This window comes from Pedobacter sp. GQ55 (genome assembly GCF_059758925.1).
This window is the reverse complement of record NZ_JCAXEI010000007.1, coordinates 1-230,686: the sequence shown is the minus strand read 5'-3', so window position 1 is coordinate 230,686 and position 230,686 is coordinate 1. Positions and strand designations below refer to the sequence as shown.

Below are 230,686 nucleotides of genomic sequence, written 5' to 3'. Positions count from 1 at the left end.
TCTGATGGTGTGCACTTGAATGAAAAAGGCAATCAGACTTTAGCAGAAAAGCTATTGCCATTAGTGAAATAGTTTCAGCGATTTGCTGCATTTGGAAGAGAGGATAAATAATAGGGAATGATTGATCAGGATACCATAAACAAAATCACGGAAACCGCTCGTATTGAGGAGGTAGTTGGTGATTTTGTAACTCTAAAAAAACGCGGTTCAAGTTTAATAGGGAATTGCCCATTTCACAATGAGAAAACTCCTTCGTTCCACGTATCGGTGGCTAAGGGGATTTATAAATGTTTTGGCTGCGGTAAGGGGGGCGATTCTGTTCACTTTATTATGGACCATGAAAAGTACTCCTATCCTGAGGCACTTAAGTTTCTGGCTAATAAATATAATATCGAAGTAGAGGAGACTGTTCAGTCGCCTCAAAATATAGAAGCCCAGAATGCTCGCGAGAGCTTGTACATCGTTTCTGAGTACGCTGCAAATTACTTTGCCAACGAACTGTGGACAGGTGAGGATGGAAGGGCAATTGGCTTAAGTTATTTTAAGGAGCGTGGTTTTAGAGAGGATATTTTAAAGAAATTCCAATTGGGTTATTCGCCCGATGCCTGGGATGCTTTGATCCAGAGTGCTGTCGGAGCAGGACATAAAGAAGAATATCTGGAGAAAACAGGCCTTGCAATCAGGAATGATAAAGGTAGGCTATATGACCGCTTTCGGGGCAGGGTGCTGTTCCCAATTCATAATTTTACCGGAAGGATAATTGGTTTTGGAGGCAGGACCTTAAAAACAGATAAAAATGTTCCTAAGTATGTAAACTCGCCGGAAAGCGATATTTATCATAAATCTAATGTGCTTTATGGTTTATTTCACGCTAAGAAGGCAATTAGAGATGCAGATAATTGTTATCTGGTTGAAGGTTATGCAGATGTTTTAGCTGTTCATCAGGCTGGCATAGAAAACGTGGTGGCCTCGTCGGGAACATCATTAACTACCGAACAAATAAGATTGATAGGCAGGTTCTCGGAAAATGTTACCATTCTGTATGATGGTGATGCTGCGGGTATTAAAGCCTCTCTGCGTGGTTTAGACATGATCCTTGAAGAAGGATTGAATGTTAAGGTTGTTCTTTTCCCGGATGGGCATGATCCAGATTCCTACATGCATCATGTTGGCTCGGGAGAGTTTAAAAAGTACATAGAGAATAACCGTAAGGATTTCATTTTATATAAGGCCAGTATTTTATTAAAAGAGGCTGGAACTGATCCAATAAAAAGGGCAGGTATCATTAGGGATATTGTAGAAAGTATCGCCAAGATACCCGATGACATTAAAGCTTCTGTTTTTATAAGAGAATGCAGTGGCTTGTTGCAGGTTGAAGAAAGAATATTGCTTTCTGAATTGAACAAAATCAGGGCGGCAAAATTTAAAAAGACAAGTGGGGGCAACCAACCTCAGCAGGGGCAATATCAGCCAAGTCCTTACCAGCCAGATGGACCGCCAGATAATCTGTTTGAGAATCCGGGAGAGTCTGCCGGGTCCACAGAGCAGGTTGAAACTGCGGATACCAATCTAATACAGGAACGTGAGATCATTCGGCTACTGCTGGCATTTGGCCATGAGTTGGTTACCTGGGATAAGATAGATAATATGTATATCGGCTCTTTTATTATACAGAATTTAGCTGATGTTACTTTTGAGGATGAGATATGTAAACTCATTATCGACACTTACAGAGAAGAAATAGAGAGTGGCCATTTGCCGGTTGCAAGCCAGTTTATTAAAAGTGGCGACAGGCGGATTGTTGATCTTGCAATTACACTATCGACCTCACCCTATTCGCTGAGTGAAAACTGGGAAAACAGGCATAATATTTATGTTAGAGACGAGAGCATAAACCTAAAAGCCACAATTTTTGGTGGTCTCTATCATCTTAAAAAGAACAAAATCGGTAAGATGCTTACCGATATTACAAAAGAACTTTCAAATGAAACGGATCCCGTAAATCAGGAGATTCTGATGCAGCGCCACATGATGATAAAGGGCGTAGAGAGAGATATTTCTAAGTACCTTGGCACGGTTATATTAAAGTAATGGCCAGTCACAACGATTTAGGTAAATGAGGAGAAAATATTGCTAAGGAGTATTTAGAAAATCTGGGTTATCGGATACTAAAAATGAACTGGAGGTACGGAAGAGCGGAGGTTGACGTTATTTGTAAGCAGTAAGAAGGAAAGACAACTTGAGTATGTTTCATCTGCCTACATTGAAGTGAATAATCATGAGGGAGAAATTCGTTTCGATATTATTGCAATTGTTTTTGAAAATAAACACCTTTATAAAATTAATCATATTGAAGATGCATTCTGGCCAAGTTAAAAATAACACCAATTTCTTTAAGGTAATACCGATCCTTTCTCTACTATTTAGCGTTTCATTTATCTTTTCATGTAAGAATGAACCTTCTGTTTCTGTAGTAGGGTTTAAAGCGCCCGAACAAGGGCAAATGTTTGGTTTAGGTGATGAAGTAAAGGTAGAGCTGGATGTTCCAAAAGACAATCAGATTAAATCTGTTACTTACCAGGTAGATGGTAAAACTGTTGAAACGAAGAATGGAGCAGAAGCCATAAGTATAAAAACAAAAGGATTGGCCGTAGGGTATAAGATAATTACTGCAATAACTGATGACGGGAGTAAAAAAGATACTTCGACAATTAATATTGTACTAAGATCAGGATTGAACCCTGAGCTGTTGACTTATAAAATTGTTAAAACTTATCCTCACGATACCTCCTCGTATACTCAGGGATTGGAATACCATAATGGAAGATTACTGGAAAGTACTGGTGAGAATGGTTTCTCGACATTGAGATGGGTAGATTTGGCAACTGGTAAGGCAATACAAAAAATAGATCTTGAGAAGCAATATTTTGGAGAAGGATCTACACTTGTAGAGGATAAGATTGTAATGTTAACCTATAAAGCGAATTCAGGTTTTGTATATGATGCCAAAACCTTTAAACAGCTTGGAACATTTCCGTATCAAACCAGCAGAGAGGGTTGGGGTTTATGTTATGATGGGAAGCAGCTCATCATGTCTGACGGTACAAACCGACTTTATTTCATGAATAAGGATACCTATAAAGATGAACGTGTGATTGATGTTTATGATAACCTTGGAGCAGTTGATTCCATAAATGAACTGGAATATATAGACGGTAAGATCTACGCAAATATTTATCAATACAATTACTTGGTGGTCATAGATCCTAATACAGGGATTGTTGAGAAGAAAATAGACTTGAGTGGATTGTTGCCAAAAGGATACTTTAAAACAGAAGACAGTATCTTAAATGATGTTTTAAATGGTATAGCCTGGGATAAACAAGGTAAACGCCTGTTTGTTACCGGAAAGAAATGGCCTAAGTTGTTTGAAATAGCGTTAGTTCCTGTAAAGAAGAACTAACGCCAATCTTTAATTATTTTGCAGGTGCATTATTAGACTTTACAACAGGCTCGCTAATGTAGCCGTTGAATGCAATGGCTTGTCTGTAGTTACTGGTTACGTTAAGTACCGCGTATCCTTTTTCTCCAACACTAAGCGTAAGTGATTGCGCGTCTTTAGTGTCTTTTGGTCTAATAGTTATTAGCCAGCCACCTTTTTTCCTTTTCTCGGTTTTGTAGGTGAAATCTTTAGATTTAAATTTAATGCCTGAGTCATTAGGATTTAAATTTGCGCTGTATGCCCTGCCGTAGTAAGGTAAATATGCTTCTACACTATCTTTAGCTATTGTCAGCGTGTATTGAGATCCACTAAGCTGAATTGCTCCGCTTCCCTGCCCCCCCGGAAATCTCTGCAGAACCTTATTAAGGTCCATATTTGCCATTGGTAATGCTGTTGTAGCATTAAATACCAAAGTTTTGGCTTCTACCAGTCTTGCTGTGGTTTCTTTATCCGTTTGGGCAGAAACCTGTATCGCGATGAACATGATAACCAACAATAATGTGTTTTTAAGCGTTTTCATGATGATTTACTTTAAATGTGTTTATATCTCAATTTACAAAAAAAATAGCATTAAACCTTTTTAATCATAAAATATGAACATGCTACTCTTTTGGGTTAGAACAAATTAACATTAAAAGGTTTAATGCGGTCATTTAAAGATGTCGTTATCTCGACGATAGGAGAGAGATCTCCTATCGTCGAGATAACGACGTTTAAGTAAATAAAAAACTACTTAAGTAAGTGCAAACTAAGTGTTCAATACCTAATTTCTCCAGGCTTTGTATTGATTGATCAATCCGTTTGTAGATCCATCATGAGAAGAAACATCAATATTGTCTTGCAGTTCAGGTAAAATACTTTTTGCTAATTGTTTACCAAGCTCAACACCCCACTGATCAAAGCTGAAGATGTTCCATATAATGCCTTGTACAAAAATTTTATGCTCATATATGGCTATCAGGGTTCCTAAGCTAAATGGTGTAACTTTCTTTAATAGGATAGAGTTGGTTGGCCTGTTGCCTTCAAAAACCTTAAATGGAGCCAGTTTGTTAATCTCTTCGTCTGACTTACCTTCTTTTTTAAGTTCTGCAACAACCTGCTCTTTGGTTTTCCCATTCATTAAGGCTTCTGTTTGAGCAAAGAAGTTCGATAAAAGAATTGGATGATGATCGCCGATAGGGTTTAAACTTTGTGCAGGGGCAATGAAATCGCAAGGGATTAAGCGCGTTCCCTGGTGTATTAATTGATAAAAGGCATGTTGACCGTTAGTGCCAGGTTCACCCCAAATGATTGGGCCGGTTTCGTAGTTTACATCATTTCCATTGCGATCTACATGTTTACCGTTACTTTCCATATCGCCTTGTTGGAAATAAGCTGCAAAACGATGCATGTATTGATCATAAGGTAAAATAGCCTGAGTTTCGGCATCAAAGAAATTGATATACCAAACGCCTATAAGGCCTAATAATACGGGGATATTGATTTCAAATTCTGCAGTTTCAAAGTGTTGATCTGCTGAATGTGCTCCGGCCAGGAGTTGTTTGAAGTTATCGAAACCTATGCTCAATGAAATGGGTAATCCGATGGCACTCCAAAGAGAATATCTTCCTCCAACCCAATCCCAGAATTCGAACATGTTTTCAGTATCAATTCCAAAAGCAGAAACGTCTTTTGCATTGGTTGATAAGGCTGCAAAGTGTTTTGCAATATCATCGGCTTTTGCTCCTTTTTCCAGAAACCAGCTTCTTGCAGTATTTGCATTGGTCATGGTTTCCTGAGTAGTAAACGTTTTTGAGGCAATCAGGAACAGTGTAGTTTCCGGATCAACTTGTTTTAAGGCCTCTGCAATGTGGGTGCCATCTATATTTGATACAAAATGCATGTTAAGATGATTTTTGTATGCCTTTAAAGCTTCGGTAACCATTACAGGGCCCAAATCAGAACCTCCAATACCAATATTAACAACATCAGTTATCGCTTTACCGGTGTAGCCTTTCCAGCTTCCGGAAATAATGGCGTTACTGAATTTCTCCATTTTTGAAAGCACGTGATGGACGTCTTTAACAACGTTTTTACCATCTACCAAAATTTCGCCATCGGCAGGTTCGCGTAATGCAACGTGTAATACTTGTCTGCCTTCTGTCTGGTTAATTTTATCTCCACTAAACATTGCCTTTATTGCTTCATCTAATTTGCATTCTCTGGCTAATTGAATGAGCAGAGCTATAGTGGTATCGTCAATTCGGTTTTTCGAATAGTCGACCAAGATATCTTCAAATATTAATGAGAATTTCTCAAAGCGTCCCTCATCTTCAGCAAATAGCTGTTTTAAGCTCTTTTCATTAATGTTGATGAAGTGATCGGCCAGGTATTTGTAAGCGGCGGTTTCTGTAAAGTTTACTGTTGGAAGCATAATAATTAGTGTTTTTGTAAATGTAGCGGTTTATTTTATTTCACAAAATTTGATTGCAGAGATTTAATATTTTAATGATAAACATAGTTTCATCGGAAATTCACATAAGAGAATTATTTTAGCTATATTTAAATATAATAGGCAATGTATTGCCCTAAAAAAACTAGCTATGATTGAAAATTTAAAACAATTGGTAACAGAAAATGTTCAGGACGCGATTGTAAATAATAGTGCAGTTCCGAATGAACAAAATGACGCAGCAATTGAAGCCGCGTCAGGTTCTATTATTGACGCGCTAAAAGAAAAGCTGTCATCAGGAGATATTGGAGGTTTAGTAGATACATTTAAAAATGGAGGTACAGGTTCAGTTGTTGATCAGGCATCATCCGGTTTTACAGAAAAACTGGCAGGTTTAGGTATAAATCTGGATACTGCAAAAAGTATTGCTGCTTCTATTATTCCTACAATAATGGAAAAGTTTGTAAATAAGACTAACGATCCAAACGATAATTCATTTAATATTAAAGATGTATTAGGCAACCTTGCAGGACCAGATGGTAAATTTGATCTGTCGGACCTTACAGGGATGTTTACAGGAAATAATGATGGTGCCCCTGGAACTGAGGGTAAAGGAGATGGAATTATAGATAAACTAAAGGGACTTTTTAATTAATTCTCCCAATTTCGCAAATGGCTATTTAAACATTGTTTAAGTAGCCATTTGTGTTTTATGTTATATATTTGTGATTATGACTAAAGAACAAATTCAGGATTTAAGGGACAGAGTAGCGTCGCTGAGGAGGTACCTTTGACGTTGAAAACCGATTAGAAGATATTCGCATTGAGCAGGAGCTTACCCTGCAGCCAAATTTTTGGGACGACCCTAAGAAAGCCGAAAAACATATTGCTGAAATTAATTCCAAAAAGGTGTGGACTGATGGCTGGCAGCACGCCAACAGCGTGTTGGAAGATACCCAGGTGCTTTTTGACTTCTGGCAGAGCGGAGACGCCACTGAGACAGAAATGCAGGAACAATTTGAGCTCTGTGTAAATGCCATTGAAGATCTGGAGCTGAAAAACATGCTCAAAACCAAAGAAGACCAGCTGAATGCCGTAATGCAGATCACCGCAGGTGCCGGAGGAACAGAAAGTTGCGACTGGGCCTATATGCTAATGCGTATGTACTTAATGTGGGCAGAGAAAAATGGATACAAGGTAAGTGAACAGGATTACCAGGAAGGTGAGGTTGCGGGTGTTAAAACAGTTACAATTGAAATCTCGGGTGAATTCGCATATGGGTATTTAAAGGGCGAAAATGGGGTGCATCGCCTTGTGAGAATCTCTCCTTTTGATTCCAATGCAAGAAGGCATACTTCTTTTGCGTCAGTTTATGTATATCCATTGGTAGATGACACGATAGAAATTGAAGTAAAGGATTCTGAGATAGAGTTTGAAACGTTCCGATCAGGAGGTGCTGGCGGACAGAATGTAAACAAGGTAGAAACTGCAGTTCGTTTATATCATAAACCTTCAGGGATCATTATTAAGAATCAGGAGTCGCGTTCACAGCTCCAAAATAAAGAAAATGCCATTCGCCTATTGAAATCGCAGCTTTACGAGATTGAGATGCGCAAGCGTATGGAAGCTACAGCTTTGGTAGAAGGAAGTAAGAAAAAGATAGAGTGGGGTTCGCAAATCAGAAGTTATGTGTTGGACGACAGGAGGGTGAAAGATCATAGGACCAATTATCAGACCTCAAACCCGCAGGCCGTGCTGGATGGAGACATAAACGATTTTTTAAAAGCATACTTAATGGAATTTTAAAGATGAAATATTTTACCTCGCTATTAATGATACTGATGTGTACAGCTAATTTGAATGCTCAGGAAATAGTTAAATTATATCCCGGAGTAATACCGGGATCAAAACCAACACCTGCGGACTTTAAGGAGACGGCTCCTGTTGGAGATGATGGAATTATGCGGATCAGTAAGGTGTCTGAGCCAACGCTTACTGTCTTTTTACCTTCAAAGGAAAAGGCTACAGGAGCAGCTGTTATTATTTGCCCAGGGGGTGGTTATGGTATTTTGGCTATTAATCATGAGGGGTACAATGTTGCAAAGCGATTTAATGAGATAGGTGTAGCCGCATTTGTACTAAAATATCGCTTACCTAATGATGCAATAATGGTTGATAAATCATTCGGCCCATTGATGGATGCAGAACAGGCAATCTATCTGGTAAGGGGACAAGCTAAGAAATGGAACATTGAGCCGGCAAAAATTGGTATTATGGGTTTTTCGGCAGGAGGACATCTGGCCTCGACATTGACGGTTCATTACGATGATGTGAAAATTGAGAATAAAGAGAAGCTAAGTCTGAGGCCTGATTTTTCTATCTTAATTTATCCGGTTATTTCATTTATAGAATCGCCGCATAAAGGTTCTGTAAATAATCTGGTCGGAGCTAATGCAACGCAGTCACAGAAAGAATATTTTTCTAATGAGAAACATGTAACGCCACAAACCCCACCAACATTTTTAGTTCACGCGAATGATGATGGTGGAGTACCGGTAGAAAATAGCATTATTTTTAATCAGGCATTGGTGGCTAACAAGGTTAAATCGGAAATGCATTTATATCAGGGTGGCGGACATGGTTTTGGTTTGAACAATAAAACCACGTCAGACGATTGGTTTGAACGGCTGACGAATTGGATGAAAAGTAATAAGTTATTATAACTTAAAGCTCAGTATTCGCCAGAATATCCTGTAATTCCTTAAGCTCTTCAACCTTTTCTTTTGAACCCAGGTTCTCATAGGCAGATATCAGGTTGCGGATAACGCGCCTGATGATCTCTACATTGCTGCAGGGGGCGTAGAATCCCGGAAGAGGGTCGAGGTTTAGCTGGCGTAGAAACTGATCAACATCATGTTTGCCAAATATGGCGCCCTTGTTAAAGGCATTAATATAAAAAAGCACTCCAAATTCCTGTTCCTCGCGCTTGCTCTCGTCTATATATCCTAAAATAAAATGCTGAGGCAGGTTTACTCCATATACAGGGATATCCAGTTTTTGGGCAAGCGTAGAATAGATAATGGCAAGGGAAATCTGATTACCTTTTTTACTTTCTAACACTTGATTTATATATGAATTCTGGGGGTCGTGGTGATTTTTTGTATTTCCACTAAAGCCGTAAATGTTATAAAAGATATGGTTGATCAGTTTTATCTTTTCAATAGAACTCATTTCATATTGCAATCCTAACCAGATTTCTCTTTTAATTTCTTCAATCTGAAGGATCACCTTATCCTCATCAAGATCAGGATATTGGTAGCGGTTAATAACTAAGGCACCTTGTAATAGATCAAATGCCCCGCTTTGATACCATAAATTAAGATCTTCCTTGACATTTGAAAACTGTATCTTATGTACAATATTTTCTATTCTTTGTTGAAGCAAAGCATCTAATGAATGTTCCCAGGCATTTTCAAGGTAGTCAATGACTTCATTGCCATATTCAAGCAGCCGTCCCTCAACATGTTGATAGATTTCCTGATCGGGATCGTCAAGAAGTTTTACTAAAGCAGTTATTTCTTTAATGTTTTCCATTAAACATACAAATTTGAATGCCTATTTTTGCGGCTATGGTTTTTAACTTTATCAGTGATTATCTGAAGCATCGCTTTACCTCAAAAAGCAGGCATGGTACCCATTCCCCATTTGTTTATAAACTTACGGATGAGGTAATTTACGATTTTAAGTCTAAAATTGAATATAAAAGCATTGAAGCGCAGAGAAAAAAACTTTTCAATGACGATTCCTTAGTAACTGTGACCGATCTGGGGGCAGGTTCTCATTTAAATAAGAACCGTACAAAGAAGGTGAGTCAGATTGCAAAGAACGCATTGAAGAGCCCTGCTTTGGCTCAGCTGATTTATCGTTTAGCAAAAGATAATGATCCTAAAAGCATTATTGAACTGGGAACTTGTTTGGGGATAACTACTGCTTATTTATCGAAAGCCTGTCCTGACGCTGAAGTTATTACAATTGAGGGCTGCCCGGAAACTGCAAAAGTTGCTCATAATAATTTTAAAGAACTGGATCTCGAAAATGTTGAATTGCAGGTTGGGAATTTTGATGTATTACTTCCTGAGGTAATAGCTAAAGCAAAAAAACTCGATTTTGTTTACATTGATGGGAATCATAGGAAAGAGGCTACATTAAATTATTTCAATTGGTGTTTACCTAAGATTGATGAAAACTCCCTGCTCATATTCGATGATATATATTGGAGTAAAGGAATGAAAGAAGCCTGGCAAGAAATTAAGGACCATCCAGAGGTTGTTGTTACAATTGATCTATTCTGGATAGGATTGGTTTATTTTAGAAAAGGACAGGCTAAAGAGCATTTTAAAATAAAGTTTTAGAACAGCCAGACCCTCATGAAGCTTTTTAATATTAAAAAGCTTCAGCTAAACTGATGTAAAAACCAGTTTGGCGTTTTTCATTTGCCCGTTTTTCACCAACACCATAATCAACGCGTACGCTTAACCCTTTTTCAGGGTCAAAGAAATATCGACCGCCAGCTCCATAAGAAGGTTTAAAGCTTTTGATGGATAGGTCGCCATTATCAAATACTTGCCCTGCACCACCAAATATGACAGCACCAAACCTGTTGTTGTAGCGATACCGTAGCTCTGCTTGTCCGGCAAGCAAGTTTCTTTCTCTGTATCGCCCGGTATAGTAGCCCCTCATCATTTCATCGTTACCCATTTGCTGTAATAAGTAGAAAGGGATGTTTTTGCCTTGAACAGAATGGAATAACCCATTTACTCCAATAACAAACTTGGGCGATAAAGACCAAAAGTTACGCACATTCGCTTTTATTAGACTTCCTGTGAAATTCTCTCCTCCCCAGAAGTCTGGTGCATATTGATAGGTTACTTTTCCGTAAAAGCCTTTGGTGGTATAGTTGTTAGAATTTCTGGTATCATAAGTTTGAGAAATTCCTGCATAGAATACAGAACCTCCTATTTTGTGGATTAGTGTTTGATCGGTGGTAAAAATGCCTCCCACTTCTTTATCGGTAAAATGATAGTTTTCAAAACCAAGAGATAAACCACTGTACATATGAGGTAAGAGTAATTTTTCAGCTTCTAGGCCAACTTTAACATAGCCTTGAATGAGTCTGTCTTCGTTAGCCTCAAGAGTTTCATTGCCTATACCATAAAAATCGAAGGGCATTCTTTTAAAGCGTACTTCGGCAATGTAGTGATGTGTATTTTGTTTCGTCCAAACATCTCCTTTCAGGGAGATATTATATTGGCCCTTAGTAGATGCAGAAAGCACAGTTGAAAAATTTGAACTACGGTTTGTAAGGTCTTTCCTATCTAGATAAGTAGAGTAAAGTGCACCAATGCCAAATTCAAGACCTATTTCTTGTGTATATCTAAAAACGGGAACGGGCATAAAACTCGGCCTGCGTGAGGAATCTGTTTTATTAGATAGATAGCGCTCTATTAGTTTCTTTTGTGCCATTGAATTTAGGGCTATTAAAACAAATACGGTGCACAGGGAAATTCTCTTCATTGGCCTAAAATAGTAGAAAAATTTAATTATCAGTTCTGCCTAGCAACTTTAAGGCCAGTGTTTGAATTTGAAACCTAAAGTTTGGAACTTATCCTAACTAGATTTTTACATGAAGAGAAAAGGTCATTGTAAGAAGAAAAACAGTGTTGTTTATATTGTTAAGCTGGAATCTTGCTTTAGATATGGCAGGTAGTTGTGCCGGTTTTTAAGTAGAGGTGAAGTACAATTAGGGCATTAAGATTATTTGCCTATTTTTGCGGCAACAAAATTAAGATCAAAATGAGTACAACAAGAGGACCTATATCTCAGTTCATGGAGCGTAATTATCTCCATTTTAATGCAGCCGCAATGATGGATGCTGCTAAGGGATATGAAACGCACTTAGATGAAGGTGGTAAAATGATGATCACGCTAGCTGGCGCGATGAGTACCGCAGAATTGGGAATTTCACTGGCTGAGATGATTCGTCAGGACAAAGTATCAATTATTTCATGTACAGGTGCGAATCTGGAAGAAGATATTATGAACCTTGTTGCGCACTCACATTATAAACGTGTACCTAACTATCGTGACTTGAGTCCTCAGGATGAATGGGATTTATTAGAGAACCATTACAATCGTGTTACTGACACTTGTATTCCTGAAGAAGAGGCGTTTCGCAGGTTGCAAAAACATATTTATAAAATCTGGAAAGATGCGGACAATGCGGGAGAACGTTATTTTCCACATGAGTTTATGTATAAAATGCTGTTAAGTGGAGATTTGGAACAATACTATGAGATTGATCCTAAGAATTCATGGATGCTGGCAGCGGCAGAAAAGAATCTGCCTATTGTTGTACCAGGATGGGAAGATTCTACAATGGGTAACATCTTCGCATCTTATGTGATGAAATCAGAAGTTAAAGCAACTACCATGAAAAGTGGTATTGAGTACATGGGCTGGTTAGCCGATTGGTATATCAAAAACAGCGATGGCAAAGGAATTGGATTCTTTCAAATAGGAGGTGGTATAGCAGGAGATTTCCCTATATGTGTGGTTCCAATGTTGTATCAGGACATGGAAATGGAGAACATTCCATTCTGGAGTTACTTCTGTCAGATCTCTGATTCAACAACTTCATACGGCTCATATTCAGGAGCAGTTCCTAATGAAAAAATTACCTGGGGTAAGTTAGATATAAATACACCGAAATTCATTGTAGAATCTGATGCGACTATCGTGGCACCACTGATCTTTGCGTGGTTATTAAAAATGTAATTTAAATTCGCAAGTCCTGCTTTGAAAGTAGGACTTAAAATGGAATCAGTGATTTTTAAAAAATTGCTGATTTTCGTCGTTTAAAGCATAAAAAACGAACTATTTAGATTGATTATAAATTGTATTTACTGTCATTTATTTGTCATTGGTAAGTTAATAAATTTTACTTTTGTGGACGTTTTGGTAAAGGACCTAAGTTTAAAAGCCAATTACGTTTATAAAGTTTTTTAAAAAATAGCATAAAATACTCATTATGAGGGATATCTCATTGATCGTTAGAAGAGTTTGGAAGTCGGCATTCATGTTCACGGCTCTATCTGTTTTAATCGTTTCTGCAACACAGGCACAAGATGTAGTAGAGGGCCGCAAACTATTTAAGGATAATTGTAATTCTTGTCACCAGTTAGATCGTAACAGTACTGGTCCGGCATTAACATCAAAACTTAATGAGCTTGATGAGGCTTTTGCAATCAAGTGGATCAGAAACTGGAAAGCGTTAGTTGATGCAGGAGACAAACAAGCCATAGAGGCTTCGAAGTTCTCAGCTGCGGAGATGACAACATTTCCACGTTTGACTGATGATCAAATTAAAAACATTATAGCTTACGCTAAAGCAGGTGAGCCTAAGAAAGAAGGGGATAAAGCAGCAACAGAAGGAGCTTCTGAAGGTGTGTCTAGTTTTTCAATCGCAGGGGTTGCCGCAATTATCCTGATATCTATTATTGTATTGATCGTTTTAGGTCGTGCGATAAAAATGTTAGAACGTTTGATACTTCAAAAACAAGGGGTTGTTCTTGCTGAAGAAGATAACGTTCCTTTAGGTGCAGGTATTAAAGGATTGTTTAAGAACAAGAAATTTGTATTTTTCTTCATCCTAGGCTTAATTATAACCTTAGGTTCATTTGGCTGGATGGGTATGTGGGATACAGGTGTTCATACTGGTTACCAACCGGTTCAACCAATCAAGTTCTCGCATGAGCTGCACGCTGGTACCAATCAAATTGATTGTCAGTATTGCCATGCTGGTGCGTTTAAATCAAAAAACTCAACCATTCCATCTTTGAATGTTTGTATGAACTGTCACAAGTCAGTACAGGCAACAGAGAAATATGATGGCGAGATTTCACCAGAGATTCAAAAGATTTACACTGCACTTGGATATGATCCGGCAACTATGACTTATGATCACTCAAAAGAGAAACCAGTTGAATGGGTTCGTGTTCACAACCTTCCTGACTTCGCTTACTTTAATCACTCTCAACACGTAGTTGTAGGTGAAGAAGCTATCAGAAAAGAAAAAGGTTTGAAACCAAATGAGCCTGTTTGCTTTGCATGTCATGGTCCGGTTGATACAATGGAAGAGATATACCAATACTCTCCACTTACCATGAAATGGTGTGTTAACTGTCATAAAGATACCAAACTTGAAGTTAAAGGAAATGCATTCTATGATAAGATCATTGAAGCGCATGAGAAAATCAAGAAAGGTGAGAAAATCACTCCTGCAGCTTTGGGTGGTTTAGAATGTGGTAAGTGCCACTATTAATTAGAGTTTAATAAAAAGAACGTTCGATAAACAGTAATATAGCTTAAATGGAAAGCAATAAAAAATACTGGAAAGGCTTAGAAGAGTATAAAAACACTCCGGATTTTGTTGAAAATAACAAAAACGAATTTGCTGAGCCACTTCCAATAGAAGATGTTTTAAATGAAGCAGGGTTAAGTACAGTAACTCCACGCCGTGACTTTTTAAAAGCTTTAGGCTTTGGGTTAGGTGCGGTAACACTGGCAGCTTGTCAAACTGCTCCTGTTCACAAATCAATTCCTTACCTGGTTAAACCTGAAGAGGTAGTTCCGGGTATACCGAACTATTATGTTTCAAGTTTTAACGGACAAAGTGTGTTAGTTAAAACAAGAGAGGGAAGACCAATTAAAATTGAACCAAATCCTAATGCAGGAACGTTTAATTGTGGTACCGATGCTCAGGCTCAGGCTTCAGTATTAGATCTTTATGATGTTTCAAAACTTAAGGCACCTGTATTAAAAGATGCAGAGAGTAACTGGGCCGAGATTGATAAGTTTGTACAGGCAGAGTTAAATAAAGCTCAGGCTTCAGGCAAGAAAATTCGTATTGTTTCATCTTCAGTAAACAGCCCTTCTACTAAAGCGGTTATTGCTGATTTTACAACTGCTTATCCTACGACTAAGCATGTTCAGTATGATGCTGTTTCTTATACAGGTATTATTAAAGCAAACGAAAATAGCTTTGGTAAAGCTGTTATTCCTAAATACAACTTTGATAAGGCTGATCTGATTGTAAGTTTCGGGGCAGACTTTTTAGGTACATGGATTAGCGGAGAAGAATTTACTTCACAGTACGTTTCGAACAGAGATCACAAATCTTTGAAAGCTGGCAAGATGTCTCGCCACTTCCAATTCGAAGCTGGTATGAGCTTAACAGGAACAAACGCAGATACTCGTGTTCCGGTTAAATTATCAGAAGAAGGACCTGCTTTAATTGCTTTATATAATGCAATTACAGGAAGCGCTTTAGCTGGTGCTGCTTTACCTAATAATGTTACTGCTGATAAAGCACTTAAATTAATAGCTAAAGAATTATTACAAAATAAAGGAAAGTCACTTGTAGTTTCAGGTTCGAATGATGTATCTACCCAAATATTGGTAAATGCAATTAACTCGGCAATTGGTAGCTATGGTACTACTATAGATCTTGATAATCCTTCTAAACGTTACGCTGGTAATGATGCAGAATTTGCTGAGTTTATCAACGAGATGAACAGAGGTGAAGTTGCTGCAGTATTTTTCTTAGATAGCAACCCTGCTTATGACGTTGCAAATGCTAAAGGATTTACTGATGGATTAGCTAAAGTTGGTTTAAAAGTTTCTTTCTCTGACAGAAGAGATGAGACTTCGACATTATGTAATGTTATTGCCATTAACCATAACTATTTAGAGTCATGGGGTGATGCTAACGCATATGAAGGTTATTATTCAATTGTGCAGCCAACCATTAATCCTGTGTTTAACTCACGTCAGGCTGAGGAAAGTCTTTTAATCTGGTCTAATGGTCCGGTTAAAGAGTATTATCAGTATGTACGTAATAATTGGGAGAAAACCATTTTACCTGCTTTAGGTAAAACATGGCAAGATGTATTGCAAACAGGTGTTTTTGCTTCGGCATTAAAACCTGCGGGCACATATACATTTAGCTTATCGCTCGCAGCTGTAATACCTTCGATCATCAATAACAGCAAGGCTTTAGCTAAAGATATCGAATTACAGGTTTACGAAAGTATTCCGATGAGAGACGGTAAACATGCAAACAATGCGTTCTTGCAAGAACTACCTGATCCTGTTTCTAAAGTAACCTGGGATAACTACATTGCCTTAGCACCTAAATTTGCTAAAGAATTAGGCTTTAAAGAGTTTGATATTGTTTCAATAAAAGACGATAAAGGATATGAAATTGAGTTACCTGTGCTTATTCAGCCAGGACAAGCTCAAGGAACAGCTTCTGTTGCTTTAGGTTATGGACGTACAAAGGTTGGTAAAGCAGGAGATAACGTTGGTAAAAATGCTTATCCATTTGTAAGCTTTACTAATGGTACTTCTAAGTATGCAACCACCGTTAAACTTTCTGGAACAGGAAAAACTGAAGAACTGGCTCAAACGCAAACTCACCACTCTTTTGAGGGTAGAAATATTATTCGCGAAGCTACTTTTACAGAATATAAAAAGAATCCAGCTGCTGGTTCAGGTAATGACCACGCAAAACATAAAACTTACGATCTGTGGGATAAATATGAGAAACCAGGTAACAACTGGGTTATGGCAATCGATTTGAATGCTTGTACTGGTTGTGGTTCTTGTATCGTTGCTTGTAACGTGGAAAATAATATTCCCGTTGTAGGTAAAGACGAAGTACGCAGACGCAGAGAGATGCACTGGATCCGTATTGACCGTTATTACAGCTTTAATGTTGAAGGTGAAGGTCATGCTGAAGAAGCACATGCTCATGGCGAACATGGAAATGGTATCAATTCAGTAACTAAAGAGAAAGAAATTGCTCATTTAGATAACCTTGATAACGTTTCTGTAGTGCATCAGCCAATGCTTTGTCAGCATTGTGATCATGCTCCTTGCGAAACTGTTTGTCCGGTATTGGCAACAGTACACTCATCAGATGGCTTGAACCATATGGCTTATAACCGCTGTGTAGGTACACGTTATTGTGCAAACAACTGTCCATATAAAGTACGTCGTTTCAACTGGTTTAACTACTGGAATGATTCGCGCTTCGATAACTACTTGAATAATGAATTTACTCAGTTGGTTCTTAACCCTGATGTAACTACACGTTCGAGAGGTGTTATGGAGAAATGCTCTATGTGTATTCAGCGTATTCAGGCCGGTAAATTACAAGCTAAAATTGAAAAACGTCCGTTGAAAGATGGCGATATCAAAATGGCTTGTCAGCAAGCTTGTTCTGCCAATGCAATCATCTTTGGAGATGGCAACGATCCTAACTCGGAAGTATCTAAAGCATTACGTAGTGAACGTATTTACTATGTTTTAGAAGAGATAAACGTACAACCGGGTATAGGTTATATGACAAAAATTAGAAATACAGATACAACAGTACAAGCGTAAGCTGATATTAAAGAAAATAAATTATGTCAGGACATAACGAATCAATATTAAGAGAACCATTAATCACCGGCAAAAATATCACGTATGCAAAAATTACGGATGATATTTTAATGCCAGTTGAGAATAAGCCTAACAGGGCATGGTGGATTGGATTTATAATTGCACTTTGCGGTGCTACCCTTTGGGTAGTAGCCGTGGGTTATACCTTTTGGTTCGGTATCGGAGCATGGGGTCTAAATAAAACAGTAGGTTGGGCATGGGATATCACCGGTTTCGTATGGTGGGTAGGTATTGGTCACGCAGGAACATTGATTTCGGCGGTATTATTACTGTTCCGACAGAACTGGCGTAACTCAATTAACCGCTCAGCTGAGGCGATGACCATATTTGCCGTTATTTGTGCGGCTACATATGTTGTATCTCACATGGGTAGACCATGGTTAGCATATTGGGTACTTCCTTTACCAAATCAGTTCGGATCACTTTGGGTTAACTTTAACTCTCCGCTAGTTTGGGATATGTTTGCGATCTCGACTTATTTCTCGGTTTCACTTTTATTCTGGTATACAGGTCTTTTACCTGATATCGCAACTATTCGTGACCGTGCAACCGGATTAAGACGTAAGGTTTATTCAATCATGTCATTTGGATGGGCAGGAAATGTTAAAACATGGCAACGATTTGAGGCTGTATCTATCATCTTAGCCGGTATTTCTACACCTCTGGTGCTTTCGGTACACACGATTGTATCTATGGACTTTGCAACTTCAGTAATTCCAGGATGGCACACTACAATCTTCCCTCCTTATTTCGTGGCAGGGGCGATCTTCTCAGGATTTGCGATGGTGTTAACCTTACTATTGGTTGCACGTAAAGTATTAGGCCTTGAGAACTACATCACCATGTTCCACATTGAGTCGATGAATAAAATCATCATCTTAACTGGTTCTATCGTAGGTGTGGCTTACTTAACAGAATTCTTCATTGCCTGGTACTCAGGTTCTGAATATGAGCAATATGCTTTCATCAACCGTTCAACAGGACCTTACTGGTGGGCATACTGGATGATGATGACATGTAACGTAATTTCTCCGCAGTTGTTATGGTTCAAAAAGATCCGTACCAGTATTGCAGCTACCTGGATCTTATCTATTGTAGTAAATATAGGTATGTGGTTTGAGCGTTTCGTAATCATTGTAACTTCATTGCACCGTGATTACCTACCATCGAGCTGGGCTATGTTCTATCCATCATGGGTTGACGTAAGTGTGTTCGTAGGATCAATAGGTGTTTTCTTTACATTGTTCTTATTGTTCTTAAGAGTATTACCTTCTATTGCCATAGCAGAGGTTAAACTACTACTTAAGAGCGCTAGTGAGCAAGCTAAATTGGAGCAGATTAAAGAAGGACATCTTGAAAAAGAACATGTAGCAGAATACATTGAGTCTTTAGAGAAATTTGATAGTGTTAAACAAGAAGATTACGCAAAAATATAACAATGAATAATATCAAATATATTTTAGGCAGTTTTGGTGATCCTGATGAAATGATGCATGGAATTCAAAAATTGCAGGATAATAACATTAAGATACATGATGTTTATACACCAATGCCAATCCACGGTATTGAGGCAAAGCTTGGTGTTAAACGTTCAAGGTTGGATATAGCAGCTTTCTTTTTTGGAATTACTGGTACAATGACCATGTTGTCATTCGTGTACTTTGCTGCAGCGTATGATTGGCCAATTAATATTGGTGGTAAACCGCATTTCGCATTACCGGATTTTATTCCAATTACGTTTGAGCTTACCATCTTATTTTGTGCTTTTGGTCTGGTTGGTTCTTACTACGCGTCAACCCATTTATTCCCGGGAAGAGCTCCAAGAGTAATGGATTTAAGAGCAACAAATGACAGGTTTATTATTGCTATTGATGCAAAAGAAAATGCTGAGCACAGTAAGATAGATGATTTATTAAAAGAAGCTGGTGCTTTAGAAGTAAAGTATAATGAAAGGAAGTATGTTAGCTATGAATAGGAATAAAGTAGTTTTAACCTCGTTTTGTATTCTTGCCACTGCTGTTATTTTTTCAGCATGCAGAGATAAACGTAGTACGGGTTTAGAATACGCAAGGAATATGTATGATCCGATTGCTTATAACCCGGATCAGGCAAATAAGAACTTTGCAAATGGACAAACCGCACAAACTCCACCAAAACATACCGCTCCGGTTGGGTTTGTAGAGGAAGATGTTTATCCAAATACAAAAGAAGGTTACGAAGAAGCTGGTGTTAAATTGATAAACAGTTTACCATTAACCGAACAGAATCTTTTACAAGGGCAGCATTTATTTAATGCGTTTTGTTCACCTTGCCATGGTAAAGAAGGTGATGGACAAGGTCACCTTGTTAAATTGGAAAAAATTAATGGTGTTCCATCATTTCATGATCCTGAGAAAACCTCTTCAAGAGGCGGTTTAATGAAAGATCTATCCGCGGGTAAGATTTATCATACAATTAAATATGGTGTTAATATGATGGGAGCTTATGGATCTCAATTATCACCAGAAGAGAGATGGAAAGTAGTACTTTATGTACAACAATTACAAAAAGCAAAATAGAAAAGAAGAAATAAATGGGAACTCATAATTATAATTTAACTGAGCAGTTTGAGTTTACAGGTAAAGCAAAAAACCTAAGCATAATCGCTATAGTAATAGGATTATTGGCTATAGGCTATGGCTTTTCGGCTGAGGCGCTTCACGAGCGTACTTTTGCTAACCTGTTATTAATGGCTTATTACTTCGCTTGTGTCTGCATGTCGGGCGCATTCTTTTTAGCTGTTCAATTTGTAGCACAAGCAGGTTGGTCTGCTTCTATACTACGTGTACCTGAGGCAATGGCTAAAGCACTACCAATTGCGGTAGTCATTTTAATTGCTGTTATGGCTGCAGGTTTATATACTCACAATTTATATCATCACTGGAACGCTCCGGGATTAACAGACCCTGACAGCGAAAACTTTGATAAATTAATACAAGGTAAGTCAGCATTTTTAAATGTGCCTTTCTTTATGGCTCGTCAGGTAATCTTCCTGGGAGTATATAGTTTTTTTGCATTATTACTTGCCAGATTATCTAATAATGAAGATTTAGAAGGTGGCTTAAATTCTTACAGAAAGAGCTTTAAATATTCTTGTGTATTTCTTGTAATCTACGGATTTACTACTCCAATATTTGCTTTTGATACGGTAATGTCACTTGAGGCACACTGGTTCTCTACTATGTTTGGCTGGTATAACTTCGCCGCGATGTGGGTGAGCAGTTTAGCTACTATCGCTATTATCCTTATCTTGCTAAGGAAATCGGGTTATATGGCTTGGGTAAACAACAGTCACTTACACAACTTAGGTCAGTTTATCTTTGGTTTTTCTATCTTCTGGACTTACGTATGGTTCGCTCAGTTCTTGCTTATTTACTATGCAAATATGCCTGAGGAGACTGTATATTTTTACAAAAGGTTTGATAACTATGAGTTTTGGTTCTACCTGAATTTAATTTTAAACTTCCTTGCGCCGTTATTGCTGTTAATGGACAGAGATAATAAAAGACAAGAAAATATTTTACTTACAGTGTCGATCATTGTATTGTGTGGTCACTGGGTTGATTATTACCAAATGATCATGCCTGGAACTGTAGAAGAGCACCATGGTTTTGGTATCATTGAAATAGGTACAGCGATAGGTTTTGTAGGTTTATTTACCTTTACCGTTTTAAATGGGTTAAGTAAAAAACCTTTGATCGCAAAGAACCATCCATTTTTACAAGAAAGTTTAAATCACCATTTGTAATAGGTGATCTGGATAGGATATAATAAATAATAGTATAATAGAAGTACAGTGTTACTACTTTTAAGAAAATGAGTCTAAGAAAATTAATAAGTAATAAAACAATAGCGGCACTAGCAGTGATTGTAACTGCATTTGCAAATACAAGCGCTTTTGCGCAGGCTGCCGCTGCAACAGCAGAGAAACCTGTTGATATGGGGCCGGTTTATAAAACCGCGACGTTCTATGTTCTTGCATTTTTACTGGTTTGCTTATTTGTAGCAATAGTTGGTAAGGCATTAAAGGTTTATGAATTGACCCGTGAGGCACAGGATAAACCGAAAGGAATTAACTGGGATGCAATAAACGGAGGTTTATTCGCCTTATTCCTTATTGTTGGTTTATATGGTGTGTATTGGGAATATACAGTTCATGGTAACATGATCTTACCTGAAGCAGCTTCTGAGCATGGTAAAAAGATAGATCAGATGTTTAACATTACATTGATTCTTACGACCATTGTTTTCATTGTTACACACATACTTTTATTTGCTTTTGCTTATTTCTACAAACACAGCGGAAAAAGAAAAGCTTATTACTATCCTCACAACAATACTATTGAGCGTATCTGGACAATCATTCCGGCGTTAGTTCTAACAGTTCTTGTACTTATGGGATTCCTTACCTGGAGATCTATATTCTATAAGGTTGAAGATCCTAACAACAAGCCTATCAGTATTGAGATTACTTCATCTCAGTTTGCCTGGGCGATTCGTTACGCAGGTGCTGATGGTGTGGTAGGACTTAAAAACTATAAACTAATTACTTCGGACAACGCTCTGGGTATTGATTTTAAAGATAAAAAGACATTGGATGATCAACTTGCAGAAGTAATGGTTATTCCAGTTAATAAGCCGGTTCGTTTGATTCTTACCAGTAAAGATGTGATCCACAGTTTTTATATGCCACATTTTAGAGTTCAGTTGAATACTGTACCAGGTATGACGTCATATTTTGAATTCACTCCTACAATTACTACTGAGGAGATGAAAGCTAAAACAAATGATCCTAAGTTTAAATATTTGTTCTTATGTAATAAGATTTGTGGTGATGGTCACTACAAAATGCAGAGAGAGGTTAAAGTTGTTTCACAAGCCGAGTATGACGCATGGGTTGCTGAATTGCCAACATACCTAACTGATGATTTAAGGAAGCAATTTAATTTGCCTGTAGCTTCGGCTCCTGCAATTGAGCCAGCTCCTGCTGATACAACTGCAAAAGATACTTCTGCAGTTAAAACGAATCAAATAGCTTTAAAAAAATAACAATACTGGAATAGCACATTATGTCAACTATATCATTACACGATACACATAACCACGATAGCCATGATGATCATGGTCATCACAAAGAGACTTTTTTAACGAAGTACGTCTTTAGTCAGGATCACAAGATGATCGCCAAGCAGTTTTTGATAACTGGTATTATCATGGCTGTTATAGCAATGGGCTTATCGATATTGTTCCGTATACAATTAGCCTGGCCAGATAAAAGTTTCCCTCTTTTAGAAACATTTTTAGGTAAATGGGCTGAAGGCGGTAGGATAAAACCCGACTTTTATCTAGCATTAGTTACCATACATGGTACCATCATGGTATTCTTTGTATTAACGGCTGGTTTGAGTGGTACTTTTAGTAACTTATTGATTCCTCTTCAAATCGGAGCAAGGGATATGGCTTCGCCATTTCTTAACATGCTTTCATACTGGTTCTTCTTTACAGCTTGTGTGATCATGATGAGTTCATTCTTTATACAAACAGGACCGGCAAGTGCGGGATGGACGGTTTATCCGCCACTATCTGCATTACCAACTGCAATTAGTGGTTCTGGTTTAGGTATGACCTTATGGTTAATCAGTATGGTACTTTTCGTTGCCTCATCATTAATGGGTGGTATCAACTATGTAAGTACTATCTTAAATATGCGTACAAAAGGAATGGATTTGTGGAAAATGCCATTAACAATCTGGGCGTTTTTCTTAACAGCTGTTTTAGGTATCTTATCTTTCCCTGTATTAGTTGCAGGTGTTGTATTGTTAGTATTTGACCGTAGCTTTGGAACAAGTTTCTATCTTTCTGATATTGTTATGGGTACTCAAGTATTGCCAAACGAAGGTGGATCACCAATCTTATGGCAACACTTATTCTGGTTCCTGGGTCACCCTGAAGTATATATTGTAATTATGCCTGCAATGGGATTGTCTTCAGAGATTATGTCTGTGAATTCAAGAAAACCAATTTTTGGTTACCATGCAATGATTTATTCGCTAATCGGTATTACTATATTATCATTCATCGTTTGGGGTCACCACATGTTTGTAACGGGTATGAACCCATTATTGGGTGGTGTGTTTATGATCACTACTTTGATTATTGCTGTTCCTTCGGCAGTTAAAACATTCAACTGGTTAGCTACACTATGGAGAGGTAATATCAGATTTACCCCAGCTATGCTGTTTGCTATTGGTATGGTATCATTCTTTATTTCAGGTGGTTTAACTGGTATATTCTTAGGTAACGCATCTTTAGATATTAACTTGCATGATACTTATTTCGTTATTGCTCACTTCCACCTTGTAATGGGATCTGCTGCAATATTTGGTATGCTTGCGGGTGTTTATCATTACTTCCCTAAAATGTTTGGTAGATTAATGAGCAGTAAACTTGGTTATTTACACTTCTGGATCACGTTTATCTGTGCTTATTTGGTGTTCTTTCCACTACACTTCTTAGGTCTTGATGGTGTTCCACGTCGTTATTATGCATTTACTGAGTTTGAGTTTATGCAGAAATGGGTTACTGTAAATATTTTAGTTACATGGTCTGCAATTATTGCTGCATTAGCTCAGGTCGCATTCTTATTTAACTTTTTCTATTCTATTTTTAAAGGTAAAGTATCATCTCAAAACCCTTGGGGCGCGAATACATTAGAGTGGACTACTCCTGTAGAGCGTTTACATGGTAACTGGCCGGGTGAGATTCCAACTGTTTATCGTTGGCCATATGACTATAGCAAGCCAGGTGCTGAGGAAGACTTTATTCCTCAAACCGTGCCTTTCTCTCAAACTATGAGCTCTAATATGCCACATGATTTTGAAGGAAACGCTGAAGCTGAGCGTATACAGAGAGAATGGGAAGAGAAAGAAGAAGCTGCAGGCAGAACAAAATTAGACTAGCATATAGTTTATAATATGATGGGGTATCTGCAGTAGGTAAATACTTACAACAGATACCTCATTTTTTTTAAATCTAATACACACCATGGTTCCTAAATCTGAGAAGAGATTTATCAGGCTAAACCTTATAACGATAGTTGTAACCTTATTGCTAATTTTGGCAGGGGGGATAGTACGTAGTACAGGGTCTGGTATGGGATGTCCGGATTGGCCAAAGTGTTTTGATCAATATGTACCTCCAACCTCAGCTTCACAATTGCCCGCTGACTACAAGGAAAAGTATGTAGCTGAACGTGTTGTAAAGAATGAACGTTTTGCTAAAACACTTGATAAGTTAGGTAAAGGGCACCTTGCAGATAGTATAAGACATGATGAATCTATCTTACAGCCAGAGACCTTTAATGTAGCAAAAACCTGGACCGAATATTTAAATCGTTTGATGGGTGCTGCAACCGGGTTTTTATTGGTTGGATTAGTTATCTATTCTTTTACCTATCGTAAAGCAGCTAAACGTATAGTCGTTTTAAGCTGGGTGAATCTGGTAGTGGTTGCCTTTCAGGCATGGTTAGGTTCAATAGTTGTGTCAACCAATCTGGTTCCCTGGATTGTTACGGTACACATGTTATTGGCTTTAGTAATTCTGGCCATACTAGTTTATACTTATAATTATGCACAGCAAATGCATAAGGCAGTAACCATCGTTATGGCTAAGGTTGTATGGTTAAAGGTTTTAATCTTTTTAGCCATAGTGGTGAGTGTGCTGCAGATTGTTTTAGGAACAGAAGTAAGGGAGGCTGTTGATGCAGTTTCAAAAGCTTTAATGTATAATGATCGCGAAAGCTGGTTAACCAGGGTAGGCAAGATCTTTTCTTATCACAGAGACTCAGCTATGATTGTTCTTATATTGAACATCATTATATACAAGCTTGTTAAAGATAGGTTTAATGGTAAAGCCACCGCTTTAATGGTAGCCAATTCTATAGCAGTTGTTTTGATTATTCAGATACTAACTGGATTAATATTGTCGAACTTTGCATTGCCGCCTTACGCTCAGGCATTACACATTTTATTTTCAACCCTACTATTTAGTCTGCAATACTATCTGTACTTGTTGGTTTACAAAACAGATACTTACAATCAAGAGCATTAATAATATATAATTTGAAACAGTTTCTAACAGATTTTTCTAAGCTCATTAAATTCAGACTCACCTTTCTGGTTGTGTTTTCTGCATCAGTTACCTTTTTAATTGGTTCGCAGGTAGAAATCGCTGGAGTTGTTCCTGGAATAGACTGGACCAAATGGCTTATTTTAATAGCTGGAGGCTTCCTGGTTACCTCTGCAGCTAATTGCTTTAATGAAGTAATAGAGGTTGATCTGGACAAGTTAATGACCAGAACCAAGGATCGTCCAATGCCAGCCGGACATATGACCACAGGTCAGGGCCTGGTATCGGGATTAGTAATGGGAATGCTTGGAACATGGTTACTAGGTAAATTAAATATAGAAACAGGGTTGCTATCCGTGTTTTCAATATTTTTATATGCCTTTGCCTATACCCCTTTAAAACGTAAATCGCCTATCGCTGTATTTGTTGGTGCCATTCCGGGAGCGTTGCCTCCACTAATTGGTTACGTGGCAGCTCATGGAAAGATTGATGAAATTGCAGTGATACTTTTCCTTGTACAGTTTGTATGGCAGTTTCCTCATTTTTGGTCTATCGCCTGGGTACTTGATGATGATTACAAAAAAGCTGGATTTAGATTGCTGCCTACTACTAAAAGAGATAAGGCAAGCGCATTTATAACATTTATCAGCACCTTAATATTAATTCCGGTTAGCTTGTTGCCAACATTCTATGGATTTGGTGGCTATTATATCGCTGGGGTATCATTAATTGCGGGATTGGTATTTGCATGGCTGGCCTTTAAAATGTGGGTTAATATGGATTTGGCAAGTGCACGGAGGGTAATGTTTTGTTCCTTCTTCTATCTTCCATTAGTACAGGTGATTTTATTTTTTGATTTTATAGCTAAATAATTTAAGATGGTACACACATTAAATAAAGAGGATATGAAGTCTGCAGCGCCTATAGATACCAAACCTAAGAAGTTTGTTATCTGGTTGTTTGTGGTTTCCTCGACTATTATGTTTGGGGGTTGGACAAGTTATTACATTGTTTTTGCAGCCTCAAAAGGTAAGGGCCACGGTTTGGTACTGCCTGATGTTTTCATGTACAGTACAGCTGCATTAATAGGTAGCAGTATCTGTTTATTCCTGGCCTCAAGAGCGCTAAGGAATGGGCAAATTCAAAAGCAAAGATTGTTCTTGTGGTTTACTATTGCCCTTGGATTAGTATTTGGTTACCTGCAGGTAGAAGCATGGTCGAGCTTATACCACAGCGGAGCAGCAATGGTAAATAATAATGCTGCTATTTCTGTTATTTATGTAGTTTCTGGCTTCCACTTACTGCACATTTTTGCAGGTTTATGTATTGTATTGAATGCCCTAATTGGGGCTTATAAAGAAATGCCGATAGAAACACGCAAGTTCCGGATGGAAATTGCTTCTATATTTTGGCATTTTATAGATATATTATGGATATATCTGTATGTTTTTTTACTTTTGAACAGTTAGATTTTTTAACAAACTATTACTATTTACAAAATGAGTTCATTATCACAATTAGATCAGGTAAAAACTACTCCATGGAGTGGGGGCCGCTCGCCGTGGTCAGTAGAGTACGGCAAAATAATGATGTGGTTTTTTCTGGTTTCTGATGCATTCACATTTTCGTCATTATTGATCTATTACGGAGCGCAGCGCTTCAGTAAATTTACATGGCCAGATCCGGATTTGGTTTTCCAATCTATTCCAGGCATAACCGATAGTGGTGCTCCACTTGTATTTGTGGGTATTATGACGTTTATTTTGATCATGAGCTCGGTAACTATGGTACTTGCGGTAGAGGCTGGCCACAGACGCTCTAAAAAGGAAGTTGTGTGGTGGATGATTGCTACTATTATAGGTGGTTTAATGTTCCTTGGTTGTCAGGCTGCGGAATGGACACATTTGTTCCATGAAGGGTTTGGGTGGGGAAAGATTCCAACTATGGAAACGCTACATCATTTGTTTACCGGTGAGGTATCTACAGTTTCTGCACTTCAGTTCTCAAATCTATTCTTTACAATAACAGGATTCCACGGATTCCACGTATTTAGCGGAGTGATCATTAACATCATCATCTTATGCATGACTATTAATGGCACTTTTGAAAAACGCGGACATTACTTAATGGTTGAAAAAGTTGGTTTATACTGGCACTTTGTAGACCTTGTTTGGGTATTCGTGTTTACATTCTTCTACTTAGTTTAATCTTACTCAATTAAAATATTATGTCAGAAATACATACAGATCACTCTCACGACGAGCATGCACATGGTGAACATGCTGGGTTAGATAAAAAGAAAATTTGGCAGGTATTTGGTATCCTGCTTGCCATCACAGTAATTGAGTTTATTATTGCTTTGGTTCTTATACCAGGTGGCCATATGCCTCAGCATATAGGGAACTTCGTTTACATTGCCTTAACTTTATTAAAAGCATTCTATATCGTTGCGTACTTTATGCACCTTAAATATGAGAAGGTAGGACTTCAGGTTTCTTTAACCGTCGTTTTTATTTTTATCTTTTACTTTATTGTTTTGATGCTAATTGAAGGCGACTACTTACACCTACATATGCCTTTAGTTTAATGAAAGGTACTCCAATAAAAAAAATATTAATCCTGGTCACCATATTAGCGGTACCAGGATTTTTGTATTATTTACTGCAGGAAAAAGGAAAAAACAGATACAGGCCTCTTCCTATTTTTGGACATAAAGAAGTTGCTGCTACATTTCACTCGGTTAGAGGAATACAGATTCCTGATACGATTTACCATGTAGTAAATGATTTTAAGCTGATTAATCAGAATGGAGATTCTGTTAGTTTGAGTAAATATGGAAGTAACATTTTAATATTAAGTCTGTTTTATACCAAAGGAGATGCGAATGGTGCTGGAGCTACAACCAGGGCTATGAAAGGTTTTGATGAAACCTATCAGGATAATAAAGCAGTTAATTTTGTAGGAATCAGCATTGATCCTGAAACGGATAAACCGGATGTACTTGCAGGTTATGCGAAGACACTTGCTGCAAAGGCAGGGAAATGGGATTTACTAACGGGAGATAGCACGCAGTTATTTACATTGATAAAAAAAGGATTGTCCTTAGATGCCCATCAAGAAAAGATTGGCACTGAGAGCAAGTTTATTCATAGCAATATGCTAGTATTGCTTGATAGCCATCGTCGCATTAGAGGCTATTATGAGGCCACAAGTCAGGAGGCCTTAACCAAGCTAGATGATGAAATTAAAGTGTTGCTGGCAGAGGAGTTGAGAAACTCCAGAGACGGAAGATAAGAAGTTCTAAATAGATAGAATATGAATTTTAATGATAAGTTTTTTTTAAGATTAATATGGATTGTAACAGTGGTTGTGTTACTTGTGGTTATAGCGTTAAAGTTGGTGCCACCTCCAGAGCCTACACCATCTTTCATCTATCTATTTCCACATATAATAGGAGGCATTAATGCAACTTGTGCAGTACTCCTTATTGTGTCTTTAATTTTCATAAAAAAGAAAAACATACAAGCCCATAAAGTAACGAATGTTATCACATTTATCCTTTCGGCCATCTTCCTCCTTTTTTATATCGTTTTTCACCTCTATGAAAAGGATACTAAGTATGGAGATGTTGATCATAATGGGGTATTGTCGGCCATTGAATTGGCTGCAGTTGGATCAACCCGTTATATCTATTTCTTTATACTGGCTACACACATTATTCTCGCTATTGTTGTTTTACCCTTAATCCTTGTGAGCTTTTTAAGAGGGTTTAATATGCAGGTAGAGCGCCATAAAAAAATAGTTAGGTGGGCTTATCCAGTATGGCTGTATGTTGCTGTAACCGGTGTCATAGTATATCTGATGATATCACCTTATTACAATTTTTAGACTGGTTTCTGACTATTCTTAAAATGTGTTACAGTTTCTTTGCTTATATTTGCAACATGAAAAAGGTAGCGGTTATCTTCCTCTTTATGATCCTGTTGACAGTATCATCGTCAAATAATGTGAATGCGCAATGTGCCATGTGTACTGTGAGTGCAGAACAAAGTGTAAAGAACGGTAATACTCAGGGAAAAGGTTTAAACTCAGGTATTTTATATCTTTTGGCTATTCCTTATCTTCTAATATCAGGAATGGGCGTGTTGTGGTATGTAAAATATCGCAAAAGAACTGTTAGTTATGCAGAAAACGTCTAAGTTATACGCACTGGTACACGGTAAATGCCCTCAATGCAGGAGGGGCGATATCTTTACGGGAAGTCTTTATGGCTTTAATGTACAGCACACCAATATCATTTGTGGCCATTGCGGTCAACGTTTTGAAATTGAGCCAGGTTATTTTTATGCGGCCATGTATGTGAGCTATGCCATGAACTGTACAGAAATGATTGCATTGGGCATAGCTACTTATGTATTTTCAGGAGGTAATCTTGAGTTTGAATCTTTATGGCTTTATCTTACTGTAATCTTTACCGGCTGTTTACTTTTGGCACCGTTCAATTATCGTTATTCCCGGGTGATTTTATTACATTGGCTTTCTCCAAAAATAAAGTATAACGCCTATTACGACAAGCCATGATTAAGCAAGAAACACTCGCTTTTATTAAAGATGTAGCGCAAAACAACAACCGGGAATGGTTCGCAGAAAACAAGGGCAGATATGAAACTGCGAAAGCAGATGTATTGGCTTTTATCGATCAGCTAATACCCAAATTAGCAGCTATAGATCCTGAATTTCCAATTGATACACCAGCAAAAAAATGTCTGCTACGTATTTATAGGGATGTTCGTTTTAGTAAAAATAAAGATCCATATAAGAATAACTTTGGGATTTCTTTTAGTATAAAAGGAAGCAATATACATGGTCCGGGATATTATCTTCATATCCAGCCGGAAGAATGTTTCCTTGGCGCTGGATTTTGGATGCCTGAGGCTCCCGTTTTAAAAAGTATAAGAGAAGAGATAGACTACAATACTTCCGAATTTCTCAGCATAATTGATGACAAAAGTTTTAAGAATAATTTTACGCTAAGTCAGGAAGATACGTTAAAAAATGCTCCGAAGGGCTATGATACAGATCATCCTCAGATAGAATTTCTAAAACTTAAAAGCTTTATAGTAGTGTGTCCTTTAAAGGATGATGAATTCCTAAAACCGGGAATCGTTGATAAGTTGAAAACTGCTTTTGAAAGTGTTTATCCTTTTATTCTATTTTTGAGAAACGCAGTAGCGCAATAAACTTATTGAAAAACGCGTCTGGGGTTAGAGCTCTAATTGATGGCTTGCGCGAATTTTCTTGATCACTAAATTAATAACACATTAATGAAAAAAATTAGCTTATTCTTATTCGTTGGGCTGCTTGCCAGTGCATTCAGTTCCTGCGTAGTTCTATCTCCTAAAAAGTATAAATCATTATTGGCAACGCAGGATTCATTAAAAACAGGATGGGGGGAGTCGCAATTAAAGAATGAAAATCTGGAAGGTCTGATTGCAAGGTTAAAAAAAGATACTACTGGATTAAGCAGTGCATTAAATGATCTGAAGAACAAGTATTCTGAAATGGACAGCAACTATGCTAAATTAAAGAACAAGAGTTCTACGGAGATCAGCAAGCTTTCTAATGATTTAAAAACACGAGAGCAACGCTTAAAAGAAGTCGAAGAGATATTACGTAAACGTGATGAGGCTACCAATCAATTAAAGGAAAAACTGCAGCAGGCTCTTTTAGGCTTTACTAAAAATGGTTTGACTGTGGAGATTAGAAATGGTAAGGTATATGTTTCTCTTACAGATAAATTGCTATTCCCTTCTGGAAGCATTATTATTGACGAGAAAGGGAAACAAGCATTAAGTCAGCTGGCAGATGTATTAAAGCAACAGCCTGAAATTAACATCGCTGTTGAAGGCCATACAGACTCTCAAAAAATCACTAACCTTGGACAAATTAAAGACAATTGGGATTTAAGTGTTTTGCGATCAACATCGGTGGTGCGTTACCTGACAGAAGTTAGTAAGGTTGAGAGTGTACGTATGACAGCAACTGGGAAGGGCGAATTTCAGCCGCTGGACGCTAATACCACAGCAGAGGGTAGAAGCAAGAATCGTAGAATTGAGATTGTGCTTTCGCCTAAATTGGATGAGCTGTATGATTTGATCAAGCAATAATTTCAAAGCTTGGTAGCAAACAAATAAAAATGCCCCGTTAAATATTAACGGGGCATTTTGCTTGAATTTTTAAAGGGTTGGGCGATTTAAAAGGGACTGTCAAAATCTTTGAAAGCGGGCAATACCAGGTCTTTGTCAGAGAGGATCAGATCTTCTTTTGCAATGCTGCTATTCCAATCGATATTGATATCGGCATCATTCCAGATCACACCAATTTCGGAAGCCTTATCATAGTAATTAGTTACTTTATAGGTGAAAATAGTATCATCTTCAAGCGTTAAAAAACCATGCAAAAATCCTGGTGGAACCCATAATTGTTTATGGTTATCACCACTTAGTTCTATGCTGAAATATTGGCCAAAAGTTTCAGATTTTTTTCTGATATCTACTGCTATATCTAAAACTTTTCCTTGTAGAACCCTTACTAACTTACCTTGCTCAAATGGAGCTTTTTGAGCATGAAGCCCGCGTAAAGCCCCCTTCTGAGAAAAAGATTGATTGTCTTGTACAAAGGTAGCATCAATACCTGCGTCTGAAAACAACTTTGAATTGTAGCTTTCGTAAAAATATCCGCGGTTGTCTTTCCAAACCTTGGGCTCAATAACCAGAAGGTTAGCAATGGGAGTCTCTATAATATTCATAAATGGGATTAAGCGATATATTCCATCAGAGAGGTAAAGGACACCTGCTGATTTTTAAAATTCTCATTCACCTCGGCTAATAAAGCAGGTGCAAATTTATCCTGATAGTCTAAGTAATTATCCATGTTTTCGGCTATATACTGCGCACAGTATGTTACACCCTCATTTGGAGAGTCAACTACTTTAAGAAGCCTGTTGGATACAAATAATCCTGTTTGCATTACTTGTGGAATGTGGATCTCCTGCATCCATTGAAGCCAGCGATCTGCTGAGTTATCTTCGATAATTGTGGTTACATTGTATAATAACATGGTGCAAAGATAGAACTATGTACCAATATTATCCCCACGAAGTTTCCTAAAACGCTTACGTGCCTCTGTGGTAAACATGCTACCCGGATAATCACTAATTAGTTTCTGATACAAGGCTTTAGCTTCTTCATTATTCTTCAGGTTTTTCTCATAGAGGTCTGCTAATGTAAATAGCGCGTCGTCAGCCCAAAGACTGGTTCCTTGTTGGTCTATAAGTTCTTTAAGAACTTTTACAGCATTATTTATTTCATTTGTTTTGATATATATCCTGGATTTTGCCATTAATATATCATCAGTCAAGCTATTGTTTGGGAAGGCGATTGCGATGCTATCCAGTTTTATGAGGGCCTTTGCCGGAAGATTTCGAAACTGAAGCATCTCCGCATCAGCATACATTTTAAGTGCATTACTGTCTACCTTAGATTGCAGATTGTCTGAAATCATTAAACTCAAATTTAATGCATCATTAGCAATTAATTGAGACGTTGATGCCTTTAAAACATCTGCCTGGGATTTTGCATAGGAGAAATTGCCCTGATAGAAGGAAAGTTTGGCTGACCGGAAATGAGCTTCGTTTCCTACAGCTTGGTTTTCAAACTGCTTAGCTACCTGTTCGTAAATTAAAAAAGCCTCCCACGGTTGTTGTGTTAGTATATAGATATCGCCAAGATCGAGTTTCATTTGTCCTGTTTCGGCAGCAGACAGGCCAGTGATAGTTAATGCGTCTTCTAATGTTTTTTCGGCCTTAGTTAAGTCGTTAAGATAGTATGCTTGTAAGTTAGCCAGTTTCTTCATCGCAAAAACTGTTTGAGCGGTTTTCCCATATTCTTCAATTACAGAAGAGTATTCGGCTGTAAGATCTGTAATTACTTTTTTATCAAACTGTCCCGTGATTACCAGCTGATATTTGGCATCTATCATTTCTACCTTTGCAGGTAAAAAATATGGATTTTCCTTGCCCTTACTTACGATGTATTCAAAGGCCTTTATAGCAGTAGTATAGGCTTGATTGGCAATAAAAGTATTTGCGGTATTAAATAATATAGCACCATCATCCTTAACGCGTTTATCCTGGGCAATAAGCTGCCTTAATGCCATTTCATATTCTTGTTGTTGTAGGTATTGCCATATCAAAAGTTTGGTATAAATCTCTGTTTGTGGCTCTTTCTGTATTTTTTTTAATAAGGCAGCCTGTAAAATGAGGTAATCGGTATTGTCTTCTAAAATTGAAGAAAGTACACTTTCTGCCTGAGGTAGTAATTCAGGCATTTGAGCAAGCGCATTAATGTACTCCTGCACAAGCATGTTCTTGTCCTTTTTAAAACGATATATACTTAAAAGCTCGTAAGTGAAAATCTTTTCCTTGTTAAGGATCTTTCTTCCTTGTAAGAAGGTTGATATGGCGAGATCATAAGCCTGAAAACTATAAAATATATTAGCAACCTCTCTTATCTTAAACTCATCTGCCGGTAAATTGTTTAGGGTTTCTGAGTATGCCTTATTTGCCGCATCTATTTGTCCCTTTTCCTGGTAAACGCGGGCAAGAGCCATCGTATAATGTAAGTTTTTTGGACTTTGTTTAATTAGTTTCTTGGCAATCTTTTCGGCCTCCTCTAGTCTTTTGAGCTTAATAAGGGAGGTATACCAGAGGTCAAAATAAGTATCATTCTTAGTCGTATTGAATAATTTCTCCAGTAAAACAGAGGCTTCCTGATACTGACCTTGCTGGTAATATTGAAAAGCCAATCCTTCATCAGCGTTGCTTTGAGCTGAGCAAAGAAAGCTTGTATAACAGAATAATAAGATTAAAATTAACTTTTTCATCAGGGATGGACTATCAATAGAGTCCCTAAAATAATGATTTGAATTCTAATTTCCTTTCTATTGGTAAAAACATAAATGCGTATTTTAAATGTTACTCAAAGAATGTTTTCTATTATTTAATATTTATTTTCTTTGGTTATGAGGCAATTATTGATTTGAAGGGTTTTAAAGATTGTTTCTAAGTAATTGATAATTCATATTAGTTAAATATTTAATTTATTTTGAGCATATTGAAATGGGGGTTTAAGGTAACAATATTGGTGTAAACTGATTTACACTGGCAGGGTTCCGTAGCTTTGTAAGCAGAAAAATGATATGGTTATATTTAAAAAATATTTTTTTCTTTTCTTATCACTTTTTGCTTTAGCCTGCACACAAAAGGAGGGAGTAAGAATTATGCATATCGACGATTTTTTTAAATCGCAAAATAGGATAGGATACAGGGTTTCCCCAGACGCCAGGAACTTGTCATATCTGAAATTAGAGGGCAAGAATCAAAATTTATATGTTGAGGATATAGAGACGGGTAAGGGGAAAAAGATAACTCAATTGAAGGAAAAGAGCATTATCTTCTATTTCTGGGTAAGCAAGGATGAGCTCATTTATTACAAAGAAACTGATCCTGCATTAAGACTCTCTGATATATTTATTATTAATAAGGATGGTAAGAATGAGCGGCAGTTAACGAATAACGAAAAGAGTAGAATAAAGGTTCTTGATGATCAATTGATGGACGACAAATACCTACTGGTGTCGTCTAACAAAAGAGACTCAACAGTTTTTGATGTTTATCGTTTAAATGTTCGTAATGGGGAAATGCAAATGGCCGCAAAAAACCCGGGAAATATTACAGACTGGACCACAGATTCTGAAGGTAAACTCCGACTAGCAACAAGCAGTGATGGTGTAAATGAAACATTGTTATACAGAGAAAGTGAAAACGATGCATTTAAACCAATAGTAACCAATAACTTTAAAAACACCTTAAGACCAATTGCTTTTGCTAAAAACAAGTTAAATGTTATTTATGCAATTTCTAATGTAAGTCGCAATAAGGGGGCACTTGTTGAGCTTGATTGTAAAACCGGGAAAGAGATTAAGGTTTTGTTTGGTGATGAGACTATAAATATTACTGATGCTCAGTACTCCCGAAAAAAGCAGAAAATGTCTTTCGTTGTTTATGAAACCTGGAAGAAGGAGAAGCATTATCTGGACGATTCTGTAAAATTAATTTATAATAATCTAGATAAATTACTCCCTAAAACAGAAACAAGGATAATAGATAGGGATAAAGCAGAGACCGTGTTTATAGTAAGAACGTTTACAGATCGCAATCCAGGGTCCTATTATCTTTATTTTTCTGAAACAGGAAAAATACGAAAATTGAGCGATTTCAATTCAGCCATTAATGAAGAAGAAATGTGCGAAATGAAGCCTATCAGCTATGTATCAAGAGATGGAATGAAAATAGAGGGGTATCTAACATTACCTTTAAAGGTGAAAGCTGAGAATTTGCCTGTTGTGGTATTGCCTCACGATGGGCCAGTGGCAAGAGATATCTGGGGCTATAATCCAGAAGTGCAGTTTCTTGCAAACAGGGGGTATGCTGTTTTTCAGGTGAATTACAGAGGATCTACTGGTTATGGTAAAGCTTTTATGGCGGCTGGTTTTAAAGAGTGGGGATGTAAAATACAACATGACATTAATGATGGTGTTAAGTGGCTGATCAGTAAAAAAATTGCCGATCCTAAAAGGATTGGAATATATGGAACCGGCTTTGGCGGGTACATTGCACTTAATGGTTTGTACTCGGAGAATAAGACTTATGCATGTGGTGCTTCAAATTCTGCGGTGATTAATTTATTCACTTATTTGAAATCAATACCACCATTTTTAAAACCGAAATTACAAATGTATTATGAGGTTATAGGAAATCCACTAACCGATGTAGATAGAATGCGCCAGTCTTCTCCCTTGTTTCAGGTAGATAGGATTGAGAAACCTTTGTTTATTGCTCAAAACACTAAGGATCCGAATATAAATGCTGGTGAAACTATACAGTTCGTTAAAAATCTCCAAAAGAGAAATATAAGCGTAACTTATTTGGAAAATGATGGTGATCCATTCTATAGTAAAAATGATGTGGGGCGACAAAAACTATATACTGCTCTTGAATCGTTTTTAGAAGTTAACCTAAAAAAGAAGTAAATTCAACCTCATGTCTTCAGAGAAGAAAAGCGGTTATCGTAAGAATTTTCCATTAATACTCACCTTCATCATTTTGATGTTGGTGCTGTTTATGTTATCGCTTTTATTAGCTTACAGATTTAGTACCAAGTATATCGAGAACCAATTTGTTTCTGAGAAGGTAAATGTACTTGAACAAAGTATTAGGCCGTACAACGATTTTTTTCAGAAAAAGCTGCCTGAGGTCTCTTATTATAATGGTTATTTGGACTCGGCCACCGCATCTAACTTTGTTGATACTGTACTGCTGGAGTACCCATTTGTATCGAAGGTAATATTTTATGATTCTGAAGTTAAAAACACCCCGGTAACGGATGGTTTAAATATCGGAAAGTTCTCTTTTGGACCCAAAAGTATTTATCAGTTTGGAAGCTTGGTTCCAATGGATTCGGTTAAGCTTTTCTCAAGTGATAATACCCGTAATTTCATTGCGGGAGACGATTTTAATGCCTTAGCATTAAAGTTGGTCTCTTATATTGAGAGTTTGGATACTACCCGTGTACCCAGTCAGGATGAACTGTTTAGTAACTTCAGCAATGTGCGGTCTAACAAGATTACCTATTTGAATATACCAAGGATAGAGGATCTTAAAATGTACAAAACAATGATGAGAAAATCTTTAAATCCACAGCCGATTTATCAGCAGGATATGCTTTCTTTTCAATTGGATCCATATAAAATCAAGATCATTAACTCAAGGCCTCTGTTATATCAATATATCAAAATTGAACCATTAACATATGACCCCCTTGAAACCTCTTCATTATATGTTACTACTGAGATAACCTTGCCGGGGCCATTTTCAGATTTTAAGCTTTATTTTATCTCCTCTAAATCCTTTATTGATAAGGAAATTCTCAGTTATTTCCTTCCAATTGCTTTAGCTGTATTGCTGTTTTATAGCATTTTGGTATTGGTGGCGTTTCTGATCTATAGAAACTTAAATATTAATCAAAAGATGTTTAAACTGCAATATGATTTTATGAATAACCTTACCCATGAATTTAAAACTCCGGTAAGTGTAATTAAGATTGCGGGAAACAATATTAAAAGTGCATCAAGTTTAACCGAAAGAGAATTAAAACTTTATGGGAAAATTCTTGATGAAGAGGCCGATAAGTTGAATGGCTTAATGAATAAGTTACTTGCTTTTACCCAAATTGAGAACAAGGCAATACAGCTAAACTCCGAGAAAATTAATATTAATGATTTTATCGAAAGTACGGTTGAATCACATCGACTTAAACACCCGGATTTTGACTTTTCTTTTGATGTAAGCGGATTCAAAACTTTCGTTACAGATCCGGTATTACTGGGAAGCCTTTTTGATAACCTGGCAGAAAACGCTTATAAGTATTCGCCATTAGAGCGGAAACGGCTTCATATTTCAGCCAGACTTATTAAGGGAAGAGTTGTATTCCGATTTACGGATCAGGGAATAGGAATTCCTTCATCAGAAATTAATAATATATTTAAGAAGTTTTTCCGCATACAAAACCAGTACAACCAGAACGGGAGCGTTGGCCTTGGTTTGGCTTTCTGTAAGGAACTTGTTAACTTTATGAGTGGCGAGATTACAGTAAAAAGTAAAGTTGATAAAGGAACAGAGTTTAAAATTGTGTTGCCGTATAATGACTAGTGCCATTATACGTTTGCATTTATATTGAAATAAATAAAAAATTATGTCTAAGGGAATAAAAATACTGATAGTTGAAGATGACGAGAATTTGCGCTTTCTTGTTGTGCATCGTTTAAAAGCTGAAGGCTATGAAGTTTTGGAGGTTGGTGATGGTTTAGCTGCCGAAAAAATGATAATGGATGAGCAGCCAGATATTGTTCTTTTAGATTGGATGTTACCTGGTAAACAGGGCGCCGAAGTTTGTGAAGAAGTACGTAAACAAGGATTTGAGAATTTGATTATCATGCTGACAGCTAAAGCCCAGGATGTAGACAAGATTGATGCTTATAATTTTGGAGTTTCAGATTATGTAACTAAACCATTTAATATGGATGTTCTGGTTGCAATGTTGGATAGTAAGGTTAAATACCTGCTTAATAATGACCGTTCGGAAATCCATCGTTTTGGAAATATGGAGCACCACCCTAACATCCATACACTATTCAGAAACGGGAAGAAGATAGAGCTTACAATTCTTGAAAACAGAATTTTACTTTACTTTTTAAGGAATCCTAATAAGGTAATTAACCGAGATGAGCTTATGCTGGTTGTTTGGGGATACAATTCTGATGTGAATACCAGAACGCTTGACATGCATATTGTGCGCTTACGAAAAAAAATAGAGCTTAATCCTGATAATCCGCAGTTACTTCAAACGGTAAGAGGTGTTGGGTATCGTTTTAACCCTGCCTAACTTATTTTTATAACTGTGTAACCCAAGTAACCAGTAGTAACGCAAGGTATTGCAGAAACATGGTTCCATCAAGATAGAAGAAGTAGTAGTATTCATTCTTTTTGATATTGGATTTAAAGATCAGCCACCCCGTTAAGATTATTGTTAAGGTAAGGGCAAGGATGTCTCCAATTGTTGCCTGTTTGAATAGAATTAACAACAAGACATAGAGGCCGAGTAAAAATTGGCAGAAGATATACGCTTTTTTTTCTCCAAGCATTACAGGGATTGTTTTAAGGGCATACAACTTATCTTGAAACAAATCTCTGATGTCAAAAGGAACAGTAATGGCCGCTATAAATAAAAAGCGTTTGGCTACAAGTAAAAGGGTTTCGGCCGAGGAGATATTGATTTGATAGCTGCGTTCGAGTTCAACTATTGGTAGCAATACACTGCTTATAGACCAAACAAGAGCGATCAGAAATAGCTTAATTCCCGGGATATTTCTTAGACCGATTTGCTGCTTATTTAGAGTTAGAAAAGGTACATTATAGCCAACAGCCATTAATCCTGTAAAAACCATAAGAAGTTTAGATTCGAAGCTTAAATACCATAAGCCGAGTGGAATTAAACACAAAATGCAAATCAGTGTAATTGAAATGATTAAGCGATGATGTGAAAATATCCATCTAACTCTAATATATGGTGAATTTCCCGGATCTTTAGGCTTGGCTAATAGCATGCTAAAGTTGTAAAGACCTACAGTAGCAAAGAATAAGAATGCAAGTATATACTTGTCTGCAGGGACATGTAAAAGGTGATAGGTTACCAACCCCTGAGCAACGGCACAAATACCTATAAACAGGTTGCTGAATAGCAGGAAATCAAGAATAGAAAGAAGTATTCTTTTAATCATTTGCAGACAAGCGGTTTAATTTAATTAGGCCCGCTTTAATTCAAATATCGTTATTTCCGGTAAAATTCCAACCCTTCCCGGATAACCTAGAAAACCGTAACCAACATTTACATAAAGCTGTTGATTTTGTTCTTTGTAAAGACCAGCCCATTCTTTGTATATATATTGGACAGGGCTCCATTGGTAGTGTTCAGTTCTTACGCCAAACTGCATGCCATGAGTGTGGCCACTAAACATGGCATCTATTTGTGGATACTTTCTCAAAACCTCTTGCCTCCAATGAGATGGATCGTGGGATAGTAGTAGCTTTACAGGCAGGTCATCCGTGTCTTTAGTTGCCAGGTCCATACGGCCATACTTCGGAAAACGGCCCATTCCCCAATTCTCAATCCCTAATATTCCAATCTCCTCGCCATCTATCTTTAAGCGTCGATGCTCATTCATCAGTAAATCCCAACCCATTACTTTATGGGTTTTAATTACATCCTGCAGGTTCCTAGCTTTAGCAGCTGATGGTGCGCCTCCAAAATGATAATCGCCATAGTCATGATTTCCGAGTACGGAATACACTCCAAGGGGCGCTTTAACTATACTGAACAGATCCTGATAGTCACGCATCTCAGTAGCCATATCATTAACAAGATCTCCTGTGAAAAAGATAAAATCAGGTTTTTCTGCCAGGAGCATGTCTACACCGCCCTGCACCGCTTTCTTATTATAAAAACTTCCTGAGTGGATATCTGAGATCTGCCCCAATTTGATTCCTTCAAAAGCCTTCGGGAGGTTTGGAAGTAGCAAAGTCCTCCTTTTTATCTTATAATCATAGGCGCCAGAGGAAATGCCCCAGGTAAGAGAAGTCAAGGGAATAGCAGCTGCGACTAATCCAGCTTTTATAATAAACGATGACCTGCTTATAGGTTCTCCAACCATAGTTTGGGGCTCTTTTTGAATCAAAACAGCTGTGTTTTTACTTTTGAAGGATCTGTTTATTTTAATAATTAATCTCCTTACGTCATCAATCAATAAAAATGGCAGCATTACTATTTTACAAACCAAGGTTAAAAAAAATGCAACAAGAATAACAGAGCGCAAGCTTAAATATAAAGGTAAGTAGGAAGGGACATAAATCGCCGCAAACACACCTATTACAAGAAGACCAGTGTACGTCCACCAAATTATTGAGAATAGTTTTTTTGTAGTTGGCTTCCATTTTTTAAATACGGATAATATTGCCCGATAACAGTAGTAATCGAAAGCCAGCAGTAAAACAGATAAAATTATAAGTGCGGGTAGTCGTCCCATTAAGTGTTTTTATTAATAAAATTACCTGAAATTAATATCATCCTCGTCATCATCATCACCAAGTTCGGTGTTAAATAAGCTTTCAAACATATCTGAGAATCCGAATCCCCCTTCAAGATATTTTTTATTTAACTGTGAATATTCCGCCAAACCATGCAGTACAAATTCCATTAGTAATAAGGTTTGGTTTTCGCTTAGTTTAGCATGGAATTTTTTAACAAGATCGTATAGACCGTTAACCTCCCTAAGCTGTTTTTCGTACTTTGCCTGTGTAAGAGAGTCGGCTATATCTAGTGTATTCCCATCTGTGAACCATTCGGTTATATCTGTGTATGGGTTAGCTGTTTTACTTTTTTTAGCTCTTTCCGGATCAGGGAAATAGCGAGCAAATAAGCTTTTAATTGCTTTGCCGATGAGCGTATTAGCAACCTTGGCGGGCCCTTCCAACTCACCTTCGTAAACCAATTCAATTTTGCCGGTTACGGCCGGAATAATACCTACCAGGTCTGAAAGTCTTATGGCGGTGCTTTTCTCTCCATTAATCAACATTCTTCGCTCTGCAGTACTAATGAGATTCTCATAAGCGGTAATGGTTAACCTTGCTGAAACCCCTGACTTTTGATCAATAAATTCACTTTTTCTGGCCTCAAACGCAACTTGTTCTATCAGATCTTTCACCAGACCATCTACCTCAATATTTGCTTTTTGCTCTTCTGTTATTTTTGCTTCTTGGAAGGTTATCTTTCTGGAGATGTCTATGGTTTTAGGGTAGTGGGTTAGAATTTGACTTTCTATGCGATCTTTCAGCGGCGTCACGATAGAACCCCTATTGGTATAATCTTCTGGGTTTGCAGTAAAAACAAACTGTACATCTAATGGCAAGCGTAACTTGAAACCTCTTATCTGAATGTCTTTTTCCTGGAGCATATTAAATAATGCCACCTGTATGCGCGCTTGCAAATCGGGGAGCTCATTAATTACAAAGATGCTCCTGTGCGCTCTGGGGATTAAACCAAAGTGAATTACCCGTTCGTCGTTGTACGTTAATTTTAAGGTGGCAGCTTTAATTGGGTCAACATCGCCAATCAAATCAGCTACGGTCACGTCGGGAGTTGCCAGTTTTTCAGTATATCTTTCGCTACGGTGCTGCCAGCTAACCGGGGTATTATCGCCATGAATTAATATTTCATGTTTTGCGTACCATGAGATAGGATTCAATGGATCATCAAAAATCTCACTTCCGCTTACGTATGGAATATACTCATCTAAAAGATTTACCATTAGCCTGGCAATACGTGTTTTTGCCTGACCTCGTAAACCCAATAATAAAATGTTGTGCCGCGACAGAATAGCTGTTTGCAATTCAGGAATCACGGTTTCATCATAGCCTAAAATACCTTCAAACCCAGCGTCCTTGTTTTTAAGCTGAACGATCAGATTCTTACGAAGCTCGTCTTTTACAGATAATGATTTATAGGTTGAGGCCTTTAATTGGCCAAGTGTTTTTATGTTGTTGTAATCCATGTTTTATCTTTTCGAATTGAGCGCTTAGAACTTATCTGACTGTTTTCCGTCTGTTCTTTATATAATCTTCAAATATGTATTCTCCAAGGCCAGTTAAGGAACTATAGAATGCTCTTCCTCCGTTGATCTGTGTAAATTCCCGCACAAACTGTTGCAGGTAAGGATCCTGGGCTATCATAAAAGTGGTAATTGGGATATTAAGTCGTTTGCATTGGGCCGCCATATTTAAGGTTTTATTAACTACCTTTCTATCAAGCCCCATACTGTTCTTGTAATATCTGCCGTTCTCCTTTAAACAAGTCGGCTTACCATCAGTAATCATGAAAATCTGTTTGTTATGGGTTTTACGACGGCGTAGTAAATCGGCTGCCAATTCCAATCCGGCAAAAGTATTTGTATGGTAAGGGCCTACTTGTAAATATGGCAAATCCTTAATTGATATAGGCCATGCATCATTGCCAAACACAACAATATCGAGGGTATCTTTAGGATATCTGGTTTTGATCAGCTCTGCAAGTGCCATGGCTACTTTTTTGGCGGGTGTTATCCTGTCCTCACCATATAGAATCATAGAATGTGATATGTCTATCATCAGTACGGTCGAAGTAAGGGTCTTATAGTCCTTTTCCTCTACTTCCAGATCTCGCTCTGTTAACGTAAAATTAGCAATGCCATGGTTTATTTGGGCGTTCTGAATTGACGCAGTAATGTCTATCTGATCTAAACTGTCACCAAAAGTAAATTCTCTTCTGTCTGCATTTTTCTCTTCACCAATCCCTGATATATTAGTGTTGTGGTTACCCTTTCCTGCTTTTTTTAGTTGGCCGAATATTTCTTCAAGGGCCGATTTACGTATGGTTTGTTCTGTTTTAGCGGTTATACTTAAGTCGCCATTTGCCGGGTTCTCTTTCAAATAACCTTTTTCTTTAAGGTCATCAATAAAATCGCCCATCCCATACTCATTATTTGTGAACTTGTATTTCTTGTCCAACTCGTTCATCCAGGCCAATGCCTCCCCGGCATCGCCTGCAGTATAATTCAATAGCTGGGTGAAAAGCTTAAGCAATTCATCAAAGCCGCCTTTGGGTAAATCATCGGGTTGGAAATTAGAAAAATGGAAACCTCTCATATATTCATTATAAACGAATTATCGAAGGTAAAAGTTTGAGGTGTTAATAATGTTATCCAGTTGTAAAAATACCTCAGACAGAGAAGTTTTGGCAGCCTATTTAGGGCTGCCGTTAGCCAATGCTCTCTCAGCTCTTTTTATTGCCAGGCGTTCTCTCCATTTAGCGTACGGAGCTTTAAACGCCATTTTCAGAATACTGTCAACACCTCCTTTAATAGCAAGGTTAAATACACTCTGGGCCTTTCTGGTAATTGATGCATCCCATGCTCTTAAACTTAACGAAAAAGAGCCGTCAAGATATTTCATCCAGTGCCACATGCCTGTAGGCATAAACAGGGTATCACCGTGTTCAAGAAAAACTTCATAACCTTCAACTCCCTTAAGTGCAGGGAATTTTTCAAAATCAGGGTTGGCTACGTCATAATCTTCTAATGCATAGGTTGCATTAGGGATACAATACAAGCGCTTTTTCCATTTATTATCAAAAAGGATAATGTGCTTTCTTCCGCCAAAGTGGGTATGGAAAAGGTGTGGTAAATCTATATCGTAATGTAAAAAGGTAACAGAGTTCGATCCTCCAAAAAACATTGCAGGCATACTTTCAATAAAGCCTCCCATTAAATCTTTAGGAATAACAATATCATTTACCAGGTTAGGAACATGTTTAAACAGGTTGAAAAAAAAGATTCTCAGTTCTGTTGGTTTAGATTTAATAAGATCAAGATAATCCCCAAATCTCATCTCTGCTACCGATGCATTAATAGGTTTTGACGGATCAGCTTTAGAATTGTCCATCAAACTAACCTTCAGATCTCCTCCTATTTCTTTTAAATAGTCGGTTGTCCATTTTTCTCTTGCCGGCCATGTTTTAGTCAGTCCTTTAATGATTAAAGGACGTCTGGCATCTAAATAATTTTTTTTAAAATCAGCGGGGCTGATGCTCTCAACGGTATCTACCGGCTTTAAAATAAAACTCATAAGTTTTAATGATAAGATACGTGTTAACAGCGAAATGCCTATTTACCGACCTTATTTAGAACAAACTTAGATAAAAAAATCCTTCTCTTCATAACGTCATTCTTAATTTATTTCATAGCTGCTCTTTCAAATAAATTAAGATTAGATCATTACTAATAGGGTTGCTGACTGGCGAGTGCTTTGTTTGCTCGTTTGATAGCCAGATTTTCTTTCCAGGTCATGTACTTCTCTCTGAAATTAGCCTTCATAAAATCATCAAACTTACGCTGAAGGGTAAGATTATATAAGCTTTTAGCTTTAACCGCTAATGATTTATCCCATGCTCTTAGGCTAATAGAGAAAGACCCGTCAAGGTATTTCATCCAATGCCAGTAACCTGTAGGCATAAATAAGGTGTCACCATGTTCCAAAAATGCCTCAACACCTTTAACACCTTCCAGTGCTGGAAATCTATCAAAGTCTGGCTTTTCAACATCATAGTCCTCCAATGCATAAGTAGCATATGGGATTTGATAAAGACGCTCTTTCCATTTGTTTTCAAAAAGGATCACATGTTTGCGGCCATTAAAGTGGGTATGAAAAATATGAGCAAGATCTATATCGTAATGCAAAAAAGTAACTGAACCTTTTCCGCCAAAAAACATGTTTGGGTAGCTGTCCAGAAAACCGCCCATCAATTCTTTTGGTGCACGATAGTCCTCCAGTAGTTTAGGGGCTTGTTTAATGGGGTCAAACAAGAAAATGCGCAGATCCGTAGGCGTGTTTCTAATTAACTCTATATAATCTGCAAACTTCATTTCAGCCGCCGATGCATTAATTGGTTTTGAAGGATCAGCTTTAGAGCTGTCATATAATGGAACAGTCCTATTGCCGACAACAGATTTCATGTAGTCTAAATTTCACTTACCAAATGCAGGCCAGGCCTTCGACATATTTTTTATAATCAGTGGTTTGCGGGCGTTCAAGTAGTTGTTTTCGAATTCCTCTTTGGAAATATCATTAACGATATCGATTGGTGATAAGTCAAACTTCATGTTAATTCAATATTAAGACAAAGCAAAATTATAGAAAAACGATAGTGAAGGGAATTGATGATATTAAAAATTAAAAATCCCTGACAAAACAAAAAGCCGATGCTTTTTAAATGCACCGGCCATATTAATCACCACCCTAAAGTCTATTCAAATGAAATTTTCAACGCTTTAACCTCATATACGGTGAAATTTTAACGATGGATTTATCTATTTCAAAATATGTTATATGCTGATTAATCTTTTTGACGTTTTAATTGTCATACCAACATAATCCAACAAGACAATTATGAAAACATCAATTAAGATCCTCTTCTCTTTTGTATTTGTTTTGTTCTTTATTACCCTATGCTCTTCTTTTCAAAAGGAACCAGTTACTGTAAAATTGAAATTCCCTTACAGGCAGGCAGGATTAAGTGAGCGACAGGCTGCGGAACACCTGTTAAGCAGATTTACTTACGGTCCTAAGACTGGAGACGTAGATCGTGTTCTGAAAATAGGTTTAGAAAAATGGTTTATGCAACAGCTGGAAGGCGACTTACAGGATGAAGAGCTTGATAAAATGTTAATCCAATTTGACGATATCAATTTAAGTAATACAGATGTGGAAAATAAATATCCCAGATCAGCCAGAGTATTGCGTATGGCTATTAAAGATGGAGCTATAGACAAGGATTCGATAAATAAAGGGAATCAGGGAGCATATAAAAAGAAGATTAAAGATTATATGGAAATGAATGGACTAAAGCCCCAGCAAGAGCTATATCGTCAGTTTATCAACCAGAAAATTTTAAGAGCGACTTATACGAATAATCAATTACGTGAGTTACTTACCGATTTCTGGTTCAATCACTTTAATGTTTCTTTAACCAAAAACCAGTGCGCTTCATTTGTTCCTGCTTTTGAACGCGACGTGGTGAGACCCAATGTAACTGGCAAGTTCAACGACTTGCTGCTGGCTACGGCTAAGTCTCCCGCAATGCTTATCTATCTGGATAATTTTAGCAGCAGCGGGCAGCCTATTGCAACAACAAGAATGGATTCAGTACAAACAAAAGGTGGCAATAAGATTAGGAAAGCACAGGCTAAAAAGAAACAGGGGGGGCTGAATGAAAATTATGCCCGCGAAGTAATGGAATTGCATACACTTGGAGTGGATGGCGGGTATACGCAGGCCGATGTAACACAGGCAGCAAGGGTATTAACCGGCTGGACTATTGCTCCAATGGGTGAAGATGGATATGGTGCAGGAATGAAGAAATTGATAGATAATGTAGGAGAGGTGAACCTGGAGAAACGAGGGTTTGTACATCAGGGAGATTTCTTGTTTGTACCTAGCCGACATGATAATGGAGAGAAAATAGTGCTTGGCAAGCGATTCCCGGCTAATGGTGGGTATGAAGAAGGTGTGGCTTTATTAACCATGCTTGCTCAGCACCCTTCTACGGCAAAATTCATCTCAAAAAAGATAGCAACAAGATTTGTGAGCGATCAAGCGTCTCCACGGCTTGTAGATAGAATGGCAAAAACCTTTAGTAAAACAGACGGAGATATAAAGCAGGTAATGATCACGATGGTTTCTTCTCCAGAGTTCTGGAAGGTCGATGCTTTAAGGGAAAAAACAAAGTCTCCTTTTGAACTTGCCATTAGCGCAGTGCGAAGTTTAGATGCTCAAATTACACAGCCATATCAGCTGTTTAGCTGGATCAATAAAATGGGGCAAAAGATGTACTATTATCAGGCGCCGACAGGATTTCCAGATAGGGGTCAATATTGGATTAACACCGGAGCATTATTAAATCGAATGAATTTTGGTTTGGCGCTTGCTTCACAACGCATTCCAGGAATAAAAGTTGACTTGGCCGCTTTAAACAACAATCACGAACCCGAAAGTGCTGAGGCGGCTTTAACAACATATAGTAAGATCATTATGCCCGAACGGAATCTTGATGCTACCATAAAGCGATTGAAGCCCATGCTGAAGGATCCTGATCTAAATAAAAAAGTAGAAATAGCTGCTGAGAAAACGACTCCTGTAACATCCAATGTTGACGACACCGAAGCTGTGGGAGGCATTAAAAAGGGTAGAACAACTAAAAAAGAAGATATGAAGAATTCAAAATTGGCGCAGGTAGTAGGCGTAATTCTTGGCTCTCCGGAATTCCAGCGTAAATAGACTTAAAATAACTATCATGACATCAAGAAGGGGATTTTTAAAAGCAGGAGGCCTTGCCTTATTTGGAATAGGGATGGGTGGCGTACCAGGTTTTCTGGCCGATGCCGTTGCTGGAATAATGCAACCCGGCCTTTTTGAAAGAAGGAAAACACTTGTTTGCATTTTTCAGCGGGGAGCTATGGATGGGTTAATGGCAGTGACCCCTTTCACAGATGAATATTTAAAGACCGCAAGACCCTCTCTGTTTATGTCTGCTGCTAAAACTTCTGCAAATAAATCATTAATAGATTTGGATGGCCGTTTTGGATTGCACCCTTCAATGGGCGCCTTTGAACAGGTATTCAGAGAAAAAAGAATGGGAATAGTACATGGAATAGGTTCTCCAAATAATACACGCTCTCATTTCGATGCACAGGATTACATGGAATCAGGTACACCGTTTAGAAAGAGCACAGAAAGTGGGTGGTTAAACAGAGCCGTTGGTTTGCTTGGACATGATGGAGGAACACCCCTCAGAGGAGTTAGCTTAACTTCATCGCTGCCAAGATCTTTTTATGGGGATAATCCTGCAGTAGCCATTAGCAGCCTGCGAGATTTTAACATTCAAATGAGAGGCAATGTCAACGGAGCCAACATGGCTGCTAAAAGCTTTGAAGATCTATACGATCAAACTTCCTCTGGTCTATTAAAGGAAACAGGGAAAGAGAGCTTTGAAGCCATAAAAATGCTTCAAAAAACAGATGTGAAGAATTATAAACCTACTAGTGGAGCCGCTTATCCCAACTCGGCTTTAGGAAATTCTTTGAAGCAGATTGCGCAGCTCATAAAAATGAATGTAGGGATGGAGGTGGCATTTGCTGAATCAGGAGGGTGGGATACTCACTTTAACCAGGGAAGAGAAACCGGAATCTTTGCAAGAAATGTGAATGATCTTAGTGAAAGTATCATGGCTTTTTGGACAGACATAGATACCCTACAAGATGACGTAACGGTTATGACCATGACTGAGTTTGGCCGAACAGTAAAACAAAACGGAACCGGAGGAACAGATCACGGCAGGGCTTCCTGCAACTTTATTCTTGGAAATGGAGTAAAAGGAGGATTAGTACATGGTATTGTGAATCCCCTTGCAGTTGAAAACCTTGAGGATGGAAGAGATCTTGCGGTTACGACAGATTTTAGGGCTGTGTTTAGCGAGGTCGCCGATAAGCATTTAAGAATTCATAATGATAAAGTGCTATTCCCTGACTGGACTGGTTCAAAAATAGGAGTGATGAGCTAATAAGGGTGTTCAAAACTTACTTTAAACACCCTCAAGAGTTTCTTTACGGCAGTTTTTTAAAATCAATTTCAGGATGCTCTTTTCCAGATGGTTTTCTTTGTAAAGGAGTTTTTATTGGAGTGAAATCATTAAAAAATCCACAATTCTTTAAAAAGAACGACGAACCTTCTGTTCCTCCTGCATAATCTTTCCTATAATTCTCTCTTGCAGTAGCATCAGCCGTAAACGTTGCTGCGGTAACTTCATGCCAGTTACCTTGAGCATCAATAGCCCATTGATTTTTATAATTTGCTTTGCGGGATTGATCGCCTGTCGTTGGGGAGAAGTTTTCCAAGAACGAGTGGAGCCCCTTTAAATATTCTCCAGATTTTGGACGTTCAAAGCTGGCCACAAGTTGCCAGTTTCCTTTTTCCAAATCCTTAAAATAGGCAGTATATATCGTCGTTTTTTTATCTTTATCAGGTTGCGCCCTTATTAAAAAGGCATAACTTTTTCCGGCCCTCCAAGGGTAAAGCATATAGCTCTGGCCACCAGAACCTTCATTGCCAAATTCACCTGTTTTTGTTGTGTTTCCTTTTTTAAGCAATATAACCTTCATGCTGTCAGGAATAGATTTAGGGTCGTCAGTAGAGAATGGGCTCCAGATAGAAAATAACACTCTGCGTTCAGTAGGTGAATTTACCTGCATCCCAAAATATCCTCCACTAAAGCCATTCGACATAAAGTATGTGCCCAATTTATCTTCACCTACCGGAACCTGAATTTCATTATAAAACCATTCCGTATTGTTTTCTGCTTCTACAGGTATTTTGTAACCCAAATGTACAGATGGGCCTCTGTGGCCCCAGTAAAAGTAATTGTTTTCATCGTTTTTAACATAGGCAGCACCTTTTAACAGTTCTTCGCTGCCACTTACAATTAAATCAGATACTTCTGCAAAAAAACCTCCTGTTTTAGAAAGTCCTTTTAGTTCTATCTTTACGTATCCAGGACGTTTAATCGTAATACTTCCTATTTTAACAACAGCAGAGCCAAGATTACCTACTTCTTTGACAAGAGTAGTGCCCTCTGCAGTGAGGCTTATTTTACTTTTCCCCTCGGGGACGCTCAATTTTAGAGAAATTTCTGCCTGTCCTGCAGATTCTGTTCTAAAATAGAGGGTAATTACATCGCTAGCGGCCGACCAATTGGTTATGCCTTCCTTTTTAATGTTGGCGGTTGAGTTTTCGTTTACCCATCCATTCCCGCCAAGCGGTATGGTAATGGTTTCAGATTCTGCGCTATTTTGGGTTTTTGCCAGGCAAACTGTGCTAAGTAAAAACTGAAATGCAAGCAGAAACAGGGTGGTTCTTTTCATGTTCATTTATGTGTGGTTTGTGTTATAAATTAAATGTATGAAAAGCATAATTAAAATGTTAAACTAAATTTAAGTCAAACGTTTGCGCTAATGTTTTAGTCAAAATATAATTAGGTTCGAGGGTGGATAATACAATCTAAGACTACAAATGAAAACTTTTTTAACAACCCTATCTCTTCTATTGGCTACCTCGGCCGTAATTGGACAGCAATTGCCGTCTGAACTGCAAACCCCTGAAGTAGTCTCTGTTAATAGAATGCCAATGCGCGCATCGTCTTTTGCTTTTGAAAACAAAAATCTGGCTTCTAAAAGAGAGAAACAAAAATCCGAATACTTTTTAACCCTAAATGGGCAGTGGAAATTTAATTGGGTACGGGACCCGCGCAAGCGCCCGGATGATTTTTTTAAAACTGATTTCGACGATAGCAAATGGGATAATTTTAAAGTACCTGCCAATTGGGAGACCAATGGATATGGCTTGCCTATCTATGTAAATCAGCCATATGAATTTGCCGGTCGTAAAAACACGGGCGCTAAAATGAATCCTCCTTTTGATATTCCAGTGGATAATAATCCTGTAGGGTCTTATCGTAAGAAATTTAGTCTGCCCCAGAATTGGGATGGCCGACAGGTATTCATTCATCTTGGGGCTGTAAAATCCGCATTTTATATTTGGGTAAATGGTAAAAAAGTGGGTTATAGTGAAGACAGCAAACTTGCAGCGGAATTTGATATTACCAAATATGTAAAGCCCGGAGAAAACCTGGTTGCATTGCAGGTATATCGATGGAGTGATGGTAGTTATCTGGAGTGTCAGGATATGTGGCGTATTTCGGGTATTGAGCGCGATGTTTATCTGTATGCTACACCGAAATTGGATGTAAGAGATTTTAAAGCGGTAGCAACGCTTGATAAGTCATATAAAAACGGAATTCTTTCCCTTACTGCCGAAATAGACAATTACAGAATAGACAAGAAAACCATGCACAGCAAGCCCGATAGCTTTGCTGTGGAACTAGACCTGATAGACCCTAAAGGTAAGTCTGTTTACAAAGATGAAACAAAAGGGGTTAAAACAGTTCTTGGAAATTTTAAAAGTACGGTTAGTTTTAATACACAAGTAGAAAATGTAGCAGCATGGACTGCGGAAACACCAAACCTGTATACACTATTCATCACGCTTAAAGATAAAAAAGGTGAGGTGTTAGAGGTTATTCCTCAGCGCATCGGTTTCCGTACGGTTGAACTGATAAATAACAACTTTCTGGTAAATGGTAAGCGGATATTCTTTAAAGGTGTTAATCGTCATGAGCATAATGCAACCCAAGGACATACACTTACCCGTGCCGATATGAGAAAAGATATGGAGATGATGAAAAAGCTGAATGTAAACTCGGTTAGGCATTCTCATTACCCTCCTGATCCATATTGGATGGAGTTATGTGATGAATATGGCCTTTATGTTGTTGACGAAGCGAATATAGAGTCTCATGGCCGCTATTACGATCTGGCATATACACTGGGTAATGATAAACAATGGAGGGTTCCTCATTTGGAGCGTATTAAAAGAATGTATGAACGCGATAAAAATCATTCGTCAGTAATCACGTGGTCGCTCGGAAATGAAGCAGGAAATGGGATTAATTTTTATGAGGGCTACGACTGGTTAAAGTCAAATGACATCAGACCGGTACAATACGAACGCGCAGAGGAAGATTACAATACAGATATGATTGTGCCTCAGTATCCAGATCCGAATTGGCTTAAGGAATATGCTAACAGCAAACCAGACAGACCTCTTATTATGAGCGAATTTGCACACATTATGGGCAATAGTCTGGGTAACTTTAAAGAATATTGGGATGTTATAGAAAGCCAGCCTAATTTACAGGGAGGTTTTATTTGGGAGTGGATAGATCAGGCAATTGATACGGTTAAAAATGGTAAACGCATTAATGCATATGGCGGAGACTTTCCATTAAGTGGTCCCGTTAATCAGGATTTTAGTGATAATGATTTTTGTGTAAAGGGTGTTGTGACCAATTATAGAGGGATGACGCCAATGGCTGTTGAGGTTAAAAAGGTATATCAGTATATTAAAACAGCTTATAACGGGTCAAATAAGATCAACATCAATAATTCTTACTTCTTTAAGAACCTGGATAACGTTGGGCTTGCATGGGAACTTCTGGAAAATGGGAAGGTTATGGAGAAAGGTAGCATAAGTGCTTTAAATATTGATCCAAGAACAGAAAAGGAGATCAGCTTGCCTATTAAAATCAAGGCTAAGGGGGGAGCAGAATACTTTTTAAATATTTATTATGACCTTAAAAAGGAAGAGCCATTTTTGCCGGCAGGATATAACATCGCAGCAGAACAATTTGCATGGAGCGGTACAGCTCAACCCGTTAAAATAGCAACTGCTAATGGCAAATTATTGATAGAAAAAGGGTCAGGTAAAGCTCTTGTAAAAGGCAAAGACTTTTCTGTGGCTTTTGATATGGCAGCGGGTATTATGAGCAGCTACAGTATTAAAGGGATCCAAATGCTTGCCGAAGGGCCAATCCCGGCATTTTGGCGTGCACCTACAGATAATGATATCGGTGCAGGTTTTAACAGCAGCTTAAGGAAATGGCGCAATGCTTACACTGAAGGTAAACTAAGTGTGGCAGATATCAAAGAAGATGGATCAGGTGATGTTACCGCAACATTTACAAAGGAGTTGATAAATGGTGATGCCACTGTAACGCAAATATTTACAGTCAGGGGGGATGGAACGGTTAAAGTAGACAACAAGTTTGCAGCCATCAAAGGAAGGTATCCGCTAATGCAGCGTATCGGTAATGATCTGCAATTGAGCAAGGAGTTTAATAGGATTAATTTTTACGGCCGCGGCCCTGGAGAAACTTATTGGGATCGTAAAACCGGGTCATTTATTGGCTTGTATAATCAAACTGTCGATGAGCAGTATTTTCCATATGCCCGTCCACAGGAAAGTGGTAATAAAACAGATGTGCGCTGGGTGAATTTTACAGATAAAAAGGGAAAAGGACTAAGCTTCGGTATGGCTGACAGCTTATTGAACTTCTCAGCACTTCCATATTCATTAAATGATCTTGACCCGGAAGAAGAGAAACAGCAGTATCATTCAGGTGAACTTGTTAAGCGGGATAAAATTTACCTGCACATGGATTTGATTCAAAGTGGCGTTCAGGGAATTGACAGTTGGGGTTCAATGCCATTAAAGGAATACAGAGTTCCTTTTGTAAAGCATGAATATTCTTACTGGATAAAACCAATAAAATAGCCAAACAAAAAGGGAACGTAAATTTTACGTTCCCTTTTTGTTTAAACTATTCCTTTTGTTCTGATTTTGAAATGATTGCGCAAACGTTTGCAATTTTTGCCATCTCGCAGATTGCAAGTGAAGTGTTAGGTAACTTTTGCAGTTCTAAGGTATTTAGAGAATCTTAAAGGGAATAATCTTTTAAACAAAACACCCTTCACTTCCTTCCCGCCAATGTATACTTCTTCTTTATTTGATTTAACCGCCTGAACGATCTTTTTGGCGCAATCTTCTGCTAACATGCCATTTTCCTGTGCGCTATCCATGGTGCCCTGTGGTGTGCCATTTGCCGTTAATGCATTAAGCGTAACGTTGGTTTTAATAAAACCCGGACAGATAATTGTAATGTTTACCTTTTTGTCGTACACCTCCGATCGAAGTGAATCAAAATATCCATGCAATGCGTGTTTTGATGCGGAGTAAGCAGAACGCATCCTTGTGCCAAACTTTCCAACCAGGCTGCTTATGCAAACAATATTACCACCGCCATTTGCAATCATATTAGGTAGCAATGCTTTGCTTAGGATAGTTGTTCCCCAAAAGTTAACATTCATTAAACGTTGTTCAGTTTCGAAGTCAGTTTCCAGAGCCAACCCGCGCTGACTAATTCCGCCACTGTTGATCAGAATATCAATGTGACCATAAATACGAATGGCCTCTTCAGCTTTCCCACTTAAGGAGGCTGTATTTTCAAGATCTAAAGACAATACATGAATATTTACCGGATTCTTGCAATTCGTTTTAACCCGAAATAGCTCATCACGATTGCGCGAAGATATAATTAATCTTGCTCCTGCTTTATTGTATTCATAAACCAGGGCTTCGCCAATTCCAGAGGATGCTCCGGTAATCCAAACAACTTTATTATTCATTACTTAATATTTAAGGTGATCATCTTCTGTTATAAACAATTCAGATGCGATATGATCTGCAAATAATTTTCCGTCTAAAGTTAAAACAAGATGGTCGTTCTGATTCTCTAACCACTTTCTTTCTATAAAAGGCTTTATATTTTTAATAGTGTCCGTTAAGAACACCTTACCAAAATCTGACTCAATTTTAGCTAAACTTGTACCCCACATTGTTCTTAGTGAGGTCATAATATATTCATTAAACCTATCGTAAAGACTAAGCTCTTCAATCGTTTCGGCGAGTTTTCCGGCTTGCAATTCGCTTAAATAAGCTGCATTATTTGCGATATTAAGATATCGTGTTTTACCACTAAAACCATGAGCGGATGGGCCTATCCCCAAATAAGGAATCCCGCGCCAATAATTGGTATTATGAACGGCATACTGGCCTGGTTTGCTGAAGTTCGAAATTTCATAATGCTCAAAACCACCTTTTTTTAATTTATCAATAAGCGTAATAAATTGTGAGGCGCTCTGTTCATCATTAACAGGAGCCTGTTTGCCTTTTTTTATGGCACTTGCAAGTGCAGTACGTGGCTCAACTGTTAATGAATATGCCGAAATATGTGGCGTTTGGAATTCAATAGCTTTATTAATATTGCTTAACCATTTGTTGTCAGTTAGCAAAGGATAGCCATAAATAAGATCGATGCTCAGGTTTTCAAATCCTGCATCCTGACTACGTTTTATACAGGTTTCAGCCTCGCCCGCATTATGGGCTCTGTTCATCCATATCAGATCCTCATCAAAAAAAGATTGTATTCCAATGCTGAATCTGTTAACAGGTAATTGTCTTAATTCACTGATCTTTTTAGCATCAAGATCATCAGGATTTGCTTCAATAGTAATTTCAGCATCTGATGAAACAGAGAAATGCTTAGTTATGGTATTAAATATTTTTTCAAAGCCTTTTGATGGAAGCACAGATGGTGTTCCTCCTCCAAAATAAATAGTGCCGATCTGATCGGTTACTCTGGATTTTTTACGCATAATTTCCTCGCATATCGCATCAGTCATCTCATCAACGTATTTTAAAGAAGTGCTGAAATGAAAGTCGCAATAGCTACAGGCTTTCTTGCAAAAAGGAATATGGATATAAATGCCGGACATCTGGCAAAAATAAGGTATAAAAATGACTTGTGTGCAGAAGATAATGTCTTTAGTCAGAAATATGAAGGCCATAAGGAGCTGATCCGATTAAACCCGAAGAGACACCATTTTGAGATTATAGAGAGATTTTTTTAGTAAAATGATCTACGACGATTCCTCTCATTCTTTATATTTTTATTGCCTTTAACATGGATATTCCGTATTTTTGTTAAACAGTGTAGGAAAGAAAGATTATGTATTTTGGTGACTATAAAAATTTTCCTGATGTAACCCTTAATCCAAAATTGCTCTGGGAGTTTAACCTCAGTGATTTTGATTATAACGAAATGCGTGATGTAGTTGTTCAAAGGGTAATTGAGCGAGGATGGCCAAAAGACTGGTATTTTATATTAAACAAATATGGGGTCGAAGGGGTAAAATTGGCCATTAAAAATTTGGCTTATCTGAATGATAAAGATATGATCTTTGTAAGCCATCAATTTAATATACCCATAACTTCAATGAAATGCTACGAAAAGAAACAGTCAGTGAATCTACACTGGAACTCCTAAACACTTTAATGAATGATGAATTGCTGAAGGCTTTTTTCCTAGTCGGCGGAACGGCTTTGTCTTTGCAAATTGGCCATCGGATAAGCATTGATCTGGATTTGTTTACTATAGCTTCATTTGATGACAACCAGATGCTGTCTGATTTGGAAGATAAGTACAAATTTCAGTTGGATTATCAATCTAAAAATACCCTTAAGGGAGAAATTAGTGGGGTTAAAGTTGATCTTATTACACACAATTATCCATTGGTTAAACCATTATTAAATTTTGATAGTGTGCGCATGGCTTCTCCTGATGATATTGCTGCAATGAAACTTAATGCCATTTCTGGTAATGGAACGAGATTAAAGGACTTCATTGATATTGCATATCTTTCTTCTTTCATGACACTATCACAAATGGTAGATGCTTATGAGGAGAAATATTCATCAAGAAATCCCGCTATGGTGATTAAAGCACTGGATTATCATAGGGACATTAATTTTAATGAGCCTATTGAAATGATTGACGCTAAATATAAGTGGAAGGATATCGAGCAGAGGTTAGGACAAATGACTTTGCATCCTACAAAGGTTTTCACTCAAATCTATGAATTAAAGCAGCGGGACCAAAAGCAATCCCGAAATCGTGGGCTGAGCAGATAATTATGCTCCTCGTGCATTTGCGATCTACGAAACCGAGATTTCACTTTGGTATTTACAGATAAAATTTACATCCTCAGATGTAGTGTTTTGTGTTACTTATTTGTTGTTTTGTCGGTGTAATGTGTTGATTATAAGATGTTAATTCTATTCCGGACATCTGGCAAAAATAAGGTATAAAAATGACTTGTGTACAGAAGAAACGTCTGTATTCAGGAGTATGGAGACTATAAAGAGCTGATCAGATTAGCGAAGGTAATTACTAATTAGTTTACGGCGTTCAAAAGAACGTATAATCTCGTTTTCCAACGGAGTATGTGAAATCCTAGTATTACGATCCCATGTGTCACTGCTGTATGGAATGTTCTTCATCAATCCCACATCGCGGATCTTTGGTGTGATGATCATGTATTTCTCTTTCGAAAGTGCATCATCGTAATCATACATTAAGATTTTTGCATCATAAAACAATTTCTTAGCCGTCACAAAACCAAATGTGGCCTTGCTGGTGAATTTAATATCTGCAAAGTCAAGAACGATAGCACCATCTACAGTCTTTTTAAAATTCACTATCGTATTTACTTCTGTGTCTTTTAATTTTAGTGGGCCGCTCAGATCAAATGAAAAGTTAAGGATCTTCCCGTCAAGTTTCAATACGTCGTAGTTCTCAGTATCAATGAATATCTTTCCAACAAACATATTATCTGTCTTGTTACTTTTAGGGGTACACATAATCACAGCAATTTCATGCATATTACTTCCCGTTATATATTGGCTGATACGGCAATCATACAGAGAATCCGGTCTTTTCGTTACAGGCTTTCGTACCACATTACTTGGCAAATATCCTGTAGACATAAAGCTAAAGAAACTAAAGTTTGTAAAGCTGATCATACTTTTCTCCAGATTAGCATACCTCGTTTGTAGCGGTTGCCAGCCAGTCATGGCAAAACTCTGCCATTGGCCGTTAAATATAGCTTCCTGCATGCCAGTGTAGGTATCACCCTCCTTAGTGAACTGCCTGATGTATCCTTTGCCATAATACTTCTTGGTGGCATGGGGATAAATCTTTTCAAATGCTTTCCTGATCAGCTGGACCGCACCATCACCGCCCACCACCACCGTATCAAGGCTGATGGATGCAGGGCTAAGCACGATCGATAATTGTTGTGCAGTATCCCTCACCGTAATTTTCTGAGCCTGATAACCGACGTAAGATATGTTTAATGTAACAGGAAGGGCATCTGCATAAATCTCAAAACCACCTTGATCATTACTTAGGGTAGCATTGTGATTCTGATCATTGTAAATGCTTGCATTGGGCAAGGGTTGTTTATTAGTTGATTCTGCAACAATTCCATACAGCTTAATGCCTGGATATACCTGGGCAAAAAGCTCCGGCATACAAAAAGTAAAACCAAGGCAATGAAGAATAAGAATCTGACCGAATCGCATGTCTATGTAAATAAGGAATAAAAATAGGAGCACTGGTATTGCGCCATACCATGCTCCTACTGTAGGTTGTTAGTTCTGGCTCCAGGACACAGTTGCTGACCAGCCGTCATTACTAGCTGTAGCAGAAACGCCCCATCCTGCAAACTCCATTCTCTCTTCCAGCTCTTCTACTTCGAACAGTTCAATCAACTCTGGCTGATAGTTCTGTAATTCTTCGGTTGAATTTTTCATAATAGTAAATAATTAATAGGTTATCCGGATGAAATTAAATAGACATCAGTAAGCCACCCGGTCTAACTTAGCTGATGTAACCCGCGAGTTTTTTATAATAAAATGGTACAATATCCTCCCCACTAGCCAATAAAAAATAAATACAAAAAGATATTCACTTTTCAAGTTGTTGAATGAAAGTTCCAGTCTTATCATTTTCATAAACAGGTCTAGCAGGATAGCCGGAAAATGAATTATACTATCAAAGTGGCTTACAAGCATAAATCCCATATAAATTAAAATAGAAGCAGTGTTAGCCATACCGTAAATAAATAGCCATTTATCTGTTCGGCTAAAAACAACAGGCAAGTGTTTGCTGCGTGAAAAAAGTGCTCCGAAAACCTCCTTCACCAGTTTATTTGCCTTTGGTAGCAGATTCGGTGTATTGGTAATATCTGAAAATACCCAGTAACCATCCATACGCACAAAAGGATTTAGTTCGAACAATATTTTCAGACTGATGAGATAAAAGGCGGCCAGCAGGGTTTTGTTGCCTGTAAAATAAAAAATCAGAAACAGACAAACAGCATAAAGCAGCTCATTGGTTGCACCAGCTAGATTTACTATGATACGGCGCCTTTTAGGCGCTTGCCAAATGTTGGTTACATCTGAATACAACACAGGAAAAATAAGATAAAAGGCAAAACCGACCTCTCCGTGTTCTACACCAGCTGCACGAGAGGCCGCAATGTGTCCAAGTTCGTGTATAAGCACCGAAGGATAAACCAAAAAGGAGAGAAGTAACAGGTTGACATTTGCCCATGTGAAGGCTTGCTGTGATGGATAATTCATCAGCACCCACGCAATTACGCCCCCAAGTATGGCAATCAACATGGAAAATAAGCGTGGCGAATACAGGAAAACAAAAGGGGCCGACAAAGCTCCTGCTACTGAAGCTGAAAAAAATGGTACCTGCAGATGCAGATATTTTCCCTTTTTCTGAACCTTGCCATTTTCTTCTTCTATTAGTATTTGAAAGCCGGACAGCTTTTCCTTTGTAAGCTGGCGAAATGCTTCGGTACCCAGGTCTGTATTAAAATGCAGGTTAAAGGCCTGTGCAGCTTCTTCATAGCCATGATGTTTCTGCAATAGCTGCACTAGCATCGCGCTTGCCTGATTAAGCAATATATGGCGGCCGTCCATGGTTTTTAATATCCATCGGCTGTTGTCTGTTTCTGAAAGAGAGAGGTCTTTAACTAGCATGGATCAGGAAATATTTTTGTTCGTACAAATGCAGCGTATTTAATACTGTAGCCGTTGTGAAAACACGATTATGATCGTCTATTATTACATTGACGCCAAATGAGCTTTTGCGCCAGTGCTCAACAGTATCTAGCCGGGTAACATTTGTTGCAGGAAGTAACAGTACCCGGTTGGTGAGCCAGCTACCATCGCTGGTTTGGTGCCTTAAAAGCCAATCTGCACCTTTCTGTATTTTTTCTAAATAGCGCTTGTCGTTGAATTGCAATAGTGCTTTCATGGCTAGCGCAGTATATAATGCACTGGGCTCATTTACAGCAGGATTATACCAGCAGCCGTCTGAGTTTTGCATATTGCCTAACCAGCCTGCCATTCTTGCTGCAGCATCTGCATGTTTCTGTGTTTTACTAAGTGCCATTAAGCTAAATGAGGTGGCATAGATTGGACTGGTCCACCAGTACGATGAAATATATCCTTCATCGTGTTGTTGTTTGAGTAAATAACCAATGGTATCGTCGTAACCCTCACAGGTTTCCATAAAAGATAATACACAGGCGGCTACAGCCGACACACAGTTATGCGGCATTAACCAACCTGCAACGCTTACATCTTTTTCCAAACCTAGCTTTTCCCGCAGCGATATTTCATTGTTATAAGTCGCCCACCCACCATTACCATGCATAAACGAGCGCCAGCTAGCCATTGTCGCTTCCGGTACATTCCCCCCCTTGTTCTTTTGCATCCATATAAAAAAATTAATAGAGTCAGCGTCAGCGATGATATTTTCATTATACGCTGTTTCAGTTCGGAAAAGTAATTGCTCAGATGCTTTTGCTATCAGTGCTTCGTTCCCTGGTATATCCGAAAGCTGGAGCGCAACATAAGCGGTAATCCAATCTTTGCCAAAGCCGGCCGAGGTCAGAAAATCGCGCCAGTAACCATCCTCATGTAAGGAGCCCGCCATAAAATCTATTCCTGCCGTGGTTGAGTGCTGTATTGTTCTGGCCTGTAAATGACCGTTGCTTTTTCCGGCCTTGTCCTTTGTTTTTTCAATAAGCAGACTTATTTCCCGTATCTGGTTATGGCATCTTTCTTCTTTGCTTGTGATAAATGTCACAAGCCCGTTAAGTTGTGTTTTTGCTGCTGCTGCTTTTGCAAGCTGGAAATGGTCAATGGCATTCTCCAAATTTCTTACAGCTATGCCTGAAAGAAAAAGATAGCGGTATTTAGCATCACCTGAAACTGTGGATAAATCATGTCCTTGTTCTTTAATTGCTTCCTCCACCAGGCTATGCGCATATGTCCATTGTTGTTCTATTCCATCTTTTTTAAAATCGTCGAGATCATCAAGATATTGAAATCCGATATGCAGGTGCTGCAGACATTCTAACCAATTGGGGGTATCCTGAAAATCGTTAGGCATCAATCCATTCAATGCATAAACAATAGCATTGCACACAGCAGACTTACCGGCAGCAACTTTTTTAAATACTGCTTCAGTAATTACGGGTCTTTTTTGTGACCATTGTTTTTCTAAGAAGGTGGTGTTAAAGTACTCCAATTTACAGGCTTCAAAGCACTGCCAAAAAGGATTGCTGTTTTCGAACAGCCTTCCCAGCTCTGCTACTGATCGCTCTAAAAAACAAAAAAAAAGATAAAGATTCGTTTTCTTCTCTGCCGCTCCCGTCTGGCTATCAGTCATATGGTCATAAACCAATAGTGCCCTAAAATAAAGGTAGCTGGCGAAGCCTAATTTTTCAAGTTTGGCTGCTGGTATATTAATATCATTTTTACCATTCTCAGTAAGAAGGGGAATCAAGTTAAGATAAAAGCTATGTGAATGATATAAATCTGAAGCAGTAAGCGCTTCTTTTGTTGCGTTTTCAAGGAAAAGCATATTCACATATTCACTAAACTGGGCAGTAGTTTTACTCATGATTTAACCCTTGACTTAAACGGAAATTGCAAAAACCAATATTTATTTGGGTTTTTACGTTCTAAAGTATTAGAAATTAAATTTAATCAATGAGATTTATCTGGTCAATCACTGAAAACCAGTATTTTTTATCTAATTGTGTTAAACATGTCGATTATTTCACCACAAATTTAGTGGTCGATTTGCATATATGTTCAATTGAAAAGCTACCATCACTTTTTGATGCAAAATGCTTAGCAACTCCATTTATAGTTAATTCATACTTTTTGCCAGGCACCAGCCCCTTGATTATAAATTGATATTTATCAGGCGAGGCAACGGTCCATGAATATGCATCAGCGTCCCATGAGTTAATCTCCATATTGATACTGCGATTGGTAGCGGCGTTAATCTGAAGCAACATCACGTTGTCATTGTGCGGATAATAAGTAAGTATGGTGCCTGTCTTATTTGCACCAAAGCTTTCTTTACTTTTTATTGAAAAACCAGTGGTGCTCATTAAATAGTCGTTAACACCTAGTTCCAGGTTATAAACTGTGCTGCGGTTTGTATAAGAGAGTTTTGTCCCGTTTAGTGTGCTACTCATATTCGGTTCCAATCCCATTCTGTTCCATTTAGGCCTAATTCCATAAATATCTCTGTACAAAGCTGTAATACTTGTACTTATGCCGGCCAAAATATCATCACCCAATCCAAGTTGAGTAGTCCTGCTATATCGCTGAGAAGAGAGCCCATCCTTTTTATACTGGTCCAGCAAGTTATTGATGTATTTAAGCGCAATGGCCTTATCGTATTTCGCATAAGCCCTTACACCAAGGTATCCCCAGGTTGGAAATATGTCACCATTTTCATATTTAGGGAAAGGCCAGTTGCCCTCACTAACCTCTTCTCTTTTGAAAGAATCAAAGCATAAAGGCCAGTGAAAAAGATTTTCAGCTTTAGATCTCTGCTCTATCTGATCAAGGATCATCGCTATTCTTTTCGGATCATCACATATACCAAATGCTATAGCCGCAAAATTTACTGGAGTAACCAGATTATCTCCATGTACAGACCCATCTTTGTCTCGCCAATATACATACTGCTGTTTAGCAGCCGACCAAAATCCACCTTCCTCAACCGGCTTGTTGAAAGCGGTTTTTAAACACGAGGCTATTGCCGAATAGTGATCTGATTTTCGCTGGTCGCCCAATACTTTTTCGCATTTAGACCACAGGGTCAATGCCTCATACATCTGTGCATTTACAAAAGAATTCTCAAAACTTGCCCACACAATATCTAACCAATCGCTTGCTTTTTTATCTGCAATACCATCATTCATCATTTCAAAAATCCCATTGTTGTTCGAGTCGCGTTTGATCAGCCAATCCAAAGCCTTTTCCACACTCAATTGGTGAGATCGCAGCCAATCAACGTTTCCGGTTAAATCAAATTGCTCACTGGTATTAATCACGTAACCTGTTTGAGAGTCTATTGTATAACCCCACATTGCTTCATAATATCCGGTTTTAGAATTGTATGTTCCCGGTATCTCATCACCAGCAGCATTATGCCAACGCGATAGAACACGGCCATCGCTAAGCATGGCCTGATCCCGCTCCTGATCAAGCGTTGCCGACATGTTGTTGGTATAGTTCTGGTCATTAACTGCCATCCCGATCTGGGCAAAGAAAGGCTCATGCAAACACTTCCAATTGGTTAACCAGCCATTTGCCCCTATTATGTTATTATCTACAACACCATACCTCCCGGTTGTGTTTAGTAGTTCCCGTACCGCCACCGCATCTATACCAGCCAACGTTCCCCTTGAATACTCACGGTTATAATCCACATATTGCAATTCGAAACTCACTTTAATCTTCCCTTTTTTAACTTCAAAAGGAGCAAATACATCAGCCTTTTGCGAAACAAACCTGCTTAAGTCGTAGCGCTGAGACAGTTGTGTGTCTGTTATTAACTGCGTATAGGTAAACTCATTTTTATCGCTATGTGAATATTTGGAAGCAATTTCTTTGCCTTTATCGGTTTTTGCAGTAATACGCAAAGCATCTCCAGATTCGGTATTCCAGAATGTTACCCCGCCTGTATGTACTCCATAGGTGTCGTTTACCTGTTTAAGGTATTTACACCAAACCATGCCTCCATTATCCATAATTCCTCCTTTCCAGACTGATAGGTCAGTAAAATTCCATTTAGGAAATGCCATATCCTCAAGATTAGCATCATTATCATAATCACGTGTGATATCCCAAATTATCTTGTTGCCATTCAATTTAAAATCCCATATTTCTTTCACCGAAATTGCCCCATTCCCATAGCTAATGCCACTTAACGTTATCCCATTTGCATTTTTAGTAACAGTGATATGCTTATTGTCATCGGCCGAAGAGAAGGTTGCATTGCTTGTTCTGATTCCGGTATAAACCCCTGACGGAGAAAGCGTATTTTTCCCATTTAAACTCAATTGTTTAATTACACAGCCATTTGAGTAATCAATTGTAATTGATGTTTTTTTATCGGGAACAGTGATCGTAATTGTTTTAGCATTAACGTTATGCTTAATATCACGATTCACTATTTCAATAGACAAACAAGCACCATGAAAAAGAAACAGGAAAAAGGAAAGTATCAGGGTAAGTCTCATTATTATAAATTTTCGGAATATCTATCAAAGCTAACCGGAAATCAAAATAGCGCTTTTATAGTAAAGAACATTTTCTTTATACTTTTTGATACCTGTTTATCAGAACAGTACAGGATGGTTAAGGATTTCATAGCGTTAAATTTGTGGTAATTGAAGAAAACCATTTATATTCCAATGAGAACAAGCTTCCTATTTTTACTTTGCTTTCTTGCAGGTATTGCAAGTCCATTTTCTGGTCATACCAAAGAAAAGCCAAAACCAAAGATCATCAATATCGTGAATTTTATCCGTTTGCTTGAACCCAGAGATCCAAAGATTACTGAGGATGTGCTTTATCAAACGGTAGTTAAGCAAGTTGAAATGATGAAGAAGTACCACTTAGGAGGTACTTTCTTATTACAATATGATGCCTTGATGGATAGCCGCTATCAAAAGCTGCTAAAAAGCTTACCCAAGGATGCTTTTGAAATCGGTGCATGGTGGGAAATTCCACAACCAATGGTAGAGAAAGCCGGACTGAAATGGCGTGGCCGTTACCCATGGGACTGGCATGCTGATATCGGCTTTTCAACTGGATATTCTCCCGAAGAACGTGAGAAGCTAGCAGATGTGTATATGGCCGATTTTAAGAGCATTTTTGGCTACTATCCTAAATCCGTGGGCTCTTGGTTCATTGATTCTCATACCTTAAATTACCTGTACGAAAAATATCATATTATAGCATCCAGCAATTGTAAAGATCAGGTAGGTACAGATGGCTATACCTTATGGGGTGGCTATTGGAATCAGGCTTACTATCCAAGCAAAATAAATTCATACATGCCCGCACAAAATGAAAAGAACCAATTGCCTGTTCCTATTTTCAGGATGCTTGGAAGCGATCCAATCCGTCAATACGATAATGGTTTAGGTACCGACAGGCAAGGAGTAATTACACTTGAACCTGTTTATCCTGATGCCGGAGGGGATTCTACCTGGGTAAACTGGTTCTTTAAAGAATTTGTTGAAGGAGAATCTATGGAATTTGCCTACACTCAGGCAGGTCAGGAGAATTCGTTTACCTGGGATGCAATGTCGAAAGGCTTTCAAATTCAGTTGCCGCTAATTGCAAAGCTTAGAGACCAGAACAAAGTAAAAGTAGAAACATTGGCAGAATCCGGCCAGTGGTTTAAAGATAATTACAAGATAACCCCGGCAACCTCTGTTACAGTAAATACCGACCTTCCAGGAAGTAACCGTAAAACAGTATGGTTCAATAGCAGGTTCTATAGGGTTAATTTATTGTGGGAAAACAGATCTTTAAACTTTCGTGATATTCACCTATTTAATGAGGAATTCCCTTCCGTTTATACCAAAGATAAAGCGACCTCTAATGAGTGCTCTTTTTTTACACTTCCTTTTGTAGATGGTTATATTTGGAGTAAGCCAGGTGCTATAGCGGGTATGCGTTTTAAAGCATTGGAGGATGGTAAAGAAGTATTGCTTGAAGGAGGTGATCCGGTTATAGAAAGTCCGGCTACTGGAAAATTACACATCGTATGGCCCTTAAAAGACAAGGATGCATCGTTGGTAATGGATATTGATGAAAGGCAAATGACATTAAGTGTTAAAGGAAACAAGCCTATCAACTGGTTCTTAGATATGACCGCTGCAGAAAATGCAGTGCTCCCTTTTAAAGCAATCAATGCCGATAAAATTGATTGTCAGTTTGAAGGAATGAACTATTCTATTACAGCAATTAAAGGTACCTTTAGTAAGCCAGATGATAAAACAGTTTTCAGGATAAAGCCAAATAAGAACACTGTACAGGTTGATTTTTCTGGTAAAAAGTAGAGAGATTTAATCATATGCAAAAATTTGTAACAGGTATTTTAACAATATTAATGATAGCTGGCGGATTTATTGGACACGCACAGACGATATCCACAGCATCGCTGCTTAAAGAAATGACAGATTTTAATGCTGTTACTTATTGGCCCAAGCCTGATTACAGTGCTGGTCAGGCCAGCAGCTACGATCGTCATTCTATCTCGCGGGATAAACCCGGGTGGTTTGCCAATGGCGATAACTCGCAATTTATAAGGGTAGAGCAGAACAAGGGTCATAAAGAATATGTGATGCTCGATCAGGAAGGCCCGGGTGCATTGGTGCGTTTCTGGCTAACCACTTTTAAAAGAGCGGGCAAACTCAGGATTTATTTTGACAATAACCCCATTCCAGAGATTGTTATACCATCTTACGATCTGATGAAGATCGATCTAAAGCCCGGCCCCGCTTTATTAATTCCCCATTCCAGTTATCAACCTTTAGAAAAAGGAGGCAGTACACTTTATCTGCCAATGCCGTACGCAAAACATTGTAAGGTTACCTGGGAAGATGCACAACCCGAAATAAAAGAGCCCAGATATTATCAGATCAATTTCCGCAAATATGCTGCAAATACAGCTGTTAGAACATTTAGTTTAAAGGAGGCTAGAAATTTAACCACTTTACTAGATAAGGTTAACGAACAGCTTTTAAATCCTGTAAATGTCAATAAAGGAAAGCAATCATTAATAAACCAAACTATTCTGCCAAAGCAAACTGCATCTGTAAATCTGCCCAACGGAGCGAATGCAGTTAAATTCTTAAGCATTGAAGTTTCAACTCAGGATAAGCAAAATCTAGAGAAGCTGTTGAGGTCAACCATTCTAAAGATCAAGTTTGACGGCGAGCAAAGTGTTGAATGTCCGATAGGTGATTTTTCAGGATCAGGAGTAGGTGGCAAGTCTTTGCAAAGCTGGTATAGGACTGTTACTGCCGATGGGGAAATTATCTCCAGGTGGACAATGCCTTATCAGAAATCGGCTACTGTATCATTAGAAAACCAAAGTGATCAGTCGGTGTCAATCACATTAAAAGCAATCAGTCAACCCTACTCATGGAATAGCAACAGTATGTATTTTCATGCACATTGGAAGTTTTCAGAAAAAGTCTCAATAAAGAAATGGGATGATTCATCCGGAGCTATTGAATGGCAGCTTAGCAAAATCAAAGGCAAAGGCATCTTCCTTGGAGATAGTTTTGCAGTATTCAATCACATGCATACCTGGTATGGCGAGGGTGATCAGAAACTATATGTAGATGGTGAAACCTTCCCCTCAGAGTTTGGCACGGGAGCTGAGGATTACTACAATACTTCCTGGGCACCAGTGGTACTTTATCAATCCCCTTTTGCCAATGCACCAAGAGCTGATAAAGAAGACTCTTACGGCCATAATACTTTTACCAGAACAAGAAATCTCGATGGCGTAACTTTTAAAACAGACTTTAAATATGATCTGGAAATGTTGGGCTGGGCACATGGCGAAGCTGACTGTGCTGCTACAACCTATTGGTACGGCTTCAGGAGAACCAATTAAGAACCTTACTTTAAACAACACATATGAAAAGATATTTACTACTAATGCTAATCGTTTTTGCGACCAATAGCCTTATGGCGCAGCTTGGTGTGTGGTACGATCCTAAGATTCAAAGCACTAAGAACCTTCAATACTGGAGGCCTAAAGGTGATTTGTTTGTTGGTGATTGTATGCCTTTTTCGCGAAACGGTACTTACTCATTTTATTGGCTTCTAGATTCTGCACACCATGCCAGCCTAAAAGGATTGGGAGGCCATCAATGGGCCTTAAGTACCACAACAGATCTAAAAACATGGAAGCAACATCCTGTAGTACTTGGAATTGATGAGGATTGGGAGAAATCCATCTGTACAGGCTCCATCGTGTATTATAAAAATAAATACTATGCTTTTTATGCTACACGGCTTATCAACAAAGAAGGACAGGTAAATGAACAGCTAAGTTACGCAATAAGCTCTGATGGCATTAACTTCGATAAGCAAAAACCCAATCCATTTTATACTTCAGCTCCGGGTTATAGCAAAAGAGATTTTCGAGACCCAAAGGTGTTTGTAGATGAGAAAACAGGAGAGTTTCATTTGTTCGTATCCAGCTGGCAAGAGAATTCTGTATTGAGGCACGCAGGTGGCGCTTTGGTACACCTTACCTCTAAGGATCTAAAGAGCTGGACAGTACTTGATCCGGTATTAACCGGACAATCATCAGTACCGGAGTGCCCTGATTATTTCTTATGGAATGGGTGGTATTATTTGGTGTATGGCGACAATGGGGATACCTATTATGTGAAATCTAAAAGCCCTTATGGCCCATGGGAAGAGCCCCGTTACCAAACCATCAATGAGTCGTGGACAAACGTTGTTAAGACTGCCGAATTTAAAGACAACAGACGCATTGCCGCTGCATGGATTCCTTCAAGAGATCAAAACAAGGATGATGGAGGAGAAAGGTTTGGCGGGAATGCCATCTTTCGAGAAATCATACAGGAAGCCGATGGGACCCTAAGCTCAAAGTTCCCGGCAGAGATGATCCCTGAAACTGGAACAGAGATTCAACCTAATCTAGTTGCTGATCTGTACGCTTCTATTGTCAGCAAAAACAGTATTTCAATTAAAGCACCTAATGGTGTAGGAGCAGCCCATGCAGAGGCTATTCCATTAAACAGCCGGATTACTATGGAAATAGAAACAGTTGGTTCGGTTGATGAGTATGGACTGTACTTAAGATCACGTGAAAAGGCAGAGGCCGGTTACCGACTTAACTTCTCGCCAAATAATCAGACCGTAAGTCTTGGTAATACCATGATAAGGGCTGTTAGCGGTTTAAACAAAACCATTAAGCTTGATATAATAGTGAAAGACGATATTATAGATGTTTCAATTGATAACAAAAGATGCATTGTAAACCGTACTCCAGAACAAAAGGGTGGGTTTTTATGGTTCTACGCCAAGCATGGTGAAATGAAATTCAAATCCATTAAAGTGAGTCCACTTAAAGAAGAAAGTTAATAAAATTTGAACTCCTTTTTTAAGGGAGTTCAAATCCGTACTTGCTGTAAATGGCACGGGCCTCTTTACTCACAAGAAAATCCATAAAATCTTTAGCGGCTTTAGGATGCGGTGCTTTTTTAAGCTGTCCGGCATAATACTGCGCCTTGATGTTTTCGTTTTCAGGAATCTCAATGTACTCAATCGGGTGACCGATCATTTTCTGATAATGTACTTCAGAATACCAAACAGGGCCTGCATCGCTTTGCTCGTATAAAATGCGCATAGGTGTTTGCCTGTGATGAATTTGAGTAAGGTATGTTGTCGAATCCTTTACTTTAGTTTCCATAATGGTGTTTCTAAGTGCGTCTCCACCTGCTTTTCTATAAGCTTCCTCAATGCGTTTTCCAATTCCTTCCCATTCAGGATTAGGCATGCTTACACGCACACCACTACGCCCCAGGTCAGCTAATTTCTTTACCTGTTTAGGGTTCCCTTTTCGGGCCATTATAGCCAGTTTGTTTTTAGCATAAAGCTCAGTTCTGCTAAACCAGGCTTTACTTTCATCGATTCTGCTTTTACCGGCAGTATATACATCCGGCTTTAATGTTATCCGCATGTTGCCAATAACAATGCTGCCCGCTTCAATCTGTTTTGCTAAAATTCCCGGCGGGAGGGTTTCTGCAAGTACACGGGTGTACTGAGGGTATTTAAGCTTAAATGATTTCATCAAATCATCAATAACCATAAACTGGTTGCCTGCAAAAAATACAATTAGCTGGGGGTCATTTATGTCGCCATAAATATCTGGTACATTGTCAATTCCCGGAATTGTAAACTGCACCTTTGCATCGGGAGGTGTATTCCATGGCGGATCGAAATAATGATCCTGAGCCATTACAACTGTATTGTTGAAAAATACTAGTGTTAGTATAAGTATGATTAGCTTTAATTTACTCATTATCTTGTGGTTAAATCGTCATTTTAAAAAATATTTACGGATGGACAATTGCCCATCCTTCATAGTGGCGTAAGATAATTTCTCCATTGCCACTGGGAACATAGTTGATGAAATCATACAAAGAGCTCTTCTCAATTTTGCGCTCCCTAATTGTATTTTCGCATTGAACAAGATCTACTCCATGGGATTTTAAATCGAGTAAAGTTTCTTTAAAGAGGCCTTTTTTATCGTACACTGCTACACCTCCGCTAAAGGCAATGAGCTCAATATGAAGCCTTCCCTTTAGACGAGGATCTTCCAACGCATTTTTAATATTTCTTAATGTTCCCGCTATCTTTTGCTCATCACCACTATTTAATGCATAAAGCGCATAATATTGTTTGTTTTTGCTTTTTGCCGGTTGAAATTCCGGACTGTTTTGAGCCATTGCCGGTTTGATGACAGTAAATAATAAGATTGCGAATATTGCAAAGATGTACTTGGTTAAATTTTTCATTTATGTTTTTGTTTTGTGTGCATTTTTAATTGGCTGGTACGGACCGTATTTATGTTGTTTTTCTGAGAATTGATCTCCGTACGGTCCATACGGGGCATCTACAGGTTTCTTTTTTAAATCAGGGTAGTCTTTATGTTGATCTTTGTGAGGGCGAGCCTGTGAGTTAACAAAAGCGGCTATGTCCCATGATTCTTCGTCCGTTAATATTGGATTCTTGTAAGAAGCACCAAAAGGCATATTGTTCTTTATAAAACCCGCAAAATTAGAGAGGCGATAAAGTCCCGCCCCATCATTATAACTTAGTTTGCCCCATAGCGGCGGATAAATAAAGGTCTTGCCTCCAGCTGCAGCAATGCCTTCGCCATTTTCGCCATGGCAGCTTCTGCATTTTGAGGAATATAACAATGCACCTTTTTTAGGATCGGCAGGACGATTTAGCAGTGCTATTTTTTCTGTTCCCCTTCCATACATACCTTCCGGTTTTTGAACCCCCTGATTAAGCCATTCCATATAAGCAAGCATTGCTCTTATTTCTTTAGAAGTAGAATCTGGCATTGTGCCATTAAGGCTACGCTCAAAACAGCCTTTGATCCGTGCTACAGGACTGATAATTTTTCCTGAGCGTGCAGTAATCTTCGGGTAACTGCTCATTACAGCAGCGTAGTTATTTCCAAATATCCTGGTACCTGCATCTAAATGGCAATTTTGACAATTCAATCCATTAGTAAATTTACCTAATCTTCCTTTAGGGCCAAAATAAGTAGAAGTATTTACAATCAAATCTTTACCATAGCGAATCATTTCGCCGTTGGCATTTTTTGGTATAGTGCGCTCTTCAGGAGCCTGCCATACCTCTTTAACAATAGCTGTGGGTTTTGGTTCGTTTAAATCCTTCTGTTGTGTTGGTTTGTTCGGTCCATTACAACTGCATATTAAAGCAGCGGCGCCAATAATGGCAAAGAGTTTTAATTGGTTTACTAGCATAATTTTTTATTTGTGTGTTACCCAAAGATGACATTAAGGAAGCTAATGCAAAAGATGCTTATAGTTATAAGTCATAACAAAAGGTTATCAAAGGTCATTACGTAATTCTATGGATATTTATATATTGGCTGCATGATATTCGATTTCAGGTTACAAGTATTTCAAACTGTTGCACTAAAACTGAGCTTTACTAAGGCAGCTGCGGAACTGTTTATTACACAGCCTGCAGTAACCAGGCATATCCGAGAGCTCGAAAAACAGTTAAATACGGCTTTGTTTGTTCGCAACGGAAATCATATTTCCTTAACACCGGCTGGCAATGTCTTATTAAAGCATACCGCGAAAATATTTGAAATCTATTTGCATATCGAAAACGACTTGGCCCAGTTAAGCGATGGCCTCAGGGGTAACCTTCGCATAGGAGCAAGTACAACGTTGGCACAAACGCTCATGCCTAAAATCCTTGCTTTATTTAAAACTGCTTACCCCGAAATCATATTTACATTTACCAGAGGGAATACAGAATCTATAACGCAACTGGTAATAGATGGTAAAATTGATGTGGCAATGGTAGAAGGGCAGATGCATTATCCACAGATAAACTATGAGAAATTTAGTGATGATGAATTGGTCTTAGTTACAAAGTCTGACAACCCATTGGCTCAAAAAGGAGAAATCGTGCCCCATCAGTTACTTGATTTGCAATTAGTACTTAGAGAACATGGGTCGGGGACACTCGATGTTATTTCAAAAGCATTAAGTGAAGCTGGTATAAGCCTAAAAGATCTCAAAATTGAACTACAACTGGAAAGTAATGTCAGTATCAAACAATATCTGCTTCATTCGGAAGCTGCGGCATTTTTGTCAATGCAAACCATCATTGGAGAGCTGAAGAGGAATGAACTTAGTATTGTAGATGTTAAAGGGATCGAGATGTTTCGCACTTTCCAGTTTATTCAGCTGCATGGCAGAACTTCAAAAGTTATAGAATCATTTAAGCTTTTTTGTAGAGGTCATATTAATATCTGATCAACTTAATATTGATGCTACTGTGAGCAACATCAACATCCCCAGGCCCAACAATATCAGTGTTGGCAATAATAATGATTGATGAGTTTTCATAGATGGATATTTAATGAAGGTATATCCAAATTTCAAGTGGTATTATCGAATTTAATAGTAAAAAAGCGACATCTTTTGCTAGAATATTAAGAACAAAATGATGTTTCAAAATAGATTAAATAGCAAAGTTTCCCGGACGAAAATCGCTTGGAGTAATATCAAGAAATCTTTTGAAGGCCTTAATAAGATGCATCTGATCGTAATAATTAAATTCATAAGCGATTTCGGTCCAGCTTTTATCAGGGAAATCAATTCTATAACGAAGCAGGTTTTCAAAACGAACCATATTGCTATATAACTTAGGGGTAGTACCAACTTCTTTTGCGAAATTCCTTTCCAGCTGCCTATCCGATAGGGATACCTTAGGCAAAAATACTGGAGCTTTATTGGTAAGGATTAGGTTTGTCATTTGATTTACCGCTTTAGAAGGATAAATTTTGGCATGTTTTAATGCCATTTGCAGTAGGTAAGGCTCTACAATCTCTATACACTCATTTATGGTGTTACAAGACATCAGCCTTTCGGTTATTTCTTTAAATATATTGGCAAATAGCAGTTGCCCATCAACAGCCTGATTACAAAAAAGATTTGCAGGGATGCCTAATAGACGATACAGGCCGGCAGCTCTAAATTTGATGGTAAAAGAAACAAAATGGCCATTAATTGCAATGGTATATTTTTTATGAGTACGTGGACCGCGAATGGTACATCTTTTAAAGGGCTCAGCCTGATTAGAGTTACAATTAATAGTTTCGAAACTGTCGCCCAAAAAGAAATCAATAGAACCCATTACCCGTAAAGGCATTGCTTTAAGAACATGATGGCCTTTTGGTACGGTAAGTATTCTGAAAACATATTCAGATACAAAAGCCTGAAGTGCTTCAGTTGGTGCCATTTTTTTAACAACCGAGTTGTAGGGATCCATACTAAACATTAGAGGGTTAATTAAATATAAGTATTTTTCTACTACAGAAAAGATATAATCTGGTTATGTATTCAGACCGTGTTGTAAGGAAACCGGGCTTGGACTGAATCAAGACACGATGAGCACTGGGAGCAGATTGGTTCGGAAAAAGGTACCCTTACCCGAACCAATCCCGAAGCAGTCTCGAACCGGCTGGGTTTCATGATCAATGCTAGTGGTACGATCTTCAAAAGTTTTATCTAAATTTGGAGCGATGAATTTGAGTCGTGTTATACTAATTGTTTCCTTATTTTTTGCCTTAGGCTATAACCAGACTTATGCGCAGATAGTACCACAGACAACGGATAGTGTTGTCGCGCCAATTACTCACACCCGCAAATTTGTAAAGGACCCGGCTTTTCTTGCCCGTCAGAAATTTGTTACAGATTCTATAATGACTCACACTTGGCTTTTCCCTGATTCAATGATCCGGAAACACATGATTATGGATAGCATAATTAAGGTAAATGTTGTAGGCCGTTCTGATCTTATCAACAGGTATAAAGAGCTTACCACAATGAAGGTGAGTAAATACAGATTGGGCAAACCAGTACCAAAGGGCTCAGTTTGGGTGCCAGCTATAGTAGCTTTGCTTTTGGTTTTGTTTGCAGTTTTAAAAATATCCTTTAATAAACAGTTACAAACAATTGTACAATCCTTTTTTAGTAACAGGGTTTTGAACAATCTTAATAAAGAAGATAACCTGTTTACATCGTGGCCTTTTTTGCTCTTATTTGTTCAGTTTGGTTTTACAATAGGTATGTTTTTTTACCTAGTTTCCGGCTTTTATCATATCTCTTTTCCGGGTACAGGGTTTCAGTTTTACCTGAGCATTTCTATTCTTATTGTGGTTTTATATATCATGAAAATAGTTATTTTAAGGATATTAGGGTACCTTTTTGACATTCAGAAGCCGGTTAATGAATATGTTACAATATTATATTTGAGTTATTTTAATCTCTCTTTAATCTTCATTCCATTGGTTATTGCGTTCGCATTATCCCCCTTAAAGTATGGCCCATACTACATTGCGATCTCTTTTATACTACTAGGGGTGATCTTTGCTTTTCAGTTCATAAGGGCTGGGGTTAATATTTTATCTCATCATCGATTTTCAAAAGTCTATTTGTTTTTGTACTTTTGTGCCCTCGAAATTTGCCCTATATTAATTTTAATCAAGGCAATAGGATTATAACCGTGTAATTTGTAAAATGCAAGAAAAGACAGAAGATAGGTTGCGTAAGGTAAAGAGTATCTTAATAACATTACCGAAACCAGAAACAGAGAAATCTCCTTACTTTGATTTGGCAAAAAAGTATAACTTGAAAATTGATTTCAGATCATTTATTCATGTTGAAGGAGTACCTGCCAGGGATTTTAGAAAGGATAAAATTACATTAAGTGATTTCACCTCCGTGGTATTTACCAGCAGAAACGCCGTTGATCATTTTTTCAGAATTTGTGAAGAAATGAGGTACGAAGTTCCTGCCGATCTGAAGTATTTTTGTATTTCAGAATCTACTGCTTTATATCTACAGAAATACATTCAGTATAGAAAACGCAAGATCTTTTTTGGAAAGCAAACTGCAGCAGATTTAGCTGAGGTTTTGAAAAAACACGCAGGTGAGAAGTTCCTTTACCCTTGCTCTGATGTAGCTACTGAGGATACTATGAATTTCTTGCAGAAGAATGGTTATGATTTTACTCCGGCTGTACTATTTAAAACAGTTGTTTCAGATCTTTCTGATCTGGCCGAAGTTTTTTATGATGTGATTGGGTTCTTTAGCCCATCAAGTATTCAGTCGTTGTTTACTAATTTTCCTGAATTTAAACAGAACAATACCCGCATAGCCGCTTTTGGGGTAAATACCCATAAAGCTGTTAAGGATGCAGGCCTGATTGTAGACATTGCAGCCCCTTCTCCAGAGGCTCCTTCTATGATTATGGCTATAGAGAATTATATTAAAAAGTCTAACAAATAATGCTTAACATATAGTTAAGCATTATTTCTTTAAAGTTTAATAATTGAGTTCATTTGAACTAAATTCTGTTCATTTTAGTCTTTAAGCATATTTTTCCCCCCAATAATTGTTTATATCAATCATTATTGATAAAATTGTTAGGAAATTGCTTGATGCTAATTATGAGAAACAGATACTTATTAGGTTTTTTTATCGTTGCAATATTTCTTTCCAGTTGTGGAAAGGGCGGCCAGGGCGAATTGGTTGGTGTATACAATAAAAAATTCAGAAATAATAGGATTCCCTTAGGTATGGTTTACATACCTCCTGGCAGAACGCTTATAGGTATATCTGATGAGGACATCAATAACTCTCAGAGCTCACCTAGTAAAATGACCTCCTTTAGTGCATTTTTTATGGATCAGACCGAGATTACAAATGCTGAATACAGGCAGTTTGTAAACTGGGTCAGAGATTCAATTGCTGTAACTAGTTTAGGCCCATCTGGTGCACCGAACTATTTTCAGGCACAACCGCAAGGACCGGCAGGTTCAACTCCTCTTGGTGGAACAAGAAATATCGACTGGAGAAAAGTTGGTAACGGATCACAACTGTGGAGTAATAAAAATGGCGGATACGGCAGTAAGCTAACCGACATGTATTATAGCGGAGCGGATGCGATTCCAGGAAGAAATGAAATTGATATCAGAAAATTAAGATATGCATACAGCTATGTAAGCACTGACCTGGCTGCCGAAGGAAGAAATGATCCTTCTAAAAAGAGACAGGATTTTATTGTTACTTATACAGATTTACCTGATCCCTCTAATCCTAATCACCACCCATCTATTGCAGTTTATCCAGATACGATGGTTTGGAAAGTAGATTATTCCTATTCGCAGAATGACCCAATGGTTAAAACTTATTTTAACCATCCGTCTTACGACGATTATCCTGTGGTTGGTGTAAACTGGGAACAGGCTTCTGCATTTTGTGTATGGCGTACACGCTTCTATGAATCAGTAGCGGTAGCAAGGAAACAACCGCTTAACTCAAGACCTGAGTACCAACTACCAAGTGATGCTCAGTTTGAATACGCTGCCAGAGGCGGTAATGTGAAAACAAAATATCCATGGGGTGGGCCATATGTGCGTAACACTAAAGGATGTATGCAGGCAAACTTTAAAGTTGGACGTGGAAACTATTCAGATGATGGTGGGCTGTATACCGTAAACGTAAAATCGTATTTCCCGAATGATTATGGGTTATATAACATGGCTGGTAATGTTGCCGAGTGGACTATAACTGCTTACAACCCATCAGCAGCACCAATGCTACACGATTTTAATCCTAATTTCACGTATGTAGCCAAAACTTCCGACAGCAAATACAAAAAACGTAAGGTTGTAAGAGGTGGCTCATGGAAAGACATAGGTTTCTTCCTGCAAAACTCTGTTGGTACTTATGAGTATCAGGATGAAGCAAGATCTTATATTGGTTTCAGATGTATTTCTTCATATCCTGGAACTGATATTTCTTATAAAAACTAAACGAACAAAACCCAAAAATCGAAAATCCTTATTTTAATAAAATGGCAGCAAATAGAAAATTTGATAAGATGCACTTAGCTATATCGCTTGGTGCCAGTGTGGTAATTCTTGGAGCACTTTTCAAAATCCTTCACCTGGGTGGTGTCTGGGGTAATTATATGATTGGTGCCGGATTAGGGGTAGAAGCAATTCTTTTTGCGCTAACCGGATTTATTCAGCCTGAGCCAGAACCAGCATGGGAAAGGGTATATCCTGAATTAAGAGACGATTTTGATGGTGAACTGCCTAAAGCTTCCGCCAGACCGGTTGCTGCACCTGCTGCAAGTTTTTCTTCAACTGCGGCTTTGGATAAAATGCTTGTAGATGCTAAAATTGGTCCTGAATTGATCGAAAGCCTGGGTACGGGTTTACGTACTTTTGGTGATAAAGTTGCTACAATATCTAATGTAGCTGATGTTTCAACTGCAACAGCTGAATTTACAGGTAAAATCAAAGGTGCATCTGCAAGTTTTGATAACCTTAACAATGCTTTTGAAAGGGCTACTTCTCAATTAGTAGAAATGGGCGAGAGCAACGTTGCTTCTAAATCTTATCATGAGCAGGTAAATACATTAGCTAAAAACTTATCGGCTTTAAATGCTGTATATGAATTAGAACTGCAGGATTCAAGTGCTCATTTGAAATCTATGAATAAGTTTTACCAGAACTTATCGCTTACGATGAACAACTTTAATGAATCAATGGAAGATTCTAAACAGTTTAAAGAGGAGGTAGGTAAACTGGCTAAAAACTTGTCATCATTGAATGCTATTTATGGCAATATGTTATCTGCTATGAACCAGCCACGCGGATAATTAGTAATTATTTTATTTATTAATTAACCAAACAGACCTATTTAGAATGGCCGGAGGAAAACAGACAACGAGACAGAAGATGATCAATATCATGTATTTGGTATTGTTAGCTATGCTCGCCTTAAACGTATCAGATACTATATTAAATGCTTTTAAAAATATCAATGATAGTTTAGTTAGCTCAAAAACTAACGTAAATACAAGCATTGAACAATTATTTACATCATTTCAAAACACAAAACTTAAAGATGAGCCGGCAAGGGCTCAGCCAATATGGGATAAAGCCAATAAAGCTAAAGCTTATGCAGACGAGTTGAATAATTATGTTCAGAAGCTGAAAGATAAGTTTAATGCCGAAGGAAAGGGGATTGATGAGGAGACAGGTGACCTTGTTGAAAGAGCAAACCTTGACATTGCGCAGGGCATTATGATTAATCAGAAAGAGGGTCAGAAGCTTAAAGTTAAGATCAATGAAACCCGTGAAAAATTAATTGCCTTACTGGATGAGAAAGATCGTGCAGGTGTAACCTTTACACTGGAGGCTAAAGACGCGGAGAAAAATATCAACGGCAATAAAAAGTGGGAGGATATTAATTTTAGTGAAGGTACTCCACTTACTGCCGCAAATACAATTTTAACCAAGATACAGTCTGACGTTAAAAATGCTGAAGCTGAAATTGTAAAGAAATTATTCGGTAATATGGATAAGGCACTTGTAAATTTAGATCAGTTTGAAGCGGTTGCTGTAGCGCCAAGTTCATATGTGATACAAGGTCAGCCGTATACCGCTCAGGTTTTCTTAACGGCTAGTGACTCTAGATCTAATCCTGAAATTTCTGTTGGTGGAAATGCTTTGTCTGTTAAAGAGGGTAAAGGAACTTATTCTGGTGGCACCGGCAGTGTTGGTGTTTTTAGATGGAAAGGAGTTATCCGCGTTAGACAAACCGACGGACAGATTAAAGAATATCCTACTGCTGAGCAAAGCTATCAGGTAGCTAAGCCTTCGGCAACTGTATCACCAGATAAAATGAATGTTATTTATGCTGGTATACCTAACCCATTCTCTGTTTCTGCAGCTGGGTTTCCTTTAGAAAGTGTTCGCGCTTCTATATCAGGAGGATCTATTTCCGGCAGTAATGGTAAGTATACGGTTAATGTTGGTGGTGGACAGGTTGGTAAAACTTTAAGCATTAATGTTTCTGCTACTAATGCAGGAAAAACATTAAATCTGGGTTCTCAGCAATTCAGAGTTAAAGGATTGCCTACACCAAGAGCATACGTTAAAGGAAAAGCCGGAGGTAATGTTCCTTTGGAATGGTTAGAAGGTGCTGGTGGAATAGAGACACAGCTTGAAGATTTCGTTTTCGATGTTAAATTCAGGGTGATTAGATTTTCTGCTACCTTTATTAATCCGAAGGCTGATGCTGTTACCATTCAATGCAATGGTGGTGGCTTTAACGGACAGATTAAAGGGGCTTTAAATTCTATTAAACCAAATGCAACTGTTATCTTTAAGGATATTGTTTGCGAAGGACCAGATGGAAGACAAAAAGTTTTGGACGGAATTACATTTGTAGCAAAATAAAATATTATGAAAAATGTCTTAGGTATTGTTGCATTATTGTTGTTAAGTATTGGTGCATTTGCACAAGTCCCTGAAGCTCCGGCTAAGGTGGATTCGCTTAAGAAAACTAAGATTAAAACACCTCCAAAGGATGGCTTTGCAGTAAGGAAGGAAATCGACAGTAATGTGATGGTTCCATACGCTGATGTAAGAGAAGAGGATGTTTATTATGCCAAAAGAATTTGGCGTGAAATTGATTTAAGGGACACCATTAACTCGGTTCTTAAAGCTGAGGATTCTAAATTGATTGATGTGCTGTTAGAAGCCATAGGCAATGAGGAGCTAACGGTATATTCTAATAAGGATACAACTGCTGGTAAGATTCTTGATGATAATGATTCGTTTCGCATTGCTTTAACCGCCCAGGAGGCTTTACAAAGTGCAAGAGGTGTAAGTGAAGGCGTAGCTGATTCTGCAACAGGTAAAATTGCCGAACCTTCTTTAAGAAGATTAAGATCAGATGAGTTTTTAAAATACAGGATAAAAGAAGATTGGATTCTGGATTCTAAGCGGTCTATTTTTGAACCAAGAATAGTTGGTATTGCGCCAATGAAAGAGGTTGAAGGACACTGGCAACCGGTATTCTGGGTTTATTATGATGATGCACGTGAACTGTTAAGCAAAAAACGCCTTAACAATCCAGGTAATGATGCCTCTACTTTAACTTTTGATGACTTTTTTATTAGAAGATTGTTCTCGAGTTATGTTGTTAAAGAAACCAATCCCGGAAATAAAAATATTACGGATATGTTAGGACTTACTGATCCAAAAGATCCTAGAAAGCTTTACGAGTCCGATCGGATAAAGAAATCGATCGCTGATTTTGAACAGAGCCTTTGGGAGTATTAAAACGGATTTTGTTTTAACTTTTTTGTCATCTCCTAAAGTCGAGATGTGGTGTTTTATATGCTATTGTTTAGCGTTTTATATCTTATTGTTTAAAGTGATCGAGCAGAGTTTGTAACTGTTTTTTGTTTAATACTTCTGCAAGGGCTGCTTCTGATGCCTCTTTTATTTTCTTTACTGATTTAAAATGCCTTAACAACTTATCGGCTGTTGTTTTGCCAATACCCTCTATTTGTTCCAGTTCGGTTTTTAATGTTCCCTGATCTCGTTTTTTTCTATGGAAGGTGATGCCAAACCTATGCGCCTCATCTCTTAGTTGCTGAATTACTTTTAGTGTCTCAGATTTTTTATCAAGGTAAAGAGGATAAGAGTCTCCCGGATAATACAATTCTTCCAAACGTTTGGCAATTCCAATTACCGTAACTTTTTTGTCTATACCCAGTTTTTTTAAACTCGTTAGTGCTGATGATAGCTGGCCTTTACCACCGTCAATGATAATAAGTTGAGGTAATGTTCCTTCTTCTTCTAACATGCGCTTATATCGTCTGTAAACAGCTTCCTCCATTGTGGCAAAATCATTCGGCCCTTCAACTGTTTTTACGTTAAAGTGTCTGTAATCTTTTTTTGATGGCTTGGCATCTTTAAAAACAACAATTGCAGATACCGGATACTGGCCCTGAAAATTGGAATTATCAAAACACTCTATATGTTTTGGTAATTGAGTTAGCCTTAAATCCTTTTGCATTTGCGTAAGGATGCGGTCGGTCCTTAAATCAGGATTGAGTTTTTCGTACTGGTTTAACTTCTCTTTTTTGAAAAACAGCACATTCTTTTGAGAGAGCTCAAGCAGTTTTTTCTTCTCACCCAGTTTAGGTACAGTGAACTTCAAATTGGTATCAAGAAGTACAATGTCGAAAGGCACAATGATCTCTTTAGATGTACTGTGGAATTTTGTTCTGAACTCTGTGATGGCAATGGTTAGTAATTCTTCATCGGTTTCATCTAATCGTTTCTTGATTTCGATAGTTTGAGTCTGGATAATACTGCCATTCATTACCTTCAGGTAATTTACAAAAGCATACCGCTCATCTGAAGCAATACTTACTACATCTATATTGGTAATTGCACTGTTTACTACGGTCGATTTACTTTGGTATTTTTCCAACACCTGCAATTTTAGCTGGTATTGATGGGCGTATTCAAAGTTTAGCTGTTCAACAGCGGTTTTAATTACCTGTTTTACATCCCGTATTACATTTCCTATTTTTCCGTTAAGAATATCTTTAATCTCTTCTATGTTGTTGTCGTAATCATTATGCGTTTGATAAGCCTGACAGGGGCCTTTACAATTACCAATTTGATACTCCAGACAAACTTTAAACTTGCCGTCGCTAATGTTCTTATCCGTAAGCGGGAGGTTGCAGGTACGAAGCGGGTATGTTTCTTTAATTAGGTCAAGTATCGTATGCATCATCCCAACAGAGGCATAGGGGCCAAAATAGGTAGAGCCATCTTTAACCATTTTTCTGGTCCAGAATACGCGTGGGAAAGCTTCCTTTTTGATAATGATCCATGGGTATGTTTTATCATCCTTAAGCATGATATTATACCTTGGCTGGTGCTTTTTTATGAGACTGTTTTCGAGCAGCCAGGCATCAATTTCAGTATCAACAATGGTAAAGGATATTTTTCTGATTTTGGAAACAAGTACCCTTGTTTTTCCATTCATCTGATTATCCTTATTGAAATAGGAACCAACCCTGTTCCTTAGGTCTTTTGCCTTCCCAATGTAAATTAAAATACCCTCGGTATCCCAAAACTGATAGACGCCGGGTTTATGAGGAATATCACTCACAGCCTTTTTATAGTCAAAAGCACTCATTGAAACTAAGGTAGGTTAAGTTGGTTAAAAACCTAATTTCTCATCAAGTTCAGTTTTTTGCTCCTGCTGCTGATACTGGTTACAATCAAAAGTGATGGACACACCACTTTTAGGAGGTTCGAAATCTGCTTTAGAGATATTTAATTTAGGGTTTGCATAAACACGTTTCATGAAGCCGGCAAAAATAGGTAGCGCCGTTGTAGCTCCATCACCTTGTGCGGTACTAGTAAAGTGAAATGCACGGTCTTCACAACCGGTCCATACACCTGCAACCAATTGCGGACTGATTCCCATAAACCATCCGTCTGAATTGTTTTGTGTTGTTCCTGTTTTACCGCCAATTGGAGTTTTGATGCCAAACCTGCCAGCTAACCTCCAACCTGTTCCGTTGGTAACTACCCCCCTCAGCATACGGGTCATCACATAGGCCACCTCTTCGTTCATTGCAGGAACAGGGATTGGTTTTTCGCTGTGCAGGACAACACCATTTTTATCTTCTATTCTTAGAATATAGGTAGGTTTTGTCCATATTCCTTTATTCGCAAAAACGCTGTATGCGCCAACCATATCGTAAACAGAAGCATCAAATGAGCCCAGTGATATGGATGGGTAAGCGGGCACTTCTGATGTAATACCCATCTTTTTAGCCAATGTAGCTACGGCCGTTGGGCCTACTTGTTTCATCAGGTAAGCAGCAATATAGTTTTGCGAAAGCGCAAGTCCTTTTTGCAAAGTCAAGTAGCCGGGAACAGTACCGCCGGAACGTGGAGTCCATGGTGGACTTCCCGGAACTTCTATTGTAACAGGCTCGTTAAGCACAGAAAAGCATGGAGAGTAGCCGTTTTCAATTGCTACGGCGTAGGTAAATGGTTTAGCTGTTGAGCCCACTTGCCTTGTACCCATTTTAACCTGATCATATTTAAAGTGCTCGTAATTAATGCCACCAACCCAGGCTTTAACATATCCTGTTTGCGGATCCATCGCCATCATTGCATTTCTTAAAAGCATTTTGTAATACTTTACAGAATCAATAGGCTTCATTAGGGTATCTATATTTCCTTTCCAGGTAAAAATGGTTAAACGGCTAGGGGTATTAAAGTCTTCTTTAATTTCGGCTTCCGATTTACCTTCAAGCTGTAAAGCCCTATATCTATCAGATCTTTTAACACCCTGTTCTATCTGGGCCTCTTTTCCTTTGAATGGGTTTCGTCCTTTCCAGCTGTTGATAAATGACTGCTGAAGGGTCTTCATGTATTCCTTTTGCGCATCTTCAGCTGCAACCTGCATGTCGTAATTTAAGGTTGTAATTATCTTTAACCCATCCCTGTCAAGATCATATGGAGTTCCATCTGGTTTTGTTATAGAACGCTCTTCAAATATTCTTCTGATGTCATTCTTTAAAACAGCTCTAAAATAAGGTGCAATTCCGTCGTTAACAGTGGCTGCGCTAAAGTGTAAACCGAGTGGTTTTTGTTGCTCAGCATCAAATTGTTGCTGGGTAAGCAGGTTTTCTTTTAGCATTAACCCCATAATTGTATTTCTTCTGGCTAAAGACCGCTGAGGGTTACGGGTAGGTGAATACCTGGTGATTCCTTTAAGAATGCCGACAAGTGTTGCTGCTTGTGAAACGCTTAATTTATCTGGGGTAGTATTGAAATAAACTCTGGCGGCTGATTTGATACCATATGCCTGGTTGCCAAACTCTACCGTGTTAAGGTACATGACAATAATTTCTTCCTTAGTATAGTTGCGCTCTAATTTTACAGCGATAACCCATTCCTGAAACTTCTGTAAAATACGTTTGGCAAAGTTTTTCTGCCTTCCTTCTTCAGAGAATAGATTTAACGCAAGCTGTTGAGTAATTGTACTACCCCCTTGTTTTTTGCCTACAAGGGCATAAAAAAATATAGTAAATGTACGTTTGAAATCGATACCTGAATGTTCTCTGAATCGGATATCCTCGGTCGCAATTAATGCATTAATTACATTTTGTGAGATTTCCGGATAGGTAACATTTGAACGGTTTTGTACAAAGTAGGTGCCTAGAACCCTGCCGTCATCAGTTACAATTTCTGATGCCTGGTTGCTTTTAGGGTGTTCAATATCTCTGAATGATGGGAGCTCTCCAAATAATCCAAATCCGATGCAAATGATAAACAGGGAAAAGAGAATTATTCCCCCGATTAATAATTTCCATAATGTAAAGTTATACTTTCTGATGTCTTCCTGCGAAAGTGCTTTCCTCATTTTTAATAGTTGTTTTTATAAAATTCTATGTACTTATCCAGTAAAGCTTTACTGGTAAGTTTATCGAAATTCTCTTTGCTGATGATGAAACTTGTGTAGATATTAACGGGAACTTTCATGATTTGTTTTAGCTGTGGAGTGATTCCGGATGCATAGGTTTTTGCCTCGTCAAAATTACTAAAGTTCCCCACATAAATGAGTTGATCATTGTCAAATTCTTTTAATTGGTGTTTTAACCCGCTGCCGGCATAGTTCCCGCGGTTAAACTGACCAATGCCAAAACGTGAAGAGCTTAGTGTTAGTGAGGCATCGGCTACATCGATTATATAGTAGTAAACTGTTGATACTGCTGTGCTGAACGGGCCGTCGACCTTTACTGCTGCTGCTTTAGGTACATCTGGAGTTACTTGTTGAGGTGTGGCAGATTTAACAGGTTCCTGAGCTTTTGCAGTTTGATCTGCTTTTTGAGAAGCAACTGGTTCCTGTGCTTTGGCAACGGTTGGCATTTGTTTGGTGGGGCCAAAAAAGGGCGGTTCATTAGGGTCAAAATCTATCAGTGCAGTGTCTCTTTTCTGAAAATCGGACAGGTGATCATTGATGTAGGCTACATTACCTTTAACAAGAGGAGTGATCAGTTTGTCGTCTGGAAACTGTTCCGTGATGCTGCTAAAAGCGGTTAATAGGGCATCTACTTTGTCTGTTCTTCCAATCGCAATTGCTTTTAAATATGCAAACTGTGGTGCAAAAAAGCCACTCGTATTACTTTTCGAGTTTTCATTTACACGATTGATTACGGTATTGAAATCTTTTTTTAAGTACTGCTCAAATATATCGTTGTATTGTTTGGTTACTGCTGTTTCGAGTTCTGATTGCTTTAAAGAGAATGAAGGATCGATAATGATTTTTGCATAAATAGACGAAGGGAAGTCTTTTAAAACCTTGTTTTTGAAATCTGCAGACTTTGGTTCATCAACACCTTTGTTGATTAAAAATAAACTATAGTAAGTTGCTGCTAAATGATTATTTGCTGGGAATCGGTTTAATAATAGCTGATAAACTTCTGCTGCTTCCTTAGGGCTATTTAATTCCTGTAAATAGAAACTGGCTATTTCGTAATAAGCATCAATGATCTTTTGATTGGATTTAGCCAGAAGTTCTGGTGTAACAGGCAGCGAATCTGTGTATTGCTTTACCAGGGTTTGAGGGTCTTTAACAACAGGAGTTGCTTCATCAGTACTGGTGGATGTATTAATATTATTGGCGATTTCCTGTGAGGTTTCCTGAGCCGATGTTCTGATGCTTTGGCGCCAGTTGTTCTCTAACTTTCTATTTCCCCACTTTCTTTTAAAGTCTGAAAACCCAATGCTTACTGCAGCTGGATTGCTAAAATAAAAAGAGCTCTGTAGCTGGGCATTGTTGTTACGGCCGTAGTTTGGTTGGTAAGCCGTTGTTGAAGCTGAATTGCCGTTTGCAGACGGTTGTGTTGTCACTACAGGAGTTGCAAGCTGCTGTATTTTTGCGGCCCTGTCTGCTTCTGGCAATTTCGCAATGCTTTGCAAGGTATCTTCGACACTTATAATTTGATATCTGTTGGTTAAATATTGTAGGTTTTGGTTTTTCTTGAGAATAAGCTCATACCCAGGGTAGTTTTTAGGAAGGGTATTAACCGTGCTGTCATAATAAGACTTGGCTTTAAGGTAATCTTTAAAAACTTTGAAGTTTAAATCGGCGATCCTTAAATAGCTAAGGCCCTTTTGATATTGGTTTGTGGTGCTTTTCTGAATAGATAACTGATAGTATTTTAGTGCTTCAGTATATTCTTCATCTGCAGCATGGCTTTCAGCGATTTGAAAATATACCTGATCATTGTAATCCAGGTTCTTGTCGTCTTTCAGGAGCGCGAGCAATTGATCCTGTTTATTCGCTTTCTGTGGGCCTCCCTGAAGTGTTCTTAGCTTAATTTGATTAAGATTAGCGTTGAAATACATTTCGAAAGGGGCATTGCTTTTTACTACTTTTCTATAGTTTACTAATGCATCAGGATAGTTCTTTTGTCGTTCGTAAAGCTGGGCAAGTATGTAGGTCCAACGTATTCTGTTATCTGTTCCTGTACCAGCTTTAATTGCATCTTTTAAATAGGAAATGGCAGCTGCATTGTTATCAAGATAAATGCACATTTCGGCAAGTGTAGCAAATGGTTCGGCAAGGTTGCTTTTCTTCTTAATATCCGGAAGAATAGATTCCAGGGAGTCTAATACTTTATTGGCCTCACTGATTCTTTTTAGCTGCATAAGGCTGCGCGCTTTCCAATTGAGTGCTTCCAGTTGGCTGTTTACGTTGCTTTTATAAGTTTTAGCAGTATAATCAAAATATTCTGTAGCGTTAAAATAGTTACCATTAAAAAAGTTAGCTTTCCCTAATAATATATATGCGTCGTCGATATAGTTGCTGTAGCTTTTTTCAAGGATGATGGTTTGGGCTTTTTTAATAATATCATCCATTGGTTTTAAGTTGAGGGAAGTGCTAACTTCCTCGTTGTTCGTTTCGGGGCCTAAATAAACCGGGAGTATCTGGTCGTAATTATCAACATAGGTTTCGGTGAGTTCCTGCTGATGATTTATTAAAAGAACTTTAGAGTTGTAGATATAATTATAGCGAGCAGTTAGGTTCTGCATGCCTCTGCTCGAAGCGGTATCTTTTTGAGAGCTGCAGGAATATATTATGCAGAGGCATAAGCTAAATAATATTATCTTTAAATTGTAGATCGCGTAATTTTTCAAAAAATATAGATTAAGTTGATGCTTAATAAAAACAAAATATATACAAAAGTATTTTATTCATCAATAACTTCTTAACAAAACCCATTTTATTTAAATATATCCGGTTATGGTAGATCCTGAGGAAAAGAAAAAAGGCTTGAGCACATTTGCTAAATACTCTTCAATTAGTTTTCAAATGCTTGCTACAATAGGAGTTTTTGCATTTATAGGCTATAAAATTGATGAATACAGAGGAAGTAAGACGCGTATTATTACTGCTGTATTTAGTTTAATCGGTGTGGGGGCTGCCATGTATCAGGTTGTAAAACAGTTGAATAAAAACTAAAGTCTATTATTTTAAGCCAAGGTAAATACCTACTTTTGTAAAAAATATAGATTTTGAGCCTAGCACGTTTTACCGTTTCCTATTTACTTTATTGTGTGGTTTTGGCTGGTATAGCCCACCTGTTGCCAATTGTTTTTCCCGATATCCGGATTTTGACCAGTAAGTTCTGGCTGGTATATTTCTTCTTTGCTATTATTACCTACATCGCTTATTTCTGTGCTGATTTGGGCCTTAAGCGTAATCCTGAAGTTGGAATAATGGCCATTATGGGGGCCATTGCGGTGAAAATGTTTTTTTCTTTGGCTTTTGTGCTGATTTACAGCCTAAATGCTAAGGAGAAGGGGATCATTTTTGTGCTGAATTTTTTTTCTTTATATTTATTGTTCAGCTTCTTTGAAATATACTCTTTGTTACGTAACTTGCGCCACCAAAATAAATAGTAAAAATCTGCGACTAAATGGATTGTAGCCACGTTTTTGAGTTTAAAGTGAAAAGGTTAATTGTTGTTTTTACGCTTTTTTTAGCGTTTCTGTCGGTTTCGTCTGGAGTTTTTGCTCAGGGGGATACTGCAGTTGTTTCTGCTGATACTGCCGTAACTGCGGCTCATGTTGAAGGTGCTCATGACGCCGAGCATGGTGAGAAGAAATTTGAACCAACCAAGGTAATTATGGAACACATTGCAGATTCGCATATGTGGCATCTTTGGGGTCACCTTTCAGTTCCTCTTCCTGTAATATTGTATACTCCTGCTGGTGTAGAGTTTTTCTCGTCTGGTCACTTTCATCATGGTGAGCATGATTATGCCGGATCGAAGAATACTTATCGTTTGGTTGAAGACAAGATTAAAATTGTTGGAGCCGATGGTCAGGTGGATGAGGCTGCTTCATCTAAAGTTCTTGATTTTTCTATTACTAAGAATGTTGCTGCAATGTTTGTTGCAATAGCAGTTATTCTGATCATATTTATATCAGTTGCTGGTGCATATAAGAAACGTGTTGGTAAAGCACCTAAAGGTTTGCAGTCATTTGTTGAGCCAATCATTATTTTCGTAAGAGATGATATAGCTAAACCGAACATCGGACATAAGCACGCTAAGTTTATGCCTTACCTGCTAACCGTGTTTTTCTTTATCTGGATTAATAACGTTTTAGGATTAATTCCTATTTTCCCAGGAGGTGCTAACGTAACTGGTAACATCTCATTAACATTTGTTCTTTCATTGTTTACCATGATCATTGTGAATATCAATGGTAACAAATATTACTGGAAGCACATCTTTTTACCTAACGTACCTTTCTGGTTATGGCCACTTATGGTTGTAGTTGAGGTTGTAGGTGTGATTTCTAAACCTTTTGCGTTAATGGTTCGTTTGTTTGCTAACATTACTGCAGGTCACATTATCGTATTGAGTTTGATCTCATTGATATTTATTTTTAAAACATTGGCTATTGCGCCGGTATCTGTTGCTTTCGTATTGTTTATGGATGTTTTGGAATTACTGGTAGCATTTTTACAAGCCTTTATATTTACATTACTTACTGCCCTGTTTATAGGTATGGCAGTAGAAGAGCATCATTAATTAGAAACTATTTTTTACAAATTATATAAATTAAATTAGTTATGGTAGGTTCAATCGCGGCGATAGGTGCCGGTTTAGCAGTAATTGGTGCCGGTATCGGTATCGGTCAGGTAGGTGGAAAAGCAATGGAAGGTATTGCTCGTCAGCCAGAAGCTGCATCAAAAATTCAGACTGCAATGATTATTGCTGCTGCCCTTATTGAGGGTGCTGCTTTATTCGGTGTGGTAGTTGCATTATTAGGCTTAGGTGTTTAATAGCTCAAACTGAAAAAGTTTAGGCAGGTATTTAACGATTGGTTATATACCTGCCTTAATAAAGTAGAATAAGTTTAAAGTATTATATAAAATGGAATTAGTAACCCCTACCATAGGATTAGTTTTTTGGACAGCAGTCGCATTTGTTTGCTTATTAATATTGCTTAAGAAATTTGCATGGAAACCCATTCTTGCTGCTATTCATGAACGTGAGCAATCAATTGATGAGGCTTTAAATAAAGCTGAACTTGCGAAACATGAGATGGCTCGTTTAACTGCTCAGAATGAGGAGTTAATGAAAGAGGCCCGTGCTGAACGCGATCATATCTTAAAAGAGGCTAAAGCCCTAAAAGACAGTATTGTTCATGAAGCTAAAACGCAAGCTCATAACGAAGGTGCTAAGTTAATTGAGAAAGCTAAAATTGAAATTGAAAATCAAAAGAAAGCTGCTTTAGCAGAACTTAAGAGTCAGGTTTCAACTTTATCTTTAGAGATTGCTGAGCGTGTGTTACGTAGCCAGCTTGAAGATAAAGCAAAACAGCAGGATTTAGTTGCTAATCTTTTAAAAGATGTTGAATTAAACTAATTGATAGTTTGTTTAGCTAGATATACCAAAGAAAATGTCAGAAAATAAAGCAGCATCGAGATATGCCAAATCATTAATAGATCTTTCTACAGAGCAAAATGCTTTAGAAGAAATCAAAAATGATATGGTTCTTTTAGAACGAGTAATTAATGATAATTCTGAATTAGAAGCTATCCTTAAAAACCCTATAGTTCCTTTAGATAAAAAAGCAGGAATTTTAGAAAATATATTTGGTTCTAAGGTTCATCAGGTTACAAAAGTCTTTATGAAATTGGTTGTAAGCAAAGGTCGTTCTGCGATTTTATTTGGTACAGCAAAAGCTTTTATTGCTCAATACAACTTTATCAAAGGTATTGTTACTGCAGATGTAACGTCTGCTGTGGAACTTACACCTGCAAGCAGAGCTGAAATTGTAGCTATTGTTAAAAAGGAAATAGGCGCTAACGAAGTTGTTGTTAAAGAAAAAGTTAATGACAAATTAATTGGTGGCTTTATTTTAAAAGTTGGAGATAAACAATTTGATGCAAGTATTTCAAGTGGTTTAAATAAACTTAAAAAGGAATTTGCTCAGGGAATTGTTTAATCCTGAGACGAAATAATAAGAGATAATAAATACTGAATTTACAAAAGAAATAATATAAAATTATGGTAGAGGTAAGACCAGACGAAGTATCGGCAATTATCAGGCAACAATTGGCGGGCTTCAAATCAGAAGCAGAACTTGAAGAAGTTGGCACCGTATTGCAGGTGGGTGATGGTATTGCCCGTGTTTATGGTTTAACTAAAGTTCAATCGGGCGAGTTAGTTGAATTTGAAACCGGCTTGCAAGGTATTGTTTTGAACCTTGAAGAAGATAATGTTGGTGTGGTTCTATTGGGCCCTTCAGACAAAATCAAAGAGGGTGATACTATTAAACGTACTAAAAAAATTGCCTCTATTAAAGTTGGTGAAGGTATGCTAGGACGTGTTGTCAATACGCTTGGTGAGCCAATCGACGGTAAAGGACCTATTTTAGGTGAAACTTACGAAATGCCGATTGAGCGTAAAGCACCTGGTGTGATTTATCGTCAGCCGGTAACTGAGCCTTTACAAACTGGTATTAAAGCTATTGATGGGATGATTCCTATTGGCCGTGGTCAGCGTGAGCTTGTTATTGGCGATCGTCAGATTGGGAAAACAGCTGTATGTATCGATACCATTATCAACCAAAGAGAATTTTATGAAGCAGGTAATCCTGTATTCTGTATATACGTAGCTTGTGGTCAGAAAGCAAGTACTGTAGCAAACGTTGTACGTACTCTTGAAGAGAATGGTGCAATGCCATATACAGTAGTTGTTGCTGCTTCTGCTGCTGAACCTGCTCCATTGCAGTTCTATGCTCCTTTCTCAGGTGCAGCGATAGGTGAGTTTTTCCGGGATACTGGAAGACCGGCTTTAATTGTTTATGATGATTTATCTAAACAAGCTGTTGCATACCGTGAGGTGTCATTGTTGTTACGTCGTCCACCGGGTCGTGAGGCTTATCCAGGTGACGTGTTCTATCTTCACAGTCGTTTATTAGAGCGTGCTGCTAAGATCAACTCGAATGACGAGATTGCACAAGCAATGAACGATTTACCTGAATCATTAAAAGGTATCGTTAAAGGTGGTGGTTCATTAACTGCATTACCTATTATCGAAACTCAGGCCGGTGACGTTTCTGCATATATTCCTACCAACGTAATTTCAATTACTGACGGTCAGATCTTCTTAGAAAGTAACTTGTTCAACTCTGGTGTTCGTCCGGCAATTAACGTAGGTATCTCGGTATCACGTGTGGGCGGTAACGCGCAGATCAAATCGATGAAGAAAGTTGCAGGTACATTAAAATTAGATCAGGCTCAATACCGTGAGTTAGAGGCGTTCTCTAAATTCGGTTCAGATCTGGATGCTGCTACTAAGTCAGTTCTTGATAAAGGTTCACGTAACGTAGAGATTTTGAAACAAGGTCAGTTCTCTCCAATGACTGTTGAGAAACAAGTTGCTATTATTTACATCGGTACTAAAAACTTAATGCGTTCAGTTCCTGTAAATAAAGTAAGAGAGTTTGAAGCGGAATATTTACAACAATTAGAGTTGCGTCATCCAGAAACTTTAAAAGCTTTAAAAGCTGGTAAATTAGATGATTCAATCACTGGAGTATTAGAAACTGTGGCTAAAGAGCTTTCAAGTAAATACTAATAAAGCTGAACTGAAGATAAAGAAGAATGGCTAATTTAAAAGAAGTAAGAATTCGAATAGCATCGGTACAATCTACTCAGCAGATTACCAAAGCCATGAAAATGGTTTCGGCTGCTAAGTTGAAGCGTGCAACTAATGCTATCATACAGTTACGTCCTTATGCTACCAAGCTAAAAGAGATCTTAGGAAATCTTTCTGCTAATTTAGAGGGATCATCATCACCTTTTATACAAGAGCGTGAGCCTAACAAGGTTTTGATCATTGTGGTTTCTTCTAACCGTGGTTTAGCTGGCGCGTTTAATATGAACGTGATTAAAACTACTAATAATTTAATTGCCGAGAAGTATAGCGAACAGTTAAAAAATGGTAATGTAAGTATAGTAGCAATAGGAAAGAAAGCTCAGGATTTCTTCGAAAAACGTAACTACAACGTCATTGGAAACAATAACGAGGTATATGCTGATCTTACTTTTGAAAATGTAACCAAGATCACTGACGCTATCATGAAAGGCTTTGCCAAAGGCGATTATGATAGAGTTGAATTGGTATACAACAGATTTAAAAATGCTGCTGTTCAAATTTTAACAACAGAACAATTAATTCCATTAACTAGTGGGCAGGATGCGGCAGAAGAGAAATCTACTAACGTGGACTATATTTTAGAGCCTTCTCAGGAGGAAATAGTTGAGCAGCTAATACCTAAGTCAATTAAGATTCAATTGTTCAAAGCTATATTGGATTCTCATGCTTCCGAGCATGGTGCCCGTATGACATCAATGGATAAAGCAACTGAAAATGCTGGTGACTTGTTGAAAGCCTTAAAGCTTTCTTACAACCAGGCTCGTCAGGCTGCAATTACCACAGAGCTTACAGAAATAGTAAGTGGTGCAGCGGCTTTGAACGGATAAAATTGAGTGATTAAAAAGATCAGCGTAATATGCTGTATTAGTTTAAAAAATATTATTTTTGCGCAGTAAATAAAAACAGTAAAATGGAACAGACACCAAAACACAATACAGAAAGCATGAAAAGAGCTAATGAGATCTCAATTTATAAGTTGATGACTGTTGGGATTTTAGTTGGTATTTTGGGCGTATTTTTACGCTTTGCTGGTGACTCTACCACATTGTCTATTATCTCGTGGGCAATACTTTTAATCGGTGCTATCATCGCTTGTAAAGGCGTATTCAAAATATTAGACGCATAAGAATATAAAATTATTTTTTTTAAGAACGTCCTCATTAGCAAAAGCTGGTGAGGACTTTTTTTTTGTAACGTTTATATGATTAATAGTAAAGTTGATCTTATTTATTGAAATTTTTAGGTTACCTAATTTAATATTTGGTATTAAGGAAAAAACCTAATCATTAATAATATGATAAAATATTTAATCTATTGTATATTGGCAATAGCTATGTTTTCGTGCAACAGTAATAAAGATTCAAAACTAGAAAATTCAGATTTCACAAGTGCAAATCTGGAGACAACAGATTCACTGCTAAGTGAAAAGATCATCAAGACTGCAGATATGCGTTTCAGGGTTAAGGATGTACAGAATACAAAAGAGAAATTAAGCTCGGCAATAAAAGCAGAGGGAGGAACCATTGCAGAGTTCACCGTTCAAAGTAATATTCAACAAACAGAAAAGGTAAAGTATTCTACAGACTCGTTACTGGAGCTCACTTCTTATCGCACAGAAGGACTCATAATAGCAAAAGTTCCTTCAGATAAGCTAGATGAGTTTACCAACAAAGTGGCAAAGCTGGCTGTTTTTATAGACCAGCAGTCGCTTAAAATGGATGATCAAAGTATTGTTTATTTGAGTAATAAACTAAAGAATGAAAATAGGGTTGAGGCTGTGGAACAACTTAACAAACATGCCAATAAGAAGAGTAATAATGTAGAAACCTCGCTATCTCTTAAAGATGATTACGTAGATAAAAAGATAGAAAATCTGATGATCGATAACAAAGTGCAGTACAGTACAATTACCCTTAATTTTTATCAGGACAATACTGTTAAAAGCATTCTTGTTGGAAATGATGATTTGTATAGTTACCGTCCAAACTTCTTTACCCGATTGGGATTGAGCTTTCAGAACGGATGGTACATCTTTAAAGAAGTTATACTTGTTGCAATGAACTTATGGGTTTGGATATTAATTGGTATAGCAGCATATTTCAGCTTTAAGTATTATCGCAAAAGAAAAGTAGCTAATGCAAATCAGGTTACTGCTTAAGTCGTTTTTTATTGTCTTTGGCAAATGCCTCCCAGCCGGAGTAGGATTTACCTGCTCCGCTGGTGCTTACCCTCTGAAAAGAATGACAAACAGCAACGGCTAAACCATCTGTAGCATCCAGAAATTCGGGTGTTTCCTTAAAATTTAATAGGCGCTGTAACATAGCCGCCACTTGTTCTTTACTTGTATTGCCGTTCCCTGTTATGGATTGTTTGATTTTCCGTGGTGCATATTCTGCAATTGGGATATTTCTGGATAGGGCCGCCGCCATTGCTACACCTTGTGCCCGACCTAATTTTAACATAACCTGAATGTTTTTTCCATAAAAAGGAGCTTCTAGCGCTAAAACATCAGGTTTAAACTCATCCAAAAGTAGAATGGTTTTTTCAAAAATGCGCTGTAATTTCAAAAAGTGATCATCCATATGATCCATCCTGACGATCCCCATGGTGATTAATTCAATTTTACTTCCTTTCTCCAGCACTACTCCATATCCCATTATTGAAGTTCCCGGGTCTATGCCCATGATCACCCTTTCCTTTTTTTCAGCCAACATAAAACAATATTAAGCATATTTGCAGATAGTAAATGCAAAAAAGTTGACATCGCGGTACAAAAAAATACTTTCCTACTTTATTAAAACAGCAATTGTTGTATTTGCCTTTTGGATCATTTACAACAAACTGTCAAATAATGAGAATTTAAGCTCATTTAAAAATCTATTAAAGCAAATTCCTCAATCAGAAATCATCCTGGTGATGACTGCGGTTATTGTTCTTATGCTTTTGAACTGGGGGTTGGAAGCGCTGAAGTGGAGAAGGTTAGTTTCAGGGATTGAGAAAATTAGTATTTGGAGATCTATTGAATCTGTATTCTGTGGATTAACCTGGGCAGTATTTACTCCCAACAGAATCGGAGAATATGGTGGCCGGGTCTTCTTCCTGTCGCCTAAAAGAAGGATTGTAGGCGTAGTGGCCATGGCAGTCGGGAATATAGGCCAGATGGTACTTACCAATGTGTTTGGTGCAATAGCACTATGTATTTTCATCTACAAGTTTGTAAATATAGATTACCGGCTGTTTTATGCCCTGGTAATCCTTTCGATAATGTTCTGTTTGTTTTTTATCATTTTCTATTTTAATATAAAATGGTTAAATGGAATTTTGGTGTCCATGCGTTTTACACGTAAATACAAAAGATTCTATGGGGTTCTTGCCAGGTATCAGAAAAGGGAACTGCTAAATATATTGCTGTTTTGCTTGTCAAGATATGTTGTATTTAGTACCCAATACTTTATCCTTTTCTATTGGCTAATACCTGAATTACACTATCTGGATATCATGATGATGGTGAGTATTCTGTTTTTCGTACAGTCTACTTTACCTTCCCTTGATCTTTTTGATATAGGGGTTAGAAGCGTTACTGCATCTTACTTTTTTGGCTTTATAACAGATCAGAATATTGCAGTTATAGCGTGCACTGCTGGTATCTGGCTAATAAATATTATAATTCCTGCTATATTAGGCACTTATTTCGTTTTTAAACTTAATTTCTTTGGAAATATTCAGCGCAGTTAGTTATCTCTCCTCTTTCTTAACTATTTTATATGTAATAGTGGTTATAGCCTTTATTAAGGGGTGGCGTAGCCTTATATATTTTAAGACTTCTGAGGGTGAACGAAAAACCAGCGTGTCAATTTTGGTAGCTGCCCGTAATGAAGAAACAAATATTTCAAAAACTATTGATGATCTGCTCGCACAAAGCTATAATAAGGAACTTACAGAAATTATCTTCATCGATGATCACTCTACAGACAATACCGCTGAAATTATAAGATCGTATGCAGGCCGAGGTGTAAAATTAATTTGCCTTAACGAGGATCAAGCTTTAAACTCCTATAAAAAAAAGGCGATACAGACTGCTATAGGACAGTCGACCGGTACGTTGATAATTACTACAGATGCTGATTGCAGAATGGGACCTGATTGGTTAAAAACGGTAATCCAATTTTATGAGGCAGGGAATTATAAAATGATTTCCTCACCGGTTGCTTATTTTCAAGAGAAAAGTTTCTTTGAGCGGGCCCAATCGCTGGAGTTTCTTTATTTAATAGGTTTGGGTGCATCAACAATAGGAAATAAACAACCCTCTACCTGCAATGGTGCCAATTTGGCTTATGAGAAGGATGCGTTTTATGAGGTAGGTGGGTTTAAAGGAATTGATGACCTTGCCTCCGGTGATGATGAATTGCTTTTGCATAAAATAGCTGCTCGCTTCAACAATAATGTTGGATTTTTAAAGAATAGGGAGGCTATTGTTTATACCCATGCGAAACCTACCTTAAAAGAGTTTATTCAACAGAGGAAGCGCTGGGCTTCAAAAAGTACCCGGTATAAAAATAAATCGATCATTGTTCTTGGTGTTTGCATATGGTTGTTCAACCTTAGTGTGCTTATGAATCTGGGTATCGGCTTGTTTATAGGATTCTATTTTAAATTGGCAATATTTCAAATACTAGCAAAAATATTAGTTGAATTCTTATTTTTATATGATGTGACTGGTTTTGCAAAAAGGAGAAAATTATTGCTTCTGCTGCCTGTATTAAACATATTGCATATGATTTACATCGTTTATATTGGTATCGCCGGCAACTCCGGGAAATACAACTGGAAAGGGAGAATGGTAAAATAGTGGAAGCACACAATAGCCCTTCAAGAAAAGTCTGGAAACGCTTTAGGAAAAATAAACTAGCCTTTGGAGGGTTATTATTTATTATCACGCTTATCATTATGGGCATTCTTGGTTATACAATCACACCTGATCAAACCCCAAATGCGAATACCATGCATCTTCAGCTTACAAATAAGAAACCGGGCAGAACCTTTGACTTTTTAATTGTTAGTAAAAATAAGAACATTAGGAAAGTTAATTTCTTTGAGAAGATGCTTTATGGACAGGAGGCAGATTTTAAGAGCATACCTATTACTTCTTATCGCGAAAACCAGGGCAAAGTTTATGCAAGAGAATATATTGGCGATGACGAACAAGCAGAGGAAACCAGTTATCTTTTAGTTAAGGGGAATAATCGCTATACACGGACTTTTTGGCTGGGAACAGATGTTTATGGTCGAGATCTGTTAAGTAGATTGATCCTTGGCATTCGCGTGTCATTGTCGGTAGGATTAATGGCTGTACTTATTTCGCTTTTTATTGGAGTTAGTTTAGGTGCCTTGGCGGGTTATTTTGGAGGTAAAACTGATGCAGCAATTAGCTGGTTTATGAACGTGATTTGGTCATTACCCTCGCTATTGCTGGTCATTGCAATTTCCTTTGCACTTGGTAAAGGATTCTGGCAAATATTTATAGCAGTGGGACTATCTACCTGGGTTGATGTGGCCCGTTTGGTACGCGGACAAGTAATGGCATTAAAGGAGGTAGAATTTGTAGAAGCATCAAAGGCACTTGGATACTCAACCCCAAGAATCATCATAAGGCATATCTTGCCTAATATTGCCGGTCCGATACTTGTCGTTGCTTCTGCAAATTTCGCTTCAGCAATACTTTTAGAAACAGGATTGAGCTTTTTAGGCTTTGGGGCACAACCGCCGATGGCTAGTTGGGGAGGCATGATAAAGGAGCATTACGGATACATTATTATGGATGCTGCCTACCTGGCTATTTTACCTGGACTGGCAATTATGCTTACGGTATATGCGTTTAATTTATTAGCTATTGGATTGAGAGATGCGTTTGATGTAAAGTCGCAAAATATCTCAGTGTAGCCACAACTATTAAATTTACTAACTTTGTTGTAATATGCTATTGAACTGTTACCAGAATGAATTACTAGAAGCCGGATGTGATGAAGCAGGGAGAGGTTGTTTGGCAGGGCCAGTATTTGCTGCTGCTGTAATTTTGCCTCCTGATTTTATTGCCGGAGAGTTAACTGATTCTAAAAAGCTTACTCATAAACAGCGCTGTAATTTAAGAGTGATCATAGAAAGAGAGGCAATTGCCTGGGCAGTAGCAGAAGTTGACCACCTGGAAATAGATAAGATTAATATCCTCAATGCCTCGTTCCTTGCGATGCACAGAGCGGTAGAAAAGCTCGCCGTAAGGCCGGAATACCTAAGCATAGATGGAAACCGTTTTAAAGCATATCCAAATATTCCTCATACCTGCATTGTAAAAGGAGATGGTAAATATTTAAATATTGCAGCAGCGTCTATTCTTGCTAAGACCCATAGAGATGAATTCATGGAAAATATATCGATCCAATATCCTCATTATCAGTGGCATCAAAATAAAGGGTATCCAACAATAGTACATCGGATGGCTGCCTTAGAGCATGGATTGTCGCCATTTCACCGTAAAACTTTCACAATTAGCAATCCGCAACTGGCTCTATTTTCCGAAAACGAAGGATAATTAGTATTTTCACGTGATTTGAAAATATTAATTCTGACAAATAGGGTCCCCTTTCCGCCAAATAGCGGATATCCCATAGTAGTTTATAACACTATTAAGGGTTTATTACAACTTGGCCTGGAAATAACCTTATTTAGCATTAACACTAATAAGCACAGAGTTGATGTGGATGATATTTACGACCCTGTCTTTGATAGCATAAAATTCCATTCCTTTAGCTTGGATACTGAGGTTAATGTTTGGGGTGCGTTATTTAATGTTTTCTCTAATCAGTCTTATAACGTTTCAAGGTATTTTGACGATGAGGCAGCTAAACTGCTTGAAGATATTTTAAGAGAAAATGAATTTGATATTATTCAATTCGAGGGGCTGTTTGTGGTACCCTATCTGGATATTGTTAAAGCGAATAGTAAGGCCAAAGTGGTTTATAGAGCGCATAATATAGAGTTTGATGTTTGGGAGCGTATTGCAAGAACCGAAAAGTTTACGCCAAGACGAATGTATTTACAATTTCTTGCCCGCCGTTTAAAGGTTTATGAAACCGAACAGATGAACAGATTTCACCAGGTCTTTGCTATAAGTGAACAAGACAGGCAAAGTATTCTTCGGTTTGGTTGTGAAACAGCTCTTGAAGTTTTTCCCGTAGCACTAGATTTTAAAAAATATGTTACAGACCCCTCTAAAACCAGCTTTCCCACATTGTTTCATTTAGGGGCAATGGATTGGCGGCCAAATAAAGAGGGATTGGAATGGTTTCTTGATGAAATATGGCCGGATATAGAAAAATTAAGTAGTGAGTTGCGTTTTTATATCGCTGGAAAAAACATGCCAAGAGAGTTTTTTGAGTATGACTCTGAGAACCTGGTAGTAGAAGGTGAAATTTTTGACGCAATAGAATTTATAAATTCTAAAGCGATTATGATAGTTCCGCTGCTGTCTGGCAGTGGGATGCGGGTAAAGATTATCGAAGGTATGGCTATGAGTAAATGTATCATTGCAACAAGCATGGCTGCCGAAGGAATCAAGTGCGAACATGGTAAAGATATTCTTATAGCCAATACTGCCGACGAGTTTTACAGGTCTATACTGCAATGCATCACCAACCCTAAAAAATGGCGTGAAATCGGTGAAAATGCAAGAAAAACGGTGGAGCGCGATCATGACTTTTTTTCCATCTCTAAAAGGATGTTGAATATCTACCAAAAGTTAGTAAGTGCTTAAATTTTATATACCTTTGCCCACGTTTTTACAGATATAGAATATGAAGAATACCGCATTAACAGATAAACACATCTCTTTAGGGGCTAAAATGGTGCCATTTGCAGGTTACAATATGCCAGTTCAATACGAAGGCATAAATGCAGAACATGCTGTGGTGAGAAACGGCGTTGGCGTTTTTGACGTTAGCCATATGGGCGAATTTATTTTAAAGGGCGAGAATGCGTTAGATTTAATTCAACGTGTTACCAGCAATGATGCTTCAAAACTTTATGATGGGAAAGTACAATACTCTTGCCTTCCAAATGAGGACGGAGGTATTGTTGATGATTTATTGGTTTATCGTATAGATGAAAAAACATATATGTTGGTTGTTAACGCATCTAACATAGATAAGGATTGGAACTGGATTCAGAAGTTCAATGATAAAGGTGTAGAAATGCATAATATTTCTGATAAAACATCCTTGCTTGCTATACAAGGGCCTAAAGCGGCTGAAGCCTTGCAAGGGTTAACTGACGTTGATCTTGCTGCTATGGAGTATTACAACTTCGTAAAAGGTGCATTTGCTGGTGTTGATAATGTTGTGATCTCTGCAACCGGTTATACTGGTGCTGGTGGTTTCGAGATCTATTTTGATAACGAACACGCTGATAAAATCTGGGATGCTATTTTTGAAGCAGGTAAACCTTTCAATATGAAGCCTATTGGCCTGGGTGCCCGTGATACTTTGCGTTTAGAAATGGGTTTCTGTTTATATGGAAATGATATTGATGACGCTACGTCTCCAATTGAAGCAGGATTAGGATGGATCACTAAATTCACCAAGAAGTTCACCAACTCTGAGGCTTTATTAGCTCAAAAAGAAGCAGGTATTACACGTAAACTTGTGGGATTTGAAATGATTGACAGGGGGATACCTCGTCATGATTATGAAATAGTTGATGCAGAAGGGAATGTAATTGGTAAAGTTACTTCCGGTACTCAATCTCCGTCTTTACAAAAGGCAATAGGAATGGGATACATTTCAAAAGGCATGGATAAAGAAGGAACCGAGATTTTTATCAATATCCGTAATAATAAGATTAAAGCCAAAGTAGTTAAATTCCCTTTTTATAAATAAAAGCCATATCCTGTCGATGCAAAAGAGTATAGAAGTTTGTTTAACGCCTGCATTATTAGATCTGTATGCTATTGAAGATAGCATTGTCGTAGTCATTGACGTACTCAGAGCTACCTCGTCCATTGTTTATGGAATAGATAACGGCGCAACTGCAATTATACCGGTAGCAAACGTAGAGGATTGTCTTAACTATTCTGATAAAGGATTTTTACTGGCAGCCGAACGTGACGGACAAGTAGTAGAAGGATACGACTTCGGGAATTCACCTTTCTCTTATACAACTGAAAAGGTTGGAGGCAGAACTGTAGTGCTTACAACTACTAATGGAACAAAAGCCCTTCATATGGCTAGAAAAAGAGCACATCAGGTAGTGATGGGCTCTTTTTTAAATCTACAGGCCTTATGCAGCTGGCTTAAAATTCAGGATAAAAGTGTTTTATTACTTTGTGCTGGATGGAAAGATAAATTCAATCTGGAAGATACACTGTTTGCAGGAGCTGTGGTTGCCGAATTACGCAAGGAGTTTACTCATTTTGATGATTCTTCTGTAGCTGCAGAAGATCTATACAACTTGGCTAAAGATGATCTTAGAAGTTATCTTCATAAATCTTCTCACAGCCACAGACTGGCTGAATTAAATATAGAAGAAGATGTAAGATTCTGTTTGCAGTTAAATCTTTGTCAGGCTATTCCAGTTATGGATGGTGATGCTTTAGTTTCCCTAAAAGCTACTCCAGTTCTTTAATCGGAACCTTTAGCAGATTCTTTAGGCTTTCATTGCTTTTAATGGTTTTCAATGTTTCTTCATATGCAAGCCAATAAATAGTTTCGGCTTTTTTCATATCAAAAGTACTGATTTCACCCATTCCTTTTGGCTCAATCAGCACATTGCAGAAGGCGGCCTTTTCTTCCATATCTTTATTTACAGACATTAGACCCGCTCTTGCCATTAAGGCTGTAATCTTGGTGATTTTGTCGACGGGTTTTAAGTGGTTGCATGACGATCCGATAATGAAATCGCAGTTATTTAATAAAGGTTCAACTGGAAAGTTATTTAAAATACCCCCGTCAACATACATCTCATCATCTATCATAATCGGTTTAAATATCCCCGGAATACAGCTAGATGCTTGTATGGTTCTGATCAGGGGGCCTTTGTCAAAGTATACCAGTTCTCCTTTGCTAAAATTAGTTGTAGCAATGCTAAGTGGGATCTTTAGGCTTTCAATTCTATCATCAGGAAAGTATTCTTTAAATAAACTTGATGTGTTTTCAATGTTGATTAAGCCCAGTGAGCCCACCGCAGGTCGAAGGAATTTTAAGAGTTTGGTCTTTATAAAAATATTTAAAGCATCTTCAGGATCGATGCCTGAAGCAAATAAGGCTCCTGCAATTGAACCTGCACTTGTTCCGCTAATGTGACTAAACTTAATGCCGGCATTTCCAAATGCCTTTAAAACACCCAGGTGTGCAATTCCTCTGATTCCGCCACCAGATAATACGATTCCAATTTTAGTCATTTAGCATTATTTAGGTTTGTACTTTGATAAATTTAATATTTTTTGAGCATTCTGTTCAGCCATCAATTGTTGTAAGGTAACATCTTTATTTTCCTGCATGTACTTTCTTACAATCTGCCATCCGGTCCAGATACCTAGTTTAGGAGCTGACTCGTTTTTCTCTCCAAGTCCCGGGGTAAAGGGGCCTTCGCTCAAAAGCACCTGTATCTTTTGGTAATCGGTTTCAAATAATAGGTTATTCTGAAGATAATAAGCCCAAATGTCACTTTCAAAAGTTTTACACCAGTCTAAATGTTTTTGAGTGTATCCTATTTTAACTGAATCTGGAACTTTCTCATCAAGCACCTTGTCCATAAAGTACAAAATTTTTCCGTTATGAATCATCTTTGAAAGTAAGGTCCTGTCTTCGTCCCGTTCATGAAACAGTTCTTCTCGTGCATAAGTCTCAGTTATTCGCGGAACAATGTATTCAGGAGTAAAACGTCGGGAAAGGTAAGTTGGTACACTTTGCACTATAGCTTTGTAAAACTTACTGTTTTTCCCCATAAACATATCCAGGCCAATGCCCATGTAATTGTCGCCAATCGGTGTCTGTACCGCAAAACCAGAAACAAAAGATATGAACTGAGGAACTTTTGCTTTAGGATAATAATAAAGGATGTATTTAAAAGTTTCAGATAAATCTTTTTCTATTGGTGTATTGTCTTTAAAAACACTATCCACCTCTTTGTTTAAATCTGAGTATGCAGAATCCTGGTATAGGGTGGTTAAAATTTCCTGATTTGTATAGTCAAAATTACCAACCATCCTATGCACATAGTCGTCGTAAAATGTACCGTATTTCTTTGTCAGGAACGCATTGGTCTCACTAAGATTTTTAGATTTTCCGGCATATAAATCCTTGTCGAACCGGGCAATTTTTACATCTAAATGTAGTGCGCTAACATCAGGTTTAGTACTTTGAGTACATGAAACCAGTAGTGACGAAAAAAAAGCAGACACAAATAGAAAAAATAGATAGCTTTGGTGGAATTTTACGTTATATATCATTGTAAACAAATATAAAGTAAGTTTATTCAAGCTTCATAAGCATTAAAGGAAAATATATTTATATGAAACACACATTTATCGCGATATTATTATTGTTTGTAACAGGAAGCGTTTTTGCACAAGATTCTTCATCTCCATATTACGGTTTCAGACTCGGATTAACAGCTCATCCAACAATAGGTTGGGTAAAACCACAAGTGGGTAAAAGTAATGGAGTTGCTCTTGGATTTTCATATGGTTTAATGGGCGATTTTAATTTTGCGGAGAACTATAGTTTTGCAACAGGCCTTACCATCACTACAATTAATGGTAAAAGCACACAGGTAATTACTGAAGAAACTACTCCTCCAACTCAAATACCATATGAACTTAAGTATAAGCTTCAATATATCGAGGTGCCGCTTACAGTTAAACTAAAAACTGTTAAAATCAACGACATCCGCTGGTATGGCCAATTTGGGTTATCAAACGATTTTAATATCGGAGCCAAACAAGATGCCGATGCCGCAGGAAAATCAAGCTTGCGCGATGAGAACATTTCGAAAACTATTAAACTATATCGTGCAGGCTTAATATTAGGTGCAGGAGCTGAGTTTGACCTAAGCGGGAATGCAAGTATTGCAGCAGGGTTAACCTATAACAATGGCTTTACTGATATTACCACCGATAAAAATAATAATATCCGGAATCATTACCTGGGTATTAATTTTGGTGTTTTCTTTTAATAAATTTACTTAGCAGCATTTTCTACAATTACAAGCACATGAATATAGCACTGGCGCAACTCAACTATCACATTGGTAATTTTGAATACAACACAAAAAAAATAATCGACAACATCCAGTTGGCAAAAGATAAAGGTGCCGACCTGGTTGTATTTGCTGAGCTGGCTATTTGTGGTTATCCGCCACGTGATTTTTTAGAATTTGATGAATTTATTGGCCTATGCGAAACTGCGGCACAAGAAATTGCTGCTCATTGTAAAGGTATTGCCTGTATTGTAGGTTTACCTGTCAGGAACGAAGTGCTTGCAGGAAAAGATTTATATAATGCAGCATATTTTATAGAGGAAGGAAACGTAAAAGCTATTGCAAAAAAGGCATTGCTTCCAAATTACGATGTATTTGATGAATACCGTTATTTCGAGCCCGCTACTCAATTCGAATGCATAACGTTTAAGGGGCGTAAAATAGCATTAACCATTTGCGAAGACTTATGGAACATCAACAACAATCCATTGTATGTTTCCAATCCAATGGATGAGTTGATAAAGCAAGGTCCTGATCTGATGATCAATATTGCAGCATCACCATTTTCATATTGTCACGATGATGAAAGGGTAGTGGTTCTTGCAGATAATGCTAAGAAATATAAACTTCCTTTATTGTATGTAAATCAGGTAGGGGCACAAACTGAAATCGTATTCGATGGTGGTTCCCTGGCATTTGATAAAGAAGGTAATCTTCTGGATGAAATGGCTTATTTTAAAGAAGAATTAAAAATCTATGAAGTTGAAGGCGATGTAATTAAAGGATATACGCCCAAAACACATAGAACTATTACAGACATAGAGCAGATTTACGAAGCGTTAGTTTTGGGCATTAAAGATTACTTTGTAAAGTCGGGCTTTAAAAAGGCAGTATTGGGCCTTTCAGGAGGTATAGATTCAGCTATCGTATGCGCTCTGGCATGTCGGGCTTTAGGATCTGAAAATGTAATGGCCGTGTTAATGCCTTCAAAATACTCGTCTGACCATTCTATTCAGGATGCACTTGACCTTGTTGAAAATATTGGTTGTCAGCATGAGATCATTCCGATTAAAGAGGCAGCTAACGCTTTCGACAGTATGATGGCATCTGCTTTTAAAGGATTACCGTTTAACCTTACAGAAGAGAATATTCAGGCAAGATGCAGGGGGATCATTGTGATGGCTATGTCTAATAAGTTTGGCTATATCTTACTAAACACATCAAACAAAAGTGAGTGCGCTGTAGGGTATGGAACACTATATGGTGATATGTGCGGCGCAATTGGCGTAATTGGAGACGTGTACAAAACCCAGGTTTACCAGCTGGCTAATTATATTAATAAAGACGGGGTGGTAATACCTGAAAATTCCATTGTTAAACCACCTTCGGCGGAACTTAGACCAGGTCAAAAAGATTCAGACTCATTACCTGATTACGATATCCTTGATAAGATACTGTTTCAGTATATAGAGCTAAAGCAAAGCTCATCTGCAATTATTGCACAAGGCTATGATGATGCACTGGTTAGAAGGGTCATTAAAATGGTAAATACGGCAGAGTTCAAGCGTTATCAAACACCGCCGATATTAAGGGTTTCTCCAAAAGCATTTGGTATGGGTAGAAGGATGCCTATTGTAGGTAAATATCTTTCTTAAGCTTTTTTAATCCATTTCCTGTAAGGAATAATTAAAGCCAATAATAGAGCTGTTATGCATAAAAACTTAGCGATGATGTCGCCTGTTTTAACGTATAAAGTCAGTTCGTCATTTAGATTGATATTTGCCTTTAATGCAGTTCTTGTCCACCATTTGGCTTGTTCGATGACATCACCTTTTTGATTGATGAAGCATGAAATACCGGTATTGGCCGAGCGCACTACATACCGACGGCTTTCTATAGCGCGTAATTTCGCATACATTAAGTGCTGGTCTTTACCTGATGTATTTCCCCACCAGCCATCATTGGTGATGATAGCGATAAACTGAGCACCGTTTTTAACGGCTTCTCCAATCCACTCTCCCCATAGTGATTCGTAGCAAATGACAGGGGCTACACCGATGCCACTGTAAGCATAAAATACACCGGGTTTATCTTGCCATCCCCATCCGCCACCACTACCGCCAAAACCTTCAAAAATAGGCCCCAGGATGGATAATGCAGATGGAAAAGGCATCTTTTCTACGCCAGGGACAAGCTTGGATTTATGGTAGAATTGTACGTTTGCTGAGTTTTCTACTTGCATGGCTGTATTAAAGCTATCGAAATACACGCCGTTAGGATCTTGTTTCGCAGATACGGTTTGCTTATCGTTGTACAGTTTTACGCTTTCAATTCCAGTGATGATCGTACCATTCTTGTATTTCGAGAGAAACTGTTGTACAGTGTTGAAATCGGGATTACTACGGATTCTATCTTCGTCTGCATAATTAGGAATTGCAGTTTCGGGCCAGATAAAATATTCGGTATTTGGCTGTGCAATAGAGTCAGACAAATGGGTGAGTATATTGAGTTGGTCTGCTACAGAAAGGCTGCCAAATTTTTGATAGGGATCTATATTCGGTTGTACGGTGACTATATTTACAGGTGCCACCTTTTCCTTGTATTGGTAGTATTTTACTAGTGAAAAACCAATTGGGAGGATAACTACTAAGGCCCAAAGCATCGCTGGTCTTAGTTTTAAATAGCCCTTTGCGTCGGTTTTAAAGCGTTTGTAAGCTTCGAAAGCTAAAATGTTACTGAGCAATATCCATACAGAGCCGCCGTAAACCCCAGTGTACTCATACCACTGCGCCAATTGGTGCATACCTGATAAACCATTTCCTAGTGTCATCCATGGGAATGCTAAATCCCAGCTTTGATGCAGATATTCCATCGCTACATAAAATGAGATCAGACCCGCGTAAGCAATTTTTGTGTTGGTTACGCTTCGTAAACGGTAATACAACCAGAGAGCAAAAGTCATTAATAAAGCACCTAAACCAAATGGGATGAGCGATACGAATGCGGATACAACAGGGTTGTTCACTGCGCTGATGGCATTGTATACCCAATAAATAGAAGCGGTATTCCAAACTAGAAAAGTTAGACCGGCTGTAAGGAAGACCTTTTTGCCTGTTTTTTCTGCTTTTTGAAGAATGATTTTATCTAGTGCTATTAACAGGGGGACTAAGCCAACTAGAAGGATCGGGGTAGTATAAGGGACTGGAGGCCATGCCAGCCACATTAAAAACGCGCTTAGTAAAGCAAGGAGAGCAGTGTTTTTGAATTTCATTATAAGCTATCTAAAATATCGGCTTTTTTAGCTTCATATTCTTCCTGTGTAATAAGGTGTTTATCATACAGGCTTTTTAATTTTCTTAGCTTCAAGGTAGTTTCATCTTCTGGCTCTTCAAACGGTATTGCAGGCGCAGCAGGGGGCTGAGAAAAGAACGCTTGCGGCTCCTCTTCTTCCACAGGCTCTGGAGCCGGCAATGTATTTACAGTGACTGGTGAGGTCGATGATCTTCTTTCTTCCAGATCAAGTTGTCTTTGTTGCTCTTTAAAACTTTCTAATTGCTCATATGCAGCTTGGTATAACTTGCGGGCCTGTACTTTGGGAATGTATTCCGTAATGATGTTTTCGCCATGTAAAGGCACACAAATGAATTTAGAGCCAAACAATTCTTCTTTAAAAGAAACCTCTTTAATGCTCTTCCAAGAAATGTCTTTAAAATTCATGGTAATCCCAAAATTGCCGGGTTCACAGTAGAAGATACGCTTGTTACTTACTGCTATACAATCAGGTAAAAGATTTACCGCCGGCTTTTTTTGTACAGCCATGTAAATCAGTTCCTCATTGCTGGTTAACATATCATTTAGTTTACCTAAAACTTTTTCTACGGCTTTAGGATCCTGTTCGTCACTTAAAAATCTATCTATTAATATCATGTTATTTTCTTATAGTAATTTCAGTAGTCAGCTATCAAAAATTGAACCCTAATTGTCGCGATCATACTTAGCTTTCTTTTTTACTTCTTCAGCTCCAGCAATACAAATTACGAATTCTCCTTTTAATATATTGTTTTCAAAATGTGATTTAATTTCGGTTAAAGTGCCTCTCACAGTTTCTTCATAAAGCTTGGTTAACTCACGACTTACCGATGCCTGACGATCTGTGCCCAAATACTGTGCAAATTCCTCAAGGGTTTTAAGTAACCGATGCGGGCTTTCATATAAAACTATCGTCCTTTCTTCCTCAGCCAGTTTTTTAAAACGTGTTTGGCGTCCTTTTTTTACGGGCAAAAAGCCTTCAAAAACAAAAGAGTCAGAAGGTAACCCTGAGTTTACCAGAGCGGGTACAAATGCCGTCGCTCCAGGCAAACACTCTACAGCCAAATCATTTTTAATTGCTTCCCGAACCAGAAAAAAGCCAGGGTCAGATATTGCAGGTGTTCCGGCATCGGAGATCAAAGCTACCATTTTACCTTCTTTCAAAAACTTAATGATTTCTGAAGTTGCTTGATGTTCATTGTGTTGGTGATGTGAATATGTTTTTTTATCGATCCCGAAATGCTTCAGCATAGGAGCACTCGTACGGGTATCCTCTGCAAGGATCACATCAGCTTCTTTTAAAATCCGGATCGCCCTGAAGGTCATGTCTTCAAGATTTCCAATAGGGGTGGGGACAAGAAATAGTTTACCTTCCATAATTATTAGGTCTCGTATTGTGCTACTGCGTTCGCAATGACGAGTTAAGTTATTATCTTTGTTTAAAAAATAAAATAATGCTGCAAGTTAACTATATCCGCGAAAATAGAGAGAAAGTTTTAGAAGGACTAAGTGTACGTAATTTTAAGCGCCCAGAACTGGTTGATGAAATTATTAAAATTGACGAAGAACGAAGACAAGTTCAAACCTCGCTGGATAACCTTTCGGCCGTAGCCAATGCAGCGGCAAAACAGATTGGTGAACTAATGCGTAGCGGTAAGAAAGAAGAAGCAGAAGTGCTTAAAGCAGAAACTACGTCAAATAAGGAAGAGCATAAAAATCTTTCAGATCAGCTGACAGAAGCGGAAGACGCCTTATATGGTTTGATTGTACAACTACCAAACCTGCCACATCACCTTGTAAAACCAGGAAGTGCGGCTGAAGACAATGAAGTTGTTTATGAACATGGCAATCCTGCCGATTTGCCAGAAGGTGCACTTCCACACTGGGAATTGACTGCTAAATATGATATTATAGATTTTGAGCTTGGTACAAAAATAACCGGTGCAGGTTTCCCTGTATATAAAGGTAAAGGTGCGCGTTTACAGCGAGCACTTATTAATTTCTTTTTAGACCACGCAACAGAAAAGGGCTATCGAGAAATGCAAGTGCCGCATCTAGTTAACGAAGCCTCAGGCTTTGGTACCGGACAGTTACCTGATAAGGAAGGACAAATGTATCATGCAGGAGTAGATAATTTATATCTTATCCCAACAGCTGAGGTGCCTGTAACCAATCTTTATCGTGATGTGATTTTAAAGGAAGAAGAACTTCCTATAAAAAACACAGCATATACACCATGTTTTCGCAGAGAAGCAGGATCATATGGCGCGCATGTACGTGGGTTAAACCGTTTGCATCAGTTCGATAAAGTTGAGATAGTACAGGTTGTACATCCTGATAAATCTTATGAAGTTCTGGAAGACATGAGCGCGTATGTACAATCATTACTTCAGGAGCTAGGCCTGCACTATCGTGTTTTGCGTTTGTGTGGTGGCGATATGGGTTTTACTTCTGCAATGACTTACGATATGGAAGTATGGAGTGCTGCGCAACAACGCTGGTTAGAGGTATCTTCAGTATCTAACTTCGAAACATACCAAAGTAACAGACTTAAATTAAGATTTAAGGGTGCTTCTGGTAAAACACAATTGGCGCATACATTAAATGGAAGTGCACTGGCACTACCTCGTATTGTTGCCGCTATTCTGGAAAATAACCAAACTGAAAAAGGAATTAAAATTCCAGAAGCTTTGGTAAAATATACAGGTTTTGAATACATTGATTAAATAAGAACAAAACCCGATAAACAGAAAAAGCTTCCCATTTGGGAAGCTTTTTTTATAGGTAGATGTAAATAAGGTATTCTATAGAATAAGAATTAATAATAAAATAATGATGATGATTGCACCAACAGAAAGGTAAACACCGCCACCTAAGGCATTTGCTTGTTTCTTCAATCCTCTCAATTCTTTACGTAACTCTTTCTTCTCAGTTTTTGACAATTGAGATTTGTCCATTGAACGGATCTCCTGAACACGGTCAGTGATCTGTTTTAGCTGAATTTGCTGCTCGGCAGTCATCTCAGTTTTAATCTTGTCTGTCTTTCCTGCTGCAGAAACTGTGTTTGCGCTGATTGCCAATGTGAAAACTAGCACTAAAGAGTAAATTAATCTTTTCATACGATTTGAATTTTGTGATATTATCTAAATAACAAAAAACCTACCAAAAGTTATTGATAGGTTTTTTAAAGGTATTTTATTAAAACTGTATACTCAAGTAGTCACTAGTACTATTTAATTTCGAATACTGTATTCATTATATAGTTCAGTTTTATTTTTTTAAAGTCAATCTCCGGTGCAGCAGCCCCTGCCATATCAGCACTTTCAGCTTTCATCATCATCACATTACGATACATTGGCTGTGGATATTGTTCATTGTTCACTTCCTGAATGTCAATTACACCACCTAACTTATCCCCAAGGGCTTCAACCAGGTAAGATGCTTTTTCTTTAGCAGCCTGCAGTGCTTTAATTTTCAGTTCTTTTTTAAGTGTTTCAATTTTTGAATAATCATAACTGTCAACATTGGTATAAGCAATTCCTTTAGGGTCAATAGAACCAATGATGTCATTCCATTTATTCAAATCAGATACTTTTAAGCGATACTGTTTGCTAGCCAGGTAATCAGGATTTTTCTTTTTCTCTGTAACGATAGCATAGCTCGATAAATTGTTGATGGTTAGGTTTTCTTTGTCGATACCTGCTTTTTGAACCGCAGCATACAACTGACTTTCCAAAGTTGTGATCTCCACTTTTTTCTTACTGTTGTTATCCTTTAAATATTCTTTTAAAGAGATGCTGATGTAAATAATGTCTGGAGTAACTTCGGTTTCCGCAGAACCACTAACGCTAATCTTTTTTCTTAAATCTACTTGTTGAGCCATGGCGCTTATACTTAATAAGGAAACGAAGGCAAGGGTTAATAACTTTTTCATAATGATAAATGTTTTTCTTTTGTGTATTTAATAATTAGATGAAATTACCATACCAATTCCACAAATCATTAGCACAAATCATAAAATTATTCTTCAACTATCTCATTATTAGGGCCAATTTCTTCTTTAAATTCTTCCTTAAAATAAGTTTTCTGGAACACAAGTATGATGATTACCCCAACAGAAATGGCCGCGTCTGCAATATTAAATACAGGTCTGAAAAAGATAAAATCTTCTCCGCCCCATATTGGAAACCACGAAGGAAAATGACCTTCCCAGATAGGAAAATAGAACATATCTACCACTCTTCCATGGAACCATCCTGCATAACCATATATTACGCCATACAGTACTGAATCTATAATATTTCCTAATGCACCCGCGAATATCAATGCCACGTTTAAAATAAGACCACGATGGTATTTCCTTTGGATCAGGTAATGTAATCCATAACCAATACCGGCAACGGCTGCTATTCTGAATAATGATAAGGCAAGCTTACCAAATTCTCCACCAAACTCAAGCCCAAAAGCCATTCCGTTATTTTCGGTAAAATGAATAATAAACCAATTGCCAATGATCTTGAATTCCTGACCCATAAACATATTGGTCTTGATCCAGGTTTTTAAAACCTGATCAGCAAGCAAAACCAGGAAAATTATTAATAAAGGTTTTGTATAGCCTTTCATTATGACTGCTTCAGTTTAGCTTCCATGCTTAAGGTTGCGTGCGGTACAGCACGTAAACGTTCTTTCTGAATTAGTTTACCTGTTTCTCTGCAGATACCATAAGTTTTATTCTCAATACGTACCAATGCAGCCTCTAAATTCTCAATGAATTTTTTCTGACGTGCAGCCAGCTGGTTTAATTGTTCTTTTTCAAGAGTTGCAGAACCATCTTCAAGCGTTTTGTAAGTACCGGAAGTATCTTCTGTTCCGTTAGAATTAGGACTGCTTAGAGAGTTCGTTAAATCAAGAAACTCTTCTCTGGCCATACGTAATTTTTCCTGAATCAATTCTTTAAATTCTTGAAGTTCACTGTCAGAGTACCTTGTTTTTGTAGCTTTTTCCATAATAATTATTGTTTGGCAATCGAAATTTGTAATTCAACATCATCGATTACTATTTTGTTTCCATTATCTAAACTTTCTGTTAATTTAACCTCATCTGCTAAAATTTCCGAGCAAATGTATGTTTTATTTTGAGCTACAGCTGTAGCTACTAAATTATGGTTTTGTAAAGTCACAGTAATTCTATCTGTAACTTCGAAATTAAGTTCTTTTCTTAAATTCTGAATTCTGTTAATTAGTTCACGTGATAATCCTTCCTGTTTCAGTTCGTCAGTTATCGTAACATCAAGAGCAACAGTTAAGTTACCCATATTAGTTACCTGCCATCCTGGTATATCCTCAGCAATGATCTCAACGTCGCTCAACTCGATAACATAATTAGTGCCAGTAATTTGATATTTCCCCTCATTTTCAAACTGACTCAATTGTTCCTGTGTCAAGTTGTTTACCACTTCGGCAACCATTTTCATATCTTTACCAACCTTAGGACCTAGGGCTTTAAAGTTAGGTTTGATCTTTTTGGTAATGAAGCCAGCAGTGTCGGTAATATACTCAATATCCTTAATATTCGTTTCTGATAAGATTAATTCTTTAACTAATTCAACCCTTTCAGCAAATTTATTATCCAGTACCGGGATCAGGATTTTAGCCAAAGGCTGGCGAACATTGATGCTTGTTTTTTTACGCAGCGACAATACCATCGACGATATGTCTTGCGCCAGATGCATACGTTCATTCAGTTCAGTGTCAATCAAACTCTGATCCGCTTCTTTAAGCAGGGCAAGGTGTACAGATTCAACATTATTAGCAGCGTCTCCTGCAGTTAAATTCTGGAATAACCAGTCAGCAAAGAAAGGAGCTATAGGCGACATCAGTTGCGAGATACTAGTTAAACAAGCATATAAAGTTTCATACGCAGCTTTCTTATCCGCAGTCATTTCGCCCTTCCAGAAACGGCGACGTGATAAACGGATGTACCAGTTACTCAAGTGCTCGTCTACAAATGACTGAATTGCTCTTGCGGCTTTTGTAGGCTCATAAGCAGCATAGCTTTCATCCACCTCTGCAATTAATGTTTGCAGTAACGATAGGATCCATCTGTCAAGCTCACTACGTTCAGCAACCGGAGTCAGGTTGTCCTGGTCTATTTCAAATTTGTCGATATTTGCATAAAGGGCAAAGAACGCATAGGTATTGTAAAGCGTTCCAAAGAACTTGCGGCGTACCTCTGCAATTCCTTCAATATCGAACTTTAAGTTGTCCCAAGGATTTGCATTAGATATCATATACCAGCGCGTAGCATCCGGTCCATACTCTTCCAATGTCTTAAACGGATCAGCTGCGTTGCCCAGACGTTTAGACATTTTCTGCCCGTTTTTGTCGAGCACCAATCCATTTGAAACTACATTTTTATAGGCAATTTTATCAAAAACCAATGCTCCAATAGCGTGTAAAGTATAGAACCACCCACGGGTCTGGTCAACTCCTTCAGCTATAAAATCAGCAGGGAAGTCTTTTTGCTTATCAATTTTGTCCTTATTTTCAAAAGGATAATGCCATTGTGCGTACGGCATTGCACCAGAGTCAAACCATACATCGATCAAGTCACTTTCACGATTCATGGGTTTTCCTAAAGGTGAAACCAATATAATTTCGTCCACTACATTCTTATGCAGATCTACTAAATCATAATTAGCTTCAGACATGTTGCCGATCTCAAATCCTTTAAAAGGATTTTCTTTCATAAAGCCGGCTTCTATCGACTTTTCTATGGCGTTGTATAACTCTTCAACAGAGCCAATTAATATTTCTTCTCTTTTGTCTTCCGTTCTCCAGATTGGCAATGGAATTCCCCAATATCTAGAGCGCGAAAGGTTCCAGTCATTCGCATTTTTTAACCAGTTTCCAAAACGGCCTTCGCCTGTAGACTTTGGTTTCCAGTTAATGGTCTCATTCAAATCAAACATCCTGTCCTTAATGTCAGTTACTTTGATGAACCAGGAATCCAGAGGGTAATATAGTAGCGGCTCATCAGTTCTCCAGCTGTGTGGGTAACTGTGAACATACTTCTCTACCTTAAATGCTTTATTTTCTTCTTTCAGGCGGATGGCAATTTCTACGTCTACTGATTTCTCAGGAGCCTCCCCTTCGTTATAGTATTCATTTTTTACATACTTTCCGGCCAAATCGCCTAAGTGAGCAGTAAATCTTCCCTGCAAGTCTACCAATGGAACCGGAGATCCATTCTCATCCAAAACCAGCATCGGAGGTACCTCAGGCGTTGCTTCTTTAGCTACTTTAGCATCATCCGCACCAAAGGTTGGCGCAGTATGTACAATACCTGTTCCATCCTCTGTTGTCACAAAGTCTCCAAGGATCAAACGGAAAGCATTTTCCGGATTTTGGTATGGTAAGGTATAAGGTAAAAGCTGTTCATATTTAACGCCTACCAAGGCTGCGCCTTTACACTCCGTTAAAATCTGATAAGGGATCTTTTTGTCACCTTCTTTAAAATTACTGAAATCTTCCTCAGCAGTACTTTCAAAGTATATCTTGTTAAACTGTTTCCCTACCAGGTTCTTGGCTAAGATTACATTTACAGGAAGGTAAGTGTATTGATTAAAGGTTTTTACCAGTACATAATCTATTTTTGGGCCTACCGTCAGCGCTGTGTTCGATGGTAAAGTCCATGGTGTTGTCGTCCATGCCATGAAATGTATATCTCCAAACCCTTTCAGGAAAGCAGGTAACGTATCAGGTAATGATTTAAACTGGGCAACTATGGTAGTGTCGGTTACATCACGATATGCTCCCGGCTGATTTACCTCATGCGAGCTTAATCCTGTTCCAGCTTTTGGAGAGTAAGGTTGGATGGTATAGCCTTTATATAACAAGCCTTTATCGTAGATCTGCTTCAAAAGCCACCAAACCGATTCCATATACTTCGACTTATAGGTAATATAAGGGTCATCCATATCTACCCAATAGCCCATTTTCTCAGTAAGGTCGTTCCATACATCTGTATAGCGCATTACAGTTCTTTTGCAAGCCTCGTTGTACTCTTCAATTGAAATGGTTTTGCCTATATCTTCTTTGGTGATGCCAAGTTCCTTTTCAGTTCCCAGTTCTACAGGAAGTCCGTGAGTATCCCATCCTGCTTTTCTTTTTACCTGAAATCCTTTAATAGTTTTATAGCGGCAGAAAATATCTTTAATAGCACGTGCCATTACGTGATGAATACCAGGCATTCCATTTGCAGAAGGTGGCCCTTCGTAAAAAGTAAATGGGTTTGATTTTGAGCGGGTCGAAATGCTTTTTTCAAAGATGTTCTCCGCTTTCCAAAAATCAAGTATCTCTTTTCCTATTTTCGCTAGTTCTAACTGTTTAAATTCCCTATACATCAATCAAGTATCTCCAAAAATTAAGGATGCAAAGTTAAGTTATTAGAATGAGAAATTGAAGTGTTGTTTAAAGCTTTTAAACAGCTTGGTACCATCTCTAACTGTGTTGGGTATTGGATAATACGGCTTTAGATCGCCAATTGTTCGGTAAAAGTACCTGTTTTCCTAAGTAAAGGTGAAGTATCAGTGAGCCATCAGCGTTCTAACACAAAGTTAGGTATCTTTAATGCCACCAATTATTGTTGTAAGAAAATAAAATTGCATTTTCGCAGTTATTAAGATAATCTACACCCCTATCTATATCTATTCATGAAAAACCTTGATTTTTCCATTTTCCCTGTCATAAAGACCTCCCGTCTGGTACTCAGAGAATTATCTGCACAAGATGCCTTGCAAATTCATGCATTGAGATCTGACCCGAAAATTGCGGCCATGACTGGCAGAACACCCTCTACTGGTATAGAAGATGCCATGGCTCACATTTATAAGATTGGAAAACTTATAGAGAACAATGCCAGTATTTACTGGGCAATTTCTTTACTTGACAACCCTTCTTTAATCGGAACCATCTGTCTCTGGAATTTTGATACTGAAAATGCCATTGCTGAGATCGGTTACGAGCTGCTTCCCGATTTTCAGGGAAAAGGATTTATGAGAGAAGCCATTGCCGCGGTTATAAAGTACGGATTTGAAGAATTGAAAGTAAAAACCATAACGGCTTTCCCTTCAGCAAATAATATTAGTTCAGTAAAAGTTTTAAAGATGGCTGGTTTTAAAAGAGACAACAAAGTCTATCTGAATTCGCATGACGATAGTGTAGATAATCTGGTTACGTTTTCTTTAACATTGCCAGAATAACTTAAGAACCGATAAAATTTTCTCATTATTCTATTACAATTAAGGATTTATTATGATGTAATTAATCCCCGATGCTTTATTTGTGTAGTTCACCAAATGTAAACCATTAATAAACCATCAATTAGAATTCATGAATTTTTTTTATTGCAAAACGAGAACGAAACTTAGTATTTGTATAGTCCTTGCTCTTTTCGGAATAACCTATGCGGTTAATGCACAAAGCAAAAACAATCAAAAGCTAACGGATTTTGTCGATCCATTTATAGGGTCGGGCTCACACGGTCATGTTTTTATTGGGGCCAGTGTTCCTTTCGGAGGCGTGCAAATTGGCCCCGACAATTTTTATAAGGGCTGGGACTGGTGTTCCGGATACAACTATCAGGATAGCGTAATCAGAGGCTTTGCGCAAACCCATTTAAGCGGTACAGGAATAGGCGATCTTTCCGACATTGCCATCATGCCTTATCCTGGAGATCTTAAAACAGATAAGGGTCAGGAAAAAGTTCCCGGAAGTGGCTACGCTTCACTTTTCTCCCATAAGGATGAGCAAGTAAAACCAGGTTTCTATTCAGTAAAACTGGCAAACGGCGTCAACGTAGAACTAACCGCCTCCGAAAGGGTGGGTTATCATCGGTATCATTTTGCTGCAGGAAAAGAAGCACACGTGATCATTGATTTAAAGGAGGGCATTAATGATCAATCTACCGATACTCATATTGAACAGGTAGATGATTTTACATTCAAAGGTTATCGTAAACAACAAGTTATTTGCAGGCAAATATCGCATTAGCCCAATTGAGGGCCCTTTTTATCCGGTAACAGCAGAGGAAACAGATGTCAAGGGCACAACAACTCACGATTTTCATGTATTGCCTTATGTAGTTGTAGAATGGGTGGGTGATCTGGTAGTTACAGCCGACAAAAAGATTTCTGCTAAATTTAAGTTTAACAGAAATGAGGCGCCTGCCGGACAAACCAAACCGACCGTTGCAGATTACAGGTTGTTTGTTTCGACTACAAAATATGTAGGCAACAATAATTTCGATCCTGCAAATGGTCTGGTAACCGTTATCCCAAATGAGAATACCGAGGTTACCATTACCACAAATACAGCAATGAAATATGCTACTACTTACTACGTGAGGGTAGGTGTAAGGGTAAATGATAATTTCAAAAAGTACAATTATACCACAGTAAAAGAGATAACCGTAACACCATAATTTATTAGGTTAGTTAGTTAAGCGGCGAGGGCTTTGGCTTCCCAAGCCGCTTTTCTTATTTAAAACCTAACTGTACATTTATGTACATAGATTGTACGGAAATGAACAATAAATTGTTGGCATAAATACAAATGTGTGATATTTAGGTGTATGGCGTTGTTTCTGAGAATGGCATATCTTTGGCGTAAGAGATGAAAAAAACCGGAATATGTTTTTAATCAACTTTAAAATAGCTTTAAGAAACCTTTGGAAAAATAAAGGTTTTTCTCTGATCAATATTGGAGGATTAGCCATTGGCATGACCTGTTGTTTAATGCTCCTGGTGTATGTGGGTTACGAATGGAACTACGACAAACAATTTAAAGATGTAGATCGTATATACGCCGTTAAATTAACCTTAAATGTAAATGGAAAACTTTTAACAACAGACGCAACCCCAAATAAGCTTGCAGGTGCTGCTTTGGTAAGCTTGCCCTCGGTAGAAACTGCCAGCAGGATAGCGATGGGCGAGCCAACGAAATTATTTGGTACTGCCAATAACAATTTTAAGTTGACTACCCTAAATGTTGACCCTGGTTTTTTGAAGATATTTAATTACAAGTTTATTCAGGGAAACCCCGAAGCAGCTTTAAGCGAACCCAATTCGGTCTTACTTACCGCCTCAGCGGCTAAGAAATTATTTGGAAGTGTGAACGTTTTAGGCAGCAGTGTAAAGTGGGATAATAGTAAGATCCTGAAGGTATCTGCGGTAGTAGAGGATCTGCCAAAGAATATGACCCATCAATTCGAAGCATTGCAGCCCTGGTCATTTTTTGAACGAGAGCATCCCGGAGAGAAAGACAATGGTTGGGGAAGCATTACCTGTTTTACTTTATTCAAGTTAAAAGACAAAGCTAGTTTCGAGGCTACAGATGCCGCGGTAAGACAGCTGATTAAGAAAAACGATAAGGAGACCACTCTCCAGGCTTTTCTTTTTCCCTTTGGCAAATACCATCTTTATGATCGTTTTGAAAACGGTAAACCTGCTGGAGGAAGGATTGATCAGGTGAGGTTATTTATATTTTTGGCGTTCTGCGTTTTGTTGATCGCTTGTATTAATTATATGAACCTTTCTACCGCCCGATCAGAAAAACGTGCAAGAGAAGTAGGCGTTCGTAAGGCGCTTGGTGCCTCTAGAAAAATGCTGATCGGACAGTTCGTAATGGAATCACTTGTGCTTTCATTAATTGGTATTTTGATTGCATTTGTACTGCTAGAAGCACTGTTGCCTTATTTTAACAATCTGCTGGATATCTCTCTTCAAATCAATTACAATTCGCCCTACACATGGATTACATTGTTCTCGCTAATCCTATTTACTGGTATACTTGCGGGGAGTTATCCCGCGTTCTATTTGTCGTCCTTTACACCTGTAAAAGTATTAAAAGGCTTTACTGGAATGGGCAAATCCTCACTGCCAATGCGTAAAATACTTGTTGTGGTGCAGTTTACCATCTCAATTTGTATGATCGTTTGTGCTATCGTGATCTATTCCCAAATCCAATTCATAAAGAATAAACCGTTAGGATTTAACGAGAATAACCTAGTGCAACTGGATCTGGAAGGTGAGTGGTTAAAACCGCAGAAACTGGAGATCTTTAAGGCGGAGCTGAAAAATATCGCGGCCATTGTTTCGGCAACAGAATTTGCAAGTTCATTTACTCAGGGAGGCACAATAACCGGAGGCATTAGCTGGCCGGGTAAAGCTGCAAATGATAATTCTATTATAGATTATCGAAGTACAGGCTTCGATTTTGTAAAAACGATAGGGACGACGATGGTGATGGGAAGGGACTTCTCACCGAAATTTGTTGCTGATACAGCGACATCATTACTGCTAAATGAAAGTGCCGTGAGAACGATGGGGCTTAAAAATCCGGTGGGCGCTAAGATTACCTGGGGCGATCAGTCGCTAAATGTAATTGGTGTTGTTAAAGACTACACAAACGAACAATTGGGCGCAAAGTCAAAACCTACCGTATTTTATTGGAACATCGCTCAAAGTAAAGTATTACTACTTCGTCTTAATCCAGATCAACCGCTAAGCAAATCAGTTCAGTCTATCAAAGACATTAGCCATCGACTTAATCCTTCTTATCCGGCGGATCTCCAGTTTGTTAATCAGGGTATGCAGCAGAAGCTAAAAACAGAACGATTGCTCAGCGTGCTATCTAACCTGTTTGGTTGTTTTGCCATTTTTATCTCTTGTTTAGGCCTGCTAGGTCTTGCTTTATATATTGCAGAGCAGAGAAGTAAAGAAATCAGTATCAGGAAGGTTCTTGGTGCCGATTTGAAAAGTATTCTCATTCTTTTGAACAAAGATTTTATAAAACTGGTTATTCTGTCAAATATGATTGCTATTCCTGCTGCGTATATCATTGCGGTAAGGTGGCTTCAGAAATATGATTATAAAGTTGAAATGACTGCCTGGCCGTTTTTAATTGCTTTATTTTTGTCTGTATTTATTGCCATACTTACGGTAAGTTTTCAAACGGTTAAGGTTGCAAATGCGAACGCAGTTGATGCTTTGAAGTATGAATAGGTTCTGAAATAAGTTAAACTTTATCATACCTAAGCACATAATGGCGGTATAAATGGCTGATGCGGAATAGTTGCTCTGCAATGAATAGCAGCACTACTAACGGTAGTAATAATTCCATATGGTCTGACTTCCAAAAAATATAGGCAAATACAGTTAGGAGCCGGGTATACTCTAGGTAGTAAATCCATTTTCTTTGTTCCATTAAGGCCCCGCAGTTGATCAGCGTAAGCAGAACAAACCCTACAATAAACAGCTTATCGGCGGTTTCAAAGAAAGGATATAAACCGGTGATCAATGTTAAAAGAATTACACTGACAATTATTTGTATGTTTAAATATCCTCTGAATTTAAAACGATAAGAAGAGGAGGCTTTGTGCTGCAAGTATTTCTTTTCGAGCGTTGGCCTGATCTCCTGATCCAGTCTGGAGGGATGACCAAAGACGATTTTTAATTTGGTCCTTATGTCGGGTACTTTTTTACACGCAGCTAAAATTTCAAGGTAGTAATGGAAGTGCTGCCATAAGAAGCTGTAACTTTTTACGGGATGTGTAAGACCGTACTTAGGTGGTTCTTCTTCCCTTTGGAATGTTCCAAAGATCTTGTCCCAAAAAACGAATACATCTCCATAGTTCTTATCAAGATATTTCTCATCGCTGGCATGGTGAACGCCATGAATGGAAGGCGTAACCAGAATGTATTCTAGCCAGCCTAAATTTCTAATCAGCTGAGTATGGGTAAAAAAAGAATAGGCTCCATGGACAACAAGAATAGTGATCACCATAGTAGGATGAAACCCCAATAGTGGTATAACGCACCAAAAAAGATTTCTGATCAGAGCCTGAAAAACGGTGATCCTTGCTGATACGGTAAAGTTAAATTCTTCGCTTTGATGATGTACGATATGGGCTGCCCAAAGGATGTTTACCTCGTGACCCAAACGGTGATACCAGTACCAAACCAGATCTGTAACGAGTATCAATAATATCCATACCCACCAGGTATTTGGTATACTGAAAAGTGCGTAGTTGTTATAAATCCAAAAGAATAAGCTGTAGAAACTTGCTGATATAAAGAGATTCAGAAGTCTTTCGGCAATGCCTATGCTGAGGTTGGAAATTGAACTTTCATATTTGAATAAATGCGCCTTTTTTAGCTTCACAGCGATGCCGTACTCTAAAAATAGAAACACAAAAAAAGCTGGAATAGCGAAGGCTAAATAGTTAAAATGGCTAGTCATAATTTAATTCCTCTTAGCCAAATGTAAATAAATACTACTATTTTAGTAGTATTTATTTCAAATTATATGTTAGCGAATAACAATGTTTCCCTGCTCAATGTTTATACATTCCAAAATCGAATGGAGATTGTTTTGCTATTGTGTAACGATTGTTTAAGCATTGTATAACACCTAGTAATGTTGTAGTTATCAATGTTTTATGAAAGTCGTTTCTTCTTGCTTTTTTGCGGTAAAACAAGCCAATTAATAGGAATTAAAATTTATTTTAATAAAGTCTAGTAAATTAGTAGTTTTTATTTATACATTTGGGACTCAATAGTTGTTCTTGTAATTTACTTATCCAGAAAGACAGAGGGAAAGGCCCTACGACGTCTTAGCAACCTGTACGAGCTTTGCTTGTAAAAGGTGCTAATTCCTGCTCCGCGAATGTGGAGAAAGATAAAATGGTAAAGAGTTGTACCTCTTCTGCATAAGCTGACATCACAGAATGATTAATTATAAACAATTAATTAAAAAAGAGGAGGAAGAAATGAGAATTTATCTAGACAATGCTGCAACCACCCAACTGGACAAAGAGGTTTATAAGGAGATTATCCCTTACCTGCTGGAGCATTTTGGCAATCCATCATCACATCATGAAGATGGAAGAATTGTGAAAAACGCTATTGAAAATGCCAGAAATACCATTGCTGATCTTTTAAATACTGCACCCAATGAAATTATTTTTACAAGTGGTGGTACTGAGGCCGATAATACAGCAATATTATCAAGTGTGTATTCTGAGCAGGTTAAACACGTAATTACTACTCCATTTGAGCATCATGCAGTTCTGCATACACTAGAAGCGCTTAAAAAGCGTAGTGAGATAACCCTAAGCTTTATAAATACGGATGATAAGGGAAACATTGATGTTGAGCATTTACCGCAACTATTAAAAAATAAGGAGCGCTCACTGGTATCGGTAATGCATGCCAATAATGAAATTGGGAATTTAAACGATATTGAATTAATTGGTGAGCTCTGTTGTAGTAGCAACACTATTTTTCATTCAGATACGGTTCAGACCATTGGGCATTATCGCCATGATCTGTCAAAATTGAAGGCACATTTTGTAGCTGCATCGGCACATAAATTTCATGGTCCAAAAGGTGTAGGATTTATTTACTGTAAAAATGGGATCCAGCTTTCGAAGCTGATTCATGGCGGATCTCAGGAACGCAGGCTACGTGCAGGAACCGAAAATATTCATGGAATCATTGGACTGGCAAAAGCTTTGGAAATTGCTTACCGCGATATTGATGAACATGCAAGGTATATACAGAAACTAAAAGACAGGATGATCTTTAAATTGAAGGCCGAAATTGAAGGGGTGCAGTTTAATGGAAATTCGGCCGATGCGGATAAGAGCCTTTACACCGTGTTAAGTGTTAGCCTGCCACAACATGAAGGTGCTGATGACTTATTGGGGTATCTGGACCTGAATAATATTTCTGTGTCTGGGGGAAGCGCCTGCTCTACAGGGTCGGCATCGCATGTGCTTAAAGCAATTAATGCAGATCCATCCCGTCATACGGTGCGCTTTTCGTTTAGTAAGTATAACACCATGGAAGAAATAGATTATACCGTTGAAAGGCTTTCTGCAATTTATAATGCGGTAACTATATAATGAGCTTAATGGTAAAAATTAACATCCTGGCTGTGTAGATTGCGTGGCTTTATGCAATGGTGGAAAGTTCATTCAGCTCGCTTTCTGCAACACGCCGGGATGTTAATTCATAAACGTTTAACAATATACAACAACGGCTAATAGAAGGCCGAATTATAACATAAAAAATAAATACTACTAAATTAGTAGATTTTTTTTGAATTGTTATTTCTAAGCATTACCTTTACATCAATCTAATAAAGCTCCACCCCTTAGTAGATGATTTTTATTGCCAACATCTAGTAACTCCACCATTAATAGATGATTTATAAAATTTTCTAAAAAATGATTTTTAGAAATATAAATTAACTAGTGATATGAAAAATTTAAAATTCTGTTGTTGTATGTGCATGTAGTTTCTACAGCATTCCCTGATTGATTTTCTTGAATTTATTCGTCAGAATCTAATAGCCAGGCTATTGAGGCAGGAATCGTTATGCCCAAAATTCTCTTAAACAACCTAAAAAACCCCCTATACAATGAACTTAAAAGATTATCTATTTAAAGCTAAATGCCTGTCGGCAGGTATTTTATTGAGTGGTGCAGCACTTGCAGGAACTAAACCTGAACCTGCAAAATTTATTAAAGAGGGCGTATGGCGCGGCGTATTTACCGTAAGCGAATCGCAGGTTCCCTTTAATTTCGAACTAAAAGGAAAAGATCCTCAACATGCAGTGTTTACCCTTTTAAATGGCACTCGCCGCGATGATTTCCATGTACAGCTAATTGGCAAAGACTCCATATTCGTTAAAATGAACACCTATGATGCCGCTTTGGTAGCTAAAATAGAAGACGATGGAAGGCTAACTGGCGAATACCGTAGTTTGGTGCCTAATTTTAGAGGAAATGCACTTCCTTTTACAGCAGAATACGGTAAGGCATATCGCTTTGTTGAGCCAGGAAAAGATGTGGCACCAAAAGCAGATTTAAGCGGTAAATGGGAACTTAAGCTTTATAGTAAAGAAGCGGTTCCGGCCTCTATTGCCGTATTAAAGCAATCGGGAAATAAACTTACCGGTGTGATAATGACTGTTGTTGGCGATAGCCGCGAAATTGAAGGTACGGTACAAGGTGATGAATTTGCTTTATCAGGTTTTACAGGCCCCAGCCCTTTCATTATTAAAGGAAAGATAAATGAAGATGGAACCCTTTCCGGAGAGCAGGGTTTTGGAATTTATAAGAACATCAAATTTGATGCGACCAAAAACAATGTTGCTGATTTGCCTGATCCTTATAAACTAACCTTTTTAAAGGAAGGGTATAAAAAGCTTGACTTTACTTTTCCTGATTTGAACGGTAAATCTGTTTCGCTAAGCGATGACAAGTATAAAGGTAAGGTAGTGATTGTAGAGATTATCGGTACCTGGTGCCCTAACTGTACAGATCAGACCGTGTTTTTGTCGCCATGGTTTAATAAAAATCAAAAGCGTGGTGTAGAAGCCATTGCAATAGGCTTTGAACAGAAAGACAGCTTGGAGTATGCTAAATATACGCTAGGGAAACTAAGGGATAAATATGATATCAAGTACGACATACTTTTTGGCGGCCTTGCCGATAAAAAGCTGGTAGCTCAAAAACTCCCTGCACTTAACAAGTTCATTGCTTTTCCGACAACCATAATCATAGACAGAAAAGGTGAGGTGAGAGAGATTTACACCGGATATACCGGCACTGTAACCGGGAAGTATTACGATGATTATGAGAAGAAATTTAATAAAGTGCTCGACGAATTATTGGCTGAACCTGAACCAACTGCAACCCTTCAAAATGCAGATACAAGCAATACCATAAAAGGTAAATAATAGTATAACCATAAAAATTAAACGATGAATAAGCGCAATTTTTTAAAAGAATTATTATTACTCTCATTAGGCTTACTTGTAGGCGTATCTGTATGGGCTTTAGATAAGACCCATGCCGGAAAAGTAATTAAAGAAGGTGTTTGGCGGGGTGTATTTAATGTTAGTGAAACCCAGGTGCCATTTAATTTTGAATTTAAAGGCAAAGATCTTGAACACGGCACATTTACACTGTTAAATGGGACTAGACGCGATGATTTCCATGTAACCCGCCTAGGCGAGGATTCGATTTTTATTAAAATGAATACCTATGATGCAGCACTTGTTGCCAAAATAGAAGATGATGGAACATTAAGTGGAGAGTATCGCAGTCTGGTGCCAGGTTTTAGAGGTAACTCGTTACCGTTTATAGCAGAACATGGTAAGAACTACCGCTTTGTTGAACCTGGTAAGGACGTTGCGCCAACTGCAAACATAAGTGGCAAATGGGAATTGAAGTTTTATTCTAAAGAGCAGGTTCCTAATAAAGTGGCCTTGTTAAAGCAAAATGGAAACAAACTTACCGGTGTAATTTTACAGGTTACAGGCGATAGTCGTGAATTGGAAGGTACGGTACAAGGCGATGAGTTTGTGTTGTCGGGTTTTACAGGCCCAAGCCCTAAAATTTATAAGGGTAAGATTAATGCAGATGGCACCATTAGCGGTGTAATATCGGCAGGGATTTACGATAATACCAAGTTTGATGGGGTAAAGGACGATAAGGCTGAATTGCCTGATCCGTATAAGCTTACTTTTTTAAAGGAAGGTTATAAAAAGCTGGACTTTACTTTCCCTGATCTTACGGGTAAACCAGTATCCTTAAGTGATGATAAATATAAAGGCAAAGTAGTTATTGTTGAGATTGTTGGCACCTGGTGCCCTAACTGTACTGATCAGACTATATTTCTTTCGCCATGGTTCAATAAGAACCAAAAGCGTGGTGTAGAGGCTATTGCTATTGGCTTTGAACAAAAAGATAGTTTACAGTATGCACAGTATACACTGGGTAAATTGAGAGACAAGTATGATGTTAAATACGACATTTTATTTGGCGGCCTTGCCGATAAAAAGGTGGTGTCTCAGAAACTACCTGCGCTGAACAAATTTATTGCTTTTCCAACTACTATAATTATCGATAGAAAAGGCGAAGTGCGCGAGATCTATACAGGCTATACGGGTACAGTGACGGGCAAATATTATAAAGAATACGAAAAGAAATTTAATGATCTGCTAGATGTTCTGATTGCAGAAGCAGTGCCTTCGAATGCATCAACAAAATCTGACAATACTTTAAAAGGAAAGTAATAGAAATCCCTCTTCCCCTGGTGCAGACTTAGGTTTGTACCAGGGAATTTAAACCACTAAATAATTAAACAAGAATATGAAATTAATACTAACTCTTTCTGCAATTACTGCAACTTCATTATTGGTTTTTACAGAACCTGTAAAGCCAACAAATTCTAATAAAACAGTTTTATCTACTAAAAAAGTAGTGTCGGGCAAAGGCGCCATTGTTAAGGCATTGGTGTTTAAAGTCGACAATGAAGGCAGTAAATTAACCTGGTTGGCAAAAAAGGCTACGGGCGAACATAGTGGAACTGTTAAAGTAAGCAACGGTAGTTTTACGGTAGAGAATAATACTTTAAAAACCGGGAGCTTCGATATTGATACCCGTACAATAACCAATGCTGACCTTACAGATGAAAGTGCGAATGCAAAATTAGTCGGGCACCTTAAAAGCGAAGATTTTTTTAGTGCAGAGAAGTTTCCTAAAGCGAATTTTGTAATCAGCTCTGCCACCAAAACTACAGTTAACCAATACAATGTTAAGGGCAAACTAACAATTAAAGGGATAACCAACGATGTGAGTTTCCCGGCAACAATTGCTGTAAATGGTAAAAAATTAACAGCTAATGCCAAGATAACTATAGACCGTACCAAATACGACATTAAATTCCGCTCTAAAAACTTCTTTGAAAACCTGGGCGATAAAGTGATCTATGATGATTTTGATATCGATGTGGCGCTGGTAGCCAGTGCTCAATAATCGCATGACCTTACATTAATCATGAAAAAAAGAAATACCATACTTATACTGATAGCCTTTGTTTTCCTGTTGATCACCCAGTTAAGTTTCATGTCGGCTAGCGACGAGATACAGACCCGGGAACAACTTGGCAGTAAGCTGTTTTTTGATAACATACTATCGAAAGACCGGACAATTAATTGTTCGTCGTGCCACAGACCGGAATTTGCTTTTGCTGATACTGCAGTATTTAGTAAAGGTATTGGAGGAAAACTTACATCCCGGAATTCTCCGGGATTAACCAATTTATCTGGTCGTACTCACTTTTTTTGGGATGGCCGGGCCTCGTCACTTGAGGAACAGGCTTTAGGGCCAATAACATCGCCTGATGAAATGGGCTTAACCATTGACGAGGCAATTGAACGACTTAATAACGATAAATTCTATGCAGACGCTTTTAAAAAAGTATTTAAAGCAGCGCCAAATAAAGATAATTTGTTGAAAGCACTAGCTGCTTTTGAACGGACGCTGGAAACAAATAACAGTCCTTATGACCGATATATAAATGGAGATGACAACGCTATGTCGGAAGCCGCCATACGCGGACGCCTTCTGTTTATAGGTAAGGGGAATTGTAACAACTGTCATTCAGGTGAAGATTTTACTGCTGACAGGTTTAAAAACATCGGCTTGTATAATGGAAAAACGTTGAATGATGCCGGCCGGTTCAGCATAACAAAGGACAGTACTGTATTGGGAGAGTTTAAAATACCCGGCTTACGTAATGCGGCGTTAACAGCTCCATACATGCATAACGGGAAATTTAAAACTTTACGGAGCGTGGTAGAATACTACAACAATCCGTCGGTAGTGGTTAATGATGGTATTAACAGGGATTTATCATTGGATAAACCGTTGAATCTATCGAGCCAGGAAATGGATGATATTGTAGCTTTTCTAGGTGCGCTTACCGACGACAGGTTCCTGTTGAACAAGTAAAAATATATAACTGACAGAATGGAATATATGCTTAAATGCGTGTAGGGGATATCCTTTTGTCTAAACCTAACTAAATCATAATGAAAAAAATTATACCGGTACTGTTGTTCTTTAGCTTTTTTTATGGGCAAAATTTATATGCGCAAAGGCGTATAATCAAAGGGGTGGTTACCTCAGCAGACGATAATTTGCCTATACCCGGAGTTTCGGTAAGGGTAAAGGGGCTTGATGACGGGCCGGCCACAAAGGAAGACGGAAGTTACCAGGTTACGATTAAGAATGGAAGGAGATTGATTTTTTCTTACATCGGATATGAAACGCAGGAGGCAGAAATTGATGGTAAGGAAATAATAAATATTAGTCTTAAACCTTCATCAAGCTCACTGAGTGAGGTAAATATTGTTGGTTCTAACAACGCAAACAGAACTAAGCTTACTTCAGCAAACCCCGTAGATATTATTGATATAAAAGCGCTTCAGGAATCAGCACCCCAGGTAACCGTTACGCAATTGCTGCAATATGTATCTCCATCATTTCACTCCTCTGTTTCAGGTGGGGGAGATGCCGCTTCGGCAACATCAACAGCACAGCTTAGGGGGCTTGGTGTAGATCAGTTATTGGTATTGATTAATGGAAAAAGAAGACATAAAAGTTCAAACATTAGCTGGGGTGGACTAGGAAATGGAGCAACTGGCTATGATCTTAATTCCATCCCGACAGGATCTATTGAAAGAATTGAAATACTGCGTGACGGTGCTGCGGCCCAATATGGTTCTGATGCTATTGCCGGGGTTATTAATATAGTCCTAAAGAAAAGTACGGACCAGCTGTCGCTTAGCTCAACTGCAAGTGCACGCAGACGCGGCGATGGATTAACCACAAGGACTAGCAGTAATTATGGGGTTAAGCTTGGAAATAAAGGCGGCTTTTTGAACGTAACCGGAGAATTTGCTACCCAGGCTGTATCGTTGCCGGTTGGTAATGATGATGCGGGGTTGTATATCGGGCCTGCCTACGGTGGTGGCGCTAATACAAGGGGGTTTGATCAGATCTATACTAAAGAGATTGACGATGCAATTATAGCCAGCAGAGGTATTGACAGACACTATTTTGATCAGCGTGGCAGTACAAATAAGGCTATAGATGGATTGCTTTTCTTTAATGCTTCTGTTCCTTTAAAGGAAGATGTGGAGTTGTATTCGTTTGGAGGTATTAGTCACCGTAATTCGCAATTTACAGCAGTATACCGTTTACCGGGTTGGACTGAGCGCAACAACACCTTTATTTATCCCGATGGGTTTTTACCGGCGATGGATAACATCATTTCTGACAAGTCGTTTGCCCTGGGCGTAAAAGCAAAGGTAAAAGACTGGAAAGTTGACATTTCAAACGTGTATGGCATTAATGATTTTGGGAATGTGATCACTAACTCTTTGAATGCCAGTTTGGGCCAGCGCACACCACGTAAGTTTGATGCAGGCAGTTATAACGCAAGCCAGAATACAACCAGTCTGGATTTTAGCCGCTATTTTGAAAAAGTACTAAAAGGACTTAATGTTGCATTTGGCAGTCAATACCGTGTAGAGAGCTATCAGATCATTGCAGGTGAGGAAGCCTCATATTCAAAAGGCGATTTGAGGGCAATTTACGGGGTCGATACTACAGCGGGTGGTGTTCCTTATACTACTTCTTTAGGTTTAACACCACTAAATGGCCTGTCGCCAGGTTCGCAGGTCCATGCAGGTTTTCGCCCATCAAATGAGGTGAACGTAAACCGATCTATTTCTGCTGGATATTTAGATCTGGAGTTAAATGTTACTTCAAAATGGTTACTTTCTGGTGCGGTACGTGTCGAGAATTATTCGGACTTTGGAAGTGTGTTTACTTACAAAGGTGCAACACGCTATAGTGTTACCGGCTGGCTTGGCGTAAGAGGATCGATAAATACCGGATTTAGGGCGCCTGATCTTGCACAGTTTTATTATACGGAAACCTCTACAACTTTTCAAAATGGTGTAGCCATTGATCAGGTTACCGCAAACAATGTAAATCCGGCTACAAAAGCATTGGGGATTCCGGAATTAAAAGCAGAAAGATCTAAGGGATATACGGCCGGTTTAACCGCATCACCAATACCAAATGTGGAACTTACGGTCGACGCTTACCAAATTGACATTAAAGACAGGGTTGGTAATACCGGACGCTTTTCGGCAACTGATACCAATTTGCCTGCCGATGTTAGGGCCTTATTTGTACAAACGGGTACGATACAGGCAAAGTTTTTTTACAATTCATTTAGCACCAGTACAAAGGGTATTGAGCTAACCGGAAGCTATAAGTTCCTGTTCAATAATGGAGCAAATGCTACTTTTCTTGCCAGTGCAAACTTTTTAGATACTAAGCTGACTAAAGTAAATACACCAAAAGGGTTAGAAGCTTACCGATATATTATTTTTGATGAATCGGAAAAAGCAAGGGTAACAAACAACATTCCATCAAAGAAAATAACCTTGCAGGGAACTTATAACCTTGATAGGTTTAATTTTTTAGTGCGGGCAGTGTATTTTGGATCGGTAACATCGGTGTCGCAGCTTAATGCTAACTTCCCTAAACCAGATTACTACTACCAGGTTTTTAGTCCGATTTGGATAGCAGATGTTTCTGCGGGATATAGGATTAGCCCAAGCATATTGGCAACGGTTGGTGCCAATAACTTATTCAATGTTCTGGGCGATTATAGTATTCCTGCACCTGGAAGTAATATCACGCGCAACCCTGGTCCAGGTGGTACCCAAGCCGGAACAAATACAGGTATACAGCCATTTGTAAGATTATCGGCTAAGTTCTAATTATAAAACAGAGAGATCATGAAATTTTTAAATATAAAGTTCGCAGGGATATTGGGTGTGATTGCTATCATGTCTACATCCTGCAAAAAAACGGAATACCTGGATTCGGATAATGCCGACAGACCGCCTCTAAGTGCTAAAGTTAAACTGGTAAATGCATTGTCTATTACAGCACCTATTAACTTTCTTGACTTTACAAGACAGATAAATACGGCCTTGATTGTTCATAATACCGCTACCGATTATGTGGATACTCAATATGGAAAGGTGCAATACAATACTACGGAGGGGAGTAACACGAGCTATAAATCATCATATGTATTTGGAGGAAGCGCCACCTTTGTACAGGAAACTGATAAAGCTTCTTTTGCAGGTCCTAATGGTCCTATTGCAAACTATTATCATACTTTATTCGCGGTAGCAAAACGTAAGCCTAGTAAATTGAACCCGGGAAATAGGGATAGTCTGGTACTGGTGTATGATGATTTAACAGCGCCGGTTTCTGATAAAGCAAAAGTTCGGTTTGCAAACTTTTCTCCTGATGCACCGAATGTAGATTTGGCTTTAGTAGGTAGTGCTGCAGTTTTTTCTAACGTTGCATATGGCAATTTTGGCGACCAGACCCTTATTACCTATGATGCAAATGGGAAGGCTCCGGCAACCATACCGGGTTTGAGTTGGAAAACGCTTGGCCCCTTTAAGGAAATTGACGCAGTTGCATCTAAAAATCTTGAGGTTAGGAACAATACGACTCAGGCGGTATTACCTATTGCTGGCAATGGGCTATCTAACATAACTTTTGAGGCTGGAAAGATATATACCATTTTTATAAATGGAAGCCCTGCTGGTGCTGGACTAAGTGCAACCATAATTACGCATAGCAGGTAACATTGTTTAAGGCTGTAGTCATAAAGCTGTCGTTATTTCGACGATAGGAGAAATCTCTTGAGTTTGTATAATCCGGAGATTTCTCCTATTGTCGAGAAATGACGGAGTGAGCTAGTGCATGATGTCGTTGCTATGTTACGATTGAAATCTAAGATTAAAGTAAAATAACAGCTTAACTGCGCTTCGGGGTACTTTATAAAGTAGTATATACCTAAATTTATAAATAACTAATACTTTATATATGAACCCCCTCATTGTAGCCACAGACTTTTCGGAAGTAGCTGAAAATGCTGTAGAATATGCCGCTGCCATTGCTAAACATAATAATGCAAAGCTTATCCTTTATAATTCTTTTGTAATTCCTACCCATGCTGCAAATACCCTTTTACCTGCAGCCAGCATACAAAAATTGATAACTGATAATGAGATTCGTTTAATTGAAAGGGGACTATCTCTATCTATCGATTATGATATAGAGGTAGAACATGAATCAAACCTTTCCTTTGTTCAGGATGCGCTGAAAAGTTTAATTGATAAGCACCAGGCCGCTCTGGTTGTACTTGGAATGAATACTAAAACTTTGGAACAGGATCTTTGGGGTAACACCACAACGTCGGCAATTAAGAAACTTAATCTGCCTGTTATGGCTGTGCCTCTGGGTGCCAGGTTTGAAGGTACCAAAAATGTGCTTTTTGCTTGTGATGTTTTGCGTGGGATATCAGAAAAAGTACTTGCCAATATTAAAGAACTGGCAATAGCACTGAAAGCTGAGGTTGAAGTTTTTAATGTAAGTCAGAAAGTGGAAGAATTAAAAACGCTAAATGCTTCTTTACCCGAAGTAAATGCCATTGATGATGGACTTGACGGTATTTCTTACTATTATAAGAATGTAAATTCCAATGCAGTGATCAAGGAAATTGAAAAAGAAATTGTCGATTTTAAAGCTGATCTACTGATTATGGTGCCAAAAAAATATGGATTTTGGGCTTCTATTATTCACCGAAGTAAAACACGTATTATGGCTTCGGGATTAAAAATACCTTTGCTTTCGCTCCCAATTTCCTGAGTTGAATCAGAATTTTTTTATGCTTATCATTGCCGCTTCAAATGAAGTATATAATTCTGTTTTTAATTGTTGTAAGCCATAATCTGTGCTTTGGACAATTCACAAAGGTTAAGCGTGTTGTTGATGGCGATACTTTCGTAACCGAATCAGGTGAGCGGGTAAGGTTAATAGGTATAAATGCTCCTGAAATGAAGGATTTTTATGGTGTTGAAGCAAAGGAACACTTAGCAGAACTGATTGAAGGAAGAGATATTGAATTGACCAGAGATCATAAATCAAAAGACAGAGACAGATATTCGAGACTGTTAAGATATGTTGTACTTGGTGGGGTGGATATAAATGAACAGATGATCCGTGAAGGATATGCTTTCGCTTTACTTAAGTTTCGCTTTGACCATGCTGCTGCGTACACTGATGCTGAAACTGAAGCAAAAGATCAACTACTGGGAATATGGAAGTTTACTGAAGCTGAAAGGAACGAACCCCAAAATGTTCCAGTAAATACCCCTATAAGTAATATTACCCATATAGACCTATATGAGAACCGCTATGTGATTGGTGGGCTTGTTGTAATGTTCATTATTCTAGGCATCAATTATCGTTTAAGAGCTTAATGGTCGAAAAGTCTCCCTGCTTTTTTTATATCACACAATTTAAGGCATCACAGAAAAAATATCTCGGTGTGTTTTAAGCGTATCATGTGATTGTTCGAGAATTTCTTTTATCCATTTTTGGAAGTATACGGGCACCTGTTTGCTGTAAAATAGTATTGTGTTTAAAGCGATTTGTTTTTTATTTAAATAATTGATTTACAGTAAATTATGTAATTTTTATTTTGTTTATTTCAATAAAACTCCTTTAAATTTACGGTAACCAAATATTCTTCTTCCCGTTAAGCAGTGTGCTTATACATCAGTTGTTGAAATATAATTCAGTGAATTCAATCAACCCTATTATAAACCAAAAAAACGATGTAATGAAACAACAACCTAAACAACTTCGAGTGATGTGCATTTTGTTATCTGCAGCACTAATTATTGCTAGCTGTAAAAAAGAAGACAAACAGGTAAAATCTGAACCGGAAAGTTCCGCTCTGGAGAGGAATGAAAAATCTGTAGTTAGTGCAATAAACGCAATTTCTTCCTCAATAAATCTTAATTGGGAGAACAGGGCAAATGGCTCTACTTATACTTCATCTCAAGCCTCCTCAGATTTTGGAAATGTATCTGGATGGCAGGAATCAAGGGCATACATTACCAATGGCAAAGATGGAACAAACGGATTAAGAATAACACTTCTTCCAAATCAGCTCTCGGGCGCAGGTGGGATGGTAACGAATGTAGATATTAGCGATGGTACTGCTTATGAGCTTGATTTTGATGTAAAGTTTCATAGCCAATTTAACTTCGACAGAGGAGGTAAGATCGGATTTGGATTCTCTGTGGGTGATGGGAATACCGGGGGCGATCCAGGATGGGATGGGAATGGTGGCAGTTTAAGACTAATGTGGTATTCACCAAATGCTTCCGGTTCAAGTCAGCCAAATCCGAACAGGGTATTTTTTCAGCCTTATGTTTACCATAAAGACCAACCTACGGAGTTTGGAGATACTTATACCCAAAGATATCCTTCATCAGGAGCGCTCCAAAAAGGGGTGTGGTATCATGTGCATATGTATATAAAAAGTAACACGGGATCCAGTACAAATGGACGTGCGCAAATCCTGATAAATAATGTAGCTATACTTGATCAAAACATCAGGTGGACAACTAATGACAGCAAAAGACTAATCAACAACCTTACCTTCCATACATTTAGAGGAGGGAGCCAGGATGACTGGAAAACCACCACAACAGATTATATTTATTATGATAACTTAGTTGTAAATAAGATCAATTAATCTCATTATTATATTTGATCGATATACAAAGTTTGATGGTAAAGTCAGATAAGCAAATTTTACTTATTAGTCCTATAAAAATCTTTATTACGGCAATTGCACTGCTGGTTCTGGTAAATAAACAAGCCAGGGCCCAGCAGGCTGTTGTAATTAACGATTCTGTACAACATCACATTATTTCGTACGGAGAGATCGTCTTTTTAGAAGACACAACAAGCACTTTAACCCTGGCCGATATTCTTAAACCTGCCATTAGCGCAAAGTTTGTGATTAATGAGAAATATACTCCCAAAAACTATAACACACGTTCCGCTTACTGGTATAGGTTTAAGATAAGGCATTCGAAGACATCCAGAAGAAACTGGATACTGGAGTTTTTTGATCAATCGATTCACAGGATAAGTTTATATGCTCCTGATAGTACTGGAAAGTATGAGGGGAATTATTTTGGAACTGATTATAAATTCGGTAAGCGAGTATATCATCACAAAAACTTCACTTATGATCTTAATAATACATCTGATAAAGAAGTTACCTATTACGTCAGATTAAAGTCTTCCCAATCTGTAGGTGCCATTTTTGTAATTAGCGATATACACTGGTTTATAAAATATGCGCTTAATGAATACTTCATTTTTGGGCTTTTTTATGGGATGGTTATTGTTTTCAGTTTGTACAACCTTTTGATGTTCTTTGCCATAAGGCAACGCCAGTACCTTTATTATGTGTTATATAATTTAAGCATAGCGCTCTATGAAATGAGTAGTGATGGAATAGCCTTTCAGTACCTTTGGGCAGCTACTCCATTTTGGAACTATTATGGGTTCGGTATTGCGCTATTTTTAAGCAGCCTTTTTGGTCTGCTGTTTACACTTAATTTTTTATTTGTCCGTTCAAAGGCTCCCCGACTTTACAGACTGATTATAGTAGTCATTATTTTGCGGGTAATATTTTTTGTGCTTTGCTTATTTTTTAATGAGCTTTTCAGTTATAAGCTTGTAGAGTTGATACCCCTGCTTGTTGCTTATGGTACGGGTATTTATATTCTCAAAAACCGCTTTAGACCAGCGCGATTCTTTGTTATTGGTTATAGTTTTTTGGTGATAGGTTTTCTAATGAAAATACTATTGCTACTTGGCTGGTTACCTTATAGTCCGTTTACATATTATAGTCTGAGCTTCTGTTTTGTGATCGAAATGATTCTGGTATCTTTTGCTATAGGCGACAGTATCCGGAGCTTGCGAAGAAAGAAAGACAAAGCACAGCGACGTATCATAAAACAACTTCAGGTTAACGAGAAATTAAAAGATACGCTTAATAGCGAATTAGCCACGCTTGTAGATGAACGTACTAAAGAGGTTAGGGATAAAGCTGCAATCATTGAAAAGCAAAATGAGGAGATCTCAATAATGAATGCAATGCTCGAAAAGGACAATCAGGAGCTACACATTAATATTGAAAAAGTTACCAGGGCGAGAGTAATGTCTCATGAGGTTGATTTTGCTGAATTCAGTAAGATTTATCCAGATAGGGAAACCTGTTTTAAATACCTTTCGGAATTAAAATGGGCGAAGGGATATAGCTGCAGAAAGTGCTCAAACCAACAATATCTTTCAGGTTATCTACCGTACAGCCGTCGTTGTACAAAATGTGGGTACGATGAATCTGTGATTGCCAATACTATTTTTCAAAATGGAAGAATACCAATAAATAAAGCATTTTATATGCTCTTCCTGGTATACTCAACCAAAGGGAAAATTTCTTCCCATAAACTATCCGAAATACTTCTCATAAGGCAAAGCACCTGCTGGGCCTATAACAGCAAAATGCAAAAAGTACTTGAAGAACGAAAAAAGGAACTTAAGAATGCTGGTGAAGGTGGCTGGAGTAAGTTGGTTCTTGAGTAGATCTCCTTTTATTTTACTTTAAATCTTCTGTCTGAACTATATTTTGTGCCTTTAAATGTGCTATAGGGAACTTTTTTCATTTTTTTTCAATGTATTTGAAGCGTATTGAAGCTAAACCGGTAAAACGCTTTAAACGCATAATAACCAGCAATAATCAATATCACAAATTGTTATTAAAGCGTATCAATGTTGTATATAAGTAATTGTATATCAATTAATTATGAAATAATTTGCTTGCAAGGATGCTATAATTCAAATAGATTTACCCCACCAATTATAAACTTAAACCAAATAAAAAATGAAAAAAAGAATTACTCTTCTTATCGTTTTCTTTTTGACCTGTTGGGCGGTATCTTTTGCTCAGAACCGTACAGTTAAAGGAGTCATAAAAGACAAACAAGGGGTGCCATTACCGGGTGTATCCGTTCAGATTAAAGGATCAAAAACAGCAACATCAACTGGTTCGGATGGAACTTATGGTATCTCCGTTCCAGACAATTCTCGGCTGATCTATACTGCTATAGGCTTTACTACTCAGGAGATTGCAGTGGATGGCCGCACGCAATTAAATGTTACTCTTGTGGAGGAAACACAGGATCTTACCGAAGTGGTGGTAATAGGTTATGGTACTGCACAAAAAAAGGATGTGACCGGCGCTGTGTCAAGTGTTAAAGCCACCCAACTTGAAAATGAGAATCCAAATAGTGTAACTGATATTCTAAGAGGAAATATACCTGGCCTAAGTGTTGGATTTAGCGGTTCTGCAAAAGGCGGAGGCGATTTGCTGGTTCGTGGAAAAACCACACTTACGGCTAGCACATCGCCCTTAATTGTTCTTGATGGAGTGATCTATATCGGGCAGCTTGCAGACATAAATCCTAATGATATTGAAACAATTGACGTATTGAAGGATGCGAGTTCACTTGCTGTGTATGGAGCAAAAGCTGCCACCGGGGTTGTCGCCATTACTACAAAAAAGGGAAGAAGCGCTACGCCAACAATTACAGTAAACACGAATGTAGGATTGGCTACGCTTTCCGAAGATCAGCCTGTGTATGATGGTACGGGTTTCCTAAACTGGCGGGCGGATGTTTTAAGAAGTACTGGTACAAGTCCGGCCTATATCTACAATGATCCTAATAATCTTCCCGCTGGCGTTACTATGGAGCAATGGCTTAATGGACAGACTACAACAAACCCTACTGATTTATGGTTAACCCGTTTGGGGCTTTTAGCTAACGAAAAAGCAAACTATGCAGCCGGAAAAACTGTAGACTGGTATGATAAGTTGTTTCGTTCGGGTTTGCGACAGGATCATACGCTTAGCATGTCGGGCAGAAAAGAAGAGATTACTTATTACATGTCCCTCGGATATTTAAAGAATGAAAGCGTTATAGATGGTGGAGAATTCAGTACACTGCGCTCTCGTGTGAACCTGGAAGGTAAGGCAGCAAAATTCCTTACTGTCGGTTTAAATCTTCAATATGCAGGTCGTGATGAAGGAGCCATTCAGGCCGATTGGGGGCAGCTTACCAATCTGTCTCCATATGGAGATTTTTATAATGCTGATGGAACATTGAGAAGAATACCAACCGACGACAATGGCTTGAATGCGAGAAATCCATTTTTGGACAAAACTTACAATTCCCGTATGGATAAGCAAAATACCTTATTTGGAAGTGTATTTGCAAAGGCAGTTCTTCCATTTGGAATTTCTTATCAGTTGAACTTTAGTCCGGGATTAGATATGTATCGTACTTTCAATGCAGCATCATCAAAAAACCCCAATGTTACCACACCTGGTGGTACTGCCAGTCGTGCCCAAGAGACACGTTATAACTGGCAGGTAGATAATCTTTTGAAATGGAATAAAACCTTTAATAATATTCATACTGTTGACGTTACGCTCCTTGCAAATGCCGAAAAGTACCAAACCTGGTATACGCTATCAGGCAATGAAGGTTTTATACCAAGTGATATTTTGGGTTATCATAATCTTGGAAGTGGGGTTAAGCCTACAGTAAGTAGTGATGACAGGGTGTATTCTGGGGATGCTTTAATGGCAAGGCTAAATTACTCTTTGCTACAGCGATATAATTTCACGGTTTCGGTACGTCGTGATGGGTATTCAGCCTTTGGTGATAAAATGCGCAGGGCGACCTTCCCTGCAGGTGCAGTTGCCTGGACCTTCACAGAGGAATCTTTTATGAAGTCTTTAAAATGGCTTAACTACGGTAAACTCCGTTTATCATATGGTATCAATGGAAACCGTGAAATAAGGGGCAGTAATGGAGTAGTTGATCCTTATGTGGCCTTGTCATCTTTAGATGCAGGAAAATATCAGACGGTTGATGGAAGCGGAGCTGCCAGTGAAGTAAACACCCTATTAATTAACAGTCGTATTGGTAACCCAGACTTAAAATGGGAAAAGACAAAGTCATTTAATGCCGGTCTTGATTTTGGCGTGCTAAATAGTAGATTGACTGGATCGGTTGATTTTTATGATAAAAAAACATCAGACCTTTTGATTAGTCAAACACTGTCTAACGTATCCGGATACTCCAATGTTACTTCAAATCTTGCACGTGTAAATAACAGAGGTATTGAATTTGGATTAAACAGCACAAATATTACTGAAGGAAAAATAAAATGGAACACTGCATTCACCTTCTCTCTGAACAGGAATAAGATCATACAGCTTGCAACGCCTAATAACGACCTTGGAAATGGATGGTTCATTGGACAAGACATTGATGTGATATGGGATTATAAAATTTTGGGTGTTTGGCAGGAAAATGAAGTAGCAGAAGCGAATAAGTTCAATAAAGGAATTAAACCAGGAGATTTCAAGTTGCAGGATGTAGACGGAAATTACCAGTACAACGATTTAGACAAACAATTTCTTGGATATGGAACGCCGAGATTTAACTGGTCTATGCGCAATGATTTTAATGTTTTTAAAAACTTTGATTTTTCCTTCCAACTTATTTCGAACTGGGGGCAAAAGAGACAGGATAATCAGCCCAAAAATCAGCCCGGAAGTGTAGGCTTTGGTCGTACAAGCAGCTACGTAGTTTCTTATTGGACGCCCCAAAATCCTACAAACGAATACGCACGTTTAAGCTCGGGTTTAAGCGGAGCAAGTTTCAATGTTTATCGCAATAGTTCTTTTATTAGGCTTAATACCATAGCGCTTGCTTATAGCCTCCCTAAAAATCTCTTAAGCAAGATTAGAGTTCAAAATTTGAAACTCTATTTGAACATCGCTAATGCGGCTTTGTATGCGCCAGATTGGAATCTTTGGGATCCTCAGAGTGACGTTGGTGGTACGGTTGGTCCAACTCCAAGAATATACTCATTGGGGCTAAATGTTTCTTTATAATAAAATTGATGAATATGAAAATCATAAATAAAAAATTAGCAATTCTGGTGCTATCCGTGATCATGATTTCTGGAAATGGATGTAAAAAATCTTTTCTGGACCCGGATTACCGTTCGAAGTTTCAGCCAGAAGTTGCCCTCACCAATGTAGCCGCTATGAAGGCCGCTCTTGCCGGACTGGGAGCCAATGTTCGCCAGGAATTTTTTGGTGATATGGCACCAATAGTTACAGAAGCTATATTTTCTGATGTTGCGGTTGATGGGACAACAGACAAAAGCACCCAGGCTCAGGATATGGATACCCGTGTTACTCCAGATGCAGAATTGAATAATCCAGACTTTAACAGGATCGGATTTTATTGGACAGAAGGTTTTAGGGGGATAAGATATGCAAATACCATTATCACTAATATCGACAATGTTAAGTACAAGGATGATGCAGAACGTAACTCGATACTTGGTTCAGCTTATTTCTATCGTGCGTACCACTATTATCGCCTGGTACACCAATTTGGCGATGTACCTTTAAATCTAACCGATATTAATGGGCCCAAGCTTGACTATTATTCTACAAAGAGAGAGGTTATCCTTCAAAAAATGAAAGAAGATCTTGCGTTTGCACAAACCTGGGTGACTGATAATGTAAACCGAGGAGAAGTAACCAAAGGGGCAGTTAGCCATTTGCTTACCAAAGTAGATCTTGCATTGGGTAAATTTGATGAAGCCATTGCCGCCGCAACAGCTGTAATTTCAGGCGGTAGATATTCACTGATGACAAGCCGTTTTGGGAGCACTGCTACAGATGCAGCGAAAAACGTTGTATGGGATTTGCATCGCATGGACAACAAAGCAATTCCTGCAAATAGAGAGACGATATTTTTAGCAATAGACAGAGAAACATTGGCTGGATTTACACCTAATGGATCGCAGGTGATGCGTAATTGTGTGCCAGCATGGCATTTTGCAAACTTAAGAACTCCCTCAGGACTCAATCCGGCAATTGTAGATGGTGTTAATGCTGAGATCCCCCTTACCTTGTTATATGGTAGAGGTATTGGAAGATACCGGGGCACTCCATATAGCACTAAATATATTTGGACAGATAATACTGATTATCGCCATGCAGCCGGAATGTGGGTGAACATGACTGATCTTGTTTATAACAATCCCGCGTTAAAAGATGCAAAACAGCCTGCCTCAGAACGAGAATTATATGGAAAACCACTTGTAGACTTTAATAGCGGAAATCTTAACAATATGTTTCTTAACAAAGGATTGGATACCATACGTCACTTTTTTGGCTGGCCACATTATAAAGTCTTTATTAACTCAACAAATGTACGTGCAGTTGACAAATACTGGTCGCCACCACGCGGAACGAATACTGACTGGTACATATTCCGATTGGCCGAAACTTATCTATTGCGAGCTGAGGCCTACTACTGGCAGGGTAATTTAGCTTTGGCCATGGAAGACATTAATAAAGTGAGGGCACGCGCAAATGCAAAATTGCTTACCGATGCGTCAGCCGTTACAATCGGGACCATTCTTGATGAAAGAGCAAGAGAGCTTTTTTATGAGGAGCCTAGAAAAACTGAACTTACCCGCATGGCATATATTTTTGCAATGACTGGTAAGGCAGCTTATAATGGTAAATCATACAGCCTTAATACTTTTTCTGATAATAATTTCTTCTATGATCGTATTATGGAAAAGAATGATTTTTATAAAAATCGCGTTCCTACAGTTTCCGGAGTTAATTTTAAGATATCACCATATCATGTATTGTGGCCGGTGCCTGGAAGTGCTCAGAGATTTAATACTCAAGGCCATATTAACCAAAATAAAGGATATAGTGGCTACGAAACTAACGTGCCTCCATTAGACAAGATTCAATAGTAAAATAGGTTGAAAAAGTTGCGCAGCCCGGATGTTTATTTATATCCGGGCTTTTTTAAAGGAACAAGTAGATTAATTTTCAGAAAAGCGATTTTGACATATTCTTTTTGCCTGAAAATTCATATTTTTAGTAACATTTATTGCGTGAAAGCATCATACACAAGATAAATTCATAACCAAAACAAACTATTATTTCATATGAAAAGAACCATTACACTGCTCACGCTGGTATTATTCCTGGCAGGGGGCGCTTTTGCCCAAAAAAAGAAGAAAAAAGAACTGGCCGCTGACTCGTTAAAAAAAGCGATGGCTAAGCCTGCTAAACCAACGATAAATGACAAGATAAAATCAAGTAAAAAGATTGAGGGTCTTTTTTCGATGTATAGAGATACGGTAACGGGTAGCCTTCAGATGTATATAAAGAAAGATCAGTTAGGCAAGAATTACATTTATCAAAGTTTCTCGATGGGTGGGCCAACAACTTTATTCCTTAATCAAAACATGATCAGAACGACCTGGTTATTCTATATCCAGAAGTCTGATGATAAAATTGAGCTCCTTCAAAAGAATACTAACTTTTATTATGATAAAGCAAACCCGGTAAGTAAATCAGCAGATGTTGATGTATCAGATGCAGTTTTCTATAGTGATAAGGTAGCCGCTCAAGATTCATTAGGATACCTGATTGCTGTAGACGGTCTCTTTCTTGGAGATAAACTGGATCCAGTTAAACCGGTTTTCCCCCCAACTTTGCCTCCGGGAGCTGTATTTAATCTTGGAAACCTAAATGCCTCTAAGTCAAAGTACAGAAAGATACGCTCATTCCCGGGAAATACAGACGTAGTTGTGGAACTTGCTTATGATAACCCTGTGCCTTTGAACGGTGGAGGAAAAGACATTACTGATGCCCGCTATGTAAGGGTTAAAATGCAGCATTCTTTTCTTGAAGTTCCTAAGAATGATTTCCGCGCCCGTCGTGATGACCCAAGGGTAGGTTATTTTGGATCGGAAGTAGATAACCTGACTTCTTTATCACCAACACCATATAAAGATTTTATTAGCCGTTGGAACCTTAAAAAGAAAGATCCATCAGCCGCATTAAGCGAGCCGGTAGACCCAATTGTATTTTGGATTGAGAATACTACCCCGTTAGAATATCGTCCAATCATAAAAGAAGCAGGCGAGAAATGGAATGAGGCATTTGAGAAAGCAGGTTTCAAGAATGCTGTTGTAATGAAAGAAATGCCTGATACGGCTAGCTGGGATCCGGCTGATATTGCTTACAATGTAATCCGTTGGGTATCTTCAGCATATCCTTCTTATGGTGCAATAGGGCCAAGTTTTTATAACCCATTAACTGGTCAGATTTTAGGTGCTGATATTACGGTTGAATGGCGCTCTGGAGCAGGGACAATTATTACGGACGACCTTTACAACGGGGGCAACTCTGCTTTAAAGCTGCCTTGGGAAAATCCTATTGAGGCTACGTCTTCAAGATCAGGTCAAATGCATAGTTTCGATAAAAACCATATGGCTTCTTGTACATTGGCCCAGGAGTTAAGCATGCAGTATCAAACTGGTTTAACTGCAATTGAAGCCCTGGATGCTGATGTTCCGGAAGCAAAAAGAGCTGAAACTGTTCGTGAAATGCACAAGCAGTTCTTATACTATCTTATCATGCACGAGATGGGGCATACACTTGGACTTAATCATAATATGAAAGCCAGTCAAATGCTAACCCCTGCTCAAATGAATGATGTAGCGCTTACTCGTAAAATTGGATTGCAAGGGTCTGTAATGGATTATCCTGCAATAAATGTAAGCAGCGATCGCAGTAAACAAGGTGATTATTATACCACTAAAGCAGGGCCATATGATTTATGGGCAATAGAGTATGGCTATACTCCATTTAGTGAGTCGGAAGAAGAGGTTGGATTAAATAAGATTTTGAGCCGCAGTACAGATCCACAGCTTGCCTTTGGTAATGATGCGGATGACATGAGAAGCCCGGGCGGTGGTATCGATCCAAGAGTGAATGTTAATGATCAGACTAACGACATGGTTGCTTATGGGGAGGATAGGTTTAAATTGATTAACACAATGATGCCAAAGCTGAAGTCTCGTTTTAGCAGAACAGGTCAAAGTTATCAGGAGTTGCGTCTACGCTATCAACAGCTTAATGGACAGCGTGCAGGTATTGCTGCGGCGATAAGCCGTTTTGTTGGCGGTGTATATGTAGACAGAAGCTTTGTGGGACAAAAAACAACTGTTGCCCCATTTACCCCTGTTCCTGTTGCCTATCAAAAAAAGGCAATGGCGCTATTGGGCAAATATGTGTTCGCTCCTAATGCTTTTGATGCTGATAGCCCACTATTTCCTTATCTTCAAATTCAGAGACGTGGATTTGGATTTTTTGGAAGCAATGAGGACTTTAAACCTCAGAACACATTCATGTCTATACAGTTGAGTACGCTTGCCCAAATTCTACACCCAAATACGCTGACCAGAATAAACAACAGTGGACTTTATGGTAACACGTATTCTGTGGCAAGTGTAATGAATGATTTGGCGAATGATATTTTTGCGGCAGATCTTAAATCGAATGTGAACCTGTTCCGTCAAAACTTACAGACCGAGTTTATTAAGGCTTCGACAAGTATCATTTCTGCACCTGGTGGATATGATAACGCAAGTAAAGCTGCAGCACTATCTACACTAAAAAAGATAAAAACTCAGCTAGGTGGTGCGGTTTCAACAAATGAGCAGACAAAAGCTCACCGTACAAACCTGACTTTTTTAATTGATAAAGCTTTGGCAGTGAAATAAAATTGTAATTGCTATAGATAAAGAAGCCTGTGCCGATGGTGCAGGCTTCTTTATTAAATTTGGTCATTGATCTTCAGTACAGCATTGTCCAGTTCTCCTGCCGAGATCTCCAGGAAATTAACTAAACCTGTAAGGGTCTCCTGGTCGCCAATTGAATCCTTTAATAAGGGGATAAGTCCTATTAGGTTAGACAGAGGTCGTCTTATTTCGTGCGAGTTGTGCCAGGCAATTTCCCTTAATTTCTCATTCTGACCTACAAGTTGTTCTTCATGTTTTACCCTTACATCTATGTCTTGCATTGCCCCAAGCATTCTAAGCGGGTTGCCCGAATCATCAAAGATTAGATAGCCGCGATCAAAAACATGTTTGTAACGGCCATCCTGACAAAGGTATCTGTATTCGGCTTTCCATTTGGTTCCTCTTGTTTTTACGATTTTCTCAAACTCATAAATAATGCGGGCCTGATCATCAGGGTGTACCCTCGTCATAGACCAGAAAGAGCTGTGAATTTCCTTACTATCATCATATCCAAAAACCTCCTTGTACCCACTCATCCAGGTTAATTTATCATTGGCTATGTCATAATCCCATATCACATCATTGGTGGCTCTGGTAACAGTATTGTATAGAATTACCTGCTCATTAAGTTGCTTTTCGTGTGCTATAAGCTCATTTTTATATTTCCTTTCTGTGTTTAGCAGGCTGCTGTAATGATGCTTTAATCCTATTACTGCCGCTATAGCAGTGCCAATTAAGAATATAAAGTTCTTAAGGTAGTATAAGTTCCTTAAATCAGTTGCCGGATATTGCCGATCGAGCCAACCGATAAATTGTGATCCCGTAAATAGCCATATTCCACCCAAAACTAGATAAATGGAGATGATTGTGATTAGCGTCTTGTTTTTCAAAATAATTAGAGCTGATTTATTGTAAATTTACATTTTTAGCATTATGAATCAATTCGCATTAATAACAGGAGCAAGTAAAGGAATAGGAAGGTCAATAGCCATTTCGTTAGCGAAAAGAAAGTTTAACCTTTTGCTTGTGGCAAGATCAGCTCCTGAACTTAATGCACTTAAACTGGAACTTTCCAGCCAGTATAATGTTAATGTGGAAGTTTTTGCATTAGATCTGTCTGTACATGGAGCTGCAAAGCGTGTGGTGGAATGGTGTACTGACAATGCTTTTCCGGTTTCAGCCCTTGTTAATAACGCTGGTTTTGGTGTTTGGGGCAAATTTGAAAGCCTTTCCATAGATGAGCAGCTAAATATGTTACAACTTAATGTAACGGCACTCACCGAACTTACTTATCATATGCTTCCAATTTTAAGACGAAACCAGCAAGGTTATGTGCTTAATGTTTCTAGTACAGCAGCATATCAGGCAGTGCCTACATTGGCGATGTATGCGGCGTCAAAATCATATGTTTTATCCTTTAGCAGGGCCATTAGGTACGAACTTAAAGATTCATCTATATCAGTAACCTGTATTAGTCCAGGACCTGTTGGAACTGGTTTTGCCGAGCGGGCAGGGCTTTCAGTTATTAATGATATCGCCGAAAAATTTAATATGGATGCAGATGTTGTTGCCGAGATTGCGGTTAAAGCGATGTTAAATCGGAAAGCAGAAGTAATACCTGGTTTCACTAATATTATATCGGCATATGCGAATAGAGTTTTACCAAAATCACTTATTGAGAAGATAACCGCCGGTATCTATAAAATCAAATAATCCCGAAGCAGAAAATATTTTTTTAAAATAAATGCTTGGTATTCAATATATTTTATATGTTTGTAAAATAAACTACTAAACACATAGACTATGTCTATTAAAACAGATAACAACTTTTCATTAAATCACTCCATGGCAATGCTTCAGATGATGAAGCCCATGCAGTGTTGTTGCTGTTAATTTCTTAGGGTCACCTGCACCCTCCTCTGATTTCAAATAATACCCTTCTTTTAATTTTTTATAAAATATACCTATGGCAACTTCATATCCAAAGTTTTCATTAGCTGAAACTTTAACTGCTGAACAAAAAGACTTTTTTAATACAAATGGCTTTATTCATTTCCAAAACTTTATAACACCTCAAACTGTAAAATCAATTGTAGATGCTTCTCTGGAAGTGCAAGAAAAATGGCTAGAAAAGGATGTTAGTAAGGTTAATGGCGTTCCAATTAAATATGGACGCGATCTTGATGGCTCTTCTATAGTACAACGATTTGCATTTATTAACCAGCATCATTCGGCCTTTAGTGGTCTTTTACTTGATCCAAGACTAAATGGATTACTGGAGCTTGCTGGTGCGGGTGCGAGATTGGGCGAAAGCGAAAAAGACGGAATGGTTTTTAATCATTATGTAAATGGCCCGGATAGTAAATTCACCAAAATGGGGTGGCACACTGATGGACTAAGGGATGTTTTTTATGGTCAAAAGTTAAATCCGATGCTTAATGTGGGAATACATCTAAATAACCTGGAACCTGAAAATGGTGGTTTAAGAATAATTCCAGGTACACACAAGCAAGGGCTTTATCAGATGCTTTTCAGAAAAAAATACTTTCTTGACCATGATGAAGATGCTGAAGAAATTGCAGTAGTGCCAGAGGTTGGTGATCTTACCATCCACGATGGAAGGTTATGGCATCGTGTTGCACAATCTACAGTAATTGGTGAACAAAGTCGTAGAAGGGTAATTTACATTCCAATTATTGCAGGTAAATATGCTCCTAAAAATGAAAATAGTCCAACCGTGTTTTACCAGCGTTTTGCAGGTATTGTTAAATAGATAGCTATGTTATTTTTAATCATCATAAATTATTTGGTAAGGTCGGGCCGACTGGATAAGCCTATTTTGTTTGTAAAAACGGTATATAAAAGAAGTATCGTGAGATAGATTGCAGTCGTATTTTATTCTTATGTTTACTATAAAGTAAATGTTAATTTGATCTCAAATGAAAAGAATATTATTGCTGTTTACCATTATTGTTACTCTTGGATCTTTTACCCGAAAGGAAATTACATGGACTGCTATTGGCGACTCTATTACCTATTTAAATGAACACCAGGACGAAACGGGTAACCGGGTTACCAGCGGTTACATGACCAGAGTGGTAAGCAAATTATCTAATATTCATTACATTAATCAGGGCCATAATGGTTGGACAGCTGTTGGTATTGCCAAAGAAATTGAAAATCTGGGCCTCCAAAAATCAGATGTATATTCAGTTTTTCTAGGTACAAATGATTGGTGGTCAGGTCAACCATTGGGAACTTTAAACGACTATATCAATGATACTGGTCTCAAAACAGTTTACGGAGCATATCGCATCATTATTAATAAGCTTAAAACCCTTAATCCTGAGGCTAAAATTATTTTGATCACTCCCATGCAGCGTGTAGATTTTGTATACATTGCCAATAGCCATAATAACGCATGGGGCTCTTATAAAGAGAAAAAAGGGCAGAAGCTATCGCAATTTGCAGATGCTGTTAATGAAATAGGTCGTTATGAACATTATAAAGTAGTGGACCTGCACAATAAAAGTGGTATGGAGCTGAAAACGCTGGTAAAGTATAAAAGATTAAAGGATCCTGAAACAGGAGCGTATAAAAATTATAGTTATCCTGATTTTAAAGATATTCCTTTTAATCCTGATACTGATGAATACCCTTATCCGATTGAAGCAAGTGACAATACTTTCGATGGTTTGCATCCCTCAGATAAAGGTTATCAGGTCATAGCGGATATGCTAGTTAAAATCATAAAGAAATATTAAAGGCTCAGATTTTTTTATTTAGAAGCCATAGATTCGTCCGTTAGCCTATCTGTTTTCTGGCATACAAAATTTTCAAAGCTAATGTTCTCCATATTATTGGCAATATAAGTATGTGAATCTGCAGTACCGCTTAATTTTAAAGTCGATTCTCCTTTAAGAATGGTATACATGCTGTTTGCATTGGTGCTTACATTTGCGGTAGCATTATCATTTAAAAAGATTTGCAAGTAAGTGAGATTGAGTATGCCTTTGGTAACTACTGATGCATTACCCGATGCCTGAATTCTGTTTAAATCTTTTACTGTAACTGTAATGGTGACAGGATATTTATCAGTAGAATTGATTAGCAGATGATAACCTTTTCTAGCGATTGTGGTTTTTGAAGAATTATAGTATTCGTCAATTCTGACTTCTTCCTCCTGGCCTTTCACTAAAATAACTTTTACGTTTCCACTAATAATAACCTTGTTAAACGTAATAGTGCCTGTTTTAAATGAAAGTAGTTGGGGCCTGGGGTTTGCAGCAAAAGTTGAGATAGCGGAAGATGTTAAAACGATTGCTGTAAATGCAGAAGCAAATAAGGTTTTTGTAAGGGTTTTCATGACGTTGTGTATTTAAGATTCTTTGATTATTTTATCAATAGGATGCTTCGGCCAGGAAAAATGTTGCACAGGTATTATCTGTTTTATACCACAAGGTATTAATACACGACGAACAGTCAAATGTGATCGACCAACTAGAAAAAGAAAATTTCTTAGAATTGTTTTGCGCCCGGAAATGGTTGAAATAAGAAAAGGGGATAGGCCTTTCGACTTACCCCCTTTAAATTAACGCTCTCGGGGGCAAATGTAATAAATGTTTAAACACTTATTTATCATTGAATTGTCATCAGTTAAATACTGTTAAAATTTTATCTGGCTGTACAGAATGTGTTAGTTTCGTTTATTAACGAAAAAATCTAATGTTAAAGATTTCTATCTTTTTGTTTTTCATGTTGTTATGCCTGTGTGTTTCCGCACAGCTAATAAAAGGTAAAGTAATAGATATGCATACAGAACGCCCGCTGGGCGGTATTTCAATACAATTGAAATACACTAAAAAAATGAGTAGTGGCACTGGAGATTTTTCATTAATTGCCTCGGCAACAGATACTGTATGGTTTTCAGGATTAGGTTATGAAAGGAGAGATGTTCTTGTAAAAGATTGGAAATCGCCTGTAATGACAATTGCGCTTAGACCGACTTCTTTAGACCTTGAAGAAGTTGTTATTTTTGGTCAACGGAATCACAAAGCAGATTCACTAAAACTAAGGAAAGATTTTGCAAGAGAGTTCAATTATAAACCTATTGGTATTAAAGATGTTTTTGTAAATACTTATCAGCCAAGGGGCCGGTTTGAGTTTGTAAAGATTGACTTATTGCAATTGGCAAGGTTGTTAGGACGAAAAAATGATATTCAGAATAAGCTAAAGAAAAGACTTCATGAGGACGAAAAACGGGCTTATATAGATTCAAGATTTGGGAGATCTTTTGTTTCATCGCTTACTAAACTTGAAAACGATTCTCTTGATTTATTTATAGAACGATACATGCCTACTAAAGAAGCGTTATTAGAGCTATCTGATTATAATTTGATGCTGAAGATTAAGTCGGATTTGAGGACGTTTAGAGAAAAGAGGAACTAAACCTTAAAAATAAGGCACAAAAAAAAGGTAGTCTTATCCAAGCACTACCTCTTTTTAACCAAATATAAACCCAGTATGAACGGGATCTTTTTCTTTAAGACAATAATCGCACCATTGTCTGTTTTAATCGTTTAATAATCAGCTGCGCTGTATTAACAATACAAATGTAAGAATTATTTTTAGATAGTGTAATAAATACACTAAGTAATTTTTGAAATGACAATGCCATGATAATTCTATGCATAAAAAAGGAGGCAATAGCCTCCTTTTAATGATTTGATAAATATTTTAATTTGTTTTTATTTTAAATCTGTGATTTCCATCGTAAAATCTAATATGGAATTTGCAGGCACGGGGCCATTCTGTATATTTCCAAAACCATAAATTGAAGGAATGAGTATTCTGATTTTACCACCTTTTTGAATTTGCCTAATGCCCACTTGCCAGCCATAGATTCCATCGCTTAATTTAAATTTAACACCTGTTTTGGTATCAAATTCTATCCCATCTAATAATCTGCCTGTATAGTTTGCTGTTATATTTGTTGTGTCCTGATAGGTTATATTACCTGCTCCTCTTTCAATAATTTGATAAAACACTCCTGTTTCTGAGTCTTTTTGTGCATTAATGTTATTTTTTATAATGAAGGCTCTAATAGCTACTGTATCTATTGCAAGTTGAGCATATGGATCACGGTCGTCCTCGGGGAAATCTTTTTTGCAGGCTACAAGGCATCCAGCCATGCAGATGAAAAGTAATAAATGGTTTATTTTGGTCATGGTAATCAAATATATGTTTTTTTTAAATCATTACTTGAAGTTAATAAGTCGTTTTAGCAAAAGCAAATGTCGGTTTTTTAACTGTTTGATAAATACTTTGATCCAGAAGGCTGGAACGAGGTATAAAAAAAATGAATTTAAAATAACGGCCCTGGTAAGACCAGAGCCGGATGAATATCTTTGATTGTTATTCCAGTACTAAAAAAAAATAAAGCTGTTAATTAGGCTTTAGTTATTAAAAACTGCCTTAAAAGCATTTCTGCAGTCTTTGCCTATTTCCAGAGGTAGTCCATCTTTTAAGTAAAGTTGAATCTCACCTTCAGCGGTATAGAAATAACGGAAATAGTTGTTAATTTTATCCGGTGCTCCGGTAAATGGGTTGTTCTTTGTGCCAAACCATCTAGAATATTTGTTGTCAATCTCCTGAAGCTTTTCTTCAAAAGCCAGTTTTTTTTTGTCAGTAGTTACTACCTGCGTTTCGTTTATAATTTCGCTCATATTTTTAATAACGCACAAGATACGTAGAATATATCTATTGTCATGATAAATAGGCATTTATAGCGGCATTGTGACAGCTAAATGTTATACTTCTATATATCCTCATGCTTTTAGTTTTTAATCGCGATCAGGATATTTAATTTATTAAACATTTTGATCCAGCTTTGATAAGCACCTGTGTGTTTCGCGTCCTCTTCAGAAACAGTTTGATGGATAGCTAATTTTGTTTGATTTCCAATTGAGGTAAAAGTTACTGTAGTGATGATTTCCTCTGGCCAGCCTTCAGGTTTTCCTGCAGCTATAGATTCTACGGATTCGCCGTTTTCATTAGTAAGAATCATTGAGAAAACCATTTTTTCCGGAAATATAACTTGATCGTAAACGCCCTTTATCCAACAATTTCCATGTATAGGATCATGAATGCAGGAATGAAAGGTGCCACCTTCCTTTACATTGATGTACTTAAATTCGATGGTGCAACCATCGGGTGCATACCAGTGTTTTAATTGCTCTGGATCTGTCCAGGCCTCAAATACAAGTTCACGTGGGGCATCAAAAAGATGCGTAATGAAAAGCTCTTTTTTAGATTGTTCCATCTTCTTTCTCTTTAGTTTGTATTGTTTTTAGATAATTGTCTAGTTTTTCAAATTTGCTAACCCATTGTTTTTTCGATTGCTCAACCCAGTCAGCTACTTCATTTAGCTTATCAAGTTGAGGTTCACAATATCGTTCTCTGCCTATTTGCTTAATTACTACTAATCCGCATTCTGTGAGGATTTGGATGTGTTTGGATATTGCTTGTCTACTAATGTCGAAAGCCTCAGCTACGGCATTAAGGTTCAAAGGTTCTCTTGCTATTCTTTGAATAATTTCCCTGCGGGTAGGATCAGCTATGGCTTGGAATACGTCTCTTCTTGTTATCATTTTGCAATTATATGGTTGCAAATATAAATGCAATCATTTGATTGCGCAAGTGTTTTTTTCTATAATGCTAGTTTCTCAGAATGCCGACCTCACTTTTTTAGACGTCTTTATGGAAATGGTTTAATTTTTGTCGATATTTAAGACTATTTTAATTCCTCTGGTCATGATTAAGACGCTGAAACTTCAGAAAGCAGTAATTGCCTTTATATTGGGCATACTGGCACTAATTGCTTATAAAGTGATGAGTGTGAACAAAATGGAATCAAGTAATTACATGTTGTCGATTGCCGGATTTTTATTTGTCGCAGGTGCATTAATGCTCATTTATCCCATTCTTTTTGCAAAAAAAGATAAAGAAGGCTGTGTGGAGCTCGACCCCGAAATACAAGAAGAGATGGCTTCTGCAGAGGCGCAGGCGCCCGCAACCAAAGACCCCGCAGATTAAACCAGCCCACCCATATAAGGATCTGTTATCGAATCTTCTCCCGTTTCAACGTGTCCGGCATATTGCTTTGAAAATGCGCTATACCCCTCTAATTGAATTGTAAAATCATACCATCCTGAACTCCTTTGCAAGTCAATAATGAAAGTTTTCCTAGTTTTCGTGCTTAATAATATTGATCTGGTAATATCGCTTTTGTAAGCGTTGTCGATAACATTTATCTTTAAATCCTGATCACCTTCATTTTGAAAGATAAGTTCAATGTTGCCACTTGGCTTTTTGTTTAAAAACCCTTTAACCTCATAATGGCAATTAACTTTTAAGAAAGGATCATTTTTATCACCCTTAAACTCACGGAAAAAGCCATTAGGTGCACTTACGCATAAATTGTATTGCCCATCCCCAAAGTTATGTAACATTAAATGGTCCAAAATTTTGTCTCCATTTTTCACTGCATATGCCCAGGTCTTTCCTGCCTGCCCATTGTATAAATTGGTGGTGTAAACGTTAAAGGGCGCCCCAACAGGCAATATTTTTTGTCCGAAATTACCTTTGCCTGCCTCAAGCTCAAGTTCTACCTTGGTTTTAGAACGATCAAGATTACATTCTGCAAAGAGCTGGTATGGCAAAGTGCAAGCCTTACTTGTTCCACGCTCCTGTTGTGGCAAATAAGCTCCTGAGGTTATTTCAGCTTTTGATAAAGGGCTTGGCTTAACCTGTGCCGGTTTATTTTTTGCATTTTGAATATTTGTAACAACTTCTTCTCTTTTTAAAGGTGGTGGTGCAACAGATGACGTCCCTGCTGAAGGCCTGAAAGCTGATGTCAGATCGCCGCAAATTACTCTTCTCCAGCTGCTAATCTTATTGCTGCTAATTTTCTTCCCTGTTTTTTTGCTAAGTATGTTTTCTAAAAACATTAGTGAAGAGGTATGGTCAAAAACTTGCGAATTTACATAGCCTCCTTTGCTCCAGGGAGAGGCGATGATCATTGGCACGCGATAGCCTAAACCAATAGGGCTATCTTTTTCTAGCTCATAATCTGCATCAACAGAGATTCCTTCAGAAACTTTTCCGCTTGATGGGTCGTTAGGTTTTGGAACTACATATGGAGGGATATGATCAAAGTAGCCATCATTTTCATCATACGTAAGGATAAAAACTGTTTTTTTCCATACTTCAGGGTTCTTTGTTAAAATGTCAAGCGCTTCAGATACATACCACGTTCCATACAATGGTGAACTGGTGTGATCTGAGAATCTTTGTGGAGCTACCAGCCATGAAACGGTGGGTAGTTTGCCATTGTCAACATCAGAACGGAACTGATGGAAGATATCATTTTTAGGGATGCTGATGGTTTCTTCCTGTCCCTGGTCATTAGTAAAGGTAAATGGAGCAAGTTCCAGATAGTTAAACGGAGCATTTATATTGCTGGCAAATGCCTTGTCTATTAAATTCCTTTTACGGGTAGATAGCTTATTGTATTTCTCGGTTACCTGAGCTGCAGTGAGGGGAGGTTTACTTGTCGAATCACCGTTCTTTCTGAAATATGCCGCAAGCTTAACGTTGTAGCGTTTTACATATTCAATTGCATTGTCCCCGTAATTACCTAACCAATCATCTACATTATCACCTTGTAAATCAGCTGTCCATATTTCATTTTGGTAGATCTTCCAATCAATGCCATTATCTTCCAATACCTCTGGAAATGTATCCCAGTCTACAAAAGCACCGTCTCTTGATTCTGCTTGAGAATTGTTTACCGCTGCTACCGAACTCCCGTTTAACTCGGGGCGGATGTTCCCTGTCCAGAAAAATAACCTGTTTGGAGTAGTGCCGGTAAGGGATGAGCAAAAATTATGGTCACAAATCGTAAAGGCTTCAGCCATTGCGTAGTAAAAAGGAATATCTGTTCTGTCATAATATCCTAAAGACATAAGTGATTTTACAGGTACCCATTTATCATACTTGCCATTGTTTCGGGCCGCAAGCTGGTCAGACCAGGAGTGAGGCAGCCCGCCTTGCCAGGTTATTTTTGTTTTATTAATGTCTACGTGAAATGGTGCGTATGTTTTTCCTTCATTATCCTTTTGTAACCAGACCTTATCCTGATCAGGAAGTGTAAAAGCTCTTGGATCATTAAAGCCACGAACACCTTTGAGCTTACCAAACATATGATCAAAAGAGCGGTTCTCCTGCATCAGAATTACAATATGCTCTGCGTCATAAAATGTAGATCCTGGATCTGCTTCAATTGCCATTGCCTTTTGGATAGACATAGGAATTACATTGGGTAAACCCACTGCTCCAGACAATAGGGCAGCCTTTTTAATAAAGTCTCTTCTTGAGTCCATAATGGTTCATTTGGGTACTTTGTGTTTGAACCAAATGTAATAAGAATAGAAATAAGTTGGTAACCGATAGATTACCCCTTTAGCGCTTTCCAGATCAGGTCATGAATTTCCATCGCCTGTACATTGCTGTTGTTTAGCTTTTGATCCGTAATTAAAACAGGGTGAAATGCTGCAGGGGTGTTGATGCTGCCATGTGAGCCCTTAATTAAGGTGGCATCTAATGGAATAACATCCATTACATAACGGAAACCTGCTTTTTTTCTTAATAGTTTGTATGCCGCACGCGGTTTAGAAGACATGAACATTTCAACAGGGTCATACCCTGGTTTTTTATGAATATCTACGCATCTGGCATAATCAGGAGCTTTTGCGTCGTCAAGCCAGAAATAATAAGTAAACCAGCTTGCAGGTTCAGCAACCAATACAAAGTCGCCTGCCCTTTCATGGTCCATTCCGTATTTCTTTTTGCCTTCTTTATCTAAAACCATAGCAATGCCAGGAGTTTTTTCAAGAATAGTTTTTACCTGATCGGCTACGGATGGATCATTGATGTAAACATGTGCAATCTGATGATCTGCAACTACAAATGCTTTAGACGCCCCCGCATCTAATAATTCCAAACCTCGCTCTATACGAATCTGTAACAGTCGGTTTTCTCTAAAGATTCTGTTTAAGTGAATCGGTTTGCTTACCGGAACAATACCGTATTCGGATAGAATAATAATATTGGCTCCTTTTTTTTCATAAAATGTTACCAGGTCCTTTATCAATTCATCTATCTCACCAAGCTCCTTACTGATTTTATCAAAGTCGCTGCCGAATTTTTGTAAACAATAATCCAGATGTGGCAAATAGATTAAGGTAAGGGTAGGATTGTAAAGATCCTCAGTAATCATAGAGGCGTCAGCAATCCATCGGCTAGATTTTATATTTGCACCTGGCCCCCAAAATTGAAAAAGCGGAAACTGACCTAATTTATCCTGTAAAATATCACGTAGTTCTGCGGGTTCCGAATAACAATCAGGGAGCTTTCTGCCGTCAGCTAAATAGTTTGGACGTGGAGTAACACTGTAATCAGCATTTGAATACATGTTATACCACCAGAACATATTGGCGCAGGTAAAATCAGGGTCTTCTTTTTTTGCCTTGTCCCAGATCTTCTCTGCAAGCACAAGCTTGTTTGATTGCTTCCAGAACTTGATTTCCGAATCCATATGGTCGTACCATCCGTTTCCGACAACACCATGTTCTGTTGGCTGTTTTCCTGTTAAATAAGTTGATTGTACACTGGTAGTTACTGCCGGTAGCATTGGTGCTATTGCCCCAAGGTTTTTATCTTTTATGTATTGTTCTAGAAAGGGGGTATGCTTGCCAATAAGGTTCGAGGATAAGCCAACAACATCTATTACTACAGTTTTCTTCATCTTATATGTTCGTTTTAATTACCCAGTTCAGTTCATTACTGATAGATTGGGCAATCGGTAATTTTAATTGCTCCGGTAATACCTCCCAGGTATAAGTTTCTACTTCCAGATGGTTAGTAAAAGGAGCATTCTTTTGAAGTTCCAGAACGGTGGTAATATCATCCTGAGTAGATTGTAATAATCCGATCTCTTTAATTGATATTGGAACATGGAAATGTGCTCTCCATTGCACGGCTTCCTGGTTTTCAAAGTCTTCAAGAGCAGGAGTAAGGTCTGAATAACGAATCAGCCCACCATCTTTCTTTAAGGACACTACCTGATGCAGATAGGTTGGCTCATTAAAGGTCTGGAAGCTGTTCTTTATGATTTCTCTTTCCGCTTCTGATTTATCAAGATTTGCTTTTAAAGCAGCACTGATCTGTATTTTACCTACTTTAATGCCTTTTGCTTCAAGTTCTTTTAGAACCTCATCATGAGCTTCATAACCTATAGCAAAGTGACAAACATCATAGCAAAGGCAGAGGTGTTTTTTAATTAATGATTCGGCTTCAATGCCAGGAACATTAAATGAACTTTCAATTGCCGGAATCCCAAGTGGCAACAAATCATTCTCAAACCAGTCTATAAATTCCCTTCCGGTTTCAAGTATGCCATCAGGTTCAGGTTCCAGATCAAGGTGCATAATTTTACCTGTTTGCTCGCTAATTGTAATCAGTTCTTTTATAACCTCTATTACATTTAAGGTAGCGGTGCGTTTTGCCTGCGCAAAATCCTGATCAGTTTTAAACCAGTGCCTGTAACTAAGTGGCGATGTTGAAATTCCTCCATTCATCCCTTCAGGTAATATGGATTGGAGAATATTAAAAAGTCTGATGGTATATTCTCTTCGCGCGTCTGTTGTCCAATCAGGTGTATGTACATCTTCTTTAACCACCGTACGGTGAAATTCGCCATAAGGGAAACCATTCATCGTAAAAACATAAGCGTCATTTTCCTCAAGCCACTGCTTAAATTCAGTTAAAGCATCTTCTTTAATCAATTCAAGACTAGAGGTATTAGACAATCTAAGTCCTAGTCCAAGCGGTTGATTTGGGGAAACCGATTGTTTGATAACAGGAAAATTCTCTTGTAACGCTTTAAAATCATCATCCCAGTTTTTACCCGGATGTATGTTTGTGCAATAGGTTAAATGGCCAGTGTTAACTTTCATTATTAGTGGTTACTTATAGGTAAACCAGCATGTGTACTGGTAAAGTTTAAAACATAGTTGCTTGCTTCTATCAATAACTGATGATCCATCTGATGCACCTCTTTTCCGGTACCCAAATCAGTAAGCAGGGTAATGGTAAGTTTACCGCCAAGATGTTCCTGAAATTCTGCCAATCCACGAAGTATTGGAGATTCAGTATCGTTAATCTGGATAAATGGATTAGAAATATCAAAAGACAGGTGAAGCAGTACACTCAATATGCGCTGCAATTTTTCTTCTGTTAGCATTCCTGTCAGGAAAGAATAGGTGCTATCTAAAGCAATACCCATTGCCACAGCTTCGCCATGTAAAACGCTGAAATTACTTAGCTGCTCCAGTTTATGCGCACTCCAGTGCCCAAAATCTAAGGGTCTTGCTGATCCTGTTTCAAATGGGTCATCACCGGCAATATGGTTTAAATGCAATTGAGCACAACGTTTGATCAGGTAGTTCATCGTATCTAGATCCCTTGCAACCAGTTGTGCTGCGTTATCTTCAATCCAGTAAAAGAATTCGGGATCTTTGATAAGGGCCACTTTTACGGCCTCAGAAATACCCGAACGCCAATCTCTGTCGCTTAACGTAAGCAAAAACTGGTCATCATTAAATACTGCTGATGGTGGAGCAAAAGTGCCCAGAAAGTTCTTTTTGCCATTGTAATTGATGCCGTTTTTGACACCAATACCAGAGTCATTTTGTGAAAGTACAGTTGTAGGGATACGGATATGTTTAATACCGCGGTGCGAAACTGCAGCAGCATAACCAACAAGATCAAGTACAGCGCCTCCTCCAATGGCAGCAATGTACGAATGTCTGTCAATTCCATAAACATTCACTGCTTCAACCAGTTGGTCAAAAAGTGCAGTATCATTTTTTGATACTTCTCCGCCCGGAACAATTATGATGTCCTTAATCAGCTGCACATCTTTATGTTGCTCAAAGTAAGCTTTAATTGATGGTACAAGGTCAGGATGAGCATCGGCAACACCCTTGTCCAGTACGAAAAATATTTTGCGCAAGGCCTCCGAAGGCTTCTCCTTAAAGAAGTTTGCCAAAATGGGATTGCCTGTATCAAATAGCGAAGCAGTAAAGTATATTTTATACTCAAATTTTACACTAAACGACTGTTCTAAATAACTCATAGTTGAAAATTCCTGACTAAGTAACAGCGAATGCTTTACTTAGTAATATTGATAATGGTAATAAAATAACAATTGATAGGGCTACTTTCCAGTCGGCAAAAACACTAGCCCAGGCAGCATTCATTAATATTAATGCAATAACACCTGCTTTTACTGCTTTGCCTATGTTTGGGCCTATTGGATTTTGTATGGCTTTTAGCAGCGGTATAAATATCATTAAAGCAAAAGGTACAATAAATGCCAATGTGATGCGTAAGTCGCCTTTTGTAGTGGCGAAAAAAAGAATGCTGGCTATAACTACAGCATAAAGTACCGCAGCAAAATAAAGCATCTTTTTGCTTCCTCCGTGTACTTCACCTCTGCTAATCATGGTAATAGATGCAATATAGATAATAGGCACAAGGGCTAAAAACCACCATTGTTGCACCTGAGAACCAATAATACTTACACCTAACAGCAGATTTAATCCCCGGCACAGCCCCATATTCAGCGGGCCTAGTATAGAATGATGTTTAGCCCATCTGTTATAAGTTAGGCAGGCAATCATAATAGATACTGCAAGTACTGATGTTGTAGTACCAAAAAGGTTGGCCGCCGCAATTCCTATAAAGAAGAATACTGCGCCAAAAATGGTAGCTGCTTTCTTGCTTATTAATCCACTTGGAATTGGGCGCTCCGGACGTTCTATCTTATCCAGATCAGCATCATAAACGTCATTAAAGATAATTCCGCCACTGTACAAGCCTATTGTTGAGATGCAAAGCAGTATAACGGGTAGCTGTAAAGTGCTCCATCCCGTTAATGAAAAGGAACCCGAAATAGCTATGCCCGCCAGTACATCTGCAACAGAAGTAACAACATTTGCAGGCCGCATTAGCCTTATATATCCTAATAGTTTTTTCAATGTATACCTGATTAGGAAATGATGATAGAATTTTTATCTATTCTTGGTTGTTGCCCGCCACGCAAAATCGAATTGCTTTCAAATTTCTGACTTTGATCGATGTTTTTAACTGAAATAAAATCGTTCTCATCAATTTGTCCGCTTTGTGCAAATGCAGTTATGGCATTACTGTAACTCACCAGTTCAATATCAGCAAGGCTGATTCCCGATTTTTTCATTAATGCCGCAGTTTTAGGTACCGCAAGAGGATCCGAAATGCCCCAGTCCGCTGCTGAGTTGATCATGATCCTTTCAGATCCATATTGTTTTACCACCTCTACCATGCGCTCATTGCCCATTTTGGTAAAAGGATAAATGGTAAATGCAGCCCAGAATCCTCTGTCAAGAACTTCCTTAACAGTTTCCTCGTTATTATGATCTACAATTACTGAATATGGGGAAAGTCCATGTTCTATTGCAATATCCATACTACGCTGCGTGCCTTTTTTCTTATCTCTGTGTGGCGTGTGAATCTGCACAGGTAATCCTGATTCTTTTGCCAGTTCCAATTGTAAACGGAAATATTTTTCTTCGGCGGCAGTCTGATCATCAAAACCAATTTCACCTATACCAACTACTCCTTCTTTAAAAATAAAGTGAGGAAGTATTTCCATTACTTGTTCTGCCAGTTTTTCGTTATTGGCCTCGCGAGAGTTTAAACCTATGGTGCAATAATGCTTAATACCGAATTGTGAAGACCTGAATCTTTCCCAACCAATAAGGCTGCTATAATAATCGGTAAAACTGTCTACTCCGGTACGCGGCTGACCCAACCAAAAAGCCGGCTCTATTAAAGCTACAATTCCTGCATCGGCCATGGCCTGGTAGTCATCTGTAGTACGAGAGGTCATGTGTACATGCGGGTCAAAAAACTTCATCCCGCTGATGTCATTAAAATCAAGAGAAGTTTGAATTTTTTCTCCTTCATTTCTTTCCTGAAAATTATCATTACAGCACATAATTCAAAATTTATATTTTCTGATTCTTTTGTTCTATCAATTTGTAGATCTCCGGATTAACAGTTCTGTGGGCGGCTAAACGTTCTTGTACGTAGTCGCTTAAGGTATCCGATAATGCCTGGTTTGATCTCGCTTTTAATCCAATGATGTGATTAACGTCTTTCTCCGTAAAAAATGCTTTCAGGACCAGTTGGTTCCATGCTCCTTCCGAAAGGAAATGAGCAGGGTATGGATTGTGGTACATAATGGCTTCCAATACGGTACCAATATTACTGCGTATTCCATCCTCACATCTGGTAATCCATTCTTCAGCATAAGCTAAAAATGGCAAGGCCGAGTAGAGTGCAATTTGCTCGTTCATTTCAGAGCCAATAAATAATCCATTTATCTTTTTGATGTAGGTGTCTTTATACTCATTTGGAACTTGCATCAATAGCCAAACACGAGAAACCCTGTCGGCAGTCCACCCATTTAATGAAAAACCAGGTAGTAGCTCATCTATTTTTTTCTCGTCCTTTGTTTGCACCGCTATCGGCTTTTTTCCGGCCAAACGTGGTAGATGCGAAAAGGTGAGGTTTAATTGTATTGATTTTTCTTCTGTCTTAATCAATTCAATCTTATTCTCCAACCATAACAACGCATCACTGCTAAGATTTTGTTTAATGATTTGCAGAAAAAGATCATTAAGGCTTTTTATCCCTTCTATATCTATCAAAAGCATGATGTTCTTTATTATAAATTGACAGCTACAAAATAGTTGATGGCAAGTGCACCACTTATAATCAGAAGGCCAAAAAATTCTCTGGTTTTCTCTATATAAGGTTTGGTGGCCTGCATACTCTCAACTAAGCTTGGGCTTCGGTACTTCATTATCCAGTCACGCACTCCGTCTTTTGCAAAAAAGAGGATGATTGCGTAAATAAGATAGAAAGATATGGCAACAAGGTATACGATGGGATAAAAAAGATTAAAAATGGCAAATCCACAACAAATGGAAGCCACCATATAGATTGGTACCCAAAGCCATGAGTCTTTATCATTTAGGTTTACATACGCAAATAGTATAAATGCGACGCAGAAAATAGAGTTTAAAATGCTAAGTAGCATAACAATGAAGATTAAATTTGTGTGTATTTAATTAACAAATGCAAATAAACAGATAATTAACTCGATTTAATAAGGTCGTATTGTAAAAAAAGAAATAGGGGACACAAAAATATTACTTCTAATCTGTTGGTTTTTATGTAATTTCATTGGTAAAGTCTCTATTTTAAGGAAATGGTTATGAAGAATTTTTTGAGTTTATCTTTTGTAATGTTGCTGGTTCTATGTGTTAATGCTCAGCATAAGCTTGAAAAAATATGGGAAACAGACAGTATAATTAATCTGCCTGAATCTGTATTGCCTGATGTTAAGGCCGGCGTATTGTATGTGTCAATAATGGGAAATAGCCCCGATAATAAGGATGGAATTGGTGGAGTAGGTAAATTGGATGTGAAGGGAAAAGTGATTAATCTGGATTGGATTACCGGACTTAACGCTCCAAAAGGACTTGCTATATACGGCAGCAAAATGTATGTTGCTGATTTAACTGATGTGGTAGTTATCGACATCCCTACAAGCAAGATTGAGCTGACTATACCAATAGAAGGATCTAAATTCTTAAACGACGTTACGGTTAGCGATAAAGGCGTGGTGTATGTTTCAGATTCCCGGACAAAAAGAATACATCAGATCATTAACAATAAAGATATTGTTTATATGGAAAATATAGATGGTGTTAATGGACTCAAAGCAGTTGGCGATGATCTTTATATCGCTGGAGGAGGCAAAAATCTTTTAAAGGCCAATGCAAAGAAAGAGATGATCAAGATAGCAGGACTGCCTTTTGGTGGAGACGGAATTGAGCCAATTGGCAATGGTGATTTCTTGTTTTCATGTTGGAGTGGTTATATCTATTATGTATCTGCTAATGGTACTTCTGAACTATTGTTGGATACGCATCTGGAAAAGAAAAACACTGCTGATATTGGATACGATCCAGTTAAAAAAATAGTTTATATCCCTACTTTTTATAAGAAGAGCATAATGGCTTACCAGTTAAAATAGATTCCTTCTATTTGGCATTTAACTGCTTAACTTGTTCAAGCATATCATCAAGCGTCTTTCTATCAAGCGCTTTTCCGGCAGTAACCACAGCGAAGATCTTTTGGGTAGCTCTTATATTGCTCAGAGGATTTTCGTCAAGTAATAATATATCGGCCTTTTTTCCGGCGGCAATACTGCCATAATCTTTTTTGCCAAGGAAATCAGGTGAATTGGTAACAGATGCCTGTAAAGCCTGTAATGGGGTTAAGCCATATTTCACAAGCAATTCTAATTCTTTATGGAGGCCAATACCAGGGTAAGCATAAGAATTTAAATAGCCGGCATCCGTACCGGCCAATATTTTTACACCAGCTTTTTGCAGAAGCGGGAGCGTGGTTACCGTCTTTTCAAACAGCTGATGTCTGAAAGCAATAGCTTCTGCATCATCTTGCTCAACTCTTTTTACACGACCTTCATAGGTTTTTTGTAATCCTTTTCCTATATACTGCAGGTAGCTGTCATTTTTATGATTGTCTTTCTCAAAATAGGTAAGGATATAGTTTAGCGAAAGTGTTGGCGTAACATACATGCCATGCTTGGCCATATTTCTGTAAGTTGATAAGGCAGCTGTTTCGTCAAAAGTATCCATAACCTTTTGATTAAATGCTTTACCTTTCAGGGTGCCTGATGCAACTTCAGCTGAGATCTCTTTTTCTACTTTTGATCCGGCCTTAAGGGCATAGCCTAAATGCTCAACAGAGCTTAAACCTGCATTTGCTATTTGTTCCATCGTTAAGGCGCTTGGGATGTGTGCAGATACCCGATATCCACGCTGACGGGCTAGTTTTATAGCTTCTAAAAAGAGATCGGGCTTTAGCGTATTATCTGTTATTTTAACAAAATCGACATGCATTTTTTGTAAAGAATCCAGAGCTTGCGCTATCTCTTTAGTATTTCCAACTTCAATATCACCTTTCCAAACAGATTTGTGGCCCTCTAGTTTAGGCCCAGATGTGAAAATGGATGGACCAAGCAGTTTTCCGGTAGCAATCTCATCTCTCCATTGTAATACACTGGGGCTAATATCGGCTGCTGCATCACGTACGGTTGTAATACCATAAGCCAGAAATAGCGGTAACAGGTTCTTGTTTTCGTTGATTAAAGAATCGCCACCGCCAAAGTGCATGTGCATATCCCAAAGGCCCGGCATCAGATATTTACCTTTTGCATCCAATATTTGTTTTGAATTGTATCCGCTGATTAGCTTTTCATTAAACACGTTAATGATCATCCCATCTTTAATAGCTACGGCCTTTCCGGAAATTATTTTGCCTGTTTTAACATCAATGATATTTGCAGATTTGATAATTATATCAGCGTCTTTTTTCTGTGAAAACACCCCAGAGGCCGTTAAACAGAAAACGATAGAGAATATTAGTTTTTTCATTAGGAAGGATTATTTCTTAGCTGCTTCTTCAAGAACAGTTGTTATTTCTTTAAAATATCTTTTTTTGGCATGGCTAAGTGCATCAATGCCGTCTTTATCTTCAATGCTAATGTCGCAGCCGGCATTTACCAGAAGCTGGACAATTTTCACATACTTATCGCTTCCATCACCTAAAATAACGGCTTCCAGCAATGCTGTCCACCCTAATCTGTTAATATGGTCAATAGGATAGTTTTTGTCTTTTAGTAATTCAGTAACTATTGCGATATGACCCCTTTCGCATGCAGGTATTAATGCAGTACCATTATATCGATTAAACACTTTATAGTTCGCTCCCGCTTTTAAGCAAAGCTGAAGTATTTCTAGATAACCTGAAGCCCCAGCGTATAGAAAAGGGCTGTTTAGCATATTGTCTTGTTGATTCACATTGGCTCCGGCATCGATCAGCATTTTTGCGAGCGAAATACGATTGCTATAAGTGGCATTCATTAAAGGTGTTTCTCCTTTACTATTGCGTAGATCAACGTTTTTATTAGCAGAAAGCCATTCCGGTAGCTTAGTGCTATCGTTTGCCGCTATGATTTTAAAAACCTCTAATTCGTTTTGTTCCATGTTTTTTTTCTGCGAACAAGCATTCATTGCAATGCAAGTAAGGATGATAACAGATAAGATTCGGAAATTCATACGCAAATTTAGTTCTTAAAGCCTCAGCTAAATAGGACTGATTATCACAATAAAGGGACTAATTATTTGTTTTTCGAAATTGTTGGGGACTAACGTTCGTGTTTTTTCTGAAAAACCTGGAGAAATAAGAGGTGTCGTTAAACCCAAGAGAATAGGCAATTTCTTTAATATCAAGGTTTGTTAATGTCAGCATTCGTTTTGCTTCAAGCAAAATGCGTTCTCGAATAAGGTCTCCGGCAGTTATTCCTGATTTCTTCCTGCAAATTTGATTAAGATAATTAGCAGTAACATGTAGCTCTTCGGCATAAAACGACACCTCACTTCGAGCAGAATAATGCTGGTCGAGAAGTGTGAGGAAATTATTAATCAGACGATTGTCGGTAGTAAACTCCTGCAGATCAAAACAGTCTGAATACCATCTTTTCAATAAAATCAGTACAATTTGTAACCTGGTTTGAATTAATTCAGTTTCAAATTGCCCTGGGGTAGTCAATTCCTTTAATATTTGCTCTAGCTCCTGAACAAGATCCTGATATTGATCATTTTTAAGATGAAGAACAGGGAAGGCAGACAAGTTAAAAAATGGCAATCGCAGACTCCCCGGAAGCATAAACTTCTGCGAAAACATTAACTGATAACCCGATGTTTTTTCAGAGAGCTCCCATTGATGGGCCTGTCCGGGTGCAAGAAAAAACACCATTTTGTTATTAACGTTGTGCTCTTTAAAATCTATGGTATGCGTGCCACTACCTTGATCTATAATAAGGAGCATATAAAAATCATGCTTGTGTGCATGCGGAATGGAGGGCATGTTAATGGGATCGTGGCGTAGTAACTTAAAGTCTTCCCCGGTATAAGGAAGTTTAAAGATCTGTTCAATGCCCACCGTAGGTAATAACATACCTTATCCTAGTGTAATTTAACGTAGGTTTCTACAATCTCATGGTTAACATTCAGGCTGTCTATTTTTTCGATGCCACGTTGCACCAATGTATCATTGCTTATTTTTAATGTAAAACTGAATTTTAGATTTTCCCAATCTCTAAAGCTGCAGTATTGAAGATGTTCTTCGTATTTATCTCCATTTAATGTATATGTGCCGCTACCCGCATCGAAAATAGCTCCTTTACCCTTTCCTTTGTTAACATCATGCTTGAAAAAGGAAAAATGAGTATCATTAAATTCTTTAATCATCTCCTGATTTTCTACAGGGAAAGTATTTACGGTATCACCTTTGGTTATCACTTTTGCGGATACAAGTTTCCATGTTCCATTTATAGATTGCTCAGATGATTTTTTGGTTTCTGGTTGTCCAGAACAGGAGGCTAATGTAACTGAAGAAAGGATGATTAATTTTAATAGTTTCATGGTTTGATCTCGTTAGTTTTCAACGTTATTTAAATATAAATAATTATTTTTTGATCATACTCAACGCACTCTCTTTTAAGGCCAACACATCTTCCCGTTTTATAAAATGCTCATCAGATGTGAACACCAAATCAATTTGACCTTTAAAATAAGTTGTAAATAGGGTTGTTGGATTACCGAACGGAAAAATTGTTGAAGGGGATTGCAAAGATTCGATTTCAAGCGCACCATATTTTTCGCTGATGCTTACCTTTCCCATGTTTGAAAGGGTAAAATCATGTGCTCCTTTATCAGCTTTGGCATACCTGGTCATTCTTGGCAAGGAAGGTAAAAGACACTCGCTGTATAGTAATACGGTATTTACATTCATCTCATCTATTTTTTTTGCCAGGCCATTTTTAAATTCATGGGTTTGGTCCCAAAAACCATCGTTTTTTTTGTTCGATAGATTGAGCCCAACCATTGCCGGAAAAGCAAAGAGCATATTGCTTTTAACTTCAGGCAGGAATTTTCGCATGTCTACTGCGCAATAAAGTCTGGAGTGTGATTTTATGGTTTTAATTTCTTTAAACCCTCTTAAAAATGCCACACTTAGTGCATCGTGAACAGAAGCCCCTTCAGATTTGCATTTTTCAATAATTAACGAAGATTCCTCTTTGCTAAGTTTCCAATGTAAAAAAAATGGTTTTTCTCTTTTAATCTCTTTTTTAAAAGCTACAGTAAGTAAGGCAAGCTTTGCAACTTTAGAAAATAATTGAATCTTTAGTTTGTTTGACTTGCTTTCCCGAATTTGGGAAGGAATAAAATCCTGTATTGAGGAAAAGGATTTATAAGCACCTATCTCTTTTTCCGGATCGCCTAACAAAGACAATGTTTCAGCTATAAGATTCAGGATAGATCTGCCATCACATATACAATGATGGCCCACAATAATCAGGTCCGAAACACTTTCCGATTTTAACCACACTAACCTGACCAAAGTATCATTCTTAGTATTAAATGGGGAAAGGCATTCTGTGACAGATTCCCTTTCCCAATGCTTGTCTGTTTGTCGGTTAACTACACGCACAGCAATTCTTTGAACCGGATTCTGCTCAACAAAATAGGGGATACCTGCCTCATCTTCCCAAACATTGCTGCTCAGCAACGGGTGCCTAGCCTGAATTTTTAACAGTGAGGCGTGTAGGTCAGATTCTTGAAAGGCTCCTTTAATTGTAACAGAGGAAACCACATTTACAGCTGTTTTGCCACCGGCATACATAGTCCCTTCAATTAAAGATAGTTTTCTTTTCATTTCAACTAGTTGCTCAATTATTAGTAAAAGTACTAATAATGACAACTAAATAATTGATAAGTTATATTATTTTTAAATGGAATAATTCCGTTGTGAGTAGGGGTTATCCCCGGATAAGACACTGTTTTGTTAATGTCCATGTCTAGTCCATGTTTTTCTGATAAAAACATGGACTTATACTGTGACTTAAATGAAATTGCACTGGGATGTGGTACTGTTAAAGATAGAAGGGTATTTAATCGATAGGGATGGATGCAATAGAAGAACTTTATAGCAAAAGTCCTTTAAGTTGAACAATTGCATGATCCCCCTGGTTAGCTAACGCTTTCATAATCTCATCATGCATTTGTTCGTTATTTACTGCCTTACCTTTTTTTGGTGGCTCAATAGTTTTCGGACCAATATTAGTTTCTGTAACCTTGGTTGCAAACCAGGTCACATTTTCATGTGGAACAGCAACACCCAGTATCATTCCCGGCAGTCCGTTGAAGGACTCGGGACCACCTGGTATATGAATTTCTTCTGTGTAAAAAGCAACCACATAGATAGAATCGAGCATCAGTCCGTTGGCCCTCCGACACTCATAACCAGCAATTATTCGTGTTTCCTCGGTCATCTTCCATTTAATTTTCCGCAAGTTATCCTTCACAAGATAAGTACGTTCATAGAATTCCTTTTGAATGGTGCTCGTCCCATTTTTCAAGTCAGAAAATACAATATTGACCTGATTAGCCATTGGGGTATCATACCACCAATGAACATTTTTTGCGGCCACAGGTGTAAAAAGCGAACTACTGGCATTAAATGTCAGGCTACTCTTCAGTACCCTGAATTGAGGCTCAGTTTGCAAGTACTTTTCATAGTAAACTTTATTCTCGGTACTGTGTTTTGTCACTTTCTTTTTGACCAACGCAAACATATTCATGGTTCGTTCAAACTCTATTATTCCACTGGTAACAAAATGTTTATTTTGAGCATAAATACTTTTTGTAGTGAGCATGCAAATCAGTAAAATAAGTAACTGTTTCATAATTGTTGTTTTTGAAGTGATTTGCCAAACTTTGTAAAGTCCCAGATTAAGGATAGAATGAAATATCTGCGTATGGTTGTATTTCTTGACTCAGTAAAGCCATTTGCTGAACTGTAACGTTCATATCCTGTATTTTGGTTAAACAAGTCATTTCCCCTGATCATCAGTTTCAGGTTTTCCTCTTTAAGGAAATTCTTTCCGAAATGAGCATTGGCAATAAGCCGCTCAAAATCACGGTTAAATAACTGGTTTTTGGCCATATAGTTGTATTGTGCATCCGCTCCTATAAAAAAATTATAGGGAAGTTTGGTATAAAAGCTGGCACTGCTAAAAAAACCTTTCCTGTTATTATTCACAGATTGCAGTGAGGATGAACTGACCACATAATTTGATCCTATACTAAAACTATAGGAATATGTAGCCCTATTTTTACCTATGTCGATTTGTGGTTTATATTCTACCGTACTGGTCTTGTTCAACGTATTGTTTACATAATTAAAATAGGTATTCCCATTAACGTTAAGGCTAATATAAAGTATAAAATCAAGCTTTGTGGCATGTCCATATAGTTGAGCGAACATGTTCCAGTAACTGGGCCTGCCCCCGCTTAAATTTGAGTAACTCAGCATGTTTACTCCAGCTGAATCAGTAACCCTGTTACTTACAATGGCATTAGTAGTAAAGTTGTAATTTCCGTTAAAGTTGATCCCCTGATCTAGGGTTGGCTGATAGACCCTGTAATTATAAGAAAAGCGGTTGCTGAAGGAAGGTTTCAAATCCGGGTTGCCCAGACTTATGTTTAGCGGATCACTATTCTGACGTAGCGGCTGTAATTGATAGTAAGAGGGCTGATTGGTGCTTCCATTGTAGTTTAAAGAGAGTGACGCCGCCTTGCTTAGCTGATAGCTCAGATAGGCCCCTGGCTGGAGGTTGATGAACTTGCGGTTCATCACAAAATCAATAAATTGATCCTCCTGTTTATAGCTGGCATCTGCAAGACTGGCACTTGCACCTGCGGATAACTTGCCTGATGAATAATTTGCACTTAAGCTGTATAAACTTGTCAGATTCACCAACTTAAAATCGCTGCTAAATGCGGAATCAAGCTCTTCGTATCGGTTGGAACCCGACAGATTGAAAGATCTTCGGTCGCTGGTGTTGATACTTCTGGAAAAATTATATCCTGTGGTAATCGAAATAGCTTTAGTTAGCATATCAGTGTACGAAAAACCGGCTGAAAGCGTGTTTATATTTGAAACAATAGGCTTAAACTGATCGATAGTGCTTGTACTGTCTAATACCCCCAATTCATTATAATATCTCAATTCCGATCTCAGATTGCTTTTGCTATTACTCCGATCAAATGAGCCCCCAGTGTTAATGGAAATACTCCTGCCTTTCTTTTTAAATCTTTTTGTATACTTTGCGTTGGCTGTAAAGGATTCAAACGAGTTCTCACCTATTGTTGAATTTGTATTTGCATTTTGCAGAATACCATTGCCCCGCAAGGTCGAACCCGTTTGATAGCTTTTGTTATCGCCTCTGGTGCTGTACGCATTAATATAAGTATCGAGATTTGCTGTTGAGTCAATTTTAGAATCGAATCTGCCATTGAAGGACTGGTTAAAGTTGTAGCGGTGATTCACACCGTCTCTGCTGCTTGTATTAAAATTACCTGGCAAGTTGTTTTGACTTATAGTACTGGAAACGGCATCGGTAGTCAGTGCACCTGCTTTATAGTCCACGTTGATGGACTGCTTGTCTTTGTTCCATTTATTATTGTAATGGGCGCCAGCGTCACGCGCCAAAGGAATTCCATTGCCCCCATAATCACCCTGACTATAGCCGCTGCCAAATTTGTTATTATCTTCTCCACTCAACCCCACCTTTCCGGTATTGCCGATATTCCCATAAACCGAGAACTTCTGTTTAGGACTGAATTTATTAGCCATGAGTTGCGCCATATAATAATCATCTGTGCCGTAACCAGCGTCGGCTTTGCCGAAAAGGCCTTTTTTCTTATCTTCGGTAAGTACAACATTGATCGTCTTAACTTTTACACCATCTTCAATACCTGTGAGCTTTGCCTGTTCACTTTTCTGATCGTAAACCTGCACTTTGCTTACCATATCGGCTCTTATATTTTTAGTTACCAGAGATGGATCGTCACTAAAGAACTCTTCACCGTCTACAAGGACCTTACTTACAGTTTCACCCTGAAAAATGATAACACCACTTTGATTGATCCTCATTCCTGGTAATTGCTTCAGCAGGTCTTCTACCTTTGCATTTTTTTGCGTTGCGTAAGCAGCGGCATTAAATTCTGTTGTATCACCTTTTATTTTAATGGCAGCTACCCTCGCTTTAATAATAACTTCATTAAGCAGTTTCGATTTTAAGATCATCCCAATATTTCCGAAGTCGTGTACCGGATTTGCTTCATCTAACGTAAAATGTTCAACAAAATCTGCGTAATCCGGATAAGTAACCATAATTAGAAATTTACCCGGTCTTAGGTTATTAAGTTCAAAAGTTCCCTTATTGCTATAAGTGAAATTTTGCAGAATCGAATCCTGATCATTAAGCACTATAACTGTTGCTTCGTGAATTTTAACAAGTGTAGTCGTGTCGATAACCGAACCTTTTACGACAAAGGAATTTTGTGCGGCAGAGGGAGTAGTAAAGATACAACAGACTGTAAGCAATGCGAGCAGAATTTTCATGAGAGCATATTTGGTTAACCTAATATATAACTAAAAAGTAAGTTTAAAAATTCGTCCACACGCATTTGTTTGCTTTACAGGCATTTAGATATAACATAAATCAATAATCACAGAAAAGTTACGTCCGACGGATTTTTACACTAATTTATTCTGGTATTTAAAGGATAACAAGGAATTGCGAGGGCAAAAAAAAGGACAACTCCGAAATTATCGAGGTTGTCCATTATGGTGGTTCCCCGTTTGATTATTTCGAATCAATTCCTATTTGAAGTAGGTTTATGGAGGGATATTGAATTATTTTAGTTTTTTAGATTTTGCTGATATTTTTAGTATTTATAAGGCGACAGATATCTGCAAAACCAAATAAATATTTTGTTTGTAAGGGTGTATACTGTCGTGAAGAAACAGAAGTTGACAACCCAATTCCGTCCCAAATCAGCGTAATACACAAGTGCACCCAAAAGCGTCGAGCAGCCGATGATCCTGCCCGATGATCCTGCGATTATAAATACACTCAAAAGCAAAATTTGCTAATTCTTAGGCCTCTATTGAAACTACATGCAAAATGGCTACTTTTAAGTTCTCTCATTCATTCAGGTGGGGTTAATATTAATTGATTATGAAACGAATAGTAGTTTTTATTTTATTAGCGCAGAGTTTTAGCTGGATTAATATTTTTGCTCAAATGGATACACAGGCTAAAGTATCTTCAATCCAGGCCAACAACGAATTTGCTATAACAGGAAAAATGACTGGGAGAGATACCGGAAATCTTGTCTTGACCTATTTTGATGAAACTGGGAAATTTGTAAAAGATACCGCTACCTTAAAACAAGGGACTTTTAAATTTAAAGGAATTCTAAAGGAGCCTACGCGTGCGCAACTAATTGGAGATTTAAAATCGAACAGATTTAGTGATCCTAACAAGGTAACCGTATTTCTAGAACCTAGGGATATGTACTTAGAATTAACTCACGGTGACTTTTATCATGCAAGATTAACGGGATCAAATACGCAAGCAGAATTCGATCAGTTCCATAAAATGGAAGAACCGTTTCAGATTAGTAGTGATTCGGTACAAAATCAAATTACTCAGGTTTTACAGATAATTGAAAATAAAGGGAAATCAACTGATACGGATCAGAGGCTGGCTGATCTTTATGCTAGAAGGAGAAAAATTTATACAGAAAGAGATAAACTTGCTAATGATTTCTTTAGTGCGCATCCAAACTCATACGTGAGTCCGTATTTGATGTGGGAAGCTAATGACAAAGATCAGGTTACTTATGAGCTAATAAAGTCATCCTATAATAAGTTGTCTATTGGTCCCAAAAATAGCCTGTATGGCAAATTAATTGATAAGAAAATTAAAGCAAAAGACGGAGTGGTGGTTGGTAATCCCTCACCAGGCCTTGTGGCTAAAGATATGAATGGGAAAATCTTTAGTCTGGAACAATTTAAAGATAAAAATTACGTCTTGCTCGATTTTTGGCATAACGCCTGTGCTCCTTGTCGAGTGCAGTCTAAGCAATTGAAGAAACTCTACAATTTATACCATGCAAAAGGCTTGGAGATTATTAGTGTTTCCTGGGATGAGGATCAGAATATTTGGAAGAAAGCTATAAAGGAAGACGGGATTGGTGGTTGGTATAACATGATGATGAAAGACGCCAACGTTAGTCAGGGCGAAGCAAGTGTTATAACCCGATTCAATATACAGACGTATCCAACAATAATTCTAATTGATAAGAAGGGTTTAATTTTATATAGAAAAGAAGGGATTGATGAAAAGGGGTTGGATGATGTATTTGCATCTTTAAAATTATAGTTACAACACTATCTTTCGATTAACGAAAGCACAAGCCTATACCTTGTTTTGGGCATTGGACACTAAAACTTGCGCTAGCTAGGTACTTAATCATCTATATCAGCTGCTCAATATGGGGATTATTCCGTATGTGGCCACCTCTTTCGCGGAACGTGGCCTCATATTACGGCCCAAAATGATCAGTCGATTTCGCTGAAAAATGGTCACTCGGCTTATTTTAAGCGGTTTTTAGCTTCAAGAAAGCCCGCATGGACCGAATATTCATTTTGATTATCAAAATCAATTAGCGTACTTCTAATTGCGTTTCATTGCAAAATTATGAAGCACATCCATGAACACTTTCTCAGAGAACCAGATTTGACAAAAATTGGTATTACAATCTCCTTTTAGCTCACCAAAACGGTCTTAGGAGCTATCTGCTACTAGTCAAAACGCTAAAAAGAAAAAAGCTTTTCTAAAAAATGGGTAGGATTGAATTTTCTGGATTTGAATATATTTGGCCTAAAGACCCAGATCCCTCCTGAAATTAAAGGCAGAAGTTCGGGTGAACAGTTTGGCCCGGAATGGAGTGTCTACTATCTGCGTAATACACAAGTATAGAACGGGGAGCAATATTGCTAAAAGAGCGATAATTGGTGCGGTTTATCCCGTTAATTTAACGTATTCCAGCGAGGGAGTTCGAACCGCTAAGGTGAATGACTTAAATGCCTGTATTGCGTTGATAAACAAGGAATTGAGGGGTAAAAAAAATGGACAACTCCGGAATTATCGAGGTTGTCCATTATGGTGGTCCCCCACTTGATCCTTTCGAATCAATTCTTGCATGAAGTAGGTCTATGGAGGGATATTGAATTATTTTAGTTTTTCGGATTTAGCTAAGAATTTTAGTGTTTAGTGAGACCACAGGTATCCGTAAAACCAAAATGACTGATTTCACTATATGAGTAATGTCAAACCTAATTTATCAACTATAACAGTATTTAGTGAGGCCGCAACTATATTCATTCTTTTAGGGCAGATTTCTACACTTTTCGATCCAATTTTATGATTGGATAAAGAAAGATCGTATTCGAGAATATTAATATATTCGCATTGAATGATCAACCTTAATCCAGAAACACTAGTATCTGCAATAATCTGTGTAAATTTTTTCTCTATTGGTCTTTACACATTTCTGATAAGACAAAATCGCAGCAAGACTGCTAGCCTTTTTCTCTTGTCGTTTTGCATTTCTATTAGTTTAAATCAGTTATATGATTTATTGGTTTTTAATGGAGTCTACAGGGACTACCTTCGTTTTCTGGATGAATTTTCGTTGCTTATTGCCTTCTCATCGCTCTATTTTTATATTGTTTGCCTGACACATAACTCGTTTGGTTTTCAGGGGAAACATATTGTTCATTTAATACCTATTCTTATATTTCTCTTACTCTGGGTGTTTCCTTTGCCGATTATAGAGCAGTACCACAATAGTTCTTTTTTAAGAATTTTATACAAATATTATAATAACATCCAGGGGGTAATTTACGTATTCCTCATTAACGATCTCGTAAATCAGCATCAACAAATCCTGAAGGATCTTACTTCTACTGCTCGGGAAAATGACCTTAACTGGGTAAGGATAATGGTGATTTTATTATTGATTGTCATAGTCTTCTGGACATTAAGTGGTTTCGAGAAAGATCCGTTTAATCTGACAGGGTACGCCCTTTTAATTTTCAGCTATTGGCTCGGCTACCATATTATAGCGCAAAAAGGCGTTTACAGAAGTATGCCACCAGAGTTTGAGGTAACGGAACTAAAGCAGAGGGAAAAGAGGTACAAAAATTCAACCCTATCTGTTTTGGAGAAATCCGAGATGACCGATCAGATCAGACACTTCATGGAGAATGAGAAGCCATACCTTAATAACGAGCTTACACTTACTTCTTTAGCAGATAGACTACAAATAAAACCTATCCATCTTTCGCAGGTATTGAATGAAGAGTTTAATGAGAACTTTTACTCCTTCATTAACAGATACCGTGTAAATGAAAGCAAAAAAATGTTACTTGAGCCGCGGTACTCCCATTACAATATCCTTGGGATAGCTCTTGAATCCGGCTTTAATTCAAAAACAACCTTTAATAAGGCTTTTAAAGAAAACACGGGTATTTCTCCTTCCGAATTTCAACGCACCTCAACACGTGCGTCTTAGCTTAGACGGGCGATTGGCACACACATATTATTCAGTTTTGCGTCATTAATTAGTGTAAAACAAATAATAGAACAATGAAATTTCTTAAAATTCTTCTTCCCCTTATGGTGTTATTTGCGGGGTCTGTGAATGCACAAACTACTGCCGACTCCCTGACCTATTATCTTGATGAATACCTGCACAAAAAGGATCTGCCAGGTTTTGCAGTGGTCATTCTAAACAACAAAGAAATCATATATAAAAAAGGATTTGGATACGCCGACATTAAGAGCCAAAAGCCGTTTACACCGAAAACCATCCAGAATATAGGCTCGGTAAGTAAAACAGTTGTTGCGGTTGCACTAATGAAAGCGATTGAATTAAATTATTTTACACTGGAGACAGATATCAACGAGATACTGCCTTTTAAAGTGGTAAACCCTTATCGCCCGGATCAGGTAATTAGGGTTAAGGACCTCACTACCCACACTTCCGGAATTATCGATAATGAGGACATGTTTAACAGAACCTACCGTTTCTGGAAGTCGTCTGATTTAGACCCAATACTAGGTCAGTTCATGAAAGCTCATGGATATACGTCAGATCTCGCGGATACAACGATACAAACTTTCTTAAAGTCTTACTTAAATCCGACGGGGAAATTGTACAGCGCTAAAAATTTTTACAACAGCGAACCCGGAAAACGTGCAAGCTATAGCAATGTCGGGTCTGCATTGGCGGCTTATCTTATTGAGGTGAAGGCGGGTATGTCATTTGCTGCGTTTACGAAAAAGTATGTTTTTGGACCTCTAAAAATGCTTCATTCTGACTGGTTCTTGACTGGAAGGAATTTAAAGCAACATTCAGTTCCTTATTTCACCAAACAAATGGCTTTCCCATATTATACATTAACAACCTATCCAGATGGGGGGCTCAGAACTTCAGCACTGGACCTAAGTAAGTATGTTTTGGAAATGATCCGTGGCCTAAATGGTAATTCGAAAATATTGACCAAAGAATCTGTTAACACGATGTTTAAACCTGTCTTTACTGCGGCCACTGTACCTGCTAATATGAACCTTCAAACACGTAATAAAGGAGTGTTTTGGAATATTTACAACGACGGATACATCGGCCATGACGGGGATGATCCGGGAGTAACCACCAATATTTTGTTTAATGATCATGTCGGTATTGTTTTCTTGACCAATATTTACCTGAAAGACAGGACAGATATATTGAAGATCCTGAAAAAATATGGGGAAAGACTAGTAAATAAATAACTTAAAGGCTGGACATGTTGCGTGTGTGCGAGGAGTTCGAAAACGCCTGTATTGTATTGATAAACAAAGAATTGCGAGTTCAAAAAAAATGGACAACTTCGGAATTATCGAGGTTGTCCATTATGGTGGGAGATACTGGGTTCGAACCAGTGACCCCCTGCTTGTAAGGCAGGTGCTCTGAACCAGCTGAGCTAATCTCCCCTTAGTTCTACTCTCTTTTGTTTAAAAAACCAGCTGAGTAAGCTGTTGTTAATAACCTTCGAATCCTCGTTAGGTTTTGGTGGGAGATACTGGGTTCGAACCAGTGACCCCCTGCTTGTAAGGCAGGTGCTCTGAACCAGCTGAGCTAATCTCCCCTTTGGTCCTACTCTTTTGCCAAAAGGCCAGCTGAGTAAGCTGTATTAATCCCTAATTGTTAGGGAGTGCAAATATACACCTCTAATTTAAAACTCCAAAACTTTTGTAATATTTTAAGAGAGTACATCCTCTAAAACTTGATGCGAACGAATATCTCCAAAAGATGCTGTATGTAAAGTGTAGTAAATCAATATTTTATCTAAAATGAATCGTCTTGTTTTATTTTCTAATTTTATTTGATTTATTTTTTCAAAAGGTGAAGTAAACAGGGAAATAAACAGAATCGCATCTGATTTTTCTAAATAATGGGGATGTACTGGGAGCGTCGACTTAAATTCTCCTTCCTGTAAATCAAAATAACTCTGGTCGCTTTTAGTTTGCATACTGGGCGCAAATCCCAAATACCTTGATAGTTTGAGCAAAAATGCAAGGTGGAAATTTACGTTTGCTTCGCTGTTTTCATCGAGCCAGCAAATAGCGCTAAATATAAAATCAAATAGGTGCTCATCTGCCATTTGCTGTCTTATGCTCTTGTACAATACTTCATTTAAGAAGATTGCCATTGTACTTTTTATGATATCGTAAGGAATACTACTAAAAATAGGAGATGGCCTGAGCTCCGAAACACGCTGTATGCTGGTATTGGTTTTATGATAAACCACCATGTCTACAAGATGCAATGGCTGGAGCATATTCATTCTTATCTTTGCCTTAGACTTTTTAACGCCATTGATCATGTAAGATTGAATGCCAAATTTTTCGGTAAAGATTTGTACAACTACACTGCTTTCACTATAGAGTGTGGTTTTTAAAACAATCCCCCTGGTTTTATGCAGCATGGCCTAAAAAATTTTAGGAATAAAGATGATCAAGCCAATTATAGCCGCGCCAATGGCTGCAATCAATACACCCCCGGCAGCTACATCTTTAATGATCTTTGCTTTAGGGTTAAAGTTTGGCGAAACCAAATCAACAAGTACCTCTATAGCTGTATTCAGTAATTCTGTTATTAAAACAATTGCGGCTGCGGCAATTATCCAAAGCCATTCGTTTATAGATAATGTGAAATACCACCCGGCAATGGCCGTTACAAGGAGGGCTACAATATGAAATTTAAAATTAAGCTGTGTTTTAAAGGCATAACCAATACCCGAAAACGCATACCCAAATCCCTTGATAAACTTTAGCATAGTACCTTCAAAATTGAAAAATTATACATGCAAAGTTCGTCATGCTTTCTAATATATCCAATTGTTTACTCAGAACGCTTAACTTTGGATAATTTTTATACGAATGTCTGCAGAAAAAACATCCCTCCATCCAAGAAATAAACATCGCTTCAGGTACGATTTTCCCAAGTTGATTAAAAGCTATCCGGAATTGAAAAACTATGTTGCAGTTAATTCATATGGCGACGAATCTATAGATTTTTCTGATCCTGCTGCTGTTAAAAGCCTTAACAAAGCACTTCTTAAGCATTTCTATAGTATTTCATATTGGGATATTCCGGCCGGATACCTTTGCCCGCCTATACCTGGTAGGGCAGATTATGTACATTATCTGGCAGATTTGCTCGCTTCTGTTAATGATGGTGTAATGCCAACGCGAAAATCAGTTCGAGGTTTAGATATTGGATTGGGCGCTAATTGTGTTTATCCGATTATTGGTCATCAGGATTATGGTTGGAGCTTTGTGGGGACCGAAATAGATTCCGGGGCCATAAAAGCGGCCAATGCAATTATTGCATCAAATCCGGAACTGACAAATGCTATAACTTGCAGGCCACAGAGCAATAAACATCATATTTTTAAAGGGATTATCAAGCCAGAGGATCTGTTTGATTTCACCATGTGTAATCCACCTTTTCATTCTTCTGCCGAAGAGGCTCAATCTGGCACAAGACGGAAATTGCAAAATTTGGGTAAGCAAAAAGGCAAGGCGGTAACGCTGAATTTTGGAGGACAAAATACAGAGCTTTGGTATGAAGGAGGAGAAGTCGGATTTATTAGAAAAATGATAGAAGAGAGTGCTTCTTTTGCAAATCAATGTCTATGGTTCTCGACTTTAGTTTCAAAGAGCAGTAACCTTCCTTTTATTTATAAAGCGATTCAGAATTTTAACGCATTTGAAGTTAGAACAATAGAAATGGCACAAGGACAAAAGATCAGTCGGTTTGTGGCCTGGACGTTTATGGACTTTGAGAAACAAGAAAACTGGCGCAAAAGCAGATGGCTGTAACTGGGTTTAAGTGAAAATAGTGACGCTCGCCTTCTTGTTTTTATAAGCTCCAATTTGTTCTCCGGTGGTATAATCTTTAAAGAAAAGTGAATCACTTTCTTTAAAACGCTTTTTTAGCATACAATACAGATGAAGGCATTTAATCCAATTTAATGCTGTTGGTTTATCTTTAAGGATTTCGGGATAAACATATACCTCATTTCCTTCAATTCTTAGTAGATTCTTTTCCTGAAGCTCTTTTACATTTGCAATAATTTTGGCCGTTTGAGCGGCCAAATGAGCAGTCTGTTGTACTTTCTTTTTCGCATATATCATAAGCCGGATTTATTCTAACAATAAAGGATCGTCTTCGTCATCTGTAAGGCTTAGCTGTATACTATCTGTTCCGGCAATACCCTCAATAGAACCTCTGATATGCGCCGCATTTAACAGTACTTTTTCTAGTTGTTTCTCTCTGGCTTTCCATAGTTTTTCCATGGCATCGCGTTCTCTTTGGATAGATAATTTCATGCTCATGAAGCCTTCTCTAATGGCTTTCCATTGCTCAGAGAACTCATTGCTGGTTAAATAGTCATACAGCATATGCATTTTATCTCCACGGTTTTCCTGAGATTTTGAAGCACTGAACAGCTTCACAATTCCATCTCTAAGGATATAGGAAACTGCTTTAACTTCGTCAAACGAACAAATCCAAACGCCGTCTTTTTCGCCGAAACAGTCCATCCCTTTTGGATAGGTTTGGGTAACAATAACTGCAACGTCAACGCCCATACTGCGCATGTCTTTTTTTAATTTCTCAATCCATTCCATCGAGAAATCTTTAGTGCGCTTACTTTCATATATAATTTTACCACATTCCTGCCCAAATTGATTTCTGACATGATGAACGCAGTCAGCCCCTCTTACTCCTTTACCGACTTCAGATACCAGATCAAAAGGGAATGCATTTCTAAGTAATTCTTCTAAAATTAGTTCTTGTACTTCGCCTTGTAACTGCATAGATCCTTGTTCTGCTTTACGCTTCATCTCTTCTGCCAGTTTTTTCTGATCGTCGAGTTGTTTCTCCAGTTCTTTTACCCTCAGTTGATGCTCGGTCTCTTTGATGCTGTTTTTTTCGGCCTCTTGCTTTCTGATCTGTTCCGTCATATCAGCGCGCTGCTCTTGTAGTTTGCGTTGTAGCTGAAGCTCCATTTCTTCTTCTTTTTGCTTCATTTCCTGTTCCTTTTTCAGGAAATCAAGCTCTTTCGCGCGGGCGGATTTTAATTTTTCTTCGTTCTCTTTGTTGGCATTATCGAGCATTTGCAGCTTATTTTCGAAATCTGTTGCTATACTTTTTCGCAAGCTTTCTTCCAGCACCGTTTGCAGTTGCTTCTTTTCTTCGCTTAATTTTTGCTCATAAGCTGCTGCTTGTTTTTTTTGTTGCTGCTCAAAAGCAAGTTCCTGCTGTTTTTGCAACGCTTGAAATTCATTTTGCTTTTTAGCAAATTCATCTTCCTTTTGTTTGGTAAAGGTAACCATCTTCTCTCGGAGGTCTTTTTTATACTCCTCAGCCATCACCTCTTCAATGGGAAAAGTATGCGCACAATTAGGACATTTTATTTCGGTTGACATATAATGGGTGTTATGGAAGTTGGTTAATAAATAAACTTTCTGCAAATTTCATAGATACGCTTCTGGGCTCTTCATTTTCAATCTGAATATTCAATGACCCATCAAAAGCAATAACTTCAAGTACTTTTATCTTGGTGCCAATGGTTATCTTCAATTTCTCTAAATATTGAAGAAATAGAGTAGAGGTATCTTTAACGGCTGCCACCTTGCAGTTTTGGCCAGCATTTAATTCTGATAATAACGTTTTTGCAATGGCGGGCATATCTCCATTTGCTTTTGGAATTGGGTCGCCATGTGGATCAAATTCCGGGAAGTTAAGAAACTCTTCCAGCTTATCTACCAATTTAGCTGATTGTATATGTTCTAGTTGCTCAGCAACTTCATGAACCTCATCCCAGCTAAAATCCAGTTTCTCATATAAAAATGTTTCCCAGAGTCTGTGCTTTCTTAAAATGGCGATGCCGTTTTTTCTGCCGATATCTGTAAGTAATATTTTGCCATACTTTTTGTAAGTAACCAGATTTTTCTCTTTCAGCTTTTTTAACATATCTGTGGCAGTAGCAGGTTTAACGCCTAAATAAGCTGCCATTTCATTGGTGCCTGCCTCAGGCCTTTCTTCGTTCTGAAAGCTCAGTTTTAATAATGCTTTTAAATAGTTTTCTTCTGTATAAGATAGCATAGTACAAACTTATCGCTTTATAAAGGAAATAAAAATAATAAATATCAAATTATATTTGTTAGACTAATCTAACTTTATTAGTTTTGTTGAAGTTATCTGACTATTAGATTAATATAAAAATATGTTTAGCAAAACTTTACTTTCAATTTTTTCTATGTTGTTTGTTATTAATGCCATGGGGCAAACCGGAAGCATTAGTGGTAAAATTATTTCTGAAGAGCTACCCTTAGCTCTCGTAAATATCGGAATAGAGGGAACTCAACTAATCACTCAAACTGATAGTATGGGGAATTATACGCTTAGTAAAGTTAAATCGGGTACTTATAGGGTTCAGGCATCGGCAATAGGGTTTAGAAAAATGGTTAAAACCATTACATTAAAGAATGAGGAGTCATCAGTTTTAAATTTTGATCTCAGCAACCTTCAAAATGATTTAGATGAGGTTGTAGTTACAGGGACTTTAAAGGAAGTAAAGAGATTGGAGAGTCCGGTTCCGGTAGAAGTCTATACGCCGGGGTACTTTAAAAAGAATCCAACTCCAAGTATTTTTGAGGCGCTCCAGAACGTAAATGGAGTGAGGCCACAGCTAAATTGCAATATCTGTAATACCGGTGATATTCATATTAATGGTCTTGAAGGGCCTTATACCATGATCTTAATTGATGGAATGCCAATAGTAAGCAGTCTTTCGACTGTTTATGGACTTTCAGGAATTCCGAATTCACTGGTAGAGCAGATTGAAATTGTTAAAGGACCTGCATCGTCTTTGTATGGTAGTGAGGCAGTTGGAGGCCTGATCAACATCATTACTAAAAAGCCTGAAAATGCACCGCTGCTCTCTGCAGATTTTTTTGCCACCGATTATCAGGAATACAATGCTGATCTTGGATTTAAATTTAACCTCGGTAAAAAGGCCATCGCATTAACAGGGGTGAATTATTTTAAATATGGCAATCCGGTAGATCACAATCATGATAACTTCACAGATGTGACGCTTCAGGATCGTATCTCAGTATTTCAGAAATGGAGTTTTGAAAGAAAAAACAAACGGATATTTACGCTTGGTGCCAGATATATGTATGAAGACAGATGGGGAGGAGAAATGCAATGGAATAAGTCATTTAGGGGAGGAGATCAGGTCTATGGTGAAAGCATTTATACCAAACGCTGGGAGTTAATTGGGAATTATCAGTTGCCGGTAAAAGAGAAGATATTTCTGGCTTTTTCATACAATGAACATAATCAGGATAGCAGATATGGAACTACATCTTATATTGCCGAACAGAAAATAGGGTTTACCCAACTCACCTGGGATAAGAAGATTCACAATCATGATCTTTTGCTTGGGACAGCTTTGAGATATACTTTTTATGATGATAATACTGCGGCAACTACTGGTCTTAACCAGGCAATTGCAAAAAATACCTGGCTCCCGGGAATCTTTATTCAGGATGAAATAACAATAAGCGCGAAGCATAAATTTCTTGCGGGATTTAGATATGACTATAATTCTGTTCATGGAAATATTTTTACGCCCAGAGTTGCTTATAAATGGAGCATTGATGATAATAATATTCTTAGATTAAATGCAGGGACCGGCTTTAGAGTGGTAAACATCTTTACTGAAGATCATGCTGCCCTAACAGGCGCCAGAACAGTAGAGATCGCAAACGAGCTTAAACCCGAAAAAACATATAATGTAAATCTTAATTATTTAAAGAAAATATATACAGATAACGGGACTTTTTTAGGTCTTGAAGGTTCAGCATTTTATACCTATTTTAACAATAGGATCATAGGCGATTTTGATGCAGATCCTAATAAGATCATTTATGATAATTTAGATGGTTATGCAGTAAGTAAAGGATTAAGTGCTAATGTTGATGTGGCTTTTAACAACGGACTGAAGGTTATAGTTGGAGCAACTTATCAGGATGTTGCCAGTTTTGAACACGGAATTAAGAAGCAACAAATTCTTACAGAAAAATTTTCAGGAAACTGGGCCGTTTCTTATAAAATCAAACCGCTTAATCTTGCTATTGATTATACAGGAAATATTTACAGCCCTATGCGTTTACCATTACTAAGTGATCTTGATCCGCGCAAAGAATACTCACCTGTATGGAGCATACAAAATATTCAATTCACGTTTAGTGGATTCAATAGATTTGAACTATATGGTGGAATAAAAAATCTATTAAACTGGACTCCAAACAGAGGAAATCCTTTCATAATTGCAAGAGCTAATGATCCGTTTGATAAACACTTGGATGTAGATAACCCATATGGGCTTACTTTTGATCCAAGTTATGTTTACGGTCCGAATCAAGGAATACGGGGATTTTTTGGCATTAGATATACAATTAAATAAATCCAATACCTTAACTTTATGGCATGATCTATCAATCTACCTATCAGGCAGCACGGATTATTGCCCCTAAAGTTGAGGCTATTTTTGCCGCGCATCTTGCTGCTGCCAGAGATAGCGGAGAGGACGATCTCGCACCTTTACCTACAGCAGATATAGTTGAAGCTATAATTGATGCCACCTTTTGGGCAAGTTTACGTAAAGAAGAAGGACATTCTCCAAAAATATCATTGGCATTTTTACCTCCGCAGCAAGCAGGCAATCCATTATTATTTAAAAATAGATTGCCTTTAAACCCTGGTACCTTAACTAAGCTGGCCCCAGGCATAGAGCGTGCGGGGATACATCTTGGCGTTTGGGAAGAGGAGGGAGCACTTTACATTTGGGGAACTACCGTTAGTATTCCTAATTTTTGTTTTGTACTTGATGTTTCTGAACCTGCATTGCTTGTAATTAAGCACAGAAGGATTTATGGGTTTGGAAAATTTACAAACATTGCAGTTCTTAAAGGTGACCAGGTCAAAATGGTTGACGGGCAAAGTACAAGTGTGCCGGATTGTCCGCCAATGCTTTTATCGTTGCTGGATCTTACTGCCCCCTCTTATTGGAATGATTCTGTTAATGTGCTAATCCAGCTTGCTGTTTCTATGAGGGCACATGGAAGAGGGGGAACTTTGCTGGTAGTACCAGGTGAAACCAGTAATTGGTTGCAATCAATTATTAAACCTATTCAATATTATGTGCAGCCATCGTTTACAGGTCTATCAAAGTTGTTGCAACAAGATCGTAAAGAGGCCAGTCAGATTTTCTGGCAAACTGCATTAAAAAGAGAAGTAGAACATCTGGCAGGTTTAACTGCTGTGGATGGAGCAACGGTTATCAGTAATCAATATGAACTGCTGGCCTTTGGAGCCAAAATAGGACGGGCAAAAGGGAAGGATAATGTTGATGAGATTTCTTTTTCAGAACCGATAACCGGTGGTGATGCTGTAGTAATCCATCCTTCTAAGGTAGGGGGAACCAGGCATCTTTCAGCTGCTCAATTTGTTCATGATCAAAGAGATGCTACAGCATTAGTAGCTTCTCAGGATGGTCATTTTACCATTTATACGTGGTCCGAATATCAGGAAAGGGTACAGGCGCACAGAATAGATACGCTGCTGTTGTAAATTAAGAAAAAATAATAGCTCCAATAATAGCACTGGCAAAAAGAACAATCATTACAATTCGATCGGCAGCTATCCATTGTTTTCTGGTCAATTCTTTAGGTGGCGCCTCCTCTTTTCGCCTGGCGAATATATTAAGTAAGGAAAAAGTTTTTGTTAACATAATTGGTTTTCAAGTAGATGCATTCATTATTGCAAACTGTGAGCCAAATTAGTGTTCAGGGGTTAAAATGTTAATAACTTTGATTTTTCGTTGACATCTCTACTCATATTTCTTGCTTTTCGGGTATAGCCTTATCTTTCATTTAAAATTATTTACCTGTAAATCAGTTAGATATATCTTTGTTTTGTTTTTATATAGTACTATGTATTGCATATTACTATATAAAACATATAACTTTGTATTATGATAGCAGAAAATACGCAAACGCAAATGCGAAAGGGCATACTGGAATACTGTGTGCTTCTTATCATATCCAGAGGCGAAATTTACGCCTCGGATATTATAGCTGAGTTGAAATCAGCAAGATTGCTTGTTGTTGAGGGGACATTATACCCTTTGCTGACCCGCTTAAAAAATAATGGCTTGTTAAGCTATAATTGGGTAGAATCTACCTCTGGCCCGCCCAGAAAATATTATTTGCTTACAGAAAAAGGTAAATCTATACTTAGCCAACTCGATGCTACGTGGCAGGAACTGTCGTACGCAATAAATACTTCAAAGAAAGTTGCAGATAATGATACCAACGACCAAATAAATATTAATAAGTAATGAAGAAGACACTCAACATAAATATTGGTAACTCTATCATTCATATAGAAGAGGATGCCTATGAAATGCTTACGGTTTACTTAAATGAAGTAAAACAACATTTTGCAAAGAATGCCGATGATTTTGAAATTGTAACTGATATAGAAAATAGAATTGCAGAGATGTTTGCAGAAATATTGACCAATCAGCAAAGGCAGGTGATTAATATTCAGGACGTTCAGGTAGTTACTGCCCAGATGGGTTCAGTGAAAGATTTTGAGTCGTCGGAAGAAGAAGACGAGGAAACTCAAGAGTACGTTGCCCCTCCTCATTTTAGTGTGAAAAAACTTTACCGAGATACGGATCAGGCAATGATTGCTGGTGTATGTTCTGGCTTAAGCCACTATCTGGATGTAGAATCACGCTTAGTTAGACTTATAGCTATTGCCACAATTTTTCTGGGCGGATCTGGAATATTAGCGTACGTTGTATTGTGGATTATGATACCGAGAGCTGTTACTAAAGCTGAGAAAATGACAATGAGAGGCGAGGAAGCAAACTTAAAAGGTTTTGCTAATAGTTATCTGCAGCCCTTGGTACATCAGTCCAGAGGCTTTATAGCTGAGTTCCTTGATGTTTTGGGTAATTTTATTAATGGAACCGGTAAGGTTATATTCAAAATTATCGCTGCTGGTATTATTGCCTTTGGATCATTGATTATTTTATTCCTTATTGTAGCCCTGGCAGCTTTACTAGGTATGTGGGATTCAAATGTTTATCAGATGTTCCCGCTCAACATCATAAATCATGAGTATATAACTGCTTCGGCTATTGCAGCTTTTTTAGTTTTTATGATTCCGGTTCTTGCCCTTGTTCTGTTTTCTATTAGAGTAGCTTTTAACAGCAGACCAGTTAATAAATCACTTTCATTTGGACTGTTAATTATCTGGCTTGCAGGTGTGGCAGTGACTTCATTTTATGTGGTTAAAATTGGATCTGAGTTTAAAGAAGGTGCTGAATTTACACAAGTGAGTGAAGTAAAACCATATCAGACATATACATTAAATATTGATAGAACAAGATTCTTTACAAAAGAAGACAGTTTACGTTACAGCATAGATCCTGGAAATTATAATGGGCGCAGAATTTTAACTGATCTTGACCATAACTTTGATGCGCCAAGAAACATCAGGTTAAATATTGAGAAAAGTGAAAATGGAAAGCCCTCATTAAGCCAATATTATAAAGCTAGGGGTAAGACCTTTGAAATGGCATTAAAAAATGCGCAGAATATCCATTACGATTTTCTGCAGCATGATTCTTTACTAACCTTTAGCCCAATGTTGCAATTTGTTAAAGCAGGGAATTGGCGTGGACAGGAGGTTGAGCTTACATTAAAAGTTCCTGTTGGAACCAGGTTAAACATAAGCAAAGACTTTAGTCGTTATCTGGACGGTTATGGCTATTGGGATTGCAATCATGATTCAAACAGTGAATTCACCGTTTGGAAAATGACCGATGCCGGTATTAAATGCGAACACGAAGAGACAGAAAATAACGGGGAATAATCCTAATTATTTAACCGTATAGCGGTAGACGGAGCGGGATATGTTTCCGTCTTTGTCTACCCCTTCAATTACCGCTCTATAAGTGCCATTTCCATCACCATTATAATAATCTAACGATAATACACCTGTTGTATCCGTAATTGCTTTAGGATTCCAATAAATCGTACTGCGTAAATCATTAAAATTATAAGTGCTGGCTGCATTTACATATTTAGGTGAATAGAATTCTCTTTGTGTACTAAATCCTTTAGGGCTAAACTTTAACAGGTTAGCTTCGGGCATAAGTTTTTTGAATTCAGCTAAACTCATTTTTGTGCCTTTAGGAGCTTTTTTCATATTCACAACTAATACTCCATTGGTGCCATAAAGTCTGTTTACTGTACCTAGTTCATCCCTTGGAAATATCTCTACAGATTCAACTTCTGAAGACTGAACTGCGGTTAATGCAAAATAATCGCTAGGTGTACCATTAATGAAAATTTGAACCGGTGTTTTGTTTCCTTGATTATAATCTCTGGTTACGTAGAAGTTATTCTCAAAGAAAGTTAGGCCCATTGCCTGTGTTTGTAAACATAGTGCGAATGTGTTACATCCTTGGAAACGATCGCCATCTATTGTTGTTCCGGTAATGTTGCTCAATCCGGATAAAGATGGATAATCTGCATGACTTGGCCTTTTGGCCTTGGCACCTTCAATTTTTACCTCTTTAAGTGTACGGAGGTAACTATATTTTTTTTTACTGTTGTTTAAATAAGGCGCTAATGCGCTGTCTATATTAACAATCTCGTCAATCTGTTTAGGGTTTTTGGAAACAGGAGGGGCCATTTGTCCATCAAGCAATATCATTAAGCTTGAGCCATTGGCGTTATATTTTGCATTTATTACTACTTCTGATGAATCTGGAATGTTAAGGTTGGGGAACGCAAATACACCTGTGTTATTGGTTAATGCTTCTGCAGAATATTTGCTTCCTGTAACCGTTAATCTTAATGCACCTTTTCTAACAGGCATACCTGTACGATCTCTTAATGTACCTGTGATTCTCATATCTTGTTCAGGCAATAAGGTAAGCGGTGTGAGCGGCCCGGTCATGATATCTTTAAAGTTAAAACGGCGGTAACCTTGTGTAAGCATAAGTACATCCAGGTCACTTATTTTTTTCTCATCCGGCTTATTGAAATAATAGTTTGGTTTTTCAACGTAACCTTTTAAATCAGAGGTTAGTAATAGAGAACTTAAAATAGTTATTTCATTATCTTCGTTAACAGGAACTTTTTGATCATCGGTAACAGAGATAGAATAATTTCCTTCAATAGGTACTGCACCGTTCTTTGCTGTTACAGTCATTTTTACCTTTTGTCTGGGTTTATATGCTGCTAAATCAGTTTTTAAGGATACGCTTATGGTACTTTTTGGATAGTTGAATGCCAATCTCTCACTAACTGGATCACCTGCTTCAGAGAAAAGTGTAATTTGAGTGATACCTGCCGGGAATTTATCCTTCGGAATTTTAGCATTTGTAACCAGGCTATTTAACTTGGTTTTTGCTGCGTAGTAAACAATTCCACCATTGGAACCTACGATAAATACCATTTTTCCTTTGTTCGCTGCAAAATAGGTTTCGTTGGCAAATATTTTAATGCCTAAAGCTAACGGATCTGTGTTGGTTACCTGAAGTGTAATGCCGGAAGCAACCGGCTTTGGTAATTCGATGCTCTTAGTAGTGCCGTCTTTAAACGTAATATTTGCGGTATAGACTTTACCATTCTCTGGATTCAGATAAAAGGAGCCCATGCCTAAATGGCTTGAAGTAAAATTGGTAAGTGAATTGCCTCCATTGTCAGTAACTGTACCCTTTAATTCAACACCGAGTCCTGATCCGTTTATGGCTTTAAAAGCAATTCTTGTGGCTACACCACTAATTAAATCTCCGCCTTCCGGGAAAAATTGAACATCGTTGGCACTTTTAGCTGGTTTAAGCTTGAAGTTCGAAGTAACTATATTCGTTTCGCTTAAAGTCATGTCGGTTATAAGTTCACCACTTGTAATAGGTTCTTTACGGGAATCAATCTTAATCCTTAAAATCCCATTCTGGTCGGTAGTGCCTTTGCCTTTACTTACCACATCAAAATTAGAAGTTACCCTCCAGTTTACTGTTTTATTTGCCTGAACAATGTTCTCACTGTTTTTGAATTGGACTATAGCTTCAATGTTTTGGTTTTTATCCGTTTGAGTGGTTTTATAGCTAAAATGAGTAATCAATTGTTTATCAATTGCCTCGCCCACAGGGATGGTTTTGCTAAAGAAAAAGTCTTCTCCAAAGTTTAGCATCCATAAAGTATATGCTTTTATATAATAGTTTCCTTGTTTATAAGTACCAGGAGTAAGGGGTATATTCCCTGCGGCCACGCCTTTTACTACGGGTAGTTTTATGGTTTGAACTAAAGAATCACTACTGTTTATTACATCAACATAAACGATTTTACTTAGTATGGAAGGAAGATTTTGTTCCATTGTTAAGTACGTTTTAAACCATATCGTATCAGCTACGCTATAATAAGGTTTATCAAAATGAACATAAACTCTTTCTGTCGGACGTTCTTCCGCAAGTTTTTTAGATTTGTTCATTATGTTATCTAAAACGATACTGTCTTGCTGTGCATATGAAGAAAGCTGCAATGCAGTTGAAAATAATATTAGGGCAATTACAAATTTTACGAATCTCATCAAAATGGTATGCTGTTAATCATGCTAATATATTCATTTATGAATTGAATAGGTTAGTTACAATGCATCTTTAACATATTTTGACATATCATTGCTATTTAGTACCGGGTATTAAGACAAAAAAAAGACCCTGAATATGGTTTCAGGATCTTCTTAATTTTTTTGTTACGCTGAATCTAATTCAGCGTTTTCACTATGTTATTTGAATTCAATAACGAAATCTTGTAACGGAGTGCGAACCTTTTTAAGGTTTACTAACCAATCGCCGGCTGTATCTCTATAGCCTAATGGAAGTAAGGTTGTACTACGCAATCCTTGTTCTCTTAAACCTAATAGTTCATCAACTTTTGCCGGATCAAAACCCTCCATTGGGGTAGCATCCACTTTCAATATAGCAGCTTCTGTTAATGCAACTCCAAAGCCAATATAAGATTGTTTAGCTGCATGGTGGAAGTTTTCTTCTTCAGTTTTTGCTGTATAAATACTTATCAATTTATTTACATAATCTGCTGTTGCTGATTCTGGTAGTCCACGCTCATTGTTTGCCCGATTAAAAACCGCTTTGATACGTTCTTCGGTATAGTTGTCCCAGGCAGCAAAGATTAATAAATGAGAACAATCAGTAATCTGAGACTGTTCATAAGCTGCAGCTTTAATTTTTTCTTTGAGTTCAGGATTGGTAACAACTATAATTTTAAATGGTTGTAAACCCGATGATGTTGGCGCTAAGTGTGCAGCGGTAAGAATCTGATCAACTTTATCTTGTGACACTTTTTCACCGTTCATTTTTTTTGTGGCATATCGCCAGTTTAAGGCCTCTATTAAGCTCATATTGAAAATCTTAGTTTATTTTTATCGTTCAGCACTTATTTTCAGCTCTAACATGAGCTTTAAAAATAACAGTGTTAGCAAATGTAGTTACGTTAGTCAAAACAAAAAAAAATACTAAAGCTTATGACTTTAAAATGATAGCAAACTTTTTTCTGGTTTCATACGTTAATTATTATGCATGCATAGATAAAAGCGAGTGCATACACATACCAAATTTAATCTACTATGAAAAAGTTAATTCTATCAGCAGTATTACTAGCCACTGCTTCTCTGTCTTCATTAGCACAAGAAAAAGGCTTTTACATTAAACCGACAGGTAGCTATTTTATGAAAGTAACTCCAGTTGAGTTTCCGGCAATAAATGGCCAATTAGCAAGAGATAAAACAACCACCATTACAGGAACTGGTGCAAGTGCAACCACAACGACTTCAGAAACAACATTAACAGGGTCTTTTGGACAAGGTTTTAGGGCAGGCCTGGTTGGCGGTTATCAGTTTAATAAGATTATTGGTTTGGAAGTGGGAGTTAATTATTTTAAGAGTGAAGAGCAGGATATGCTGAGGCAAACTGTAATAAATAACGGAGCAAATGTGTTAAGTCTGCATGCTGTGGGTAAAGTAAAAGCATTTGATGTAACACCAGCATTAGTTTTCCGAATTCCGAATACAGGGAAATTCCAGCCATATAGTAAAATTGGGGTGATAGTTCCGGTTGGTGGGTATTTGCAAATCAATACTTCAGTTAATGATCAGACTGGTCAGATTGCAGCTTCTCAGGGAACAGTGTCTCCTCCGGGTACTCGCACAACTCTTGTTCTGGCAAGAGAAGAGCGCATCAATCCAAAACCAACAATAGGATTTCAAAGTGCTTTAGGATTTGATTATAAGATTGGAAATAATATAAGTTTATTCTCAGAAATAGAGTATCGTAATATTTCGGTTGGTGGTAAGGATAAGGAACTTAGAAGTTACGATGGAACAGCAACTGTAGTGGTTAATGCCACGAACACTCCGGCAGGGTCTAGACAACTGACTTTAGAAGATCAGCCAAAAGGTGACAGGGAGGTTAATTATCATAAGACCATTAATTCTACAATGAATGTCAAAGGACAGCCTAATTATGACCCTACTAAGCCTTCAGATGATTTACGTTCGTATATTAACATTGGAGGATTGGGGTTAAACGTTGGACTTAAAATTGGAATATAGTATTACAAAGGAGAGTGTTCGGAAAGGTGTATTTAGTATTTGATTGTGGTCATCGTCATCCTGAAATAAATTCAGGATGAGGCGGTGGTGATAGCGATGTGCTGCACCTAGCTGTCATTACTACTTCTTTGTGTTTTCTCTAATGCTAAGATCAGAATCCGAAATTACCTTTTTGGACACTATCCTCAAATTATTAGAAAAGCTTTTTAATGTTTAAGCTTCGCTTTAAATATCTTTTCGAGTTTTTCCATTTTTGGTAAAATTACAAGGCGGCAGTATGGCTGGTTACTATTTTTATTAAAATAATTCTGGTGATATCCATCTGCTACATAAAATGTAGATGCCTTATTGATAGCTGTTACAATTGGCTTACCAAAGGCTTTGGTATCATTCAATTCCTTTTTATATTTTTCTGCCAGCGCTTTTTGTTCTTCATTATGATAAAAAACAACTGAGCGATATTGAGTGCCAACATCCGCACCCTGACGATTTAAGGTAGTTGGATCATGACTTTTCCAAAATACTTCAAGAAGTTCATCGTATTTTATTTTAGCGGGATCATAGGTAACCTCAATTACTTCTGCATGACCAGTTGCTCCGGAACATACATCTTCGTAGGATGGATTAGGGACATTGCCTCCTTCAAAACCTGATTTAACATTTGTAACCCCATTTAAACGCTGAAATAGTGCTTCTGAACACCAGAAGCATCCCATGCCGAATGTCGCTTTTTGCTGACCTTTAGACTGCGCATCTGCACCGCCTGTCGACAAAAGGATTATAGCCATAATTAATATATTTCTCATAATTTGAATACAATTTTGAAAATCATCTTTCATGTAAAATTACGTAGCAGGAAGGTACATAGTTTTTAATTAATTTGATTTGATTCTAAGTTTACAATTACCTGATAATCTTATTTTGTCCTTGATCTTGTGAATAACTTAAGATAGTTACTTGCAGAATGTTATATATGTTACCGATGTGCCTTTACTGTTTATTAACAATTGTTTCTTAAATTAGATTGTTATTACTCATAAAAATAAATCACTATGTCAACACCTTATATTCCTTGTCTGGACCTTGGTTCATACATCAATGGAAATGAAGAACAGCGTAAAAAATTCTCTGACGAACTGGGCAGGGCATTTAATGATTCTGGTTTTGTAACCATCACTAATCATGGGGTAAGTCAGGAATTAATCGAAAAGCTGTATAAGAATATACAATCAATGTTTAGGCTTTCTGTTGAGCAGAAGAAAAAATATGAAAGAGTTGAACTTGCCGGTCAGCGAGGTTATACCAGCGCTGGTAAAGAAACCGCAAAAGGAGCTAAAACAGCTGATTTAAAAGAGTTCTGGCAAATTGGCCAGGAGGTTATGGATGGTGATCCTATTAAAAGTCAATATCCGGATAATGAGTACCTTGAAGAGATCCCGGAATTTAATGAAGTTACAAGGGAGATCTACCAACGTTTGGAGGGGAATGGTAAGCATTTGTTGCGTGCAATTGCTACTTATCTGGGACTACCGATCGAATATTTTGACAAGCATGTTCATAATGGTAATTCAATTTTAAGAGGAATTCATTATTTCCCTATTCCGGATCCTGATGCTTTACCGGATGATGCAGTTCGTGCAGGTGCTCATGAAGACATTAACCTTATCACTTTGTTGATCGGGGCAAGCGCAGATGGTCTGGAGGTGTTTACACGCAGTAACGACTGGCTGCCTATTAAAGCTGGCCATACTGATATTGTCGTAAATGTAGGAGATATGCTACAAAGGTTAACAAACAATAAACTCCGTTCTACAACACATAGGGTTGTAAATCCTCCAAGAGAGCTGATGAAAACCTCACGTTTTTCGGTTCCTTTCTTTTTGCATCCTCGTTCTGATATGGATTTAACAAGTCTGGAATCTTGCATAGATGCTGAGCACCCCAAGGTTTATGATGATATGACCGCGGGTGAGTATCTTGATGAAAGATTGAGAGAAATTGGATTAAAAAAATAAATTTGATATTCAACAATAAGGCCCGATTTTGCTTTGAAAGATTGCAAGACTGGGCCTTATTGTGAAAAATCACCTGGATTAAATTCTTATTTTCTGGTAAATTTAATCTCCATGGTTTTCATTTCCTTGCCATCAGTGGTCATGTACATTTCCATAAGATGGTTTTTATCGTCAATTACTTTGTATACTTCACGAACATCCAGGTCCTTACCTGTCATCGGATCAGCAGTTTTGCCTTTAAGTGTAATAGATTTTGTTGCGTCATCCCATGTTCCTTCCATATTCATAATGCCGGTCCCCATGTTATCAACCCAAGAACTTACAAATGTTTTTTTTGCATTGTCATATCCCATAAGACCCATCCCTTCAAAAGGTTTTCCCATCATAGTTCCTTTAAAGGAGGATTGCTGATAACGCCCACCCATGATCATGGTGTTTGTGCAAGAGCCTGTACTTTTTGCTGGCGGGGCATCGGGGCTCATCCACATGCTTACCTCTGCATCCCATGTGCCATCATCTTTGGCCATCATTTTATGTACATCACCTGGAGTCATGTAGGCCTCCCAGGCTTTCATCATGGCATCGTCCGGGGTTTGGGCTCGGCCTACTGCGACAAGCATTAGCAGAACCGCAATAATTGATACTTTTTTCATAACTATATGATTTTAGGTTATACCTAATTTACGAAAAAAATACCTCTATATGAACTGCAGTATTTAAATGTACAAAGTTGTGTAGTGATTTATACATTTATTTGAAATTCAGAAGGTTATTTGGTTATTTTGCGCCCTTATCAACAGCCTTAATTATTGCATCCTCAATTCTTCCTCTGATTTTCATTGTGCTTAGTTTATCACTTACGGAAGGGTTTACTCTGTTTGAAAGAAAGATGTAAATCAGGCCTCTTGATGGATCAACCCACACACAAGTACCGGTGTAACCCGTATGCCCGTAAGTTTGTGAGGATGCAAGTTCTGAAGGATATTTCTTTGTCAGATCCGGATCCCATCTATCAAATCCTAATCCTCGCCTGCTAACGGCTGATTGCCTTTGAGTAAACATATCTACTGTTTCTGGTTTAAAGTACTGCTGACCTCCATAAGTACCTTTGTTAAGTAGCATTTGATACATAATGACCATGTCATTTGAACTTGCAAATAAACCGGCGTGTCCTGATACGCCACCAACTAATGCCGCTCCCTGATCATGAACGTACCCTACTAATAAAGTTTTTCTGAAATAAGTATCGTTTTCTGTTGGAATGATCTGATCTCTGCTGAACCGGTTTCGCGGTAAAAAACCTGCAGTTTGCATCCCAAGTGGTTGATAGAAATTCTCGCTAACGTATTCGTTTAGCGGTTTTCCGCTGATACGTTCAACAATATCCTTCATTACATACATGCTAATATCACTGTATACATATTTGCCTCTGGTTCTGATTGGCGCATTTAACATTTTAGGCCACATCACGTCTTTGAAATAATTCTTTCTTACATAATATCCATCAGCCACTTTTGTTGGATAGGCAGCCGAAGAATCTGGACTATGGTCAGTGGGTTTGATGGCATCATGAAATGGAATATACGGAATGAACCCTGCCTGATGAAGCATGACCTCTCTTACATGGATGTTGTTCATCGGCGTTGTTCTGGCCTTAGGAATGTAAGCTCCTATATTTGTATCCAGTTTAAGCTTTTTTTCTTCAAACAGGCGCATTACAGTGGGAGTAGTTGCTGTAATTTTGGTTATAGATGCCAGATCAAATATGTCGCTAACCTTATCGGGGCTTTTGTCATCGTAAGTATGTGTACCGTAGCCTTTATTGAAAACCACTTTCCCGTTTTTAGCTACCAGTACTACAAGCCCCGGAGTAGCCCGCGCATTAATAGCTTCATTGGCAATGTTGTCGATCTCTCTTAAGTTATCAGTATTTATGCCTGCATCTTCCGGCAGTGTATATTTTAACCGGATTGGAAGCGTAGTGAATCCTGAATTTGCGGTGTACTTGGCTGAGAAGTTAGTAGTAAGCTTTTTGTTGACACCAATTCCTCCAAAAATTACCTGAGGTGTAACAGCGGCAGCTAAAGGTGTGCTTTGATCAGTCCAAACAATTGGGGATTTAATTGCATCAAAGGAAGAAAGAGCTCTTCCATCTCCAAATAAAGAAATAATAACCTGTTTGTTACTGCTTAAACTTTGAATAAAATTAATATTACGTGCGTCATTAGCTGCTGTGGACGGAAGGGAAATAATAACGATATTGAAATATTTCAGATCATCTTCGAGATCGTTTAAAGCGGCTGAATTTTGATAATCGGCAGACGAGAATGATCTAATTTTGGCGTATTTATTTAAAAGGCTATCAAATATAGTTTGACTGGTAAATCCCAGATTAACAGATGCTATATTCTTTTTATCAAGATTTAGCAGGGGAATTACATTTTCATGATTATTTAAGAGGGTGATGTTGCGCTCAATAGAATTTAAAATAGCGAGAGTTTGTTCGTTTTGTTTGTGGTCCTGAGCACAGGCTGTGAATGTAAATAGGGCGAGGAAACTAATTGCAATGATACCTGCCAGGTTATTTTTTCTCATAGGTGTATTTCTCCCTTAATGTAGTTTTGTTCTTACAAACGTAATTTTTGACTTTTTGATGCGCACATCGCGATGTAAATATAATGGTAATTTTATGGTAATATCTGGTGAATGCTCATCAATTATCTGAAAAGAAGAGCCGATATGAGGCTTATTTTGCATAAATTAGCAACCTTTACCAAGGAATATAAATGTCAGATATAATAAAACTTTTACCCGATAGTGTTGCCAATCAAATTGCAGCAGGAGAGGTGGTGCAGCGCCCGGCATCGGCAGTAAAAGAGCTATTAGAGAACGCTATAGACGCGGGAGCTAATAAAATCCAATTGATTGTTAAAGATGCCGGAAAGGCATTGATACAAGTTATAGATAACGGGTGCGGGATGAGCGTTACTGATGCCCGTATGTGCTTTGAGCGCCATGCTACTTCAAAAGTCCGTAAAGCTGAAGATCTTTTTGCAATCAGGACCATGGGTTTTAGGGGGGAAGCAATGGCGTCTATTGCTGCCATTGCGCAAGTTGAAATGAAAACCCGCAAGCATGAAGATGAAATAGGAACTTTAATTGAGATTGAAGGTGCCAGTTTCATTAAGCAGGAACCGGTAGCTACGACTGAAGGAACGAGCATCAGTATAAAAAACTTATTCTATAATACACCTGCCAGAAGAAATTTCCTAAAAAGTAATCCGGCAGAAATGCGTCATATTATTGATGAGTTTCAGCGGGTAGCAATGGCAAATCCAGGTATTGCTTTTAGCCTTCATCATGACGGCGTTGAGATTTATAGACTGCCAGCTTCGGCTTTAAAACAAAGAATAGTCCATTTATTTGGTAATAATTATAATGAACGATTAATTCCTGTTGAAGAGGAAACCTCTATCATTAACTTAAAAGGATTTATAGGTAAACCCGAGTTTGCTAAAAAGACACGTGGTGAGCAATTCTTTTTTGTAAATAATAGGTTTATTAAGGATCCCTACCTTAATCATGCAGTGAACAGGGCTTATGAGGAATTATTGCCAGATGATAACTTCCCTTTGTATGTGTTATTTATTGACATCGACCCCTCCAAGATTGATGTCAATGTGCACCCTACAAAAACAGAAATTAAGTATCTCGATGAAAAATCGATATATGCGATTCTGCACTCTGCTGTAAAAAGATCATTAGGGCGGTTTAATATTAGCCCAACCATAGATTTTGATCAGGAAACCGGGTTTAGCAGTATGATAACCCATAAAGCGCCCGAAGAAATAGTACCACCGAGCATTAGCTTTAATCCGGATTTTAATCCTTTTGCGGCAGATAAACCGGCAGCAAGAGATTCATCCTATAGTCAGGATTCTTCTTATGCAAGTTTTCCTAAAAGTTACGGATCAGGAGGTGGTAAAATGCCGGCAAGTACGAAAAATTGGGGCTCTCTTTATGAAATCGCGAATCATAATCCTGCTCAGCAGTCGTCTCTTGATTTGCCTGGTAATGAGGGCGATGATCAACTTGTTCCTGTACAGAAGCAACTGATGCAGCTTCATAATCGCTATATTATATCGCAGATTAAATCTGGTCTTATGCTAATAGATCAGCAGTCGGCACACGAAAGGGTTTTGTATGAACGTTTTATTTTGCATCTTGAAGATAGAAAAGGGGCATCACAACAAAGCTTATTCCCGCAAACGGTTACTTTAAGTCCTAACGATTATGAGTTGGCAAAGAGCTTACTTGATGACATAAAAAGTTTGGGTTTTGAGGTAAGAGAATTTGGTAAAAATACGTTAGTTATTGAAGGGATTCCTGTTGATCTTGGAAGTAGTAATATAAATGAAACTCAGTTATTTGAACATCTGATAGAAGGGTTCAAAAATTCGCAACAGGAATTGAAATTGGATAAAAGAGATGCATTGGCCAGAAGTATGGCGAGAAACAGTGCCATTAAAAGTGGAACAGTATTAGGGCAAGCAGAAATGAATATGCTTATTGAGCAGCTTTTTGCGTGTAAAACTCCTAACTTTAGCATAAGCGGAAAGCCGGTTATTCAAACAATTGGACTAACGGAACTTGATAAAAAATTTGATAAATAATAAAATGAATAACATCCATATACCACCTGTTGTAAAGAACCTGTTGATTATCAATGTAATTTTCTTTGCTGCAACTTTTATGTTTAAAGATAGTCAGGGTGGTTATTTACTAGTAGAAAAGCTATCTGTATTTTATTTCGATTCTCCATTTTTTAAGATCTGGCAGCCGATTACTTATATGTTTATGCATAGTCCTGGGACCTTTATGCATATTTTCTTTAACATGTTTGCTTTATACATGTTTGGAGGAGTGTTAGAATCCAGATGGGGCGCTAAGCGTTTTCTTAATTTTTATCTGATTACTGGTCTTGGCGCATTGGGTCTTCAGTGGGCAGTACAGGCATTTGAAGTATATCAAATAGCGGGGACAGCTATGCCAGGTCAGGCTCTTTATCACTTACAGAACCTTACCCAAGCACAAGTTCAAACGCTTATAGGAATCTACAATGGACCAATGCTTGGTGCTTCTGGAGCCGTATTTGGTCTGCTGGTAGCTTTTGGTATGCTCTACCCAAATACAGAATTGTATATTCTGTTTATCCCAGTTCCGATAAAAGCAAAGTACATTATCCCTGTATATATTCTTTTTGAACTAAGTATGGGAGTAGCAAGAGTTCAAGGAGATTCAGTTGCGCATTATGCACACTTGGGCGGGGCATTAATTGGCTTTATTTTAGTTAAGCTTTGGAAAGATAAGGACAATAATAGATTCTATAAATATTATGAATAACAGTGTATTTCAGGACTTAAAGAACAAAGTATTTCACTCAGGCAATCCCTCGTATTTATATATAGGTATAAATACTTTTGTTTTTGTAGTTGTCGCGATCATAAATGTGCCGTTTTTTCTTTCGGGGAATGGTATTAATTTCGATGCAATAATAGGAGAGTACTTTGGTTTTCCAGCTTCATTAGCAAAGCTTCCTGTAAGGTTTTATACCGTCCTCACCTATCAGTTTTTTCATGGAGGTTTCCTCCATTTGCTATTTAACATGTTGTGGTTGTATTGGGTGGGCAAAATCTTTTTAGATTTCCTGAAACCCCGTCAATTCCATTTTGTGTATTTAGCAGGAGGCTTTGCCGGTGCTATATTGTTTGCCTTGGCTTTTAATATTTTTCCGGTATTTATTAGTGGGATTTCTGGACAAGTTATAATTGGATCATCAGCAGCGGTTATGGCTATTATTGTTGCAACGGCTACACTGGTGCCTGATTATAGTATCAGGTTGTTGTTATTTGGTGATGTTAAATTGAAATACCTGGCAATAGCATACATCGTGTTAGATTTGATAGGAACTACTTCTGCGAATGCAGGTGGCAGTTTTGCTCATATTGGAGGAGCGATTATAGGTTTTACGTATATTAAAGTGCTTCAGAGTGGGACAGATTGGAGTAATCTTTTTAAGAAAAAACCTAAGTTAAGAGTGGTTAAAAATAATGGGGCTAAACCATCTGCTAAGAAAAAAGAGTCATCGGTTGATCAAAGAGAAATAGATTCGATTTTAGATAAAATTTCTAAGTCGGGGTATGATAAATTAACAAAAGAAGAAAAGGAAACTTTATTTAAAGCCAGTAAACATTAATAGGGCTTATTGAAGAGGCAAGGGTATAGATTAATGAAGAAAAATAAACCAACATTTATTGATAAAGTAGTTCGCCTGGCAGCTGTTGTTTTGGCAATTACCTTAGTGCTTGGTTTTTTAGCTGGTAGATTTGATCCGCGTGAATATAAATACATTCCCTTCTTTGGTTTGGCATATCCTTTTATTCTGCTTTTCAATATCTTCATGATAGTATGGTGGTGTATTAGAAAGCGATGGGCCTTTGCGATTGGAACAATTGTATTGATTTTTGTAGGCTGGGGAGCTTTAACAGCGACAATAGGGATCTTTGGCAAATCAGGTGAACAAGCCAAAGAGAAACCTGAGCATGTAAGAATGATGACCTATAATGTTCATAGCTTTAAACCTTATGGGTTAGACAATATTGAATCGGTGAAACAACAGATGCTGGAACTTATAAGAAATGAAAATCCGGACATCATTTGTTTTCAGGAGTATTTTACCCGTCGTAAAGGCCCTTATGACATCACTGATAGCCTAAAAAGAATATTAAAAACACCATACTATTACTTTGTGCCTTCTTCAGCGAACGATTACGAGGCGACCGGTTTGGCTATATTTTCAAAATATCCTATAAAGGATAAAGGCATTATCGTATTCGGGGAGAATTTTGGAGGCAATGCCAGTATTTTTGTTGATATAATGATTAAAAAGCAAAAACTGCGGGTTTACAATGTGCACTTACAGTCCATTTCATTCGATAAGCAAGATTATAGTTATATAGATAAGGTTACTCAAAAGATGGATGCGGATCTTGTGCCTTCGAAACGAATTTTAACACTTCTTAAAAATGCTTTTGTTAAGAGAAGTGGACAGGTTGATGTTATGAAAGATCACATGGAAACATGTAAAACCCCCTTCTTAATTGCAGGTGATTTTAATGATACCCCGGCATCTTATGCAGTAACGCAACTTACAAAATCATTAAATAACACTTTTAAAGAACAAGGCACAGGCCTTGGGAGAACTTATAACGGTAAATTTCCTAATTTTCAAATTGACTATATTGCAACAACTAAAGATATCAAAGTGATCAATTACCGCATTATTGATGCTAAATTATCTGATCATTTTCCCGTTCGCAGCGATTTGAGATTAAACCCCTAAAATTTTTACATTTGCAAAATGAATACAGGCTTACAGCTCTATAATACCCTATCACGTAAGAAAGAACTTTTTGAACCCCTTAATGCCCCGAATGTAGGAATGTATGTTTGCGGCCCTACTGTTTATAGTGACGTTCATTTAGGGAACTGTCGCACTTTTATATCTTTCGACCTAATATTCAGATATTTGAAATACAGCGGTTATAAAGTACGCTACGTACGGAATATTACCGATGCGGGCCATTTGGAAGGGGATAGGGATGAAGGAGATGATAAATTTGCTAAAAGAGCTAAGCTTGAGCAATTGGAACCAATGGAAATTGTTCAGAAATATACCCTGGGTTTCCATGATGTATTAAGGATGTTTAATACACTACCTCCAAGTATCGAACCTACTGCAACTGGTCATATTATTGAGCAGATTGAAATGATTAAAGAGATCATAAAGAATGGCTATGCTTATGAGATAAACGGCACTGTTTATTTCGATGTAGAAAAATATAGTGAGGAATATAATTATACCATATTAACCAACAGAAATCTGGAAGATATGCTTGCCAACACAAGGGAATTGGGTGGGCAGGACGAAAAGCATGGAAGGTTAGACTTTGCATTATGGATAAAAGCTAAACCCGAAACGATTATGCGTTGGGCATCTCCATGGGGTGTTGGTTTTCCGGGCTGGCATATAGAATGTTCGGCTATGAGTGCGAAGTACTTAGGAGACGAATTTGATATTCATGGTGGCGGTATGGACCTTGCGGCTACTCATCATACCAATGAAATTGCACAATCGGAGGCTTGCAGTCATAAACAACCTGCAAAATACTGGATGCATACCAATATGCTTACTGTAAACGGCACACGCATGTCTAAAAGTGCTGGCAATGGATTTTTACCCGGGGAGCTTTTCACAGGAAACCATCCTTTACTTGAAAGAGGATTTAGCCCAATGACTGTTAAGTTCTTTATGCTGCAGGCACACTACAGAAGTACTTTAGATTTTTCTAATGATGCTTTGGATGCGTCGGAAAAAGGCTTCAGAAGATTGATGAATGCAGTGAATTTATTGGAAAAGCTAACTCCTTCGGCAAATAGTGATTTTGAAATTGAACCAATAGCTAGCAATTGTGTAAAAGCAATGAACGATGATTTTAATAGTCCGGTTGTTATTGCCGAGTTATTTGAAGCAGTTCGTATTATTAATACTGTTCATGACGGGAAAGGCAATATATCTGAGGTTGAGCTGGAAAAGTTAAAAAAACTCATGAATGATTTTGTATTTGATGTTTTTGGGTTGAAGGATGAAGAGACTTCAAATACCGAATTAAACTCGGTTCTTGATCTCGTTATAGACATAAGAAAAGGGGCTAAAGAGAACAAAGATTATGCTACATCAGATAAGATACGATTGGGTTTACAAAGCATGGGTATCCAACTGAAAGACAGTAAAGATGGAACAACCTGGAATAAAATCTAATTTTGTGTAATTGTTAATTACTTTTTAAAGGAAAAAATTACTCAACCCTTATCTTAGCACAGAACTATTTAAAAACGATGATGAATAAATTTCTTTATACAATTGCTGTTGCATCCATGACGATTGGTGCTTACGCTCAAAAATCAGATGGAAGCACTAAATCACTTGTTAAAGCAGAGAAAGATTTTGCCGAGAACCTGGCAAAAAATGGTGCAAAAGCTGCATTTACTACCTATTCAGCTGCAGATGGTATAGTTTTCAGACCAAACGCTGTAAATGCCAAAACATTTTATGCGACTGAAGACGATACTAAAGATTTAAGTTGGACACCAGTATATGCAAAAGTATCAAGAAGTGGTGACTGGGGATTTACCACAGGACCTTTTACTTTAGCACACAAAGAAACTCTTTATGGACAATACCTTTCTGTATGGAAGGCAGTTAATGGTAAGTGGGAACTTGCCTTAGACCTTGGTACAACACATAATAAACCATTAAATAAGGTTACAGAAGAGTTTGTAGAACCAAAGGATTTTCATAAACCTAAGTTTTTAAATGATAAGGAACGTGCAACAGGAGCTAATATAATAGCTACTACAGAAAAGACTTTAAATGCTACCCTTAAATCTTATGGGGTGTCGGCTTTTGCGGGATTCTTGAATTCGGATGCAAGAGTTTTGTTTCCAGGTTATGAGCCTATTATTGGCAAGGATAAAGCAATCGCATTCTTAAATAGCATGATGAGTAAGGTGTCGCTAAAAACTACAAAGGTAGATAAAGCTGATGGAGGTGATTTGGCCTATACATATGGTCTTGCGACAGTAGATTATAAAGCTGATTTAAGAGAGAGTTTCAACTATGTGTTTATTTACGAACGTCAGGCTGATTTTAACTGGAACCTTATTGCAATGGCATTTGCACCTGCAGAGCGTTAACAACATGTAGCGGGAGAAAGCGTTATTTTATAAATCATATTTATCATGAAAGGGTTTCTTAAGAGTTGATTTAAGAAACCCTTTCTTTTATACAGTAAAGCAAATGAGAAAAATTATACTAACAGTAGCAATACTAATTACCACTCTTCAAACAATAGCACAGAAATTCGATCTGCAAGGTAACCGCGGAGCGCGCGGAATAATGCCGGAAAATACAATTCCTGGTATGTTAAGAGCATTGGATCTGGGGGCTAATACCCTAAATATGAATGTGGTGATTTCTAAAGATAAAAAGGTAGTACTTTCTCAAGAGCCCTACTTTAATTTTGAAATTAGTACTAGCCCTGATGGAAAACCTATAACCCTCAAAAATCAAAAGAGCTATAACATGTATAAAATGGATTATGCTGATATCAAAAAGTTTGATGTTGGAAGTAAGGTCCATAGCAGATTCCCATATCAGGAAAAGATAGAGGCTTATAAACCACTTTTGGAAGAGACAATTGATTCTATTGAGAGTTATGCTAAAAAGAAAAAATTACCAAAACCTAATTTTAGTATAGAGACCAAAACCATTCCTAAAGGAGATAATGAGTTCCATCCGGAACCTGCGGAGTTTGTTGATCTGATTATGGAGATAGTGATCAAAAAGAGACTGACCAAACGCGTAACCATACAGTCTTTTGATGTCAGAACACTTCAGTACCTGCACGAAAATTATCCCAAAATAAAAACAGCTTTGCTAATTGATGAAAAGATAGACTTTGAGGTAAACATAGCTGATCTTGGCTTTAAGCCAACTGTTTATAGTCCTTATTCGGTGTTAGTAGGTAAGGGGCTGGTAGAGCGTTGCCATGAGGCTGGCGTTAAGATCATACCATGGACTGTAAATTCAATTAAAGATATGAAATATCTAATAGGGTTGGGTGTAGATGGGGTTGTTACAGATTACCCAAATATTTATAAAAAGGTACTGGAAGACAACTAATTTAAAACAGGTTTTTAATGATCTGTTCAATAGATAATCCTTCGGCCTCAGCTCTATAATTGCGCACAATGCGATGTCGTAAAATTGCTTCTGCAACGGCCTGAACATCCTCAATATCCGGTGAATACTTCCCCGATATGGCGGCATGGCATTTTGCTCCAATAACAAGGAATTGGGATGCCCTTGGGCCTGCACCCCAGCTTATATATTTATTAATATCCTCAGTAGCCAAGGCTGTATGAGGACGGGTTTTACTTGCCAGCTTTACGGCGTATTCAATTACATTGTCTGCTACAGGAATATTTCTTACCAATTTTTGGAAATACTGAATCTGTTTGGCGTCTATTATCTTTTTAAGCTTAACGTCGTTGTTGCTGGTCGTGTTCTTTACTATTGTAAGCTCATCAGCGAATGTAGGATAGCTTAGTAGAACATTGAACATGAATCGATCCAATTGAGCTTCAGGCAAAGGATATGTGCCTTCTTGCTCAATAGGGTTCTGAGTTGCCAACACAAAGAATGGATTTGGTAATACATGTCTTTGCCCGGCCGCTGTGACAGCCTTCTCTTGCATGGCCTCAAGAAGTGCCGCCTGAGTTTTTGGTGGCGTTCTATTGATTTCGTCTGCAAGAACTATATTTGAAAATATAGGTCCGGTTATGAATTTAAAGTTTCTGTCTTCACCTAATATTTCAGCGCCAATAATATCGCTTGGCATTAAATCTGGAGTAAATTGAATCCTGTTAAAGTTAAGATCCATTACATCAGCAACGGTTTGAACAAGCAACGTTTTGGCTAGCCCTGGAACGCCAACCAGTAAGCAATGACCATTACTGAAGATGGAAATCAAAACAGATTTTACCACCTCTTCCTGACCTATAACAACTTTCCCTATTTCGGTTCTAATGTTGTTATAAGCTTGATGCAACGCATCTACTGCCTTTATATCATTTTCAAACTGCATGCGCGTTATTTTTTAGCAGTTGAATTTTTAGTCCAAATTTTTAATTCATCACAATCGTCATAATCTTCGTCAATTCTAATGTAAGTGTTTTCTCTTCTTTTTTCGAACCATTCACTCAGCATTCTATCGATTTTATTCTGTTGTGCTTTCTCTTTGAATTTAGAATAATCCTGTTCCAGGTTTCCTTTATGTGGTGGAATTTTAGATTTTAAATAAAGAATCTTATATCCTTGTTTGCCATCAGGATCTGTAAAAGAAACAGGCTGAGAGATTTCGCCCACTTTCATTGTATCAACAACAACAAAGACTTTTGGATCAAGTTTATCAGCTGGGATAAATGTAGTTCTGGCAGTAACATTGTCTGCATATAATATCATACCACCGTTATATTGAGATTCTTTGTTATCAGAATATAATGAAGCGGCGGTAGAGAATGGAAGTTTTTTCGCTATGATATTTTTATAAATGGTATCGGCTTGTAATTTAGTTCTTTCTAAACTGGCTGGTGTAGTTTCCGGACGTATAAGGATATGGCGTGCCTGAACCTGTTCTCCGCGGCGTTCAATAACCTGAAGAATATGGAAGCCGTGTTCTGATTCAAATACCGGCGACATTTCTCCTGGTTTTAATTTAAATGCCCAAGCTGTAAATTCTTTCACCATTCTGGTACGATCGAAGAATCCAAGGTCACCACCTTCAGCAGCAGAACCTGTATCTTCAGAATAAGATTTAGCAAGGAATGCAAAATCCTCCCCACTTTTCACTCTTAACCTTAATGCATCAATTTTATCATAGAATTTTTGCTTTTCTGCTTTTGTAAGTTTTGGATGAAGTACAATTTCTCCAACTTCAAATTCAGTAGGAATATCAGGAAGACTATCTTTTTGATAAGAATCAAAATAACGTTTAACCTCAATTGGTGTGATGTTTACATCCTGAGTTATTTTTTGTTGCATTTTATTAGAAATCAACTGCTCTTTAATGTCAGGTCTGATTTCATCTTTATACTGGAGAACAGAGCGATTTAAAAACTGCTCCAGTCTTTCTTGCCCACCTGCGCGCTGGATCTGATAACGCATACGTTTTTCAACCTCCTCATCAACTTGGGCTTCTTCAACTAGAACAGAGTCAATTTCCGCTTGTTGTTTAAGTAGTTTCTGTGCAAGCATTTGTTGCAATATGTAGCACTTTACTTTATCGTCATCAGGATTTCCTGAATTTAAGTATTGCGCATATTGCTGATTTAAATCTGATAGTAAAATGATGTTATTACCCAATACAGCAACAACTTTATCTATATTTTTCTTTTGAGCCTGTACGTTGAAAAACAAACAAATCAATCCGCTTGCTGTTACTAAAAATTTCCTCATTCTATGGTTGTTCAATTATATTCTTTTTGCAAATCTAATATTATCTATGCTATTGGCGTGTAATTTATGGCTTAGCCAATTTTCTTATCTCGTCCTGATTAATCCTCACAGGGTATTTTTTTCTTAATGTTTTTATCCATTCATTCTCCAGTTCCTGCTGATAATCTGTGACTACCTGCCCTCTAACCTCATCAAAAGAACTTTGCAAATAAACGCTTTTGTTTTTATCATAAAAAATGCGGAGCTGATTTTCATCATTCTGCGCCTGGTTCCATACCTTTATTTCAGAGATATTAAACATTAAAACCGCCTCTTTATATTCATTCATTATGAAAAGATATTCTGGCTTTGTTTTCGATATTCTTTTCTGTGTACGCAATGCGTGTTCATAGTTTTTTACCTCGGCAAGATAGGCGGTGTCCTTATCCAGACCCAACTCCCTGGCTTCAGTAACCTTAAGTTTGAAGTTTATATATAGGGTTAGATAAGCCTGTAAATCTTCATCCGTCGCATTTCCGTTGCCGGAATGATTTTTTTTATAGACCCACATAAACTCTTTATTGCTTATTGGTTTTCCATTAACTACAGCCACATTTTGAGCAAACGCACCGGTAATAAAAAGACTGATGATAATGGAACAGTAAACTTTTCTCACAAAAGACTTATGGTATATAATTTTAAGGCATAAAAGTAATAAATAAAGGTACTATAATGAGATATTTAACTAATTTTAACAGAAAAAAGATTTTCAATAAAATTATCATTAATGGTGAGCCAACTTACAACTGACGGAGAAGGTCTGCGTTTATTTTTTACAGATGATATTTACCTGGTTAAAGAGCCTGAGGGTATATTAAATGAAGAAGTACAAACTTATGTGAAAGATGAAGCTGCTTTACTTGCGCAGCCTTTAATTGTTAGTGAACCAATAATCTCTTTAGTTAAAGAACAGCCTGAGTTTAAATTTTTAGGTAATAATAACCGTAATATCCTGATTTTGGTATATGATGATCATAATGATGTTAGCGATGAAAAGGGCAGAGAGTTGTTAAGAAAGATCGTAAAATCAATAAATCTCACAGCTAGTGATTTCGCGCTGCTTAATTATGCCAAATGTAAAGAAGCAAGCTATGAGCAATTGAAGACGCGTTTTTCGAGCGTTATAGTATTTGCATTTGGTGTTTCGCCTCAACAACTTGGATTAAAGCACCATCCTGAAAACACGGTAGTAACCGAAGGTGATGTAAAGCTGATCTTTTCTTCGGCGCTCCAAAAACTGGATGAAGATGCAAATGGAAAAAAAGTGCTATGGGGTAGTTTGAAGCAGCTGGGACTATGATTTTAGCTGAATTGGTGTTTGCTACCAACAATAAGCACAAAACAGAAGAAATTGGTAAACTCCTTGCAGATCAATATAAAGTTTTAAATCTTAAAGATATTGGCTGCGATGTGGATATTCCTGAAACCGGGAACTCATTTGCAGAGAATGCGGAGCTTAAAAGCAGTTATGTAACTGATAATTTTAAGTTGGATTGTTTTGCTGATGATAGCGGATTGGAAATTGATGCATTAGATAACGAACCTGGAATCTATTCAGCCAGGTATTCAGGAGTTAGAGATGATCTTGAAAACCTTAATCTTGTACTGAAAAAGATGGAGGGCAAAGCGAATAGAAAGGCCCATTTTAAGACAGTTATTTCTTTAAACCAAGATAATAAGAACTATCTTTTTGAAGGGGTTATTTATGGTAACATTACACAAATTCCAATTGGAGATGAGGGATTTGGTTATGATCCAATATTTATGCCTATTGGCTATGACAGGACTTTTGCGCAAATGACCATGGCCGAAAAAAATGAGATCAGTCACAGGGCTATTGCGATGAAAAAACTTATTGCTTTTTTAAAGGAGCAGGTGTAATTTTTTTAGCAGTATCAGGTTTTTTACTGGTATCGGGCTTTAAGGGTAAGTTCTTAATTGGTGCTATAATAGCTTTTGCTGAATCTATTGCGGCTGAATCAATTTTGGAGGCAACCTTAACCACCTCTTTTGTAGCTGCTTTAATTAATCCTTTTTTTGCTATTTCAGCTTTATTGGGTGCTTTAGCTGTTGGGATTCCAGGTTTTTTTGCCCCTGTTGCCGGTGTTTTAGATGCTACAGGCTTTGTTTTAGGTTTCCCACTTATTACTTCCTTTTTAGAAAGCGGCCTAAGTTCAGGCTTCCATGTAAATCCTGTTAATAAAACATCTTCTTTTAGTTCCGTAATGGGCACCCTAATTCCCTCTGGTTCTTTAACAGTAAGTATATGGCTTATTTCTTTGTCTTTAAACAAGATCTTTATTCTACTGCTTACAGTTTGGTTCATGTCGGTGTATACACTGTCTTTTCCTCTGTTATAATAAACACTTTCTGCATTCCCATCCACAAACATGGTGCTTAATTCTCCATCTTTAAAGAAAGCGGTAATGAGCTTCCCTTTTATCTGATTAAATTTTGCAGAATCTGCATTCACATTCACCTGGAATGCGTTGTCTATTACCTGTAGTGTATTAAGCTTGTTGTTTTTTAAGCGGAGGTAAATGGTGTCTCCGGTTTGCTGAGAATTCTGGGACCATAAAATAGGATCTCCATACCACCTTAAAGTGGAATCGGCACTTGTATAAAATAGAGAGTCCGCTTTAGCCTGCAAATTGGATTTGTAAACCCTTACATTATGATAAGCTTTAATGGAACGTGTTTTTACTGTATCCAAAGGGTTGGGCGGTATTGAATCCTTAATGTTTTTCTTTACTAAACTATCTGTGGTTTTGATGGCCGCGTCAACCTTTTTCACTACATTTCCTGGTTTTGCCGGGCTCTCGGCCTTTTTACCTGAAATCTCTGTCTTTATAGCTTTGATGGGGGCTTTGGCTGCATTTAAAGAGTCCTTAATTAATGGTGGAGTGTCAGGTTTCTTTTGAGCAACACTATCCTTAGAAAGGCTATCCTTGGGTAAAGGAATCTTTGTTAGCAGACTATCTTTAACTGCCGTAGAGTCAGCAGGTTTTGTGTTTTTGTTATCTTTTTTAGCAGTTTTTGCCTTTTCTTTTGCTTCTTTTTTCTCCGATTTCTTTGTTATCCCGATTTCCTCGGCCGTCATGCCGGGTGCTTGTGATGCATTATTCTTTTGTGGTTTTTCAGGGTCACCAAGTTCATTATTCTTTTTGAGCACAGGTGATTCAATTAGTTTCAATGTTTTTTGAAGTACCATTTGAGTCTCTAATGTATCTGAACCTAACCATAAACTATCTGGCTGTAACTTGTTGTTCACGGTTATGGAGTCTTTTGTGCCCATACCTACATATGCATTTTTGGTTACAACAGCACGCTCGTCTATTTTGTAGTAATAACCCAATTGCCCATAAAGAACCGTCTTGTCGGCAGTATCTTTGAAGATGATATTCCTAACGGCCTTGCCATATCCTGCAATACCATCGTAGTATAAACTATCTCCTTTTAAAGATTTAGTTCCATTGGTGTATAAGTTTTTCTTGCCAAAATAAGCATATTCAGTTTTGGTGTTATATGCACCGTTTTCGGTATATAGGTTGTCTTCTTTACCTTTTATATTTGTAGGGCCATAAAAATAGGTCCAGTTGGTAAGGGTATTGTATCTTAATGTATCTGATTTAATAGTGCTTTGTGGTGTTACTACTACCACATTATAACGAAAGTAAGAATCCCGGCTATTAGAAAAGTAATATCCGTTTTTACTCGTTAGCGTCACATCCTTATTGACAATTTTGCCCCCTTCTACATATGTTCCAACCTTGGTGGCCATATTGTAATCAAGTACATTAGTGGTAAGAACAGATTCCTTATCGATCATACGCACGTTACTGGTTAAATGGGCAATTTTAGTATTTCCATTGTATGTTAAGTGATCGGAGTAGATATTTATGGTATCTCCCTGATTAATATGGACGTTTTTAAATGCTTCAAAAACATTATCATTTTGATAAAAAACGGCACTGTCGCAAGTTAGCGTAGCATTTTCATGAATAAATACCGGGAACTTCAGATAAGAAATGTTTTTCTTTCCATCTGTATTTCCTATTCTGGCATCCTTCAAAATAATCTTGGTCCTCTGTTGCGCTAGCAAAGAGAAAGGAAACATGAAAAAGATAATGAAAAAGCGTATTTTCTGCACTTTACAAAGTTAGTTTTTTGCTTACCATTTTAATTAAATATTTTTGAAAGATGTTACCCATTCAAAACTTTAAAGATTTTATCAGCCATAATTCACTCTTCGCTGCCAGCGACAAGATATTGCTTGCCGTTAGCGGAGGGAAAGATTCTGTTTTAATGGCCCATCTCTTTAAACTCGCTGGTTTTGATTTTGGTATAGCACACTGTAATTTTAATTTAAGAGCAGATGAGTCTCAAAGAGACGAAAGCTTTGTACGAATGCTTGCCAATTCCCTGGAAGTGCCACTTCATGTCACCCATTTCAAAACTAAAAATTACGCTGCAGAGCATAAAATATCTACCCAGATGGCTGCGAGAAACTTGCGGTACAATTGGTTCGAAGAGATACGGGAATCTAATAATTACAACTTCATCGCTCTTGCGCAGCACCAGGATGATGCCATGGAAACCGTATTGCTAAATTTAACCAGGGGAACGGGGATAGCTGGATTGCATGGCATTTTCCCTAAAAGAGATAAGCTCATCAGGCCACTGCTATTTCTTTCGCGTGAGCAAATCAATGAATTAATAGCAAATCATAATATTGATTTTGTAGAAGATAGCTCAAATTTATCTGTAGACTATGCCCGTAATAAAATACGCCTAAAGGTTATCCCTCATCTTAAAGAGATTAATCCTAATCTGGAGCAAACGTTTGAACAAAACATTCAACGATTTGCTGAAACGGAGCTTGTGTTGCAAAAAGCAGTTTCCCAATTAAGGGAGGACTTGCTTATCGAAAAACAAAATAGCCTGCACTTGTCAATTGCCAAGGTCAAAGCATTGAAGCCACAGCGGTTGTTAATTTTTGAACTGCTGAGACCATTTGGCTTCTCGGAACTTGTAGTGATAGAGCTGCTGCAAGCGCTGAATAAGCAAAGTGGGACCTCTTTCTACAGCAGTTCTCATAGAATTACCATAGATAGGGATGATTTAATACTAAACCCTATTGTTGAAGAAAATCAGCAATTGGCATTTATTCATATTAATGATCAGAGTGTAAGTCTGTCACATCATAAGATTTTAATGTCTTTCATAGATGGACCATATTTTGAAAAGGCTACCAAGAGGGCGTTTGTAGATGCTGATAAGCTCCTGTTTCCTTTAGTAGTGCGTCCCTGGCAATCTGGTGATAAGTTTATGCCGCTTGGTATGGAATTCTTTAAAAAGTTAAGTGATTTTTTTATTGATGAGAAAATTCCGCTTGTAGAGAAGGCTGGTGTTCCTATTCTGATAAATGGAAACGGCGAAATTATTTGGTTGGGCGGTATGAGGCAAGATGACAGATACAAGGTAACATCGGCAACAAAAAAAGTGGCTATATTCGATCTAAAATAATCATATTACATTTTTTAAACAATCTTAACTAAGATAGGGATACTACGGGAATAAAAAAAAAGTAACTTTATTGAAATTTAAACAAATGAGCAACCGCTACGCTTTTTTTGAAAAGCAATACATAGGACGTGACTATATCAGGATCTGTATCAGACTGGTTATGGCTGCATTTTGCTTTGCTGCCTACGTATATGAACGAGATAGAGATAATACCCAGGATTTATTTCTTGTAGTAGGGTTTGGTATCATCGGAGTTTCGATAGCGTTGCTTTTTCTAATTCAGTACAAAACAATTATTGAGAATAAAAAAATCATAATTAATGGTTTGTGGTCTGCTAAAAGAGTAGAGATAGATCTGAACTCAATAGTTAAAGTAAGAAAAGATACTTATAGTAATTACTTATTCAATAACCCCGTTTATAACCTTCATCGTAAGGGGAGTATTCGGTTTTATTCATCCGGAAAAGACGCGGTTGTACTTACTGATACTGATGGATTTGAGTATTACATTGGGACGCAGAGACCTAATGAAATGTATCTGGTGATACAAGCAGAGATGAAATCTTAAATCAAATCTTTTAGACCGGGCAGAAACTTAAATAATTGCAATTGTTTAACACAAAGCTCAATTTAAGTAGTGTACTTTGCATCGTAAAAAAATATTCATGAAAATAGGTATCGTTTGTTACCCGACTTTTGGAGGTAGTGGTGTAGTTGCCACTGAATTAGGCAAAGCGCTTGCCGACGAAGGTCATCAGGTACATTTCATCACATATAGCCAACCAGCCAGGTTGGACTTTTTCTCTGAAAACTTATTCTATCACGAAGTATCAGTTAGAGATTATCCATTATTCGATTATGCACCTTACGAATCTGCATTAGCCAGTAAACTGGTGGATGTAGTCCGTTTTGAAAAACTGGATATTCTGCATGTTCATTATGCAATTCCACATGCATCTGCGGCATTTATGGCAAAGCAGATTTTGGAAACTTATGGCATTAATATTCCATTTGTAACCACGCTGCACGGTACAGATATTACGCTTGTTGGTAAAGACCCTACCTATAAGCCGGTAGTTACCTTTTCTATCAATAAATCGGATGGGGTTACAACTGTTTCGCAAAGCTTAAAGGATGATACAGAGAAGCATTTCGAAATTACTAATGAGATTCAGGTTATTCCAAACTTTATTGATTTTTCAAGATTTAGTTTAAAACCAAAAGATCATTTTAAAAAAGCTATTGCTCCTAATAACGAACGCATATTAATTCATACTTCAAACTTTCGGAAGGTAAAGCGTACGGCGGATGTGATTAGAATGTTTCAAAAGATTCAGGCTAAAATTCCTTCAAAATTATTGATGGTAGGCGACGGTCCCGAACGTGCATATGATGAACAGCTTTGTAGAAACCTTGGGATTGGTGAACACGTTCGATTCTTAGGAAAACAAGATGCAATAGAAGAAATTCTTTCTGTTTCCGATTTGTTTTTAATGCCCTCAGAGTCTGAGAGCTTTGGTTTGGCAGCACTTGAAGCCATGGCTTGCAAAGTTCCAGCCATTACTTCAAATGCAGGTGGATTACCTGAATTAAATATTGACGGCTTTTGTGGGTATATGAGCAATGTTGGTGATGTTGATGATATGGCCTCAAAAGCGATCCATATCCTGGAAAATGATGATATATTAAAGCAGTTTAAAGAAAACGCTTTAACAAGAGCAAAAGATTTTGATCTTAAGAAAATATTGCCGGCTTATATTAACTACTATAACACGGTCATTGAAGCACAGCATAAACTAAAAGCGGTGTAATTAGAGTAACATGAAAAAGAAAAGAGGGGGGTATCTTCCTCTTTTCTTTTGATATTGTGACTAGCACATTTCATCTCGATAAGGGAGATCTCCTATCGAGGACGAGTGCTTTTAAGCTCTTTATTTCTTAGGTGCAAAAACCAGACAAACTGGAGCTCCAACAGCAATTCTCTTTCCTGTATCCTTTAATTCACCCGTTTGTGTATCGCGTTCAAATACCACCACATCATTTGTATATTGATGAGCAACCAACAGGTACTTTCCGGTAGGATCAATTGCAAAATTTCTTGGGCCTTTACCTAAAGTACTGATTTGACCTCTTTTGCTTAGCAAGCCACCCTTTTCAATGGCAAAAAATGTGATTTTATTTTCACTTCCTCTGTTGCTGGCATATAGGAATTTGCCGTCGGGAGAGATATGGATATCAGCACCGCCGTTTTCTCCACTAAATCCGTCTTCAGTTATTTTAGTTTCCTGTATTTTTTCTAGTGAGCCGTTAGTATAGCTGAAAACTGTTATTCCCGCATCCATTTCGTGAATCAGGTATGCGTATTTACCATCTTTACTAAAAGCGATGTGTCTTGGTCCGGCGCCGGGCGTTATTGCTACGCTATCATGAGGCGTAAGAACATCATTAGTCCCATTGATATTGTAATTATATAAGTAAACCTTATCTGTTCCAAGGTCATTAATAATTAAATATTTATGGTCTGGTGTAAAGAACACCATGTGTACATGAGGACTATTTTGTCTGTCTTTATTAATGCTTTTCCCAGAGTGCTGAACAATTTGTTTTATTGCTCCTAATGAACCATTGCTTTCAATGCCAAAAACAGAGGCATTACCTCCAGAATAATTGGCAGAGATTACATTTTTCTCATCGGCAACAATATAACAAGGGTCATTACCATTCGTAGCCTGTTTGTTTAGAAACTTAAGATCACCTTTTGCTGCGTCAAAATTAAAGGCGCTTACCGCACTTGTTTTGTCCATCTCGTTTACGGCGTAAACAAATTTGTTGTTGGCACTTAAGGTAAGGTAACTTGGGTTTTCCACACCTTTTGTAACACTTAACTGTTTAGACTCACCCGTATTGGCGTCAAAGTCATAAGTATAAATTCCCTCACTTTTACCCGTATTGGTATATGTTCCAATTATTAAATTGTAATCATTTTTCTGTGCACAACTTTGCATCGCTAAAAGGATAATGGGTAAAAGGAAAGATTTTCTCATGTTTAAATTATTTAATCAGATGTTTGATCTGGATTAATTCATGTTCTTCAAGGAAGCGCCATCTTCCACGTGGAAGATCTTTCTTGGTTAAATTACCATAAACTACTCTATCCAGTTTAACTACATCATAACCCAGGTGCTCAAAAATTCTGCGCACAATTCTGTTTTTACCACTATGGATCTGGATGCCAACCTCACGTTTGGTGCCACCGGCAACGTAAGATACCGAGTCTGGTTTAATTATACCATCTTCAAGTTCAATCCCAAACTGAATTTTATTCAAATCACCCTGACTTAAACTTCTGCTTAATTCAACGTGATAAATTTTTGTAATACCATTTTTAGGGTGAGATAGTTTGTCGGCAAGATCACCATCGTTTGTCATTAATAACAAACCGGTAGTATTGCGATCTAATCTTCCAACAGGATAAATGCGTTCTCTGCTTGCTTTTTCAACAAGTTGCATAACGGTTCTGCGTTCTTGTGGATCATCAGTAGTAGTGATATAATCTTTAGGTTTGTTTAATAGTACATAAACCTTTTTCTCACGTTTTAACAATTCACCGTTATAGCGAATCTCATCTTTTGAAGGATCAACTTTCTGACCTAGTTCAGAAACAACTACTCCATTGACAGAAACCACACCAGCAGCAATAAGCTCATCGGCTTTACGACGAGAACAAATTCCTGAATTTGCAATGTATCTGTTTAAACGGATTAGGCCGTCATCTTTTATAACAGGAGATTTCCTGCTACGCATAACCGTTTCTTTATCGAAACGTTCAGGACGTCCACCGCGCTCTGCACGATCGGGGCGAGATTGAAAGTCTGATTTCGGACCGTCTCCCTCTCTTTTTCTGAATGGTCTGCTGTCAGTACTTCTGGACGATTGTCCTTTTTTATCATCGAATTTCCTGAAAGGCTTATCGCCAGTAGGACTAAAATTATCTTTCTTTATGTAACTGCGAGTTTTTTCGCCTGGAGGTGTTTCTTTTGAGCTACCTTCTTTATAAGCTCTAGGTTTGTAGTCTCTGTTGTCTCCGTCTCTTGGTGTTCTGGGTTTAAAGTCTTTGCCTGCCGCACCTCTAGGGGCGAAACCTTTTGAATCACCATCTCTTGGTGTTCTTGGTTTGAAATCACCACCTGAAGTTCTCGGACCTCTTGATTTGAAATCTTTTGAGTCGTTTTCAGTTCTTGGTTTAAAGCCTCTCGAATCTCCGTCTTTTCCTCCTCTAGGTTTAAAATCCTTTCTGTCGCCCTCTCTTGGCTTATAATCTCTATTGCTATCTCCGTCTCTTGGCGTTCTTGGCTTAAAGTCTTTCGACGCACCAAATTTATTATCTTTTCCTTCTCTATCATCAAACTTGCTTTTTCCCTTGTAAGAACTCTCTGTTCCACTTGGTCTTTTGCCAGTTGTGCTTCGGTTTCCCGGTTTGGACTTGTCATCCCGACTGTTCCTGTTGTTGTTTTTTATCATGATACGCTTTTAACCGCATAATTTATGCGGGTGCAAACTTACTTAAAATTGCTCTAATTCACAATTTTAAGTGTAGATAAACCGTAATATTTCGGAAAATTCAGAGCTCCTTTATCGGTTGGTTTTCTAGATTTTAATGGGTGGTTTTGGAGTCGAAAAAGCTAGGTTTTTAGCATTTTTTATCTTGTGTAAGCTGAACTAAAAAAATCTGGCCTCACGGCAGTTTAAACATCGATTTTGGAAGTGTTTTTCATAAAAGATTGATAATTAGGTCAATATGTCGTATGTTTGCAGGCGTTTTATATTATTAACCAAAAAAAGGAGGAAAATGATAAAGAAACACATAATAACATGTACGGTAATAATTTCATTACTGGTTATGGCAAAAGTGTTTGCTTACAACATGCCCCAAGCAGCAAAAAGTCTTTCAAAAAAAGAAAAAACAACAACAAAAGATACAACAGTAACACAAAATGAAAAGCCATTATCTCTGATGGCTAAATTGAGTTTCGCAGAAGAAACACTACCACTAGGGGATGCCAAAGTGGAACGCAAAATGAAGAGAATTCTAGCTGAATTTAACTTCGATAATTTACAGACCAACCGCCTGCATAGAAAAGCAGCAGAATGGTTTCCTGTGATAGAACCAATCCTTGCCGCTTACGGCATTCCAGAGGATTTTAAATATGTTCCATTAGTAGAATCAGGATTAAAATCGGGTGTGTCATCAAAAGGTGCCGCAGGGTTTTGGCAATTTATGCCGGCAACAGCCCGTTCATATGGTTTGAAAGTCAATTCAAATGTTGACGAGCGTAAGAATTTACGTAAATCAACTATAGCAGCCGCTAAATACATCAAAGAGCTTTATGGTATTTTTGATAGCTGGACGCTTGTTGCCGCAGCCTATAATGTAGGTGATGGCCACATGAGACGACAGATAAACAGACAGAATCAGGATAATTATTTCAAAATGAAATTAAATCGCGAAACAGGCGGTTATGTTTATAAATTGATTTCCATGAAAGAGATAGTGGAAGATCCTGTTCGTCATGGCTATAAAGCTCCGAGAGCATTGTTAGCCCTGAACGCGGGTAATGCCCAAAGTTCTATAAATTAGAAAGAGATAAGACACGTGCAAATGGGGAAAGCCGTTCCAAATTATTGGAACGGCTTTTTGTTTTATATGAAAATTACTAATTTACTGCCCTATGATGGGAGTGATGAAACTGCGTATACAAGATATGAAGTATGGTCCAGGGGAAACCCTGGTTCTTACATTCGATGTTTTGGATGGGTTAAAACCAAAATACTTAGCCGGCCAATTTTTAACATTAGTTTTTGACATTCAAGGAAAAGAACTTAGGAGATCGTATTCTCTATGCAGTTCTCCTGATGTTGATGAACCACTTGCTATTGCTATAAAACGTGTAGAAAACGGCGAAATATCGAGACTATTGCATCATAGGACAGCCGTTGGAGATATCCTTTATGCCATGCAGCCCAATGGTTTGTTTACTTACCCACCGCAAGATGAGCTAAAAAGAACTGTCTTCCTTTTTGGCGCAGGAGTAGGCATTACACCTCTTTTCTCTATTATTAAAACTGCGCTTGTAAAAGAAAGCCAGTCGAAGCTCATCCTTATATATAGTAGTCGCTCTCCTGGCGAGACACTTTTTTACGACGCCCTTAACGAGCTGCAGAATAACTATCCCGATAGGTTTAAGATTATATATGTGTCCAGTCAATCGCAGAATCTGATGATGGCCAGATTAAATGTGTTTCTTATAGAAAAAATAGTTAAGGAATACATGAAGTTTGATAAAAAGGATGCTTTGTTCTATACCTGCGGACCAATAGATTATATGGTTACCTGCCGCATTACCCTTCTTAATTTAGGGTTCGATATCAGTCAGATCAAAAGAGAGACTTTTGTAATGCCCGAGGATGAAGTAGATGAAGACGATACTACAGAAAAAGAAATAAAGGATACCAATACTTACTCGGTTGTTCTAAACTTAAAAGGCCAGGAATATCGACTTTCGGTGCCCTATAATAAAACTATACTTAACGCTGCTCTTGAACAAAACATAGATGTGCCTTATAGCTGTAAGGCCGGTATTTGCAGTACTTGTACCGCAAATTGTGTTAAAGGCGGTGTACGTATGGATTATAACGAAATTTTAATGGATGATGAAATTGCTGCCGGCAGGGTGCTGGTCTGCACAGGTCATCCTACAGAAAATGACACAACCATAGTTTGGTAAATAGATAATCTTTCCTTATAATGGCTTACCTTTGTGCCTTTAAAATTGTTATCTTAATCATCAGATATCCATATTGTTTTTAATATATATATGAGCAAAAATACCATCGACCTGGGCGAGCAAAAAGATGTAGAAGTATATGGTGCCAGGGTGCATAACCTTAAAAATATAGATGTTTCCTTTCCCAGAAATAAGCTTGTTGTAATTACAGGTTTAAGTGGGAGCGGTAAATCCTCTCTGGCATTTGATACCATTTATGCCGAGGGACAACGCAGGTATATGGAAACCTTTAGTGCCTATTCGCGCCAGTTTATGGGTGGAATGGAAAGGCCTGATGTAGATAAAGTCTCGGGCTTAAGTCCGGTTATTGCGATAGAACAAAAAACCACAAGTAAAAACCCAAGATCCACAGTAGGAACAATCACTGAGATCTATGATTTTATGCGTTTGCTGTATGCCCGTGCAGCTGATGCCTTTTCTTACAATACAGGTGAGAAGATGGAGCGTATGAGCGAAGACCAGATCCTTAATAACATCTTCAATAAGTTTGATGATATGCCGGTGAATATTCTGGCACCCGTTGTTAAAGGACGTAAAGGCCACTACCGTGAGCTTTTTGAGCAAATCCGTAAACAGGGATATGTAAAAGTGCGTATTGATGGCGATATTCAGGATATTACACCTAAAATGCAGGTCGATAGGTACAAAATCCACGACATAGAAATTGTTGTAGACAGGCTTGTAATAGATAGAAAGGATATTAAGCGGCTTCAGGATTCACTTCAAACCGCTATGCGTTTAGGAAAGGGAATCATTAAAATAAGTGATAAGGCCAACAATGTGTCTCACTTCAGCCGTTTTTTAATGTGCCCAACAACTGGTATCTCTTACGATGAACCGCAGCCAAATAGTTTTTCTTTCAACTCTCCTTATGGAGCTTGCGAGAATTGTGACGGTTTAGGGTACATCTTTGTAATTGATAAAGAGTCTGTAATGCCTAATCCCAAGCTAAGTATTCTAAATGGTGGATTAGCCCCGTTGGGCGAATACCGTGAAGTTTGGGTGTTTCAGGTTTTAAAGGCGCTTGCAAAAAAATATAACTTCTCACTTTCAACTCCTCTTGAAAAACTTGGAGAAGAGAATATTAATATTCTTTTAAATGGTACCCACGAATTATTAAGTGTAGCCGTAGAATATAATAAATGGAACGTTCAGAATTATCAAATTTCATTTGATGGAATTATTAAACTACTGGAGGAGCAGCAAGAGCGAAAGGGCGAAGGAGGAGTTGATGATATGGAGAGCTTCCGTAAACTAAAAACCTGCCCGGTATGTAATGGTGCGCGTTTAAAGAAAGAGAGCCTGAACTTTAAAATTGATGGTAAGAACATATTTGAGCTTGCCGAAATGGACATCATCAGCCTTAAAAACTGGTATGTAGATGTGGAGAGCAGACTTACTGAGCGACAAAACATTATTGCCAAAGAAATTCTTAAAGAGATCCGTGCCAGATTAGGCTTCCTTACAGATGTTGGTTTAAATTACCTGTCGCTAGATCGTACTGCCCGTACACTTTCAGGTGGCGAGGCACAGAGGATAAGGTTGGCTACCCAGATTGGGTCGCAGTTGATGAACGTAATGTATATTTTAGATGAACCTAGTATTGGTTTACATCAGCGTGATAATGAACGTTTAATAGGCGCACTAAAGAACCTCAGAGATCTTGGTAATACGGTGCTGGTTGTTGAACACGATAAGGACATGATTCTTGAAGCAGATCATGTAATAGATGTAGGCCCTGCAGCAGGAGCCCATGGAGGACAAATTGTTGCCCAGGGTACACCGGCTCAAATTCTGAAATCGGATACCTTAACTGCCGCTTACTTAAATGGTAAAAAGGGGATAGAGGTGCCGGCTAAACGCAGAAAAGGAAATGGACACAAGCTTTCCATCATTAAGGCAAGCGGACACAATTTAAAGGATGTTTCGGTTGATTTTCCATTGGGCAAATTTATAGCTGTAACCGGAGTATCTGGCAGTGGTAAGTCAAGTTTAATTACCGAAACACTATACCCAATATTAAACCATCACTTCTTTAGAGCAAAGAAACATCCGCTTCCATACGAAAAGATAAATGGCTTAAAAGAAATAGATAAAGTAATTGAAATAGATCAGGCACCTATTGGTCGTACACCTCGTTCTAATCCATCTACTTATACAGGTGTATTTTCAGATATCAGAAATCTGTACGTTCAGTTGCCCGAAGCCAAGATAAGAGGTTATAAACCCGGGCGCTTCTCATTCAATGTAAAGGGAGGGCGTTGTGAAACCTGTCAGGGTGGAGGCATGAAAGTTATAGAAATGAATTTCCTGCCGGATGTACAGGTGCCATGTGAAGAGTGCGGAGGAAAAAGGTATAACCGCGAAACGCTGGAAGTACGTTACAGAAGTAAATCTATCAGTGATGTATTGGACATGAGTATAGAAGAAGCATGCGATTTCTTTGAGAACATGCCTTCTATCTATCGCAAAATTAAAACACTTAAAGATGTTGGTTTAGGATATATCACCCTGGGGCAATCATCAACAACCTTATCGGGAGGAGAAGCGCAGCGTGTAAAACTGGCGACTGAACTTTCTAAAAAGGACACAGGAAGAACTTTTTATATTCTTGATGAGCCAACAACAGGTTTGCACTTTGAGGATATCAATGTATTGTTAGGTGTGCTAAACGAATTGGTTGAAAAGGGGAATACAATACTGGTAATTGAACATAACCTGGATGTTGTAAAAGTTGCCGACTGGGTTATTGACCTTGGCGAAGAAGGTGGTATTGGTGGAGGCAGAATTATCTTTGAGGGGACACCAGAAGGATTAATTCAAAATCCAATAAGCCTTACCGGCAAGTTTTTGAAAAAAGAAATGGGACTTTAAGCATATGGCTATCTTTTTAAATTCTTTCATTCCAGATTCAGATCCGCACAGCAAAGCGCAGGTTGTAGGGACGGGTCTGGGCAAACAAAATACTAAAGAAGAAGAAACATCTCCTTATCGCCTTATACAACCTGATGATATAAAAAAGTTATTTAAAGAAAGAACAGCATTCTCTTATAAAGGCACTTATGGACATGCATTAATTATTGCAGGCGCTCCCCAAACTATGGGGGCTGCATTGCTGGCCGCTAGGGGCTGTCTTTATGCAGGAGCAGGTCTAACTACCACTTCAATGCCCGAAAGCGGCCTGGTGGCGTTAAATACATCCTTGCCAGAAGTAATGTTTGTAAAAAGAAAGGCACTGCTAAAAAATCAAGCATTAACTAAGTATAGTGCCATATCTATAGGCCCAGGTTTAGGTAAAGGAGCAAAGGCTGAGCAGACACTGGCGCAATTATTTGCATTGAAAAGAGACTTTATTGCTGATGCAGACGCTTTGAATATATTGGCGTCGCGTCCGGATCTGTTAGCTGTAATAGAAAAGCACTCCATAATAACGCCCCACCTAAAGGAATTTGACAATTTATTTGGCAAGCATACAAATTGGTGGGACAGGCTGCAGACCGCGCGAAAAAAAGCGATACAGCTTGGGATAGTTATTGTGCTTAAAAACCAATATACTTTTATAGTGAGCCAGCGAGGCGAAGTACTTATTAATTCCACTGGTAATCCGGCAATGGCGCAGGGTGGTATGGGCGATGTGCTTACCGGAATAATTACAGCATATGTTGCACAAGGTTATCCTGCTAAGGATGCCGCAATATTAGGATGTTATTTTCATGGCAAGGCAGGCGATGATTTGGCTGCGGATGTTTTTAATGTAACTGCATCGCAGGTTGCAATGCAACTTCCAAAAACGGTAAAAGATTTCCTCAGTTAAAATTATTAGATCGAAACGTTGCCTATTACAATCATTTGATTCATGGTAGGGCTTACGCTACCACCTTTTTTCTCTAGCGTTACTGCAAATGCAGCAGCAGAGCCAATTTCTTTCATGTCTACAAGTATATGAGTAGAATCTGCTTTAACATCAAATACACCTAAATCAACAGGTTTACCATTTACAATAGCCCAAAGTTGGTATTGATGTTGCTGATCATTGGCAGGTAAATCCATTTTAGAATTGTCGACCATCACATGTTTACCTTTCGCATGCCAGTAAACCGTCATTTTAGCTTTCGGATCCATAACGGTTCCTGCTAGTTTTACAGTTTTCCAATCCGGATCATTGTTCATATCAATGATCTTTTGCAGATCAGCATTGCTTTGCTTCATGAAATTCACTGTGCTTGTAAATTTCTCGTTGTTAAGGTTTAAAGCAGAAATCTGGTTTTTTGCATCCCCTAATTGATGGTGTGCAGAGTAAAGCGCAACAATACTTACTATTAAAAGCGCAATGCATGCTACAAGCGCAATTCGTAAAGATTTTATTTTAGACTCGTAAGGAGCAGTGTTCATTGGTACAATTACCGCTTCTTTTATCGGTTCAATTACCTTAGCAGGCTCTGGCAAAGGTTCGGTTTTTTCCGGGCTTTTAGATACACCTATTTTTTCAAGGATTTCACTCTCCAGATCATTAGAAGGACTTATCGCATTTTCAAGCGCATATTGTTCCATCGCAATCTCAATGGCTTCAATTTCCTGTTTTATTTCAGGATATTTTGATGCCATTGCTTCAACTTCTTTCTGCTCCTGAGCATTCAATTGCCCCAGAACGTAAAGTTCAAGTATGCCTGATTCAATATATGCTTTTACTTCTTCCACTTTAGTTAAAATGCTTTCTTAATTCCATAATAGCCATTCTGATACGTGTTTTTACAGTGCCTAATGGTAGATTTAATTCTTCTGCCGTTTCTACGTGTGTGTACCCCTTAAAATACACCATATTTAGTACATCGTTAAATTCGGGTTTAAGCGCGGTAACCATATCTTTAATCCCCAGAATATCCGCATTAAAGGTAACTTCTTTTTGTGCGTCAATGAAATCTACGTTATTTTCTATATCTTGGTTTTTACCTGAATTTTTAAAATCTTTTGAGCGTAACTTGTCTATAGCTAAGTTGCGCGCAATGTTCATCATCCATGTAAATAATCGACCTTTAGAGCTGTCGTAGCTATCTGCCGAGTTCCAGACCTTTATAAAGGTTTCTTGCAACAAATCTTCGGCTACTTCAGTTTGGGGAATAATCCTTGAGATAACACCTAGCAGCGCCCCAGAGTACATGTCATACAATGCCTGAACAGCTATAGTATCCCGATTTTTCAGTTTACTAACCAGCTCTTCTTCAGATAGCGATATTTTTTTTGTAGTTCCCAAGGGTTTACTAATATACAGAAACTACAACAAGACGAAAGGAGAATTTGTTTTTAATTAACCAGGAAGTTAAAAATCAAATAAGTGTTTCTCAGCATGATAAGAAGAACGTACCAGAGGGCCGCTTTCTACATATCTTAATCCTTTAGCCAATCCTATTTCCTTGTATTTAGCAAACTGATCTGGATGAATCCAGTCTATCACAGGGTGATGATTACGTGTAGGTTGCAGATACTGGCCCAGTGTTAATATATGAACTCCGTTAGCTACCAGGTCGTCCATTGCTTCTAAAACATCATCCTCTGTTTCGCCTAAACCAAGCATAATGCCTGTTTTAGTTCTTAATCCAAACTCCGAAATACGTTTCAGACATTCTAAACTTCTATCGTATTTTGCCTGGATACGCACTTGTTTTGTTAAACGTCTAACCGTTTCAACATTGTGCGACATCACCTCAGGTCTTTCTTCCAGTACGCGGTATAAGTTATCCCATACCCCCCTGAAATCTGGAATAAGTGTTTCAAGAGTAGTCTCAGGACTTTCTCTTCTAATGGCTTGTAGCGTCTCCGCCCAGATGATCGAACCACCATCCTTTAAGTCATCTCTGTCTACCGAAGTGATAACGCAATGTTTTACCTGCATCAGTTTAACAGAGTTGGCCACGCGGTTTGGCTCGTCCAAATCAACTGCTAAAGGTCGGCCTGTAGCCACAGCACAAAATGAGCAGGAACGTGTACAAATATTTCCCAGAATCATAAAGGTAGCCGTACCTGCACCCCAGCATTCGCCCATATTAGGGCAATTACCGCTTTCGCAGATCGTATGTAGCTTATGAGTGTCTACAAGATTGCGAACTTGTGCATATTCTTTACCAACAGGAAGCTTTACTCTAAGCCAATCTGGTTTACGTTGTACTGGGTTTTCTGAAACAACCGGAAGTGCGATCATGATACAAAGTTAAGCAATAGGTTTGAATTGTTGCAAAAATGAAATGTTTACCTGGTGTAATGTTATTTTTTAGCCCTATGTAAGTTGTTGGTAATCAGTTTTGTGTGGCTTGTACAATGATCATACAATAGTTAAACAATGCTTAGGCAATAAAAGATTGTATGAACAGTGTGTAAACTGTTGATAGACAACGTGTAACGGAGGTGTAGGGCATGCGTTGAGCAGCCCTGAAAAGTGTTTCTTTTAACTTGTAGAGTAGATTTGTTAACTGTTGATCAATTCTGCAACTTCTAATTGTTGATCACTTCTGCAACTTCGTCTGCAGAGATATCGCTATGAGAAGCATCCAGGATACAATCTCCATCTTTGATCAAAAGGATTTGAGGAGATTCATGATGTACTTGAAAAGTTTCAGCTATTTCTGCAGAAATATCCCGATAGTTGATCAGGTCCAGAAAATACAGTGACGTATCCGCTGGTAGTACTTCCCAATCTAATTCAAAGCGTCGTTTAGCCATAGAGCTAACCGAACAGCGGGTACTGTGTTTAAAAATTAAACTGTAACCTTCTTTTTGTTTTATTTCGCTGATTTGAGTTAAATCAGTAATGTTTTTCCACTGCATCTAATATCTTTCTAAAGTTTAGCCTTAGTTATCATCTTCTTCTCTTGCCTTCCGGATACGAATTGTAAGCCGGACAAAGCCTATTAGAACATGCTTCTAAAACAGATATGGCAAAAAATACGCCAAGTAATAAAATAGCTACTTTCTTCATCTGTATGATCTTTAATTGATATATTCTTCTAATCTACGGCTTTTCGAAGAAAGTATCAAAGTAATTTTAGACTGTTGCCAAAAGCTCAGCCATTTTTAAAGCGGTAATAGCAGCCTCATCGCCTTTATTTCCATGTTTACCACCGGCTCTGTCTATAGCCTGTTGCTGATCATTGGTAGTTAATACCCCAAATATTACAGGCTTGCTATGTTTAACACTTACCTGAGTGATACCGTTTGCAACTGCATCGCAAATGAAGTCAAAGTGTTTGGTATCACCCTGAATTACACAGCCAAGGCAAATAACCGCATCAAGATCTTTATGTTTTTGTAAAAGCAGATCAGCTGCGGATGTTAGTTCAAAACTACCTGGTACTGCAATTGATAGGATATTCTCTTGGGCAACACCATATTTAGTTAGTGTTTCCAGAGCGCCATTGTATAAACTCCCGGTAATTTCTGCGTTCCATTCTGCTACTGCTATAGCTATCTTGAAAGCGCTTCCGTTTGGTACTGTTGTATGAGAAAAATCAGACAGGTTCTTTAATTGTGTTGCCATGTGGCAAAGCTATGGAAAAATCATAAAAGTTTTTTAATTGAAAAGTAAGGAAGTGCTTAAAATAGCTTCTTTGATTCCAAATATGAGACAGTCTGTTTTGATATGAAAAGATAAAGATCGTGATACATACGGCTACTTGGTAGTCTGAGTAGTTGATAATCGGGATATTTTTGATTTATCATTTCCTGTATGCCATAAATAATGGGATTGTGAAAACCCATTTCAAGATAATTGCAGGTAAATGTGTGTTGTTTATTATCTATTTCAAACGAGACCTTAAATTCATGTGTATTAAAATAGGTCTCAGGATCATAATCGGGGAAGCCATCCTGGATGTTTGAAAAATTTAATATTCCTTTGGAGATGCGATTTAAAGACTCGAGAAACTCTTTGTACGGTTTTTTGCCCGGTGGTGGTTCAGTAATTACAGTAATTGCGACTTCGGGAAAGGACGCTAGAATATCTGCAGCCAAGTAATACGATTTTTGGTAAATATTTGAGATACGTTTGTTCAACTCCTTACTGCTTAAAACTGAAAAAATTCCACTTTCTTTAAAATGATGAATCGCGTAAGCTACGTGTTTATAGGAAATCGGCAGTTGGAAATTAGGTCTAGGATCATTATACAAAAATTTCTCATCGCTGCTAGAGAAGTCAAATGTTTGATGGTTTTCGCGCTCCACTCTGCAAATGATGAGCTTCCGATTATGTTCAGGAAATAGGAGTCCAGGCAATTTCGAGATTAATGAAGTAAATCTGTAGCTGCAATTAAAATCAGCAAGCAGGGTATTCACAGCTTTAAGTATGTTTTGAACAAGGGCTTGATCATGACCAGGCTTATTTTCGGATATGTAAACTACTGAGTAATCAAATTGATGGACTTGCTCTCCGGTATTGATATTTATTGTCCATTCCTTGGAATGATGAAATGGGACCCCGGAAAAATCACTAGTTGAGAATGTAATCTCCTCAATTTTAAAGATGGTATAGGTTAATCTATTTATAATTTCGGTAAGATCTGCAAGTAGTTTTTCATGGCCTTCTGGATATTGTGACAGATCCAGAATTTCGCAAAACTTAGTGTGCCTAAAGAAATCAAAATAGCTTTTAACCTTGCTCTCCTTTATATCTGCTTGTAATCTGTCCTTTTCTTCAGGATCCAGTATTCCGGTAACTGAGTAATTGGAATACTTTTGAGTAAGCGTTTCGGCAAATTCTAATTGTTTTTCTGTGGTAAATGTCTCTTGTAATTTGATTAGTTCATTTGCCAGATGTAATATGTAAAATTCGTTTAGAATGGAATGTTTCAGTACTTCATCCAGCTTATGATACACCTCCCCATCAATCAGCTCATATTTTAATAAGATTTCTAAAAAAGCAATTATCTCTTTACTATTTTGCTCATCGGAAGGCAATGGTGCTGATTCGTCTGCTACAACAACAATCCCAACATTAGTATTTATTTCTTCTGAATCTCTGTTTAAGAAAAAATAATACAAGGCTTCAAGAGGTAACAATGAATGTTGCCGGGTTTCTTTATTCAAGAAATTTGATATTCTTGATGCTTCATTGTCGGTAATGATTTTTGCGCTTTTGAGGTCGTTAATTAAATCCATGGGTTAGAATTTTTATTAAGGTAGAGAAAATAGGGGAAACCTAAAAAGCTTAAACAAAAAAGGCCAGTACAA

General features: G+C 38.0%; 199 protein-coding genes, 2 tRNA genes, 1 pseudogene and 1 riboswitch (1 of these 203 cut by a window edge). Of the genes and pseudogenes, 117 read left to right on the top strand and 85 right to left on the bottom strand.

The window, feature by feature from the left end; genetic code table 11:
• The 4 genes from AC6CH7_RS18910 to AC6CH7_RS18895 all read left to right on the top strand — a co-directional run.
• Positions 1-72, top strand: the 3' end of a protein-coding gene (locus tag AC6CH7_RS18910) for an SGNH/GDSL hydrolase family protein (RefSeq protein WP_498264212.1). It extends 594 nt beyond the left edge of the window; only the last 72 of its 666 coding nucleotides appear in the window; its start codon lies beyond the left edge, outside the window; the stop codon is at positions 70-72.
• Positions 73-117: 45 nt separating this feature from the next.
• Positions 118-2,091, top strand: coding sequence for a DNA primase (gene dnaG / locus AC6CH7_RS18905; RefSeq protein ID WP_498264211.1), 1,974 nt, complete (start codon positions 118-120; stop codon positions 2,089-2,091).
• Positions 2,092-2,129: 38 nt separating this feature from the next.
• The gene (locus tag AC6CH7_RS18900; protein ID WP_498264250.1) at positions 2,130-2,225 is read left to right on the top strand and encodes a YraN family protein; all 96 of its coding nucleotides are present in this window, start codon (positions 2,130-2,132) and stop codon (positions 2,223-2,225) included.
• 131 nt (positions 2,226-2,356) lie between these two features.
• A complete protein-coding gene (locus AC6CH7_RS18895; protein ID WP_498264210.1) occupies positions 2,357-3,463 on the top strand; it encodes a glutaminyl-peptide cyclotransferase in 1,107 nt (368 codons plus the stop codon).
• 13 nt (positions 3,464-3,476) lie between these two features.
• Here AC6CH7_RS18895 and AC6CH7_RS18890 read toward each other — a convergent pair whose 3' ends face one another.
• A complete protein-coding gene (locus AC6CH7_RS18890) occupies positions 3,477-4,022 on the bottom strand; it encodes a DUF4251 domain-containing protein (protein WP_498264209.1) in 546 nt (181 codons plus the stop codon).
• Positions 4,023-4,265: 243 nt separating this feature from the next.
• Entirely contained in the window at positions 4,266-5,915 is a 1,650-nt protein-coding gene (gene pgi, locus AC6CH7_RS18885) for a glucose-6-phosphate isomerase (RefSeq protein WP_498264208.1), read from the bottom strand.
• 169 nt (positions 5,916-6,084) lie between these two features.
• Between pgi and AC6CH7_RS18880 the strand changes: the two genes are divergently transcribed.
• The 3 genes from AC6CH7_RS18880 to AC6CH7_RS18870 all read left to right on the top strand — a co-directional run bounded on the left by AC6CH7_RS18880 (position 6,085) and on the right by AC6CH7_RS18870 (position 8,656).
• The gene (locus tag AC6CH7_RS18880) at positions 6,085-6,588 is read left to right on the top strand and encodes a hypothetical protein (protein ID WP_498264207.1); all 504 of its coding nucleotides are present in this window, start codon (positions 6,085-6,087) and stop codon (positions 6,586-6,588) included.
• Positions 6,589-6,664: 76 nt separating this feature from the next.
• Positions 6,665-7,739 (top strand): peptide chain release factor 2 gene (gene prfB / locus AC6CH7_RS18875; RefSeq protein ID WP_498264206.1). Its coding sequence is split into 2 segments (ribosomal slippage): positions 6,665-6,724 and positions 6,726-7,739, totalling 1,074 coding nucleotides; the frame shifts between segments, so codons are not numbered across the junction.
• 2 nt (positions 7,740-7,741) lie between these two features.
• A complete protein-coding gene (locus AC6CH7_RS18870; RefSeq protein WP_498264205.1) occupies positions 7,742-8,656 on the top strand; it encodes an alpha/beta hydrolase in 915 nt (304 codons plus the stop codon).
• Position 8,657: 1 nt separating this feature from the next.
• Here the strand turns inward: AC6CH7_RS18870 and AC6CH7_RS18865 are convergent, their stop codons facing one another.
• Entirely contained in the window at positions 8,658-9,527 is an 870-nt protein-coding gene (locus AC6CH7_RS18865; RefSeq protein WP_498264204.1) for a transglutaminase-like domain-containing protein, read from the bottom strand.
• Between the two features lie 17 nt (positions 9,528-9,544).
• Between AC6CH7_RS18865 and AC6CH7_RS18860 the strand changes: the two genes are divergently transcribed.
• On the top strand, positions 9,545-10,345 hold the full coding sequence (locus AC6CH7_RS18860) for an O-methyltransferase (RefSeq protein WP_498264203.1): 801 nt from the start codon (positions 9,545-9,547) through the stop codon (positions 10,343-10,345).
• A 31-nt stretch (positions 10,346-10,376) separates the two neighbouring features.
• Here the strand turns inward: AC6CH7_RS18860 and AC6CH7_RS18855 are convergent, their stop codons facing one another.
• Positions 10,377-11,456: a BamA/TamA family outer membrane protein gene (locus AC6CH7_RS18855; RefSeq protein ID WP_498264202.1), complete on the bottom strand. Its 1,080-nt coding sequence runs from the start codon at positions 11,454-11,456 to the stop codon at positions 10,377-10,379.
• Positions 11,457-11,786: 330 nt separating this feature from the next.
• On the opposite strand from AC6CH7_RS18855, the gene AC6CH7_RS18850 reads away from it, so the two are divergent.
• The 20 genes from AC6CH7_RS18850 to AC6CH7_RS18755 all read left to right on the top strand — a co-directional run bounded on the left by AC6CH7_RS18850 (position 11,787) and on the right by AC6CH7_RS18755 (position 31,831).
• A complete protein-coding gene (locus AC6CH7_RS18850; protein WP_294876595.1) occupies positions 11,787-12,767 on the top strand; it encodes a deoxyhypusine synthase family protein in 981 nt (326 codons plus the stop codon).
• Positions 12,768-13,020: 253 nt separating this feature from the next.
• Entirely contained in the window at positions 13,021-14,313 is a 1,293-nt protein-coding gene (locus tag AC6CH7_RS18845) for a c-type cytochrome (protein ID WP_498264201.1), read from the top strand.
• Positions 14,314-14,360: 47 nt separating this feature from the next.
• Positions 14,361-17,438 carry a TAT-variant-translocated molybdopterin oxidoreductase gene (locus AC6CH7_RS18840; RefSeq protein ID WP_498264200.1) on the top strand — a complete coding sequence of 1,026 codons (3,078 nt, stop codon included), beginning with the start codon at positions 14,361-14,363 and terminating at the stop codon, positions 17,436-17,438.
• Between the two features lie 23 nt (positions 17,439-17,461).
• On the top strand, positions 17,462-18,934 hold the full coding sequence (gene nrfD, locus AC6CH7_RS18835) for an NrfD/PsrC family molybdoenzyme membrane anchor subunit (RefSeq protein WP_048907762.1): 1,473 nt from the start codon (positions 17,462-17,464) through the stop codon (positions 18,932-18,934).
• 2 nt (positions 18,935-18,936) lie between these two features.
• Positions 18,937-19,473 carry a DUF3341 domain-containing protein gene (locus AC6CH7_RS18830; RefSeq protein ID WP_048907761.1) on the top strand — a complete coding sequence of 179 codons (537 nt, stop codon included), beginning with the start codon at positions 18,937-18,939 and terminating at the stop codon, positions 19,471-19,473.
• Positions 19,466-20,056 carry a c-type cytochrome gene (locus AC6CH7_RS18825; protein WP_498264199.1) on the top strand — a complete coding sequence of 197 codons (591 nt, stop codon included), beginning with the start codon at positions 19,466-19,468 and terminating at the stop codon, positions 20,054-20,056. Before AC6CH7_RS18830 ends, AC6CH7_RS18825 begins: the two co-directional genes overlap by 8 nt.
• A 14-nt stretch (positions 20,057-20,070) precedes the next feature.
• Positions 20,071-21,285, top strand: a complete 1,215-nt coding sequence (locus AC6CH7_RS18820; protein ID WP_498264198.1) for a quinol:cytochrome C oxidoreductase — start codon at positions 20,071-20,073, stop codon at positions 21,283-21,285.
• Between the two features lie 68 nt (positions 21,286-21,353).
• Entirely contained in the window at positions 21,354-22,586 is a 1,233-nt protein-coding gene (locus tag AC6CH7_RS18815; protein WP_498264197.1) for a cytochrome c oxidase subunit II, read from the top strand.
• Positions 22,587-22,606: 20 nt separating this feature from the next.
• Entirely contained in the window at positions 22,607-24,496 is a 1,890-nt protein-coding gene (locus tag AC6CH7_RS18810) for a cytochrome c oxidase subunit I (RefSeq protein WP_294873245.1), read from the top strand.
• An 85-nt stretch (positions 24,497-24,581) separates the two neighbouring features.
• On the top strand, positions 24,582-25,646 hold the full coding sequence (locus tag AC6CH7_RS18805; RefSeq protein ID WP_498264196.1) for a COX15/CtaA family protein: 1,065 nt from the start codon (positions 24,582-24,584) through the stop codon (positions 25,644-25,646).
• An 11-nt stretch (positions 25,647-25,657) separates the two neighbouring features.
• Positions 25,658-26,536 (top strand): heme o synthase, encoded by an 879-nt coding sequence (gene cyoE / locus AC6CH7_RS18800; RefSeq protein WP_498264195.1) that lies wholly within the window; start codon positions 25,658-25,660, stop codon positions 26,534-26,536.
• A 6-nt stretch (positions 26,537-26,542) separates the two neighbouring features.
• Positions 26,543-27,133, top strand: coding sequence for a cytochrome c oxidase subunit 3 (locus tag AC6CH7_RS18795; RefSeq protein WP_498264194.1), 591 nt, complete (start codon positions 26,543-26,545; stop codon positions 27,131-27,133).
• Positions 27,134-27,163: 30 nt separating this feature from the next.
• Positions 27,164-27,871 carry a cytochrome c oxidase subunit 3 gene (locus AC6CH7_RS18790; protein ID WP_099440523.1) on the top strand — a complete coding sequence of 236 codons (708 nt, stop codon included), beginning with the start codon at positions 27,164-27,166 and terminating at the stop codon, positions 27,869-27,871.
• A gap of 20 nt (positions 27,872-27,891) precedes the next feature.
• The gene (locus AC6CH7_RS18785) at positions 27,892-28,251 is read left to right on the top strand and encodes a cytochrome C oxidase subunit IV family protein (RefSeq protein ID WP_498264193.1); all 360 of its coding nucleotides are present in this window, start codon (positions 27,892-27,894) and stop codon (positions 28,249-28,251) included.
• A complete protein-coding gene (locus tag AC6CH7_RS18780; RefSeq protein ID WP_498264192.1) occupies positions 28,251-28,958 on the top strand; it encodes an SCO family protein in 708 nt (235 codons plus the stop codon). The genes AC6CH7_RS18785 and AC6CH7_RS18780 overlap by 1 nt, the downstream gene beginning before the upstream one ends.
• Positions 28,959-28,979: 21 nt before the next feature.
• The gene (locus AC6CH7_RS18775; RefSeq protein WP_498264191.1) at positions 28,980-29,552 is read left to right on the top strand and encodes a DUF420 domain-containing protein; all 573 of its coding nucleotides are present in this window, start codon (positions 28,980-28,982) and stop codon (positions 29,550-29,552) included.
• 56 nt (positions 29,553-29,608) lie between these two features.
• Positions 29,609-29,863, top strand: coding sequence for a hypothetical protein (locus tag AC6CH7_RS18770; RefSeq protein ID WP_294873239.1), 255 nt, complete (start codon positions 29,609-29,611; stop codon positions 29,861-29,863).
• Positions 29,847-30,245 carry a DUF983 domain-containing protein gene (locus AC6CH7_RS18765; RefSeq protein WP_498264190.1) on the top strand — a complete coding sequence of 133 codons (399 nt, stop codon included), beginning with the start codon at positions 29,847-29,849 and terminating at the stop codon, positions 30,243-30,245. The genes AC6CH7_RS18770 and AC6CH7_RS18765 overlap by 17 nt, the downstream gene beginning before the upstream one ends.
• On the top strand, positions 30,242-30,904 hold the full coding sequence (locus AC6CH7_RS18760) for a DUF2461 domain-containing protein (RefSeq protein WP_498264189.1): 663 nt from the start codon (positions 30,242-30,244) through the stop codon (positions 30,902-30,904). The genes AC6CH7_RS18765 and AC6CH7_RS18760 overlap by 4 nt, the downstream gene beginning before the upstream one ends.
• An 84-nt stretch (positions 30,905-30,988) precedes the next feature.
• Complete coding sequence (locus tag AC6CH7_RS18755; RefSeq protein ID WP_294873237.1) at positions 30,989-31,831, top strand: OmpA/MotB family protein; 843 nt, start codon at positions 30,989-30,991, stop codon at positions 31,829-31,831.
• Positions 31,832-31,917: 86 nt separating this feature from the next.
• On the opposite strand, the gene rfbC is transcribed toward AC6CH7_RS18755, so the two are convergent.
• Genes rfbC through AC6CH7_RS18740 form a run of 3 tightly spaced genes read right to left on the bottom strand, consistent with a single transcriptional unit; the run spans position 31,918 to position 34,607 of the window.
• The gene (gene rfbC, locus AC6CH7_RS18750; RefSeq protein ID WP_498264188.1) at positions 31,918-32,472 is read right to left on the bottom strand and encodes a dTDP-4-dehydrorhamnose 3,5-epimerase; all 555 of its coding nucleotides are present in this window, start codon (positions 32,470-32,472) and stop codon (positions 31,918-31,920) included.
• Between the two features lie 8 nt (positions 32,473-32,480).
• Positions 32,481-32,783, bottom strand: coding sequence for a DUF4286 family protein (locus AC6CH7_RS18745; RefSeq protein ID WP_498264187.1), 303 nt, complete (start codon positions 32,781-32,783; stop codon positions 32,481-32,483).
• A gap of 15 nt (positions 32,784-32,798) precedes the next feature.
• A complete protein-coding gene (locus tag AC6CH7_RS18740) occupies positions 32,799-34,607 on the bottom strand; it encodes a tetratricopeptide repeat protein (RefSeq protein WP_498264186.1) in 1,809 nt (602 codons plus the stop codon).
• Between the two features lie 315 nt (positions 34,608-34,922).
• Here AC6CH7_RS18740 and AC6CH7_RS18735 point away from each other — a divergent pair, with 315 nt between their 5' ends.
• The 3 genes from AC6CH7_RS18735 to AC6CH7_RS18725 are packed head-to-tail and all read left to right on the top strand — an operon-like array spanning position 34,923 to position 39,226.
• The gene (locus AC6CH7_RS18735; protein WP_498264185.1) at positions 34,923-36,815 is read left to right on the top strand and encodes a S9 family peptidase; all 1,893 of its coding nucleotides are present in this window, start codon (positions 34,923-34,925) and stop codon (positions 36,813-36,815) included.
• A gap of 10 nt (positions 36,816-36,825) precedes the next feature.
• Positions 36,826-38,493: a sensor histidine kinase gene (locus AC6CH7_RS18730; protein ID WP_498264184.1), complete on the top strand. Its 1,668-nt coding sequence runs from the start codon at positions 36,826-36,828 to the stop codon at positions 38,491-38,493.
• A gap of 43 nt (positions 38,494-38,536) precedes the next feature.
• Positions 38,537-39,226 (top strand): response regulator transcription factor, encoded by a 690-nt coding sequence (locus AC6CH7_RS18725; protein WP_498264183.1) that lies wholly within the window; start codon positions 38,537-38,539, stop codon positions 39,224-39,226.
• Between the two features lie 7 nt (positions 39,227-39,233).
• Here AC6CH7_RS18725 and AC6CH7_RS18720 read toward each other — a convergent pair whose 3' ends face one another.
• The 6 genes and pseudogenes from AC6CH7_RS18720 to AC6CH7_RS18695 form a co-directional block, all read right to left on the bottom strand.
• Positions 39,234-40,121 (bottom strand): UbiA prenyltransferase family protein, encoded by an 888-nt coding sequence (locus tag AC6CH7_RS18720; protein ID WP_498264182.1) that lies wholly within the window; start codon positions 40,119-40,121, stop codon positions 39,234-39,236.
• Positions 40,122-40,145: 24 nt separating this feature from the next.
• Positions 40,146-41,423: a metallophosphoesterase gene (locus AC6CH7_RS18715; RefSeq protein ID WP_498264181.1), complete on the bottom strand. Its 1,278-nt coding sequence runs from the start codon at positions 41,421-41,423 to the stop codon at positions 40,146-40,148.
• A 21-nt stretch (positions 41,424-41,444) separates the two neighbouring features.
• Positions 41,445-42,947, bottom strand: a complete 1,503-nt coding sequence (locus AC6CH7_RS18710; RefSeq protein ID WP_498264180.1) for a sigma 54-interacting transcriptional regulator — start codon at positions 42,945-42,947, stop codon at positions 41,445-41,447.
• 31 nt (positions 42,948-42,978) lie between these two features.
• Positions 42,979-44,076, bottom strand: a complete 1,098-nt coding sequence (locus AC6CH7_RS18705; protein WP_048907737.1) for a vWA domain-containing protein — start codon at positions 44,074-44,076, stop codon at positions 42,979-42,981.
• A gap of 96 nt (positions 44,077-44,172) precedes the next feature.
• A complete protein-coding gene (locus tag AC6CH7_RS18700) occupies positions 44,173-45,054 on the bottom strand; it encodes a cupin-like domain-containing protein (protein ID WP_172661698.1) in 882 nt (293 codons plus the stop codon).
• A gap of 152 nt (positions 45,055-45,206) precedes the next feature.
• Positions 45,207-46,088, bottom strand: a pseudogene (locus AC6CH7_RS18695) (cupin-like domain-containing protein).
• A 286-nt stretch (positions 46,089-46,374) separates the two neighbouring features.
• On the opposite strand from AC6CH7_RS18695, the gene AC6CH7_RS18690 reads away from it, so the two are divergent.
• Positions 46,375-48,261 (top strand): DUF1800 domain-containing protein, encoded by a 1,887-nt coding sequence (locus AC6CH7_RS18690; protein WP_498264179.1) that lies wholly within the window; start codon positions 46,375-46,377, stop codon positions 48,259-48,261.
• Positions 48,262-48,277: 16 nt separating this feature from the next.
• Positions 48,278-49,543, top strand: coding sequence for a DUF1501 domain-containing protein (locus tag AC6CH7_RS18685; RefSeq protein ID WP_498264178.1), 1,266 nt, complete (start codon positions 48,278-48,280; stop codon positions 49,541-49,543).
• A gap of 43 nt (positions 49,544-49,586) precedes the next feature.
• Here AC6CH7_RS18685 and AC6CH7_RS18680 read toward each other — a convergent pair whose 3' ends face one another.
• Positions 49,587-50,906: a DUF3472 domain-containing protein gene (locus tag AC6CH7_RS18680; RefSeq protein WP_498264177.1), complete on the bottom strand. Its 1,320-nt coding sequence runs from the start codon at positions 50,904-50,906 to the stop codon at positions 49,587-49,589.
• 142 nt (positions 50,907-51,048) lie between these two features.
• Between AC6CH7_RS18680 and lacZ the strand changes: the two genes are divergently transcribed.
• Entirely contained in the window at positions 51,049-54,207 is a 3,159-nt protein-coding gene (gene lacZ / locus AC6CH7_RS18675; protein WP_498264176.1) for a beta-galactosidase, LacZ type, read from the top strand.
• A gap of 125 nt (positions 54,208-54,332) precedes the next feature.
• Here lacZ and AC6CH7_RS18670 read toward each other — a convergent pair whose 3' ends face one another.
• Complete coding sequence (locus AC6CH7_RS18670) at positions 54,333-55,118, bottom strand: SDR family oxidoreductase (protein ID WP_498264175.1); 786 nt, start codon at positions 55,116-55,118, stop codon at positions 54,333-54,335.
• 3 nt (positions 55,119-55,121) lie between these two features.
• Positions 55,122-56,267, bottom strand: coding sequence for a radical SAM family heme chaperone HemW (gene hemW, locus AC6CH7_RS18665; protein ID WP_498264249.1), 1,146 nt, complete (start codon positions 56,265-56,267; stop codon positions 55,122-55,124).
• Here hemW and AC6CH7_RS18660 point away from each other — a divergent pair.
• The 3 genes from AC6CH7_RS18660 to AC6CH7_RS18650 all read left to right on the top strand — a co-directional run bounded on the left by AC6CH7_RS18660 (position 56,205) and on the right by AC6CH7_RS18650 (position 57,462).
• The gene (locus tag AC6CH7_RS18660; RefSeq protein ID WP_498264251.1) at positions 56,205-56,402 is read left to right on the top strand and encodes a hypothetical protein; all 198 of its coding nucleotides are present in this window, start codon (positions 56,205-56,207) and stop codon (positions 56,400-56,402) included. The genes hemW and AC6CH7_RS18660 overlap by 63 nt on opposite strands.
• Before the next feature lie 98 nt (positions 56,403-56,500).
• Entirely contained in the window at positions 56,501-56,818 is a 318-nt protein-coding gene (locus AC6CH7_RS18655; RefSeq protein WP_498264174.1) for a DUF6922 domain-containing protein, read from the top strand.
• On the top strand, positions 56,773-57,462 hold the full coding sequence (locus AC6CH7_RS18650) for a nucleotidyl transferase AbiEii/AbiGii toxin family protein (RefSeq protein ID WP_498264173.1): 690 nt from the start codon (positions 56,773-56,775) through the stop codon (positions 57,460-57,462). Before AC6CH7_RS18655 ends, AC6CH7_RS18650 begins: the two co-directional genes overlap by 46 nt.
• A gap of 243 nt (positions 57,463-57,705) precedes the next feature.
• Here the strand turns inward: AC6CH7_RS18650 and AC6CH7_RS18645 are convergent, their stop codons facing one another.
• From AC6CH7_RS18645 to AC6CH7_RS18625, 5 genes are all read right to left on the bottom strand, one after another.
• Complete coding sequence (locus AC6CH7_RS18645; RefSeq protein ID WP_498264172.1) at positions 57,706-58,863, bottom strand: carboxypeptidase-like regulatory domain-containing protein; 1,158 nt, start codon at positions 58,861-58,863, stop codon at positions 57,706-57,708.
• Positions 58,864-58,983: 120 nt separating this feature from the next.
• Positions 58,984-59,145, bottom strand: a complete 162-nt coding sequence (locus AC6CH7_RS18640) for a hypothetical protein (protein WP_498264171.1) — start codon at positions 59,143-59,145, stop codon at positions 58,984-58,986.
• A gap of 45 nt (positions 59,146-59,190) precedes the next feature.
• Positions 59,191-60,387: a site-2 protease family protein gene (locus AC6CH7_RS18635; RefSeq protein WP_498264170.1), complete on the bottom strand. Its 1,197-nt coding sequence runs from the start codon at positions 60,385-60,387 to the stop codon at positions 59,191-59,193.
• On the bottom strand, positions 60,377-62,320 hold the full coding sequence (locus tag AC6CH7_RS18630) for a prenyltransferase/squalene oxidase repeat-containing protein (protein ID WP_498264169.1): 1,944 nt from the start codon (positions 62,318-62,320) through the stop codon (positions 60,377-60,379). Before AC6CH7_RS18630 ends, AC6CH7_RS18635 begins: the two co-directional genes overlap by 11 nt.
• Before the next feature lie 154 nt (positions 62,321-62,474).
• On the bottom strand, positions 62,475-64,964 hold the full coding sequence (locus tag AC6CH7_RS18625) for a glucosidase family protein (protein WP_498264168.1): 2,490 nt from the start codon (positions 64,962-64,964) through the stop codon (positions 62,475-62,477).
• A 150-nt stretch (positions 64,965-65,114) separates the two neighbouring features.
• Between AC6CH7_RS18625 and AC6CH7_RS18620 the strand changes: the two genes are divergently transcribed.
• The 3 genes from AC6CH7_RS18620 to AC6CH7_RS18610 are packed head-to-tail and all read left to right on the top strand — an operon-like array spanning position 65,115 to position 69,870.
• A complete protein-coding gene (locus tag AC6CH7_RS18620) occupies positions 65,115-66,797 on the top strand; it encodes a hypothetical protein (protein WP_498264167.1) in 1,683 nt (560 codons plus the stop codon).
• Between the two features lie 14 nt (positions 66,798-66,811).
• Positions 66,812-68,365 carry a glycoside hydrolase family 172 protein gene (locus tag AC6CH7_RS18615; RefSeq protein ID WP_498264166.1) on the top strand — a complete coding sequence of 518 codons (1,554 nt, stop codon included), beginning with the start codon at positions 66,812-66,814 and terminating at the stop codon, positions 68,363-68,365.
• A gap of 23 nt (positions 68,366-68,388) precedes the next feature.
• Positions 68,389-69,870: a hypothetical protein gene (locus tag AC6CH7_RS18610; RefSeq protein WP_498264165.1), complete on the top strand. Its 1,482-nt coding sequence runs from the start codon at positions 68,389-68,391 to the stop codon at positions 69,868-69,870.
• 19 nt (positions 69,871-69,889) lie between these two features.
• Here AC6CH7_RS18610 and AC6CH7_RS18605 read toward each other — a convergent pair whose 3' ends face one another.
• Genes AC6CH7_RS18605 through AC6CH7_RS18595 form a run of 3 tightly spaced genes read right to left on the bottom strand, consistent with a single transcriptional unit; the run spans position 69,890 to position 72,290 of the window.
• The gene (locus tag AC6CH7_RS18605) at positions 69,890-70,810 is read right to left on the bottom strand and encodes a molybdate ABC transporter substrate-binding protein (protein ID WP_498264164.1); all 921 of its coding nucleotides are present in this window, start codon (positions 70,808-70,810) and stop codon (positions 69,890-69,892) included.
• Positions 70,811-70,844: 34 nt separating this feature from the next.
• Positions 70,845-71,306, bottom strand: coding sequence for a DsrE family protein (locus AC6CH7_RS18600; RefSeq protein WP_498264163.1), 462 nt, complete (start codon positions 71,304-71,306; stop codon positions 70,845-70,847).
• A complete protein-coding gene (locus tag AC6CH7_RS18595) occupies positions 71,307-72,290 on the bottom strand; it encodes a c-type cytochrome (RefSeq protein WP_498264162.1) in 984 nt (327 codons plus the stop codon).
• Positions 72,291-72,422: 132 nt separating this feature from the next.
• Between AC6CH7_RS18595 and AC6CH7_RS18590 the strand changes: the two genes are divergently transcribed.
• Complete coding sequence (locus tag AC6CH7_RS18590) at positions 72,423-73,319, top strand: LysR family transcriptional regulator (protein ID WP_498264161.1); 897 nt, start codon at positions 72,423-72,425, stop codon at positions 73,317-73,319.
• Positions 73,320-73,527: 208 nt separating this feature from the next.
• Here AC6CH7_RS18590 and AC6CH7_RS18585 read toward each other — a convergent pair whose 3' ends face one another.
• A complete protein-coding gene (locus AC6CH7_RS18585) occupies positions 73,528-74,337 on the bottom strand; it encodes a helix-turn-helix domain-containing protein (protein ID WP_498264160.1) in 810 nt (269 codons plus the stop codon).
• A 253-nt stretch (positions 74,338-74,590) separates the two neighbouring features.
• Here AC6CH7_RS18585 and AC6CH7_RS18580 point away from each other — a divergent pair, with 253 nt between their 5' ends.
• The 6 genes from AC6CH7_RS18580 to porN all read left to right on the top strand — a co-directional run bounded on the left by AC6CH7_RS18580 (position 74,591) and on the right by porN (position 81,214).
• Positions 74,591-75,571, top strand: coding sequence for a DUF4271 domain-containing protein (locus AC6CH7_RS18580; protein ID WP_498264159.1), 981 nt, complete (start codon positions 74,591-74,593; stop codon positions 75,569-75,571).
• A 16-nt stretch (positions 75,572-75,587) separates the two neighbouring features.
• Positions 75,588-76,358, top strand: coding sequence for a uroporphyrinogen-III synthase (locus AC6CH7_RS18575; RefSeq protein WP_048907674.1), 771 nt, complete (start codon positions 75,588-75,590; stop codon positions 76,356-76,358).
• 161 nt (positions 76,359-76,519) lie between these two features.
• Positions 76,520-77,887 (top strand): T9SS ring complex lipoprotein PorK/GldK, encoded by a 1,368-nt coding sequence (porK, locus tag AC6CH7_RS18570; RefSeq protein ID WP_498264158.1) that lies wholly within the window; start codon positions 76,520-76,522, stop codon positions 77,885-77,887.
• Positions 77,888-77,928: 41 nt separating this feature from the next.
• Positions 77,929-78,741 (top strand): type IX secretion system motor protein PorL/GldL, encoded by an 813-nt coding sequence (gene porL / locus AC6CH7_RS18565; protein WP_498264157.1) that lies wholly within the window; start codon positions 77,929-77,931, stop codon positions 78,739-78,741.
• A gap of 46 nt (positions 78,742-78,787) precedes the next feature.
• Complete coding sequence (porM, locus tag AC6CH7_RS18560) at positions 78,788-80,326, top strand: type IX secretion system motor protein PorM/GldM (protein ID WP_498264156.1); 1,539 nt, start codon at positions 78,788-78,790, stop codon at positions 80,324-80,326.
• 6 nt (positions 80,327-80,332) lie between these two features.
• Positions 80,333-81,214: a type IX secretion system ring subunit PorN/GldN gene (gene porN, locus AC6CH7_RS18555; RefSeq protein WP_498264155.1), complete on the top strand. Its 882-nt coding sequence runs from the start codon at positions 80,333-80,335 to the stop codon at positions 81,212-81,214.
• Between the two features lie 82 nt (positions 81,215-81,296).
• Here the strand turns inward: porN and uvrC are convergent, their stop codons facing one another.
• Genes uvrC through porW form a run of 3 tightly spaced genes read right to left on the bottom strand, consistent with a single transcriptional unit; the run spans position 81,297 to position 88,120 of the window.
• Positions 81,297-83,093, bottom strand: coding sequence for an excinuclease ABC subunit UvrC (gene uvrC / locus AC6CH7_RS18550; RefSeq protein WP_498264154.1), 1,797 nt, complete (start codon positions 83,091-83,093; stop codon positions 81,297-81,299).
• Positions 83,094-83,117: 24 nt separating this feature from the next.
• Positions 83,118-85,340, bottom strand: coding sequence for a penicillin-binding protein 1A (locus AC6CH7_RS18545; protein ID WP_498264153.1), 2,223 nt, complete (start codon positions 85,338-85,340; stop codon positions 83,118-83,120).
• 2 nt (positions 85,341-85,342) lie between these two features.
• Positions 85,343-88,120 carry a type IX secretion system periplasmic lipoprotein PorW/SprE gene (gene porW, locus AC6CH7_RS18540; protein WP_498264152.1) on the bottom strand — a complete coding sequence of 926 codons (2,778 nt, stop codon included), beginning with the start codon at positions 88,118-88,120 and terminating at the stop codon, positions 85,343-85,345.
• A gap of 106 nt (positions 88,121-88,226) precedes the next feature.
• Here porW and AC6CH7_RS18535 point away from each other — a divergent pair, with 106 nt between their 5' ends.
• The 10 genes from AC6CH7_RS18535 to AC6CH7_RS18490 all read left to right on the top strand — a co-directional run bounded on the left by AC6CH7_RS18535 (position 88,227) and on the right by AC6CH7_RS18490 (position 95,323).
• Entirely contained in the window at positions 88,227-88,445 is a 219-nt protein-coding gene (locus tag AC6CH7_RS18535) for an AtpZ/AtpI family protein (RefSeq protein ID WP_498264151.1), read from the top strand.
• Between the two features lie 53 nt (positions 88,446-88,498).
• On the top strand, positions 88,499-88,885 hold the full coding sequence (locus tag AC6CH7_RS18530) for a hypothetical protein (protein ID WP_498264150.1): 387 nt from the start codon (positions 88,499-88,501) through the stop codon (positions 88,883-88,885).
• Between the two features lie 17 nt (positions 88,886-88,902).
• On the top strand, positions 88,903-90,024 hold the full coding sequence (gene atpB / locus AC6CH7_RS18525) for a F0F1 ATP synthase subunit A (RefSeq protein ID WP_498264149.1): 1,122 nt from the start codon (positions 88,903-88,905) through the stop codon (positions 90,022-90,024).
• 41 nt (positions 90,025-90,065) lie between these two features.
• Complete coding sequence (gene atpE, locus AC6CH7_RS18520; RefSeq protein WP_048907663.1) at positions 90,066-90,278, top strand: ATP synthase F0 subunit C; 213 nt, start codon at positions 90,066-90,068, stop codon at positions 90,276-90,278.
• Between the two features lie 91 nt (positions 90,279-90,369).
• Positions 90,370-90,864, top strand: coding sequence for a F0F1 ATP synthase subunit B (locus AC6CH7_RS18515; protein ID WP_048907662.1), 495 nt, complete (start codon positions 90,370-90,372; stop codon positions 90,862-90,864).
• A 34-nt stretch (positions 90,865-90,898) separates the two neighbouring features.
• Positions 90,899-91,447, top strand: coding sequence for an ATP synthase F1 subunit delta (gene atpH, locus AC6CH7_RS18510; RefSeq protein WP_172661667.1), 549 nt, complete (start codon positions 90,899-90,901; stop codon positions 91,445-91,447).
• Between the two features lie 62 nt (positions 91,448-91,509).
• Complete coding sequence (gene atpA / locus AC6CH7_RS18505; RefSeq protein WP_048907660.1) at positions 91,510-93,084, top strand: F0F1 ATP synthase subunit alpha; 1,575 nt, start codon at positions 91,510-91,512, stop codon at positions 93,082-93,084.
• A gap of 26 nt (positions 93,085-93,110) precedes the next feature.
• Positions 93,111-93,992: an ATP synthase F1 subunit gamma gene (gene atpG / locus AC6CH7_RS18500; RefSeq protein WP_498264148.1), complete on the top strand. Its 882-nt coding sequence runs from the start codon at positions 93,111-93,113 to the stop codon at positions 93,990-93,992.
• A gap of 83 nt (positions 93,993-94,075) precedes the next feature.
• The gene (locus AC6CH7_RS18495) at positions 94,076-94,291 is read left to right on the top strand and encodes a hypothetical protein (protein ID WP_048907658.1); all 216 of its coding nucleotides are present in this window, start codon (positions 94,076-94,078) and stop codon (positions 94,289-94,291) included.
• A 168-nt stretch (positions 94,292-94,459) separates the two neighbouring features.
• A complete protein-coding gene (locus AC6CH7_RS18490; protein ID WP_498264147.1) occupies positions 94,460-95,323 on the top strand; it encodes a DUF4349 domain-containing protein in 864 nt (287 codons plus the stop codon).
• Here the strand turns inward: AC6CH7_RS18490 and ruvC are convergent.
• Positions 95,313-95,879 (bottom strand): crossover junction endodeoxyribonuclease RuvC, encoded by a 567-nt coding sequence (gene ruvC, locus AC6CH7_RS18485; RefSeq protein WP_048907656.1) that lies wholly within the window; start codon positions 95,877-95,879, stop codon positions 95,313-95,315. The two genes, AC6CH7_RS18490 and ruvC, sit on opposite strands and share 11 nt — an antisense overlap.
• 43 nt (positions 95,880-95,922) lie before the next feature.
• On the opposite strand from ruvC, the gene AC6CH7_RS18480 reads away from it, so the two are divergent.
• From AC6CH7_RS18480 to AC6CH7_RS18450, 7 genes are read left to right on the top strand one after another with little or no spacing between them, the layout of a single operon-like run.
• The gene (locus AC6CH7_RS18480; RefSeq protein ID WP_498264248.1) at positions 95,923-96,900 is read left to right on the top strand and encodes a hypothetical protein; all 978 of its coding nucleotides are present in this window, start codon (positions 95,923-95,925) and stop codon (positions 96,898-96,900) included.
• On the top strand, positions 96,878-98,014 hold the full coding sequence (locus AC6CH7_RS18475; protein ID WP_498264146.1) for a glycosyltransferase family 2 protein: 1,137 nt from the start codon (positions 96,878-96,880) through the stop codon (positions 98,012-98,014). Before AC6CH7_RS18480 ends, AC6CH7_RS18475 begins: the two co-directional genes overlap by 23 nt.
• On the top strand, positions 98,014-99,105 hold the full coding sequence (locus AC6CH7_RS18470) for an ABC transporter permease (RefSeq protein WP_498264145.1): 1,092 nt from the start codon (positions 98,014-98,016) through the stop codon (positions 99,103-99,105). The genes AC6CH7_RS18475 and AC6CH7_RS18470 overlap by 1 nt, the downstream gene beginning before the upstream one ends.
• Before the next feature lie 34 nt (positions 99,106-99,139).
• Positions 99,140-99,751: a ribonuclease HII gene (gene rnhB, locus AC6CH7_RS18465; RefSeq protein WP_294872141.1), complete on the top strand. Its 612-nt coding sequence runs from the start codon at positions 99,140-99,142 to the stop codon at positions 99,749-99,751.
• A gap of 18 nt (positions 99,752-99,769) precedes the next feature.
• Positions 99,770-100,972 (top strand): glycosyltransferase family 4 protein, encoded by a 1,203-nt coding sequence (locus AC6CH7_RS18460; protein WP_172661657.1) that lies wholly within the window; start codon positions 99,770-99,772, stop codon positions 100,970-100,972.
• A gap of 40 nt (positions 100,973-101,012) precedes the next feature.
• Entirely contained in the window at positions 101,013-102,092 is a 1,080-nt protein-coding gene (gene gcvT, locus AC6CH7_RS18455; RefSeq protein WP_498264144.1) for a glycine cleavage system aminomethyltransferase GcvT, read from the top strand.
• A 16-nt stretch (positions 102,093-102,108) separates the two neighbouring features.
• Positions 102,109-102,837 (top strand): 2-phosphosulfolactate phosphatase, encoded by a 729-nt coding sequence (locus AC6CH7_RS18450; RefSeq protein ID WP_498264143.1) that lies wholly within the window; start codon positions 102,109-102,111, stop codon positions 102,835-102,837.
• On the opposite strand, the gene AC6CH7_RS18445 is transcribed toward AC6CH7_RS18450, so the two are convergent.
• Both AC6CH7_RS18445 and gldB read right to left on the bottom strand, forming a co-directional pair.
• Entirely contained in the window at positions 102,821-103,612 is a 792-nt protein-coding gene (locus AC6CH7_RS18445) for a patatin-like phospholipase family protein (protein WP_498264142.1), read from the bottom strand. The two genes, AC6CH7_RS18450 and AC6CH7_RS18445, sit on opposite strands and share 17 nt — an antisense overlap.
• A gap of 6 nt (positions 103,613-103,618) precedes the next feature.
• Entirely contained in the window at positions 103,619-104,662 is a 1,044-nt protein-coding gene (gldB, locus tag AC6CH7_RS18440; RefSeq protein ID WP_498264141.1) for a gliding motility lipoprotein GldB, read from the bottom strand.
• A 62-nt stretch (positions 104,663-104,724) separates the two neighbouring features.
• Here gldB and AC6CH7_RS18435 point away from each other — a divergent pair, with 62 nt between their 5' ends.
• Positions 104,725-105,387: a porin family protein gene (locus tag AC6CH7_RS18435; RefSeq protein WP_498264140.1), complete on the top strand. Its 663-nt coding sequence runs from the start codon at positions 104,725-104,727 to the stop codon at positions 105,385-105,387.
• Positions 105,388-105,425: 38 nt separating this feature from the next.
• The gene (locus tag AC6CH7_RS18430; RefSeq protein WP_498264139.1) at positions 105,426-107,066 is read left to right on the top strand and encodes an NAD+ synthase; all 1,641 of its coding nucleotides are present in this window, start codon (positions 105,426-105,428) and stop codon (positions 107,064-107,066) included.
• Here the strand turns inward: AC6CH7_RS18430 and lnt are convergent.
• Genes lnt through rsmI form a run of 3 tightly spaced genes read right to left on the bottom strand, consistent with a single transcriptional unit; the run spans position 107,063 to position 110,097 of the window.
• Complete coding sequence (gene lnt, locus AC6CH7_RS18425) at positions 107,063-108,682, bottom strand: apolipoprotein N-acyltransferase (RefSeq protein ID WP_498264138.1); 1,620 nt, start codon at positions 108,680-108,682, stop codon at positions 107,063-107,065. The two genes, AC6CH7_RS18430 and lnt, sit on opposite strands and share 4 nt — an antisense overlap.
• Positions 108,682-109,338, bottom strand: a complete 657-nt coding sequence (locus AC6CH7_RS18420) for a PH domain-containing protein (protein ID WP_498264137.1) — start codon at positions 109,336-109,338, stop codon at positions 108,682-108,684. The genes lnt and AC6CH7_RS18420 overlap by 1 nt, the downstream gene beginning before the upstream one ends.
• Positions 109,339-109,386: 48 nt before the next feature.
• Positions 109,387-110,097, bottom strand: a complete 711-nt coding sequence (gene rsmI, locus AC6CH7_RS18415; RefSeq protein ID WP_498264136.1) for a 16S rRNA (cytidine(1402)-2'-O)-methyltransferase — start codon at positions 110,095-110,097, stop codon at positions 109,387-109,389.
• Positions 110,098-110,174: 77 nt separating this feature from the next.
• On the opposite strand from rsmI, the gene serS reads away from it, so the two are divergent.
• The gene (gene serS / locus AC6CH7_RS18410; protein ID WP_498264135.1) at positions 110,175-111,446 is read left to right on the top strand and encodes a serine--tRNA ligase; all 1,272 of its coding nucleotides are present in this window, start codon (positions 110,175-110,177) and stop codon (positions 111,444-111,446) included.
• A gap of 78 nt (positions 111,447-111,524) precedes the next feature.
• On the opposite strand, the gene AC6CH7_RS18405 is transcribed toward serS, so the two are convergent.
• The 5 genes from AC6CH7_RS18405 to ileS form a co-directional block, all read right to left on the bottom strand.
• Positions 111,525-111,839 (bottom strand): hypothetical protein, encoded by a 315-nt coding sequence (locus AC6CH7_RS18405; protein ID WP_048907641.1) that lies wholly within the window; start codon positions 111,837-111,839, stop codon positions 111,525-111,527.
• A 110-nt stretch (positions 111,840-111,949) separates the two neighbouring features.
• Positions 111,950-112,654 (bottom strand): SIMPL domain-containing protein, encoded by a 705-nt coding sequence (locus AC6CH7_RS18400; protein WP_498264134.1) that lies wholly within the window; start codon positions 112,652-112,654, stop codon positions 111,950-111,952.
• Between the two features lie 86 nt (positions 112,655-112,740).
• Complete coding sequence (locus tag AC6CH7_RS18395; protein WP_048907639.1) at positions 112,741-113,343, bottom strand: lipoprotein signal peptidase; 603 nt, start codon at positions 113,341-113,343, stop codon at positions 112,741-112,743.
• Positions 113,343-113,726, bottom strand: coding sequence for a TraR/DksA family transcriptional regulator (locus tag AC6CH7_RS18390; protein ID WP_068891888.1), 384 nt, complete (start codon positions 113,724-113,726; stop codon positions 113,343-113,345). The genes AC6CH7_RS18395 and AC6CH7_RS18390 overlap by 1 nt, the downstream gene beginning before the upstream one ends.
• Before the next feature lie 5 nt (positions 113,727-113,731).
• Positions 113,732-117,124 (bottom strand): isoleucine--tRNA ligase, encoded by a 3,393-nt coding sequence (gene ileS, locus AC6CH7_RS18385; RefSeq protein WP_498264133.1) that lies wholly within the window; start codon positions 117,122-117,124, stop codon positions 113,732-113,734.
• 309 nt (positions 117,125-117,433) lie between these two features.
• Between ileS and AC6CH7_RS18380 the strand changes: the two genes are divergently transcribed.
• From AC6CH7_RS18380 to AC6CH7_RS18365, 4 genes are all read left to right on the top strand, one after another.
• The gene (locus tag AC6CH7_RS18380) at positions 117,434-117,982 is read left to right on the top strand and encodes a GNAT family N-acetyltransferase (protein WP_498264132.1); all 549 of its coding nucleotides are present in this window, start codon (positions 117,434-117,436) and stop codon (positions 117,980-117,982) included.
• Between the two features lie 130 nt (positions 117,983-118,112).
• On the top strand, positions 118,113-118,772 hold the full coding sequence (locus tag AC6CH7_RS18375) for a hypothetical protein (RefSeq protein WP_498264131.1): 660 nt from the start codon (positions 118,113-118,115) through the stop codon (positions 118,770-118,772).
• Positions 118,711-119,202, top strand: a complete 492-nt coding sequence (locus AC6CH7_RS18370; RefSeq protein WP_498264130.1) for a DUF3823 domain-containing protein — start codon at positions 118,711-118,713, stop codon at positions 119,200-119,202. The genes AC6CH7_RS18375 and AC6CH7_RS18370 overlap by 62 nt, the downstream gene beginning before the upstream one ends.
• Before the next feature lie 208 nt (positions 119,203-119,410).
• On the top strand, positions 119,411-121,783 hold the full coding sequence (locus tag AC6CH7_RS18365; RefSeq protein WP_498264129.1) for an ABC transporter permease: 2,373 nt from the start codon (positions 119,411-119,413) through the stop codon (positions 121,781-121,783).
• 13 nt (positions 121,784-121,796) lie between these two features.
• Here the strand turns inward: AC6CH7_RS18365 and AC6CH7_RS18360 are convergent, their stop codons facing one another.
• On the bottom strand, positions 121,797-123,020 hold the full coding sequence (locus AC6CH7_RS18360) for a sterol desaturase family protein (RefSeq protein ID WP_498264128.1): 1,224 nt from the start codon (positions 123,018-123,020) through the stop codon (positions 121,797-121,799).
• A gap of 333 nt (positions 123,021-123,353) precedes the next feature.
• Positions 123,354-123,465: riboswitch (SAM riboswitch) on the top strand.
• An 84-nt stretch (positions 123,466-123,549) separates the two neighbouring features.
• On the opposite strand from AC6CH7_RS18360, the gene AC6CH7_RS18355 reads away from it, so the two are divergent.
• The 14 genes from AC6CH7_RS18355 (at position 123,550) to AC6CH7_RS18290 (ending at position 146,304) form a co-directional block, all read left to right on the top strand.
• Positions 123,550-124,686, top strand: coding sequence for a cysteine desulfurase family protein (locus AC6CH7_RS18355; RefSeq protein WP_498264127.1), 1,137 nt, complete (start codon positions 123,550-123,552; stop codon positions 124,684-124,686).
• A 518-nt stretch (positions 124,687-125,204) separates the two neighbouring features.
• Positions 125,205-126,527 (top strand): peroxiredoxin family protein, encoded by a 1,323-nt coding sequence (locus AC6CH7_RS18350; RefSeq protein ID WP_498264126.1) that lies wholly within the window; start codon positions 125,205-125,207, stop codon positions 126,525-126,527.
• Between the two features lie 24 nt (positions 126,528-126,551).
• Positions 126,552-127,868 (top strand): peroxiredoxin family protein, encoded by a 1,317-nt coding sequence (locus AC6CH7_RS18345; protein WP_498264125.1) that lies wholly within the window; start codon positions 126,552-126,554, stop codon positions 127,866-127,868.
• 76 nt (positions 127,869-127,944) lie between these two features.
• Positions 127,945-128,610, top strand: a complete 666-nt coding sequence (locus tag AC6CH7_RS18340) for a YceI family protein (protein WP_498264124.1) — start codon at positions 127,945-127,947, stop codon at positions 128,608-128,610.
• A 21-nt stretch (positions 128,611-128,631) separates the two neighbouring features.
• Entirely contained in the window at positions 128,632-129,588 is a 957-nt protein-coding gene (locus tag AC6CH7_RS18335; RefSeq protein ID WP_498264123.1) for a cytochrome-c peroxidase, read from the top strand.
• A gap of 80 nt (positions 129,589-129,668) precedes the next feature.
• Positions 129,669-132,437: a TonB-dependent receptor gene (locus AC6CH7_RS18330; RefSeq protein WP_498264122.1), complete on the top strand. Its 2,769-nt coding sequence runs from the start codon at positions 129,669-129,671 to the stop codon at positions 132,435-132,437.
• A gap of 18 nt (positions 132,438-132,455) precedes the next feature.
• Positions 132,456-133,325, top strand: a complete 870-nt coding sequence (locus AC6CH7_RS18325) for a hypothetical protein (RefSeq protein ID WP_498264121.1) — start codon at positions 132,456-132,458, stop codon at positions 133,323-133,325.
• Between the two features lie 241 nt (positions 133,326-133,566).
• Positions 133,567-134,391, top strand: a complete 825-nt coding sequence (locus tag AC6CH7_RS18320; protein WP_498264120.1) for a universal stress protein — start codon at positions 133,567-133,569, stop codon at positions 134,389-134,391.
• 41 nt (positions 134,392-134,432) lie between these two features.
• The gene (locus tag AC6CH7_RS18315; RefSeq protein WP_498264119.1) at positions 134,433-135,005 is read left to right on the top strand and encodes a thermonuclease family protein; all 573 of its coding nucleotides are present in this window, start codon (positions 134,433-134,435) and stop codon (positions 135,003-135,005) included.
• Positions 135,006-135,367: 362 nt separating this feature from the next.
• Entirely contained in the window at positions 135,368-136,291 is a 924-nt protein-coding gene (locus tag AC6CH7_RS18310) for a polysaccharide lyase (protein ID WP_498264118.1), read from the top strand.
• Positions 136,292-136,326: 35 nt separating this feature from the next.
• Entirely contained in the window at positions 136,327-138,198 is a 1,872-nt protein-coding gene (locus AC6CH7_RS18305; RefSeq protein ID WP_498264117.1) for a 7TM diverse intracellular signaling domain-containing protein, read from the top strand.
• 298 nt (positions 138,199-138,496) lie between these two features.
• Positions 138,497-141,580: a SusC/RagA family TonB-linked outer membrane protein gene (locus tag AC6CH7_RS18300; RefSeq protein WP_498264116.1), complete on the top strand. Its 3,084-nt coding sequence runs from the start codon at positions 138,497-138,499 to the stop codon at positions 141,578-141,580.
• Positions 141,581-141,594: 14 nt separating this feature from the next.
• Entirely contained in the window at positions 141,595-143,478 is a 1,884-nt protein-coding gene (locus AC6CH7_RS18295; protein ID WP_498264115.1) for a RagB/SusD family nutrient uptake outer membrane protein, read from the top strand.
• Positions 143,479-143,676: 198 nt separating this feature from the next.
• The gene (locus tag AC6CH7_RS18290; RefSeq protein ID WP_498264114.1) at positions 143,677-146,304 is read left to right on the top strand and encodes a zinc-dependent metalloprotease; all 2,628 of its coding nucleotides are present in this window, start codon (positions 143,677-143,679) and stop codon (positions 146,302-146,304) included.
• Between the two features lie 53 nt (positions 146,305-146,357).
• Here the strand turns inward: AC6CH7_RS18290 and AC6CH7_RS18285 are convergent, their stop codons facing one another.
• A complete protein-coding gene (locus AC6CH7_RS18285; RefSeq protein ID WP_498264113.1) occupies positions 146,358-147,212 on the bottom strand; it encodes a PAS domain-containing protein in 855 nt (284 codons plus the stop codon).
• Between the two features lie 43 nt (positions 147,213-147,255).
• Between AC6CH7_RS18285 and AC6CH7_RS18280 the strand changes: the two genes are divergently transcribed.
• The 3 genes from AC6CH7_RS18280 (at position 147,256) to AC6CH7_RS18270 (ending at position 150,086) form a co-directional block, all read left to right on the top strand.
• Positions 147,256-148,035, top strand: a complete 780-nt coding sequence (locus tag AC6CH7_RS18280; protein WP_498264112.1) for an SDR family NAD(P)-dependent oxidoreductase — start codon at positions 147,256-147,258, stop codon at positions 148,033-148,035.
• 253 nt (positions 148,036-148,288) lie between these two features.
• Positions 148,289-149,095, top strand: a complete 807-nt coding sequence (locus AC6CH7_RS18275; RefSeq protein ID WP_498264111.1) for a phytanoyl-CoA dioxygenase family protein — start codon at positions 148,289-148,291, stop codon at positions 149,093-149,095.
• A 166-nt stretch (positions 149,096-149,261) separates the two neighbouring features.
• The gene (locus AC6CH7_RS18270; RefSeq protein ID WP_498264110.1) at positions 149,262-150,086 is read left to right on the top strand and encodes an SGNH/GDSL hydrolase family protein; all 825 of its coding nucleotides are present in this window, start codon (positions 149,262-149,264) and stop codon (positions 150,084-150,086) included.
• A 14-nt stretch (positions 150,087-150,100) separates the two neighbouring features.
• On the opposite strand, the gene AC6CH7_RS18265 is transcribed toward AC6CH7_RS18270, so the two are convergent.
• Positions 150,101-150,688, bottom strand: coding sequence for a GIN domain-containing protein (locus AC6CH7_RS18265; protein WP_498264109.1), 588 nt, complete (start codon positions 150,686-150,688; stop codon positions 150,101-150,103).
• Positions 150,689-151,047: 359 nt separating this feature from the next.
• On the opposite strand from AC6CH7_RS18265, the gene AC6CH7_RS18260 reads away from it, so the two are divergent.
• Complete coding sequence (locus tag AC6CH7_RS18260) at positions 151,048-151,770, top strand: carboxypeptidase-like regulatory domain-containing protein (RefSeq protein ID WP_498264108.1); 723 nt, start codon at positions 151,048-151,050, stop codon at positions 151,768-151,770.
• A 299-nt stretch (positions 151,771-152,069) separates the two neighbouring features.
• Here AC6CH7_RS18260 and AC6CH7_RS18255 read toward each other — a convergent pair whose 3' ends face one another.
• The 4 genes from AC6CH7_RS18255 to AC6CH7_RS18240 all read right to left on the bottom strand — a co-directional run bounded on the left by AC6CH7_RS18255 (position 152,070) and on the right by AC6CH7_RS18240 (position 153,971).
• Positions 152,070-152,549, bottom strand: coding sequence for an FKBP-type peptidyl-prolyl cis-trans isomerase (locus AC6CH7_RS18255; RefSeq protein ID WP_498264107.1), 480 nt, complete (start codon positions 152,547-152,549; stop codon positions 152,070-152,072).
• Positions 152,550-152,777: 228 nt separating this feature from the next.
• Positions 152,778-153,047 carry a hypothetical protein gene (locus AC6CH7_RS18250; protein WP_498264106.1) on the bottom strand — a complete coding sequence of 90 codons (270 nt, stop codon included), beginning with the start codon at positions 153,045-153,047 and terminating at the stop codon, positions 152,778-152,780.
• Between the two features lie 110 nt (positions 153,048-153,157).
• Positions 153,158-153,643, bottom strand: coding sequence for an SRPBCC family protein (locus tag AC6CH7_RS18245; RefSeq protein WP_498264105.1), 486 nt, complete (start codon positions 153,641-153,643; stop codon positions 153,158-153,160).
• Complete coding sequence (locus AC6CH7_RS18240) at positions 153,630-153,971, bottom strand: ArsR/SmtB family transcription factor (RefSeq protein ID WP_498264104.1); 342 nt, start codon at positions 153,969-153,971, stop codon at positions 153,630-153,632. The genes AC6CH7_RS18245 and AC6CH7_RS18240 overlap by 14 nt, the downstream gene beginning before the upstream one ends.
• Before the next feature lie 163 nt (positions 153,972-154,134).
• Between AC6CH7_RS18240 and AC6CH7_RS18235 the strand changes: the two genes are divergently transcribed.
• Entirely contained in the window at positions 154,135-154,416 is a 282-nt protein-coding gene (locus AC6CH7_RS18235) for an isoleucyl-tRNA synthetase (protein WP_498264103.1), read from the top strand.
• Here the strand turns inward: AC6CH7_RS18235 and AC6CH7_RS18230 are convergent.
• From AC6CH7_RS18230 to AC6CH7_RS18195, 8 genes are all read right to left on the bottom strand, one after another.
• Entirely contained in the window at positions 154,413-156,764 is a 2,352-nt protein-coding gene (locus tag AC6CH7_RS18230) for a phosphocholine-specific phospholipase C (RefSeq protein ID WP_498264102.1), read from the bottom strand. The two genes, AC6CH7_RS18235 and AC6CH7_RS18230, sit on opposite strands and share 4 nt — an antisense overlap.
• Before the next feature lie 71 nt (positions 156,765-156,835).
• A complete protein-coding gene (locus AC6CH7_RS18225; RefSeq protein WP_498264101.1) occupies positions 156,836-158,188 on the bottom strand; it encodes an alkaline phosphatase family protein in 1,353 nt (450 codons plus the stop codon).
• A 1-nt stretch (position 158,189) separates the two neighbouring features.
• Entirely contained in the window at positions 158,190-159,398 is a 1,209-nt protein-coding gene (gene eboE / locus AC6CH7_RS18220) for a metabolite traffic protein EboE (RefSeq protein WP_498264100.1), read from the bottom strand.
• A 2-nt stretch (positions 159,399-159,400) separates the two neighbouring features.
• Positions 159,401-160,579, bottom strand: coding sequence for a 3-dehydroquinate synthase (locus AC6CH7_RS18215; protein ID WP_498264099.1), 1,179 nt, complete (start codon positions 160,577-160,579; stop codon positions 159,401-159,403).
• Positions 160,580-160,595: 16 nt separating this feature from the next.
• Positions 160,596-161,483: a UbiA-like protein EboC gene (gene eboC / locus AC6CH7_RS18210; RefSeq protein WP_498264098.1), complete on the bottom strand. Its 888-nt coding sequence runs from the start codon at positions 161,481-161,483 to the stop codon at positions 160,596-160,598.
• A gap of 11 nt (positions 161,484-161,494) precedes the next feature.
• Positions 161,495-162,481 carry a TatD family hydrolase gene (locus AC6CH7_RS18205; RefSeq protein ID WP_498264097.1) on the bottom strand — a complete coding sequence of 329 codons (987 nt, stop codon included), beginning with the start codon at positions 162,479-162,481 and terminating at the stop codon, positions 161,495-161,497.
• Between the two features lie 10 nt (positions 162,482-162,491).
• Complete coding sequence (locus AC6CH7_RS18200) at positions 162,492-163,202, bottom strand: EboA domain-containing protein (RefSeq protein ID WP_498264096.1); 711 nt, start codon at positions 163,200-163,202, stop codon at positions 162,492-162,494.
• A gap of 11 nt (positions 163,203-163,213) precedes the next feature.
• Complete coding sequence (locus tag AC6CH7_RS18195) at positions 163,214-163,588, bottom strand: transmembrane 220 family protein (protein WP_498264095.1); 375 nt, start codon at positions 163,586-163,588, stop codon at positions 163,214-163,216.
• Positions 163,589-163,765: 177 nt separating this feature from the next.
• On the opposite strand from AC6CH7_RS18195, the gene AC6CH7_RS18190 reads away from it, so the two are divergent.
• Positions 163,766-164,590, top strand: a complete 825-nt coding sequence (locus AC6CH7_RS18190) for an ATP-binding protein (RefSeq protein WP_498264094.1) — start codon at positions 163,766-163,768, stop codon at positions 164,588-164,590.
• Between the two features lie 7 nt (positions 164,591-164,597).
• Here the strand turns inward: AC6CH7_RS18190 and AC6CH7_RS18185 are convergent, their stop codons facing one another.
• The 7 genes from AC6CH7_RS18185 to AC6CH7_RS18155 form a co-directional block, all read right to left on the bottom strand.
• A complete protein-coding gene (locus AC6CH7_RS18185; RefSeq protein WP_498264093.1) occupies positions 164,598-166,016 on the bottom strand; it encodes an amidohydrolase family protein in 1,419 nt (472 codons plus the stop codon).
• A 9-nt stretch (positions 166,017-166,025) separates the two neighbouring features.
• Positions 166,026-166,628, bottom strand: a complete 603-nt coding sequence (locus AC6CH7_RS18180; protein WP_498264092.1) for an ankyrin repeat domain-containing protein — start codon at positions 166,626-166,628, stop codon at positions 166,026-166,028.
• A gap of 130 nt (positions 166,629-166,758) precedes the next feature.
• On the bottom strand, positions 166,759-167,601 hold the full coding sequence (locus tag AC6CH7_RS18175; protein ID WP_498264091.1) for a helix-turn-helix domain-containing protein: 843 nt from the start codon (positions 167,599-167,601) through the stop codon (positions 166,759-166,761).
• An 8-nt stretch (positions 167,602-167,609) separates the two neighbouring features.
• On the bottom strand, positions 167,610-168,068 hold the full coding sequence (locus AC6CH7_RS18170; RefSeq protein WP_498264090.1) for a lipocalin-like domain-containing protein: 459 nt from the start codon (positions 168,066-168,068) through the stop codon (positions 167,610-167,612).
• Between the two features lie 43 nt (positions 168,069-168,111).
• Complete coding sequence (locus AC6CH7_RS18165) at positions 168,112-169,362, bottom strand: condensation domain-containing protein (RefSeq protein WP_498264089.1); 1,251 nt, start codon at positions 169,360-169,362, stop codon at positions 168,112-168,114.
• Between the two features lie 268 nt (positions 169,363-169,630).
• Entirely contained in the window at positions 169,631-170,392 is a 762-nt protein-coding gene (locus AC6CH7_RS18160) for a GLPGLI family protein (RefSeq protein WP_498264088.1), read from the bottom strand.
• Positions 170,389-173,115, bottom strand: coding sequence for a TonB-dependent receptor (locus tag AC6CH7_RS18155; RefSeq protein ID WP_498264087.1), 2,727 nt, complete (start codon positions 173,113-173,115; stop codon positions 170,389-170,391). The genes AC6CH7_RS18160 and AC6CH7_RS18155 overlap by 4 nt, the downstream gene beginning before the upstream one ends.
• A 619-nt stretch (positions 173,116-173,734) precedes the next feature.
• Here AC6CH7_RS18155 and AC6CH7_RS18150 point away from each other — a divergent pair.
• The 3 genes from AC6CH7_RS18150 (at position 173,735) to AC6CH7_RS18140 (ending at position 178,402) form a co-directional block, all read left to right on the top strand.
• A complete protein-coding gene (locus AC6CH7_RS18150; RefSeq protein WP_498264086.1) occupies positions 173,735-174,943 on the top strand; it encodes a thioredoxin-like domain-containing protein in 1,209 nt (402 codons plus the stop codon).
• A gap of 1,096 nt (positions 174,944-176,039) precedes the next feature.
• Positions 176,040-177,140, top strand: coding sequence for an AraC family transcriptional regulator (locus AC6CH7_RS18145; protein WP_498264085.1), 1,101 nt, complete (start codon positions 176,040-176,042; stop codon positions 177,138-177,140).
• 74 nt (positions 177,141-177,214) lie between these two features.
• Positions 177,215-178,402, top strand: coding sequence for a serine hydrolase domain-containing protein (locus tag AC6CH7_RS18140; RefSeq protein WP_498264084.1), 1,188 nt, complete (start codon positions 177,215-177,217; stop codon positions 178,400-178,402).
• 123 nt (positions 178,403-178,525) lie between these two features.
• Here AC6CH7_RS18140 and AC6CH7_RS18135 read toward each other — a convergent pair.
• The 4 genes from AC6CH7_RS18135 to AC6CH7_RS18120 all read right to left on the bottom strand — a co-directional run bounded on the left by AC6CH7_RS18135 (position 178,526) and on the right by AC6CH7_RS18120 (position 179,949).
• Positions 178,526-178,603 (bottom strand) — tRNA-Val (locus tag AC6CH7_RS18135).
• A gap of 77 nt (positions 178,604-178,680) precedes the next feature.
• A tRNA-Val gene (locus AC6CH7_RS18130) sits at positions 178,681-178,758 on the bottom strand.
• A gap of 114 nt (positions 178,759-178,872) precedes the next feature.
• Positions 178,873-179,598, bottom strand: a complete 726-nt coding sequence (gene recO / locus AC6CH7_RS18125; RefSeq protein WP_498264083.1) for a DNA repair protein RecO — start codon at positions 179,596-179,598, stop codon at positions 178,873-178,875.
• A 3-nt stretch (positions 179,599-179,601) separates the two neighbouring features.
• Positions 179,602-179,949, bottom strand: a complete 348-nt coding sequence (locus AC6CH7_RS18120) for a diacylglycerol kinase family protein (RefSeq protein ID WP_498264082.1) — start codon at positions 179,947-179,949, stop codon at positions 179,602-179,604.
• 103 nt (positions 179,950-180,052) lie between these two features.
• Here AC6CH7_RS18120 and rlmF point away from each other — a divergent pair, with 103 nt between their 5' ends.
• Positions 180,053-180,997, top strand: a complete 945-nt coding sequence (gene rlmF, locus AC6CH7_RS18115; protein ID WP_498264081.1) for a 23S rRNA (adenine(1618)-N(6))-methyltransferase RlmF — start codon at positions 180,053-180,055, stop codon at positions 180,995-180,997.
• Positions 180,998-181,003: 6 nt separating this feature from the next.
• Here the strand turns inward: rlmF and AC6CH7_RS18110 are convergent, their stop codons facing one another.
• Genes AC6CH7_RS18110 through AC6CH7_RS18100 form a run of 3 tightly spaced genes read right to left on the bottom strand, consistent with a single transcriptional unit; the run spans position 181,004 to position 183,287 of the window.
• Entirely contained in the window at positions 181,004-181,312 is a 309-nt protein-coding gene (locus AC6CH7_RS18110) for a hypothetical protein (RefSeq protein WP_172661602.1), read from the bottom strand.
• A 9-nt stretch (positions 181,313-181,321) separates the two neighbouring features.
• Positions 181,322-182,608: a DUF2130 domain-containing protein gene (locus AC6CH7_RS18105; protein ID WP_498264080.1), complete on the bottom strand. Its 1,287-nt coding sequence runs from the start codon at positions 182,606-182,608 to the stop codon at positions 181,322-181,324.
• Between the two features lie 10 nt (positions 182,609-182,618).
• A complete protein-coding gene (locus AC6CH7_RS18100) occupies positions 182,619-183,287 on the bottom strand; it encodes a metal-dependent transcriptional regulator (RefSeq protein ID WP_294875012.1) in 669 nt (222 codons plus the stop codon).
• A 121-nt stretch (positions 183,288-183,408) separates the two neighbouring features.
• Between AC6CH7_RS18100 and AC6CH7_RS18095 the strand changes: the two genes are divergently transcribed.
• From AC6CH7_RS18095 to AC6CH7_RS18080, 4 genes are all read left to right on the top strand, one after another.
• Entirely contained in the window at positions 183,409-185,658 is a 2,250-nt protein-coding gene (locus tag AC6CH7_RS18095) for a TonB-dependent receptor (RefSeq protein WP_498264079.1), read from the top strand.
• Positions 185,659-185,681: 23 nt separating this feature from the next.
• Positions 185,682-186,824 (top strand): putative sensor domain DACNV-containing protein, encoded by a 1,143-nt coding sequence (locus tag AC6CH7_RS18090; RefSeq protein WP_498264078.1) that lies wholly within the window; start codon positions 185,682-185,684, stop codon positions 186,822-186,824.
• Positions 186,825-187,227: 403 nt separating this feature from the next.
• A complete protein-coding gene (locus tag AC6CH7_RS18085; RefSeq protein WP_048907523.1) occupies positions 187,228-187,593 on the top strand; it encodes a PadR family transcriptional regulator in 366 nt (121 codons plus the stop codon).
• Positions 187,593-189,140 carry a PspC domain-containing protein gene (locus AC6CH7_RS18080; protein WP_498264077.1) on the top strand — a complete coding sequence of 516 codons (1,548 nt, stop codon included), beginning with the start codon at positions 187,593-187,595 and terminating at the stop codon, positions 189,138-189,140. Before AC6CH7_RS18085 ends, AC6CH7_RS18080 begins: the two co-directional genes overlap by 1 nt.
• Before the next feature lie 6 nt (positions 189,141-189,146).
• Here the strand turns inward: AC6CH7_RS18080 and AC6CH7_RS18075 are convergent, their stop codons facing one another.
• On the bottom strand, positions 189,147-191,867 hold the full coding sequence (locus AC6CH7_RS18075) for a carboxypeptidase-like regulatory domain-containing protein (RefSeq protein WP_498264076.1): 2,721 nt from the start codon (positions 191,865-191,867) through the stop codon (positions 189,147-189,149).
• Positions 191,868-192,065: 198 nt separating this feature from the next.
• On the bottom strand, positions 192,066-192,698 hold the full coding sequence (locus tag AC6CH7_RS18070) for an NAD(P)H-dependent oxidoreductase (protein WP_498264075.1): 633 nt from the start codon (positions 192,696-192,698) through the stop codon (positions 192,066-192,068).
• A 225-nt stretch (positions 192,699-192,923) separates the two neighbouring features.
• Between AC6CH7_RS18070 and AC6CH7_RS18065 the strand changes: the two genes are divergently transcribed.
• A complete protein-coding gene (locus AC6CH7_RS18065; protein ID WP_498264074.1) occupies positions 192,924-193,907 on the top strand; it encodes an outer membrane beta-barrel protein in 984 nt (327 codons plus the stop codon).
• A 206-nt stretch (positions 193,908-194,113) separates the two neighbouring features.
• Here AC6CH7_RS18065 and msrA read toward each other — a convergent pair whose 3' ends face one another.
• Positions 194,114-194,713 (bottom strand): peptide-methionine (S)-S-oxide reductase MsrA, encoded by a 600-nt coding sequence (gene msrA / locus AC6CH7_RS18060; RefSeq protein ID WP_498264073.1) that lies wholly within the window; start codon positions 194,711-194,713, stop codon positions 194,114-194,116.
• A gap of 246 nt (positions 194,714-194,959) precedes the next feature.
• Between msrA and AC6CH7_RS18055 the strand changes: the two genes are divergently transcribed.
• Complete coding sequence (locus tag AC6CH7_RS18055) at positions 194,960-195,922, top strand: isopenicillin N synthase family dioxygenase (RefSeq protein ID WP_498264072.1); 963 nt, start codon at positions 194,960-194,962, stop codon at positions 195,920-195,922.
• A gap of 86 nt (positions 195,923-196,008) precedes the next feature.
• Here AC6CH7_RS18055 and AC6CH7_RS18050 read toward each other — a convergent pair whose 3' ends face one another.
• Positions 196,009-196,575 carry a DUF1579 domain-containing protein gene (locus AC6CH7_RS18050; protein WP_048907517.1) on the bottom strand — a complete coding sequence of 189 codons (567 nt, stop codon included), beginning with the start codon at positions 196,573-196,575 and terminating at the stop codon, positions 196,009-196,011.
• Between the two features lie 124 nt (positions 196,576-196,699).
• Positions 196,700-198,517 carry a serine hydrolase domain-containing protein gene (locus tag AC6CH7_RS18045; protein ID WP_498264071.1) on the bottom strand — a complete coding sequence of 606 codons (1,818 nt, stop codon included), beginning with the start codon at positions 198,515-198,517 and terminating at the stop codon, positions 196,700-196,702.
• Between the two features lie 191 nt (positions 198,518-198,708).
• Here AC6CH7_RS18045 and mutL point away from each other — a divergent pair, with 191 nt between their 5' ends.
• From mutL to AC6CH7_RS18010, 7 genes are all read left to right on the top strand, one after another.
• Positions 198,709-200,595, top strand: a complete 1,887-nt coding sequence (mutL, locus tag AC6CH7_RS18040) for a DNA mismatch repair endonuclease MutL (protein WP_498264070.1) — start codon at positions 198,709-198,711, stop codon at positions 200,593-200,595.
• A gap of 4 nt (positions 200,596-200,599) precedes the next feature.
• Positions 200,600-201,325, top strand: a complete 726-nt coding sequence (locus AC6CH7_RS18035; protein ID WP_498264069.1) for a rhomboid family intramembrane serine protease — start codon at positions 200,600-200,602, stop codon at positions 201,323-201,325.
• Positions 201,318-202,178 (top strand): rhomboid family intramembrane serine protease, encoded by an 861-nt coding sequence (locus AC6CH7_RS18030; protein ID WP_498264068.1) that lies wholly within the window; start codon positions 201,318-201,320, stop codon positions 202,176-202,178. The genes AC6CH7_RS18035 and AC6CH7_RS18030 overlap by 8 nt, the downstream gene beginning before the upstream one ends.
• 33 nt (positions 202,179-202,211) lie before the next feature.
• Positions 202,212-203,324, top strand: coding sequence for an endonuclease/exonuclease/phosphatase family protein (locus AC6CH7_RS18025; RefSeq protein WP_498264067.1), 1,113 nt, complete (start codon positions 202,212-202,214; stop codon positions 203,322-203,324).
• Positions 203,325-203,342: 18 nt separating this feature from the next.
• A complete protein-coding gene (gene cysS / locus AC6CH7_RS18020; RefSeq protein ID WP_498264066.1) occupies positions 203,343-204,803 on the top strand; it encodes a cysteine--tRNA ligase in 1,461 nt (486 codons plus the stop codon).
• Between the two features lie 77 nt (positions 204,804-204,880).
• Positions 204,881-205,738: a nuclear transport factor 2 family protein gene (locus AC6CH7_RS18015; RefSeq protein WP_498264065.1), complete on the top strand. Its 858-nt coding sequence runs from the start codon at positions 204,881-204,883 to the stop codon at positions 205,736-205,738.
• Between the two features lie 103 nt (positions 205,739-205,841).
• Positions 205,842-206,726: a glycerophosphodiester phosphodiesterase family protein gene (locus AC6CH7_RS18010; RefSeq protein WP_498264064.1), complete on the top strand. Its 885-nt coding sequence runs from the start codon at positions 205,842-205,844 to the stop codon at positions 206,724-206,726.
• A gap of 1 nt (position 206,727) precedes the next feature.
• Here the strand turns inward: AC6CH7_RS18010 and AC6CH7_RS18005 are convergent, their stop codons facing one another.
• The 3 genes from AC6CH7_RS18005 to AC6CH7_RS17995 form a co-directional block, all read right to left on the bottom strand.
• Positions 206,728-207,690, bottom strand: a complete 963-nt coding sequence (locus AC6CH7_RS18005; protein WP_172661582.1) for an AAA family ATPase — start codon at positions 207,688-207,690, stop codon at positions 206,728-206,730.
• Positions 207,691-207,695: 5 nt separating this feature from the next.
• Entirely contained in the window at positions 207,696-209,060 is a 1,365-nt protein-coding gene (locus tag AC6CH7_RS18000; protein ID WP_498264063.1) for a peptidylprolyl isomerase, read from the bottom strand.
• Positions 209,061-209,124: 64 nt separating this feature from the next.
• Positions 209,125-209,715: a hypothetical protein gene (locus tag AC6CH7_RS17995; protein WP_498264062.1), complete on the bottom strand. Its 591-nt coding sequence runs from the start codon at positions 209,713-209,715 to the stop codon at positions 209,125-209,127.
• A 111-nt stretch (positions 209,716-209,826) separates the two neighbouring features.
• On the opposite strand from AC6CH7_RS17995, the gene AC6CH7_RS17990 reads away from it, so the two are divergent.
• Both AC6CH7_RS17990 and rdgB read left to right on the top strand, forming a co-directional pair.
• Positions 209,827-210,399 carry a hypothetical protein gene (locus AC6CH7_RS17990; RefSeq protein WP_498264061.1) on the top strand — a complete coding sequence of 191 codons (573 nt, stop codon included), beginning with the start codon at positions 209,827-209,829 and terminating at the stop codon, positions 210,397-210,399.
• On the top strand, positions 210,396-210,980 hold the full coding sequence (gene rdgB / locus AC6CH7_RS17985; RefSeq protein ID WP_498264060.1) for an RdgB/HAM1 family non-canonical purine NTP pyrophosphatase: 585 nt from the start codon (positions 210,396-210,398) through the stop codon (positions 210,978-210,980). Before AC6CH7_RS17990 ends, rdgB begins: the two co-directional genes overlap by 4 nt.
• Here rdgB and AC6CH7_RS17980 read toward each other — a convergent pair.
• Positions 210,952-213,216: an OstA-like protein gene (locus tag AC6CH7_RS17980; RefSeq protein ID WP_498264059.1), complete on the bottom strand. Its 2,265-nt coding sequence runs from the start codon at positions 213,214-213,216 to the stop codon at positions 210,952-210,954. The genes rdgB and AC6CH7_RS17980 overlap by 29 nt on opposite strands.
• 83 nt (positions 213,217-213,299) lie before the next feature.
• On the opposite strand from AC6CH7_RS17980, the gene tilS reads away from it, so the two are divergent.
• The 3 genes from tilS to bshA all read left to right on the top strand — a co-directional run bounded on the left by tilS (position 213,300) and on the right by bshA (position 216,436).
• Entirely contained in the window at positions 213,300-214,625 is a 1,326-nt protein-coding gene (gene tilS / locus AC6CH7_RS17975) for a tRNA lysidine(34) synthetase TilS (RefSeq protein ID WP_498264058.1), read from the top strand.
• A gap of 85 nt (positions 214,626-214,710) precedes the next feature.
• A complete protein-coding gene (locus AC6CH7_RS17970; protein ID WP_498264247.1) occupies positions 214,711-215,193 on the top strand; it encodes a hypothetical protein in 483 nt (160 codons plus the stop codon).
• Between the two features lie 97 nt (positions 215,194-215,290).
• On the top strand, positions 215,291-216,436 hold the full coding sequence (bshA, locus tag AC6CH7_RS17965) for an N-acetyl-alpha-D-glucosaminyl L-malate synthase BshA (protein ID WP_498264057.1): 1,146 nt from the start codon (positions 215,291-215,293) through the stop codon (positions 216,434-216,436).
• Positions 216,437-216,556: 120 nt separating this feature from the next.
• On the opposite strand, the gene AC6CH7_RS17960 is transcribed toward bshA, so the two are convergent.
• Both AC6CH7_RS17960 and AC6CH7_RS17955 read right to left on the bottom strand, forming a co-directional pair.
• Positions 216,557-217,669, bottom strand: coding sequence for a lactonase family protein (locus AC6CH7_RS17960; RefSeq protein ID WP_498264056.1), 1,113 nt, complete (start codon positions 217,667-217,669; stop codon positions 216,557-216,559).
• A gap of 7 nt (positions 217,670-217,676) precedes the next feature.
• On the bottom strand, positions 217,677-219,146 hold the full coding sequence (locus AC6CH7_RS17955) for a pseudouridine synthase (protein ID WP_498264055.1): 1,470 nt from the start codon (positions 219,144-219,146) through the stop codon (positions 217,677-217,679).
• Positions 219,147-219,474: 328 nt separating this feature from the next.
• Between AC6CH7_RS17955 and AC6CH7_RS17950 the strand changes: the two genes are divergently transcribed.
• From AC6CH7_RS17950 to AC6CH7_RS17935, 4 genes are all read left to right on the top strand, one after another.
• Positions 219,475-220,263 (top strand): lytic transglycosylase domain-containing protein, encoded by a 789-nt coding sequence (locus tag AC6CH7_RS17950; protein WP_498264054.1) that lies wholly within the window; start codon positions 219,475-219,477, stop codon positions 220,261-220,263.
• A gap of 103 nt (positions 220,264-220,366) precedes the next feature.
• Entirely contained in the window at positions 220,367-221,410 is a 1,044-nt protein-coding gene (locus AC6CH7_RS17945) for a 2Fe-2S iron-sulfur cluster-binding protein (RefSeq protein WP_498264053.1), read from the top strand.
• A gap of 90 nt (positions 221,411-221,500) precedes the next feature.
• Positions 221,501-224,344: an excinuclease ABC subunit UvrA gene (gene uvrA, locus AC6CH7_RS17940; protein ID WP_498264052.1), complete on the top strand. Its 2,844-nt coding sequence runs from the start codon at positions 221,501-221,503 to the stop codon at positions 224,342-224,344.
• Positions 224,345-224,348: 4 nt separating this feature from the next.
• Positions 224,349-225,284, top strand: coding sequence for an NAD(P)H-hydrate dehydratase (locus AC6CH7_RS17935; protein WP_498264051.1), 936 nt, complete (start codon positions 224,349-224,351; stop codon positions 225,282-225,284).
• A gap of 5 nt (positions 225,285-225,289) precedes the next feature.
• Here the strand turns inward: AC6CH7_RS17935 and AC6CH7_RS17930 are convergent, their stop codons facing one another.
• The 6 genes from AC6CH7_RS17930 to AC6CH7_RS17905 form a co-directional block, all read right to left on the bottom strand.
• A complete protein-coding gene (locus AC6CH7_RS17930; protein WP_498264050.1) occupies positions 225,290-226,168 on the bottom strand; it encodes an anti-sigma factor in 879 nt (292 codons plus the stop codon).
• A 1-nt stretch (position 226,169) separates the two neighbouring features.
• The gene (locus tag AC6CH7_RS17925) at positions 226,170-226,721 is read right to left on the bottom strand and encodes an RNA polymerase sigma factor (protein WP_498264049.1); all 552 of its coding nucleotides are present in this window, start codon (positions 226,719-226,721) and stop codon (positions 226,170-226,172) included.
• A 66-nt stretch (positions 226,722-226,787) separates the two neighbouring features.
• Entirely contained in the window at positions 226,788-227,666 is an 879-nt protein-coding gene (lipA, locus tag AC6CH7_RS17920; protein ID WP_498264048.1) for a lipoyl synthase, read from the bottom strand.
• Between the two features lie 290 nt (positions 227,667-227,956).
• On the bottom strand, positions 227,957-228,289 hold the full coding sequence (gene ytxJ / locus AC6CH7_RS17915; protein ID WP_498264047.1) for a bacillithiol system redox-active protein YtxJ: 333 nt from the start codon (positions 228,287-228,289) through the stop codon (positions 227,957-227,959).
• 217 nt (positions 228,290-228,506) lie between these two features.
• Entirely contained in the window at positions 228,507-228,998 is a 492-nt protein-coding gene (ribH, locus tag AC6CH7_RS17910) for a 6,7-dimethyl-8-ribityllumazine synthase (RefSeq protein WP_498264046.1), read from the bottom strand.
• 56 nt (positions 228,999-229,054) lie between these two features.
• A complete protein-coding gene (locus AC6CH7_RS17905) occupies positions 229,055-230,614 on the bottom strand; it encodes a hypothetical protein (protein WP_498264045.1) in 1,560 nt (519 codons plus the stop codon).
• Positions 230,615-230,686: the final 72 nt, after the last annotated feature.

Coding starts and splice junctions, on each gene's coding strand:
- dnaG (WP_498264211.1), top strand. CDS start 118: ATGATTGATCAGGATACCATAAACAAAATCACGGAAACCGCTCGTATT.
- AC6CH7_RS18895 (WP_498264210.1), top strand. CDS start 2,357: ATGCATTCTGGCCAAGTTAAAAATAACACCAATTTCTTTAAGGTAATA.
- AC6CH7_RS18890 (WP_498264209.1), bottom strand. CDS start 4,022: ATGAAAACGCTTAAAAACACATTATTGTTGGTTATCATGTTCATCGCG.
- pgi (WP_498264208.1), bottom strand. CDS start 5,915: ATGCTTCCAACAGTAAACTTTACAGAAACCGCCGCTTACAAATACCTG.
- AC6CH7_RS18880 (WP_498264207.1), top strand. CDS start 6,085: ATGATTGAAAATTTAAAACAATTGGTAACAGAAAATGTTCAGGACGCG.
- AC6CH7_RS18870 (WP_498264205.1), top strand. CDS start 7,742: ATGAAATATTTTACCTCGCTATTAATGATACTGATGTGTACAGCTAAT.
- AC6CH7_RS18865 (WP_498264204.1), bottom strand. CDS start 9,527: ATGGAAAACATTAAAGAAATAACTGCTTTAGTAAAACTTCTTGACGAT.
- AC6CH7_RS18860 (WP_498264203.1), top strand. CDS start 9,545: ATGCCTATTTTTGCGGCTATGGTTTTTAACTTTATCAGTGATTATCTG.
- AC6CH7_RS18855 (WP_498264202.1), bottom strand. CDS start 11,456: ATGGCACAAAAGAAACTAATAGAGCGCTATCTATCTAATAAAACAGAT.
- AC6CH7_RS18850 (WP_294876595.1), top strand. CDS start 11,787: ATGAGTACAACAAGAGGACCTATATCTCAGTTCATGGAGCGTAATTAT.
- AC6CH7_RS18845 (WP_498264201.1), top strand. CDS start 13,021: ATGAGGGATATCTCATTGATCGTTAGAAGAGTTTGGAAGTCGGCATTC.
- AC6CH7_RS18840 (WP_498264200.1), top strand. CDS start 14,361: ATGGAAAGCAATAAAAAATACTGGAAAGGCTTAGAAGAGTATAAAAAC.
- nrfD (WP_048907762.1), top strand. CDS start 17,462: ATGTCAGGACATAACGAATCAATATTAAGAGAACCATTAATCACCGGC.
- AC6CH7_RS18830 (WP_048907761.1), top strand. CDS start 18,937: ATGAATAATATCAAATATATTTTAGGCAGTTTTGGTGATCCTGATGAA.
- AC6CH7_RS18825 (WP_498264199.1), top strand. CDS start 19,466: ATGAATAGGAATAAAGTAGTTTTAACCTCGTTTTGTATTCTTGCCACT.
- AC6CH7_RS18820 (WP_498264198.1), top strand. CDS start 20,071: ATGGGAACTCATAATTATAATTTAACTGAGCAGTTTGAGTTTACAGGT.
- AC6CH7_RS18815 (WP_498264197.1), top strand. CDS start 21,354: ATGAGTCTAAGAAAATTAATAAGTAATAAAACAATAGCGGCACTAGCA.
- AC6CH7_RS18810 (WP_294873245.1), top strand. CDS start 22,607: ATGTCAACTATATCATTACACGATACACATAACCACGATAGCCATGAT.
- AC6CH7_RS18805 (WP_498264196.1), top strand. CDS start 24,582: ATGGTTCCTAAATCTGAGAAGAGATTTATCAGGCTAAACCTTATAACG.
- AC6CH7_RS18795 (WP_498264194.1), top strand. CDS start 26,543: ATGGTACACACATTAAATAAAGAGGATATGAAGTCTGCAGCGCCTATA.
- AC6CH7_RS18790 (WP_099440523.1), top strand. CDS start 27,164: ATGAGTTCATTATCACAATTAGATCAGGTAAAAACTACTCCATGGAGT.
- AC6CH7_RS18785 (WP_498264193.1), top strand. CDS start 27,892: ATGTCAGAAATACATACAGATCACTCTCACGACGAGCATGCACATGGT.
- AC6CH7_RS18780 (WP_498264192.1), top strand. CDS start 28,251: ATGAAAGGTACTCCAATAAAAAAAATATTAATCCTGGTCACCATATTA.
- AC6CH7_RS18775 (WP_498264191.1), top strand. CDS start 28,980: ATGAATTTTAATGATAAGTTTTTTTTAAGATTAATATGGATTGTAACA.
- AC6CH7_RS18770 (WP_294873239.1), top strand. CDS start 29,609: ATGAAAAAGGTAGCGGTTATCTTCCTCTTTATGATCCTGTTGACAGTA.
- AC6CH7_RS18765 (WP_498264190.1), top strand. CDS start 29,847: ATGCAGAAAACGTCTAAGTTATACGCACTGGTACACGGTAAATGCCCT.
- AC6CH7_RS18760 (WP_498264189.1), top strand. CDS start 30,242: ATGATTAAGCAAGAAACACTCGCTTTTATTAAAGATGTAGCGCAAAAC.
- AC6CH7_RS18755 (WP_294873237.1), top strand. CDS start 30,989: ATGAAAAAAATTAGCTTATTCTTATTCGTTGGGCTGCTTGCCAGTGCA.
- rfbC (WP_498264188.1), bottom strand. CDS start 32,472: ATGAATATTATAGAGACTCCCATTGCTAACCTTCTGGTTATTGAGCCC.
- AC6CH7_RS18745 (WP_498264187.1), bottom strand. CDS start 32,783: ATGTTATTATACAATGTAACCACAATTATCGAAGATAACTCAGCAGAT.
- AC6CH7_RS18740 (WP_498264186.1), bottom strand. CDS start 34,607: ATGAAAAAGTTAATTTTAATCTTATTATTCTGTTATACAAGCTTTCTT.
- AC6CH7_RS18735 (WP_498264185.1), top strand. CDS start 34,923: ATGGTTATATTTAAAAAATATTTTTTTCTTTTCTTATCACTTTTTGCT.
- AC6CH7_RS18730 (WP_498264184.1), top strand. CDS start 36,826: ATGTCTTCAGAGAAGAAAAGCGGTTATCGTAAGAATTTTCCATTAATA.
- AC6CH7_RS18725 (WP_498264183.1), top strand. CDS start 38,537: ATGTCTAAGGGAATAAAAATACTGATAGTTGAAGATGACGAGAATTTG.
- AC6CH7_RS18720 (WP_498264182.1), bottom strand. CDS start 40,121: ATGATTAAAAGAATACTTCTTTCTATTCTTGATTTCCTGCTATTCAGC.
- AC6CH7_RS18715 (WP_498264181.1), bottom strand. CDS start 41,423: ATGGGACGACTACCCGCACTTATAATTTTATCTGTTTTACTGCTGGCT.
- AC6CH7_RS18710 (WP_498264180.1), bottom strand. CDS start 42,947: ATGGATTACAACAACATAAAAACACTTGGCCAATTAAAGGCCTCAACC.
- AC6CH7_RS18705 (WP_048907737.1), bottom strand. CDS start 44,076: ATGAGAGGTTTCCATTTTTCTAATTTCCAACCCGATGATTTACCCAAA.
- AC6CH7_RS18700 (WP_172661698.1), bottom strand. CDS start 45,054: ATGAGTTTTATTTTAAAGCCGGTAGATACCGTTGAGAGCATCAGCCCC.
- AC6CH7_RS18690 (WP_498264179.1), top strand. CDS start 46,375: ATGAAAACATCAATTAAGATCCTCTTCTCTTTTGTATTTGTTTTGTTC.
- AC6CH7_RS18685 (WP_498264178.1), top strand. CDS start 48,278: ATGACATCAAGAAGGGGATTTTTAAAAGCAGGAGGCCTTGCCTTATTT.
- AC6CH7_RS18680 (WP_498264177.1), bottom strand. CDS start 50,906: ATGAACATGAAAAGAACCACCCTGTTTCTGCTTGCATTTCAGTTTTTA.
- lacZ (WP_498264176.1), top strand. CDS start 51,049: ATGAAAACTTTTTTAACAACCCTATCTCTTCTATTGGCTACCTCGGCC.
- AC6CH7_RS18670 (WP_498264175.1), bottom strand. CDS start 55,118: ATGAATAATAAAGTTGTTTGGATTACCGGAGCATCCTCTGGAATTGGC.
- AC6CH7_RS18660 (WP_498264251.1), top strand. CDS start 56,205: ATGAAAGTCGCAATAGCTACAGGCTTTCTTGCAAAAAGGAATATGGAT.
- hemW (WP_498264249.1), bottom strand. CDS start 56,267: ATGTCCGGCATTTATATCCATATTCCTTTTTGCAAGAAAGCCTGTAGC.
- AC6CH7_RS18655 (WP_498264174.1), top strand. CDS start 56,501: ATGTATTTTGGTGACTATAAAAATTTTCCTGATGTAACCCTTAATCCA.
- AC6CH7_RS18650 (WP_498264173.1), top strand. CDS start 56,773: ATGCTACGAAAAGAAACAGTCAGTGAATCTACACTGGAACTCCTAAAC.
- AC6CH7_RS18645 (WP_498264172.1), bottom strand. CDS start 58,863: ATGCCGGAGCTTTTTGCCCAGGTATATCCAGGCATTAAGCTGTATGGA.
- AC6CH7_RS18640 (WP_498264171.1), bottom strand. CDS start 59,145: ATGAAAAATTCAACCGAAGAATTACAGAACTATCAGCCAGAGTTGATT.
- AC6CH7_RS18635 (WP_498264170.1), bottom strand. CDS start 60,387: ATGCTAGTTAAAGACCTCTCTCTTTCAGAAACAGACAACAGCCGATGG.
- AC6CH7_RS18630 (WP_498264169.1), bottom strand. CDS start 62,320: ATGAGTAAAACTACTGCCCAGTTTAGTGAATATGTGAATATGCTTTTC.
- AC6CH7_RS18625 (WP_498264168.1), bottom strand. CDS start 64,964: ATGAGACTTACCCTGATACTTTCCTTTTTCCTGTTTCTTTTTCATGGT.
- AC6CH7_RS18615 (WP_498264166.1), top strand. CDS start 66,812: ATGCAAAAATTTGTAACAGGTATTTTAACAATATTAATGATAGCTGGC.
- AC6CH7_RS18610 (WP_498264165.1), top strand. CDS start 68,389: ATGAAAAGATATTTACTACTAATGCTAATCGTTTTTGCGACCAATAGC.
- AC6CH7_RS18605 (WP_498264164.1), bottom strand. CDS start 70,810: ATGAGTAAATTAAAGCTAATCATACTTATACTAACACTAGTATTTTTC.
- AC6CH7_RS18600 (WP_498264163.1), bottom strand. CDS start 71,306: ATGAAAAATTTAACCAAGTACATCTTTGCAATATTCGCAATCTTATTA.
- AC6CH7_RS18595 (WP_498264162.1), bottom strand. CDS start 72,290: ATGCTAGTAAACCAATTAAAACTCTTTGCCATTATTGGCGCCGCTGCT.
- AC6CH7_RS18590 (WP_498264161.1), top strand. CDS start 72,423: ATGATATTCGATTTCAGGTTACAAGTATTTCAAACTGTTGCACTAAAA.
- AC6CH7_RS18585 (WP_498264160.1), bottom strand. CDS start 74,337: ATGGATCCCTACAACTCGGTTGTTAAAAAAATGGCACCAACTGAAGCA.
- AC6CH7_RS18580 (WP_498264159.1), top strand. CDS start 74,591: ATGAATTTGAGTCGTGTTATACTAATTGTTTCCTTATTTTTTGCCTTA.
- AC6CH7_RS18575 (WP_048907674.1), top strand. CDS start 75,588: ATGCAAGAAAAGACAGAAGATAGGTTGCGTAAGGTAAAGAGTATCTTA.
- porK (WP_498264158.1), top strand. CDS start 76,520: ATGAGAAACAGATACTTATTAGGTTTTTTTATCGTTGCAATATTTCTT.
- porL (WP_498264157.1), top strand. CDS start 77,929: ATGGCAGCAAATAGAAAATTTGATAAGATGCACTTAGCTATATCGCTT.
- porM (WP_498264156.1), top strand. CDS start 78,788: ATGGCCGGAGGAAAACAGACAACGAGACAGAAGATGATCAATATCATG.
- porN (WP_498264155.1), top strand. CDS start 80,333: ATGAAAAATGTCTTAGGTATTGTTGCATTATTGTTGTTAAGTATTGGT.
- uvrC (WP_498264154.1), bottom strand. CDS start 83,093: ATGAGTGCTTTTGACTATAAAAAGGCTGTGAGTGATATTCCTCATAAA.
- AC6CH7_RS18545 (WP_498264153.1), bottom strand. CDS start 85,340: ATGAGGAAAGCACTTTCGCAGGAAGACATCAGAAAGTATAACTTTACA.
- AC6CH7_RS18535 (WP_498264151.1), top strand. CDS start 88,227: ATGGTAGATCCTGAGGAAAAGAAAAAAGGCTTGAGCACATTTGCTAAA.
- atpB (WP_498264149.1), top strand. CDS start 88,903: ATGGATTGTAGCCACGTTTTTGAGTTTAAAGTGAAAAGGTTAATTGTT.
- atpE (WP_048907663.1), top strand. CDS start 90,066: ATGGTAGGTTCAATCGCGGCGATAGGTGCCGGTTTAGCAGTAATTGGT.
- AC6CH7_RS18515 (WP_048907662.1), top strand. CDS start 90,370: ATGGAATTAGTAACCCCTACCATAGGATTAGTTTTTTGGACAGCAGTC.
- atpH (WP_172661667.1), top strand. CDS start 90,899: ATGTCAGAAAATAAAGCAGCATCGAGATATGCCAAATCATTAATAGAT.
- atpA (WP_048907660.1), top strand. CDS start 91,510: ATGGTAGAGGTAAGACCAGACGAAGTATCGGCAATTATCAGGCAACAA.
- atpG (WP_498264148.1), top strand. CDS start 93,111: ATGGCTAATTTAAAAGAAGTAAGAATTCGAATAGCATCGGTACAATCT.
- AC6CH7_RS18495 (WP_048907658.1), top strand. CDS start 94,076: ATGGAACAGACACCAAAACACAATACAGAAAGCATGAAAAGAGCTAAT.
- AC6CH7_RS18490 (WP_498264147.1), top strand. CDS start 94,460: ATGATAAAATATTTAATCTATTGTATATTGGCAATAGCTATGTTTTCG.
- ruvC (WP_048907656.1), bottom strand. CDS start 95,879: ATGTTGGCTGAAAAAAAGGAAAGGGTGATCATGGGCATAGACCCGGGA.
- rnhB (WP_294872141.1), top strand. CDS start 99,140: ATGCTATTGAACTGTTACCAGAATGAATTACTAGAAGCCGGATGTGAT.
- gcvT (WP_498264144.1), top strand. CDS start 101,013: ATGAAGAATACCGCATTAACAGATAAACACATCTCTTTAGGGGCTAAA.
- AC6CH7_RS18450 (WP_498264143.1), top strand. CDS start 102,109: ATGCAAAAGAGTATAGAAGTTTGTTTAACGCCTGCATTATTAGATCTG.
- AC6CH7_RS18445 (WP_498264142.1), bottom strand. CDS start 103,612: ATGACTAAAATTGGAATCGTATTATCTGGTGGCGGAATCAGAGGAATT.
- gldB (WP_498264141.1), bottom strand. CDS start 104,662: ATGATATATAACGTAAAATTCCACCAAAGCTATCTATTTTTTCTATTT.
- AC6CH7_RS18435 (WP_498264140.1), top strand. CDS start 104,725: ATGAAACACACATTTATCGCGATATTATTATTGTTTGTAACAGGAAGC.
- AC6CH7_RS18430 (WP_498264139.1), top strand. CDS start 105,426: ATGAATATAGCACTGGCGCAACTCAACTATCACATTGGTAATTTTGAA.
- lnt (WP_498264138.1), bottom strand. CDS start 108,682: ATGAAATTCAAAAACACTGCTCTCCTTGCTTTACTAAGCGCGTTTTTA.
- AC6CH7_RS18420 (WP_498264137.1), bottom strand. CDS start 109,338: ATGATATTAATAGATAGATTTTTAAGTGACGAACAGGATCCTAAAGCC.
- rsmI (WP_498264136.1), bottom strand. CDS start 110,097: ATGGAAGGTAAACTATTTCTTGTCCCCACCCCTATTGGAAATCTTGAA.
- serS (WP_498264135.1), top strand. CDS start 110,175: ATGCTGCAAGTTAACTATATCCGCGAAAATAGAGAGAAAGTTTTAGAA.
- AC6CH7_RS18405 (WP_048907641.1), bottom strand. CDS start 111,839: ATGAAAAGATTAATTTACTCTTTAGTGCTAGTTTTCACATTGGCAATC.
- AC6CH7_RS18400 (WP_498264134.1), bottom strand. CDS start 112,654: ATGAAAAAGTTATTAACCCTTGCCTTCGTTTCCTTATTAAGTATAAGC.
- AC6CH7_RS18395 (WP_048907639.1), bottom strand. CDS start 113,343: ATGAAAGGCTATACAAAACCTTTATTAATAATTTTCCTGGTTTTGCTT.
- AC6CH7_RS18390 (WP_068891888.1), bottom strand. CDS start 113,726: ATGGAAAAAGCTACAAAAACAAGGTACTCTGACAGTGAACTTCAAGAA.
- ileS (WP_498264133.1), bottom strand. CDS start 117,124: ATGTATAGGGAATTTAAACAGTTAGAACTAGCGAAAATAGGAAAAGAG.
- AC6CH7_RS18380 (WP_498264132.1), top strand. CDS start 117,434: ATGAAAAACCTTGATTTTTCCATTTTCCCTGTCATAAAGACCTCCCGT.
- AC6CH7_RS18375 (WP_498264131.1), top strand. CDS start 118,113: ATGAATTTTTTTTATTGCAAAACGAGAACGAAACTTAGTATTTGTATA.
- AC6CH7_RS18370 (WP_498264130.1), top strand. CDS start 118,711: ATGATTTTACATTCAAAGGTTATCGTAAACAACAAGTTATTTGCAGGC.
- AC6CH7_RS18365 (WP_498264129.1), top strand. CDS start 119,411: ATGTTTTTAATCAACTTTAAAATAGCTTTAAGAAACCTTTGGAAAAAT.
- AC6CH7_RS18360 (WP_498264128.1), bottom strand. CDS start 123,020: ATGACTAGCCATTTTAACTATTTAGCCTTCGCTATTCCAGCTTTTTTT.
- AC6CH7_RS18355 (WP_498264127.1), top strand. CDS start 123,550: ATGAGAATTTATCTAGACAATGCTGCAACCACCCAACTGGACAAAGAG.
- AC6CH7_RS18350 (WP_498264126.1), top strand. CDS start 125,205: ATGAACTTAAAAGATTATCTATTTAAAGCTAAATGCCTGTCGGCAGGT.
- AC6CH7_RS18345 (WP_498264125.1), top strand. CDS start 126,552: ATGAATAAGCGCAATTTTTTAAAAGAATTATTATTACTCTCATTAGGC.
- AC6CH7_RS18340 (WP_498264124.1), top strand. CDS start 127,945: ATGAAATTAATACTAACTCTTTCTGCAATTACTGCAACTTCATTATTG.
- AC6CH7_RS18335 (WP_498264123.1), top strand. CDS start 128,632: ATGAAAAAAAGAAATACCATACTTATACTGATAGCCTTTGTTTTCCTG.
- AC6CH7_RS18330 (WP_498264122.1), top strand. CDS start 129,669: ATGAAAAAAATTATACCGGTACTGTTGTTCTTTAGCTTTTTTTATGGG.
- AC6CH7_RS18325 (WP_498264121.1), top strand. CDS start 132,456: ATGAAATTTTTAAATATAAAGTTCGCAGGGATATTGGGTGTGATTGCT.
- AC6CH7_RS18320 (WP_498264120.1), top strand. CDS start 133,567: ATGAACCCCCTCATTGTAGCCACAGACTTTTCGGAAGTAGCTGAAAAT.
- AC6CH7_RS18315 (WP_498264119.1), top strand. CDS start 134,433: ATGAAGTATATAATTCTGTTTTTAATTGTTGTAAGCCATAATCTGTGC.
- AC6CH7_RS18310 (WP_498264118.1), top strand. CDS start 135,368: ATGAAACAACAACCTAAACAACTTCGAGTGATGTGCATTTTGTTATCT.
- AC6CH7_RS18305 (WP_498264117.1), top strand. CDS start 136,327: ATGGTAAAGTCAGATAAGCAAATTTTACTTATTAGTCCTATAAAAATC.
- AC6CH7_RS18300 (WP_498264116.1), top strand. CDS start 138,497: ATGAAAAAAAGAATTACTCTTCTTATCGTTTTCTTTTTGACCTGTTGG.
- AC6CH7_RS18295 (WP_498264115.1), top strand. CDS start 141,595: ATGAAAATCATAAATAAAAAATTAGCAATTCTGGTGCTATCCGTGATC.
- AC6CH7_RS18290 (WP_498264114.1), top strand. CDS start 143,677: ATGAAAAGAACCATTACACTGCTCACGCTGGTATTATTCCTGGCAGGG.
- AC6CH7_RS18280 (WP_498264112.1), top strand. CDS start 147,256: ATGAATCAATTCGCATTAATAACAGGAGCAAGTAAAGGAATAGGAAGG.
- AC6CH7_RS18275 (WP_498264111.1), top strand. CDS start 148,289: ATGGCAACTTCATATCCAAAGTTTTCATTAGCTGAAACTTTAACTGCT.
- AC6CH7_RS18270 (WP_498264110.1), top strand. CDS start 149,262: ATGAAAAGAATATTATTGCTGTTTACCATTATTGTTACTCTTGGATCT.
- AC6CH7_RS18265 (WP_498264109.1), bottom strand. CDS start 150,688: ATGAAAACCCTTACAAAAACCTTATTTGCTTCTGCATTTACAGCAATC.
- AC6CH7_RS18260 (WP_498264108.1), top strand. CDS start 151,048: ATGTTAAAGATTTCTATCTTTTTGTTTTTCATGTTGTTATGCCTGTGT.
- AC6CH7_RS18255 (WP_498264107.1), bottom strand. CDS start 152,549: ATGACCAAAATAAACCATTTATTACTTTTCATCTGCATGGCTGGATGC.
- AC6CH7_RS18250 (WP_498264106.1), bottom strand. CDS start 153,047: ATGAGCGAAATTATAAACGAAACGCAGGTAGTAACTACTGACAAAAAA.
- AC6CH7_RS18245 (WP_498264105.1), bottom strand. CDS start 153,643: ATGGAACAATCTAAAAAAGAGCTTTTCATTACGCATCTTTTTGATGCC.
- AC6CH7_RS18240 (WP_498264104.1), bottom strand. CDS start 153,971: ATGATAACAAGAAGAGACGTATTCCAAGCCATAGCTGATCCTACCCGC.
- AC6CH7_RS18235 (WP_498264103.1), top strand. CDS start 154,135: ATGATTAAGACGCTGAAACTTCAGAAAGCAGTAATTGCCTTTATATTG.
- AC6CH7_RS18230 (WP_498264102.1), bottom strand. CDS start 156,764: ATGGACTCAAGAAGAGACTTTATTAAAAAGGCTGCCCTATTGTCTGGA.
- AC6CH7_RS18225 (WP_498264101.1), bottom strand. CDS start 158,188: ATGAAGAAAACTGTAGTAATAGATGTTGTTGGCTTATCCTCGAACCTT.
- eboE (WP_498264100.1), bottom strand. CDS start 159,398: ATGAAAGTTAACACTGGCCATTTAACCTATTGCACAAACATACATCCG.
- AC6CH7_RS18215 (WP_498264099.1), bottom strand. CDS start 160,579: ATGAGTTATTTAGAACAGTCGTTTAGTGTAAAATTTGAGTATAAAATA.
- AC6CH7_RS18205 (WP_498264097.1), bottom strand. CDS start 162,481: ATGTGCTGTAATGATAATTTTCAGGAAAGAAATGAAGGAGAAAAAATT.
- AC6CH7_RS18200 (WP_498264096.1), bottom strand. CDS start 163,202: ATGCTTTTGATAGATATAGAAGGGATAAAAAGCCTTAATGATCTTTTT.
- AC6CH7_RS18195 (WP_498264095.1), bottom strand. CDS start 163,588: ATGCTACTTAGCATTTTAAACTCTATTTTCTGCGTCGCATTTATACTA.
- AC6CH7_RS18190 (WP_498264094.1), top strand. CDS start 163,766: ATGAAGAATTTTTTGAGTTTATCTTTTGTAATGTTGCTGGTTCTATGT.
- AC6CH7_RS18185 (WP_498264093.1), bottom strand. CDS start 166,016: ATGAAAAAACTAATATTCTCTATCGTTTTCTGTTTAACGGCCTCTGGG.
- AC6CH7_RS18180 (WP_498264092.1), bottom strand. CDS start 166,628: ATGGAACAAAACGAATTAGAGGTTTTTAAAATCATAGCGGCAAACGAT.
- AC6CH7_RS18175 (WP_498264091.1), bottom strand. CDS start 167,601: ATGTTATTACCTACGGTGGGCATTGAACAGATCTTTAAACTTCCTTAT.
- AC6CH7_RS18170 (WP_498264090.1), bottom strand. CDS start 168,068: ATGAAACTATTAAAATTAATCATCCTTTCTTCAGTTACATTAGCCTCC.
- AC6CH7_RS18165 (WP_498264089.1), bottom strand. CDS start 169,362: ATGAAAAGAAAACTATCTTTAATTGAAGGGACTATGTATGCCGGTGGC.
- AC6CH7_RS18160 (WP_498264088.1), bottom strand. CDS start 170,392: ATGAAACAGTTACTTATTTTACTGATTTGCATGCTCACTACAAAAAGT.
- AC6CH7_RS18155 (WP_498264087.1), bottom strand. CDS start 173,115: ATGAAAATTCTGCTCGCATTGCTTACAGTCTGTTGTATCTTTACTACT.
- AC6CH7_RS18150 (WP_498264086.1), top strand. CDS start 173,735: ATGAAACGAATAGTAGTTTTTATTTTATTAGCGCAGAGTTTTAGCTGG.
- AC6CH7_RS18145 (WP_498264085.1), top strand. CDS start 176,040: ATGATCAACCTTAATCCAGAAACACTAGTATCTGCAATAATCTGTGTA.
- AC6CH7_RS18140 (WP_498264084.1), top strand. CDS start 177,215: ATGAAATTTCTTAAAATTCTTCTTCCCCTTATGGTGTTATTTGCGGGG.
- recO (WP_498264083.1), bottom strand. CDS start 179,598: ATGCTGCATAAAACCAGGGGGATTGTTTTAAAAACCACACTCTATAGT.
- AC6CH7_RS18120 (WP_498264082.1), bottom strand. CDS start 179,949: ATGCTAAAGTTTATCAAGGGATTTGGGTATGCGTTTTCGGGTATTGGT.
- rlmF (WP_498264081.1), top strand. CDS start 180,053: ATGTCTGCAGAAAAAACATCCCTCCATCCAAGAAATAAACATCGCTTC.
- AC6CH7_RS18110 (WP_172661602.1), bottom strand. CDS start 181,312: ATGATATATGCGAAAAAGAAAGTACAACAGACTGCTCATTTGGCCGCT.
- AC6CH7_RS18105 (WP_498264080.1), bottom strand. CDS start 182,608: ATGTCAACCGAAATAAAATGTCCTAATTGTGCGCATACTTTTCCCATT.
- AC6CH7_RS18100 (WP_294875012.1), bottom strand. CDS start 183,287: ATGCTATCTTATACAGAAGAAAACTATTTAAAAGCATTATTAAAACTG.
- AC6CH7_RS18095 (WP_498264079.1), top strand. CDS start 183,409: ATGTTTAGCAAAACTTTACTTTCAATTTTTTCTATGTTGTTTGTTATT.
- AC6CH7_RS18090 (WP_498264078.1), top strand. CDS start 185,682: ATGATCTATCAATCTACCTATCAGGCAGCACGGATTATTGCCCCTAAA.
- AC6CH7_RS18085 (WP_048907523.1), top strand. CDS start 187,228: ATGATAGCAGAAAATACGCAAACGCAAATGCGAAAGGGCATACTGGAA.
- AC6CH7_RS18080 (WP_498264077.1), top strand. CDS start 187,593: ATGAAGAAGACACTCAACATAAATATTGGTAACTCTATCATTCATATA.
- AC6CH7_RS18075 (WP_498264076.1), bottom strand. CDS start 191,867: ATGAGATTCGTAAAATTTGTAATTGCCCTAATATTATTTTCAACTGCA.
- AC6CH7_RS18070 (WP_498264075.1), bottom strand. CDS start 192,698: ATGAGCTTAATAGAGGCCTTAAACTGGCGATATGCCACAAAAAAAATG.
- AC6CH7_RS18065 (WP_498264074.1), top strand. CDS start 192,924: ATGAAAAAGTTAATTCTATCAGCAGTATTACTAGCCACTGCTTCTCTG.
- msrA (WP_498264073.1), bottom strand. CDS start 194,713: ATGAGAAATATATTAATTATGGCTATAATCCTTTTGTCGACAGGCGGT.
- AC6CH7_RS18055 (WP_498264072.1), top strand. CDS start 194,960: ATGTCAACACCTTATATTCCTTGTCTGGACCTTGGTTCATACATCAAT.
- AC6CH7_RS18050 (WP_048907517.1), bottom strand. CDS start 196,575: ATGAAAAAAGTATCAATTATTGCGGTTCTGCTAATGCTTGTCGCAGTA.
- AC6CH7_RS18045 (WP_498264071.1), bottom strand. CDS start 198,517: ATGAGAAAAAATAACCTGGCAGGTATCATTGCAATTAGTTTCCTCGCC.
- mutL (WP_498264070.1), top strand. CDS start 198,709: ATGTCAGATATAATAAAACTTTTACCCGATAGTGTTGCCAATCAAATT.
- AC6CH7_RS18035 (WP_498264069.1), top strand. CDS start 200,600: ATGAATAACATCCATATACCACCTGTTGTAAAGAACCTGTTGATTATC.
- AC6CH7_RS18030 (WP_498264068.1), top strand. CDS start 201,318: ATGAATAACAGTGTATTTCAGGACTTAAAGAACAAAGTATTTCACTCA.
- AC6CH7_RS18025 (WP_498264067.1), top strand. CDS start 202,212: ATGAAGAAAAATAAACCAACATTTATTGATAAAGTAGTTCGCCTGGCA.
- cysS (WP_498264066.1), top strand. CDS start 203,343: ATGAATACAGGCTTACAGCTCTATAATACCCTATCACGTAAGAAAGAA.
- AC6CH7_RS18015 (WP_498264065.1), top strand. CDS start 204,881: ATGATGAATAAATTTCTTTATACAATTGCTGTTGCATCCATGACGATT.
- AC6CH7_RS18010 (WP_498264064.1), top strand. CDS start 205,842: ATGAGAAAAATTATACTAACAGTAGCAATACTAATTACCACTCTTCAA.
- AC6CH7_RS18005 (WP_172661582.1), bottom strand. CDS start 207,690: ATGCAGTTTGAAAATGATATAAAGGCAGTAGATGCGTTGCATCAAGCT.
- AC6CH7_RS18000 (WP_498264063.1), bottom strand. CDS start 209,060: ATGAGGAAATTTTTAGTAACAGCAAGCGGATTGATTTGTTTGTTTTTC.
- AC6CH7_RS17990 (WP_498264061.1), top strand. CDS start 209,827: ATGGTGAGCCAACTTACAACTGACGGAGAAGGTCTGCGTTTATTTTTT.
- rdgB (WP_498264060.1), top strand. CDS start 210,396: ATGATTTTAGCTGAATTGGTGTTTGCTACCAACAATAAGCACAAAACA.
- AC6CH7_RS17980 (WP_498264059.1), bottom strand. CDS start 213,216: ATGTTTCCTTTCTCTTTGCTAGCGCAACAGAGGACCAAGATTATTTTG.
- tilS (WP_498264058.1), top strand. CDS start 213,300: ATGTTACCCATTCAAAACTTTAAAGATTTTATCAGCCATAATTCACTC.
- AC6CH7_RS17970 (WP_498264247.1), top strand. CDS start 214,711: ATGAGCAACCGCTACGCTTTTTTTGAAAAGCAATACATAGGACGTGAC.
- bshA (WP_498264057.1), top strand. CDS start 215,291: ATGAAAATAGGTATCGTTTGTTACCCGACTTTTGGAGGTAGTGGTGTA.
- AC6CH7_RS17960 (WP_498264056.1), bottom strand. CDS start 217,669: ATGAGAAAATCTTTCCTTTTACCCATTATCCTTTTAGCGATGCAAAGT.
- AC6CH7_RS17955 (WP_498264055.1), bottom strand. CDS start 219,146: ATGATAAAAAACAACAACAGGAACAGTCGGGATGACAAGTCCAAACCG.
- AC6CH7_RS17950 (WP_498264054.1), top strand. CDS start 219,475: ATGATAAAGAAACACATAATAACATGTACGGTAATAATTTCATTACTG.
- AC6CH7_RS17945 (WP_498264053.1), top strand. CDS start 220,367: ATGAAACTGCGTATACAAGATATGAAGTATGGTCCAGGGGAAACCCTG.
- uvrA (WP_498264052.1), top strand. CDS start 221,501: ATGAGCAAAAATACCATCGACCTGGGCGAGCAAAAAGATGTAGAAGTA.
- AC6CH7_RS17935 (WP_498264051.1), top strand. CDS start 224,349: ATGGCTATCTTTTTAAATTCTTTCATTCCAGATTCAGATCCGCACAGC.
- lipA (WP_498264048.1), bottom strand. CDS start 227,666: ATGATCGCACTTCCGGTTGTTTCAGAAAACCCAGTACAACGTAAACCA.
- ytxJ (WP_498264047.1), bottom strand. CDS start 228,289: ATGCAGTGGAAAAACATTACTGATTTAACTCAAATCAGCGAAATAAAA.
- ribH (WP_498264046.1), bottom strand. CDS start 228,998: ATGGCAACACAATTAAAGAACCTGTCTGATTTTTCTCATACAACAGTA.
- AC6CH7_RS17905 (WP_498264045.1), bottom strand. CDS start 230,614: ATGGATTTAATTAACGACCTCAAAAGCGCAAAAATCATTACCGACAAT.